Origin of the sequence: Clostridium sp. HCS.1 (assembly GCF_047900555.1) — a bacterium.
Classification (GTDB): Bacteria; Bacillota; Clostridia; order Clostridiales; family Clostridiaceae; genus Clostridium.
This window is the reverse complement of sequence record NZ_CP170704.1, coordinates 3,590,001-3,784,213: the sequence shown is the minus strand read 5'-3', so window position 1 is coordinate 3,784,213 and position 194,213 is coordinate 3,590,001. Positions and strand designations below refer to the sequence as shown.

Below are 194,213 nucleotides of genomic sequence, written 5' to 3'. Positions count from 1 at the left end.
TTTATATCCTCCATAAATAAATTTTTTAATAAAAATATGTTAGTTAATAACATAATATCAACACAATTATTAACATACATTTTTATATGTTAATAAACTTAATATAGATATCCACATGTTAATAATTATGTTGAAAAAATAAATTGATTAAATTTATCCACAATAGAATTATGTACAGTTTTTCACATTATTAACATGGTCTAAAAGCATAAATTTAGCTAAAAATATATTATAACAGTTTAAAAACAAATAAAAAGCGAACAAGTTATTCACAATTTAGTCCACAGGTGTGGATAAGTTCACTTAAAAATAAAATTATTCACATTCATAACTTATAATAACACAAGTTAAATAGAGTATTCAATAAGTTATCCACAATTTGTGTGAGAATATTTATTATATTTATCAACAGCACTTGAAAATTATAGTGTATTGACATAAAAACCTGATATATATATAATGATAAGGTAAATCTAAAAATAGAAGTATAGTATTAACTATAGAAATTACAATTTAAAGGGGGTGTAGTGAAATGTTCATGACATACCAACCAAAAAAGAGACAAAGAAAAAAGGAACATGGCTTCAGAAAGAGAATGAAAACTTCATCAGGCAGAAATGTTCTTAAGAGAAGAAGACAAAAAGGTAGAAAAAGATTAACAGCATAAGGGCCGCAAATAGTGGCCTTTTTTCTGCAATAGCAGGAAAAAAAGGAGTTTAAAATTTCTAATGATATACAGGTTAAGAAAAAACAATGAATTTAAATTAGTTTATAGAAGAGGAAAGTCTTTAGCTAATAATCTTTTAGTTATTTATATATATAATAATAGAAGAAATAAAACAAAAGATGGAATTACTTATAATAAGGTAGGAATATCCGTAAGTAAGAAAGTTGGCAATAGTGTTGTCAGAAGTAGAAGTAAACGATTGATAACAGAAAGCTATAGACTGAATGAAAAAGATCTTAAAACTGGTTATGATTTTGTTTTTATAGCTAGAAATTCTATAGAGGGAAAGAGCTTCTTTGAGGTTGAGGAAGCAATGAAAAAACTCTTTTCAAAGGCAGGCTTATATAAGCAATGAAGAAATTAATGTTAAAATCTATAAATTTATATAGAAAATATATTTCGCCAATGAGACCACCAACATGCATTTATGTTCCCACATGTTCAGAATATGCAATTGAAGCAATAACCAAATATGGAGCTTTAAAAGGTGGTTTTTTAGCTATAAAGAGAATTTTAAGGTGTCACCCTTTTGCTAAGGGTGGATACGATCCGCTAAAATAAGGAGGCTGTGCTCAAAATATGATGAAGTTATTACAACCTATTACAAATTTTTTAACTATTATATTTGAAGGAATGCATGATGTAATACTAAACTTATTTAATTTAGAACCGAGTGGGGTATCTTATATATTAACTATAGCTTTATTTACATTAATAATAAGATTATTAATACTTCCTTTAAATATAAAAGCAAACAGATCAAATGCAAGAATGCAAGAAATTCAACCAGAATTAAATGCTATTCAAAAAAAGTATGCTAATGATCCTCAAAAGATGCAAGCTGAGTATTCAAAATGTATGAAGGATAATAATGTTAGTATGTTTGGAGGATGTCTTCCAACATTATTACCATTACCTATACTTTTTGCACTTTACTATGTATTTATGAACATAAATATAGAATCTGTAGTGCACCCATCATTCTTATGGATACCAAACGTATTTGAAAAAGATCCTTACTTCATATTACCAGTGTTAGCATTCTTAAGCACATATCTACCAAGTTTATTATTAACTAAGTCAATGCCTAAGAATGAAAATGGTGGTTCACAAATGAATATGGGATCAATGAACCTAATGATGGCAGGTATGATGGCAGTAATGGCTATTAATTTTAGTTCAATCCTAGTAATTTACTGGGTAATAGGTGGAGTTATTCAATTAATTCAAACTTATTTCTTAAATTACTTACCAGCCATGAAGAAAAAAGCTGCAAAAGAAGAAGAAGAAAAAAATAAAGTAATAGAAAATGCCAAGAAAGCAACACCAAAGACTAAGAAAAAGAATTAAATAATTTAGTATTACTAGGTGGTGATTAGGGTATGAAAACACTAGAAATGACAGGAAAAACTGTGAATGAAGCGTTAGAAAATGCTTTAAAAAGCCTAAATCTTACAGAAGATAGGGTTGAATATGAAGTTTTAGATGAAGGTTCCAAAGGATTTTTAAATCTTATAGGTGCAAAGCCTGCAAAGATATTAGTTAAAGTAAAGAAAGATTACAAGGACGAAGTAAAATTATTCTTAAGAAATATACTTAATAGTATGAAGGTACAAGCGGAAATAAGAATTAGAGAAGAAAATGATATAATTCATATTGATTTAACAGGGCCTAAAATGGGAATAATTATTGGATATAGGGGAGAGACATTAGATGCTCTGCAATACTTAACTTCATTAGTTGTAAATAAAGATCACAATATTCCTTATAAGAAAGTAGTATTAGATACTGAAAATTATAGGAAAAAGAGAGAAGAAACTTTAATTAGAGTTGCTGAAAAAACTGCATATAAAGTTAAAAAGATAAGAAGACCTTATAAACTAGAACCTATGAATCCTTATGAAAGAAGGATAATACATTCAGCTTTACAAGATAATGAATATGTCTATACTTTTAGTGAGGGGGAAGAACCTCACAGAAGAGTAGTAGTAGACATTAAGAAATAAAGGTGGGGAGGCCCTTTGGCTTTCTTGCCTTTTCTTTTTTGAAAAAAACTATATGTTTATTTATTTTGACTTACTATTAATTGTTTTGTAAAATGAATATTAGTTAAAAAGGATATACTATAAATATAGACTTAATTAAGTCAAGATAAGGAGGATAGAAGTTGAAAGAATTTGATACAATTTGTGCTATATCTACTGCTATAGGAGAAGGTGGAATCGCTATTATTAGAGTATCCGGTGATAATGCCTTAAATATTGTATCTAAGATATTTAGACCAAAGAATGGTAAAGATATTAAAGATATGAAGACTTATACTATGAGATATGGACATATAATTGATATAAATAATGAAGAATTAATAGATGAAGTAATTATAAGTTATATGAAGGGACCAAGAAGCTTTACAGCTGAGGATACCGTTGAAATAAATTGTCACGGAGGAGTAACATCCACAAATAAGGTTTTAGAAACTGTTATAAAAGCAGGTGCAAGACTTGCAGAACCTGGTGAGTTTACTAAGAGAGCATTTTTGAACGGAAGAATAGATTTATCTCAAGCAGAAGCTGTTATGGATTTAATAACGGCGAAGACTGAACTTGCCATGAAATCTGCATTGATGCAAAGTAATGGATCTCTATCACAAAGAATTAATAAGCTAAATGAATATCTATTAAATGTTTTAGCATTAATAGAATATGCAGTTGATTTTACTGAAGATGATGAGGAAATAGATCCAACTATACCTATTAGAGTAAAAGAAAGTTTAGAAAAGGCTCATGAAGACATATATAAATTACTTAAGAGTGCGGATGAAGGAAAAATAATAAGAGATGGATTGAGTTTAGCTATAGTTGGCAAACCAAATGTTGGAAAGTCATCTCTATTAAATGTGCTATTAAAAGAAAAAAGAGCTATAGTAACAGATATAGCAGGGACGACTAGAGATGTAATTGAAGAGTATATTAATTTAGATGGAATACCTGTAAAAATTATAGATACTGCTGGTATCAGAGAAACAGAGGATATAGTTGAAAAAATAGGTGTAGAGAGGTCTAGAGAAAAAATAGATGAAGCTGATTTAGTATTATTAGTTTTAGATTCATCAAGAGAGTTGGATAAAGAAGATAAAGAAATAATTGATGCAATTAAAAATAAAAAATCTATAGTACTACTTAATAAAATAGACTTACATAGTAAAATAGATAATTCAATATTAAATAATTTTGAAAATATAATAAAAATTTCAGCTAAAGAAGATATTGGAATAGATGGTTTAAAAAATGAGATTAAGAATATGTTCTTTAGTGGTAAAATAGATAGCGAGAGCTTAATAATATCAAATTCAAGACATAAGCAAGCTTTAATTAGAGCAGGTGAAAACTGCAATGAAGCTCTTATAAGATTAAATAATAATGAATATTTAGATTTGATTTCAATATTCGTTACAGCAGCATTAAAGGCTTTAGGTGAAATTACAGGATCAGAATTAGAAGAGGATTTAGTTAATAAGATATTTAGAGAATTTTGTTGTGGAAAGTAGGAGATAGATAAATATGAAATATAGAGCAGGAGAATATGATGTAGTAGTTGTTGGTGCTGGTCATGCAGGTTGTGAAGCAGCACTAGCAACAGCAAGAATGGGATTAAAAACATTAATTTGCACTACAAATCTTGATTCTGTAGCTATGATGCCATGTAACCCTAATATAGGAGGAACTGCAAAAGGTCACTTAGTAAGAGAAATTGATGCATTAGGTGGTGAAATGGGAGTTAATATAGATAATACTTTCATTCAATCAAGAATGCTTAATACATCAAAGGGGCCAGCAGTTCACTCATTAAGGGCTCAAGCTGATAAGAAAAAATATCAATACAGAATGAAGAGTGTCTTAGAAGAACAAGAAAACTTATCTTTAAGACAATTAGAAGTGGTAGAATTAGATGTAAAAGATGGCAAAGTACAAGGAGTTCTTACTAAAAATGGCGGATACTTTGGTTGTAAGGCCGTTATTTTAACTACAGGAACTTACTTAAGAGCCAGAATTATTATTGGAGATGTAACGTATAATAGTGGACCTAATGGTTTATCAGCTGCTAACGAATTATCACAATCATTAATAGATTTAGGAATAAAATTAAGAAGATTTAAGACTGGTACTCCAGCAAGAATTAATAAGAGAAGTGTAGATTTCTCTAAAATGATTGAGCAACCTGGTGATGAAAAAATAGTACCTTTCTCATTTATGAGTGAAGATATAGATAGAGAACAAGTTTCTTGTTGGTTAACTTATACTAGTGAAGAAACACATAAAGTAATTAAGGATAATATAGATAGATCCCCAATGTATAATGGACTAATTGAAGGGGTAGGCCCAAGATATTGCCCATCAATTGAGGATAAGGTTATGAGATTCCCAGATAGGGAAAGACATCAATTATTTATAGAACCAGAAGGTGAAGATACTCAAGAAATGTATGTTGGTGGAATGTCATCATCATTACCAGAAGATGTTCAATTACAAATGTTAAGAACAGTTCCAGGTCTTGAAAATGCTGAAATTATGAGAACTGCTTACGCAATTGAATATGATTCAATTGATCCAACTCAATTAAAACCAACTTTAGAATTTAAAGACTTTGACGGTTTATATGGTGCTGGACAATTAAATGGTAGCTCAGGATATGAAGAAGCTGGGGGACAAGGTATTGTTGCTGGTATAAATGCTGCATTAAAAATTAAGGGATTAGATCCTATGGTATTAACTAGATCAGATGGATATATTGGTGTTTTAATTGATGATTTAGTTACAAAGGGAACAAATGAACCTTATAGAATGATGACAGCTAGAGCTGAGTATAGATTATTATTAAGACAAGATAATGCGGATTTTAGATTAACTGAAATAGGATATAAAGCAGGTCTTGTAACAGAAGAAAGATATCAAAAATTTGTAACAAGAAAAAATAATGTAGAAAATGAAGTTAATAGATTAAAAGAATTACAAATTACAAATAAGAGAGAAGTCAATGACTTCTTAATATCTAAGGGATCTGTTGAACTGAAGAAACCAATTAGCTTTTATGAGCTTATTAAGAGACCAGAACTTGATTATTTTAGTTTATCAGAATTAGATCCGGAAAGACCAGATTATGATGAAGATATTGGAGAGCAAATAAATATAATAACTAAGTATGAAGGATATATAAATAGCCAACTTGATCAAGTGAAGCAATTTAGAAAATTCGAAAAGAAATTAATTCCGGAAAATCTAGATTATACAGAAGTTAAGGGATTAAGAACAGAAGCAATACAAAAGTTATCAAATATTAAACCTATAAGTATAGGGCAAGCATCTAGAATATCAGGAGTTTCTCCAGCAGATATATCTGTACTGTTAATTTATCTAGAGCATCAATATAAGAAATAAGCTTTTACGGAGGAAATATGGAATATTTTCAATTAATGAAAGAAGCTTCATTAGAAGTAGGATTGGATTTAACTGAGAAACAGTATAATCAATTTGTAGAGTATATGAGGCTTTTACAGGAATGGAACGAAAAAATAAATCTAACAGCAATAACAGAAGATGAAGAAGTAATAAAGAAGCATTTTATAGATTGTATAAAGGCTTTTAAGTCTAATGCTGTAAAAAATGCTAAGACTATTATAGATGTAGGCACTGGTGCTGGATTCCCAGGCCTACCAATAGCTATAATGAATCCTAATGTTAGAGTAACATTACTAGATTCATTAAACAAAAGAATAAATTTTTTAAATGCAGTTATAGCAAAATTAGATCTAAAAAATGTTGTTACAATTCATTCAAGAGCAGAAGATGGAGCAAGAAAACCAGAATTAAGAGAAAATTTTGATGTTGCTACCTCTAGAGCTGTTGCAAATATGGCTGTTTTATCAGAGTTTTGTTTACCTTATGTAAAGTTAGAGGGGTACTTTGTTGCACTTAAAGGACCAGCCATTGAGGATGAAATTAAGGAAGGCAAAAAAGCTATTAGTACTTTAGGTGGCGAATTAGAAAATATAATAGAAGTAAATATTGAAGAATCTGATTTAAAACATAATATTGTTGAAATAAGGAAGGTAAGTAAGTGTCCAAAAACTTATCCTAGAAAGGCTGGAACAATTAATAAGAAGCCTATTAAATAGAAGATTCTACAAAATATATTAATATAATTAGTCGATATAATATATAATAAATAGATATGTGAATTCATTTGTATTTTTATAAGGTATATTTAGTGAATTTGTCTTACAAAATTAGGAAATAAAAGAAGGAAATATATAATAAAAATAGAATTTTTAAATTATTGAGTTTAATGGAAATTTATTTTAATAAGGGATGGTTGGGTGCATATGAATAGAGAAATTAGTAATATAAGTGTGAATAAAATATTTCCAAATACTTATCAGCCAAGAAGGTTTTTTAATGAAGAGGCATTAGAAGAGTTATCTCAATCTATAAAGGAGCATGGAATAATTCAGCCTATTACTGTTAGAAAAAGAGGAGAGAGTTTTGAGTTAGTAGCTGGTGAAAGACGTTGGAGAGCTGCAAGAATGGCAGCTCTTGATGTTGTTCCTTGTAATATAATAGAAATAACTGATACTGAATCTGCTGAAATTGCTTTACTTGAAAATCTACAAAGAGAAGATTTAAATTTCATAGAAGAGGCTGAAGCTTATTTTAATTTAATTAATGATCATAAATTCACTCAAGATGAATTAGCAAAAAGAATGGGAAAGAAACAATCAACTATTGCTAATAAGTTGAGAATATTAAAGCTTAGTGATAAAGTAAGAGAAACTTGTTTAGAAAACAAATTGACAGAAAGGCATGCAAGAGCTCTTTTATCATTACCTAATGAAGAGTTACAACTTAATGTTGTAGATAAAATTGTTAAAAACTCTTTAAATGTTAAAGCAACAGAAGAATTAATAAATAAAGAGTTATTAAAAATAGCAGGAGAAGAGCTAAGTAATAAAGATAAGAAAAGAGTAAAAAGTGTATTCCCTGCAAAGTTATATGTTAATACTATAAGACAAGTTTTTGATAAGTTTAATATACCAGCTGAGTATAAATTCAAGGATGATGAGGAATTTATTCAAATAACAGTTAGTATTCCTAAAAAGTAAAAAGTACTAGTTTTAAATATAAATATAATTTGAAATGAAGAAAAATTATGTTGTTTAGGCTAAATTATTCTAATTTAGTAAACAATATGATGATTTCTTCATTTTTTTATTATGTTAATCTTTTAATATTAAGTAAAACTATATATAATATTATTATGGGAAGGGGGGTGAAGCTCTAAATAGAGCTTTTTTATATGAAGAAAGTTTGTATATTCAATCAAAAAGGTGGAGTTGGAAAAACTACAACTAACATTAATTTATGTGCATATTTAGCAATGGAAGGATACAAGGTATTAACTATAGATATAGATCCCCAAGGGAATACAACTAGTGGATTAGGATTAGATAAAAGCAATTTAGAAATGTCTATGTATGATGTAATCACTTCTGATGCATCCTTAAGAGATGTAATATTAAAAAGCGAATTGGTGCAAAATTTATATATTGCTCCATCAACTATGGAATTAGCAGGTGCAGAAGTTGAAGTAATTGGAAAAGAAAATAGAGAAGTTATTTTAGCAAATAAAATAAAGGAAATAGAAAATGAATATGATTTTATATTCATAGATTGTCCGCCTTCTTTAGGTGTATTAACAATTAATGCGCTTACATCAGTAGAATCTGTTTTAATCCCTATTCAATGTGAGTTTTACGCATTAGAAGGAGTTGGGCAGCTGATTAATACAATTAAGCTAGTTAAAAAGTCATTAAATGAAGATTTAGAAATAGAAGGTGTAATAATGACTATGTATGATTATAGAACTAATTTAAGTAATGAAGTTTTTGAAGAAGTAAAAAACTTTTTTAATGACAAGGTTTATGACACAACTATTTCTAGAAATATAAGATTAGCTGAGGCACCTAGCTTTGGCTTGCCAATTATGTTATATGATGAAAAATGCAAGGGAGCAGAATCCTATAAATCATTAACTAAAGAATTTTTAAGTAGACAATAGGTAGGTGATAAAATGAATAAAAAGTCAGCATTAGGGAAGGGGTTAGGTGCATTGATACCTAATGATGCTCCAACTAAAGATAATAATAAACCTTCTTTTATAGATATTAACTTAATTAAAAGCAATGATAAGCAACCAAGAAAATCTTTTGATGATGTAAAAATAGCTGAATTAGCACAATCCATAAAGGAACATGGGATTATCCAACCTATTATACTTAATAAGAAGGATGAATATTATACAATAGTTGCAGGGGAAAGAAGATGGAGAGCTTCTAAATTATTAGGATTAAAAGAAGTTCCTGCAATAGTAATGGATTTAAGCGATAAGGATATTTTAGAAATTTCATTAATAGAAAATATCCAAAGACAAGATTTAAACCCTATTGAAGAAGCTTTAGCATATCAAAAACTTTTATCCGATTTTAATCTAACTCAAGAGGAATTAAGTAAAAGAGTTGGAAAATCAAGAGTAGCAATTAGTAATACAATAAGACTTACAGCACTTTGTGATACTGTAAAACAATATCTAATAGATGAAGTTATTACAGAAGGTCATGGAAGGACACTGTTAGCAATAGAAGATCCTAAACTTCAATGTGAAATAGCACAAAAAGTAATTGATGAAAAATTATCAGTTAGAGAATTAGAAAGATTAATAAAATCAATTAAATCTGATAAGAAAACAAGAGAAAAAACAAGAGAAATTAGTCCATATTACAAAGATGTTACTGAAAGACTTCAAAATTATTTTGGAACTAAGGTTAATATCAGTAATAAGAATAATAAGGGAAAAATAGAAATAGAATATTATTCTGATGAGGATTTACAAAGAATACTAGAAATAATTAATTTATAAATGTTTCACGTGAAACACTTATAAAAGTTTCATCTAATGTTTCACGTGAAACATTAGATGTTTTTTGACATAAGTTTAGGAAGGAGCAGAAAATTGGAAGTTTTAATTAATTTAATAAATGAGAATATACATTTTATTATAATAGCATTATTAGTTATAATATTATTACTTTTTATTATAGTAATTTCATTAATGAGATCAACTAATAAACTTGAAAAGAAATTTAGAAGGCTTACTAGAGGCGTTAATAATAAGAACCTAGAAGAACTTATTGTTTCAAAAATTGATGAAGTAGAAAGAGCAGCAGCAAAGGCTGATGAGGCTATTAATAAATGTAAAGTTATCCAAGAAGAGATAAAGGGATGTGTAAATAAAGTTGCTATTATGAGATATAAGGCATTTTCTGATGTAGGAAGTGATTTGAGTTTTTCAATAGCAATTTTAGACTCTTATAATGATGGAGTTATAATTACTGGTATTTACTCAAGACAAGATAGTATTACATATGCTAAACCTGTAGACAAGGGAATATCTAGATATGAATTATCAGAAGAAGAGACTTATGTATTAAACGAAGCAATCAATAAAAAGTAATAACAAAGGAGCTATTCTTATAATAAGGATAGCTCCTTTATATATTTGTAGAGTTAAATTAGATAATAATTTATAAACATTTAATGAAATATATAAAATATTTAATTATTGTATAGTAATTCAATTTTAAACAAAAACTTGAAATAAAGCTCTAATTAACTATATATATATTGATATTGGTCAGTTCATCAACATATTATTTGTGTTATCTACAATTTTATTAACACAATATAAAATACCCTTAGATATACAATCAGCTAAAGCCATAACTGTGAAAAGTCTTGTGTTTTGAAGTATAAGAAATTCATAATTTCCAGCTATATTAACAATACCGGTAATACTTAAATCTCCTATAGGTGGTAATTCTTTATTAACTGCAAGTCCAGGAGAAATAGGTTTCCTATCAATAAAAACCTTGCCAATATTATTAATACTGCCAAGGCAAGAATCAATAGCAACGATATATGGATCTTTAAAAGCTGAATTTATTTTAGAAAGTATATCCACTAAATTTTTAGAATGTATTGGGGTTTCTAGAGTGCCATAAATAAAAATATTATTTTTAGATAAGCTTCTAAAAGATTTTTTTGATTTATATCCAATTAAAGGACCTAAGGAGTCACCAGTGCATCTATCAGTTCCAATACAAATAAATATAATTACTCTATTAGATTTATATACATCAATTAACTCTTTATATAGAAAATTTCCTATTTTAATATATGAATTAGGGAATAGTGAATCTACGTTAAATTTACTTACTGTCATTAAAAAGCCTCCTTTATTGAAATTATTGACAATAAAGCAGGCTAGTATTCATTTTAGAGCTTTGTTTATAGAATCAATTGAATATTTTATATCTTCTTCAGAATTAAAGTAGCTTAAACTTAATCTTACTGTACCAGTCGGGAAGCTTCCAATTGTTTTATGAGCAAGTGGTGCACAATGAAGACCTGAACGGTTCTTTATACCAAAGTCTGAATCAAGTATAAAAGATAATTCAGCAGTATCAATATTTTTTGCATTAAAAGATACACAGGATGTATAGTTTTCGTTACTGAAATCTTCATATAAAATTACATTATTTATATTTTGTAATTCTGAAACTAATAAATTCCTTAAAGATTTATTTTTTTCATAAATAGTATTTAAACCTTGAGAATTTATAAATTTGATTCCTTCCATTAATCCAACAATTCCTGGCATATTAAGGGTTCCTGATTCAAATTTATCAGGAAGAAAGTCAGGTTGAAGAAGGGAATGAGATAAACTACCTGTGCCTCCTAATATGTAAGAGTTACATATTTCATTTAATTCATCAGTTAAAATGAAACCACCTATCCCCTGGGGACCAAAAAGACTTTTGTGTCCAGTAAAGGCTAAAGCACTTAAATTCAGTTCCTTAAAATCAATATTTAAAACTCCTGCTCCCTGGGCTGAATCTAAGATAAAATGTATATTATTATCTTTACATAACCCACATATTTCCTTTATAGGTTGAATACTTCCTATTACATTAGAAGCTTGAGTTAATATTATAAATTTTGTGTTTGGTTTAATTGCATTTTTAAAATCTTCTACATCTATAAAACCAAAAGAATTTGCATTTATTATATCTAAATCAATAATACCAGCTTCTTTTAAGTTAACTAATGGCCTAAGAACGGAGTTATGTTCCATAGAAGAAGTAATTATATGATCACCTTTTTTACAACATCCATTAATTAAAATATTAAGAGAGGTAGTTATATTATTAGTGAAAATAACATTTTCTATTTTATTAAAATTGAAAAAATCAGCTATTGTTTCTCTAGCTTCTAGTAATAATCTATTTGATTGCATACCATTGTCATGATTTGAACGACCTGGATTACCGCCTATATTTATTAAAAAATCATATATACTATCTGTCACGCTTTTAGGCTTTGGAAAAGTAGTGCTAGCATTGTCTAAATAAATGTTATTCATAAAAATAACTCCTTTATAAAAATATTAAACTATATTAAAATTATAAAATATATTATATTCATTTACAAAAATATATATAATATAATTAAATACAAATGGTCTAAATCAAGGAGGATAAAATGAATTATTATATTATAGTTTTTAAAAACACTTTAGATGCAATGAATGGTGAAAAGTCATTAAAGGAAGAAGGTTTTATTTTTAAAATGATGCCAACTCCTACGGCAATAACACAAAGTTGTGGTATTTGTATCAGAATAGAAGATAAAAATTATATAGATGAAATAATTAAAAGGAATATTATTAATTATAAAGGCATTTATACTAAGGAAGAAAATAAATTTGAAAAAATTATATAGGAGATTATTAATATGAATTACTTAACATGGGTAACAAGAATAGTAGATGACGCAACAGGCAAAGCTTCTTATGCTTTTAATTGGGACAAAGCGATTGATAGTGCAATTAATATGGCTGAGGTAATACTTAGTAAAGGATTCTCTCTTATACTATTAATTTTAATTATGTATTTAGTAATTAAAATAGGTGATAAAGCTATTGATAAATTTGTTACAAATCAAGCAAATAGTAAATTAAGTTTTTCAATGAATAGGCAAAAGGCAATTACAGTAGGAGCAATACTTAAAAGTACATTAAAATATGCAGTATATATTTCAGCAGCTAGTATAATAATAGGAAGTACATTCAAGGTCTCTGCTGGAGTTTTAAGTGCAATTGGTTTTGTAGTTGGTATAGGAGCTCAAAGTTTAGTTAAGGATTTAATAAATGGATTTTTTATTATTTTTGAAGATCAGTATGGTGTTGGAGATTATGTAACTATAGGGGAATATAGTGGCATTGTGGAAAATATTGGAATAAGAGCAACTGTGTTAAGAGATTTTAGTGGTGATATCCATAATTTACCTAATGGTGCTGTTTCAGAAGTAACAAATCATTCAAGAGGAGATATGCGATTTATAGTAGATGTAGAAATTGCATATGAGGAAGATATTGATAATACAATTAGTATAATTAAGAATACATGTAGAAAGTTTGAAGAAAAAAATAAAGATACTATTAGAAATGAAATAGAAGTTTTAGGGGTTATTTCATTAAATGCTTCTGGAGTAACTATAAGAGTTGTTGGGAAATCAAAACCAATGTCTCAATGGAAGTTAGAAAGAGATTTAAGAAAAGATATTAAGGTAGCTTTAGATGAAGCTGGAGTTGAAATTCCATATCCAAAGACTCAATTAATAAAAAATGATATGGATTAATGATAGGAGGTATATATGATAGAAAATTTTGATTTAGGGGATATAGTAGAAATGAAAAAACAGCATCCATGTGGTAGCAAGGAGTTTGAGGTAATCAGATTAGGTGCTGATATAAAAATTAAGTGTGTAGGATGCGGAAGAATAGTAATGTTACCAAGAAGTAAATTTCAAAAAGATGCCAAGAAAAAAGTGAATTAGTGACAATATTAATTTATATCTTGCAAATAAACAATAATAATGTTACAATATTTAATTGTAATCCCTGCTGTGTAAAGCACAGCCAAGGTCCGAGGGGAGGAGGTGAAAATGATGAGAAAGTACGAAACTATATTTATACTACACCCATCATTAGACGAGGAAGCTTGTAAGGCTGCAATCGAAAAATTTAAAGGTGTAATAGAAAATGGTGGAGGAACTATAGAAAATGTTGACGTTTGGGGTAAGAGAAAGCTTGCTTACGAAATCGCAAAAGTTAACGAAGGTTTCTATACATTAATCAACTTCAATGCTGATTCAGAATTACCTAAAGAATTAGACAGAGTATTCAGAATTACTGATGGTGTTATAAGACACATAATAGTTAAACAAGAAGCGTAAGAGGTGATATTGTAATGAATAAAGTAATACTTATTGGAAGACTAACTAAAGATCCAGAGTTAAATTTTGCTGCTGGAAGTGGTACTGCAGTTACTAGATTTAGTTTAGCAGTAACAAGACCTTTCAAAAAGGATGAAACTGATTTTATCAACTGTATAGCTTTTGGTAAAACTGGTGAAACAATAGCACAATATCTTACAAAGGGCAGACAACTTGCTGTTACTGGAAGCATTAGAACAGGTAGTTATGATGCTAAGGATGGAACTAAGAGATATACAACTGATGTAGTTGTAGATTCTTTTGAATTCATTGGATCAAGTAACAATGGTGGTGCTGGAAGAGACCAAGGTTCATATAATAATGGATTTGGTTCTTCAAATATGAATTCTGATTATTCAAATTCATCAAATAATTTTGGTGGAAATTTCGAGGAAGATATGACTCCTGTAGATGATGGAGATATGCCTTTCTAAAAAGTCTAAAAGAAGGAGGGAATTAGCATGAAAGATATGAAAAGATCTGGAAAAATGAGAAGATCTAAGAGAAAAGTTTGTGCTTTTTGCGTAGATAAAGCTGAAACAATAGATTATAAAGATATTACTAAGCTAAGAAAGTTCGTAACAGAAAGAGGTAAGATATTACCAAGAAGAATTTCTGGAACTTGCGCTAAGCACCAAAGAGAATTAACAAGTGCTATAAAGAGATCAAGAAACATAGCATTATTACCATTTACAACTGAGTAAAGTAATTAACCCCTGTTATTTCAGGGGTTTTTTGTTATACTAATACATATATCTTTTACAAAATATGTAAATAAATTTATAAGTTGTTGCATTAAAAGTCAAATATAATTAAAATATATATACAAGGGTATTAGTATAGGGGTGAAGAGGTTGAAGAGAGATGATTTAAATATAATGGCAAATATTAAAATGATAGAGAAGTTAAAAGCAAACCTTTTAAGTATAATAGCTGAATTTTATCATTTATTAACCAAAGGAAGTAATGTAGCTCAAGATGCTATTTTAAACTGTATATCGGGAGCTGTAATTATTTTATATGTATTAGCCCAAAAACTTGGATATTCATGCAAAGATGTAGATGATGATATGAAGAAAAAACTACAAGTAGGAATTGCTGAAGATCATGAATATGAAAGTGATGGAAGGAGCTTAAGTAAACTTCAATTACATTTAAAGGAGCACCATTAATATTATGAAATGGAAAGAATTATATAAAAAGAGGTTTAAGAATATTAAACCTATAGTTACACCGATTATCTTTGTAGCAGCTTGCATAGCATTATATTATATAAAGAGTATCTTTTTAGGAGGTTTTCTATTAGTTATATTTATTATATTTACAATTAGTGAATACTTAAGTAAAGAAGAAGTAGAAAATAATACAGAAAAGATTAAAGAAACAATTCTCAAGGATATTGACAATAATATTTTTAATTTAATATTCCCATTAGCTATAATAAAAGAATCAGGAGAGATTTTCTGGTATAATAAAGAGTTTAAAAAATTCACACCAGAAGAAGAACCTTTAGGATTAAATGTAGTTAGTATAGCAAGAGGTTTAAATTTATCTAGGTTATTTACCTGCGATAGAGATTTACACCAAAAAATAAAAATATTAAATTCATTTTATAAAGTATATGCAACTAAATTAGAGGATAATAACTTAGAAGAGAATTTATATATAGTTTACTTTAATGATATTAGCAGTAATAAAAATATTGAAAGTACTAAAGAAAGCATAATGATTATTGAGGTAGATAACTTGTCTGAAGTATTGGAAACTACTATGGAAAGTGATAGGCCTATGCTAGTTGCAGAAGTAGAAAAGACTATAAATGCATATGCACAAAGACTTAAGGCTATGATAACTAAGTATGACTCTAATAAGTATATATTATCTATGCAAGATAAGTACATAGATGAAGAAATAAATAATAAATTTTCAATTCTAGAAGAAGTATCTGCAATAGATAGAGGAAATAAGTATGAAGTTACTCTAAGTATTGGTGTGGGAAGAGGAGGAACCTGTCCTTTAGAAAATAACAATTTTGCAACTTCAGCAAAGGAGTTAGCTTTAGGAAGAGGTGGAGACCAAGTAGTAATAAAAAATAATGAAAAGATTAAGTTCTTTGGAGGTAATTCAAGAGAAATAGAAAAGAGAACAAGAGTTAGGGCTAGAATTATTTCTCATACTTTAAAGGAGTTAATATATGAAAGCAGCAATGTATTTATTATTGGACATAAGAATCCTGATATGGACTGTTTTGGATCATCTGTAGGATTATCAGCTGTTGTTAGACAATTAGGAAAGCCTTGTAATATAATATTAGGAAATGAAACAGCAGCAATAGATTATTTTCTATCAAAGTTAAAAAAAGATTCAAGATATGATAATCTTTTTATTCCACTAGAAGATGCATATGAACAAATTAATGAGAAAACATTATTTATAATAGTAGATGTTCATAATTCAGGATATATATTAGATAAAGAAATACTAGATAAAGCCCCAAGAAAGATAATTATAGATCATCATAGAAGAAGTCCAGATATAGTTGAGGGGGCAATATTAAATTATATTGAGGTATATGCTTCATCAACATCTGAAATGGTAACAGAAGTAATTCAATATATGGTACAAAAACCTAATTTAACAAAATTAGAAGCTGAAGGTTTACTTGCTGGAATCTTTATGGATACTAAAGGATTTTCATTTAAAACTGGGGTAAGAACATTTGATGCTGCATCATTCTTAAGATCCTTAGGAGCAGATACAATAGAAGTTAAGAAGATGTTTATGGATAATCTAGAAGATTATTTAGTAGTTGCAGATACAATAAAATCAGCAGAAGTTTGTGGGAATTTAGCTATTGCGGTAGCACCAAAGGGAGTTAAAAAGTCCTTTATGGCAGCAAGGGCAGCAGATGAATTATTAAATATATATGGAATCAATGTATGTTTCGTATTAATTGAAATAAGCAATAACATAGTAATTAGCGGTAGATCTATAGGAGAATATAATGTTCAAGTAATACTTGAGGAATTAGGTGGTGGAGGCCATATGAATATGGCTGGAGCACAATTAAGTAATGTCTCAATAGATGAAGCTAAAGAAGTACTTAAAAAGTCAATAGAAAAACATTTGAAGGTTGGTGAATAACATGAAGGTAATATTATTACAAGATGTTAAAAAATTAGGTAAAAAAGGTGATGTTATAGAGGCATCAGATGGATATGCAAGAAATTTTTTATTTCCTAGGAAATTAGCAGAAGAAGCAACTAATGCTAATATGCACGTATTAAATGCGAAAAAAGAAAATGAAAGAAAGAAAAAGTTAGCAGAATTAGAAGCAGCACAAAAATTAGCAGCTGACTTAAAGGGAAAAGAAGTTAAGATTGAAGCTAAGGGTAATAACGGAAGATTATTTGGAGCTATAACAAGCAAGGATGTAGCAGAATTAATCAATAAAGAATATAAATTATCAATAGATAAAAAGAAAATTGTTATGGATACAATAAAGGTTGCAGGTAGTTATGATATAGAAATTAAGTTATATCCAGAAGTATCTACTAAGATGAAAGTAACCATTGTAGAGCAATCATAAGGAGGACTAAGTTTGAAGACTTACGATGAAACAAACATAGAAAGTTTATTAGACAGTGGGTTATCTTTAGATGCACAAGCAAATGTATTAAATCAAATATTAAATAACGTATTAGATGAGGGAGCTGTAAGAGCTAGAGTTGTAAGATTTAAATTACAAAAGTATATAAACTCTACTAATGTATGTGAAAGAATATATGCTTTAAACGTAATAGCCTCAGATGGAAAAGGCGAAAAAGTAGTTCCAAATGAAGATGAATTACGTGGTGTATTAGAGGATACTATTTACTATATATCAGAAAATATAGCAAGAAAGTATGTACAAAATAAAATTGAAACACAAGTTGAAAAAGCACTTCAGGATAGACAAGATAAATTTATGGATGATCTTAAGTTATCTATAATAAAGAAGCAAAAGGGACCTGAAAGCTCAAAGACAACTAAGAAACTAGAAAAGTTAGAAGAATTAGATGCAAAGAAAATTAATAAGAATGTTATGAGTCTTTTAAGACCAGAAACCTTTGATGAAATTGTTGGTCAAGAAAGAGCTATAAAGTCTTTAATTTCAAAAATGTCATCACCATATCCACAACATATAATTTTATATGGACCTCCTGGAGTAGGTAAAACTTCAGCAGCAAGACTTGCTTTAGAAGAAGCTAAAAAATTAAAGTTTACGCCATTTGATGGAGATTCAAAATTTGTTGAAGTAGATGGAACTACATTAAGATGGGACCCAAGAGAAATTACTAATCCTTTATTAGGATCAGTACATGATCCAATTTATCAAGGAAGCAAAAAAGATTTAGCGGAAATTGGTGTGCCAGAACCTAAAACTGGTTTAGTAACAGAAGCCCATGGGGGAGTTTTATTTATCGATGAAATAGGAGAATTAGATGAAATTCTTCAAAATAAATTATTAAAGGTTTTAGAAGATAAGAGAGTTGAATATTCATCTTCATATTATGATCCAGATGATGAAAACACTCCAGAATATATAAAATATCTTTTTGAAAAAGGGGCTCCAGCAGACTTTGTATTAATTGGAGCAACTACTAAAGATCCAGGAAAGATAAATCCTGCATTAAGATCTAGATGTACAGAAGTTTACTTTGAGCCATTATCAGCAACAGATATTATTGGCATAATAGAAAATGCAGCTAAAAAGTTAAATGTAAAATTAGAAGATGGTGTTGCTGAATTTATCAGTAGATACACTATTGAAGGTAGAAAAGCTGTAAATATATTAGCTGATGCTTATGGATATGCATTATATAATTCTAACGAAGAAAGTGATATAATAACTTTAAAAGATGTTGAAGAAGTTATATCAATAGGAAGATATGTACCATTTGAAAGAGTTGATGATATAGAAGGTTATGAAATAGGCCACACTTATGGGTTAGGTGTAAGCGGATTTTTAGGATCTACACTAGAAATTGAAGCTGTAGCATTTGAATCAAAGAAGCCAGGAATGGGTACTGTTAAATTTAATGATACTGCAGGTTCTATGGCCAAGGACTCAGTATTTAATGCAGCATCAGTAATAAGAAGAATTACTGATAAGGATATTAAGGACTATGATATTCATGTAAATATTGTAGGTGGAGGAAGAATAGATGGACCATCAGCAGGTGCAGCTATAACTATTTCTATAATAAGTGCTTTATTAGAGAAGCCAATTAGACAAGATGTAGCAATAACTGGAGAAATATCTTTAAGAGGAAATGTTAAACCAGTAGGTGGTATTTTTGAAAAAATCTATGGAGCAAGAAGAAAGGGAATAAAACTTGTAGTTATTCCTAAAGAAAACGAAAAAGAAATCCCATTAGATTTAAAAGATATAGAAGTTAAGGCTATAAGTAAAATTGAAGAATTAATGGATATAGTATTCGAAAAATAAAATAATTTAAGGGCTGATAATTATTATTTGAATTAACTTGATATGGTAATAACAAGAAATCAATATAATACTTATCAGCTTTTTTCTAGTAAAAAGTTTTGATATAATATATTTATTATGAAAAGGGAGGAGGTTACAAATTGGATACACCAATAATGAGAAGCTTACCTCAAAGCTTAGAAGCTGAACAATCTGTTATTGGAGCAATGATAATAGATAAAAGTGCAATAGCAAAAGCTTTAGAAAAGCTAAATGAAGAAGATTTTTATAGGGATGGACATAAGGTTATATTTAAGGCTATAAGAGAAATGTTCTCGAAGGATATGGCTGTTGACCTTGTAACCTTATTAGAATACTTAAAATCAACAGATATGCTAGATAAAGCAGGTGGAGTTACTTATATATCAGAAGTAAGTTCATCAGTAATTACAACAGCAAATTTAGAAGCGTATATATCAATAGTAGAAGATAAATCAACTTTAAGAAAATTAATTAGATCTGCTACTAGCATAATAGAAGAAAGTTATAACAAGCAAGATAGAGTAGAAGAGGTATTAGATTTAGCTCAAAAGAAAATATTTGATTTAGCTGAAAAGCAAGGATCTAATGATTATGAACCATTATCTAATGTACTTGAAAGAGGTTTCTTAGAAATTGAGAGGCTATTTAATAATAAAGGCTCTATAACTGGAGTTGGTTCAGGTATAAGAGATTTAGATGCGAAGACATCAGGATTTCAAAAAGGAGATATGGTGCTTATTGCAGCTAGACCTTCTATGGGGAAAACAACTTTTTCCTTAAATATTGCAGAAAATGCAGCATTAAGAGAGGGGAAAAGTGTAGTTATTTTTTCTCTGGAAATGTCAAAGGAGCAATTGGCATATAAATTACTGTGTTCAGAAGCAAATGTAGATATGTTAAAGCTTAGAACAGGTAACTTAGATGATGACGATTGGGAAAGAATTGCAAGAGCTACAGGGCCTCTATCTAAGGCTAAAATATACATAGATGATACGGCAGGTCTTAGTGTAATGGAAATGAGATCAAAGTGTAGAAAAATAAAGATGGAACATGGTATAGATATGATACTAATTGACTACCTTCAATTAATGAGTGGTAGTTCAGGAAGTGAAAGTAGACAACAAGAAGTTTCAGAAATATCTAGATCTATAAAGGCTTTAGCAAAGGAAATGGAATGTCCTGTTATAGCTTTGTCACAGTTATCTCGTGCTCCAGAACAAAGAGCAGACCATAGACCAATGTTATCTGACTTAAGAGAATCAGGGTCTATTGAGCAGGATGCCGATGTTGTTATGTTCTTATATAGAGATGAATATTACAATAAGGAAACTGAAGAAAAGAATATAGGTGAATGTATAATAGCTAAGCAAAGAAACGGTCCAGTTGGAACAGTTAAGATGGCATGGATTGGTGCTCATAGTAAGTTTGCTAATTTAGAGTTAGTTTATAAGGAATAATAAACTTATGTCATCAAACAATTTAAAATTAATAATGGAAAATGTAAAATTAAAAAATTAATTTTAAATACATACATTTTACATTTTTAATAATGGAGCTGTTATAACAGCTCCATTATTTTTAATTTTTAAGAACTTTTAAGTAGATATAATTAGCTTGTACAGAATTTTCTATTGTATTAATATCTACTTTATTTAAATAAAGCATTCTTTTAAAATTCAATAAGTCATTAAACTTATTCTTTAAGGAGAGGTTTAAAATAAGAAAGTTATTTATACTTTTTATAATTATTTCTTCTTTAGTTAAGTCTTGAAGAAAAATATAAATATCGTAAAAATTATTCTTATCAATAATTTTTATAATAGGAGTTTTAGGTTTTATAATTGATTTAATTTCTATTAAATTATCATTCATAATTATCCCTCCTTATAAATAGTTTGTATTTTATTAAAAAAGCTATCCTATGGGTATAATGGCTAAGTTCATAAATTATAAAAAAGTAAGAAATTTATTTATAATAAAAAATAAAAAGGAAGTGTAGGGAATGAATAAAAAAATAGGTTTCATAGGCTGTGGTAATATGGGAAAAGCTATTCTTACGGGAATATTATCATCTAAGGAAGTATCTAATGATAATATTTATGTATCTACTAAAAGCGAGAAATCAAGAAAAAATATTCAAGATGAATTTAAAGTAAGAACTACTTTAAATAGTAAAGAAGTAGCTAAGTTTTCTGATATATTATTTTTAGCAATTAAGCCTAATATTTTCAAGGAAATAATATTAGATATAAAGGAAAATATAGGTAAAGATGCTATTATAATATCTATTGCAGCTGGAATATCAATGGAGGATATGAAGAAATGGATTGGAGATGACTATAAAATAGTTAGAACTATGCCTAATACTCCAGCATTAGTAGGAGAAGCTATTTCAGCAATTTGTCCTAATAATAATTTACAAGAAAATGAAGTGGAAGAAGTTTGTAAAATTTTTAATATGTTTGGGAAATATGAGATATTAGAAGAAAAATATTTTCATGGATTTATTGCATTATGTGGATCTTCTCCAGCTTATGTATTCATGTTTATAGAAGCAATGGCAGATGCAGCTGTTAAGCTTGGTATTCCAAGAAATAAAGCTTATAAGATGGCAGAACAAGCCGTATTAGGCTCTGCAAAGCTTGCTTTAGAAACAGGAAAACATCCAGGAGAATTAAAAGATATGGTTTGCTCTCCTGGTGGAACAACAATTGATGCAGTAGTAGAGCTTGAAAATGGTGGCTTTAGAAGTACCATAATTAAAGCCTTAGAAAAGTGCGCTGAGAAATCTAAAAATATGTAGTTATGATAAATAGCAGAGTGATTATTATCTGGGATGAGATCCAAGTACACACACTCTGCTATTTATTAATGAAGAATTAAAATAAATAATCATTGAACTTTATATAAATATTTTAAAGTTTTGATACCCCCGTTTTTATTGCAGTATCTCTAACTGCATTTGAAACTGCCTTTTGAACGCTTAAGTCAAAAGCTTTTGGTAATATAAAATCATAACCTAAATCTTCTTCTTTAACTGAGTTTGCAATTGCATATGCTGCAGCAATTTTCATTTCTTCATTTATATCACTAGCTCTGACATCTAAGGCACCTCTAAATATTCCTGGGAAGGCTAAGACATTGTTAACTTGGTTTGGAAAGTCGGATCTTCCAGTACCTATAACTTTAATTCCAGCTTCTTTTGCTATATCTGGGAAGATTTCAGGAGTGGGATTAGCCATAGCAAATATAATTGCATCTTTATTCATAGTTGAGGCCATTTCTTTGGTTACTAGATTTGGAGCAGATACTCCTATAAATACATCTGAATTTTCTAGTGCATCCTTTAAACTACCTTTAATATTTTCTTTATTAGTGATTAAGGCTAATTCTTTCATTGAATCATTTAAATTATCCATTTCCTTATTTATTATTCCACTCTTATCACAAATAAAAATATTTTTAGCTCCAAAGGAAATTAATAATTTACAAATTGCAGTACCAGCAGAACCAGCACCGTTTATAACAATTTTTATATTTCCAATTTCTTTTTTCACAAGCTTTAAAGCATTAATTAATCCAGCTAATACTACTATAGCTGTTCCGTGCTGATCATCGTGAAATACTGGAATATCTAATTTTTCTTTAAGTCTTTTTTCTATTTCAAAGCATCTAGGTGCAGAAATATCTTCAAGATTTATTCCACCTAAAGATGGAGATATTCTAATGATAGTTTCAACTATTTCATCTACATTTTTGGTGTCTAATACTAAAGGAAAAGCATCAACATCCGCAAATTCCTTAAATAATATTGATTTACCTTCCATAACAGGTAATGAAGCCAAGGGTCCAATATCCCCTAAACCTAAAACAGCAGTTCCATCAGAGATGACAGCTACAGTATTCCATTTTCTTGTATAGATATAAGCTGAATCTGGATTTTTATGTATTTCCCTGCAAGGTTCAGCAACTCCAGGAGTATATGCTAAGCTTAAATCTTTTTCATCATTAATCTTACAATTGGATTTTATTTGGAACTTACCTTTTAATTCTTTATGATATTTTAGAGATTCTTCATAGATATTCATAAAAATGCTCCTTCTATTATATATTCATATTATAATTATACGAATTATATATATATAATGCAAAAAAATATTCGCAAACGAGTTGAAAGTTTATTTTTAGTTTGTTAATATTGTATTTGGAGATTAATTTCAATTAATTTTATTAATGAGGGCTTTCAAGTCCTTAGACAGGGAGGCAAATTAATGTCAGCATTTGTTGTTTTAGGAGCCCAATGGGGCGATGAAGGAAAAGGAAAGATGACTGATTACTTAGCTGAAGAGGCAGAAGTAATAGTTAGATTCCAAGGAGGAAATAATGCGGGTCATACAGTTGAAGTAGGCGACAAGCAATATAAACTTCACCTAATACCATCAGGAATACTATATGATAATAAATTAAATATTATCGGTAATGGAGTAGTTGTTGATCCAAAAGCTTTATTTACAGAAATAGATTATCTTGAAGGAGAAGGTGTTAGCGTTACACCAAATAAACTTATTATAAGTGATAGAGCTCATGTTATAATGCCATATCATAAGGTGCTAGATAAGCTAAAAGAAAAAGCAAGAGGAAAAAATGACATAGGAACAACAGGAAAAGGAATAGGACCTTGTTATACTGATAAATTTGAAAGAGCTGGAATTAGAATTTGTGATCTTATAGATGAAGAAGTTTTTAAAGAAAAGTTAAAAGAAAATATTGAATTTAAGAACAAATACATAGTTAATGTTCTTGGTGGAGAAGCACTAAACTATGATGAAATATTAAAGGAATATTTAGAGCTTGCAGAAAGATTAAGACCTTATGTTCAAGATACTTCTGTAAGATTATATAATGAAATTAAAGATGATAAGACTGTATTATTTGAAGGAGCACAAGGAATGCTTCTTGATATAGACTATGGAACATATCCATATGTAACATCTTCAAATACAACTGCTTGTGGTGTAGCGAGTGGATCAGGAATTGGACCAACTATGATTACTAATGCAGTGGGTATAGCAAAAGCTTATACTACAAGAGTTGGTAAAGGACCATTCCCTACTGAATTAGATAATGAAATAGGTGAATGGATTAGAGAAAAAGGACACGAGTATGGAGTGACTACAGGAAGATCAAGAAGATGTGGATGGCTAGATGCTGTTATTTTAAAAACAACAGTAAGAGTATCTGGATTAACATCACTATGTGTTACTAAAATAGATACTTTAGCAGGACTTGAAAAATTAAAAATTTGTGTAGGATACAAGTTTGATGGTAAAATTATAGACTATTTCCCAGCAAGCTTAAATGACTTAGCAAAATGTGAACCTATATATGAAGAATTTGATGGATGGGGTGAAGAAGTAGCTGAAGCAAGAAGCTACGAAGAATTACCAGAAAATGCGAAGAAGTACTTAGCTAGAATAGAAGAGCTTACTGGAACAAAAATTTCTATTATTGGTGTTGGTCCTAGAAGAGATCAAACAATAAGAGTTACAAAAGAACTTTAATAATAAATTAAATGAAAAGAGTTGTATAAAAGTAGATTTTATCTATAAAATACTTCTCTTTTTTTTATTTATAAAGATTAAGCAAAACTAATAAATCACAGTTTAAAATAGGTAATAAAAAAGGTTAAATGATAGTGATTATTGACTAATAAAAGCTTTTATGGTAACATATAGTAAATAGTTACTATATTTAAATTAAATTTTAGTGAAAATAGGTATCTAATTTAAACATATTTGTGTATAAAATATACAAAAAAAATTAAGAATGAGGGGTGGCAGTTATGTCTATGTTAAGAAACTTTATAAAAGATAACAGATTACAATCTAGAAAATGTAGAAGAAAAGAGTTAACTTTGGCAGTTACTTTAGGCGCTACTGTTGGTGTATTGACTGGAATTGCTATAAACTCAAAATCAGACCAAATAAAAAAATTATTCAGCAAAATAAAAGATAAAAATATTGAATATATAAACGATGGAAAAGAAAAGCTAGAAGATTTAATTAATGAAAAGAAAGAAGATATAAAAGATATTAAATCTGGCTTAAAAGAAGGTTTAGAAAATATTAAAGATAAAGAAGAAAATGTAAGAGAAATCTTAGATAGAAAAGTAAACAAAGGCAAGGATGAAATTGCTGATATATCTAAAGAAACCACTAAAGAAATAAAAAATGAAATCAATAAGAAATAGGAGGCGGTTATAATGGGATTTTTAAGATGGTTAGGTGGAATCGTAGTTGCGATTTGGTTATTAGGTCTACTATTTAGAATAGGTGGAGGATTAATACATATCCTACTTGTTGTAGCTGCAATAGTATTTATCGCAGATTTAATAACTAGAAGAGCACATTAGTAGAAACTATGTATTTAATAATGAAAAGAGTAAATTAATAGTAACTATATATATAAAAGAGGTTGTTTAGGCAACCTCTTTTTCATATAATTAATAGTTATTTATCCAAATAAGTAAAATTATTGTAAATAAATTATAAATAGTAAAATGTTGTGATAAAATATAAATATAAAAGTATAAATAAATAGGGGTGATTTTATGGAAGAAAGAAAAAATAACTTACTTGTGACGGAAATTTTATCTAGGGCCTTTAACTTATGTATAGATAATTTTTTAGAATTTCTTAAGGCTATAGGAATTTTTATGGCACCAGCAATTATAGTACCATTAATATTAATTTATACGGTATTTGCTACTGCCTTTATTGGTTCATCACTTTATTCTTATTCATATCCAAACTCAGCTTTAGATAGAATGTTTGCAGGTATAGGAATAGGAACAATAGCAGGTATTACATTACTATCATTGGTTTTAGGCTTATTATCTTTATTTGGTAGTTTAGTAATAATTAAAATGTCAGATGATGCAAATAAGGGTAATGAAGTTAGTTGGAGATCAGCAACAAGCTATGTATGGGATAGAAAATGGAGAGCTTTAGGACTAAATTTATTAGTTTGGCTTATGATTATGGCAGGACTTATTGGCCTTGGGATTTTATTTATAATCCTATCACTTTTAACATTAGGAATAGGACTTATTATTTTAGTTCCTTTATATTTTGGAATATTATTGATTTTAACACCTTCAATGACATTATTTAATTCAACATTTTTAATTAATGATTTAAATGTTATGGATTCAATAAGAGAAACTTTTCTTTTATTTAGAAAGGGTTATTTTTGGTCAACTATTGGAAGAATAGCTGCAATCTCTGGTATTTTATTTGGTGTAGTAATAATATCAGGAATACTTGATTTCATTCCATTCCTTGGTAGTATAATAATGTCAGTAGGGTCATGTGCAATATCAGTATATATGTCTGCCTATATCAGTATATTTGTTCTTGATAGAAATCAACCTAATATAGATAGCTTTGGAGGAAATGATAATTCAGATAATGGGTTTATAGATCCAATTATTTAAATTATAATAAAGGGAATGTAGAGAAAGGTAAAACTAATAATTATAAACAATGTAAAATGGAGGCTGTTGGAACAGCCTCTTTATTAACAGGAGGTAGTTTTATGGGGAAAGCTTATGAAAAAGAATATGAATTACATTATTATGATGTAGATAGGAATTTAAAAGGCAGTATGTCAACTATAATAAACATATTGTCTGATATAGGAACAAAGCAGTCTGAGAGCCTTGGTTCTGGAATGAAGGAACTTATGGAAAATAATATGACATGGGTATTTTATAATTATCATGTAAAAATATTTAGAGATCCTATGTATGGAGAAACATTAAAAGTAAAAACTGAACCAGTAGGATTTAAAAAATACTATGCACTAAGAAATTATGAAATAAAAGATAGTCATGGTAATGTTATAGTTACTGCTAACGCTATATTCTTACTAATTAATTTAGAGAAGAGGAGAATGATAAGAATTCCAGAATCACAATATGAAGTATATGGTGTGGAAAGTGATATGAAAGGGGAATTCAAATTACCTAGAATTGAAGCAATTGAAGAATATAAATATGAAGATAGCTTCAAGGTGAGATATACTGATATAGATTCAAATCAACATGTTAATAATACTAAGTATATTGATTGGGCTATGGAAACTTTGCCAGAAGATATAGTAAATAATTATTCTTTAGATGAAATAAAGGTTACATTTGAAAAAGAATGTAAATATGGAGAGGTTGTAAATGTATATACTGATATAAGAGAACAAGAAGATGGCTCATTAATAAGTATACATAAGATAGAAACTCTAGATAAAAAAGAATTAACTAGATTAATAGGGTGTTGGAAGAGGGAAGAACACAAATAAATAAGATAATAATTATAAGGAAGCAATTTACTAAAATAACTGCTTCCTTATTTTTTTATTAATTAAATATTAAAGTTTCTACTTATTATTATATGCAATACTTTTAGCTACCATATAACCAGAGCTCCAAGCCCACTGTAGATTAAATCCACCGCAATCTCCATCCACATCTAAAATTTCGCCACAGAAATATAGATTTTTAACTAAATTAGATTCAAGGGTAGAGGAGTTTATTTCCTTTGTGTTTATTCCACCTATAGTAACTTGAGCTTGATTAAAGCCATTAGTATCTACACATTTAAATTTCCAAGACTTTAATATATTAATTATGTTTTTCTTATCATTCCAATCTAGCTCATAGCAAGGCATATGAAGGTTAGATATATTTGCAGACTTTAGTACTGTAGGGATTAATTTTTTATTAATTACACCTATAAGAGAATCTATAATTGGTCTATGTGAAAACATAGCAAAATGTCCTTCAAGAAAGTTTTCTATTTCACCAATATCTTCATTAGGGAGCATATCTACTAATATTTCAACATTTTTATTATTAAGTAAGGCTTTTGATGCATGACCAGATAATTGAAGTATTGGAGGACCAGAAATACCGTAGTCTGTAAATAGTATTTCTCCAAATTCTTTTCTTATGGCTTCTCCATTTACTAATAAGGTAGCATAGCCATCAAATTTTACTCCTGATATTGATTTTAAATAAGGATTATCTAATTTTAACTGAACTATGCCAGGAATAGTTTTCACAATTGTATGTCCTAGAGATTTAGATAAATTATATCCTGAACCATCAGAGCCAGTTTTAATAGCAGATTTTCCTCCACAGGCTAAAACTAATTTATTACATGTGAATAACTTTTTATCTTCATTACTTGTGGATAATTTAAAAACTTTTCCCTTGTGGATATCTTTCACTTTACAATCTGTGTATAAAGGTATATCTCTATCCTCAATTGCAAATCTTAATATATCCACTACTGAAGAGGCTTGAAGAGATTTAGGATACATTTTTCCGTTTTTTAACTCTACAATAGGAAGGCCAATAGATAAAAAGAAGTTTTCTGTATCACTAACTCCAAAGCTAGATAAAGTTTTAGAAAAAAATCCTGAATTTTCACTATGGTATGAAAGGAAGGGAAATGAAATTGTTCTATTAGAAATATTACAACGACCATTTCCTGTAGTTAATATTTTTTTCCCAATCCTATCAGTTCCTTCTATTATTGCTACATCTAAACCAAAATCTTTTGCTGTAATTGCAGCCATTAATCCTGATGCGCCTCCACCTATTATAATTAAATCATGATGAATCATAATAAACTCCTTAATATATTTTATTTTATTTAAATATTATACTAATAGAATTATAATATATTTATAAAGAATAATTAAGAAGTTTAATTTAGATAAACAGCAATAAATTTCTAGGTTTTAAGCGGTTTTATTAGTATGAATTTAAAAATTAAAAAAAAGTTGCGAAAAAGTGTTGACACTATATTAAAATTTATGTATTATAGTTAATGTGCTCGCCGACAGAACGGCAAGTACGTGCGACAAACAAAAAACTTATATGGCTCCTTGGTCAAGCGGTCAAGACACCACCCTTTCACGGTGGTAACAGGGGTTCGATTCCCCTAGGAGTCACCATTATGGAAGCATAGCTCAGCTGGGAGAGCATCTGCCTTACAAGCAGAGGGTCACAGGTTCGATCCCTGTTGTTTCCACCAAATAATGGCTCAGTAGCTCAGTTGGTTAGAGTGCCGGCCTGTCACGCCGGAGGTCGAGGGTTCGAGCCCCTTCTGAGTCGCCACTTTAAGTTTTAAAAAGCATATGGCTCCTTGGTCAAGCGGTTAAGACACCACCCTTTCACGGTGGTAACAGGGGTTCGATTCCCCTAGGAGTCACCATTTATGGAAGCATAGCTCAGCTGGGAGAGCATCTGCCTTACAAGCAGAGGGTCACAGGTTCGATCCCTGTTGTTTCCACCAATAATGGCTCAGTAGCTCAGTTGGTTAGAGTGCCGGCCTGTCACGCCGGAGGTCGAGGGTTCGAGCCCCTTCTGAGTCGCCATTTTAAACTTAAGATAAAATATGCTGGCATGGCTCAACGGTAGAGCAGCTGACTTGTAATCAGCAGGTTGTAGGTTCGATTCCTATTGCCAGCTCCAATCTAATATGGCTCCTTGGTCAAGCGGTTAAGACACCACCCTTTCACGGTGGTAACAGGGGTTCGATTCCCCTAGGAGTCACCATTATGGAAGCATAGCTCAGCTGGGAGAGCATCTGCCTTACAAGCAGAGGGTCACAGGTTCGATCCCTGTTGTTTCCACCAAATAATGGCTCAGTAGCTCAGTTGGTTAGAGTGCCGGCCTGTCACGCCGGAGGTCGAGGGTTCGAGCCCCTTCTGAGTCGCCAATTCAAACATAAGATAAACACGCTGGCATGGCTCAACGGTAGAGCAGCTGACTTGTAATCAGCAGGTTGTAGGTTCGATTCCTATTGCCAGCTCCAAAAGCTTTAGATATTCTAAAGCTTTTTTATTTTGTAAAGAATACTGAAATTAAATAAAAAGAGGAATTATTTCATTCAGTTTAAAAGAGAGAGAATCATTATGTTACGGCGACTTGGAGCCTGCGACGGAGCGCGGAATATAATGATTCTCTCTCTTCCTATCTTCTTTTTAGATTAAGCTGAATTCTTATATCTTCAGTATAGAACTTATAAAGTTTAAAGTTACCTAAAAGTCTTGAAGAAATTCTTTCAGTATAGGTTGTTCTTATATCAGATAAGCTTAAGTTTGTTGATATAATCATTTTCTTTTTTCTAAGTAATTTTTTATTTAATAAATTGAAAAATTCAGTTGTTGTGAAATCTGTTATTTGTTCTGCGCCTAAGTCATCTATAATTAATAAATCACAGTTTATTAATATATTTTCAAGTTCAGAATTATTTTCAAATTTTATTTCTCTTAAGGTTGCCATAAGTTCATCAACTGTTCTATAAATAACTAGGAATCCATCATCTAAAAGTTCTTTTGCAATACAACAACTTAAAAATGTCTTTCCTGTTCCTGAATCACCATAAAATAATAGATTATCATTTGTAGAGTTAAAGTTCGGAATATACTCTTCCCTAATGAATCTAAGTATATTCTCCATATTTTTTCTAGGAGAGAATCTATCATCTTCATTTAGCTTGTGACTAGAAAATAAGGATAAATTAAAGTTATTAAAATTATTAACTGAAAGTGTATCCTTTAAGGATGAGTTTTTATAATAAAGTTGAACTAATTTTTTTCTATAACAAGAACATCTATTTATACCTATATATCCTTCATCCTTACATTTTGGACATCTATAATGTAAGTTTAAGTAATCAGCATCATAGCCTTTTTCTACTAATGATTCAGTTTTTTTAACTCTTAGATCCGTTATCTCATCTTTAATTTTATTTAATGTAGCATCATCAATACCTTTTAAAATTGATAATGAAAGACCTAAGGATTTTTTTTGAAGTAAGTTATCTAACTCTAGTATTTCTGGATTCTGTTCTTCAATAGTTTTACGCCTTTTTATTAAATTTTTTTCTTCTTCAGCTCTAATTTTTTCATAAATTAAAGCTAACTCTTTTTCATATCCTTTAATCATCAGTATCCCATCCTAACAATTTCTTTTCTAAATCGTCATAATCATAATCTCTTCCCTTAAAGTTATCAAATCTTAATTTAGGCTTAGTAGAATTCTTAGAATTATTATAAACCTTTTTAGCAGCTGAATTTTTATAAGTAGCTTCCTTTTTCTCAATATCTTGTAATGTTCTTAAATTATCTTTATTCCAACTTGATAAGATTCCATCAATATACTTAAAATCTGCTCTGTTTAATCTCTGGAAGCAAATATCACAAGCCTTTTTTATTACATCTAAGGAGTAATTATAAGTTGAAGTCCATTTTTCTAGCATATCTTCTTGAGGCTTCATAATATCAGTATTTCTAATTCCTAAGAATTTTAAGATTTCCCTATAAGTTACCCATTTATCTTCAGTTTTTCTAATGTAATTTTGTGCATCATCAATTGTGTTAATCTTCATTTCCTTCCAAGCTATTGCTACCTTTTCAATATATCTAAAGTTAGTTTTACCTTTAGAGGCGCAATATTCAATTAGTAATAGTATTAACTCAGAAGAGAAATTTAAATCCTTTTTCCAACTAATATAGGTTTCTACTTCACTAGGGGATAGAGTTCTCCCTAATAACTTACCTATATCCTTTAGCATTGAACCATTATTAGTATTAGTTAATTCTTCAACTAAATTAAATTTTTCAACAGTAGTTGGTCCTTCATTAGATATATCTACAAATTCTATATGAAAATTTCCCATATTATCTATAGGTAAAAGTTTTATAATACCTTCATCATTCCAATAGTTAAGAGCATTTACTATATCAGATTCTAAAAGATTTAGTGATGTAGCTAAAACCGTAGAGTTAACTCCAGGTTCACCTGTAAAATTGTATTTAAGCATTAAAAGATAAACCTTGATAAATTCACCTCTAGCTTTTGGCATATATCGTTCAATAAATATATTACTAACAGGAGTAAATTTTAAAGGCTTTGACTTAAACATAAAAGTGCTCATATTTTTCTTTACCTTTCTAAAAGTAATAGTGACATAACTTTATTATATCAAAGTGAAGAAATAGCCTCAACATTAGTAAAAAATATAAATAGGAATATTATTTTAATAAATGGGAAAAATATTTGATGTGCTTGTTAATAAAAGAAGGGAGTGCTTATGGATATAAAAGGTAAATCGGTAAGGTTAAAGAAAATATTCATTAAAGTGGCCTTACTAATAATCATAATTAATATTATTTTAAATGGTAGCTATTTAAAAGCTAATGCAGAGGTAAATGATAATTTAAATATTAACTTGAATAATAAAGTATATTCAGGAGTTAATGAAGTATCTGATAATATTTTTGATAATTTAATGGTTGCATTAACAGGAAAAATAAATGCTTATGAAGTGATGTTAAATGATAAAATAATAGGATATACTGTTTCAGAAAAGAATTTAGAAAATGTAAAAAATATTATTTTAAAAAAGTATATAGACGAAAACAGTATAAAAGAGGATATGGTTAAAGAGTTCGATATTAAAGGAGATATAATATTAAGGGAAGAAAGACTAGAAGTTGATTTGATTCAGACAAATGAAGAAATAGCAAATAACATTTATGAACTATCTAAAAGAGAATCCAATAATATCAAAATAAATATAAAATATTTAAAAGAAGAAGTAAATAATATAAAGCCATCAACTATGACAATTCCAACAGAAACTCTATATTTAGGAGAATCTAAAATAGAAGAAGGAATTTATGGACTTAAAAAAGATACAAAAGAATATATAGTTGAAGCGGGTAAGATCATAAATTCAAAGTTAATTAAAGAAGATATAATTAAAGAAGCAGTTAGCAAAAAAATATATAGGGGAACTAAAAATCCTTATGAATATGGAATTGCTTTTTTAAACCATCCAACTAGGGGGGGATACATGACCTCTGGATATGGTGAAAGGTGGAGTTCATTTCATAAGGGTATAGATATTGCAGGAAACATAGGAGATAATGTTTTTGCAGCAATGGATGGAGAGATTACATATGCTGAATATAATGATGGTGGATACGGTAATTTAATTATAATTAAGCATGAAGATAATATGAGTACATATTACGGTCACTTAAGTGAATATAAAGTAAAAGTAGGAGATAAGGTGAAAAAGGGAGATATAATTGGAGAAGTAGGGAATACTGGATTTAGTACTGGACCACACTTACATTTTGAATTAAGAGTAAATAATGAGCCAGTAGATCCTACAGGCTACATTGTACAATAAGTGAGAATATAAAATAAGAACTCAAAAGGTATTTAGTTTGAGTTCTTATTTTAATATTAACTTAATATTAACCTTTCCATCTCCTTGATGATGTTTTGGAATATCATCAAGAGGCTCACAAGCGACTTTTAATATTGATGATATATCCTTTGGTGTTAAACTATTATCAGTTTCATAAATTAATGCACAGACACCTGCTATATAAGCAGCAGCTATTGATGTTCCAGTAAAAGTCTTATAAGATAAATCTAATTTTGAAGGATATAGCTTATTTCCATCTCTTTCAGAAATAAAATTTATATCTGAATTCAATGAAACAATATCCACGCAAGAAGCACAAAGATTAGGCTTAGTATCTTTCCTTGTAGAACCAGATGAAGAATAAGTATAAGGCTGTATAGCATTAGTTGAGTCATATCCTGAAACTGTTATACATCTATCACAAAGAGCTACTCCTGTAATAGAACCATCTAAATTTTTACTACTTCCACTTGGTATTATACAAGTGATATTTTTACTATTAATTAAAGAAACTAATGAATCAAATAAATTTTGTAAGAAAGTGTTATAGCCTAATAATTCAAAAGGAAGGCATAAAATCTTTACAACACCTTTTTCAGCCTCTTTAGACACTAATTCCATAGCATATAAAATATCTGAAAAGTAGCCTTTACCAGTTTTGTCAAAGGCCTTATAGGAATATATAGAACTTTCAGGGGCTATACCACTATACATACCATTAGATTTTTTACCATTACCAGCAATAATACCTGCGGTACAAGTCCCATGACCATTATCATCATAGGGGTAATGTAAATTATTAATTAAGTCTATAAATAAAGATATTCTATTATATGGAGTAGTCAAATCAGAGTGAGGATAAACTCCAGAATCTATTATTGCGATTCCAATTCCCTTGCCTTTATTTCTATTTTTATTAGGCAATCTAACTTTATTTGCAGTATTTACACTAATACCACATAAAAATAAGTATTCATCAAAGCAAATATATTCAATTTCAGGGTACTCTAAAAGTCTTTGTATGCCCTTAGAATTTAGTCTAGCAGATATTATTTTACAAGCTTCTATGTGATTTATTAATTCACCCTTGTATGAAGATATTCTTTTTATTATACTATCTTGAAATCTTTTATATTTAATTAAAACTCTATAACTATTATAAGGTTTTGATAATATACATGATTTTAAATTTGGCTCTAATCTTCTAGCAAAAGAAAACATATTAATCTCCTAAAAATGATCACAATATATATTATATTAAAAGGTATATTTTTGTTAATACAATAAAATAAAAAAGGATATAGATATTACATTCTTTGCGACCTCACAGGCTCCAAGTCGCCAGAATATAATATCTATATCCTTGAGTACTGAAGGAAAGGAATTTATAAAAAATTATTAATAGGGTAATATTTTTATAAATGCCTAAAGAATAAAAAGAGAGGAATTAACCTCTCCACTTAAAAATAATTATTCCAATTATCATAACACCAATTCCAATAAACTCTCTAATACCAAAGGAAATTCTTTCAGTTCCAAAAAGACCAAAGGCATCTACTATTCCTGCAGAAGCTAATTGAGCTATTAATATTATTCCAATTCCTAAGGTTGCACCCATAGCACCTATGCTTTTCATAACAGTAAAAATTATAATAACTCCTAGTATACCACCTAACAAATAGAGCTTATTTACATCTTTTATAGCCTTAAAGGAACCTTTTCCAAAAAACATTAGTATTATTAACGTTAATATTAATGCAGTTCCTTGGACTATTACATTAGTTTCCCAAGTTCCAACCTTTTCTTCAAGCCTTGTATTAAAAATCCCTTGAAGTGTCATTGAAATTCCAGAAATAATTGCATATATAATTGCTAACATCATATCACCTCGAAGGTATTATTCCCTCTAGATATAATAAATATTAAAAAACCTTCTATATTAAAATAGAAGGTTTTCTTTTAATTCTTCAAAAATGCTTCTCTAATTTGAGTTTCGGAATATCCTAAAGTTATTCCTAAGCTTATGAAATCTTCAACTAGTGTTAAATAGTGGTCTTCTGAAGTTGATATTATTAAGTCATTTAAATCTATAAATAAATTTAAAAATTGATCACTTAGACAATAATCATTTGGCTTTATTGATACTTCTTCTATTGAATTGTATTTTTTATCTATACCAATAGATATAATTGTAGCAAAACAATCTAAATACTTCTTAAATAAAGCTTCTTTATTTATTTCTAATTCTTCTCCAATCCAATACTTATAACATTGTGTTTCATCAGCTAGATGACTTATTTTTGTATGTAACTCTAAATATTTTCTAGCCCAAATTTTATACTCACTTAAGTTGCTATCAATAACAAGTTGTTTATTTCTTTCTATTTGAGCCTCAAAAAAAGACTTAATTTCCATAAACATCCTCCTGGTTTTTTGGATTTACCATATACTATTTTACAGAAATAAATTGAAAATGAAAAGCGTGGAAAACGACTACAAAAAAATAAATTTTTAAATCTTATAAAAATTGAAGAAATAAAAAAGTAATAATTTCTACTATTATTTTAAATAGGAATTATTACTTTCTTTTAACTTATAAATATAAGTTCTTTTTTAATGGATAACTCTTAACTAAGGTTTCTCTTTTACTATTTGAAAATCTCCATAATTCAATTCTATCTACCTTTAAAGTATCACATTTGGACTTAAAATTAATTTCACCATCAAGTTTTTTCATATCTCTTGGAATAAAATTTAAATTAGCCAAGGATATATGAAGTGGTGACTCGTTAGAATTTTCTTCAACATTAAATCCATGCAGCCTTAATGTATCATTCATTAATCTATTCATTCTTTTAATATATCCAACATCTTGAATATTAATATTTAAGGTTTTATTATTTTCTGAAATAGAAATCTCTTTCATTAATTGTACCTTAAAATTTTTATATGGTTTAATTATTTTATCTACTACAACATCTAATTTATCTATATTTGGATTCTCAATTACTTCTAAAGGTATATAAGGGGCTGGAGAATTTCTATTTGCCCTAAACTTTTTAGAAAGATTCTTTTGTATAGGATTTAAATTTTTATATGATTCATCATCAAATAATGCCACTAAGTAATATTTCATAGCTTCAGCCTCTCATAATATATTAGTTTATACCAATTATAAATGCATACAAACTTTATTATAAATTATAACATATTACAAAAAATTTAAAAAGATTATATAATTTAAAAATTTTATAAATATTTTATTACAAAGTAAGTAAAAAAGCCTTTTGGAAGAAAAAACTCTATTTAATTAAATTATTTTTATGTTATAATGTTAAATGTAAGTTTTTAAGAAAGTTACATAGAATGGATAATTGTTGAAATAATAGGAAACATTAATATATATATATAAATTATGATAAGGGTGAAACGGATGGAAAAGTTAGTTATAAATGGAGGAAAAGTCTTAAAAGGCTCAGTTGACATAAATGGTGCGAAAAACTCAGCAGTTGCTATATTGCCAGCAGCAATAATGGCAAGTGAAGGTAAGTGCATTATTGAGAATGTACCAGATATAGAAGATGTACATTGTCTTGAAAGAATATTAGCAAGTCTTGGATGTAAGGTTAAAAAAATAGATAATAATACTATAGAAATAGATGCTACTGATGTTACAAGCGTTAATGCGTGTACTGATGATGTTAGAAGAATGAGAGCTTCATATTACTTTATAGGAGCTTTATTATCAAGATTTAAAAAAGCAAGAGTAGAATTACCAGGGGGATGCCCTATTGGAGTTAGACCAATAGATCAGCATATTAAGGGGTTTGAAGCATTAGGTGCTAAAGTAAATATTGAGCATGGAGCTGTTACTGTGGAAGCAGAAAAGCTTCAAGGAGCAAATATATTCTTTGATGTAGTTACAGTTGGAGCAACTATTAACGTTATGATTGCAGCAACATTAGCGGAAGGTACTACTATACTTGAGAATGTTGCTAAAGAACCTCATGTTGTTGATGTAGCAAACTTTTTAAACTCTATGGGTGCAGATATTAAGGGCGCTGGAACGGATGTAATTAGAGTAAAAGGTGTAGAAAAGTTAGTTGGATGTAATTATAGTGTTATTCCAGATCAAATAGAAGCAGGAACTTTTATGATTGCAGCAGCAGCAACTAAAGGAGATGTAACTATAAATAATGTTATTCCAAAGCACTTAGAATCTATAGCAGCTAAACTTATAGAAATGGGTGCAACTGTTGAAGAGGGAGACGATAGTGTTAGAGTATATGCAAAGGGAGAGCTAAAGGGTGTTAGTGTTAAGACAGCTCCTTATCCAGGATTCCCAACAGATGTACAACAACCTATGTCAGCATTATTAAGCATAGTACCAGGAAAAAGTTTAATTGCAGAAACTATTTGGGAAAGCAGACATAAGCATATAGATGAGCTTAAGAAAATGGGAGCAACTATAAAAGTTGAAGGAAGAACGGCAATAATTGAAGGTAAAGATAAATTAGTTGGAGCTAAAGTAATAGCAACTGACTTAAGAGCTGGAGCAGCTATGGTTATAGCTGGATTAGTAGCAGAAGGTGTTACTGAAATATACGAAATTGAACATATAGATAGAGGATATCCTCATATAGAAAACAAATTCGCAGCCCTAGGTGCAGATATTACTAGAGACATAGAAGAGTAACATCTATGGGGGAAGAAGAATGAAATTTTGTTCATTATATAGTGGAAGCAGTGGGAATAGCATCTTCATTGCTTCTGAAAATGCAAGAATTTTAATAGATGCAGGTTTACCAGGGAAAAAAATTGATGAAGCTTTAAAGAATATTGGGGAAGACCCAAGTAATTTAGATGGGATTTTTGTAACTCATGAGCATTCAGACCACATTAAGGGGATTGGAGTTTTATCTCGTAAGTATGATATTCCTATTTATACTAATGCGGATACTTGGAATGTATTAGAAGGTTCCATAGGAAAAATAAAAGAGCATAATATAAAGATAATGGATAGAAGATCTACTATGTGTATAAAGGATTTAGATGTAATTTCATTTAATATACCTCATGACGCTGTAGCACCAGTTGGATATACTATTCACTGCAAGGGTAAGAGAGCAAGTGTTACTACGGACTTTGGAATATATACAGGGGAAATAAGAGATAATATAAAGGATTCAGAAGTTATATTATTAGAAAGTAATCATGATGTGAGTATGTTAAAGTTCGGACCATATCCATATACTTTAAAGAGAAGAATTTTAAGCGAAGTTGGACATTTATCTAATGAAGATTGCGGTAAGGCATTAGTTGACTTAATAACATATAAGTCAAATAAAAGAATAATTTTAGGCCATTTAAGCGGAACTAACAATCATCCTGAATTAGCATTAGAAACTGTTAGTGGAGTTTTAAGAGAAAATAATATTATACTAGATAAAGATGTTGATTTAACTATGGCTAACAGACATAGTCCTAGTGATTTAATTGTAGTTTAGTCAATTTAAATAAAATACTTATAAAACATATAAGAAGGAGAATAAAATATGAGTTTATATAAGCAATGGACTGATATGGTAGTTGAATATGTTAAGGTAAAAGGAGAACAAGCTTTTTGGAGTGAGTATATGGAAATAGAAAAGTCTATATACAAGGAAATCTTATCAAAGCACACAGAAAACTATACTTTTACAATTAATGATTTAGCTAAGAAACAAAATACAACAGTTGAATTTATAATGGGATTTGTTGATGGAATTAATGATAGCTTAAAAAATCAATTAGATTTAGAAAATATAACAGCTGAAGAAGAAATAACATTAGAAGTTGACTTAGAAAAGTTATACTTTAATATGTTAGATGCAAAGGCTGAATACTTATATAATTTACCACAATGGGAAGGTATTTTCTCACCAGAAAAGAGAAAAGAAATCCAAAAGCAATACAGAGATTCTGTAACTGTAAGAAATGAAAATAAAATTGGAAGAAACGATGCTTGTCCATGCGGAAGTGGAAAGAAATATAAAAAGTGTTGTGGAAAATAATTTATTTAAAAAGAGATCTATAATTTTTAGATCTCTTTATTTCATTTTTAATGTATATTTATTATAATAAAATTGAAGTAAATATTTGGGAGTGAGATATGATGGACAATAACTTAAAATGGGTGAATGAACAAAAAATATTAAGAACTATAGAAGCTCTTAATAAAAATAACATGAATGGGTACTTAGTAAATACTAATGAGGAGCTTATAGAAAAAATAAAGGAATTAGTAAGTGAAAATTCTACTGTTTCTTGTGGGGGATCAATGTCATTATTTGAAAGAGGAGTTATAGATCACTTAAGAAGTGGAAGGTATAAATTCCTAGATAGATATGAAGAAGGATTAAGTAAAGAAGAAGTAATAAATATTTTTAAAGAAAGCTTTTTTGCAGATGCTTATTTTGCAAGTAGTAATGCAGTAACAGAAGATGGAAAGCTATATAATGTAGATGGTACTGGAAATAGAGTCGCAGCAATGCTTTTTGGACCTGAAAAAGTAATTCTTATAGTTGGTGTAAATAAAATAGTTAAGAATATAGAAGAAGCAGTTGTAAGAAATAGAGAAATATCTGCACCAGCAAATGCTAAAAGATTAAATAAAATGACACCTTGTACTAAGGTTGGCTATTGTGTTGATTGTAAAGGAAGCGATAAGCTATGTAGAGAATTTACAGTAATATCAAGCCAAGGGGATAAGGACAGAATACATGTAATCTTTATGAATGAAGAAATAGGATATTAAAATAATGCATAATGCGTAATAATGGAGGAAATTCCGCTGAAAAGCGGAATTTCTTTTTTTATTGGAAGCTGTTTTCGTAAAAATCAAAAAATTTACTTATGCCTACACCTTGTTTTATTATATCAGGGTCTTCAGTATTTAATTGCCAGCCATAGGTTTTATATTCCTTCCAGTTATTTTTACTAACAGGTTTTAAGTGGTATTGTTCTTCAATAGCTTTAAATCCATCTTTATAATCAATAAGAGCTTGAGAAAATGCTTTATCTGTATCTTTAAAGATAGGTATGCCCTTACTATTTTCACCTAGGGCATAAGCCTCATTATCACCAAAGGAAGCACTACCAGTATATTCTCTTACAACTTTTCCTGAAGAGTTACTACAATAAACAAATGTAAATATTAAACCAAAAGAAAATAAAATAAAAAGGAATTTTTTCATTTATTTCACCTCAATAGAAATATTTAATTTATACCTTAATAGTAAGGTAAAATTAGATTTTAAAGGCATTATAACATATTTTACCATTTGAAAGGGTTAAATAATAATGACATTTTTGTTGTATCAAAAATCTCATTATTAAATAATTATATTATATAGGAATTAATAAATAAGGAGATTATAATGTTTGAGATGTTTCCTTCGATCTTCAATAATTTAATGGGAAATAACCAAGGTTCTAATAAAATAAATAATGGTATGTTTAATCAAAATAATTATAATGGAAATATGTATAGTGGAAGCACTGATAATGGTAATTATAAATATGGAACTTTTACTAATGGAAATGATATAATTAATGTATTTAGTGGAGCTTTTGCGGGAAACTTTGCAGGAACTTTTAATAGTATATTTAATGATGTTTTTTCTACATTAATTAATAATGAAGGGCTAGTTAATAGTATAGTAGAAACTGTAATAAATAGTGATGTTATGACTTCTTTAATAGAAGAAGAAGAGGCTGAAGAAGAAATAGATTTAGAGTTTAGGGACTATGGAGATAGGTACCTTATAGAAGGAAAGCTAGAAGGTGTAAACAAAAAGGACATAGATGTAGATTATGATAATGATCACATAAGTATAAAAGTAAAGAGAGATGCTATAAAAGATAATTACTTTAAAATAGCGATGCTAGAAGAAAAGGATTATGCTGAAAGAAGCTTCTATGTACCTAGGGTAGATTTAAAAAGAATTCAAGCAGTGTTTAATGCAGATGTATTAAGAATATACTTAAAAAAACTTCCTGAAATAGAAGAAGGAACTACAATAATAGATGTAGAAGAGTATAATATTTAAATAGACTATAAATAATTAATACCAATGAGGAGAAAATGGGATGAATATAACTATAATTTCAGTTGGAAAATTAAAAGAAAAATATTTAAAACAAGCAATAGATGAGTATTCTAAAAGGTTATCTAGATATTGCAAGTTAGATATCATAGAGTTATCAGATGAAAAAACACCAGATAATGCATCAGAAAAGGAAGAAAAGCAAATAAAGGATAAAGAAGGGGACTTAATCCTTTCAAAAATAAAAGATAATATGCATGTTGTTGCTATGGATTTAAAAGGTGAAAACCTAACATCAGAACAATTTGCATCATACATAGAAAACTGCGGAGTTATGGGTAACTCCAATATAGCCTTCATAATAGGAGGAAGCTTAGGACTTTCACAAAAGGTAATAAAAAGAGCAAATTATAAACTTTGCTTTTCGAAGATGACTTTCCCTCATCAATTATTTAGGGTAATGTTATTAGAGCAAATTTATAGAGGCTTTAGAATAATTAAGAATGAACCGTACCATAAATAAGTGAGGTTTTTAGCCTTAGGCATTGAAACAACTTGCCTAAGGCTTTTTTTATAGGTGAAAATACCGTATCACAAGTAATGCTTAATTAACAAAATATGTTATAATAAAATCAGGAATAAATTTGAGTAATAGACAAATTGGAATTTGAAAACTATGATTTTATAAGTGGTTACTGCCACTCATAGGGCGTTAATAAAATCCTCCAAAAGCCTTGAAAATAAAGGATTTATCGCAATGTGTTCGCCGTATCCCTTTATATGATTTCACACAAGTTTACTCTTTCCCTGCCTGCTTATAAGGGCAAAATCAAGGGAAAGAAAATCTCATAACAAGATATAACAGAATGTGGCAATCGGGGAAATGTGATGTATGTGCGAATATATTATAACGGAGGATTTTTTAATGGATAAGTACATTTATGATGAAAGCAATGGTCTTTGGTATGAACTACAAGGAGATTATTATATTCCTTGTCTTGCTTTACCAATCGAAAAAGAATACAAGCCTATCGGCTTATGGGGACAGCGACACAAACGCTATTTACAGGAACATAAACGGACAGTTTACACCACGCTTCTCACAAGCGGAAAATTGAACTGTTATCTTGCTGATATTGACGAGCAGGCAACGGAAATGATGTTCCGATTGGTCGAACAAATGGCTGATAAGGAGGGTGTGACCGAACAACTCAAAGCAGAAAACCCGATGTTGTGGATTGGAAGAATGAACGAGATACAAGCAAGGGCGAGAGAAATTGTGTGTAGTGAACTTATTTACAACAAATAAGTGTAACGCTTTATTATACTAAAATACAGTGGGTAGGGAAACCTCTTACCTACTGTATTTTGCCTTGCAGATAGTAATAAAATAAGGGTTTTCATTAGGCAATAGCGTTACATTGGCACACTATCACTCATGCAGATAAACTACCGTATAGAAATTCACATGCCTTTATGATATAATTTTAATATGGCAACAAATTTGAAGATATAAAGGAGATTTAATCGAAATATTATGAAGAAAAAACTGTGCACTATTATTTTATCTACGAGTATTTTATGCTCTTTGTTATCAGGGTGTAGTGACAAACATGTAGCGATAATAATGGATAATGCAAAAGCTTTGAGTCTTACACAAGAAATAGCAGAGAGTTTGAAGCAAGAAGATTATGGAATACAGTCATACACATTTTTGGAATATATTCAAGAGAATTTGCCCGGACGGATTGCAGGTACTGAAAAAGAAAAGGAAATGGCTTCGTTTATATCGGCTGTTCTGTTAAATGGAGGGTATTCCGAAAATGATATAAAAATAAAATCCTTTGATATAGAAGAAGGTGTTCCTTTGATGGATGAATCAGTAGAAAATGCATTTGATGGTGGTAAAAATAGTCAATCAAGTCAAAATATTGAAGTAGTTAAAAACGGTGAATCGGAAAAAACCATTATTGTTGGAGCTCATTATGATAGTGCGGGAACACATGGCGTAGATGATAATGGGTCAGGTGTAGCTGTTGCATTAGAAAATGCATTACGAATGATAGATGTTGAAACACAATATACGATTAGATATGTATTCTTTGGTGCAGAAGAAACAGGAATGCATGGCTCAAGAGAATATGTTAATTCTCTTAAAGAGAAAGAAAAAGACAATATTGTGTTAATGATAAACATAGATAGTATTCTTGCAGGAGATAATCTTTATTTGTATGGAGGAAGCATAAACGATAAAGGTGTTGTTGAAAATGTGGAAGCTGTAAAAAAGGCATATGAAATTGCAAAAAAGGCAAATTTACCAATGCAATTGACGCCAGAAGGAAATGTTGATTATCCTCATCCAACAGGTCAAAAGCGAAGTGACCATGCTCATTTTAGTGATTTAGGAATTCCTTATATTTATTTTGAAGCAACTAATTGGCTCAATGGTTTACCTGTGGAAACTGAAAAACACGGGTTGATTATGCATTCAGATAAAGATGATTTGTCTTTTATAGAAAACGAATATGGGGATCGTGCAAAAGATACATTGGCTAATTATTCTCACTTGCTTCATTTAATATTACAAGAAGATAATTGGGAATAAGAAACAGCAGAGAAATTCAATTTGTAGGGAATCGGATAAGAGATTATGTAAGACACCGCCAGTGTTTAGACGCTGGGCGGTGTTTTTCAATGCCTATCGGCTATCTCTGTCAATGGATTTTTTATGCTGTTTTTGCGGTGGTTTCTGCTTGTTGCGTTCCTGTATCTCACGTAAATGTTTTAGCACGCTCTGCTTTTCAGGCGGTCTATGCTGTCCTTTGGCGGCGGCTGTCGGTTTCCTGCTGACTTGATATTCCCACTCGGTAAGGTCACGGTTGTACTGTTCTACAACGCTTTCCATTTCTCGGAAAGTCCTCATAAAAACTTGTACATCGAAATAACCGTCCGCTTTGAGTGTATCAGGGATTTTATCCAACCTGTCGGCAATCTCCGCTTCGGTTTCTTTGATTTTTACCTCTAACGCTTTTCGTTCTTTGCCTTTGAAAAGCCCCTTTGTATCGGCAAGCTGCTGTTTCAACTGTGGTAGAACTTTGTCCTGCAAGTTTTTGATTTCCTTTGCCTTATCCTGTACTTTTATCATCAGGTTTCGCATATGACGGAACGCTGCCATATCAATATCAAGCGTAGGCTTGGGTGGCATATACTTCTCACGGATAAGGTTTTGCAGAAAATCTTTTGCTTTTGCCACAATCCCACGGAACAGATTAGGCAGCCAGCCTTTGCTTTTGATAGATAGGCTTGCTTTTTCGTGTATCTCGGTCTGCTTGACTTCTAAAATCTTTGCTTCGGAAATACCCGATAACAACGCCATATCCGCTGTCCTGTTCCATTCCTGCCTTGCGGCGTTATCCGCTTCAATCTCGGCGACTTTGGGATTGTTCTTACCGATTTTCTTTGTAGGGAGATAAACGCTGTTCTTATCAAAGACCTTTAACTGCTGTTCGGGATCGGAGATATGCCGATTGATAAGGTCGGTGTAAATCTCCTTTACCTCCCGAAGAAAAGGTTCGCTTTTGAATTTATCATCTTTCACGGTAAAGAGGTGGCTTTCGTAAACCTCGCCCTTTTTAATGACGGTGCAGCCTTTTCGTATCTGTCCGTCCTCCCCTGTGATTTCTTTCTTGGTGCGTACCCTTTTTCCCGTTTCATCATAGAACACGCTGCGTGTGGCTATCTTGATGTCAGGTTCAGGGAGCAGTTTTCTTTCGCTGAAGATAAGGTGGATATGATAGTTTGTCTTGCGTTTGTTGTGGTGGAGGGCTGACACACCCTCCACACCATACCGCCTGCGGAACTCCTCCGTAAAATCTTCAAGGACTTCCTGCGGCTCATATCTTGTATAAATTTCGGGCAGGGCAATAATCAATTCCCTTGCTTCGATACATTTGCCCTCTGTGCCGCTTCGCTTAAATTCCTGCTGGCTTTCCCTTGCAAGGTTCTTCCAAAATTCATTGTCAGCGGTGCGGTAGGTGGCATAGAGATTTTCCTGTCTTGCGTGGCTTGTGATATAGGATATTCTTCCCTTGACATTGTGTAGCTTCGACATCTGTATAAATGAATGTCTTGCCATATACTCCTTCCTCCCGTGATGGGCATACTCTTTTTGCAACCGAGAAATCGGTTGCCGCTATGATACAGTGCCCCCTGCAAGGGCGAAATACCCAGAGTACAAATCGAAGATTTGTGCGAGGGGTGTATTTCGCTCTCAAACGCCGAGGGCTTGGAGAATGCTTATTCTACTTTGCGGACATCGTTTTCATTGAGCAGGTTTCTTCCCTGATTGACGCTCATAAATCGCTCTAAAGTATCCCTGCGGATAATCGCTTTTCTGCCGACCTTGAGGACAGGCAACTTGCCCCACTCTACCAACTTACGCATTGTATTTCTTCCGATACCCGTACATTCTGCTGCTTCTTCTATGGTTAAACCCATTTTGATGTTGCTCATTTTATCGACCTCCTTTCAAAATACGCATTTTGCAACTATGTATCTGTAATTATACTTATTTTGCTATCTCTTGTCAACTCGTTTTGCAACTTATTAAGAAATATTTTTGCCTGTTATTAAATTTATGGTTGCAAAATAGATTTTGTTGTGCTATACTATCAGCAATAGGAGGTGAAAACCTTGAAAAAAGAAAATATATTCACCGCAAAACAGGTCGGTGAACGAGTGAAAGAACGCCGAACAGAATTAAACTTAACAATGCCCGAACTTGGTAAGCGTGTCGGGGTAAACAAATCTACCATTCAGAGATATGAAGCGGACGGAGTAGACCCGAAGCGTACAATGATTATCAACGGGCTGGCAGAAGCACTCCTGACCACTCCCGAATGGCTGACAGGTCTTTCCGAAGATAAGGAATACGACAGCCGCACTTTATGTGCAAGGGATATGGAGAAACATATCAAAAAATATCTTGATACGGTTTCTTCTGTGGTAAAGGGAGAACCGCACCAACAGCTACTCACGACATTCCTCGGAAAAATGATTGACCTCTATACGGTTATGACTTATCACTTTGCAGACGCTATGGCTGAGGTTGACCGTGTAGCGGAGGACGAGGGCTTAAAGCAGTCCTTACGCCGCTATGCGATTGAGTCAGGGGCGATTATGGAAAGGGTTTACCGTAAAGAAATGGAACTTCCTATCGAGGATATGAAGCAGTTTTTAGATGGGATTTTACATATCTACGATGAGGGACGCACCGCTGTAAAGATGGGCGACCTGTTCGGGATAGTGACAGCAGCCGAAGAAAGGGTTGCTGAAAAAGAAAAATTCCGTGGCTCTTTGACAAGTGAAAACGATGACTGACACTCATCGGCATAAGTAACATTATTACTTTACGCACACCATATGTCACAGTCCCGATTGCCACGGATAGAAAGGGGAAATTTATCTATGGCAAAAGGTTCTGTAAGAAAAAAAGGTAAAAAGTGGTACGCACGCTTCTATATCGAAGATGAAAGCGGCAGAAAAGTACAGAAAGAGTTTGTGGGAACAGAAAGCAAGTCTGAAACAGAAGCCCTGCTCAGAAAAGCAATCGCTGACTATGAGGAAAAGAAATTCGTTGCGAAGTCTGAAAACATCACAGTTGGTATGCTTCTCGATCTGTGGGTGGAGGAAGAACTGAAACCCGGCAATCTCAGCAATGGAACGGTAATGTCCTATCAGGGAACGGTCAACCGTATCAAACAGCACCCGATAGGAAACCGAAAGCTGAAAACCGTAACCGCCGACCATTTACAGGCATATATAGACTTTCTCAGCTTTGGCGGTACAAATCCTGACGGTACAACCGCAAAGGCACTCAGCAAAGGGTATCTCCGATTGTTTTCGGCTGTTTTACAAGGGGCGTTCCGTTTTGCAGTATTCCCGAAAAGGCTGATAACCTTCAACCCGATGCAGTATGTGGTATGGCGAGGAAAGAAAGAAGAATACGAACTGTTCTCGGACGAGGACGGAGAAACTGCTTCCACACCAACGCTCAGCTACGAACAGTATCAGAGATTAGAGGACTTCCTGAAAAAGAAAAACAATCCTGCACTTCTTCCTATACAGATAGCCTATTACACAGGCTTGCGTATTGGAGAGGTCTGCGGTCTGACTTGGCAGGACATCAATCTTGAAGAACAATATTTGACAGTACGCCGCAGTATGCGTTACAACGGGGCAAGGCACAAAACAGAAATAGGGGCAACAAAGCGTAAAAAAATCCGCACCGTGGACTTTTGCGATACGCTTGCCGCAATCCTGAAATCTGCGAAAACAGAACAGCACAAAAACCGTTTCCGATACGGGGAACTGTACAGCCTTAATTACTATTTGGAGGTCAAAGAAAAAGACCGCACCTACTATGAGGTTTACAGTCTGCCGAGGTCGGAGGAAGTCCCAGAGGGGTACAAGGAATTATCCTTTGTCTGCCTTAGACCTGACGGGGCATTTGAAGCACCGAGTACAGTAGGGATTATGTGCAGGACAGCAAGAAAAAAGGTGGAGGAATTGGAGGATTTCCACTTCCATATGCTCAGACACACTTATACAAGCAATCTGCTTTCAAACGGTGCAGCCCCTAAAGATGTGCAGGAACTTCTCGGACACGCTGATGTCAGTACCACAATGAACATTTACGCTCACGCTACAAGGGAAGCGAAGCGTACTTCCGCAAGACTGCTGGATAAGGTAATCGGCGGAGAATAAAAATTTCCCTTGTTTCGGCTCATAAGGGCAAAAACAAGGGAAAATACATAAGGTTTGAACATTTAATAGGCGGTATGCCTTGAAAATACAGGGTTTATAGAGGATTGAATAGATAAATCGGAATTTGAGTAGGTGAGTTATGAAATATGAGGTATCAAGCGGAGCGGTAGTATTTACGCGTAAAGAAAATAATATTTATTTCGCTATTGTAAAATCTTTAGAAGGATATTATGGGTTTCCTAAAGGTCATATTGAAGGAAATGAAACTGAAGAAGAGACTGCATTAAGGTAGATATATGAAGAAATAGGTATAAGAGCACAGATTATTACAGGGTTTAGAACAATAGATGAACATCCAGTTCCTAATAAGAAAGATGTGATTAAAAGAATAATATATTTCGTTGCAGAGTATGATAAGCAACAGCTATGTTATCAAGAAGATGAATTAGAAGGTGCTTATTTAATGACATATGAGGAAGCAATGGATGCTTTTCAATTTGAGAGTTCAAAAAGAATACTAAATGAAGCAAAGAAGTTCATTGAATAAATTCTAATTTGTGGTGTTGAGATTAAAATTTTTAAATATAAAAAATTATATAGGTTTATTTTTTATAAAAATTTGATATAATATAAATAAGAAAAGCTTAGTGTTGGTAGCACTAAGCAATCCTTAGAACATTTATTTTGTTTTAGGGCTATTGGATTTAAACGAATATGTTAACAAAAAGGATGCTACTCTTCGTCGGATGGAGCATCTTTTTGTTTGCTTTTAATTTCAATATCAAGACCAATAAATTTTACTGAAATCTTTAAATAATGAACAAAAAGATTATGTTTTAAAACTAATCTAATTATATAAATAACAACAAAGCTCTTTATAATTAACTCAAGCATATCCAATACCACCCCCTAGCTATGATGAAATATCACCAATAGTCCTAGGGAGATAAAACGTTCAAAACCTCCGTAGCCACCCACTACGGACTTTCTAAATATTACTTTAGAATTATACCATATTTATGTAGAATGTATACACAAGAATAAAATGGAAAAACCTCACTTAGGGATGTTACGGAGAACCTTATCATAAGTGACACTCCAAAACTTGTTTTGGTTGCTGGAACTTACACCTGCGAGTGTATATGAGTAGTGTGTTTCCTTTAAGCTTCCAATCTATGATTTGGCAAGGTGAACTTACATCTAAGAACGAAGGTAAGTGGTATGCTTCCTTAAAATTATTATAAAGGGAATGTGGTCAATAGATAAAACTTATATTAGGAATGTTATATGAGATGAAAAGAAAATACTAAAACCCTCCACTTTAACACCAGACTTTTGTTTGGTGTTATTATTTTTACATCAAACAAAAGGATGATGCCAATAGGAGGAAAAAATGATTAATTATAATGATGATAAAGAGTATTTGATTAGCCTATTAAAAAAACTTAATAATTACTTTGATGAATTAAAAATGAAAGTTAAAAAATATGAAAATGAATTTAAAGAATCTATGAAATATTTGTGGGAAAATAAGAGTGATATGGATGGAAAGGAGATTTTTTCGAATGAAAAATCTATATCTCAAATAGTAACTTATGGGGAAGCTTTTGAGAAGCAGAAAAATAAAATTGAAAGAATGATCGATAGTCCATTTTTTGCGAGAATAGACTTTTATGATAAAGAATTTAATGAAGAAGAAGAATTTTATATTGGAAGTGGTGCTTTCTTAGATGATGATAACAATATGCTAGTTTATGACTGGAGAGCACCAATCGCAAGTATGTATTATGATTTTGAAATAGGAGATGCATATTATGATGCTCCAGTAGGAAGGGTATATGGTGAATTAATACTTAAAAGACAATTTAAAATAAAAGATAGTAATATAGAGTATGCATTTGATAGTTCTCTAAGCATAGGAGATGATATACTACAAAAAGAATTAGGAACAACTTCTGATAAAAGAATGAAAACTATTATTGCAACTATACAAAAGGAACAAAATAAAATTATTAGAGATGATTCAGAAGTAGTTATAATTCAAGGAGTAGCAGGATCAGGAAAAACTTCTATAGCATTACATAGAGTGGCATTTTTATTATATAAATATAAAGAGTTTTTAGTTGCTAAGGATATTGTTATAATATCTCCTAATAAGGTCTTCTCAGATTATATTTCAAATGTTTTACCAGAATTAGGTGAAGAAGAAATTTTAGAAAGTAGTTTTGGGGAAATAGCTCAAAGGTATATTGGAAATGAAATAGAATTTGAAGATTACTTGGAGGTATTAAGTGAACTTGCAGATGAAGGAAGAAGTGGGGAAGTAGAAAGAATAAGATTTAAATCTTCAATAGAATTTGTATATCTATTAGATGATTTTATTGAATATGTAAACAATAATTATTTTGAGGCAAATGATTATAAAATAAATAATAAAATAATATCTAAAGAATTTATAGAAAGAAGATATGAGGCTTATAAAAAGTATTCTATTTTTGAGCGAGTAAACAAAATAGCAAATGACATTTTTGAAAAGATACAAGTTGAGAATATGTTTGAAGAGAAAATTCCAACTAAGAATAGTATAATTAAAACTATTACTAAGATGGTTAAGATTGATAGTATTTTAAATTTATATAGCGATTTTTATAAGCATATTAATAGAGAAGATATGTTTATAATTAAAAAAGATAATAAAATAGAATATAGTGATGTGTATCCGTATATTTATTTAAAGATGTTTGTTGAAGGAGCAAAATCTGAAGAGGCTGTCAAACATGTTGTTATAGATGAAATGCAAGATTATACACCAATACAATATGCTATAATAAACAAACTTTACAAATGTAATAAAACAATATTAGGTGATTTTTATCAATGCGTTAACCCATATAATTTAAATACATTACAGGATATGAGTATATTATTCAATAGTGCAAATATTATAGAATTAAATAAAAGTTATAGATCAACATATGAAATTATTAATTTTGCTAGGAAAATTCAGCCATGTAAAATAGAAGCATTAGAAAGGCATGGTGATGAACCAGAAATAATTAAGTGTAATGATATGAGTGATGAGATTGAAAAAATAAAAGTGGAGATAAATAAATTTAAAGAAAGTAATTATTCTAATTTGGGGATTATTTGTAAGACGGAAAAGTTAGTAGAGGAAATTTATAAACATCTATCTGAAGATTTTGAAGTGAATGTTTTAAATATGAATAGTTCAAAGTTTATTAATGGGATAACTATAACAACAGTTACTATGGCAAAAGGATTAGAATTTGATGAAGTCATAATTCCAAAAGTTAATAAAGAAAGTTATAAATGGGAATATGATAGAAGTTTATTATATGTTGCTTGTACAAGGGCTATGCATAAGTTAATAATAACTTATAGTGGAGATTTAACTGAATTTTTATAGATAATAATAAAATAGGAAGTGGTATAGATTTATGAGTGGTTAAAGGTAAATGAGTTCAAAAAAACAACAATACATAGGAGACCAGTTAGAGAATTATAAAATTGTATAATATGAAAATTTGAATTATAATTTTTTTACATTATTATAATGGGAGTTATAACTGAAATAATTGGATTCGTTTTAGTAGTTAGTTAATATAGTATAAAATAATTAATAAGAACTTTAATATTTAGAGTTCTTATTTTTATTATAAAAAACTCACTAAGTACTGATACAGAGAACCATAATATAAGTTGAATTTATAAATTAATATGGGAGATTTAATGTTTGAAAGTAAAGAAGCAGAAGAATAAATATTGAAGAGCTGTTAAAAGAAATGGTAACGAGATAAATTTAAATAATAAAGAATATGAATTACTAATTATATTAATGGATAATAAGGATAAAGTTAGTTACTAGAGAAGAGCTATTAGAAAAATCATTAGATATATGCTTAAAAGAAGTAGAAAGATTAAAAAAATTAGTAAATGATATGTTATTACTATCTAGAGCAAAAAAATCAGGAATAAACTTAAATAAATTAGAAGAAACTAATCATATAAAAGTAGTATATGAGGTTATAGAACAATATAGAGTTTTAAAACCAAATGTAAAATATATAGTTAATATTGATAAAGATATAAAAATGAAAATTGACTCCAATGATTTCAAGTAATATAAATTATATTTAACAAAAGGAGAAAAAGATGAAAAAATTAAGTTTAGCAGTGATTATAATAACAGTTAGTATTAGTTTAGCAGGATGTACAAATTCAGGTAGAGCAAGTAATGGTAATGAAAATAACACTGAATCTACTACAAAAAATAATAATGAAAATAATACAGGAGATATTTCGTTAGATAAAGCAAAAGAAATTGCTTTATCACATGCAGGATTAAGTAATGACCAAGTAACATTTGTTCAAGCAAAGAAGGATTTTGATGATGGAATTCAAAAATATGAAATAGAGTTTTATTGTAATGGTAAAGAATATGATTACGAAATTAACGCATCTAATGGGCAAATTATACAATATGATCATGATATAGAGTATAATTACACTCCAAATAATAATACAACAAATAATCAAAGCAATGTAAATACTACAGATAATATTTCAGCAGAAAGAGCAAAAGAAATAGCATTATCACATGCAGGTTTGGCAAATAACCAAGTTACTTTTAAAAGAACAGAATTAGATTTTGATAATGGAATTAAAAAATATGAAGTAGAGTTCTATTATAATAATAGAGAATATAGTTATGAAATAGATGCTAATACTGGAAGTATATTATCTTATGAACAAGATTAATATTTATATAAATCAATATAAGTAGTATAATAATGGACACATAATAATATAATTAACCCAGCAGTTAGGTAAAATTACTTCTGTTGGGTTAATTATATTACTAGGATACTATTTATTTGTAGGTGATTTATTCCAATAAGCCTTAGCTTCAAGTTCAAGTTTACTTAACCTAACATAATAATCAGGAATTTCATTTAAATGAGCTAATGCTATTTTTCCAGTAATAATAGGATTATCATTAGTTACATTTGTAAATAATGATTTTGTACCATGTTCAAGTTCTACATTTACTCCTATGGTAAAGTCATCTAAAGTAAATTTTTCTTTTGAAAAATCTATTCCTAATCTTTTGGCTATTCTGGATGCTTCATCTTTTGTGAAAGTTTTTCTTTTTTCCAGTTTATCAGATCTATTAGAAAAGAATTTAAGAAGTTTCATAATTAATCCCCTGCTATATTTTTATAGAATTATTATATGAACTAAGAATTTATTTGTTAAACTAATAAGAAGTGTAGTATTATTAGCTAATTTAATAGTCTTAGGCTATTTAATAACCTAAGACTATACAATATAAACTTTACTTATTAATAATTTACTAATTATGTTCTATTGATTTGTTTATTGATTCATATAAAAGGCTTCCCAAATATGACCGTCAAGGTCTAGGAAACTAGCTTGATACATAAAGCCATAATCTTTTGGCTCTTGTGAACGCCTACCACCAGCTTTAAGAGCTTTTTCCACAAACATATCGACTTCCTCTCTATTGGCTAAAGCAAAGGAAAGTAAAAACTCTACTTGTTTGTTTGCATCTATAATTTCTTTATTAGTAAAATTCTTAAAGTGTGATTCAGTAATAAGCATTGCAAAAGTATTATCATTTATTATCATTGAGGCTGCGTTTTCATCGGTAAATTGCATATTAAAAGTAAAGCCAAGTTTATCAAAGAAGTCCATTGATTTTTTTAAGTCTTTAACAGGTAGGTTAATAAATGTCATAGATGGTTTAAACATATTTAATCACTCCTATTAGCTATATTTTACCAAATGGTAAATTATATAAATAGTACCTTTTAATTATGTATATGTAAAGTGATATTTAATAGAAGTTTCAATGAAGTTTTGTGTAATAGTATAAGGTAAGTATTTTTTTATAAAATATAATAATGGGAATATAGATTGAATAATTATTAATCCTAATGTAAAATGGTGGAAAGAAAATTGAAAGGAGTTTTGTTATGGATAAATTAGATTTTATATACAAGAGAAAAAGTATCAGAGATTATAAGGAAGGAGAGGTTCCAAGGGAAGATATTTTAAAATTATTACATGCAGCCACATATGCTCCTTCACCAAAACACCAGCAAAACTGGCATTTTGTAGTTGTTCAAAATAAAGAGATAATAAATAAAATGGCTGAAGCTGTTACTGAAAGTCATACAAATATAGCATCTCTTGCTAGAAGTGAAGAAGAGAAGAAAAGGTTTATGAAAGTTCTTCCATATTACTTAAATTTTCAAAGATCATCATGTGCAATAATAGTGTATGGAAAACAATATGATATGATTGAAGAAAAAATATTAAGAGCTAATAATGTAGATGAATCAGTTATTGAAATGCTTAGATCTCCTCAATCAGATGCACAAGGCATAGGGGCAGCTGTAGAAAACTTTTTATTAGGTGCTGCTGCAATGGGATATGGAGCTTGCTATATGACAGGACCTGCCCATGCTAAGGAAAGAATTGAAAAAATAATAGGTTTTGAAAAGCCAGAGTATTCATTAATGGCGATTATTTCCCTGGGAATACCAGCAGATAATACACCAGAACAAGCACCACGTAAACCTTTAGAAGAAGTAGTTACATTTATATAAAATAACTTATTGAATAAATAAAAACCCTGCAATTTTAAAAATTGCAGGGTTTAATATTTCTTTCTATTGGATTGATATGTATATTGATGATTTATAAGAAAGGGCATATTTGAAAATATGTTATACTAAAATTAGTGCAAGATAAATATAGATTTATAGAGAGGATGATTATATGATTTATTTAGATTATAATGCTACAACACCAATAGATAAGGATGTTGCTGAAGCTATGATTCCATATATATATGGAAACTATGGAAATCCATCTAGTGCTCATGAACTAGGGACTACTGCTAAAAGAGCTGTTGAAAAGGCAAGAGAGCAAGTTTCAGAATTAATAAATTGTTCACCAGAAGAGATAATCTTCACAAGTGGAGGAAGCGAATCAGATAATATGGTTATTAAAGGAGTGGCTCATACTTTTAAAAACAAGGGAAATCATATTATCACATCACAGGTAGAACATCCAGCAGTTCTTAATACATGTAATTTTCTTGAAAAAATAGGGTATGAAATAAGTTATTTAACAGTTGATAAATATGGAATAGTGAATCTTTCAGAACTTGAAAGCTTAATTACGAATAAAACTATACTTGTTACAGTTATGCATTCTAATAATGAAACAGGTACTCTCCAACCAATTGAAGAGATATCTAAAATGTGCAAGAAACATAATGTTTTATTACATACGGATGCTTCACAATCCTTAGGCAAGGTTCCTGTGGATGTTACTAAATTAGGTGTTGATTTTCTAACAATTGCAGGTCATAAGTTATATGCACCTAAGGGAATTGGCGCACTGTACACTAAGAAAGGTATTAATATAGAACCATTAATTCATGGTGCAGGTCATGAAAGTGGAAGGCGTGCAGGTACTGAAAATATTATTTTTGATGTTGCACTTGGAAAGGCTTGTGAAATTGCAAAGAAGGAATTAAAAAATAATGAAGTTAAACTATTAAGCGATTATTTTTATCAGCAGCTTAAAGAAAAGTTTGGTGAAAGAATACAGCTAAATGGTCATCCAGAAAATAAACTTCCTAATACATTAAATATTAGCTTTTTAGGTCTTAATGGACATGAAGTCTTAGATAAACTAACTAATGTTTTAGCATCTACAGGATCAGCTTGTCATTCAGGTAATACTTCAATTTCACCTGTGTTAAAAGCAATGGGAGTTTCAGAAGAGGTTGGACGCGGAGCTGTACGTTTTAGTCTTGGTAGATATACAACTAAAGATGAAATTGATTTTGTTATTGATGAAATTAATAATACTTTAAATTATTAAGGAGGAATAATAATGAAGCTTGGAGTTATTATTGAAACTAAGGAATTGGAGAAAGCATGGAATGCTTTTAGATTTGCAGTAACTGCAAAGAAAAAGGGACATGAAGTGAAGGTATTTTTGATGGGGGAAGCTGTGGAATGTGAGACACTTACACATGAAAAGTTTAATGTATCAGCACAACTTAATGAGTTTAGTGAAGTTGGAGGAGAAATTTTAGCTTGTGGAACTTGTTTAAAATCTAGAAATATGAAGGGAACTAATATATGTCCGATGTCTACAATGATTGATTGTGTAGAAATGGTTGAATGGGCAGATAAAACAGTAACTTTTTAGAGCAATATAAGTAAATGTATATAGTAATATGTAAGTAATAAAAGTAGTAGCTTTATAATTAAGTTTAAGGCTACTATTTTTTATAATTAAAAAAATTTATCTTGCACGATAAGGTGCAGTAAATTATAATAAAATACAATAAAGTATAATAAAGTACAATAAAGTTAAATAAAATACAATAAAGTAATTAACTATACAAAATTATCTTGCTAATAAGAAAAGAGGACAGTAAATGGAAGTTAAATTTTATACCATAGATGAAGTTGCTGAGATTTTAGAAATACATCATAAAACAGTAAGAAAATTTATAAAAGAAGGCAATCTTAAAGCTACTAAAGTAGGAAAACAGTGGAGAATATCTCAAATAGATTTAGAAAATTTTACAGGTGAAAAATATTCAGTTACAGAAAGTCAGTCATTTAATAATGATGAAGAAATAGAAATTTCAAATGAACATATTAAAAAGGATGAGGTAAAAGAGATAAATGTGTCAAGTGTAATAAGCTTAGATGGAATAAACAAAGAAGAATATTTTAAAATTTCTAATACCTTATTAGCCATAATGAATAGCAAAGATGAAAGATTATATGGTTCTAATATAAGTATAAAGTATAGTGAAATTTTAAATGTAGTAAGAATTATGTTATGGGCCGACTTAGAACTTACAAAAGAAATATTAGATGTAATTTCAATGATTACCAAAAAAGAAAGTGTAGAGGAGAATAATAATGAAATATAAAGTTATTAATAAAAATGATAAAAGTTATATATTATTTGATGAAACAAAAATATGCTCAGAAGGAGATATCTTAGATATTATATCAGCAACCTTTAGTGAAAATATATCTGAAATAGTTATTGAAGGAAATACTCTTTCAGAAGAATTTTATGATTTAAAAACAAAGCTATTAGGAATGGCTTTGCAAAAATTAATTAATTATCATGTTAAAGTAGCTTTTATTATTGAAAAAGATAGAATATTAAGCGATAGGTTTAAGGAATTAGTTTTAGAAATAAATAAGGGAGCTAATTTTAGAGCTTGTTCTAGCATAGAAGAAGCAGAAAGTTGGCTATTGCGCTAATAAAAGTAAACTATAATATAATTTATATTTTAGTAAGCACTATATATAAGCAGATTATTTTAAAAGTCTTAGATGTTTAAATTATCTAAGGCTATTTTTATATATAATAAATATCTTCTTAAATGATGGCATGATATAATGAAAGTAAAGTTATGGAAATTATTCAAATTTTATCATGGAGGATTATAGATGAAAAATAAATTAGGAAAGAAGTTTTGGATAACCCTTGCTATATTTGGGCTTATAGGTCAAATTGCATGGGTTGTTGAGAATATGTATTTAAACGTGTTCATTTATAAGATGTTTAATGCATCAGCAGGTGATATTTCCTTAATGGTTGGAGCTAGTTCAATAGCTGCCACTTTGACAACTCTTCTAATAGGGGCATTATCTGATAAGGTTGGAAATAGAAAGATCTTTATCTGTGGTGGATATATCATGTGGGGAATTTCAATACTTTCATTTTCATTTGTTAGAATGGATATTTTAACACCTATTGCAGGAAATACTGTATCCGCTGCTTCTCTTGGCATATCATTAGTTATAATTTTAGATTGTGTTATGACTTTCTTTGGGTCAGCGGCAAATGATGCTTGCTTTAATGCTTGGATGACGGATTGTGGAAGTGACAGTAATAGAGGACGAATAGAAGGAATCAATTCAATGATGCCATTAGCATCTGTTTTAATAGTATTTGGTGGATTTATGGCATTTAATTTAGATTTTCCATCTAGCTGGACTACTATTTTTCTAATTATAGGTATAAGTGTTATTATTAGTGGCTTATTAGGCTTTATACTAATAGAAGACAATGCTAGAACTGCCTCTGAAACAAAAAATTACTGGGAAAATGTTTTATATAGTTTTAAGGTATCTGTTATAAAAGAAAATAAGCTTCTATATACAGTAGTTGGTGCATTTTCTATCTTTGGGATTTCTATTAATATTTTTATGCCATATTTAATTCTTTATTATGAAAAGACATTAGGAATAAATAATTATGTAATTATTATGGCTCCAGCAATTATAATTGCTGCTATTACTACTGCTTTTTATGGAAAAGTATATGATATGCTTGGCTTTAAGATGTCGGTAGTTCCAAGTATTTTAATTCTTATGATAGGTTATACTATATTATTTTTCAGTACAAATATTCTTTGGGTATTTGTAGGATCCTTATTTATGATGATAGGATATTTAACAGGAATGGCATGCTTTGGAGCAATGATAAGAGAGAATATTCCACAAAATAAAGCTGGATTATTTCAAGGATTACGTATATTAGGACAAGTTCTTATACCTGGAATTATTGGACCAACAATTGGAGCGGTAGTTTTAAGTAATGCAAAAACAATTTTAAATAATGATGGTACTACTTCCTTTATTCCAGATAGAAGAATATATTTTTCTGCTTTTATAGTAGCAACATTTCTTCTTTTTATTTTATATTTAATTTTTAAAATGATAAGAGAAGAGCATTGGAGTCTTACTGCAGATAAAGAAGTTGATTGGACAGAGTACCCAAGACCACAAATGAAAAGAGATTCTTATTTTAGTTTAAATGGAAGGTGGAAACTAAATGGAGAAGATATATTTGTTCCATTCCCACCTCAATCTAATTTATCTTGTTATAAAAAAACTGTAGGGAAGCATTTAACTTATGTAAAACACTTTAATTTACCTAATAATTTTATAAAAGATAAAGTAATTTTACATTTTGGGGCTGTAGATCAAGTTGCAGAAGTTTGGGTAAATAATAAGAAGTTAATGAAACATGAAGGAGGATATTTACCTTTTTCAGTAGATGTAACAGAGACATTATTTAGAGATAAAGAAAATCAGTTAGTAGTAAAGGTTACTGATAATTTATCTAAGAAATATCCATACGGAAAGCAATGTAAAAAACGTGGTGGAATGTGGTATACCCCTGTAAGCGGAATATGGCAAACTGTATGGCTAGAAAGTGTTCCTAAGGAGTTTATTAGTAATATTAAAATAACGCCTGATATGACTGGAATAACATGTGAAGTAGATACAAATGCAACTGAATACAGAATAGATATAAATTTAGAGGGATATATTTATACAAGATATGAAAAAGATAATAAGTTTAGGATAGATTTAGATAAAATCACATTACCAAATGGGGAGAGATATAAGCCTACTTTATGGACTGTTGAAAATCCACATCTTTATAAAATTAATATTAGTACATCTGAAGATAAAGTGGAATCTTATTTTGCTTTACGTACTGTAACTATACGCAAAATAGGTGAAATAGAAAGAATTTGCTTAAATGATGAACCTATATTTTTACATGGAGTGTTAGACCAAGGATATTTTTGTGATGGAATCTTCCTTCCTTCAAGAGAAAAGGAATTTGAAGAGGATATCTTAAGAATGAAGAATTTAGGCTTTAATATGTTACGTAAGCATATTAAGGTTGAACCAGAATGCTTTTATTATTATTGTGATAAACATGGAATGTTAGTAATGCAGGATATGGTGAATAATGGCTCATATTCTTTTCTTAGAGATACAGCACTTCCTACTATGGGAATGCTTAAATTAAAGGATACAAGAAGAGGAAACAAGACTCAAAGGGAAATATTTATAAATCATACAAGAGATACAATAAATCATCTGTACAATCATCCATGTATTGTTGGCTATACTATATTCAATGAAGGTTGGGGGCAATTTCAAAGTGATAAGCTTTATGAATTTGTTAAAGAAATTGATAATACTAGATTTATAGACTCTACTTCAGGATGGTTTATTAATGAAAAGAGTGATGTAGATAGTCTTCATATTTATTTTAAAACTATAGATTTGCCAAAAACAGAAAGACCATTAATAGTATCAGAGTGTGGTGGATATTCCTATGCTATTCCTGGACATATTTATAGTAAATATAATAGTTATGGATATGGTGCCTTTGAAAGTTCTAAAATGCTAACAGATAATATTGTTGAAATGTATGAAAAAATGATTATACCAGCTATAAAAAATGGATTAAGTGGCTGTGTTTATACGCAATTAAGTGATGTAGAGGATGAAACTAATGGAATATATACTTATGATAGAAAGGTTTGTAAGGTAGAAGCAGAAAAGATTCTGTTAATTAATCATAAGATTCAAAAAGAAATGGAAGAAAGAAATTAAAAATTACTACAACTAATAATATTTATTAGTTGACAATTAATAGTAAATAGGATAATATATATGTATATTAAATGGATAAAAAATATAATTATTTAGATATAGGAGTGGTTAATATGAAGAAATTATTTAGATGTACTGTATGTGGATATGTACACGAAGGACTTGAAGCACCAGAAGTTTGTCCAAAGTGTAGTTTAGGAAAAGAAAAGTTTGTAGAACTTACTAATGAAGAAGCAGCAAAAATTTACACTGCAGATAGAACTAATAGCATTCATGCTGAATTAATTGTTTTAGCAGATAAAATTGCTAAGCTTGCACAAGAAGGTATAGAAATAAATCTTGATCCTAAGTGTGTAAATGGATTTGAAAAAGCAAAAAATGAAGCTTGGACAATAAAGCAAAGATGTAAGGCAGAACTTGCAGGACATATGACTAATGGTAAGTGGTAATATACATTAACTTACTTATAGATTGTGAATAATAAAGAAGATTAAATAATGGGATATATGCTATTAATTTTATAATTAAATAGTATATATCCCTTAAAAATTTTTAGTTTTTAAATGGAGCTGCTTAGGCAGCTTTTTTATTTTTATGTAGTAATAGATAACTTTAGTATTTAATAAAGTGAAATAATAAGGTTGTAAAATACTAAAATATGAATAGAGTTAAGAAGATAGTGCTATAATTAAGATAAATAAATTTCATATATAATAAGGAGAAAAGTATAGGTGATTGATAAGTTAGAAGTTTTAGAGAAGTACTTTGGATATAAGAATTTTAGAAGAGGACAAGAAAAAATAATAGATGAAATATTAAGAGAAAAGGATGTCCTTGCTATTATGCCAACAGGAGGGGGAAAGTCTCTCTGCTATCAGATTCCAGCTTTAATTTTAGAAGGAATAACAATAGTAATTTCACCACTTATATCTCTTATGAAGGATCAAGTAGATACTTTAAATTCAATGGGAATAAACTCTGCATTTTTAAATAGTTCTTTATCTACTTATGAATTTAATGAGGTAATGAATGGTATTGAAAATAAAAAATATAAGATAATTTATGTGGCACCTGAAAGACTTCACTCAAATGAATTTATTACAGCAATAACACAAGTAAAAATTGCACAAGTTGCTATTGATGAAGCACACTGTGTGTCTCAATGGGGACATGACTTCAGAGTAAGCTATAAGGGGATTTCAACCTTTATTGATAAGCTAATAGAAAGACCTATTATAACAGCTTTTACAGCAACAGCATCTGAAGAAGTAAGAGATGATATTGTAAATTTATTAAGACTTAATAATCCAAAAATATTTGTTACTGGTTTTGATAGAGAAAATTTAAGGATAAATGTAATTAAGGGAATAGAGAAAAAGAAGTTTTTAATTAATTATATAAAGGGTAATTCTAAAGATGCAGGAATAATATATGCAGCAACAAGAAGAGATGTTGATAGTATTTATGAATTATTAAATAAAAATAATATTAAAGCAGGAAGATATCATGCAGGTCTTTCAAATGATGAAAGAATTAAATGCCAAGAAGAATTTATAAATGATGAAACTAATGTAATTGTAGCTACTAATGCCTTTGGGATGGGTATTGATAAACCTAATATAAGATATGTTATTCACTATAACATGCCTAAGAATATTGAAGGATACTACCAAGAGATAGGTAGAGCAGGAAGAGATGGGGAAGAAAGTGAATGTATAATGCTTTTCTCACCTGCAGATGTAATTACTCAAAAGTATCTAATTGAAGTTAGTACTGAAGATCCAATAAGGAAAAATAATCAGTATAAAAAGCTTCAGCAAATGACAAGCTTAGTTTATATAAATAGTTGCTATAGAAAATATATATTAAATTATTTTGGTGATTCCTATGAAGGAGAATGTGGTAATTGTAGTAACTGTCTAAATAAAGGTGAAGTGAAGGACAAAACTATAGAAGCTCAAAAGGTTATATCTTGTATTTATAAAATGAAGAGAAGCTTTGGAGTAGGAATGATAGTAGATGTTCTTAGAGGTTCTAAAAATAAGAAGCTTTTAAATTTAGGCTTTGATGAAATTAGTACCTATGGAATAATGAAGGAATACTCTAGTGATGGATTAAAGGAATTCATAAATATATTAATTGCCCATGGATATCTAGAGGTTAATGAGGAATATTCAACGGTGGCCTTAAATAGTATTTCCTTTAAGGTTATAAAGGGAGAAGTAAAAGTTCTTCTTAAGGAAGTTAATATTGAAAGTAATAGAATTGAAATCAATGATTTATTTGAGAAATTAAGATTACTAAGACAAGAAATAGCACAAGAGGAAAGAAAGGCTCCATACATGATATTTGGTGATGGAACCTTAAGGGAAATGAGTATTAAATATCCTATTACTAAGGAAGAAATTCTTGAAATTTCAGGAGTTGGGGAAATTAAATATGAGAGATATGGTGAAAGATTTATAGATATAATTAAAGATTATGTCATAGAAAATAATATTGAAAAGGAAGTAGCAGTAGATAAGAATCAAGCTGAAGAAATAGAAGATGATTATTTTGAAGTTAATAGTGACAAAGAACTTTTAGATAGGCTTATTAATATAAGAGAAGGATTTGCAAAGAAATTAAATATTCCTGTGCAAATGATTTTAAGTAAAAATACCTTAAAAGAAATAAGTGGACGTTATCCTGACACCTTAGAAAAGCTTAAAGACATTGGGGGTATTGGACACAAAAAGATTGAGACATACGGTCAGCAAATAGTTGAAGAAGTAGATAGATATATTATTGAAAAGGGCATTAATCCAGTTTGGAAAGAAAAGAAGAGGAAAAAACTTATTATAGATGGTGAAACTAGGGGAGCTTCTGAGATCGCTTTAGATAGACTTAATATGGGAGAAGATATAGAAGCAATATCAGAGGATATGGAAATATCAATTTCAACTATTCTTGGATATATAACAGATTATATAAAAGCCAGTGGAGATTATAGCATAGAAATAGATTGCAATAAGTATTATCATAAAGAAGATGAAAAAATGATTTTAGATGCTATTAATAAGAATGGAATAGATAAAATTCAAGCTATTAAAAAGAGTTTACCAGATTACATTAAATATGAAGCTATAAGAGCTGTAATACTAAATAATATTATTCTTAAGGGATAAGCTTATAAAAATTAAGTTAAATAAAAGGACTATCATTAAGGGATTTATAATCCAAAATGATAGTCCTATAAATTTATAAATTCCTACTTACAGAGGAACTTATTTAACTAGATCTAATATTTCACTTTCTGGAAGTGAAGAATCACAACGTACTTCAGTTTCTCCATTCTTATGAACTATAAAACCTGGTACAGTTACAATATTATATTTATTTCTAAATTTGTTAACATCCTTATCGGAGTAATCTTCACTATTAACATAATAAATAGTTGTGTCAACCTTATCTGCTAAGGCACTTAATTTACTTGCGAATCTACGACAAAATGGACAAGTTGATCTTCCAATGTAGACAACAGCCTTATCTTCATTAGCCAATAATTCATCTGCTTGTGTAGAAAGTACTTTCTTAAATGACTTTACATCTTCTTCATACTTATTTCCTTCAAACATTTTGAATCCTCCTATCCTTTTTAGAATATTATACCAAAGGGGAGGCTTAATATCAAATTATGTCATCTAATCCATTAATTGCAGTTTGTTCATTTTCATCAATAGGAATAACTATGCACTTTTGACCATCAATTATTTGCGACTTTATTTGAGGGATTTTTTCAGGCTTAACTTGAAGGATAACATCATAATTAGCTTCTATATTTTTATCTTCAGATTCTTCTAAATCAGATTCTGAAGCTTCTTTTAAATCAATTTCTGTATAATCTTCTGAGGCTAAATTATCATTTTCATCACTTAAGTTTTCCTTAGTATTTTTAATATCATCAGCATTAGATTCAGAAATTTCCTTGTCTGCAGCAGCCTCTTGTTTTACTTCTTCAAGCCTATTTTGGAGTATTTCTACTTGCTTTTGTAGATGCTTTTCTCTTTTTATTTGCTCATTTGCTTTAAGAACCTTTGAATCAATTAAATTTTCAGCTAATGGCAAATCATCACCAAAAATTTCCTCATAGGATTTTTCAATCTTTGTAGTAACTTCTTCAGGAATTCCGCTTTCTATTAGAATATTTTGTATATCATCTTTTTTTAGAGTTATAGGTTCTGAATCTACATCCTCATAAATAGCCTTATATTCATCAATCATATTATTTAAATTTTCTTGTACTTCCATAAAGATTTTTTCAGCCTTCTTTTCATCAGAACCAAAGGAATCTTTAATAATTGATTGGAAGGTTTCCTTTTGTATAGTAGCAGTTTGCTTTGAATCACATCCTAAGGCATTTTCCATTAATTCAGGATGAGTGTCTTTTGCATTTTTAGTGTAATACATAATAGAATTGACATCTGAACTACGGTTAATAAAAGCAGGGAATACAAATCCATTAGTTGGAGCTTCTACTACCCAGTCTCTAATACGAGCTTTGATTTTATTTTCTTCATCGAAATATCTAAGGCCAGGTTCTGAAAGTGAAACAGGACATATTGCACATAGTACATATTCATATACCTCTTCAGATTCATCTAGTTTTGCATTATCCTTAGTTTTAGTAATAACATCATAAGCATCATGAAAGATTAATATTAAAAAATTACCAGTGTAATCATAATTATCAATAATTGAATCATAGAAGCTATCAAGAAGTGTATCATCCTTTAATTGGCTACTTTTAAGCTGCATAAGAGAAATTTGCTTTTCATTTACAAGGTCATAATTAATAGGAAAATTTAATTCTAATAGGTTATTTCCTATAGTCCCAGATAGTACTTTTTTAGCTATTTCTAAGTATTTAAAATATTCATCTTCATCTAAGTTTAAAAATGTTTCTCTAAATTTTAAAATAACATGTTTTTCTCCATTTACATAGCAACCACACATTTTAGTAAAGGTGCAATGATCTTTCTTTAGTCTTTTCTTTAATTCAAGTATGTCTTTTTTTCTCATATAAAAACCTCTCAATCAAAATTAGAATCTTAATAGAATCTCATTTTAGTATAATCTTTTTTTACTGTTAGATAAAGAATTTATTATGTTAACTTTTAGATGATAAATATAGCAAAATTTTGAAGTAAAATAAAAATAAAGAAAGAATGATCTAAATATTTTTAGAATAATTCTTTCTCTATTTACAAAAGTAAAATAATAATAGAAATTATTGAGTTACTGAATAATCTCTTTTTTTAGGAATTAAAAATACTATATATCTGTATAAAGTATAAAGTACTAATAAAGTAGCTATTATTGTTTGTAATAAAACAATATATTTTAAAAATCCAACATTATAGCCAAGTTTACCTAAGTATCCCATAGTCATCTTCATTGCAATTCCACTTATAACAAAGGGGAAGGTAAAGGCTGAATAACTAGGGAAAAATGGCAATTTCAAAAGATTAGGTAATTTAAATAAAACTATAACATATATTATAAGTGATAAAGCACCTAAGAAAATTACCATTGGTAATGACTTTGTTTGTATTGATTGCATATATCCAGCAAGACAAAGGCTTACAGGAGCTGCATAGATACAAAATAGTGGTTTAGCTGGGTTAGGAATATCTTTAAATTTAATATATCTATAAGTTACAACTATTAATAATAATAAACATAATATAAATGCAAACCAAAATGCCAATGTACCTATATTAGTTTTTTCAAAAGCTGGTGCAGAAACACTTGAAATAGCTATTCCAACATAAACTATATAATATGTGGTAAAAACCTTTTTTATATCAAACTTTAAAATGAAATTTATTGTAAAGTAAATTATTAAAGCTAAATGAATAAGTATTCCTAAATACCAAATATAAATAGAACCTTGTCCTAAAAATGCTTTGGCATAAGTAGCTAAAAGCATTATAGCCATTGGAAAGGTAGCAGCAACTCCTGCCATAATAGGATTTTTCATATCTTCTTTTATCATAGCTGGATACATTATAATTTTACATAATAATAATAAACCTAATATAAGGGATATAAGGCCACAAGCTAATCTTATAGTTTCAGAATAACTTTGAAGTAAATTACCTAAAGCTGCAAATCCAAGCATTAACCCTGCAATAGGAAGTGGTATTTTCTTAATCATGATATCAACTCCTATACTGACACTAAGTTGTCTGTATTAACTAAATCTAATTCTCTTACAATGATTTCAGCAACCTTACCAGCAACCATTCCAGTATAACGTATACATTGTTCCTTATGAGCACCTACTGACATATCGAATTCCTTAGTTAGTATACGGCAACAAAGAGCATTCTTACCATTTGCATCTTTAAACCAGTCATGTAATTCCTTTGATAACTCTAAATTTTTCTCTACCTTATGATCTCCTTGTTTAGTTCTACCAAAGAATAATCCTAAAGCCATAACTCCACCTGATACTGCACCGCAAAGGCATTTAGAACGTCCTATACCTACTGGAAATCCAGAAGCCATAGCTATTACCTCTTCAGGTATATCTAATTCAAAATTAGAACGTATGGAGCTTATTAGTGCTTCAGAGCAAAAAAATCCTCCACGAAATAAATCCTCAGCATCTTTAGACACTTTTCTTATGCTTACTTCATTTTTAATATTCATGTAAAAACCCTCCCCATTTTTTATATTCATTAATATTATAACTTAAATGGTAATTTAATACAAAAAATATATTTTGTAAAAGCCTTTTAATTAGTTTATTCATAAATTATTATAAAGATAGTAGAGTAGAAGTTAGAATACTTATATTTTTTAGTAATGTTTCATAACAAGAAAATAAAAATTATTTTTGGGGAAATAAGTATATTATTTTTTAAAAAAATATGTATACTGTAGTATCATTAAGAAGTTTCTTTATGTGATTGGGGTTACAAAAGTAAATTGTATTGAGAGGTGATTTTATATGTATGAAAAGACAACTAGTATAAGTTTTAAAAGATATGGTTCTATCTATGATAATATGAAAGATATTAATGATAGAACTTTGATACATAAGGAAATTATAACTAGAGATAAAGTTATTTCTAGCTTATACAGTTTTTTAGAGTCAACTTATATAGAAGTAGTTGAAGGAATGGCATCTATATTAATAAGTGACTCTAGTAATGGAGATTTTAATCTATTTGCAATTCATAGATATTTAGAGATTAAACCCAATATGTACTTTAATATTATTCCTATGACAGATAAAGCTAAATTTAATCTAATAATACCATCAAAATATAATCTTAAGCTTGAATTTTTAAATCCACCATATGTTTATAACAGGATATTGCAAACAATAAATATACCTGAAATAATGGCATACTATTATAGTATAAAAAGTCCCAAATATAGATTTAAAGGTGAAAAACATAATTTATATGAATTGACATTTGTTGATAATGGAACTTTGGAGACAAGAATTGATGGAGTTAAATATATATTAAATTCATCAGATTTAATTATTTATGGTAAAAATCAATTTCATACACAAGCTGTAAATAATGATACATCTTGTTCATATCTAACTATTATGTTCGATATGAAATGTGATGATGATAGTTTCATTCGTAATAAAGTGTTTCATTGTAGAAAGGAATTATACAAGGCTATAAGAACTTTTGCAAAGAATATATCAAGTACAATACCATATTCAGAAAATCTTATTTTAAGTAATCTCTATGAAATTATAATTAGATTATTTCAATATGATTATTTAGAAGGGGACGATAGTAAATTACCAACAGAGTTGCAACAGCATTTTCAGGATGAATTACTAGAAGAAATAATAAGATATATTGAAGATAAGACTTGTTCTCCTATTAGCATTGAGGAAATCTGCAGTAAGTTTGCAATTTCTAGATCATCTTTACAGGCATTATTTAAAAATAATTTAGGTACATCTCCCAAAAGATATATTAATGACTTAAAATTAAGTAAAAGTAAGCAGTTAATAAAAGAAAATAAATATACAATTAGTGAAATATCCTTTATGTTAGGATTTAATTCAATCAATTATTTTTCAAGAGCTTTTAAAAAACATTACGAAATAAGACCCAGTGAATATGCCCAAAATATATATAAGAAATAGAATTAAGGAGCTGTGGTAACAACTCCTTATAATTTTCCGTAAAGGTTAAAAATATATTTTAAATTAAATAATAATAATTTGGCACTTTTTTATTTGCAGGTGTAAGAATATAGAGTAACACCTTTAACAACACGATTTACTTCCCCAGATGGACAAGGATTATCTGGGGTTAAGCCAAGTGATAATGATTTTAATACTGATAAGCTTTGAGCAAAAGTAATGTAAGCTAAGCCTAATTCAACATTATTTAAATTATTATTAATATTATAAGAATATATATAATCTGCTAAAGATTCTAAATCAGTATTAGAATTATTAGTAATTACAACTAGCTTATTCTTTCCCCTTTGAGAGCTGATTTCCTTTATCAAATCAAGTTCATATTTATAAGTGAATTCATCAGCACTAACATATACAACTATTAATGTTGAATCATCAATTATTGATTTCGGACCATGTCTAAAGCCTAATGGAGTATCAAATATTGCTACTGTTTTACCAGCTGTTAGCTCAAGGATTTTTAAAGAAGACTCTTGAGAAATTCCCTTTAAAACATTGCTACCCAAATAAACTATTCTATTAAATTCATATTCATTAACTATCTTATTTGCAATTTCAAAACCCTTATCTAAGAAATTTTGAGTTGCTAAAGATATACTACTTATTATCTCTGATTTTTCATCTAATTTATTAAGATTAAAACATAGATATGCGGCTAAATACATGTTAGTAAAGCTAGATGTCATAGCAAAGGATTGATCATGAGTTTCTTCAGCAAGATTTATTGAATAACAATTTTTAAGGTTATCAGCCATTTTAGAAAGTGAACCATATTTATTACAAGTAATAAATAGGTTATATAAATTATTAGAAATACTATTTGCAGCTTCAACAGCACCTATTGATTCAGGGGAATTCCCAGATCGTCCAAAGCTTATTAATAAAGTTGGTTTATCCTTTGATATATATAATTCAGGATCAGAAACTATATCAGTTGTTCCATAAGATTTAACTCTATAATTTAATTCTTTATTCAAATAAGAATATAAAGAGTTTCCTACAAATTCACTAGTACCGGCACCAGTAAATATTATGTCAAAATCATTGCAATTAATAACTTGATTAATAAAGTTTTGTATATCCTCCTTATTTTCTTTTATTTGTTTTAATGTTTTTAGCCAAGTTTTAGGTTGTTGATATATTTCATTTAAGGTAAATATAGAAGAGCCTTTTTTCATTTCTTTTTCATCAATATTAAAAATACTCATATTAATTTCCTCCATTTTCAATTTATATTATAATTTTAATTATAATTAAGAGTAATATAAATTCAATGAAAGTACTAAAAGATATAATATTTATGTTAAAAAGTGCAAATGTTGGAATAGAGAACTTGTATATAATGTGGATAAAATCTTTTAATCACAGAAAAAAATGGACAAGTAGGTGATGTATTAAGATTTATGGGAATGTATGGAGAGATAGTTAGTGACGGCAATCACTTAACTACTATGTCATTATATATTTTTTAAAATTATAAAGTGTTAGATTATTGTATAATTATTATAGATGCTTTAATGGCTAAAGGATATGAGCCAGGATCAAGATTTACTTTGTGAGAAAATAGGGAACTTTAATTATACTATTAATTAACGCACTATTAATCTTGCAAGTGATTAGGTGTCGATAATGAAAAGGGAAGAATAGGAGTGGGATATGGTAGAGATTTAGCGGTTCTTAATGATGATTATTCAGTACAGTAAACATATTTGTTTAGGAAAGGTGATGTTATAGTGAGAAAAGATATTTCAAGTTTATCAGGAAGCAATATATATTTAGATATGTATGGAGATAAGGTTTATTATAATATTTTTGATAAAAATGGATATATTATATCTAAGCAAATGGAAAATAAGTTTAGATTATTATACTATAGGTACTACATTATATGTATTGTAATTATTTTATTAGGGAATTATTTTCATACATGGCAAAATACATTATTAGTAGGGATAGGGGCCGTAGTTTTAGTAGAGCTATATTTTAGACTTAGCTTTTTAAAAAAATTAAAAGTAATTAAGAATTTTAAAAGAGAAAAGAAGACTTCTTTAATGGAAAGTATAATTAATAGCAAAGAAAAAGAGAGAGTAATAATGAAGGCAATTGCTTATATACTTTTAAGTATTCTTGTTATTATAAATGCAATACAACAAAATTTTAATTTAATGTTTTTAATATTAAGTACATTGGTAGCAATATATAGTTTTTATATTGGAATTATTAATTCTATTGCTTTCATTAAAATGAATAAAAATAGGATTGTGGATGTGAAAATAAAGCTTAAAAATAAATATTAAGATTTTAATCTAATTTTAATCTTTCTTATATTTCATATTAATTTTACAAAAGTATTATATAACCATAGTAAAGATAAAAATTATTTATGGGGTGAAGTTAAATGGAAAGAAATGAAATGATTGAAATCTTAATGGGTAAAGCAAATATAACTCGTAAAGAGGCAGAAGAAGCACTTGAAAAGTATAACTGGGATCTTTTAGATGCTATTTTCTACTTAGAGAGAATGGGTAAGTTTGAAGATAGAAATACTACAACAATCATTGAAGTTAAAGAAGAAAATAATAGCAAAAAGGAAAACCATAAACAAAATAAGGAGAAAAGTGGTGGCCTTGGAGAAATTGTTGGAAGAATATTTAAGTTTATAGGTAAGATGATTAAAAAGGGAAATGAAAATTACTTTGAAATAAGAAAAGAAAATGAAAAGCCTATAAAAATATCATTAACAATATCAGCACTTTTATTAGTACTATTCTTCTGGGCAGTAGGCATATTGTTAGTAGTTGGATTATTCTGTGGATATAGATACTCAATATCTGGTCCCAATATGAACTCTAAAGGTGTAAATGATATTTTAGAAAAAGTATCAGAATCAGCAGATAATATTAAAAAAGACTTTAAAGAAGGATATGAAAAGTAATATATAGTATTAATGAAGAGAGTTTGAAGTTTTCAAGGTCTCTTCATTTTTATGTGGAAATATACAAAGTAATGAACTGAATGATATAATTTAATATATATGGAAAAGATTTATAGATAAGCTTTTTCACATCATAAATAGGAGGAATATTTATGGAGGATCTTAAACTTGTAGAAAAATTAAAAGATAAAGCAAATATAAGCTATGAAGAAGCAAAAGAAATCTTAGAAGCTAATAACTGGGATATTCTAGATGCTATTATATATTTAGAAGAAAAAGGAAGAATAAAAAGACCTTCAACAAGTACTTTCTATACTAATGAAAACAAAGATACCTATAGTAATGACTATAATATAGTTATATATGATAAAAAGGAAGGAAAAAGGAGTTCAAGAAAAACAAATGGCTTTGAAGGCATTTTTGAAGCTCTATGTAGGATAATAGATACTTGTAATAATATATTTTTTGAAATATCTAAAGATGGAAGAATGTTTTTAAAAATTCCTATTACAGTATTAATACTACTTTTAATGTTTACCTTTTGGATAGTTATACCATTAATTATAGTTGGACTTTTCTTTGATATAGAGTTTTCTGTATCTTCAAAAAGAGTCAATACTGAAAAAGTAAACAAGGTATTTAAGGAAATTTCATTGTTTGTTAAAAAAATAAAGGAAGAAATCAAGAAGGGGTTTAATCATGGTTAAGATTTTAATAGTTGAGGATGAAGAGAAAATAGCTAGATTTATAGAGCTAGAATTAGTTCATGAAGGTTATGAAATAGTAAAAGCTAATAATGGTAGAATAGGTCTTGAAATGGCAGAAAAAGAAGATGTTGATTTAGTTATTCTTGATATAATGCTGCCTGAACTTAATGGGTTAGAAGTTTTAAGAAGGCTTAGAAAAACTTCTGATATTCCTGTAATTATGCTTACAGCAAGGGATGCGGTTATGGACAAAGTATCAGGACTTGATGCAGGTGCTGATGATTATATAACCAAGCCTTTTGCCATAGAAGAACTTCTAGCAAGAATAAGAACAGCATTAAAAAAGAGAGTAGTAGTAACTAAAAAAGATACTGATATTATTAAGTGTGGATTATTATCTTTAGATAAAATGAGACATAGGGTAATGTATGGAGATATAGAAATAGAACTAACTAATAGAGAATTCACTTTACTACAAATATTAATGGAAAATAAAAATATAGTTTTAAATAGAGATGTTCTTATGGATAAAGTATGTGGCTATGATTATATTGGAGAAACGAATTTAATAGATGTATATATAAGATATTTAAGAACAAAAATAGATGATAGATTTAATGTTAAGATTATAACTACTATTCGTGGAGTAGGATACGTAATAAAAGATGAGTAAGAAAAATAAAGTTAAAAATGTTACATCTATTGCAATAAAGCTTAATTCTATTTCTGTAAGAGAACTATTTTTTAAGTTCCTTTTTCTTGATATATGTATAATATTAATACTAATAGGTTTTTGGTGTATTGAAGGAGAGATAGAGTTCTATGGAGAGTTTGTGAAAACTGCAAAAAGAACTATTAACTTTTATCCTATAGAAACTGCAAGTTATAAGGTGGTTTGGGATGATGGGAAAGTTTTAGTTAAGGAAGCTAGTGAATTTCTTTATAATATTTTAAAGCTAATTAAAATTATAGGTATTATTGAAGGAATACTTTTGTTCCAGGAAATAATTTTTGGGACTTCAAGAATTAGAAGAACCTTAAAGCCTCTTAATGAAATGGCAGAAACAGCAAGTAGGCTTAGTGATATGGCTTTCGATGAAGAAAAATTTCATACTTTAGAAGATGCTATATCTAAAATTAGTCCAACAGCTTCAGATGAAAGAGTTCATATTGGAGATAATGAGCTTCAGGGATTAGAAGCGGCTATAAATAATTTACTAGATAGAATGAGAGATTCCTATAGGCAACAGGCAAGGTTTGTTTCAGATGCTTCTCATGAGCTTAGAACACCTATTTCTGTAATTCAAGGATATGCTAATATGCTAGACCGTTGGGGAAAAGAAGATGAAAGTGTTTTAGATGAGTCTATTAAAGCTATAAAAAGTGAATCAGAAAATATGAAAAATCTGGTAGAACAACTTTTATTCTTAGCAAGAGGAATAAATGGTAAAACACAGCTTCAAATGGCAGAGTTCTCACTTAATGATATGATGACTGAAGTCTTGGAAGAATCTAAGATGATAGATAAAAATCATATATATAAATATATTGAAAAAGAGAAGGTTACAGTTTATGGAGATATAGGTTTGTTAAAGCAAACAGCAAGGATATTAATTGATAATGCTGCAAAGTATACTGATGAAGGTGAACTAATAATTCTTAAAGTAGGAATAAGTACTAAGGGGGAACCTTATTTCTCTGTTCAGGATAATGGAATCGGTATGAATGAAGAGGATGTTACACATATATTTGAACGTTTCTTTAGAGCAGATACAGCAAGAGTTAGAAAAAATGGTGGAACGGGACTTGGACTATCAATAGCAAAATGGATTATTGATAATCATAAGGGATATTTTTCTGTTTTAAGTAGAAAAGACATAGGAACGAGAATAACTGTATTTTTACCTAAAAAATTATAGATTAATATAGTAGTTAATAAATTATTATATAAAATAAAAATGAGGCTGTAGCGACAGCCTCATTTTTTATAAGTATCTATTTTAAACTTTGGAATGATAAATTAGTTAGCTTTATAAGATTTAATCATCCAAAGGGCTTTTTCATATTCTGCAATTAAGCCTTCCATTAAATTAGCAGTTCCTAAATCTTCAGCATCTTCTGCCATAGAAAGGATATCTCTTGAATCCTTAATCATAGTTAAGAAATCGGCTTCTAATATGTCTATAGCTTCTTCTCCAGTTAATCCTTTGCTTTCTAATTCTTCAACAGTACCAAGTTTCATATATTCCTTCATTGAAGCAGATGGTCTAGAACCTAAAGTTAATATTCTTTCAGCTACCTCATCTAATGACTTAGCTACACCTTCGTAATATCCTTCAAATACACTGTGAAGTTGGAAGAAGGAATGACCTTGTATATTCCAATGTAAGTTGTGAATTTTAACATATAATAAATTAAGATTTGCTAAATAATCATTAAGTGATTTAACTACTCCCTCAATTTTTTTATTATCTAAACCTATATAATTTTTACTCATAAATATTTCCTCCCTTAATTAAAATAATTTTAAATTTGTATTGATTACAATATTATAATAATACTAAACTGGAAAAAAGTCAATATAATTTACCATATTTTAATAAAAAAAGTATAGTTCATATTAAAAATATATGAGCTATACTTTGTACTAACATTTATATTATTTAATTTTTATTTTTATCTTTATCTTTACAATTTTTGCAAATACCTTTGAAATAAAAAGATTGATCATGGATATCAAAGCCCTTTAAAGAATCTATATTCAAGCTATCTATATCAATTTCAATATCATAAAGAGTATTACAAACTTCACATTTAAAATGACCATGTTTCTTATCATCCAATATTTGATACTTAAATTCATTTTCGTCTATTATAATAGATTCTGCTATTTTATTCTTGATAAAAAGATTTAAAGTATTATATACAGTTGTTTTTGATAATGTTGGAATTTCATCTATTAATGCATAGTATATATCATTAACTCTTGGATGTTCTTTACTATTATATAAATATTCAAAGATTCTTTTTCTTTGATAGGATGGACTGATTCCATGATCTCTCAAATATTTTTCAATATTATCAATGAGTAACATAATTATGAATCCCTCCTTTATTCAATATATAAGTTTATCATAGTTTAAAAAAGTAATCTATAAAAATATACTTAATAAAATGTATGATTAAAATAGTAATATTAGTTATATAAAATAAATATTTAGTATATAGTTTAGATTAATTCAATATAATTATAAACCTATAGATTACTATAAACAATTATATTTATAACTTATTCATTATATTTTCTTGAAATGACCTAAGTAGTAAAAATATGATAAAATATATATTATTACTGTATAAAAAGGAGAGAGTTTATGGAAAATTTGTTAACAATAATGAATTTCTCTCATGTTTATGAAAGAGAGAAATTCTTTCTAGATAAAGAATATAATTGGATAGATTGTACAGATATTAATGGAACTAATGGGTATTGCGATGAAGATGCATTTAATGAGATAAAAGAAAAGCTAAAGGATTTAAAACCAAAGGGAATACATTTTATAGATTCAGGTAATTATCATTATGTTAGTGAATTATGGATAAATAAGATAAAAAGAGATTTTACCTTAATAGTGTTTGATCACCATTCAGATATGGTAAAACCATCTTTTGGAGATATATTATCCTGTGGTTCTTGGATAATGGATGCAATAGATAAGAATAAGTTTTTAAAAAAGGTATTTATAATTGGATTAAGTAAAGAGCAAAAACAAACAATTCCTAATAAATATTTAAGCAAGGTTAAATGTATTTGTGATTATGATTTAAAAAGTATAGATAAAGAAAAGTTATGTGGATTTTTAGATGATGAGTATCCAGTTTATATATCAATAGATAAAGATGTATTAAGTGAAAAAGTAGTTGATACATCATGGGATCAAGGAATAATGAGTTTTGATGAATTAATAAAAATTCTACATGTCATTTTATCTGATTATCAAGTAATTGGTTTAGATATATGTGGAGAAAATGATGTAAGGAAAGTCATTGAAATAAGGAATAATGATAAAGTTAATTCAAAATTAGTTAACTTCTTAGAGGAAGAAGATAAATTTTTATATTTGGACAAGTTAAATAAAAGTAACATATATTATAGCAATAAAATATAGCAATATTTGGAGGTATAAATGAAGGTATTAATTTTATCCTGCAATACAGGGGAAGGTCATAACGTAGCAGGAAAAGCAATGAAGGAAGCTTTAGAAAAAGAAGGGCATGAAGCAATTATGCTTGATTATATGAAACTTTCAAGTGATAGGACTTCGAAAGTGGTTGGAGGTACTTATATTAATATTGCAAAATATACTCCACATTTTTTCTATATTCTTTATAGAGTTGCTCTTAAGATATCATCAGATAAGAGAAAGTCACCAGTTTATTATGCAAATTCATTAATGGCAAAGCATTTAAAAAAATATTTAGATGAAAATAAATTTGATATTATTTTAATGCCACATCTTTTTCCAGCAGAAACTATGACATATATGAAGAAAAAGAAGATGATTAATGAAAAAACTATAACTATAAGTACTGATTATACATGTATTCCTTTTTGGGAAGAAACAGAATGTGATGCTTATGTAATTCCACATGAAAGAATGATGGATGAATATATACAAAGAGGAATTCCAAAAGAAAAATTATATCCATTAGGAATTCCAGTGAGGCAAGATTTTTATGTTAAAGAAGAAATAAAGAAAGCAAAGAAGAAATTAAATCTTAATGCAGATAAGCCTATGTACTTAATTATGAGTGGAAGCATGGGCTTTGGAAAGATTCAACTTTTCACTATTGAATTGAATAGACAATGCAAAGATGGTGAGCAGATAGTTGTTATATGTGGGAATAATAAAAGGTTAAAAAAACTTTTAGAAAAAGAGTTTAAGAATAAAGATAATGTAAATATTTTAGGTTACACTGATAAAATATCATTATATATGGATGCTGCTGATGTGATATATACAAAGCCAGGGGGATTAACATCAACAGAAGTTATTGTAAAAAATAAACCTCTAGTTCATACATCACCTATTCCAGGATGTGAAACTAAAAATATGGAATTTTTTATGGAAGAGGGGATGTCTTTTCATTCTAAAAAAATTGCGAATCAAATTGAACAAGGAAGGATCTTATTATATAACCAAGAGATAAGAAATGATATGTTAGAAAATCAAAGAAAAAATGCTAAACTAAATGCTGCAAAAGATATTATAAAGTTAATGAATACGTTAATTAACAAAGGGAGTAACTAGATAGGAGAAACTTATATGAGATATTTAATATTTATTATAATGGGATACCTAGAAAACATATGGCTTTAATATAAATGTCAACTTAATATTGGTTCTTCCGTAAATTTACGTTTTTTGAAAATTTTATTTTAACAATACAAATAAATATGTAAAGTCATATATTAAAATCATCGATAATACGGCATTTCACGGAAGAACCACATTTTCACTAAACTAATTTGACGATTTACAGTAAAGCAAACAAAAAAGTGGTAAAATCAAAAGTTTTTCTCCTGTTCTCTTTTATTATTATATAGAAGTTTTACATCATATCAATCTCTAGGAGTAATCCGATAACCAGACCCATATTCATCATCATCGTTGCACCAAGTATATATAAAACGGTCACCAACATAGTATGTAACTGTATATTCAAATACTCGACCATCAGTCAAAAGGCTTGGGTGGCTGACTTTTAGTAGAGCAGTATTAGCATTAATATTTAGCATCTTTATCTGTTCATCATTTGGAGTTATTGCTTCAATCGTTGTTTCATTGCTTTTGTGATTTATCTCATATGTTTTTTCGATATATTCGTATATAGAACCATCTAGCATATGTATATCCAAAGCTGGAAGTATACTTGTAGGAATATATGTATAACTTAAGGCAATTCTTACATCATCTGCTGTACGGATTCGACAGATATAATGCACTAGTTCATCCTGAGGTATATTTAGATAGTATGCAATATAGTCTAATTTATAAGCGGGACATAATTTATACTCACAAAGAATTGAACCTGGTTGTTTACCAATGGACAAAATATCTTTGCTAAAACTCCGCGTAAGACCTCTAGGCTTTCGAATATTATTTTTGTTAACAAAGCTACCTTTCCCAGCAATCCTTGTTAAAATCCCCTTTGCATTAAGGGACTCTAATGCCTTACGTGCCGTCATTCGGCTTACAGCATAATATTCACAAAGTTCATTTTCAGTCATTATCTGATCTCCAGCCTTTAATTTTCCAGAGTGTATTTGTGTTAAAATATCGTTTTCAATTTCTTTATACTTCGGTATTTTTTTCATAACCATTTTTCCTTATCTTAATGGTAGTATAATATATTTTATTATACAATTATTTGAGAAGAAGTTCAATAGATTTATTTATATAGTTTAAAATGTATATACAAATACAATTGCATTTATTAGATTTATTGACTAAAATTCATTGGAAAAGGATTAGAAAGTCCAATTAATTATATAAAACTTTGAAAAAAATAAATATAATTAAATAAAAAATACAAAAAATATAAAAAATGTATTGATAAATGTATATACATATGATAATATTAAGATAACAAATTTGTTATCTTTGAAGATGTAATAAGTGATACATTTTCATAGAGTATTTATTCGGAATTTATATTCTGTATACGGAATTAATCGCATTGCTAATATACAAAGGTGAAGGAAAGGAGTAAAGATATGAGACATTTTATTGTGGCTTCCCACGGCCCGTTATCATCTGCTATTATTGCTAGTGCTACTCTTATTGGGGGAGAAAGTACCTTCTGCAAGTTTTCTTCAATCCAAGTTGAGATGTCCGATTCTAGTGAGCACATTAAAAATGTGATTGAAAATCAGTTGTCTAAATATAATATAGACGATGAGATAATTGCCTTGACAGATATATTTGGGGGTAATATTACCAATATATTGGCAGAGTATATAAGATCTTATAAGATTTATATCTTAACTGGTATGAATTTAGGGATGGTTCTAGAAGCAGGTCTTTCTGATGAGTCAATCCCTGTGGAAGAGTTAATTAATTCACTTTTACAATTTGGGTCACAGGGAATTTGTTTTGTAAACGATATTGCGAAAAAAAGTGAGGAGGAGAATGAAATATGATTAAAGCACTTCATTTAGATGACAGATTGATTCATGGACAAGTAGCTATCTCCTGGACCAGGTTTTTGGATGCCAATGTCCTTTTGGTCATCAATGACAAAATCATTAATGATAATACAAGAAAAATGGCACTTAAAATGGCAGTTCCTCCAGCTGTAAAATATGGATTTCGATCTGTAGATGATGGTATCGCCTTTTTGAATGGTCCAGATAGTCAGAAATATAAAATAATGGTATTGGTTGATAATCCAATTGATGCTGCTAGAGTGGCTTTGGGAGTTAGTGAGGTTACACGCTTGACGATAGGTGGTGTACGTAAGAAAGCTCCTTTTATTTCGGATAACCTTAATTTGACACCAGAAGATGTAGACGCACTTTTGAGTATAATTAAATCAGGTAAACCTGTTGGAATGTTGCCTACTCCATCACATAAGTTTAATAATTTAGAAACTCTTTTAAAAAAAGCTTCTCAAAAGAATAATCTCTAAAACTAATAAATCGCTGGCATTTAAGCAATCATTTTAATACAAGAGTTTTGTTGTGAAAAAATAAAGAGGAGGCTACACTCTTAAAAACAGTATACAAAAAGAATAGGAGGTTTTAAAGAATGCTTATAAAAGCAATATTAGTAGCATTAATAGCTGGTATTTGTAAAATTGATAACCGTCTATTTGGGATGACTATGATACAACGTCCGTTAATAGTAGGAACATTAGTTGGTTTTGTCTATGGAGATCCTGTTGCGGGAATGATGTTTGGCGCACAGTTTGAATTATTAAGTATGGGACTTGTTGGAATTGGTGCTCATTCTGGTATGCCAGAGATAACTCTTGGTTCTGCACTTTGTACAGCATTTGCCTTAGGTAGTGGAACCGGTTTGGAAGTAGCATTAGCAATGGCATTGCCTATTTCAACTTTTGGTACCACGATTGGATATTTAACTTGGATTCCTTTAAATCATATCCTTAGTGAAAGAGCAAAAGCAGCAGCTGGGGTTGGTAACACAAAGGTAATGGAAATCTGTCAGTGGTGTGGATTATTTAATTATTTTTTCTTCCCTTTCTTGGTTGTGTTGATTGGTATGCTAGTTGGTGCACCACTATTTGAAAAATTAATTGAAATCACACCGCAATTTATAACAAGCGGAATTTCAACAGCGTCAGGTATGCTTCCTGCCTTAGGCTTTGCTTTGCTAATGCAACTTACATATAGCAATAAATTAGCACCGTACTTATTTATTGGTTTTGTTGCTGTGGCATTTTTGGGACTATCTAATGTAGGGGTGGCTATAATTGGAGCAATTTTAGCTATTCTAGTGTTTAATAATTCTGAGAATCAAGGTAAGGAGGTAATGAATGATGTCGACGAAATCTGAATCTAAAAAGTTAACAAAAAAAGATTTGATGAGTTTATTTTGGAGAGCTTTTCTTTTACCTGCTTGTTATTCCATGGATCGTATGCAGGCACCTGGTTTCGCATATTCTATAATTCCTGTTTTAAAAAAACTATATGGCAATGATAAGCAAAAATTAGCAGAGGCATGTACTCGTCACTCAGAGGTTTATAATAACACATTTGCTTGCTCACCTTTTGTACTTGGTATTGCAGCAGCAATGGAGGAAGAGGCAAATTCTAATCCAACATTTGATGTCAACTCAATTAATGCAATTAAAGTAGCTCTTATGGGACCGTTATCTGGTATAGGAGACACATTCTTTTGGGGAACTTTCCGTATCATTGGGTCTGGTATTGGGATTTCATTGGCTATGAAGGGGAATTTAATAGGTCCTCTGCTTTTCTTGATTATTTATAATATTCCTAATTTATTGGTGCGTTATTATGGAGTTCAATTCGGGTATAAACTTGGATCTAGCTCAATAGAGACATTGGTAGCTGGAGGATTAATGAAACGTGCTACTACTGCAGCAGCTGTAATGGGGTTAACAGTTATAGGCGGTATGATTGCATCGATGGTTAATGTTAAGCTTGCTTTAGTAGCTAATTTTGGACAAGATGTAACCCTAGATGTTCAAGGTATTTTTGATGAGATTTGTCCTAAAATATTGCCGCTAGGATTAACATTTTTAATTTACTATTTATTAAAGAAGAATGTAAAAGCAGTGTGGATTATGATTGGGATTATTGTTCTAGGAATAATAGGGAAATACTTTGGTATTCTATAATTGATATATACAGGGAGGAAAATAATGAGTAATTTTACGATGTATGACTACGTATATGAGACAAGAAAGTATGCACTAAATATCGTAGATAATAGTGAAAAATTATGCAAAGATTTTGCTTTTAAATTTGCAGAAAAAAAATATAATCGTATTTTGTTAGTTGCATCTGGCACTTCAAATAATGCTTGTGTTACAGCAAAATATTTTATGGAAAAAGTTTTGAGACTTCCGTGTGTTATTTATACAGCATATGCATTTGCACACTATGAATCAAATTTTTATCCGGAAACAGATTTGATGATTGCAGTAACTCAAGAGGGTGAAAGTACCAACACAATTGATGCAATTAATAGAGCAAATAAGTTAGAAATTGATAATTATGTTGTTACAGAGTATCTGGATAATACATGTACACAACTTGCTAAAGGTAAGGTAACTATTGATTGTAATAGAGAATTTATGGGACCAAAGACAAAAGGTTATACTTGTACAGTTTTAACTTTATACATAATGGCACTAGAGGCATCGAAAGCTGCAGGTATAATAACCGATAAAGAATATAATGATGTGAAAGCACGTATGAGAAAGACTGTAGACAATATTGATAATATTGCAAGAGCATCAGAAATATGGTTTGAAGCGAATAAAAATGACTTAATTAATTGTGAAAAATGTTATGTTCTAGGATATGGAGCTAATATTGGAACTGCTATTGAAGGAGCACTGAAAAGTCTTGAAACAGTACGTTTTCAATTTTTTGCCTTTGAAGTAGAAGAATTTTTGCATGGACCGTTGGCATCTGTAAAACCAGATGTTTACACTATTCTTATTGCACCACCATCTTATGGATACGAAAGAGCATGTGAATTGTATAAAATTATGAATGAACAGAATGAACATTCATATGCACTAGGTACTATTGAGGGGGTTGAGACACCACACGTATTAAAAGCACAATTTATTAACGATGAGGATTTTTCTACTCTTGAATATTGCATACCATTACAACTATTTGCATATTTGCTCTATACTGCTAAGGGTATTGATTTAAATGTACGTAATTACCCGCGCACAAGAGATGCACTGCCTACGAAAGCCAGACCTGTTCAAAGATAAGAAGCTTATTTTAATTATAAAAAAAGATATAAGAGACATGCCAGAAGATAATAATACTTCTGGTATGTCGTTTCTGTATTACTAATTTTAGTTTTCTATTTGTGAGGAGGATTAAGGTGTATTATAGTACCCTATATAAGAATTTTAGTGAAATAAAAAAGGGATTAGAAAGTAAAAATATTATATTAAGATTATCCAATGGATGTTATTCGAAAATAATGCAGGAGTATGGGAAAAAATCATGGATTATGCAGATATCATATGTGTTACCATTTTTGTTACCATTTATGGTATTGATGTGCATTTGTTTTTTTTATAAGAATTCATCCGTGTTCTTAGCACTTCCAATATATTTATTTTTACCGTATTTCATTCCAATACCACGAGTAATTGCTATGGCTATGACTATTTTGGGACTTTTTGGCTTAGTGTGGGATTGGCCGCCATTAGTTGTGGGAGTTTTTACTCCCGGATTGTTTTCATTAGGGGGAATTCGAGTATGGCAGTTTGTCATTCAGGCTTCGGTAGTACGTATGGCATTACAGAACGAAAAAATATTTGAGCGACTATGGAAGGAGAAGTTGATTGCACTTCAAGATAAAGAAGGAATACATCAATATAGAGAGATTTAATTGTATTTATGGGCTTAATAAAAATAATATGAATAGAGGGATATGATGAGCACAAGGATAAAAGCAATAATATTTGATTTGGATGGTGTTTTGATTGATTCTGAAATTCAATACATGAAAAAACTACAGGAGTTTGCAGAAAAAGTCTTAAAGAAGAAGCTGTCAGATGAATTTTTTTTACCTATTGTAGGAGCAACAGGGCAAGTTCACTGGAATGTTATACGTTCCTATTGTCCAGATGCATGGGATAGAGACGAGTTTCGCAAGAATTATCACAAATTTCTTGATAAAAATCCAATTGTTTACTCGGACATCATTTTTCCTGATGTTTGCATTACTATGGAATGGTTACGAGATAACGGCTACAGAATTGTCTTGGCAACTTCAACCCCTATGGAAAAAGAAAAAAGTGTAGTGTTGGAATGTGGAATTAAAAAATATTTTGAATTTGAACTAACAGGAGATATGTTTGCTGAATCGAAACCAAACCCGGAGATTTACCTTACTTGTCTTAGTAGATTAAATTTAAATGCAGAAGAATGTCTTGTTGTTGAGGATTCTGCGATAGGAATTGAAGCAGCAGTCGGGGCTGGGATTCCAGTGGTGGCAAGGATTGAAAAGCGTTATCCTATAGATCAGAGCAAAGCAGATTTTTATATCGAAAAAATAAGTGAACTTATACAACTATTACAACGGTTAAATAGTAAAAGGTAAATAGCTTGTACATTAAAACTATAGTTCCAATATGAGATAATGACATTTAATCGTAAAAATTGTGAAAAGTTATAAAGCTTTTTAGTTTTTCTAAGTTGATACAATTTTACGAGAAAGTTCCTATGGATACTAAATTAATCAAGGATTAGTACAAGCTTCAACAGTGGTATGCATTGATTCATGAATGAGGTACTAGTGGAATGATGATTAAAGACTGGTGCGAGGAGAATAATATTATAAGAGATAGAGGTTGTATATAAATGATAAGATAAAAATGGTTCTTACGTGAAATTCCATATTATTGATGATTTCAATATATAAATTTGCATATTTATTTGTATTGGTAAAATAGATTTTTCAAAAAACGTAAATTTACGGAAGAACCATTTCCATTATACAATTTCCTCTATTAACACATGCATAGCTTACTTAAACGATTATTCTAAGTAAAAGTATTGACATTATTATGGCATTTAGAATATATTAAAAGTAGATAGATTTCAAATAAAGAGAGGTATTTTTGTGAGTGTATAGTATCAAATAGTTAACTTAATATTAATTCCAAAAAAAGTAGGTTTTTTAGCCTTTGTTTGTTGTGGAATTAATTAAACTATATTGATACAAGTCCACGAATAAAAATACAAGGGGTATTCTATACCTTTTTTGTAATTGAATTTTTAGCTGTGGAAGTATCCACAGCTTTTTTGATTTTTAGAACCTATATTATGAAGTCTATCTTGATTTCGTGACTTGTATGTATTTAATACAAGAAAGGAATAAATAAATGGATAAAATAACATTGGAGAAATTAGATTATTATGAATTAAAAGAAATAGTAAAGAGCTATTGTGTAAGTGGATTAGGAAAAAACTTAATAGATAAGCTGCAGCCTAGTGGTAATTTAAAAATTGTAAATAAGAGACTTGATGAAACTTCAGAGGGAAGAAGGCTTCTAGAAGCTTCATATCATATACCTTTAAGTGGAATATTTGATATAACACCTAATATTGAAAAGATTGAAAAGGGAGCCTCTTTAGATCCAGAAGATTTAACTATGGTCAGCGACTTCTTAAGGGGATGCAGAAAAGTTAAGTTATTTGTTAAAGATAAGGAAGGATATGCTCCAACTCTATGTAGTTATGGTGATAATATTACTGATTTAAGTTATATAGAAGAGGAAATAAATAAGTGTATTAGAGGTTCTGTAGTAGATTCTAATGCTAGTAAGGAACTTAAGAAAATAAGAAGGCTTATAGATGACTGCGAAGAAAAAATAAGAGAAAGACTAGATAAATTTTTAAAGAATAGTGAAAATAAACAATACATTCAAGAATTTTTTATAAGTAAGAGAAATGGAAGATATACAATTCCAATAAAGTCTGCTTATAAAAAATATGTTCAGGGAACTATTATTGAAGCTTCATCAAAGGGGTCAACAGTATTTATGGAGCCAGATACAATTTCTAGATATACTTCAGAACTAGCTACTTTAAAAATAGAAGAAAACATTGAAGAGTATAAGATATTAGGTATGCTTACTGAAATGTTAAACGAAAGAATAAGAGATTTAAAAATAAATATAGAAGTAATAGCTGAATATGATATGATTTGGGCTAAAGCTAAATATAGTAATGATATTTCTGGTATAAAACCTAGGTTAAATGATTATGGTTATATAAAAATAGTAGATGGAAAGTATCCTTTGATTAAAAATGTAGTACCTCTTAATTTTGAAGTTGGAGATAACTATAGAACCTTAATAATAACTGGTCCAAATGCAGGAGGAAAAACAGTAGTTTTAAAAACTGTTGGTATTTTAACACTTGCAGTACAATCTGGATTTCATATAGCAGCTAAGGAAGGAACAGAAATATCAGTCTTTGATAAAATATTCGTTGATATAGGAGACAATCAAAGTATTGAAAATGCTTTAAGCACTTTCTCTTCTCACGTTAAGAACTTAGCAGAAATAATAAAGCAAAGTACAAAGTCTACTTTATTACTATTTGATGAAATAGGAAGTGGAACTGAACCAAATGAAGGAGCAGCACTAGCTATAGCTATTTTAGAAGAGTTATATCATAAGGGATGTATTACAATAGCTACTACCCATTATGGAGAAATAAAAAATTTTTCAGAGGCACATCCAGATTTCGAAAATGCAGCTATGGAATTTAAAAAGGATACTCTTGAGCCTTTATATAAACTTCATATTGGTAGAAGTGGAGATAGTAACGCATTATATATATCTAAAAAGATGGGAATTAATGATTTAATAATAGCTAGAGCCAGAAAATATATAGAAACAAAAGATTATAATTATGAATTAATTAGAGCAAGTAAGGTGAATAGAAAGAATGAAGAAATAGAAGTTCTAGATTCTAAGTATAATTACTGTGTTGGAGATAGAGTGATTCTTTTAGATAAAAATGAAAGTGCTATAGTTTATAAGGAAATAAATGAGCTAAATAATTTAATGGTTCTTTATAAAAATAATCTTATTGAAGTAAATTATAAAAGGGTTAAGTTAGATGTTAAGGCTAGTGAATTATACCCAGAAGGCTATGATTTAAATCAATTATTTACAACCTATAAAGAAAGAAAATTAGACCATGATATTAAGCGTGGTTCTAAAAAGGCATTAAAGAAAATAAGAAAAGATTCAATATAATTTTAGTAATAAGAAAATATCCTATATATATGGACTTTATTTTGTAATAGTCTAGTATATAGGATATTTTTAATTTCTTTATTTTAATTTATAATCAATAAACTTGAAAATAAAACATTTATGCAGCTTTTTGTATTAATTTAGTATTATGTTTAATCTTCTTATGGGATTGTACAGAGTGTACTGTAGTAGCTAAAACTATTGAGATTAAGCATAAAGCTCCAATAACTATAAATGTAGATTTAAAGCCTCCAGTTATTGATGATATAAATGAACCTGCAATTGCTCCTAAGCCAAAACCTTGATATATTACTCCATAATTTTTAGTTTGGTTTTGAATACCGAAGAATTCTCCTACTATAGCAGGGAAAACTGTAATATTTCCTCCAAAGCAAAATGCAATTGAAGCAACACATGCAAAGAAGATTCCGAAGTTTAAAGGTATAAAGCTTAATACAAATACTGCAACAGTTGTTACTGAAAGTGATAGAATTACAACCTTTAACCTACCAAGCTTATCTGATAAAGCACCTAATATAATTCTTCCAGCTGTATTAAATATTGCTACCATAGCAACTGCATTTGCTGCTACTGCAGGTGTTAATCCAACAAGTTGAACACCAATATCTTTAACTATTCCTATTAGATATAATCCGCTCATACATGCTGAAAAGAATATTAAAAATAAAGCATAGGCTTCTTTTGTTTTAAGCATTTCCTTTATTGAGTACTCTTTCATATTAGTATTATTTCTAGAATGTTTACTTACTAATGGAGCATCCTTTATAAATTGAGCTCCTACTATGATTAAAGCCATGGCTATTATTCCCCAGTAGAGAAATGTTTGTGAAACTCCTATATTATTAATTAAGTCTCCATTAATATATTTAAAAATTAAACTACCTGTACCATAAGCTCCTACTGAAATTCCAGAAATAAGCCCTTTTTTATCAGGGAACCATTTAATGCAATTTGAAAGTGTAGTAATATATGCTATACCATCTGCTGCTCCAACTATAACACCAGCTGTAATATAAAGCATAGGTAATGAAGAAGTTATTGATGTTAATATTAAACCAAGCCCTAATATTAATCCTGCAAATGAAGTAAGTTTCCTAATTCCTAGCTTGTCTTGAAGTTTACCAGCAACCAATGTAGATGCTGCTAAAGCAAAACTGGTTATAGAAAAGGTAATAGCTACCTTATTTAATTGAAATCCAAATTTATTTACTAAAGGTTGATTAAATAAGCTCCAAGTATAAATAGTTCCTAAACCTAGTTGAGCAATTACTGTACCTAAAACTATTAACCAACGATTTTCTGATGTTTTTTTCATTTCATTCACCTCTAAATTTATTTTGTAATATAGCCTTTTCATATGCCTTTTATAATGACAAATTGTTTATAGACTAATTATAAATGGATAAAAAATAAAATTAGTTTTATATGAACGAAATACAAATAATTTTAAATGAAATGCATTTATATGTTCATGAGTTGCCTGAATTCTTTTACATTACTTCTACTTACAGGTACTTCATAATCAATATCTTGAAGTTTTAAATTATAAGTGCTATTAAACCAGGGGATTATTTCCCTTATTTTATTCATATTTACAATATAAGATCTATGAGATTTAAAGAAGGTATCTTTAGGTAGCTTTTCATAAAAATCAGATATACATAAGTTTACTGTGTATTCCTCATTTTTAGTATAAACACAGGTTATTCTCTCCTTTGCCATACAGTAATATATATTATTAATATCTACTACTATTATTTTTTCATTTTTCCATAGATTTATTTTATTTGATATACTACTTTTAGGAGAGGGGTTTTTTTCTTGATTATCAATATTCTCTAATTTTTTTAACATTGAAATAATTCTAGATTCTGAATAAGGTTTTAATATATAATCAAAAGCTTCCACTTCAAAAGCTTCAACTGCATGTTCTTTATATGCTGTTATAAAAACTATATAAGGCTTTTTAGTAAATTTACTTATACTTTTAGCTAGTAGAACTCCATCTAATGAAGGGATATTTATATCTAAAAATATAATATCAATTTCATTATTTTGTATATATTTAAGAACTTCTATTCCATCTGAAAATTCATCAACTATGTGGAGCTTACTATAATTTTGAATAAAATATTTAAGTTCCTCTCTTGCTAAGAATTCGTCATCAACTATTATAGCATTCATATATTTCACCCTCTTATATATTTTTCTTTATAAAAAATTCTATCCTAGTTCCCTTATCTAGCTTTCTAATATTAAGTCCTTCACCATAAATAAGCTTAATTCTTGAATGTACATTATAAAGGCCTATTTTCTTTTCTGGAACATTATCAGTATAGATATTATTTATCATTTCTTCACTTATTCCTATGCCGCTATCAACTATAGAGATTCTAACTTTCTCATCTTCATCTTTCAAGCTTATTTTAATTGTTCCATTCTGGTTATCCTTTAAAATTCCATGAACTATAGCATTTTCAACTAAAGGTTGTATTGTTAAGCTAGGAATTTTAATATCTACTTCATCTATATCATAGATTACATTTATCTTGTCTCCAAATCTAGCTTTCTCTATTTCTATATAATCTCTTACTTGTTTTAATTCTTTCTTTACATCTATAAATTCACTATTTAATTCTAAGTTAAATCTTAAATAACTAGATAGATTTATTATAAGATCTCTTGCATTATTTGGATTAATTCTTATAGAAGAAGCTATAGCATTTAATGCATTAAATAAAAAATGAGGGTTAATTTGAGTTTGAAGTGCCTTAAGTTCTGCCTTATTTGCCATTTCCTTCATTTCTTCAACCTTTGAAACTTCCATAAGAGTTGATATTATTTGAGAAAGTCCTATAGCAAGAGTTTCTACAGTATAAGTTATATGATTAGAAGATTTATAGTATATTTTTAGAGCACCAATAACTTCACTTTTCTCCTTAAGAGGTATTATAATAGCTGATTTTAATAATTCGGATTTTTCTTTAAAGCCAGTATTTTTTATGACTATATTATTATTACTAATGGCTTCCTTTGTTTCAGCATTTATAATTTCATGTCCAATATTGTAGTACTCTTTACCAACACCAATATAAGCTAATATATTCTTGGTATCTGTTATTGAAACTGCATCAGCTTGAATATCTTCTTTAATAATAGTGCATATCTTATTTAAAGATTCATTATTTATACTTCTAAAGTAAGGAAGAGTTTTATTTGCTATATCTAGTGCTAGTTTTGCCTGCTTAGCAGCAATTTTTTCTTTATCATCTTCTATACTTTGAACTAATATAACAATAAATCCTACACATACTTGTCCAAGAATCATTGGAAGAGCTATTTTAGATACTATATCATAACCTAACTCATGAGGTTTGCTTAATAGAAGTATTAATATCATAGTGATTGATTCAGAGAACATACCTGCTATTATTCCAGCTATCCACCTATATTTTCTTTGAACTTTTTTATTAATATATCCTGAGATTATACCTGCGCTAATACTGCTTATTAGACAGGGGATAGAAGTTACTCCGCCTATATCTATTAGATATCTATGGACACCAGATATTACTCCTGTTGTAATTCCTACAAAGGGGCCAAATATTATTCCCCCGGATACTATAGTAATAGTTCTAACATTTACTAGGGATCCTTCTACATTAAGTCCTGTGTAAGTTGATAATATTGCAAAGGCAGAAAATACTATACATGCAATTAAGTAATCTTTTTTTCTATATGTATCTCTTTGAAATATATTTCTAAAGCTTTGTAATCTTGTTATAACAAATAGACATGCAAGAAGTAATACAGCTCTATCAATTAATTGAATTAATATACTAAATATATAATTCAAGAATAACCTCATCTCCCTTCGTTAGATGTAAATATGGTTTATAAAAAAAGAATGGAGCTATCACAACAGCTCCAAATTTAAAATGCGAAATATAGAATTATTTAAGTAAATTATTAAAAATTTTACTTAACAAATTCTACGAGAATTTTTACTTTTATCTTACATTTTTAACTATTCATCTTCCGTTATGCTTTAGCACTAATAGGTATCCATATTACTTAATAAAGGACTTTGACATAAATACTTATAAATGATATTATATAATATATCTATAATATTTTAATATAACACATTTAAATTAAAAAGTCAATACTTTTTTGAAAGGAAGTTTTAAAAATGAATGAAATTAGTAAATTTTTTCAAGAGAGCCTACTAGAAAATAATTTATTAAATGAAATTTTAAAATGTAATGAAGTGACTAAAGAATATGGATTAAAACTTAATGAAAATGATATTAAGGAAATTGTTAAAACAAGGAATATAGCTCTTGAAAGAAGCGGAAGAATAGAATTTAATGGGCAAATTATAAATAAAATAATTGAGAGTTTTTGTGACTCACCTTATATTTCACAATATAACTATAGTGAAACAATAAATGAATTAGTAGAAATATTTTATAATTATAAAAATGAAACCTTAGATTACATTGGTGATGATGAATTAATAGAGATAATGAAAGAATTTTTTGATGATTATTGTCAGGGGTCCCTAGAATTACTAGAAGGAAAAGTTTTATATAAGATTTCAGATAATATTAGAAATGGTGTTAGGGATTATACAAATATATATAGTGAGAAGGAATGATAATGGGTGGATAATAAGGGAGATATTAAATTATATAATAAATTTAAAGATCTTGATAAAGAATATTTTTTCAAGGATTTATTAACTAAATGCTATGAGAATGGTTTGTTAGGAGATATAGATATAAATAAGATTTATAATGCTAGACTAGAGCTCTTAAAGATACAACTAAGGTACTATACTAAAGATGAAACCTCATCTATCATGATAGAAGTAGCAGAAAATATTTTAAAAGGAATTGATTATACAATAGGATTTTATATTAAAACTTTAAAAGACATAGAATTAATGATTAGGGAATTAAAAAGTTTTACTTTAGGGGAAATTTTCAAAAAAGGTAATGCTTTAATTAAGGAAAGGGTTAAAATAAATGAAAAATTATTAGATTATATTCAAAATAATAAAATTAATATTGATAACTATTCCTATAACGATACTATAGATTATGGAATTCCACTATTTTTTAAAAAATATGATGATTTTTTTACACCACATGAAGGAGATGGCTCTATAGATTATCAATTATGTATTGATGATATGGATTATGTTGGAATAGAGTATATAGAAAATTATTTAAATACATTAAAGTTAGAAAATGAATTTTGTAGTAAATTTGATATTGAAGAAATTAATGAATTATTAAAGGGGTATGATATAAATAGTAATGTACTTCTTATAAATATATTTGAAATAGTTCTAACTAATGCAATGGGATTAATAATTTGTGGGAAAGGACTAAGTAGTTTAAATATCAATGAAAAGGACAGAGAGCTCATAAAAGAAAAGTTAGGAAATTTACATTTGTGTAAATTAATAAGTGAATTGAAAAAATATAGCAATATATTATATAATGAAGTATATATAAAAAATATTAAGTTAAAAGAGTATATTGATAAAGCTATATTAAAAATAGCGCCTATTATAAAAAATGCCATAGAATTAGATAAACTAGAAAATGTTTTTATATCATTTGTTGGAGAAGATAATGACTTAATAACATATGTGGATAAGGAAAAAATGAGTAATGCTAGATTTAGAAGTATTACTGATAAGGTTAGGGAATGTCAATCAATTGAAGATAAAATTAAACTTATAAAAAACAATATAGAAAGTTTAGAAGACTTGATAGACATGTTAGATTCAGAGTGTTTGTTTGATGATGAGTATGAGAAGTACTTTAAGAGTTTATCACAGTTCGAGATTATACTTATATTTAAATATATACAAGGTTTTAGTTTAGATAATATATGTAGTAAGGATTGGTATTTAAGCTTTAATAAATTTATTTATCAGTTGGATACAAAAGAACAAGAAAACATTAAGAAGATTTCTGAAAACATAATTCTAAGTTAAGTAAACTTTAAAAGGTAAAGTATATTATTTCAAAAAAATAAAATACTAGATAGAATTAGTAAAAGGAGTGAATTTAATGAAAGGTTTGTTAGGAAAAGCTTTTATGGTTGAAGGAATAATATTAGCATTATTGGGAATAATTTTTCTTATAAATCCAGTAGATGCTTTTTTAAGCTTCACTAAAATATGTGGATTTTTTATTATAATAGCAGCTGTATTAAGAATAATTGGAGGGTTTGTAAGTTATTCAAAGTTATATTATATACTAACAGGTTTTATAGATTTATTATTTGGTATATTGGTATGGAGGAATCCTGTAGTAACAGTTGAAAATCTGATTTTAATATATGGAATATGGACATTTGTAAAAGGTATGTATAATGTGGTGGTAATTTCAAAGTATAAGTTATTGGGCTTTAACTTATTAACAATCTTATCTATAGCTTCTATATTATTAGGTGGATTTATAACACTTTGTCCTATAGTTATTTCAGTCACTTTAAAATATATACCTTATGCTATAGGAATATACTTTGTATTGATAGCAATTTTTGAAATGTATATTGGATATAAAATAAAAAAAATTAATATTTAGAGATAATAATAAATATAAAGGGCTGTTACATAATGTAATATTTTTGTGACAGCTCTTTTTAGTTATCAGAGACATAATTTTTATGCATATATATTTATAATCAATAGAATTATAAGTATATAATTAGTTAAATAAGCTTTGACATTGACTAATACCCAGGGGGTTACCTTAACATATTATTAAGGTAAGTTTAAAAAACAACTTAACGAATTTTTTATTAGTAGTGGGTATTATAATATATTTATACCTAATATGAAGATATTAAGCAGTGATTACAGAGAGTATCAGGATAAATTAGTAGAGTTGAATAAATTAATGTCTAAAGAACTGGGAATTAAGTATGATGAAAATATGAATATAATAAAAATAAATAACTAATGTATAAATGCAAATTTATTTTGATGAAAAGATTTATCTAAATAGTACCTTTTCTAGTAGAGTAGAATATTATGCTACTAGAAAGGATGTGATAAAAATGAATTATGAAAGAGCTGATTATGGTAGTTTGCAGGAGTTATATGATGAGTGCAATAATTTAATGGGCTACCATATAACCATAGTTATGAAAGATGGAAGTGCAGTAGATGGAATGATTGAGAAAGTAGATGCTAACGGAATTACTATGTTAGTTGGAGAAGATGTTATGAATGATGAAGAGGATATGGCTCAATCCATGAATCAATCTAATGAGCAAAGACAATTTGGAAAAGGAGGTAGAATGAGAAGGCACAGAAGGTTTAGACGTAGAGGCTTTCCATTCAATTCTATTAGGAGAGTTTTCCCTATAATTTATCCTTATCCTTTTCCTTACGGCCCATTCTTCCCTTTTTAGAAATAGGACTTAAATAGGATATCCTCCTGTTATATTATGATATAATTAAGAAAAATATAATTATAACTTAGGAGGCATTAATGTTTAAAGTAGCAATCTTTGATTTAGATGGGACATTACTGAATACATTAGATGATTTAGCAAATGCTTGTAATTATGCCCTAAATAAATTTTCTTTTCCAACTCATGAAGTGAGAAAATACAAAACCTTTATTGGAAATGGGATATATAAATTAGTGGAAAGAGCTTTACCTGATGATAAAAAGGACAAGGAAACAGTAGAAAATGTATTAGAAGTATTTAGTGATTATTATAATGAACATATGATGGATATGACCAAGCCTTATGATGGAATAATAAATCTTTTAGACCAATTAAGAATGAAGGGCATAAAGCTTGGGGTTGTATCAAATAAGAAACATGAATTTACAATAGAAATAGTAAATAAATATTTTGGGGATAGGTTTAATATAGTATTTGGACATAGAGAAAACTATAAAGAAAAGCCTGATCCATCGTCTGTTTTAGAAATAATAGAAAAACTTGATGTATTAAAAAGTGAGTGTATTTATATAGGAGATTCAAATGTAGATGTAATAACTGCAAGAAATTCTGGTATTGAATGTATTGGAGTTTCTTGGGGCTTTAGAGGTAAAGAAGAATTAGCTAAGGCGGGTGCTGATTATTTAGCTGATAATATAATAGAATTAAGAGATATAATAATTAACAATTAAAATAAAAATAGTAGCTAATTAAAATAAGCTACTATTTTTTTGTTTTAATAATATATATAAGATGTGCATTTAAAGTTTATTGACAACCATAAATCAAAGAGTTAAATTAAAATTATAAAACACTTGAAAACGTATACTTGAAATGAGAATTAAATATTAATACATTTACTACTTATAAATATATTTTAAGAGGGAGATTAAAATATATTTTAATGGAAAATTAAAAATTTTATTTATGAGGGGGAAAGAAAAGTGAATAGATTAATTAATACTCCTAGGGATAAGGTTCAGGAAACAATAGATGAATTATATGGGGATTTACAAAGAAGAATAGCTGTTAGTCCTAAAAGATCGTGTCCAGTAGATTTAGCCGCTGCTTTTTTAAGGATATGTCAATGTCATACCTGTGGTAAATGCGTGCCATGTAGAATTGGTCTAAAGCAACTTGAAAACTTAATAGATGATGTATTAGAAGGTAGGGGAACAGAGGATACACTAGGCCTTATACAAAGAACAGCAGAAGGGATAGCGGATTCAGCAGATTGTGCATTAGGTTATGAAGCAGCTGAAATGGTGTTAACTGGTCTTAAAGGATTTAGAGATGATTATGAACTTCATTTAAGTGGTTATGAATGTGTAGAAAGGCAAGAAAAATCTATCCCTTGTACAGAACAATGTCCAGCAGAAGTTGATATACCTGGATATATAGCCTTAGTGGAAGAAGGTAGATATGCTGATGCAGTAAGACTTATAAGAAAGGATAATCCACTTCCTTTAACTTGTGCTCTTGTTTGTGAACATCCTTGTGAAAGTAAATGTAGAAGAAATAATTTAGATTACTCTGTAAATATAAGAGGGCTAAAAAGAACTGCTGTGGAAGAAGCAGGGTATGTACCTATACCTAAGCCTTATCCACCTACAGATAAATCAGTTGCCATTGTAGGGGGTGGGCCTAGTGGCCTTACAGCTGCTTATTACTTAAGTTTAATGGGACATAAAGTAACAATTTTTGAGAAGAGAAAAAAACTTGGTGGAATGCTACAATATGGAATTCCTAATTATAGATTACCAAAAGATCAGTTAGATAGAGAAATAAAAACTATTTTATCTAATGGTGTTGAAGTAAAAACAGAAGTCTCCATTGGAAAAGATATTTTAATGGAGGAACTTAGAGAAAAATATGATGCAATATATGTTTCAATTGGAGCACATGGCCATAAAAAACTTAGAATACCAGGAGAAGATTCTCCTTCTGTAATATCAGCAGTACAGCTTTTAAGAGAAATTGCTGATGATAAGTATCCTGATTTTACAGGAAAAAGAATTGTGGTAATAGGCGGAGGAAATGTTGCTATGGATGCTGCAAGAACTGCAGTTAGACTTGGTGCATTTGAAGTAAATATAGTATATAGAAGAAGAAAAATAGATATGACAGCATTGCCTGACGAAGTAGAAGGTGCTATAGCAGAAGGCTGTGAAGTTATAGAACTTATGGCACCACTTAGTATAGAAAAAGATGGTGAAGATAAAATTAAAGGAATATGGGTCCAACCTCAAATTATAGGACCAATAGAAAATAGAAGAGCAAAGCCTCTTAATTCTAAGAGAGAACCACAATTTATAGCTTGTGATACTGTAATAGTTGCTATAGGTCAAGATATTGAATCAAAATACTTTGAGAAATGTGGAATAAATACTGAAAGAGGAAAAATTATTGTATCAGAATCAGGAGAAGTGTGTGGAGAAAAAGGTATATTTGCAGTTGGTGATTGTGTAACAGGACCATCTACAGTTATTAGGGCCATAGCTTCTGGTAAGGTTGCGGCAGCTAATATTGATAGCTATTTTGGATATAAGCATGTAATAAAAAGTGATGTGGAAATACCACCTATTAAATTTAAAAGTAGTATTTCATGGGGGAGATCTAATATGTATGAAAGATCTGCAAAGGAAAGACGTATAGACTTTAATATGGTTGAAAAATCTCTTACATTAGAGGAAGCAAAGCAGGAAGCAGGAAGATGTTTACGTTGTGATCATTTGGGCTGTGGAGCATTCAAGGGAGGTAGAGTAGATAGATGGTAAGTCTTATAATAGATAATAAAAAAGTAGTTGTACCTAGAGAAATTACAATTCTTGAAGCAGCAAGAATTGCAGGAATAGAAATACCTACACTTTGCTACTTAAAGGATATCAATGAAATAGGAGCCTGCAGAGTTTGCCTAGTTGAGATTGAAGGAATTAATAAACTTGCAGCAGCATGTAATACTCCTATTTCAGAAGGAATGGTTATTAAGACTAATAGCCCAAGAGTTAGAAAGGCTAGAAAAATTAATGTAGAGCTTATACTTTCACAGCATAATTTCCGTTGTGCTACATGTACTAGGAATGGAAGTTGTAGACTTCAAAGTATATCAAGAGATTTAGGTATAAATTATTTACCTTATAAGGAAGAAGTAAAATATAAGCCTTGGAGAAGGGATTTTCCTTTAATAAGAGATAATGAAAAATGTATAAAGTGCATGAGATGTGTTCAAGTATGCAATAAAGTTCAATCTTTAGGAGTATGGGATACAACAGGAAGTGGTTCTAGAACTAATATTGGTGTATATAAAAATAATAGAATAGAGGATACAGATTGTTCTTTATGCGGCCAATGTATAACTCATTGTCCAGTAGGGGCTTTAGTTGAGAGAGATGATACTGAAAAAGTTTTTGAAGCATTAGCAGATCCAGAAATTATTACAGTAGTACAAATAGCTCCTGCAGTTAGAGGTGCTTGGGGTGAAGAAATAGGCCTTTCAAGGGAAGAAGCTACTGTAGGGAAAATAGTAGATGCACTTAGAAGAATAGGTTTTGATTATGTATTTGATACTACCTTCGCTGCAGATTTAACTATAATGGAGGAAGGTACTGAATTAATTGAAAAGTTAAGAAATGGTGATAAGCCTCCAATGTTTACATCATGTTGCCCTGGATGGGTAAGATTTATAAAATCTCAATATCCAGAGTATGTATCAAAACTTTCTACAGCAAAGTCTCCACAACAAATGTTTGGAGCAATAACAAAGACGTATTTCGCAGAGAAAATGAATATTGATCCAAGAAAAATATATTGCATCTCAATAATGCCATGTACTGCAAAAAAATATGAGAAGGATATAGCAGGCATAAATGGGTCAGATGCAGATAGGGATGTAGATGTAGTATTAACAACAAGAGAACTTGTAAAGATGATAAGAGCAGAGCATATAAATCCTAAGGATTTAAAAGATGAAAATATGGATAATATATTAGGCGATGGAACTGGAGCTGGTGTTATTTTCGGAGCTACAGGAGGAGTAATGGAGGCTGCATTAAGAAGTGCTTATTACTTGCTTACAGGAGAAAATCCAAAGGTTGACAGTTTCCGAAATGTAAGAGGAATGAATGGGTGGAAAGAAGCTGAATTTGCTATTGGAAGTACTATTTTAAAAGTAGCTGTAGCAAGTGGTCTTGGTAATGCTAGAAATCTTATGGATGCTATAGAAAGAGATGAAGTTAAATATGATTTTGTTGAAATAATGGCATGCCCTGGAGGTTGCTCTGGAGGCGGTGGGCAACCAATATTCTATAATCAAGAGCTTGCAGAGGATAGAGCTGATGTGCTATATGGTCTTGATAGAAACTCTAAATGGAGATTTTCTCATGAAAACCCTATGGTAATTAAGTGCTATAATGAATATTTAGGTGAACCGCTTTCTAAAAAAGCTCATGAGCTTCTTCATTTTTCACATATAGGATCCCATTAACATACCAGATTGTTAATTAAGCTCATAATATTGTAAAGTAAGGGAGAGTTGCTTAAAAGCAACTCTCTTATTTCTTTGATAGATATATTTATAACTTAAAGAATCAAATATAGAAATATTATGCTATTTATATATTTGACTTAATAAATAGGTATACATTTTAGTAAATAATATATAAATTAGTTTATATTTTTGATAAGATGTAATAAAATAGTAATAAAGAATTAAGTTTAGCAATATAATATTAGATTTTAAATATTAGTTAAATTTATGAAGGGTGAGGGAGAATATAATGGTTCAAGATATAATAAAACAGCTTCAAATTATAGTAAACGTTGAAAGTCATGATGTCACTTATACTACTATAGCAAGAGTGATATTAGAAAATATACAAAATGGAATGGAGCATATAACCATTTCAGATTTAGCAGATATGTGTTATACATCTCCTTCCACTATAAGTAGATTTGTTAAAAAATTAGGATATAGTAACTATAATGAATTTAAAATGAAATGTTTAGAAAGAAAAAATCTTGGAACAGAAATACTGTCAGATAATGTAAAGAATATTCCTTTTAATTCTATAAATGATAAAGAAGTATTAATTAATCTTGTAGATTCAATCAATATATCACTAAGAGAATTTGTTGAAAAACTTAACATAAATGAAATTGATGAATTGGTTAATATGATACATGATTATAAAGATATATACTTTTTTGGCTTTCACTTATCAGGTTATTTTATGCAACATCTACAATATAATCTTTTTAACTTGGGTAAATATGTTAATTTTGCATCTCAAGAAAGAAGTCAAGAAAGTCTAGCAAAGCAAACTAATGAAAGTAGCCTATCAATTATTTTTTCTGTTGATGGAAATTTCTTAAGACAAAAATCACAAATTTTTTATTCACTTAAGGATAATGGTAGCAAAGTTATTCTTGTTACACAAAATCCAGCTTTAAAAATGGCCTCACAATGTGATTATGTTATTTACCTTGGTAATTATAAAAGTGCAACTGAAGGAAGATATAAACTTCATTTATTTACAGAAATATTAATCAATAGGTACTATCAAAAATATAGTAAATAACACACTTATTGAATCCGTTTTCAAAAAGTGAAAATAATTTTAAACATAGAAAGCAACTTCAAATCTTGAAGGGTTTTCTATGTTTTTTTTGTGCTAATATTAAATCAAGAAAAGAAATAAATTTAAGATAAAATTATAAACGAGGAGGAGATAATAATGGACAAGCATGAGGTTGCTAAAAAAATTATTTTTGAAATAGGCGGAAAAGAAAATATTTCTCAAAGCTGGCACTGCATTACAAGATTACGTTTTAATTTGGTAGATGTAGAAAAGGTAAACATTGAGAATATTAAATCCATAGAAGGTGTTATAGGAGCACAATTTAAAAGTGGTCAATTCCAAGTTATAATTGGCAATAAAGTTGGAGAAGTTTTTGAAGAAGTTACTTCTATTTTAGGTAAAGAATTTGATTCTAATGTAAAGGAAGAAAAGAATAAAAAAGGGATTATTAATACAATTTTTGATACTATTTCTGGGATATTTAATCCTATTTTACCAGCAATTACTGGAGCAGGTTTATTAAAAGGCGTTATGGCATTATTAACAGCATTTAATTTAATTTCAACAACTTCTTCAGAATATGCAGTTTTAAATATAATTTCAGATGCACCATTTTATTTTTTACCATTTTTAATTGCTTTTTCAGCAGCTAAAAAGTTTAAGACAAGTGAGGTTTTATCAGTAACACTTGCAGGAGTACTAATGTATCCTACTATTATTAACTATGCAGCTTCAGGAGAAGTAGCTTCATTAAGCTTCTTAGGATTAAAGATACCAATGATTAGCTATAGTTCAACAGTTATTCCTATAATTTTAGGTGTATGGTTATTAAGTTATGTTTATAAGATAGTAAATAAATATGTACCTAATCTTTTCAAAATAATAATTACACCATTAGTAGTTTTATTAATTACATCAGTATTAGTTTTAGTATTTATTGCACCATTAGGAAGTTATATGGGAGTTTATGTAGAGAAGTTCTTCACAGGTTTATTTAATGTAGCAGGACCATTTGCAGGAATGTTACTTGGAGGTACTATGCCTTTAATCGTAATGACAGGTATGCATTATGCATTCTTCCCAGCAGCTTTATCAAGTTTTGGTACAGTTGGATATGATGTTATGTTACTTCCAATGAATTTAGTTAGTAATTTAGCACAAGCTGGTGCAACTCTTGCAGTAGCCGTAAAGAGTAAAGATAAAAATATGAAATCATTAGCAGCTTCAACAGGTATTTCAGCAGTTTTTGGTATAACAGAACCAGCAATTTATGGAGTTACTTTAAAATTAAAGAAACCTTTCTATGCAGCATTAATTGGAGGAGCAGTTGGTGGTGGCATATTTGGAACCTTTGTTGTAAAGGCATTTACCTTCACACTTCCAGGAATTACTGCACTACCTTCATACATTGAGCAAGGAACTAAGAATTTCTTGTTTGCTTTATTAGGTGTAGGATTAAGCTTTGTAGTAGCTTTTGTAGTAGCATTATTTTTAAAGGTAGAAGATTAAATTGTTAAATAGAAAAGGTTAATAGAAATATAGAAAATTTTAATATAAATAAGGCTTTAGGAGGATTAGATATATGAAAGAATTAATGAAAGGCTTCCCAGAGGGATTTTTATGGGGGGGAGCAACTGCTGCTAACCAAATCGAAGGAGCTTTTGATGAGGGTGGTAAAGGATTATCTACTTCAGACATGGCAGCTTATAAAAATCCATATGCAACAGGAAAAGTTGATAACTTTACCTTTAATGTAACATCTAAGGAATTAGAAGAGTATTTAGCTCATCCAGAAAAATACAAGTTCCCAAAGCGTTGGGGAATTAATTTCTATCATAATTATAAAGAGGATATTGCTCTATTTGCAGAGATGGGATTTAAAGTATTCCGTTTATCAATTTCTTGGGCAAGAATCTTCCCAACTGGATTAGAAGAAGAACCGAATAAAGATGGATTAGCTTTTTATGATAAAGTATTTGATGAATTAGCTAAATATGGAATTGAACCATTAGTTACTATGTCTCATTACGAGATGCCAATTACATTAGTACAAAAATATAATGGATGGAAAAGTCGTGAATTAATAGGATTATTTGAAAAGTATGGTAGAGTGTTGCTTTCTAGATATAAAGATAAAGTAAAGTATTGGATTACATTTAACGAAATGAATATGTCTTTGCATAGTATTTATACTGGCGCTGGTATTTTAGGTGATTTAGTTGAAAATAAAATGCAAGAGGGATATCAAGCGGTTCATCATCAATTTGTAGCAAGTGCTCTAGTTGTAAAGGCAGCAAGAGAAATTGCACCAGATGTTAAGATTGGTTGTATGATTAATCAAATAGAATCATATGCAAAAACAACGAAACCAGAAGATCAGCTACAAGCATTAAAGGCTAATCAATTAAATATGTTTTACCCTGATGTACAAGCAAGAGGAGAATATCCATCATATATGACCCGTTTCTTTGCAGATAATAATATCCATATTAAAATGGATAAAGATGATGAGAAAATTCTTGCTGAAGGGAAAATTGATTTTGTTTCAATTAGCTACTATATGTCTCACGTAGCAGAGGCACGTGAGGACGCTACTGCTGTAGCAGGTACTTTTGATAGTGCAATTAAAAATGAATACTTAGAACTTTCTGAATGGGATTGGCCAATTGATCCAATTGGATTACGTATTTCATTGCTTAAATTATATGATCGATATCAATTACCGTTGTTTATAGCTGAAAATGGATTAGGTGCAAAAGATGTATTAACTGAAGATAAGAAGATTCATGATTTATATCGTATAGACTATATTAAAAAGCATATTATAGCTATAAAAGAAGCTATTAAAGATGGCGTAGAAGTTATGGGATATACTACTTGGGGATGTATTGATTTAATTAGTTGTGGAACATCACAAATGTCAAAGCGTTATGGATTTATCTATGTTGACCAAGATGATGAGGGAAATGGTTCTTTAGAAAGAATTAGAAAAGACTCTTTCTATTGGTATAAAGAGGTAATTAAATCAAATGGTGAGAATTTAGGATAATAATACTTAGGAGTTTATTGATGAGTAAAAAGTTGATTTTTATAGATGTAGATGGAACCCTCTGCGGTTTAGATGGACAAGTACCGCTATCTGCAAGAGAAGCAATTAATATAGCAAGATCTAAAGGCCATTTAGTATATATATGTACTGGTAGGTCAAAACCAGAAATAACTGAAGATATTTCATCTATTGGCTTCGATGGCATGATTTGTGCTGGTGGAGGATATATAGAAGTTAATGAAGAAGTATTAATGCATAAAAAAATGTCTATAAAATCTGTAAAAAGTATAATAGAATATTTTGAGATGCATGATATAGATTACTATATTGAATCAAATGATGGTTTGTTTGGAAGTTCAGGTTGTATAGATGCTATTTTAAGACAAGTAACAAAGGGACTTAAGGAAAATAGTAGTGATTTTGAGAATGCAAAGAAGGAAATTGAATGGTTTTTCCAAATAATAAATAAATATAAAGATAGGAAAATCAATTATAATAATATAAACAAAATATCTTTTATTAGCAATGGACATCCTTATGAAGAAGTTTATAATAGATTTAAAGAAGATTTACAAATCTACCATAGTACTGTACCACAGTTTGGAGAAAATAGTGGGGAAATTGGAATAAGGGGTATAAATAAATCTACGGCAATTAATTATGTTATTGAATATTTAAATATGGATAAGAGTAATACATTGGCTTATGGCGACGGAGAGAATGATATAGATATGTTTAAATGCGTTAATCATGGTGTAGCAATGGAAAATGCAAAATCAGAGTTAATGAAATTAGCTAAAGAAATAACATATACAGCTGAGAATGATGGTATATACTTTAGTTTCAAAAAAAACAATTTAGTATAAATAAGAGGTGAAAAGCAAAAATGCTTTTCACTTTTTTATAAATTCATTTCTTCAGTATATGAGGAGATAAATATCATATGATGGCGACTTGGAATTTACTACGGAGCAAAGAATAGGATATTCATCTCCTTTTTTTTATATTAAATTTTAAGATTATTATAAGGTTACTAAATTATAATATTTTACGAATAATAATTAGAGAAATTTAATTTACAACTTTAATACATATGAATGATATTATATGAGTTTTAAGGAGGATATTTATATGCAAAGAATATTAATAGTGGAAGATGAAGAAGCAATATCAAATTTAATAAAAATTAATTTAATTGCAGAAGGGTATATGTGTAAATGTGCCTTTAATGGAATTGATGCTGCAAATATTATTGAAGATGAAAAGTTTGATTTGATTTTGTTAGATATAATGTTACCAGGAATAGATGGATATGAATTATTAGAATATATAAAACCTCTTAAAACTCCAGTAATATTTATTACTGCAATTGGAACTGTAGAAAATAGAATAAAAGGATTGAAGCTAGGAGCGGATGATTATATAGTAAAACCCTTTCAAATTGGAGAATTATTAGCAAGAATAGAAGCTGTTTTAAGAAGAGTAAATGGTGGAGATAAAGTTTATGAAATTTTAGGAGTTAAGATAAATCAAGATTCTAGGTCTGTTATTAAAAATGGGAAATATATAGATTTAACAGTAAAGGAATTTGATTTATTGTTAGAGCTAATAAAAAATAAAAATATAGCCTTATATAGAAATCAATTATATGAAAGAGTATGGCAAGAAGAGTTCATGGGAGATACAAGAACTATTGATTTACATATTCAAAAATTAAGAAAAAAGTTAGGTTGGGAGAATAATATAAAAACAGTTTTTAGAATTGGATATAGGTTAGAGGTATAAAATACTATGAAATTATATGTAAAAATATTTTTATGCTCTATGGCAACTTTAAGTTTATTTTTATCTGTATCAGCCTATGTTTTAATTTCTAAATCATTTCAAAATTATATGGATAGAGAATTTGAACAAGTGAAAAATCAGCATACATATATAAAATACAATATTCAATCAAAGTTACTCATGAGTAAAAATAAAAAACAAGTAACCCATGAAAAGTACGATTTATCTATTTTAGATGTATCAAGATATACGATAGAAGGTAATCAAATAGCCATACTTAGTGAAGATAAAAAGATAATATCCTCTAATCTACCAAATGATTTAAGTCTTGATATAGTAAATTTAATAAATGGAGATTCAACAATATGCAAAGTAGAAAGCTTAGATAAAAGTAAGATTATTATGGTTGGAGGGAGTTTTAAGCATAATGATAAAATTTATTATTTGATTTCAGCTACAAATAAAGGAATTAAAAATAATTGGATATAAGATCAATAATGATAAATATTATATTGCAGTTAAAGATGATGGAAGAGGTATTCCAAAGGAAAAGATAGATAGAATAACAGAAGCTTTTTATATGGTTGATAAATCAAGATCTAGAGCACAGCATGGAGTAGGGCTAGGATTGTCATTATGTGAAAAAATAGCTAGAATTCATAAAAGTAATTTAAAGATTAGTAGCGAAGAGAGTAAAGGAACTACTATTAGTTTAGAAGTTAACATAAGTGGAGGTAATCCATCATGAAAAATCAAAAAAAACAAACATTTATAGGAGTATTACTAATAATAGTAATTATTATAGGGAGCTTTGGAGTGACTAAACTTTTATTGAGGAAGCAAGAACAGAGGTTATTATCTGAGGTTAAAGAATTTGATATTAATGTTACTAGTAATAATGAGATTAACAATAGTAGTTTAACTATAGAGCAAATAAGGGAAATATTAATTACATGGAGTGATAATAGAGATATTAGAGTTCACGAACCAACTATAAATCAACTAACTATGGATGAAGCTGTTAGCAAAGCTATTGAGGATATAAAGTACTTTTGTGAAAAGGGGATTCTCCCTAAAAAATTTGCTGATATAGATGATTACTGGAATACTCAGGCTTTTTTAGGGAATAAGGCTACATTAGAAACCAGTTTTAAAGATACTTTTAGCTATTGGACAATTAGGTTTAGTATTGATGAATTACTTATAGAATTAAAGCAAAATGCATACAGCGGTGGTATATGGGAAATTTCAGCTTATGATTTTATAGGTAGTGAGATAGATAATATTAATATTGAAGAAGCTTTAAATACTTATGCGGATTACTTGAATATAAATATGAATAATTACAGTAAAAGTGAACTTAGTTATGGTAGTTTGACTTCAGAGGATTCAAGACTTCTATTGACTTACCAAATTGATAGAGGGTCTGGAAAGCTTAGCTCAAAGTATGAAATAGAATTATTAGCAAATTAAATTTTATAAAATTTAATAATTATAATACAACTAAGATACATTTAATATACTTAAAAATTACAATCTCCTTTTATTATTTAAAATAGGAGGAGGCTGTAATGAGAAAAACTAAAAAGTTAAGAAGAAAAAAGAGAAAAATAATTTTTATAAGAATTAGGACAGCTATAGTATTAATATTATTAATACTAATTTCAAATAAGGTAATAAGTAATATTTTTAATTATAGATTAACTTCAAATTTAAAAAAGACTTCATTAAATATTGAAGAAGTTAATGAAGAAAAAATAAGTGTTATACTTGATCCAGGTCATGGAGGACATGATATAGGTGCTAATTTTGGAGAAATTTATGAGAAAGATATAGTTCTAAGTATTTCTAATAAGGTGGGAGAGATATTAGAAAAAAATGATATTAATGTTATTTATACTAGAACTGATGATATATCCCTAGGGGACAATGAAAAAGAAGACTTAAGGAATAGAGTTCAAGTATCTAATACATCAAAGGCAGAATATTTTATATCATTTCATATTAATGACTATGATACATATGGTTATGAGGATATATATGGCTTTGAGGTTTGGACAGACTACAATAATTATAGTAGTGTAATTTTAGGGAGAAGTATAGAAAATAGTCTAGATAACTTATACTACACAGAAAAGCGACCAATGCTTGATGGAAGTGAAGACTTATATATTATAAGAGAAAATAATATTCCTTCAGTGCTTATTGAATTTGGTTTTATGAATAATTATAATGATAGAAATTATTTTTCTAATGAATATAACCAAGAATTGTTAGCTGAGGCAGTGGCAAAAGCAATAATAGAAAACATAAATTAGATAAGTATATAAAATTATATTAAAAAAGCAGAGTAATAACTCTGCTTTTATTTTTCATATAATCCATAAGCCTTATTTATCTCTTGAACAAATAAAATTCCATTTCCTGGTTTGTCCAATTTTAATTCTTCTCTTATTGAACTTACTATATCTTCAGTCTTATCTTTTTTAGATAAAATTATAACTACTTCTTTTTCTGGTTCTATTTCCATAGCAAAGACCTTACTAGTTTCATGAATCCCTGATCCTCTAGAATTTATAATAGTTCCCCCTTGAGAACCTGCTTTAGTAGCTGCCTCTATAGCCTCTTCCCCTCTTCCTTTATCTACTATTACAGTTATAACATTATACATATTATTCTCTCCACCTTTTTCTTCTTTATTACATTTGCAACTTCTAGTTCCAAATACATCACATATATTGGTTGTGAAGGCTATTCCATGATTAGGTTTGTTAAATTTAAATTCTTCATCTAATATTACTAAAGCTTTATTTATTAATTCGGTATTAGAAATCATCATTACCACTTCTTTGCTTACATCTGCCAGTCCTATAAAATCTAATATCTTATTATTTACAGTTCCTTTACCTAAAATTACTGTTCCTCCAGAAATTCCATTTTGTTTTGCTTTTTGCATTACCTTGCTTCCTAATCCTGATTTAACTATAACACAAAGTAATTCAATATTGCTTGAATAACTAAACATTTATATTTAGTCCCCCTTTTTTACTTTAACCAAGTATAAATTATTATAATTTTAAAGTTTTATTGCCACCAATTATTTACATGAATCTTATGCTACATTAAAGTTAATACTATTTCAATAGAAATTACCTCTAAAATAAAAAAATAAGAAAATCTTAAAGATTTTCTTATTTTTTTATTATCTTTTAACTTATTTCTCATATAATCCATAAGTTTTATTTATATTTTGAATATATATGATACCATTTCCTGGTTCATTAATTTTAATTTCTTTTGAAATTGACTCTACAATTTGTTCAGTTTGGTCTGTTTTTGTTAAAATAAGAACTACTTCCTTTTCAGGTTCTATTTCCATAGCAAATACTTTACTAGTTTCATGAATTCCTGATCCTCTTGCATTAATAATAGTGCCTCCTAATGATCCAGCTTTAGTTGCTGCATCTATTACATCCACAGCTCTTCCTTTATCTACAATAATAGTTATAGAATTATACATAATTTTATCAAAATCTCCCTCTTTAACTTTTTCATTTCCTTTACAACTTCTAGTTCCAAATACAGCACATATATTGGTTGTGAAGGCTATTCCATTATTAGGTTTGTTAAATTTAAATTCTTCATCTAATTTTACTAAAGCTTTATTTACTAATTCGGTATTAGAAATCATCATTACCACTTCTTTACTTACATCTGCAAGTCCTAAAAATTCTAAAATTTTATTATTTACAGTTCCTTTTCCTAAAATCACAGTTCCACCAGATATTCCATGCTCCTTAGCTTTGTGAAGCACCTTACTTCCTAATCCTAATTTAACTATAACGCAAAGAAGTTCAATATCGTTAATATTAGAATTATTCAACATCTACACCAACTCCTTCTTTTTTAGATTTAATTTTAAATATTAAACCTAATATTTGCAGAGCTATAATTGGCGTCATAGCAACCATAGCTATCATTCCAAAGCCATCTATTAAAACATCTGCTCCTTCTATTGATGCTGCTGCACCTTGAGCAAAAGCTAATATAAATGTAGCTGTCATAGGGCCCGAAGCAACTCCACCTGAGTCAAAAGCCATTCCTACAAATAGTTTTGGAACTATATACATTAAACCAACTGATATTATATATCCAGGTAATAGATAATGCCATAATTGAATCCCTGGAATAAGTATTCTGATCATTGATAATGCTACTGCAAATCCAACTCCAATTGCTAAAGACAACATTACTACCTTTCTTTTTACATATCCACTAGTAACATCTTCAATTTGATGAGTTAAAACATAAACTGCTGGTTCAGCTAAAATCGTTACACATCCAAGTATAAATCCTACTATTATAACATAGAACTTATTATCAAGGGCTGCTATCTTGTAACCAACTATAGTTCCAACTTCCATAAATCCAGCATTAACTCCTACTAAAAATATCACTAAACCTATAAAGGTAAATAATATACCAAACATTATTTTTCTTAATGATTTTTTAGAAATTTTAAATTTAATCTTTTGGAATATTAAAAATATAAGAACTATAGGAGTTAGAGCTAAGAAAATTTCATATGCTAAATGAGGTATTGCATGTAAAAATGGGCCTATTATTCCTTTTGTTCCTTCTAAATTAACTTCTGCTGATCCGCCGATTTCATTAGTTTTTGATATTATGCTCATTATCATTACAGCTAAGATAGCTCCTGTTGAGGCTATAGCAACTAAACCAAAACTATCTTTTTCTGATTGCTTACTATCTTTTTTCATTTTAGATACCCCAGTTGCCAAGGCCAATATAAATGGAACTGTCATAGCTCCTGTTGTAGCTCCTGAAGCATCAAAAGATATTGCTAAAAACTCTGGTGATACCAAAATAGCAATAAGTAATATTATCCCATAAATAATAGTCATTAATTTATATAATGGGAATGAATAAACTATTCTTCCAAGTCCTAAAGCAAGCATTATGGATATTCCAATTGAAACAACTATAACTATTAAGAGTTTTCCAAAAGCACCTCCAGTTACATCTGCGACTTGTCCACCAAGTATATGAAGATCTGGCTCTGCTATAGATATAACAAGTCCTAGAATTAATCCCGCTATAATAACAATCCATAGCTTATTTGCCTTAGCCATGCTGTTTCCCATTATATTTCCTATTGGTGTTACTCCAATATCAACTCCAACTAAGAATATTGATAATCCTATTACTATAAATACAGCACCTATTATAAATCTTACTAGCATAGAAGTTTCTATGGGTGTTAATGTAAAGTTTAGTATTATTACAATTAAAGTTATAGGTAAAACTGATAATGATACCTCTTTAATTTTTTCTGTCAATAAATTCAATTTGCCTCATCCCTTCTTATTTCAAATTTATTTTTTTAATCACCTCTCTTGTTTTTTTCTTTTATATAATAACGATAAGCTTTAAATTTAATAAATTTCATTGCTTTATTTACTCGTAAAATTCTATTACTGTAGAATATGTTGTATGAAATATTACATCTAAAATTTTTCATTGAATACTTATCGATTAAAACCAATTTTCATGTTTCCTCAGTTAATTGTACTTAATATTCAGTATTTTTGCAAATTTCCGAAATCTAAAATGATTTAATTTTATAACTATATTAAAATATTTTTTTAACAATCAAGTAAATCGGTTTTAGCTTTTTTAACTATTTTAAATTTAATATTTTATTCATATTATTATTTCAAAAAAGCATATTTTATTCATAATATTAAGTGTTTAATACTATTTTTATAGATTTTCTCCAAGGATATTAAGGAGATATTGTCAAATATATAACTTTTCTCTATATCAATTCCTTTTCATAGAATGATCACATAATAAAAATCCACCGGCCTAGCCGGTGGTTTTGCATTTTCGGGCATAGCCCTTTTTTACTAGCCACGCCTAAAGGCGTATGTTCGGTCTGGCACATGCTATTAGTTTACTTGGCACCCGTAAACGGGTCGGCATATTCCATCGTTAATTGCTCTGACAATTTATCTTCTTCCAATTGATGTGCTATATATTCTTTTATCTTTTTTGTATTTTTTCCAACTGTATCAACGTAATATCCTCTGCACCAAAACTCCCTATTTCTATATTTATATTTAATATTTCCCCACTTTTCAAATATCATCAAACTACTTTTTCCCTTTAAATATCCCATAAAGCTTGATACACTCATTTTAGGTGGTATTTCTACAAGCATATGTACATGATCGATACATACTTCTGCTTCTATTATATTTACCCCTTTCCAATTGCACAATTGTCTTAATATTGCTCCTACCTCTAATCTTTTTTCTTCATAAAATACTTTTCTTCTATACTTCGGTGCAAATACTATATGATATTTGCAGTTCCACTTCGTATGTGATAAACTATGTACATCATTCATTTGAATGTCCTCCTTCTGATATTAATGCAGTTGCCAGACCGCATTTTTATTATATCAGAAGGAGTTTTTTTATTGTGCCCAAAGCTATAAGCTCTTTTGAACCCCACGTCTAACGCGGGGTATTCTAAATACAAAAAAAGCCCAACAGTTATGTTGGACTTTAAATTTATGATATGTCTTATTTCAATGTTTAAAATTTTACCTTCTATTACATTATTAATTAGATAATTATTTTTTAGTTATACTAAACTTATATATTAAGCTAAGTCTTTTCCAGTAAAGCCTAATGGTAAAAGTTCTTCTAATGTATATTCTTTAAATTCATCTTTATTTTTAGCAAGGAAGATTTTAAATGTCTTCGGATCACAGAATTCAGCTATTACTTGTCTGCATACACCACAAGGAGCACAGTATTCAGTTTCTTCAGCATCTGCCTTATTACCTACTATTGCAATTGCAAGGAATTCATGCTGTCCTTCAGATACGGCTTTAAAAAAAGCAGTTCTTTCAGCACAGTTTGTTGGAGTAAATGCGGCATTTTCTATATTACAACCTAAATATATTTTACCATTTGTACCAAGTAATGCTGCACCAACATTAAAGTTAGAGTAAGGAGTATAAGCAAATTTTTGAGCTTCATAAGCCTTTTCAACTAATAATTTTGCATCAATCATAAATTTCACCTGACACTTTCTTTAATAATAATTAAAAAATATAATTCACTTTAAAAGTATATAACATTAAGTGGATTATTATTATAACACTATTAAATATCTGTGTATATATGAAATTTATTTAAAGATAATTTTGTGCTTAAAGATATCAAAAAAGTGTTTAAATATATATTGACATTAACGCAACGTAAAGGCTTATTATTAATTTGTAAGGAGGAATAAAGATGGAATATACAATTAAAAAGCTAGCTGAAATGGCAGGTATAAGTACTAGGACTCTTAGATACTATGATGAGATTGGATTACTAAAACCCTGTAGGATTAATTCATCAGGATATAGGATATATGGAGAAAAGGAAGTTGATATATTACAACAAATTTTACTTTATAGATCTATGGATATTAAACTTGAAGAAATTGAAAATATAATATCTAATTCTAGTTTCGATATTTGCCAATCATTAATTGAGCATCGAAAAAACCTCATTTCCAGAAGAAATCAACTTGATCAATTGATTTTAACTGTAGAAAAGACTATTGAATATAAGAAGGGAGAAATCAGTATGTCTAATAAGGAAAAATTTGAAGGATTAAAAAAAGAACGCTTAGAAGAAAATGAAAGAAGATATGGAAAAGAAATCAGAGATAAATATGGTAAGGAAACAATAGAAGTTTCTAATAAGAAGTTCATGAATATGAAGGAAGAAGATTTTAATAAAATGAATGAAACTGAAGAGGAACTTTTTAAGGGATTATTAGAAGTTGTTAGTACTGGGGATCTAGATTCAAAGGTGGCACAAGAAGTTTATGAAAATCATAAAAAGTGGCTTGGCTTTACATGGTCTAGTTACTCTAAAGAAGCTCATATTGGTTTAGCAGAAATGTATGTAGCAGATGAGAGATTTGCTAAATACTATAATGATAAAGCTGGAAAAGATGTAGTAAAGACTTTAAGAGATATAATACTAAAATACTCAAAATAGTAATAGTTACAATAATATGAAGTTTTATACAGAAGTGAGAATATTCATTTAAAAAGGGTATAATATATTAATAAAGCTTTATTAAGGAGGTAGTAGAATGAAGAAAAAAATGCTAATAATTACTATAATAGCGGCATTTACAATTTCACTTATATCATGTAGCTATAAAAATCCGCCTAATGATAATAATAGCAATGGTAGTGAATCTACAGAAATTGATAAAGAAACAAGTAAAGATTCATCTAATAATACTACACCTAAAGGTACAGAACCAAATACTGAAGGCTCAAGTGAGACTAATTCTGAAAATGTAAATAATTATAAAGCTGACATGCTAAACAATATAAAAGATAAGTCTCAAAATGGAATGGTTATTAACAGTGAATTCAAAGCAAAAGGTGATGTTATAGATAAGGTAACTGAAACTTATGGTAAGGCAGATACTGAAAACTATGTATCTGAAGCTAAAGGCCTTTATTATACTTTTGAAAGCAAAAATTTAGCCTTTGGAGTCAATAAGGGATCTCAAATATTTGAAGTAAGATCTTTTGATAAATCATTAGGAGATTTAAGTTTAAAAGATATAATATCATATTTTGGAGAACCGCAATATGATGTTATAACAGATATGAATGAAAGAGTAATTGGATATAAGGTAAATGACGATTTTAAGTTATTATTTGTTTTTTCAGATAGTAAAAGCGAAGATGCAAGCTTACATCATTATTCAGTTTTATATCCTAGAGGAACAGTTAATAACATGGCTAATGATCCAGGCAGAGAGTGGTAATGTACTTGACTTTAGCAAAATATATTATATAAAAAATAAAAGGATTATGGATGCCCATAATCCTTCTATTATAGAATAAAGATATAATAATTTTTCAATATTTAAGTTATTGTCTTGAAAGGTAAATATTTTTTTCTACATCTATAAATACTTCTGCAAGAATTCCATAAGTTTTACTCCAAGCATCTATTATTTCATCTGTTGCAGCATCACCTAAAGTTTCTTTTATAGCACCTAATAAATGCATTCCAATAATAGGATAATGCTCAGGCTTTACATTAGAATTACAATGTCTTTCTGCTATTTTATTTACTAATGGCATTATGGCTTGTAAATTATCTATGTTTTGAGCTGATGCTAATATTGACATTGCTAAAGCCTTTGGTTGCTCACCTGATGCTTGTCTATCCATATTAAATAATGGCTTTATTTCTGGATTTTTCTCGAACATATTCTTATAAAATGTTGTTGTTATTTCCACTCCATGAGTTTTTAAAACTGGAACCGTACTTTTAATTATCTCTATTGTATTTTGATCTAACATAATTTCTCCTTCGTCAATAAGTATTAGATAATAATTAATATTATTTATTACAAACAAAAGTTTATCACTATTTAAACAAAAATACAACTTAAATAATATTAATATAGGAGAAATATTTTAAGTAATATTATTTTTAATTAATCTCATAAATATATCAGGAGTAACTACTTTTATTCTAGGATTACTATTTAATTTATTGACTACCTTTTGAAGATTATCCATATCCTTGCTCCAAACGTGAACATAAACGAAGGTATAGGATTCAGGATTAGTAATATCTATATAGTCTAAGTTAACCCTAGAATTAATATAATTAATTAGTTCATCTTCATTTTCTAAGTCATCCCAAAGCAAATCCCTGCAAGATACAATAGGTTTATTATTTGACCAAATTATTTCACCCTTATAATTATTACCTCTTTTATAATCAAGATAGAATAAACCATCTATATTGGAACAACTAGTATATTTATCCCATAAATCAATGTCATAAAAGGAGTTATCATCAATTATTACTACATATTTTTCATCTACCTTTTTCATATATTCATTTAATCTATTTGTGTAATTAATTAATTTATCCTTAGGATATTTACTTGGATAAATGTATCCATTCCCAGAAGGAGAGACAAGATAGTAATCTGAAATAGCACTTTCATAATATTTATTAAATACTGTAGGAGCTAAAAAATATAAGGAGGGACTTAATGTCCAGCCTAAGTTAAAGTTTCCTCTATTTTTAGACCCATACCATTTTTCTGAACTATAATTGTTTCCAAGTAGCCATTGTTGGTTATCTCCATCAGACATAATAAAAGTTACATAATGAATATTATCCTCTTCTGGAATTTCGATTTGAGTCTTTTGCCTTTGGGGAGTTTCTTTAAATGAACTTAATACAGATAAATTATAGGACCAGTCGGAGGCAATAATATCAACTCCATACTTTGAAGCTATACTTATATTATTAAATTCATCAGGCCCCCATCCTAAGCAACGAGAGTTTTCATCCATAGAATTAAAAATTCCTTTTCTTAAGCTAGTATCATTTATATTATCTTCATAAAATATCAGTGATTTAGACATTATTGCATAATCCCTCAAAGCAATGGACTTATCAGGTGATAATTGAATAACTGTAGAATGATTTAACCCAGAGTTCCATAGATTTTCATATGCCCAATAAGAATTGGTATTTCTACAATCTTCAATCAATGTATTTATACCCAAACTGTTTACTTTAGATTCCAGAGATTCTTCTATGGGTAATGCATCTTTTAATGAAGCCAGTGAACAAGAATTATTTATAGATGATAGATTAGAATTACAGTATATTATATAGCCTGCAATAGTGTATTTAAACATATTTAGAAGCTTCCAAGGATCAGATATGTTTTCATAACTAATATTATAATTTTTATTTAAATCAGCTAGCCATATTTTATAGTCTGGTTCATTTTTGCTAAGAATATAAATTTGTGAGTTAGATTTTGTTGATATAATTCCTTGAAGAGCAGAAATCATAGTCTGCTCTTCTTTACTCATATTAGCTTCAGAAATAACATATAAATGCTTAGGGATAATAGAGTTTTTAATATAATAATAACTTAAACAGTTATCTAAAGCATTATTACTGGTAGGTGAATCTGATTTATTAGTAAAGCTATTATAAAATTCCTTTAAGAATTCAAAATGCTTTCCTTTATAGAAGTCTTTTTCACTTTTCTCACTCATACCTGATAAGGATAATTGACGCTTTATAATGTCATTTAAGCTAACATCTTTATAATTTTTCATAATATCGTACATTATCATAAAAGTAGTAGTTCTCCCTACTCCTTCTTTACAGTGAAAGTGAAGCCATGAATCTTTTGGTTGATTTTTAACAAAATTAATAAAATAATTAACCATATCATCATTAGGAATTCCACCATCTGTTACAGGAATGCGAATATATGAAATTTCTTTTGAGTTGGCAACTTGTAATTCATTTTGAATAGATTTAGGAACTATAGTTTCCTTTGTATTATAGAAAGTAATTGGGTTTCCAATTTTAATAGCGCTTAGTAGTTTATTTTCAGTAGATAAAACTTCGGATAAATTTAATCCCATAGTAGCATTATTTTTTTCATTTTCAAAGCTAATAGCTATTCCATTTATAAATCCATGAGATTCTTGCCTTAAATCGATATCTATTATAGAAAAGTTTTTATCAATAGCATCTTTTATTAAGGAAAGCCCTGAATCTGAAAACTGTGCACTTCCTGATATATTTAATTTATCAAGACCTTTGAGATTAATATTATCATCTTTTATGATAGATTTATAATTGGAAGACATTCTAAAGTGATGTGGCAATGTGTTGTTATTAGGGGAATTTTCTAGTAAGTTTAATTCTGATAAAGCTTTAGGAAAGTAATTTATATTCATTAATAAACAAAGTATCAATAAAATAAATATAGAATAAAATTTTAGAACTTTTTTCATATGTATTTACCTCGCAAAAAAATTATTTATATTTATTAGCATTAGAAATAAACTAATGGTTTATTCATTAAGTTCTATTTAGAACTCACATAAAAATCAAATGATATTTTAAAATTTGAAAATATTCAATAAGTACAAGTGTTATAATCATTAAGAAAAGTATTATAAATATGTTTTTCATTAAAGTATGGGAGGAAAGGGTTATGAAGTTAATAGTAAATGCTGATGATTTTGGATTTAGTAATGGGGTTAACTATGGAATAATAGATGCATACAAGAATGGAGTAGTAAGAAGTACTTCAATAATGGCTGGAATGCCAGCATTTGATCATGCTGTGGAGCTTTTAAAATCTTGGAGTGGTTTAAAGGAACTTGGATGCGGAGTTCATTTAACCTTATCAGCTTATAAACCAGTGCTAAGTACTCATAAAACAATAGTAGATGAAAAGGGTTTTTTCTATAAAAGAATAAGTGATGATTTGATTGAAAATAACTTTGATATTGAAGAGGTATATGATGAATTTTCAGCTCAAATACAAAAAGTTATTAATAATGGTATAGAAATAACTCATTTGGACTCTCATCATCATGTTCATACATTAAAATCTCTTAAGCCAATTATAGAAAAACTAATTAAGGAATATGATTTACCAATTAGAGGAGGTTTATTGTATAAATTAGATTATGATAAAGTAATTCCCTACAGTGGATTTTTCTATGACAAAACAGTTAGCATTGATGGATTTAAAAAATTAGATATAAATAAGAATGAAATTTTAGAGACTATGACTCACCCAGCCTATTTAGATAGTTTTATTATGGAAAATAGTTCATATAACTTAAAAAGAATAGAGGAGTTAAGGGTTTTAACATCTAAAGAATTAATGGATTATATAGAAGAAAATAAAATTAAACTATGTAACTATAAAGATATCTTTTAAAATATTTAAAAATATAGAAGTATTGTAAAGCTAATAAATGATTTTACAATACTTTTTTAATTTTAAGAATTGTGAAAAAAATTTTAATGAAATATATTGAATAAAAAACTTTTTCGTGATATTATGAAAATGTATTCAAAAGAAAAATATTTTTATGAAGAAACAATTATGAAAATGATTTTACAAAAGGGGGAATTATATTGTTTAAACAGTTACAAAAAATAGGTAAATCATTTATGCTGCCAATAGCAATATTACCAGCAGCTGGTTTATTACTAGGTATTGGGGGAGCTTTATCAAATCCTAATACAGTTGCAGCATATCCATTTTTAAATATTTCTTGGTTACAAGGTATATTCTCAATTATGTCTTCAGCAGGAAATGTTGTTTTTGCTAACTTATCACTTATTATGTGTATTGGTCTTTCTGTAGGATTAGCTAAAAAGGATAAGGGTACTGCAGGACTTGCAGGTGCAGTAGCATTCTTAGTTATGAATGCTTCCATTAGTGGAATGATTACAGCATTTAATCCAGCCGTTGAATCAATAGATACAGGTGTTGTTGGATCAATAGTAATAGGTTTAACAGTAGCATATTTACATAACAAATATGGAAATATTCAATTGCCAGCAGTTTTAGGATTCTTTGGTGGATCAAGATTCGTACCAATAGTATCTTCTTTTGCAGCAATATTCATAGGAGCAATATTCTTCTTAATATGGCCAACATTCCAAGGGTGGTTAGTATCAGCAGGGAATGGAATAGCAGGATTAGGAGCAATAGGAACATTCCTTTATGGATTCTTATTAAGATTAACAGGAGCAGTTGGTTTACATCATATGATATACCCACTATTCTGGTATACAGAGTTAGGTGGAGTTGAAGTAGTTGCAGGTCAAACAATTGTAGGAGCACAAAATATATTCTTTGCACAATTAGCAGATCCAAATCATGTAGGATTATTTACAGAAGGAACTAGATTCTTTGCAGGACGTTTTGCCACAATGATGTTTGGTTTACCAGGAGCATGTTTAGCTATGTATCACTGTGTACCTAAAGCAAAGAGAAATTTAGTTGGAGGATTATTTTTAGGAGCTGCAATAACTTCATTTATTACTGGTATTACAGAACCAATTGAATTTATGTTCTTATTTGTTGCACCATGGTTATATGTAGTTCATGCATTCTTTGATGGGGTATCCTTCTTTATTGCAGATATATTAAATATATCAATTGGTAATACATTCTCAGGAGGATTAATAGATTTCACTTTATTTGGAATACTTCAAGGAAATGCTAAAACAAATTGGATATATGTATTATTAGTTGGAGCAATATGGTTTGCACTATATTATTTCGTATTTAGATTCTTAATCACTAAATTTAATGTTATGACACCAGGAAGAGAAACAGAAGATGAAGAAGTTAAGGTTATAACTAAAGATAGCTTAAATGAAGTTGCAGAGAAAGTGTTAGTTGCACTTGGTGGAGAAGAAAATTTAGAAGATGTAGATGCTTGTATTACAAGATTAAGAGTATCAGTTAAAGATGTAAGTAAAGTAGATAAAGATAAAATTAAATCTTTAGGAGCTACTGCAGTCTTAGAAGTGAAAGGAGGAGTACAAGCTATATTTGGAGCTAAGGCAGACCCAATAAAGCAAAAAATAAATGAAATTATAGGGAGAGATTAGAAACAATGAAGGAAATGAACAGAGGATTAATTGTATCATGTCAAGCACTAGAAAATGAGCCATTACACAGTTCTTATATAATGAGTAGAATGGCTGTAGCCGCTAAAGAAGGCGGTGCTAATGGTATAAGAGCAAATAGTATTGAAGATATAATGGCTATAAAAAAAGAAGTAGATTTACCTGTAATAGGCATAATAAAAATTAATTATGATAACATTAAGCCTTACATAACACCAACAATGAAGGAAGTAGATTTACTTGTTAATTCAGGTGTTGATGTAATAGCTATAGATGCTACTATGAATCAAGATGAAGAATTTTTAAAGGAAATATTTAAAAAATATCCAAATCAAAGTTTTATGGCAGATATATCTACTGTAGAAGAGGGCTTAAGAGCTGATAAACTTGGATTTAAGTATATAGGTACTACTTTAGTGGGTTATACAGAGCATTCTAAAGGAATGAATAATTTTGAAGTTTTAGAAGCTTTAATAAAGGAATGTAAGGCTGATATTATAGCAGAAGGTAATTTCGATACTCCAGAAAAGGCTAGATTAGCTTTAGAAAAAGGTGCTTATGCTGTTGTAGTGGGAAGTGCAATAACAAGACCACAATTAATTACAAAAAAATTCAGCGATGAAATTCTAAAAGCAATTTAATTTATTAAAATTTTAGTTAATAACTCCCAAGTATTAGGTATTATATTCTGATATTTGGGAGTTATTCCATTTAAAGCACCTCTTTTAATTAGTTTAGATTAGTGATATTCTAATAATAGCTTATATTAATTTATAGTATAGTGGGGGAGTAAAGTGGATATATTAAGTGAAATCCGAAGGATATATAATAGTTTTTCTGATAAGGAAAAGGCAATTGCTGATTATATAATGCAGTATGGTGAAAATATAAAAAATATAAATATTACAGATTTAGCTAATGAAACAGGGACTTCAGGTGCAACAATAACTAGATTTGCTAAAAAGATAGGTTGTGATAGTTTTGTTGATATGAAGATAAAGCTAGGCTCAAATAGAATAGAAAAGATAATATTCGAAGATGAAGATGAAATTTTTTCTTATGCTTATCATTATTATAATGAAGTTATAGAAAGAACTAAAATGCTAATAGATAAAGAAGCCATTTTCAATATAGTTAATGAGCTTAAAAATGCTAAAAATATATACATTTATGGTGTAGGAAGTTCAGGATTAACAGCTACAGAAATGATGCAAAGATTATTAAGAATGGGCTTTAATGTTCACTGTATTACAGACTCACATATGATGATAATTAATAGTTCTATCGTAAAAGAGGAAGATTTAGTAATAGGTATATCTATATCAGGAGAAACTAATGAAGTAGTACTTTCATTAAAGAATTCACAGAAAAATGGAGCAAAAACAGTTTCTATAACTAGCTTTGAGGAAAGTAGTATGAGTAAATATTCAGATATAGAACTTATAGTTTATAATCCTAGATTCGTTAATAAAAAGAAGTTTATTAACAGTCAATTTTCAGCTATGTACTTATTGGATTTAATTTCCATGGCTTTATTAAAGGATGAAGAGTTAAGTAAAAAGATGCAAATTACTATTGATGCTATTACTAATGGATGATATAAAATTTTTTGTAATTAATATAAAAAATATGAATAAAGAATATTGATAGGGATAATCATTCCTAATTACTTTTTTTGACGTATTTTTGCAATTTAGCGGAAGTGTTATATTGGATAATAGTGGTATAATTAAAGGTAAGGGAAAAAGAGGTGATTATAGTGGAAAAGTTACAAAGATTTATGAAATATATATCTGGATACTTTAACAATGAAAAACAATTAAAAGATGAAGAAGAAGCAACTGGAGAAGTTAGAACCCCTGTAGCAAAGCATATAGTTGGTATATGTAATGATAAAATAAAAAATTTGCCAAAGGATTTTAATGGATACTTTACTATAGATGAAACTTATTATAAACATGGGGAACATGAAACAGCATTACATCATTTATTTTTATACACATTAAATGAAGATAAAAATGTAGTGTTAACTTCTTATGAATTACCAAATTACATAGACTATAATGATTTTATAAACTCAAATGATGAATTGGTAATAGATTATGATAAGTTAGAGTTATCTAAGAAATTTACTCCAATAGTGTTTGAAGAAAAAGAAGAATATTTTTTAGCAGAAAGTGAAAGTGAATTTTCACCTGAAGTAACATTTACAGCAGTAGAAAAAGTATATGATGGAAAGATGCATGTAACAGAAATATTCAGAAAGAATGGAGAAATAGTTTCTGGATCAGAAGAACCGATAAAATATGATAAGATTAAGTAATTAAATATTTCTTTTAAAAGTAAGAGAAAAAATAATGCTAGCTACAAATGAAGTTTACCTTTGTAGCTAGCATTATCTTTATGAAGTTAAAAAGGATGATACTTTAGTTTTAGCATCTAATACTTTTGATAATTTATTAGTTAGTTATGATAAATTTGTATATTTCCCAGGAAAATTTAATAAATAAAACGAGAAATACATATTATCCTATAAATAAAAGTAATAATATGTATTTCTGTTTTTAATCCTCTAAAAGTTCGAATTCGTCCTTTGTAGCTCCACAAACAGGGCAAACCCAATCATCAGGTAAGTCCTCAAATGGAGTATCTGGATCTATTCCGTTTTCTGGATCTCCGTATTCAGGATCATAGACATAAGTACATGGAACGCATACATATTTTTGCATTTAATAAATACCTCCTAATCATCTATACATTAAAATGTATTGGGTATATTATAAAAATATGATATAAATTAATATAAATAATAAAGTTAACGAAGAAGGTGATAAAATGAGTAGAAAAACTAGTAAGAATAATGATTTACTTAGTAGTGTAAGGAAGGATACCTCTCCAAAGATTTATTCTTTATTAGTGGATTTAGTTAATGATGAGAGAGAAGATTTGGCAGAATTAGTACTAAAAATAGATTATTTATTAGAATATTCAAGTTCATGTATTCGCCAAAAGGATTTTGAAGAGGCTAAAGAAGCTTTAAGTAAGGTAGAAAATAGAATAAAAATGCTAGAAAAAGATAATGTAGATACAGAGTATATTAGATACCTTTATGATGGTATAAAAAAGAAATGTAAGTAAAAATAAAAGAAGATGTTACAAAAATTATTGTTACATCTTCTTTTTATTTAAAATTATTATATTTTAAATATTATTTTCTTTTTTTATTTCTATTTGCAACTTCAATGTTAACTTTTCTCTTGTTAACTTTAAGGCCCATACATTTATCAATAACCTTATCTTTAACATCTGGAGCTATATTTACAAAGGAGAAGTTTTCTAAAATATCTATATCTCCAATAGATGTTGCTCTTATTCTAGCAGTATCCTTTATAAAGTTTACTAAAGATTTAGGAGTAATTCCATCTCTTCTACCGATAGATAAGAATAAACGTACATCTTCTGACTTAGGTGCTTCTAATACGTTAGAAGAATAGTTATCAAGTAAATCACTATTAAATTGATTCTTAATTAATGCTGCAATAAGGTCAACATTATCAAATTTCTCAGATAATTCTTTAGCTATTGGAATGAATTTTGAGTAATCTGAATCATTAATAGTATTTGAAACATCATCTAATATACTATCAGATTTACTATCAAATATTTCGTTAACTGTTGGGATAGACTTTCTAGATATATCTCCCTTAGTTACTAATTTTATTTGTTTAAGCATAGAATATTCCTTTGGAGAAACTAATGAATAAGCTATTCCTTTTCTATTAGCTCTTCCTGTTCTACCTATTCTATGAACATAACTTTCAACGTCTTGAGGTAAATCATAATTTATAACGTGAGATATTCCTTCTACATCTATTCCTCTTGCAGCAACATCAGTAGCAACTAGATAGTTTAATGAACCTTCTTTGAATTTCTTTAAAGTTCTTAATCTATGTACTTGTGACATATCTCCGTGCATTCCCTCTACTACATAGCCTCTAGATTGCATTCCTTCTACTAATTCATCAACGCCCTTTTTAGTTCTACAGAATATTATAGCTGAAGAAGGTGTATCAAAGTCTAAAACTCTACAAAGTGCTTCAAATCTTGTTTTATGAGATACTTCAAAGAAGCTTTGGCTTATGGTAGAAACAGTCATTGAAGTTTTCTTTATTGCTATATGTTTAGCATCTGGTTTCATGTATCTTTTTGCTAACTTCTTAATTTGTTCTGGCATTGTAGCTGAGAATAATAAAGTTTGCCTATTTTCAGGTAATTTCTTTATTATATCTTCTAAATCATCTATAAAGCCCATATTTAACATTTCATCAGCTTCATCTAAAACTAAGAACTTAATCTTATTTAAATCTATAGTTCCTCTTTTAATATGGTCTAACACTCTACCAGGAGTACCAACTACTATGTTTACTCCTCTTTTTAAATTTCTTATTTGATTGGTTATTGGGTCTCCACCATATACAGGAAGAATTGATAACTCATCATATTTTGATAATCTTTTAAGTTCATCATTAACTTGTATTGCTAATTCTCTTGTTGGAGCTAAGATTATTGCACTAAGTCCATCCTTTTTTGTAATATGGTTAATGATTCCACAACCAAAAGCTGCTGTCTTACCAGTTCCAGTTTGAGCTTGCCCTATAAGGTCATACCCTTCAATTGCAACAGGTATTGCTTCTGCTTGTATTTGGGATGGTTTTTCAAAACCTAATTCTTCAATAGATTTTAAAAGGGTATCCTTAAGCCCTAAGTCACTAAATTTAATTTCATTCATCTAAAATCCTCTTTCTCTTTATTTAAAATAATATATAATTAATCATAATCGATTATTTTATATTAACTAATTTAGTATAGGTTATATTATCCGACATTTATCCTAAGCTACTAAATTTAATTTCATTCATTCACAGTCATTTCTTCATTTATTTAAAATAATATACAATTAATCATAAAATTCATTTTATATTAACTAATTTATTATACACTATATTTAAAAAATATGCTCGTATTATTTATTAGAAAAATAAGTAATTTTATAATATTTATTGAAAAAGCAAAAAGAAAACCTTTTAAGGAGTCGAATAATGCAAAATAATAATGAAAAATTATACTTTTATGAATTAGAAACTATTATAGGAAGTATCTTTATTATAAAAAGTGAAAAAGGTCTAAGAAGTGTTGAAATAATAAAAGAAAACTTTGAAGCTCTAAATAATAAATATGAATTAATAGAAAGTAAGGATAAGTGCCAAGAGGAAATTAATCAGATAATGGAATTCTTTTCTGGAAGTAGAAAAGAGTTTAATTTAACCTTTGATATAGAAGGAACCGACTTTAGGAAGAAAGTGTGGATGGAGTTATTAAAAATTCCATATGGAGAGGTTAGGAGCTATAGTGATATAGCCAAAGCTGTAGGAAGTGAAAAGGCCGTTAGAGCTATAGGTCAAGCAAACAAGGCAAATCCAATACCAATAATTATTCCTTGCCATAGAGTAATAGGTAAAAATAAAAAACTACTAGGCTACGCTGGAAGTCATACAGATATTCAGGAAATACTTATTAACTTCGAAAAAAACATAATAATGAAAGAATGAAAAATGAAAGAATTAAAGAATTAAGGAATTAAGGAATTAAAATATGGTTAGTGTTTGTACAAATTACTAACCATATCTTAATTTTAGAAACTCCGCAAGGAGTTTCCTCCTAAATTCTACATTTTACATTCTACATTCTTAATTTCTTAGTCTTGTGGTAGTTTACTTTTTATTATTTCATAAACCTTTGAATTAAGTGTATCTTGTTCTTCTTTAGTTAAGTTCGATGTTTCTATTGCAGGATGTATGTATAAATCAACATTAGTAGGCTTAACCATCCATTTCTTTTTATTAGCTTCCATTATCTTATAAGATCCACTCATAGTAACTGGAACTATAGGTACTTTAGATTTAGTTGCAAGTTTAAAGCTACCTGCCTTAAATTCCCCCATATTATCGCCTTTACTTCTAGTTCCTTCTGGGAATATTACTAATGAATGTCCTTTTTTTAAAATTTTAATACCTTCAATAATAGCTTCTCCAGATTTTCTTATGCTACTTCTATCCATAAATACGCAATACATATATTCCATCCAAGTTCTAACTCCAGGAATTTTTTTAACTTCGATTTTAGATACAAATCCCTTTAGTCCAGGAATCTTACTCATATATATTGGAATATCAAAGTTACCTTGATGGTTACCTATATATAATACATTTTTATCTTTTGGAATATTTTCTAATCCATGTACTGTTACTTTAACTCCAGCAACCTTTAATAAGATTTTTGCCCAAGTAGTAGTAGTTTTATAAACAACTTCATCTCTTTTTTCTTCTAGTCCTTTTTTTGTAAGCATCTTAGTTCTTATCATAGCAGGAATGCTTAAAATAAGTGTGCCAAAGAATACTATATACCAAACAATAGATCTAAGCATGCAAATCAAATCCTTTCGATAATATAAATAAGTACATAAATAAAGTATATAACAAAGTCTAAGTATATAAAAGTTAATTAAAAATTCTTTTATAAATTCCTTATTTTATAATAAATTCAAAGAATATTCTGCTATGAGTGATGTTACATAGATGCACATTTTAATTTAGAAAACATATATTGTAAATTATTAGTAAGTAGAGGTGTTAGTTTTGAATAAGGCAAGTCCCTATAAATTAATTGTAGAGAAGTTAGATGATATATTAGATAATGGTCCAATAATACCAAGATGTTATGAAGTTAATTATTTAAGATCTTCAAACAAAATTACAGTAAATATAAATAAGGATGAGAATAAAAGTAAGAACATATATAAAGGTGAAGGACTATGTGGAAGATGGTGTTGTGAAAAGGAAAAATATATGCTTTTCTTTCAAGTAAATGTAGTTTCAAATAAGAATGGTTATGAAAGAGCAAAGGAAAAGGATAAACTAATAAGAAAAGGGCTTCCACTAATGATTAACTCTATAATAAAAGCTGAAGAAAAATTTCTAAAGGAAAATAAGTATTTATATGAATCTGAAATATTCATAAAATTTAACTCGATCTATGATGACTTTTACAAGGTAGAAATTTTTGGGAAATTAAAAAATTATATAAATATAGAAATATATGATGAAAAGGAATTAAAAGAAAAGGGAATTAATAGTCAAGTAAAAACAATAAAAAACAACATAGATATTAATAAAAATCTAATTTTAAACCTAATAAACCCTCATATAGAAATACATTTAGCACCAATGTATGGAAAAGAAGTTAAGTTTCTAATAAGAGAAATAGAACTACTAAGTATAAAAGAATTAGATGGTATTGATGGGGTATATAAAGAGCATGAAATAGTTGTTTCAGTTAAAATATTAAATATGAATTATATAGAAGAATTGATATTAGATATAAAAGTAAAATCAAATGGTGTAGCAATTAGTAATATAGCATAGAAAAAATTATATACATTATAAAAGTATTGAGAAAAGCATATTTTCAATACTTTTTAAATGTTATAATACACAGAATATTCAGAAAATGATGTTGACAGTAAAAATTTAAAGGAATATAATTAATATATACTTGAAAAGCTTTTCAAAGAGTGTGAGAAGAGGAAGAAATGGAGGTATCCATGGGAAGTATTAAAAAGGTAGCTGAAATAGCTGGTGTCTCTCCATCTACGGTATCTCGTGTTATGAATGGTACCGCTAATGTTGATGAGAAAAAAAGGCAAAGAGTACTTGATGCAATAGAAGAAATCGGTTTCAGACCTAACGAGTTAGCAAGAGCATTATTAAAGAAAACATCTAAAATTATAGGGGTTATAATACCTAATATTGAAAATCCTTTTTTCAGCGAATTAGCGAAATCAATTGAAGAGGAAGCTTATTGTAATGGATATAAAATTCTACTGTGTAATTCTAATAATAACACAGATAAAGAAATGATGAATATTCAAATGCTAAATCAAATAAATGCAGATGGAATTATTATTATGACAAATAGTGAATTAGTTACCAATAATGTAATTAGTAATTTTAATATTCCTATTGTTATGGTTGATCGGAAGTTGCTAGGATTAGGAGAAATAGCAAATATTCAATCAGATAATTATAAGGGTGGGAAAATTGCTACTGAGCATTTATTAAATTGCGGTTGTAAAAATATTGTATGTATTAGAAATGAAATGGAATATGATAGCGGTAAACAAAGATATAAGGGATATAGGGATATTTGTAGAAAATATAATATAAAAGAACAATATGTTGACTGCAAATATGATTATGAAGAGGGGCTAAAAGCTGCCAGAGAATTAATTGAAAAATATCCAGATGTAGATGGTATTGTTGCATGTAATGATATGGTTGCTATTTCAACATATAAGGTTTTAATGGAAGCAGGATATAGAGTACCTGGTATGGTACAAATAATTGGATTCGATAATATTAAACTTAGTTCAATATTTACACCAGAAATTACAACTATATGCCAACCAATAAAGGATATGGGCACATTAGCTGTGCAAATTATTATGAAAAATATTAGAGGGGAAGAATTTGATAAAGAAAATATTTTCGATGTTAGATTAATAGAACGTCAAACTACAAAACGGAAAGGAGCAAATAAAATGAAATTTGCAGTAGTAGGGAGTATCAATATGGATATGACTGTTACAGCAAGAAGAATTCCATCAAGAGGGGAGACTATTCAAGGGGACACACTAAGTTATATTCCTGGTGGGAAAGGTGCTAATCAAGCAGTTGCTATGGCTAAGCTTGGAGAGGATGTTACTATGTTTGGATGCGTAGGTAGCGATAGTAATGGGCAAAAAATGATAGAGAATTTAAAGAATTTAGGAGTAAATACTAACTACATTAAAGTTCTAGAAGGTGTTCCTACAGGAATTGCTATGATTACAGTTGGTGAAAATGACAATACAATAGTAGTTGTTCCAGGAGCAAATGGTAAAGTTGATAAGAGGTATATAGATAGCATTAAAGATGTTTTGGAAAACTATGATATGGTTGTTTTACAGCATGAAATCCCATTGGAAACAGTTCATTATGTTATAGAATTTTGTGCAGAAAAAAATATTCCTGTAGTTTTAAATCCTGCACCAGCTTCACCTGTACCTATGGATATTATAGAGAAAGTAACATACTTAACTCCTAATGAACATGAAGCAGCTATTATTTTTGGAGACAATCAAACTACAGAAGAATTATTGAAAAGATATCCTGAAAAGTTAGTTATAACCCAAGGATCAAGAGGAGTTTCTACTGCTTTAAAGTCTGGTGAAATTCTGAAAATCCCTCCAAGACTTGCACATGTAGTAGATACCACAGGGGCAGGAGATACATTAAATGGTGCCTTTTCTGTGGAAATTTGTAGGGGATTAGATATAAAGAATGCATTGTTATTTGCAAATACAGCAGCAAGTTTATCTATTGAAAAATTTGGTGCACAGGCTGGAATGCCTACAAGAGAAGAGGTAAATAAGGAACTTGGGAGGTAATATTTATGAAAGTAAATGGAATTATAAATAGTGATATTTCTCGTGTTTTATCTTATATGGGACATACTGATAGAATTTGCATTGGCGATTGTGGGTTGCCAATTCCTAATGAAACTGAGCGTATAGATTTAGCATTTAAATTAGGTAATCCAGCTTTTATGGATGTTTTAAAAGAAGTTGCTAGTGACATGAAAATTGAAAAAATAATTTTGGCAGAAGAAATAAAAATAAATAATCCAAAAATATTATCAGAGATAGAAGATTATTTTTCTAAATTAGATATTAAACCAGAAATAGAATATGTTTCTCATGTGGAACTTAAGCTACTTACAAAAGAATGCAAGGCAGTAATTCGTACAGGAGAAACAACTCCTTATGCCAATATTATTTTACAATCTGGTTGTATCTTCTAAATAAGGAGGGGAAATTATGCAGATTGAAATGCGTGGAATTAATAAAGCTTTTGGTGGTAATAAGGTTCTGAAAAATGCTGGTTTTTTATTGGATAATGGAGAAGTTCATGCTTTAGTAGGTGAAAATGGTGCTGGTAAATCAACTCTTATGAAGATTCTTACAGGTGTTTATACAAGAGATGAGGGTACTGTTATTGTAGATGGAAAGGAAGTATGTTACAAAAACCCCAAGGAAGCAGAAAATGCTGGTATTGTATTTATTCATCAAGAATTAAATGTATTGTTTGATTTAACTGTAGAAGAAAATATGTTTATGGGAAAGGAAATAACAAATAAGTTTGGAGTTTGTGACAAGAAATCTATGCGTGATGAAGCAAAGAAAGTATTAGATAGACTTGGTGTTAATATTAATCCTAGTACTAGAATGGACAGGCTATCAGTTGGTCAACAACAGATGATTGAAATAGCAAAAGCCTTAATGATAGATGCAAAAGTTATTATAATGGATGAACCTACAGCAGCTTTAACACAAAATGAAACAAAAGTACTATTTCAGATTATTAGGAACTTAAGAGAAAAAGGCGTTTCTATTATTTATATTTCACATCGTATGGAAGAGATATTTGAATTATGTGATAGTATTACAGTTCTTAGAGATGGTGAATATATTGCAACAAAGAAAATTACTGATACTGATATGAATGATTTGGTTAAAATGATGATAGGACGTGAAATTGGTGAACGTTATCCAGAAAGAAATGCAAAAATAGGAGCTGTAGTATTTGAAGTAAAGGATTTCAATTGCCCTGGAGTATTCAATAATATATCATTTCAAGTTCGTGCAGGTGAAGTCCTTGGTGTATCAGGTTTAATGGGAGCTGGTAGAACTGAAATTATGAAGGCTATCTTTGGAGATATGCCTAATGTAACAGGGAAAGTTTTTATTGATGGAATGGAAATAGTAAATAAGAATCCTCGTGATGCAATGAAAAATGGAATTGGATTTATTACTGAAGATAGAAAATCAGAAGGATTAATGCTTGAAGATAGCATTATGAAAAATATTTCTATAGCAAACTTAGGGAGAATATCTAAAAATGGTGTTCTCATGAAAAAAACAGAGAATGATTTAGTTAAAGAAGCTATTGAAGAATTACACATTAAATGCTTTGGACCATCACATGAGTGTAATAAGTTAAGTGGTGGTAATCAGCAAAAAGTTGTATTTGCTAAATGGATTGATACAGACCCTAAGGTTCTTATTTTAGATGAACCTACTAGGGGAGTAGATATTGGTGCCAAGAAAGATATTTATAACATTATTAATAAATTAGCAGCAACTGGAGTTGCAATTATAATGGTGTCTTCTGAACTCCCTGAAGTATTGGGGATGTCTGATCGTATAATGGTTGTAAGAGAAGGTAAAATAACTGGGATTTTACCAAAAGAAAAAGCTAATCAAGAAAATATTATGACTTTAGCGACAGGAGGAAAACTAAATGAATAATAAGAAATTAATTAATTATGTACAAGATTTAGGGGCTTTAATTGCGTTGATTTTATTAATAGTAGTTATTAGTATTATAAGTCCCGAATTTAGAACTGTAGGAAACTTCTTATCATTACTAAGACAATCTTCAATAAATGGACTTATTGCCTTTGGTATGACTTTTGTTATATTGACTGGCGGAATTGACTTATCAGTAGGTTCTGTTTTAGCTCTATCTACAGCATTATGTGCAAAATTTATTGCAAATGGAATGCCTGTAGGATTAGCAATACTTCTTGCATTAATAATTGGTACAGGCTTTGGTTTAATAAGTGGTGTTTTAATAACAAAAGGGCGTTTACAACCATTTATTGCAACTTTAATTACTATGACAGTATTTCGTGGAGCTACAATGATTTTTATGGATGGTAAACCTATTTCTAATTTAGGAGATAGTTTTTTACTAAAATTTATTGGAAAGGGAAGTATATTTGGAATACCTGTTCCTGTAATACTATTTATTGCTATTTTCGTATTATTTATATTTATACTAGAAAAAACAGTATTTGGACGACGTATTTATGCTACAGGTAGCAACTGGAAATCAGCTAAACTATCTGGAGTAAATATCGATAAAACAAAATTAGCAGCATATGCAATTTCTGGTTGTATGGCAGCTTTAGCAGGATTAATATTGCTATCTCGTTTAGGATCAGCACAACCTACTTTAGGGTCAGGATATGAGTTAGATGCAATCGCAGCAGTAGCATTAGGTGGAACAAGTATGAATGGAGGACGTGGTCGTATATGGGGTACATTTGTAGGTGTTTTAATTATTGCTGTTTTGAATAATGGGTTAAACATACTTGGTGTATCTTCTTACTATCAAGATGTGGTAAAAGGAGTTGTAATTCTAATTGCTGTATTATCAGATCGTAAACGTTAATCAAAATTAATTAGGTTATACAAAATATAACATATAATAAAATTTAAAAATCAACTCACACTTTTTATAAAAATAAAATTTGTAGAGTTGTAAAAGTATTAGGAGGGAAAAAATATGAAACTGAAAATTAAAAAATTACTTGGTATTGCATTAGCAACAGCAATGATGATGTCTGTAACTGCTTGTAGTTCAGTCAGTGTTGACGGGGAAAAAGACAGTGGTACAGAAACAAAAGAAGGTAATGGAAGTATAGGTCTTTCAGTATCAACATTAAACAATCCTTTCTTCGTAACTTTAAGTGATGGTGCTAAAGAAAAAGCAAAAGAAAAAAATGTGGAATTAATTGTTGTAGATGCAGGAGATGATGCTGCAAAACAAACAAGTGATATTGAAGATCTTATTTCAAAAAATATTAGTGTATTAATTGTTAATCCTGTAGATTCCGATGCAGTAGCACCTGCAGTAAAAGATGCAATTGCAAAAGGTATTAAAGTAGTTTCTGTTGACCGTGTCGTAAATGGTGTAGATGTTGATTGTGCAATAGCTTCTGATAATGTAGCAGGTGCAAAAATGGCAACAGAATATCTATTAAGCTTAGTTGGAGAAGGTGCTAAAGTTGCTGAATTAGAAGGAGTACCTGGAACAAGTGCTGCAATAGATCGTGGTAAAGGCTTCCATGAAATAGCTGACACAAAACTTAATGTAGTATCAAAACAAACTGCAAACTTTAATCGTTCAGAAGGTATGACAGTTATGGAAAATATGCTACAAGCTAATCCTGATATAGTAGGTGTATTTGCACATAATGATGAAATGGCTTTAGGTGCTGTAGAAGCAATTAATGGAAAAGATATAGTAGTAGTAGGCTTTGATGCAACTGATGATGCTTTGGCAGCAGTTAAAGATGGTAAAATGGCTGCAACAGTAGCTCAACAACCTGATTTAATGGGATCAACAGCTGTAGAAACAGCAGTAAAATTAATGGCAGGAGAAACAGTAGAAAAAGAAATTCCTGTAGAAGTAACATTAGTAAAAGAATAAAATAGATTTAATATATAACTAAAAAAATAATAACCACCCCTTTAAGGAGTGGTTATTATGATTTAATATCTAAGCTATTGAGTTAGTAAAACATAGGAGTTTTTCCATATGCATACTTTATATATTGACATGAAGAAAATGTTATTATACAATTTATTTGGTACTTAAGTCTCCATAGTTCAATGGATAGAACAGTCCCCTCCTAAGGGACAGATACAGGTTCGATCCCTGTTGGGGATACCAATAAAAAACTCGTAAACCAAGATAATTCAAGGTTTACGAGTTTTTTACTTAATTAAATATTGTTACTTTAATTTAGTGTTTTAATATTGTTGACAAACTAGGGGAATTATTAGAAAATATTTTATGATTTAAGAGCAGATGGGCAGCTAATTACCCATTGCTCTTTTTTTTATGTATTAAATAAAAGTATTCGTACTAATAAATGCAGGAGGATAAAATGAAGAAAATACTAAAGGATAAAACTTTTATAACTACAATGCTTACCTTAGCATTGCCAATAACTTTTCAAAGCTTTATAACATCATCTTTAAATCTTGTAGATAATCTGATGATTGGTAGATTAGGAGAGGAGGTTATTGCAGCAGTAGGACTAGCAAATCAATATTTCTTTATATTTATGTTATGTCTTTCAGGCATAAATGCAGGTGCTAGTGTGTTTATGTCACAGTACTGGGGAAAGAAAGATGTTATAAATATTAAGAAGGTCCTTGGATTAGATATATCAATAGGTTTAATTGCATCAATAATATTTGGAGGAGCAGCCTTTATATTATCAGGCTCAATAATGGCTATATTATCAAAAGATCCTAGAGTTATTGAACTTGGATCACAGTATTTAAGAGTTATTGCTATTAGCTTTTTATTTACAAATTTTACTCAAGGATTTTCATCTGCACTAAGAAGTACAGAACAGCCTAAGATCCCTATGTACGCTAGCTTAATAGGTGTAATTTGTAATGCACTTTTAAACTGGATATTTATATTTGGAAACTTAGGAATAAAACCAATGGGGGTAGTTGGGGCAGCTTTAGCAACAACTATTGCAAGAACTTTAGAAATGACTTATATATTTTTCATGATTTATGTTAAAAATAATATTGTTTCATCAAAGATAAAAGAACTATTTTCTTTTGATATGAATTTTATCAAGGTGTATTTCAATACTTCTACTGCTGTTATTGCTAATGAATTATTATGGTCACTAGGAATGACAGCATACTCAATAGCCTATGCACAAATAGGAACTAGTGCTGTTGCCACAATGCAAATTGCAACAACATTAAATAATATGTTTATGGTCTTATGTATAGGGTTAGCATCAGCTGCTGCAATAATGGTTGGGAATAAAATTGGTGCTAATGAAGAAGATATTGCTGTAGATTATTCACATAAGATAGGTAAAATTTCTCCTATAATAGGATTAATAATAGGAATAGCAGTATGGCTTTTAGCACCACAAATTGTTAGACCATTTAATGTTGAAGCAAATACTTTTAAAGACGCAGTTACAGTTTTAAGAATTATGGCATTAATATGTCCTATAAGATTCTATAATGTAGTTATGATTGTTGGAATTTTTAGAGGTGGCGGAGATACTCTTTATTCAACACTAGTCCAATTAGGAACTGTATGGTTCTATGCTGTACCTATTTCCTTTATTGGAGCAATATTCTTAGGCTTTCCTGTAACATTAGTATATTTCTTAATATGTACAGAAGAGTTTATCAAAATTATATTTGAAAGAAGTAGATTAAAGTCAGGAAAATGGATAAAAAATGTAGTTGAAGAATATGAAATTGCGTAGAAGAATATAAATTTAAGGATACAATTTTTATTAGTTCTAATATTTTGAAATTTATATATGATATAATAGATAATAAAATATATTTATCATTAGGAGAGTGAATTATTTTGGAGAGTTACACGTGGCAGATAATATTATTGATAATATTATTAATAATGTCAGGATTCTTCTCTATGTCAGAAACAGCCTTAATGGCACTAAGTAAAATTAGAATAAGACATATGGTGGATGAGGGAGTTAGAGGAGCAAAATTAGTTGAAAAATTATCTCAGGACCCAAGCAAATTATTAGGAGCAATATTAATTGGAAACAATATAGTTAACATTGGAGCATCAGCACTTGCTACATCAGTTGCTGTTAAGGTTATTGGACCAAGTGGTGTAGGTGTGGTTACTGTAATAATGACTATTTTAGTCCTTATATTTGGTGAAATAACGCCTAAATCTATAGCTAAGCAAAATTCTGAAAAGGTATCTTTAATGGTTAGTAAACCAATAAATTTTATAGTTAAAGTATTTAAACCCTTAGTATTAATATTTACTGCTATATCTGGAATTTTTATAAGACTTTTAGGTGGTGATCCTAAAGCTACAGAACCATTTATTACAGAAGAAGAATTAAGAACTATGGTTGGGGTTAGTGAGGAAGAGGGAGTACTTGAAGGCGTTGAGAAGGAAATGATATTTAATGTTTTTGAGTTTGCTGATTCTCAAGTAAAGGATGTAATGGTTCAAAGGGTAGATATAGTAGCTGTAGATGTTAATGCTACCTATGAAGAAGTTATTAATATAATTAAAACTGAGCAATTTTCAAGATTACCAGTTTATAATGAAAACATAGATGATGTTATAGGAATACTTAATGTTAAAGATTTAATAATGGCATCAGGATGTGAAGAAAACTTTAAAGTATCAGATTATATGAGAGAACCTTACTACACTTTTGAGTTTAAGAAGATAACTGAATTATTTAAAGAAATGAAGAAAACAAGAAATCATATTGCAGTAGTATTAGATGAATATGGTGGTAATGTGGGTATAGTTACTATTGAGGACTTAATTGAAGAAGTAGTTGGAGAAATTGAGGATGAATACGATGATGAAAGAGATAGTAACATAATAGTTGTTAAAGAAGATGAATATATAGTTGATGGTAGTGCAAGGTTAGACTATATTGGAGACTTAATAGGCGTTACTATGGAATCAGAAGAATTTGATTCTGTAGGAGGTTTAGTTATTGGAGAATTAGGAAGATTTCCAGAACCAAATGAAGAGGTTAAGATTAATAATATTAGATTTATAGTAGAAGATATTGATAAGAATAGAATTAAAAAGGTTAGAATATTTACTTAAGGTGCTGTAGCACCAATGTATATTTGGAGCTGCTTTAGTAGCTCCTTTTTATAAAATTTTTTATTTAGGAGAAATGTATTATGGACTACATGGATCTTGCAATAGGAGAGGCCGAAAAGGCTTTTTATAAGGGGGAAGTCCCTGTTGGAGTAGTAATAGTTAAAGATGGACAAATAATATCACAAAAACACAATTTAAAAGAAGAGATGAAACTTACTACTGCCCATGCTGAAATTTTAGCTATAGAAGAAGCAAGTAAAAAGTTAGATAATTGGAGGCTATCTGGTTGCCATATGTATGTAACCCTAGAACCTTGTCCAATGTGCGCAGCAGCTATAGCACAAAGCAGAATATCTAAATTATATATTGGTACATTCAATAAAGACATGGGAGCTTGTGGGTCAACAATAAATTTATTAGGTTACAATGTATTTAATTGGCAAGTTGATATAAAATGGTGTTATAATCAAAAATGTAGTGATTTACTAACATCATTTTTTAAAAATAGAAGAAAAAACAAATTGTAGAGGAGGAACGAAATGAATCCAGTAGCTTTTGAAGTTTTTGGCTTAGAAATTAGATGGTATGGATTAATAATATCATTTGGGGTTTTAGCAGCTATGCTATTAATGTATTTTCTAGCAAAGAAGAAAAATATTGACTACGATGTAATAATAGATGCCTTTTTAATTACTTTCCCTATATCAATTATAGGAGCAAGATTATATTATGTTGCATTTGAATATCAAAACTATCATTCTTTTATGGATGTAATAAATATAAGAAATGGTGGAATGGCTATTCATGGTGGTGTTATAGCAGCATTATTGTCAGGGTATATCTTTGCTAGATATAGAAAAGTTAATTTTCTAAAATATGTAGATGTAATAATGCCAGGGGTTATTTTAGCACAAGCTATAGGTCGTTGGGGAAATTTTATGAATCAAGAAGCTCATGGGGGGCCTGTATCTCAAGAATTTATAAGTAAGTTCCCAGAATTTATACAAAAGGGTATGTTGATAAAGGGTATTTATTATCATCCAACATTTTTATATGAGTCTTTATGGAATTTATTAGTTTGCTTAATTCTAGTTTATATACTTCTTAAAAAGAAAGATGGAAAAGATGGAATTGTACTTGGTGGATATATGATTTTATATTCAATAGGAAGATTCTTCATTGAAGGATTAAGAACAGATAGCTTAATGTTTATGGGTCTTAGAACAGCTCAAATTGTAAGCTTAATAGGAATAGTTCTAGGAATAGTGCTAATTATATTTGTAACTAAAAAGAAAAGAGCATAAATAATATTAATAAAAAATATATATGAAATGTAGAATTATTGATGTACTGATTTTATAAACTTCTTTAGAAGTTTATTCTTTAATTCTACATTTTTTATTATTCCTTTTATATTATTTATAGTTTAAAGTGAATTTTATGCCTTTATAAAGTTATATTAAATTTTAATTTGGGTGGCCTTAGCTTTTAAATGTTGCAATATTTATTTGTATATGATAATATATAGCAGTAGTTCAAATTAAGTAACTATAAGCAAATTTAAAAATAATTATGTTATTAATTATTTTCATTAATTTAATATGGAGAGATGTCCGAGTGGTCGAAGGAGCACGCCTGGAAAGCGTGTATAGGGGAAACTCTATCAGGGGTTCAAATCCCCTTCTCTCCGCCATGGCCGTGCTAGATGGGGAGTTAGCGGTGCCCTGTAACCTGCAATCCGCTATAGCAGGATTGAATTCCTAGCCTAGGCTTTAGTCTGTAGAGCCTGCCTATGCAAGTGGTGTTGATGGCAAGGTCCCATACGACGTAAGTGCGTGAACCTCGTCAGGTCCGGAAGGAAGCAGCGATAAGCGATTACTGCGTGTGATATGGATAAATCTTGTCAGAGCTAACTACATAGTAACGTCTATAGACTACTGTCGAAGCTAGGTGCACGGTTTAATTTTAGGCCTTTCTTGCAAGAAGGGTTTTTTTAATGTAAATGTGAAATTTAAAAATAATTATTTATAGGTTACTCTTCAATAGGATTAACATACAATAGGACAAAGAAAGCGAGGGAATTCCTTTAGGAATACCCTCGTTTTCTTTTTTGATATTTAGGAATTTATAAAAAGATTACCCTGTGAATAATTTTTTATAAATTCCTTTCCTTCAGTATTGGAGGAGATAGATATTATGTTCTGGCGACTTGGAGCCTGTGAGGTCGAAAAGAATATAATATCTATCTCCTTTTTATTTTCTTGTTAAATCTATAAAACTAAATTTTAAATTATCAGCTTCATTAATAAATATTTCAGATTCGTAATCAATGAACCAATCTTCAAGATTTATTTTAGGGAAGGTAGTATCTCCATTAAAATCTTTATAAACCTTAGTTAAATAAAGTTTATCAGATTTAGGTAAAAGAGATTTATATATTTCTCCACCACCGATAATAAAAGCTTCTTCATTAGAATTTTCAAATCTATCTATAATATAATTTATATCATTAACTACTTCAACTTCAGTTGAGTCAACTTTATAATCTTTATCTCTTGTAATCACAATATGATGCCTATTAGGTAAGACTTTTGGTAAAGATTCAAAGGTTTTTCTTCCCATAATTATAGTATGACCAGATGTAATTTCCTTAAATCTCTTTAGGTCCTTAGAGATATGCCATAGAAGCTGATTATCTCCACCAATTACATCATTGCTTGCTACAGCAACTATAATTGATAACATTATACACTTACCTCCATTTTAATAGGGTCATGGTGCTTGTAATCTATTAGTTTTATATCATCTACAGTGAAATCGTAGAAGTTAGTAATTTCAGGGTTTATCCAAAGCTTTGGAGCTTCAAAATCTTCATTTTCTCTAGTAAGTTGAAGTTTCATCCCTTCAATTTGGTTTTCATAAATATGAGCATTATTAATAACATGAGTAAATAATCCAGGTTTAAGATTAGTTACTTGAGCTATTAAATGAACAAGTACAGCATATTGACTGGTATTAAATGGAACCCCTAGTGGTATGTCTCCTGACTAAATTTTCAATAAGGCTCGCTACACCTTATCCGCTTTATTTAGAAAAGCTGCTGTATATTTCTATACAGAAAAGACTATATCATAATCTATAAAATGTTATTTTATAGATTCCCTGCTTTTCCCGTTACCTCACATGTCAATGTGACCTCCGATAGCTTGAGGGGTACTCTACTTACTTATATCTAATATCCTTTTAAATATATTAAATATGTTTTCGATAGTCGTTAGGCATTTATTTATATATCATAATATTCATATGTAGGATAATTTTTAGATCTTATCCTATATAGTATAGTTGCTGGAACAACATTTAAATTTCTTCATTTGTAATCAGCCCTTTATATTTGATATATAAATATTTAGCACGGGATTATCCTATAAAAATGGACTTTCCCCGTTTAACAGGGTTTGCAAAAAGTATTACTACTTAATGGCGCTCATTTGAACGCTGGATTAACATACAGTTTAGGTGGCCATCAGTTACATCCCATAAAGTTTGATAGCAACAAGGCTGTAAAGTCATCTCTGGTAAGTCCTCGATGTTCCACATAGACATTATCATTCTTCTGTCTTGAGGATTAGTTTTTAAAGTTTCAATAAGTTTATCAACTTGATTAAATTTAGCTATTTGGTATCCATAAGCTTTACCGATTGTGTTATTTTCATCTACCCATTCATCCCAAATGTGTACATTTTGCTCTTGAAGCTTTGTAACATCATTGGATTGATCCCTATATATCCATAGCATTTCCTTTATAGCTGTTTTAAATGCAACCTTTTTAGTGGTTAGAATAGGAAATTCCTTTTGTAAGTTAAATTGCATAATTTGATGTGGTAGCTTATATGTAGGCATTCCTGTTCTATTATTATCGTAATACCCATTATCTAAGATATCTCTAACTATAGATAGATATTTCTTATCGTACAAACTCAAATTATATCCCTCCTTATTTTTGATTAAGATTATTGTACTATAAAAACTATAAATGAAGTTAGTATAAAATTTAACTAGAATTACAATATATGGTATAATGTTACTTGAGAATCATCATAATTAGTAAATTTAAGGGGGTATAATTAATGTCAAAGGATAAACTTTTACCTATATCAATTTTTTCTTTAGCACTTTCTATAGTTATTGCTGCATCTATTATTTCAAAGGGAATTGAAAATAAGGGAAGATTCATAGGAGATGGACTATTTCAAGGAGCTAATAATATTAGCACTACTATAAGAGATATTTCACTTAATGATAAAGATAGTAAAAGTATTCTTAATGTTGACACTGCATCAATATATTTAGGAATATCACAAGATAGACTAATGCAAATATTAAATAATAAAGAATCAGGAATTCCATATACAAAAGTAGGAGAAAATTTTATTTTTAGCAAAAATGCATTAGATAAATGGATAGAAGAATCTAATTTTAAAATGTAGCCTAACTTTATATAGATGAGGATTTATAAGAATAGAAAGTAGTGAAGATTTAAGGAGAAAATTAATGATTATATATAGAGGGCCCAAATATTATTTGATAGAGGTATTTTTATTATCTATAGCTATTTTTTGGATAGGAGTAGTAATATTTGATACAAAAGAACCGCTTATAAGTTATTTATTATCAATAATAGTTTCTGATTTGATATTAAAATCTAAGGGGAAATTAAATCTTAAATAAAGGATGGAAGTTAATATAATGGATGGATTAGGTAGTGTATTTTTATTTATAATAGTTGGATTTATGATAATTTATATTTCTCAAATAGGGGAAGAAGTTAAGAAATTAAATAAAACTTTAGACAAGCTGGTTAATCATTTTGGAATAGAACTTTATAGAAATATTGATGAGGAATTGAAGGATATCATTTTAAATGAGGGAAAGATAAAGGCTATAAAGAAATATAGAGAGCATACTGGTTTAGGGCTTAAGGAAGCAAAAGAATATATTGATAATTTAAATATAAAGTAGGAGGAATTTATGAAGATAAGAAGATTAACTGAAGATAATGCAAGAGAGTTTTGGGAATTAAGATTTAGGGCTTTAAGAGAAGATGGGGATGCCTTTGGAGCAACTTATGAAGAAGAAATAAAGAAGCCAATACAAAGCCTTATAGAAATATTCAATAATAACTATATTAAGCCTATAAATAATAATTTTATTTTAGGAGCTTTTAATGATGAAAATAAAATAATAGGTGTAATTGGATTATATAGAGAAACAAGGATTAAATTAAGACATAAAGCAACTATATGGGGAATGTATATAATACCTGAATACAGAAGAAAAGGAATTGCTAAGAAACTATTAACTGAATTAATTAATATAGCAAAAACTATGGAAGAATTAGAACAATTAAGTTTAGCTGTAGTAAGTAGTAATACAAAAGCCATTGGTTTATATAATACATTAGAATTCATAACTTATGGCAAAGAAAAAAATGCAATAAAATCAAATAATAAATATTATGATGAAAATTATATGGTGTATTTTGTAAAATAATAGGCGAAAAATTCAGAAAAAGATATATGGTATTTAATACTGCCTTTCTACCTCTGTTTTTTTATCGTTTTTTTAGCTATTGCAATTTTTTTGAAAATAATTTATTATGAATATATATTAATCTGGAAAAAGAAAGGAGAAATAGAATTATGGAATTTGCTGTAAAAAGGTTTAAATATGAAGTATTTTCTAGTAGTGCACAATCAAAAACAGCTGCAATTTTAGAAAATTGGATTACTATAACCTTTTTTAAGGTAAAAATGCAAGATTCTATTTCTTAACTTGCAAAAGTAGTAACTCCAATTAGACCCATCTGTTTCTAGAGGGTCTTTTATTATGCCCAAAAACGTAAAAAATTGGAGTTGATTTTAATGAATAAAATAAGTAAAAATATTAAAAATGAGTATTTATATAGATTTCTTTCATACTTTGATATAACATCTGCTATTTGGGTATTATATCTAGGTTATAAAGGTATGAACTTAGCTGAAATAGGATTGATTGAAGGGATATTTCATGTAACTGGATTTCTATCAGAAATTCCAACAGGAGCCTTAGCTGATTTATTTGGTAGAAGAAAAATTATGATAATTGGCAGATTAACATCCTTAATATCTGCAATAATAATGTTATTTTCTAATTCCTTTTTAGGATTTGCAATTGGATTTATATTATCTGCATGGGGATATAACTTAAATTCTGGATCTGAAGAAGCATTAGTCTATGATAGTCTTAAAGTTTTGAAAAGAGAAGAAGAGTATTTAAAAATTAATGGAAAAATAAATTTAATTATAGAAGTTTCACAGGGATTAGCAGTATTTATTGGTGGGATTCTTTCTGAAATAAATTTTTCAATTAGTTATATTACAGCAATTATTATAGGAATATTTTCCTTGATAGTTTCTTTTAATTTTACAGAAGTAGATATTAGAGAGTCTCATGAAGAGAGAATTACAGTAATTAATCATTTTAAGACCTCTATAAATATAGTAAAAGAAAATAAGATGCTTTTAAATATATTAATTTTCTTTCCTACAATATATACATTTTCAGCCATAATATATTTCTATGGTCAAAAGTTTTTGAGTGATGGTGGCTATTCAAGAGTAAATATATCTATTATATTTTTAGTTAATGGAATACTTTCATCTATAGGAGCAATTTTAAGTAGTAGAGTATATGAAAAATTTAAGAGTATAGGCTGGATATCCATATCTATGATAATAAGTATTCTAATACTATTTATGGGGAATGTAACTAAAAATCTATCATTACTAATTTTTCTTTTCATAGGCTTTTTAACATCAATACTTCAGCCAATTAGTAGTAAGTTAATAAACTCTATGGTAGCTTCCAAGCAAAGAGCAACTATAATTTCTGTAGAGAGTATGTTTTACTCTATGATGATGATAATATTATTCCCTATATGTGGATTTATAGGAGATAAAATTTCTTTAGATATATCTTTTGAAATTATTGGATTCATAGGTTTATTAATTACCAGTATTGAAATACTAATTATAAAGAAAAAATAATATAGAAGATTGCAGGGATGAAATTTGAAATTATATTTCCTGCAATTTTTTTGTTTTAATAGAAGAGTAAAAAATACTCATTAGTTATAAGTAAATGATTAATTAATAAATATAGGGGTATAAAAAAGAAAGGGTAGATATACTTATTTGGATTTGAATTTATTTTCACTTTATCTCAGTTTATAATAAAAAAATTAGATTTATTTATAGGAAGTTGAAAGTATTTTCTAAATGCTCTGTATATATTGAAAATAAATACAAGCTAACTTAGAATTAACTAAAGAAAAAGTACTTTTTTATTTTATATATGGTAGGAGGGAGAATGTGAAAAATATTAATAAAGGTTTGATAGTGTCTTGTCAGGCTTTAGAAGATGAGCCTCTCCATTCCTCATTTATTATGGGGAAAATGGCTAAAGCAGCAATACAAGGAGGGGCCATAGGCATTAGGGCTAACTCCAAGGAAGACATAATAGAAATAAAAAGAAGTGTAGATACTCCAATTATAGGAATAGTTAAAAGAGACTATGAAGATAGTGATATTTATATTACGCCAACAATGAGAGAAGTAGATGAACTCATGGAAGCTGGAGTAGATATTATAGCTTTGGATGCAACTAATCGTTTAAGGCCAGATAATACTACTTTAGAAGTATTTATAGAAAAAATTAGAGAAAAATATAATGATATATTACTTATGGCTGATTGTTCCACTTATGAGGAAGCTATTAATGCAAATAAATTAGGCTTTGACTTTATAGGGACTACCTTAGTAGGATATACAGAGGAAAGTAAAGGTATTCATATAAATGATAATGATTTTGAACTTATAAGAAATATTATTAATTCAGTTTCAAAACCAGTTATTGCAGAAGGCAATATAGATACTCCAGAAAAGGCAAGACGTGTGCTTGAATTAGGTTGTTATAGTGTAGTAGTGGGTTCTATTATAACTCGTCCACAGGTCATAACTAAGAAATTTATTAATGAAATTAATAAGATAGGAGAGTATTAAAAATATGAGTACATTTATGAATAAAATGGAGGAAATGTTTCTTCCTTTAGCTAATAAACTTGCATCTAATAGATATTTATCTGCAATAAGAGATGGTTTTGTAGCAATACTTCCAATTATGATTGCAGGATCTTTCTTTATACTTATAAATAATGTGTTTATTGGAGAAAACGGTTTTACTAATAAACTTTTTGGAATGCCATTTACAAAACTTACAGAGTTAGGAGCATCTATAGTTCCTGCTACTATGTCTATAATGGCAATACTTTTAACATTTACTACTTCTAAATCATTAGCAGAGTATTATAAGTCTGAAACTTCAATTACACCATCTATTGCAGTTGTAGTACTTTTCATATTAATGCCAATAACTTTTGATGGGAATTTAGGAATAGAATATATAAATACTTATTATACTGGTGCTGCTGCTATGTTTATGGCTTTTATTGCTGCAATAGCTACAGTAGAGGTTATAAGAGGATTATCAAAAATCGATGTTCTAATTATAAAAATGCCAGATAGTGTACCACCATCTATTGCAAGATCTTTTAATAAGTTAATCCCTGTAATTATTACTTTGTTGATATTTGGAATTTTAAAGATGATTACAAATTACTTTGGCCTTCCATTAAATGATCTTATATTTAAATCTATACAAACACCTTTTACAAATGTAGTTAATTCTACTTTGGGGTTAGGTCTCATTTACTTACTTTATATGTTACTTTGGGGATTAGGAATACATTCTGCTTTTATTTTTAATCCTATTTTAGAACCAATCTATCTTATTTCACTAACTCAAAATGCAGAAGCTGCATCATCTGGACAAGCCTTACAAGCAATTATGACTAAGCCTTTCTTAGATTCGGTTGCATTTATGGGAGGTGCAGGAAATATGATTGCTCTTATTATTGCAATTTTTATAGTATCTCGTAGAGAGGATTACAAGAAAATTGCTAAGATAGGATTTATACCAGCATTATTTAATATTTCTGAGCCAATAATGTTCGGACTTCCAGTTGTAATGAATCCAATTCTAATAATTCCAATGATTTTATCTACATTTATAGGTCTTATTATAGGAACCTTAGCAACATCTATAGGGTTGATGGCACATACTTATATATTAGTCCCATGGACTACTCCACCAGTATTAAGTGCTTTCTTTGCTACAGGTGGACATATGATGTCAGCATTAATTGCTATTATTATTTTGGTAATTTCAGTATTAATATATATGCCTTTTGTGGCAATAACAAATAAACAAAGGATGGTAGAAAATGACTAAAGTTTTAGCGTTAGATTTGGACGGTACGTTAATTAATGAAAAAAATGAGATAATAGGAGGCCAGGAAACCCTTAGCCTACTTAAAAGTCTACAGGAAGATGGTTATGAAGTAGTAGTAGTAACAGGAAGATTAGATCATGACATAATTCATATAGCTCAAAAGTATGATTTAAATATAAAGTATAGAATTTCTCAGAATGGTGCTGTAATACAAGATAATTACAGCATTAAAGGAAGAATTTTAAGTAAAGAAACAGCTCTTAATATATATAAATATATAAATAAAAAGGATCTTAGAGTAGAAATGAATACTATAAGTAATAGATATTGGCATAGTGATAGAGGGACAGATTTTCCAAGAGAATTCTATGATTCTTCAAATATATTAGAGGATTTTACAGAGGTTATTTACTATCAGCCTATAATACTATTTCTTTTAATTGGAGATAGGGATGAAATAAATGATGTTAGGAAGTATATTGAGGAGAATTTTGATGATGTTGATGCAATTAAAACCTCAGAGAAGACATTAGAAGTAATTCCTAAAGGCGTATCTAAAGGTAAAACTCTTAAGGAATTATATCCTAGTGCAGAAATAATATCTATAGGAGACTCCGAAAGTGATTGTTCTATGTTTCCATATTCAAAAACTTCATATTTTGTAGGTGAGCATAGCTTTGGAGAGGCAGATTTTAATCTGCCTTCTATAAGAGAAGCTTTGAAAAATATAGTGGAGGAAAATAATTATGGAAAGTAATGAGTTGATTTCATTTGAAATAATATCTAATGTAGGTGCAGCTAAATCGAAATATATGGAGATAATCGAAAAATGTGAAAATAAGGATTTTGATTATTTGGATAAAATGATTGAAGAATCTGACAACTATTTAATAGCTGGGCATAAAACACATATGGAACTTGTACGAAGGGAAGCTTCTGGAGATAAAGTTGAGATATCTCTATTGCTTATGCACGCAGAAGATCAGCTTATGAATGCAGAATTAGTAAAAATATTAGCACAAAAGTTTATGCGTTTATATAAGGAGGTTTTATAATATGATAAATATATTATTAGTTTGTAATGCAGGAATGTCCACATCAATTCTTGTAGAAAAGATGAAAAAAGTAGCTATAGAAAAGGGAATAGAAGCAAAAATATGGGCATTATCTAGTACAGAGGCAAAGAATAATAAGGAAGATGTAGATGTAGTACTCATAGCACCACAACTAAAATTTGCAGTAAAAGACATACAAAATAGTTTTCAGGATAGGCCTATAGAAGTAATAGATATGAGGGTATATGGAACAATAGATGGAGATAGAGCCTTAAATCAGGCTTTAAATTTAATAAAATGATGAATATATTATTTATTCCATTAGATGAGAGACCATGCAATAGAAAATTTCCTGAGCTTATAATAGCATCTGAAAAGGATGTTAAAATTATATCTCCAAAACCACATCTATTAGGAGATAAAAAAGTTCCAGCACAGGTATCTAAACTTTGGGACTTTATATTTGAAAATGCAAAAAGTTGTAGTTATGTAGTACTTTCAATTGATATGCTTATTTATGGAGGGCTTATTCCTTCAAGAATACATCATTTGACTAAGAATGAAGCTGAAGAAAATATTAAAAATTTAAAAAGAATAAAGGAAATAAATCCTAATATAAAGATATTTGCTTTTAATTGTATAATGAGAGCTCCTCAGTACAATTCCTCTGAAGAAGAACCAGATTATTATGATAAGTATGGATACGATCTTTTTAGAAGTAAGTATCTTATAGATAAAAAATTAAGAGCTGGAATTAATAAAGCAGAAGAAGAGGAATTAGATTTAATAAAAATCCCGAAGGAAGTATTATTGGACTATGAGAGTAGAAGAGAGTTCAATGAATATATTAATATTGAAGTGGCAAAACTTCTTGAAGATGAAACTTTAGATTTTTTAGTTATCCCACAGGATGATTCATCAGAATATGGATATACATCTATTTCTCAAAAAAGAGTTTTAAATTTTATAAAAGAGAAAAAACTTGAATTTAAATCTTCTGTATATCCTGGAGCAGATGAGGTAGGGAATTCATTATTAGCAAGAAGTTTAAATAATTATTTGAATAGAGTTGTTAAGATATATGCATTTTATTCATCTACATTGGGACCTAGTATAATTCCTCTATATGAAGATAGACCTATGAACGAAAGTCTTAAGTATCATGTGAGAGTATGTGGTGGAGAATTGGTTGATAATCCTGAAGATGCTGATTTGATTCTTGCAATAAATTCTCCAGGGAAGAATATGCAAGAAGCTTCAGAACAATTATTAAATATTGATCTTACCTATACTTCTCATAGGAATCTATTAGATTTTGTCTACAAAATAGAAAAACATATAAATGAAGGCAGAAAGGTTATACTTAGTGACTCAGCTTTTGCTAATGGAGGAGATTTAACTCTAATAGATTATTTGGATAGACTTGGACTTTTTCAAAAATTAACTGCTTATGCAGGATGGAATACAAATTGTAATACTCTTGGAACTGTAATATCTTCGGGAGTATATAGTTTAAATTCTAATAATAAAAATCAAATGAAACATCTTATATATCGTCTAATTGAAGATGTACTTTATCAGTCTAAGATTAGGATGAAAGTGATAAAGGATTTTCTTCCGGTCAATGGATTAAGTTACTATGATTTTAAAAATAAGCAACAAGATGTAGAAAATGTTATTAAGAAATTACTTTTAGAGGAATATAACAAGCTTAATTTATCAAAGATTTTTAGTGTTAATATCAAGAGTGTTACAACACCTTGGAATAGAATGTTTGAAATAGGTATGGAAATGGATATTACTAATTCTAATAAGGATTTATAAAAGTGATTTTTTGAAACAATATTTTAATTAAAGGAATCTATTTGGTATTATTATTTTAAGTAATTCCAAATAGATTTTTTATTTACAAAAATTTTGAAGAAGGGGGGATTAAAATAAAAATGTCAAATCATGATAATAATATAATACCATTAATGGAGACACTATATAGTAACTTTACTAATACTGAAAAAGTAATTGCAGATTTTTTTATAAATAATAATATAAAACAGGATTTTTCTGCAGAAAGTATTTCTAGTAAGTTATTTGTATCAAATGCTTCCCTGTCCAGATTTGCAAAGAAATGTGGATTTAAAGGTTATAGAGAATTTATTTATAGATATGAACAAACATTTAATGAAGAACTACAGAATGTTGGAAAGTTAAAAAAGAAAGTTTTAAACACTTATCAAAAGCTGCTAGATAAAAGCTATACATTAACAGATGAAGCTCAACTTAAAAGAGTTTCTGAAATGCTTGTAAAATATAAAAAGGTATATGTATATGGAATAGGAAGTTCAGGAATAGTAGCAATGGAGTTTAAAATAAGATTTATGCGGTTAGGATTGAATGTAGAATCAGTAGTAGATGCACATATAATGTAAATGAATTCTGTTCTTGTAGATGAAGATACTTTAGTTATTGGTTTTACAGTAAGTGGTAAAACTAAAATAGTATTAGACTCATTAAAAGAGGCTAAAAAAAGGAAAGCAAAAACTATAGTAGTAACTTCCAATAATGATTTTAAACTTAATGATTTTTGTAATGAAATTATTTTAATTGCTGTAACAAAGAATTTAGCTATTGGAAATGTAATATCTCCACAATTCCCAATACTAGTAGTAGTGGATATATTGTATTCACATTTCTTGAATATTAATTATAATGAAAAGGCTTCTGTACTTAATGATACATTATCTAATATTGAATTTGAAGTTGAATCAGAAAATGAATAGATTTTATGTTTGTTTGAATTCTAAGTTCAAATATTTTAATTGATTTGATTAAAAAGTATAAAAGAAGGTTTGTTTATGAAAGAATAGAAATTAGTCAAAAATAAATGTGTATTTTATATATAAGTATTTTAGAGTATTAACCATCTATATGATTTTTGATAAGTAGATTATAAGAGCTGGATATGGGGAAAATATTATAATTTATACCTTTTATGTAAGGATATATGAAATAAAGTGGTTTTGTCTAAAATTTAACGAGGATAATTGGAAGGAATTATGAAAAATAAAATTTGTGCATAATTTCTGAAATTTCGATGCAAGTTTTCGAAGTCTAACTTGCATGAAGAAAAAAATAAAATGAAGGATTGCGATTTAAAACTTTCAAGTGATTGAATTAAATATGTAAAGTTATATTTTTTTAATCCTTCATTAATTTTATTCTTTAGTCTATAATATAAATAAACGATTAAAATAAGGAATGATTATATGGGATATACAGCTTTATATAGGGAATGGAGACCACAAAATTTTTATGATATTGTTGGTCAAGAACATATAACTACAACAGTTAAAAATCAAATATTACATGATAGAATAGCGCATGCTTATCTTTTTTGTGGTACAAGAGGAACAGGTAAAACCACAACAGCTAAGGTTTTTGCTAAGGCTTTAAACTGTCTTGATTTACATGATGGTGAACCATGCAATAAATGTGAAATGTGCCAAAAGATAAATGAAGGATTAGCAATAGATGTAACAGAGTTAGATGCTGCATCTAATAATGGTGTTGATAAGATTAGAGACATTATTGATGATGTTAAATATCCACCACAAGAAGGTAAATATAAGGTTTATATTATGGACGAAGTTCATATGTTATCTACTGGTGCTGTTAATGCATTCTTAAAGACTTTAGAAGAACCACCAAAAAATGTAATATTTATATTAGCAACAACAGATCCTCAAAAGCTACCAATTACTATTCTTTCAAGATGTCAAAGATTTGATTTTAAAAGAATTAATAATAATGAAATTATAGGCAGACTAAGAAAGATAGTTACTGAACAAAATGCTTTAGCAGATGATAAAAGCTTAGCCCTAATTGCAAGAGTATCTGATGGAGCTATGAGAGATGCTTTAAGTATATTAGATCAAGCAATTTCTATGGGAAATGGTGCAGTGGAATATGATGTACTTGTAAGTATGCTAGGACTTGTAACTAATGACCATTTATTTAGTTTAACTAATTCAGTTATTCAAAGAAATGTTGAAAAATCCATAAGTATAATAGATGAAGTAGTTTATGCTGGAAAAGATATTTATCTATTTATAAAGGACTTAGTAAGCCATTATAGAAATATTCTTATGGCTAAGGTTACTAATAATCCAGAAGAAGTACTTGATATGTCAGAAGAAAATATAGCTTTAATCAAAGAGCAAGCTTCAAAAATTAGAGCAGAAGAAATTATGAGATATATTAGAATTCTTCAAGAAGCAGAAGCAAATGCTAAAATTAGCAAACAAGCCAGATTATATTTAGAATTAGCAATAATAAAAATGTGTAAGGTAGAATATGATACTTCCAACGAAGTTATATTAAGCAGACTTAATAAACTTGAAGAAGGACTTAAAAATGGAAGTTTAAAAGTAGTAAGTGCAAATTCAGCAGAAGCTAATACAAATTCTAAGAAAGAAACAGCTATAAAGAATGTTAAGCAGGATGTAAAGAGAACTATTAGTCATAATATAACTGGAAACGAAGATTCTAAGGTTACCTTAAATGATATACAAAGAGCTTGGAAGGATATATTAGAAAGAATTAAGGCAAGAAGAAAAATGATAGTATATGCTTCTATGGTTACTGGGAAACCTATAGAATGTAGGAAGGGTATATTAACAATTGAATATGAAGATCAATATAAATTCAATAAGGATAGACTAGAAAAGCCTGAAAATAAGGCAGTTATTCAAGAGGTATTAGCAGAGATATTTAGAGAAGATATGAAAATAGTATTTGAAGTAGAGGAATCATCAAATAATGAGAAATCAATGGAAGATATGTTAATAGAATCTCTAGGTGCAGATATGGTAGATATATTAGATGAATAATTTCTACATAAGTGAGAATCTAAATTTTAATTTAGTAATTCGAACTTACAACGCTGACAATAGGAAGCGTTGTTACATTAATAATAGAATAAATAACAATAATAAAATTGAAATTATTAATAACCTAAATATAGTAAAATAAATAAAAATACTATATAATAGAGAATATATTTTTATATAAGGAGGATGTTTTTATGGCAAGAGGAGGATTTCCAGGCGGATTTGGCGGAGGAAACATGAACAACCTAATGAAGCAAGCTCAAAAGCTTCAAAAAGAAATGGAGCAAATGCAAAAGGACCTAGAAACTAAAGAATTTGAGGTTTCAGTAGGTGGTGGAGCTGTAGTTGTAAAGGCAAATGGAAAAAAAGAAGTTGTTTCTATTAATATAAAACCAGAAGTAGTAGATCCAGATGACGTTGAAATGTTAGAGGACTTAGTATTAAGTGCTGTAAATGAAGCATTAAGAAAAGCAGAAGAAGAAAGCGCAAACAAAATGGGAAAATTAACTGGCGGAATGAATATGCCAGGATTATTCTAATAGATTTAAAGGAGAGCTGTTTAAACAGTTCTAAATTAAAAATGTAGAATTATTTATTAAATTTAAAACAAATTAGTAATAATATATTTATTTTAGAAACTCCTTAAGGAGTTTCTTCTTTAATTTGCATTTTTAATTTTATATTTTAGAGAAATATCCTTTATTTATTAATTTTACAGAAAGGATGATTTTATGGATTTTTATCCAGTTGCTATAGAAAAGCTTATTGAAGAATTTGCCAAGCTACCTAGCATAGGGCAAAAAACAGCTCAAAGATTAGCACTACATGTATTAAATCTTCCTGAAGATGAAGTTAGAGAATTTGCAGATGCTTTAGTAAAAGCAAGAGGAACTATAAAGTATTGTTCAATATGTGGGAACTTTACAGATTCAGATCCTTGTGCAATATGTTCTAATCCTAGTCGAGATAAGGATACAATTTGTGTGGTTGAGCAGCCTAAGGATATAATGACAATGGAGAAGGTTAAAGAATATAACGGTAGTTATCATGTTTTACATGGCAATCTTTCACCAATGCAAGGAAGAGGCCCTCAAGATATAAGAATAAGAGAGCTAGTTTCAAGAATGAGTGCAGATGTTAAGGAAGTAATTCTTGCAACAAATCCTAATATTGAAGGTGAAGCAACTGCTATGTATATATCAAGAATATTAAAACCTTTAAATATTAAAGTAACTAGAATAGCATCAGGTATACCAGTTGGTGGAGACTTAGAATATGCTGATGAAGTAACTCTTTCAAAGGCTCTAGAAGGAAGAAAAGAAATCTAAAAAAGGGGAACATATGGCTAAATTATTAAAGTTTTTATTTAGTAGAATGGTTATTATAGGATTACTTATTATTATACAGTTAGGAATATTAACTTTTACTATATGGAAGTTATCAGAATCCTTTGTATATTTATATGTATTATTTACTGGGATAAGTATTTTTTCTGTTATTTATATATTAAGTACAAAAGATAATCCATCTTATAAATTAGCTTGGGTAATACCAGTTCTTCTCCTTCCTGTTTTTGGAGGATTATTCTATTTGATTTTTGGGTCAAGAAGAACAACTAAAAAATTCAGGGAAAGAATGATTAATATTTATAAAGAAACATCGAAATTTTTACCTCAAGATGAGGATATTATAAGGGAAATTAAGAATGAAGATAAGTCTTTTGCAAATCAAGTTAGATATTTAATTGATTATGCAGAAAGTCCTATATATAAAAATACTATAACAAGGTATTTATCCCCTGGGGAAAAATTTTTTGAAGAATTAAAGAGAGAATTAAAAACAGCTAAGAAATACATATTTATGGAATACTTTATTATTCAAGAAGGTGTTATGTGGAATAGCATACTAGAAATCTTAGAAGAAAAAGTAAAAGAAGGTGTTGATGTTAGAATTATTTATGATGATATGGGATGCCTTCAAACTCTTCCATATAAATATTATGAAAAGCTCAGAGAAAAGGGAATAAAGTGCTTAGTGTTTAATCCTTTTGTACCATTTTTATCTGTAATTATGAACAATAGAGATCATAGAAAAATTACGATTATAGATGGTCATACAGCTTTTACTGGAGGAATTAACTTAGCAGATGAATATATTAATGAAATAGTTAGATTTGGACATTGGAAAGATGCTTCTATAGTTTTAAAGGGAGAAGCAGTTTGGAATTTAACTATAATGTTTCTTCAAGCATGGGAATTTACATGCGGGGAAAAAGATGATTATGAAAAATATAGACCAGCTGTTAATTATGTTGGTGAATTTGCAAGTGATGGCTATGTTCAGCCTTATGGTGATAGTCCATTAGATAATGAAAATGTTGGCGAATTTGTTTATTTAAATATTATAAACAAAGCAAAGGATTATATTTATATAAATACACCATATTTAATAGTTGATAATGAACTAGTGACAGCTTTAACCTTGGCAGCTAAAAGTGGAGTTGATGTAATTATAGTAACTCCCCATATAGAAGATAAGTGGTATGTACACTTAGTTACTAGAGCTTATTATCCTCAATTAATAGAAGCTGGTGTAAAAATATATGAATATACACCAGGTTTTATACACTCAAAAACTTTTGTATCTGATGATAAAGTAGGAGTTGTTGGGACAATAAATATGGATTATAGAAGTCTTTATTTACACTTCGAAAATGGTGTTCTTTTATATAAAACTAAATCTGTTATGGAAATTAAAGAAGACTTTATTGAAACTTTAAAGCTTTGCCAAAGAATATCATTAGAGGATTGTCATAAGGTAAAATGGTCTAATAGATTTATAACATCTATACTAAAGGTATTTTCACCTTTAATGTAGAAATACATTATATGAATTTTATACTCAATCTGAATAATTTTATAAAAGTATGGACATTACTTTAATAGTAATTATTTGGGAGGAGTCTAAAATGAATAAGAATGTTATTTTAGAATTTTTATTTAAAAGTGAAGATAAAAAGAAAAAGGAATATACTGAAGAAGAAATAGCTATATTAAAAGATATTCAAGAAACCATACAGGAAATGGAAGTAGCTAGGGTTTTATTTAATTCAGTAAGTGATCCTAAATTAATAGAATTAGCAATTCATGAAGAAGATGTGGCTAGAACAAGATTTGATTATTTAATAGGTATAGCTAAAAAAAGAGGTTTAAGAAGAATAGAATAATAGAGTTAAAACAATAATATTATTAAGTGGAGGGGATTTGTATGGATATAAATTTAATATTATATGGTTTAATTGGACTAGTGTTACTTTATTTATTAATTAAGGTTTTAAAGTGGCCGCTTAAAATATTAATAAATGGTGTAATAGGTATAGTATTACTGTATTTAACTAATATACTAGGAGCTTATTTAGGTTTTTCCATAGCAATTAATTGGGTTACAGCCTTAATAGCAGGATTCTTAGGAGTACCGGGAGTTATATTTTTAGTAATATTTCAATTGTTTTTCTAGATTGAATTAAAATTATAAATTTACAAAAAGTAAGGTGAAATATCATTAATTGCTTAGGCAATAAGATATTTCACCTTTTATTTATGGAGTAGTTCAATAGTCTCCTTTTTTTTACGAGAGAGGGAACCAATAGTTCCCTAAAGTTTATATAGATGGGAGTTAGAAGTTTTTAAAAATTAATGAGTGAAAAGCTTCTTATAAGACTAATATATGAGCATTGAGCAAAGAGGTTACTACTATTTTAGAAATAATATGTTAAAATATTTATATATAAACCTATAAAGGAGATGATAAAAGTGCCAGCTGGAAATGGAGTAAATTGTAGCTACTGTCCTGAATACAAGAAAACTTGTAATGGAGATGATAAGGGATGCTTATGTTATAAGTGTCCAAGGCATTTAGGACAATGTATATGTGTTAAATATTGTAGGGAAACAGAATCAATATTAACATTTGAAGAATAGATTGGAGGAATATAAAATGACTGATAAAGGGAAAAAATTCTTAACGGAATTTAAGGAGTTTGCATTAAAAGGAAATGTATTAGATTTAGCTATTGGTGTTATTATTGGGGGTGCTTTTAATAAAATAGTATCTTCTTTAGTAAATGATATAATAATGCCGCCAATTGGAGCTATAACTGGAGGGGTAGACTTTAAGGACTTAGTTTATGTATTAAAACCAGGAACAACTACAACTGAAGCAGTTACTTTAAATTACGGAGCTTTTATTCAAAATGTAGTAGATTTTTTAATCATAGCGTTATCAATATTTGTATTTGTTAAAATAATTACAATATTAAACAGAAAGAAAGAAGAAGAGGCTATAGAAGAGGTTGAAAATAAGGAGCCTGAATTAACAGTAGAACAGCAATTATTAATGGAAATTAGAGATTTATTAAAAGAAAATAATAATTAGCAAATGCAGGACATCTGCATAAAATGATAATAAAACGCTTTATTTTCATTTAACAAAATAAATTTTATGGTGATAATGCAATAATGATAGAGAATATTCTAAATATTTAATAAAATAGTTGTTAATTCTATAGAAAAGTAGTAAAATTAACAATAAAAATAAGCAATAAGAATAAATAAAAAATTTTATAATGGGGGAGAGGAAATGCATAAAAAGCTATTTATTCCAGGACCAGTTGAGGTAAGACAAGACGTATTAGAGCAAATGGCTAAGCCTATGATTGGACACAGAAGCAAAGAAGCTTCTGCAATTCAAAGAAGAATCAGTGATAATTTAAGAAAACTATTTTTCACAGAAAGTGAGATACTTTTGTCAACTACTTCTGGTAGTGGACTTATGGAAGGAGCCATAAGATCGTGTACAGCAAAGAGGGCTGCTGTATTTTCCGTAGGGGCATTCGGAAAGAGATGGTATGAAATGGCTACTACTAATAATGTTCCTGCAGATATATTTGAAGTAGAAATGGGAAAAGCTATTACTCCTGAAATGGTTTATAAAGAACTTGCAACAGGAAAATATGATTTAGTTGCAGTCACACATAATGAAACATCAACTGGTGTTATGAATCCAATTGCAGAAATTGGAGAAGTAGTAAAGAAATATCCAGATGTAGTATTTATAGTAGACACTGTAAGTTCAGCAGCTGGTACTAAAATAGAAGTAGATAAATGGGGAATTGATGTATGTATAACATCTAGCCAAAAGGCATTAGGATTGCCTCCAGGATTAGCAGTATGTACATTTTCTAATAAAGCTAAAGAAAGAGCAGAAATGGTACCTAATAGAGGCTTTTATTTAGATCTTTTAGCTTTATATAAATATATTCAAAAGAAGGATTATCAATATCCTTCAACACCATCAATACCTCATATGTATGCTCTTGACTATCAACTAGACTATATACTAAACAAAGAAGGTTTAGAAAATAGATTTGCAAGGCATTTAGAAATGGCTAAGGTAGTTAGAGAATGGGCAAAGAAATACTTTGAACTATTTCCAGATGAAAATTATCTATCTAATACCTTAACTACAGTTAAAAATAATAGGGGTATAGATGTTTCTGCTTTAAATAAAGAATTAGGCAATAGGGGATTCCAAATATCTAATGGATATGGAAGCTTAAAGGATAAGACTTTTAGAATAGCTCATATGGCAGATTGTCAAATGGAAGATATTCAAGAACTTTTAAGCAATATAAATGATATTTTAGGTTTAGAATAAACTTAAAATAATTTAGGCAATAAGTATTAAATAATTAAATTGAATGTAAATATAAGGAGCTGTCTAAACAGCTAAAAGTTAAAAATGAAGAATTATTTATGTAACTTGAATTAAATTACTGAAAATATATAAATTTAGAAACTCCTGAAGGAGTTTCTTCTTTAATTTTACATTCTTCATTCTTAATTTTACATTTATTTATAGGGGGTATAAAGATGACAAAGATATTAATTAGTGATGGTCTACAAGAAAAAGCAATAAATAATCTTAGAATATTAGGTTTTGAAGTTGTGAATAAACATTATAATAAAGAAGAACTAGGAGAAGTCCTTAAAAATTATGATGCTTTAGTTATAAGATCAGCTACTAAAGTAACTAGAGAAGTTTTAGAAGTAGCTAAGGGTGGGAAATTAAAATTAATAATTAGAGCTGGAGTTGGAATAGATAATATAGATTTAATAGCAGCAAATGAATGTGGAATAGTTGTAAGAAACACTCCAAATTCTAGCTCAGATTCAGTTGCAGAACTTGCACTAGCTCATATGTTTGCAGTAGCAAGATTTGTTGGAACTTCTAATTATACAATGAGGAATGGCGAATGGAATAAAAAGAAGTATGAGGGCGTTGAATTAAGTGGAAAAACTTTAGGAATAGTAGGTATGGGCAGAATAGGAAGGTCTTTAGCTACTAAGGCTACTGCTTTAGGAATGAAAGTAGTATATAATGACGTTTTTGGTAAGGTAGAGGACTTAGAATATGAGTTTTTAGACTTAGAGAATTTATTAAAAGTTTCCGATTTCATTTCTCTTCATGTGCCTTACGATAAGAATGGTGGTTCACTAATAGGAAAAGAAGAGTTGAAATTAATGAAGGATGGATCATATTTAATAAATTGTGCAAGAGGAAAAGTAGTAGATGAAGAAGCCTTATTAGAAGCATTAGATAGTGGTAAAATTGCAGGAGCAGGAATTGATGTGTTTGCAATAGAACCAAATACTAATGAGGCATTAGTTAATCATCCAAGAGTTAGTTGTACACCTCATATTGGTGCAGCAACAATTGAAGCACAAGAAAGAATTGGAGATGAAGTAGTTTCAATTATTAAAGAATTCTTTAAGTAGGATAAATATAGGAGGAGTGTTATGGCAATAATTAGACCTTTTAAGGCTATAAGGCCTATAAATGAACTTGTTGATAAAATAGCTGCGTTACCTTATGATGTAATGGATAGTGATGAAGCTAGAGATATGGTAAAGGATAATCCATATTCATTTTTGCATGTAGACAAAGCAGAAGTAGATTTGCCTAAGGATATAGATGTATATGATGATAGGGTTTATGAGAAGGCTAAAGATAATCTTGATAAAATGATTAATGAAGGATTATATTTACAGGATAATAAACCTAATTATTATATTTATAGGCAAGTTATGAAGGGAAGAAGTCAAACTGGGCTTGTAGCTTGTGCATCAATAGATGATTATACTAATAATATAATTAAAAAGCATGAATTAACAAGAGAAGAAAAAGAAATTGACAGAATTAATCATGTATATAAATGTGAAGCTCATACTGGGCCAATCTTCTTAACTTATAGAGAGGATAAGAGAATCTCAAATATATTAAATGAATGGATTAAAAAGGAACCTCTATATGATTTTATAGCAGATGATGGTGTAGCACATACCGTTTGGATTATAGATGATGAAGATACAGTGAATAACTTACAAGAACTTTTTAAGTCAGTTAAATATTTATATATTGCAGATGGACATCATAGATCAGCTTCAGCAGTTAAGGTGGGTCATATAAAGAGAGCAGAAAAAGAAGATTATACTGGAGAAGAAGAATTTAATTACTTCTTATCTATATCATATCCAGATAGTGAATTAGAAGTATTAGATTACAATAGAACAGTTAAGGACTTAAATGGACTTTCTACAGAAGAATTTTTAGAAAAAGTAAAAGAAAAATTTGAAGTTAATGAAAGTAGTGAAAGAGTTAAACCATCTGAAAAGCATACTTTTGGAATGTACATTGATAATCAATGGTACTTACTAAAAGCGAAGGAAGGTATATTTAATCCAGAAGACCCTGTAGATAGATTAGATGTATCAATACTTCAAAATAGCTTATTAAGACCCATTCTTGGAATAGAAGATCCTAGAAAATCTAAAAGAATTAAATTTATTGGTGGGATAAGAGGCTTAAAGGAGCTTGAAAGAAGAGCTAATACAGATATGAAAGTAAGCTTTTCAATGTATCCAACAACTACAGAAGATATAATGGCAATTGCAGATAGTGGAGAAATTATGCCACCAAAATCAACTTGGTTTGAACCAAAGCCTAGAAGTGGAATATTTGTTCATAAATTTTAATTTATCTAAATTTTAGAGAATATACTAAACTTAAAGGAACTCAGTTAATCTGAGTTTCTTCTTTTTATAAATATTAAGCAATTAATAAAATATAAATATTAAAGTTCTCAAAATAAAGGGTATTTTTATAAATATTCAGAAAATAGTTCTTGAATAATATGTATTTATTATATAATCTTATATATGTATGAAAAATTAATATTTTTATGACAAATAAAGAAATATAAATTATGAGGAGTAGATTATGGTAGATTCGTTAATTAATTGGTTTACTAGCACATTAAGCTTTATGCCAAAGGAAGTTGTAGCGTTTATAATATCAATGGTACCAATTTTAGAACTAAGAGGAGGCTTAATTGCAGCTTCATTACTAGGTATTGGAGTAGTTAAAGCAATAATTATATGTATTATAGGAAATATAATTCCTATTCCATTTATTTTATTTTTTATTACCCCAATATTCAATTATATGAAAAAAACTAGCTTATTTAGACCTTTAGTTGAAAAGTTAGAACAAAAATCAATGGCAAAAAGTGACCAAATTAAAAAATATGAATTTTGGGGACTAGCATTATTTGTAGGAATACCTTTGCCAGGAACAGGCGCATGGACAGGAGCTCTTATAGCAGCACTTTTAGGAATAGATATTAAGAAAGCATCCCTATCAATTTTTGTAGGAATACTTATAGCAACAGTAATAATGACTATTATATCTTATGGTATACCATTTGCAATTCAAGCAATGGCTTAAATTAGACTTTAAGATCGTATAGTTTTATATTTACATAATTCCGAAGACTGAGGAATTATTACCTTTAGTATAGAAAGAGATAAATATTATATTACGGCGACTTGAAGCCTATGCTACGGAGCAAGGAATATAATATTTATCTCTTCTTTTTTAAATTTTTTTAATCATATTTTTTAATATTTTAGTTGAATTACTAACAGCTATAGGAATAAACTTTTCATAATCCATATGAGCACCATTATTAGCATTATCTGAAATAGATCTAATAACTACAAATGGAATATTATTTAGATAACAAACCTGTGCTATACTAGCACCTTCCATTTCACATGCCATAGCATTAAATTCTTTTTCAAACCACTTAATTTTATCCACACTTGAAATAAATTGATCCCCAGAAATTATTCTACCAGAGAAAGTATTAACTTCTTTAATCTCTTCACAAGATTCTAATGCAGCATTAACTAAAGCTTCATCACACTTAAAATCAAAAGTATCTAGTCTTGGAATTTGACCGTGAGGATCTCCAAACACTGTAGTATCCATATCATGTTGAACTAAATTAGTACCCACTACCACATCTCCAGGGTAAATATCCTTACCTATTCCACCTGCAACTCCAACATTAATTATAGAGTCTACATTAAATTCAGATATTAATATTTGTGAGCAAACAGCAGCATTTACCTTACCAATTCCACAAACAACAGCAATTATATCTTTATTTTCTAAGGTTCCTCTATAAAAAGTCATGTTGGCTTTTTTAGTTTCTTCTTTAATATCCATATCCTTTAGAAGAAGTTCTAACTCTTCAGTCATTGCACTTATAATTCCTAATACCATAAATTATCCTCCTTAAATTTATGTACACATAACTTAAATCTTTTAATATCTTATCATATTATCTACATTATTTAAATAAAATATATAATTTGATAATTTTTAATTAAGATATAGTTAAATGGTTAATATTCAAAAAATATTGTTGTTAATAGATTAATAATAGTCTAAAATAAGATATATTAAATTTAAGTATTTTTGTGAAACACAAGATATATATAAAGGAGAGAAATTAATGATACAACATCCACTATCTAGAACAGAACTTCTTGTAGGAGCTGATGGAATAGAAAAATTAAAAAATGCAAAAGTAATGGTATTTGGTGTTGGTGGGGTAGGAAGCTTTGCAGTAGAAGCTTTAACTAGAGCAGGAATAGGAACATTAATATTAGTAGACGATGATACTGTATGTATTACTAATTTAAATAGACAAATACATGCTACATATAATACAGTAAATAAAAATAAAGTTGATGTTATGAAGGAAAGAATACTTTCTATAAATAAAAATTGTAATGTTATAACTCATCAAGTTTTTGTTACACCTGAAAACTTAAGTGAATTAATTCCTGATGATGTAGATTATGTAATAGATGCTATTGATACAATAACTGCAAAGATAGCTTTAGCAGAGTATTGTTACCAAAAAGGAATTAATCTTATAGCTTCTATGGGAACAGGTAATAAATTTGATCCAACTCAATTTAAAGTAGCTGATGTATATGATACAAAAGTATGTCCTTTAGCTAAAGTTATGAGATATGAACTTAAAAGAAGAGGAGTTAAAAAACTTAAAGTAGTATATTCAGAGGAAAAACCAATGAAACCAAGTGGAGAAAAGATAATAGCACCAGAAACAGAAGATTCATTAAAAGATAGTACGAAACTTGTTAAGACTAAAAGACAAGTACCTGGTAGCATATCCTTTGTTCCTCCAGTAGCTGGAATGATTTTAGGTGGAGAAGTAGTTCAATCTATATTAGGTTTAAAATAATATATAAGTATTAAAAAGAAGTGTGAAAATAATTACTAACGTTATATTATTTTCACACTTTTTGTTTATTCTTTTCTAAACTTAGAATTTCATCTCTATAATTTTTAGGAGTTATACCAGTAACCTTTCTAAACATTTGACTAAAATATGATGAATTAGAAAATCCAACAATAGAGGCAATATCTCTAATTGAATAGTTAGTAGTTGAAAGAAGGTTTTTAGCCTCTTGTATACGTTTATTTATTGCATAATTAATTGGAGACAAACCAATTTGCTTAGTAAAGGTATGAACTAAGTGGAATTTGTTCATATAAGTTAAATTTGATAAAAAATCTAAGGTTATATTTTGAGAATAATGAGAATCTATATAGTTTTTTATTTTTATACACTCTAAGTTTAACTTTTCTCTAGATTCTTCTATAAATAACAGTGAGCTTCTACTTCTAATAATGTAGGTAATAAACATGTTTAAAATGCTTTTACATATTATTTCGTAATTAAATTCTTTATTTTCTATTTCTTTTATTAAGGTATTGAAATAATTTAAAATTACATCTTTATCCTTAGCAAAATTCATAATTTCATATAACTTAATTTGTTTATCATTATCAGTTAAACTATAGGATTCAGGAAAATTCAATAATAGATTATCTACCCCCATAACAATATATTCAAGTGGAACATCTGATAGTGAGGATTTTTCTGTGTGTAAGCAATTAGAATTAATTATAATTAAATCCCACTTGTTCACATTAACAATTTGATCGCTTAAATAAAAGGCTCCTTTTCCATCCGTAATAAAAAATATTTCTGTAAATGGATGAAAGTGAGCAGTACTATGCCAATCATTTTCAAATTTAGATTTACTAATATATAGTAGTTCATAATTAGGATTATAAGCATTCTTATTTATTAAATATCTAGTATTACTCATTTAAAACCTCCATTCTATATATTTATTCTATTATATAACAAGATATATATAAATATAATTATATTCATATCGCAATATTACTATAAAATACCGCAATAATATTATTGTGTAATTGATTTCATAAATATACAATAAGCTTATAAAATAAAGAAATAAATAAGGGGGGGGGACATGATATATGCGTAAGAAAAGTACTGTAAACAAGGTGTTTGTAGGGTTATCAGTGATGCCAGCACTTATACTCTTTATAGTATTTATGGTGATTCCAACTATAAATGTCTTTTGGATGTCACTATTTAAATGGGGCGGATTATCAAATAACAAGAAATTTGTAGGATTAAGCAATTTTACAATATTATTTAAAGACAGTAATTTCATTAAGTCCTTTCAAAACACATTATTCTTGCTGGTGATAGTAACTATAATAACTATGATTTTAGCAATAGCTTCAGCAGCAATACTAACAAAAAAAGAAACAAAGTTTAAAAATTTCTTTAGAGTGGTATTTTACTTTCCTAACATATTATCAGTAGTAGTTATTTCAGCTATATTTTCAGCTATATTAGATCCTGAAAGAGGAATAATAAACGCAAGTCTTGGCAGTTTAGGGCTAGATAACTTAAAAAGAATGTGGCTAGGAGATCAAAAGGTTGTTATCTGGTGTATAGCCATCGCAATGATATGGCAAGCTGTTGGATATTATATGGTTATGTATATGGCAAGTATGAGCAGTATTCCAGATAGTCTTTATGAAGCAGCTGATTTAGAAGGAGCCACAAGAATACAACAATTTTTCACTATTACTTTACCTTTAATATGGAATGTTATAAGAACAACTTTAACTTTCTTTATAATTAGTACAATTAATTTGAGTTTTCTTTTTGTAAAAGTTATGACATCAGGTGGACCAGATGGCTCCTCAGAAGTTTTCCTAAGTTATATGTACAAGCAAGCTTATTCTAATTCATCTTACGGATATGGTATGGCAATAGGAGTTATAATTTTCATTTTTTCCTTTGGCTTATCATTAGTAATTAGCAAAGCTACTAAGAGAGAGGTAATTGAATTCTAAGGAGGCATTAATATGGAGAAATCATATAAAAAGACATCAACAGAAAAGATAATTAAGATTTTCATTTATTTATGTTTATCTATATTTGCATTAAGTATATTAGTTCCTCTAGGGTGGGCTATATTAGCATCATTTAAGCATAAATCAGAGTTTTATGGGAATCCATGGGCTCTACCAAAAGGATTATATTTTGATAATTTTAGTAAGGCATTTGTAGATGCCAATATGGGTAATTACTTTATGAATTCAGTAATAGTGACAGTGTTAGCACTAATAATACTGTTAGTTGTTTCCATACCAGCTGCATACGTACTGTCTAGATTTGAATTTAAAAGTAAGAAAATATTAAATTTATTATTTTCAGCTGGGTTATTTATAAATGTTAACTATATTGTAGTTCCAATTTTCTTATTAGTATTAGATGGAGAAAAGTTAATTAGAAGTATTTTTGAAATTCCAACTAGTATGACCGTATTTTTAGATAGTAGGATAGTGCTTAGCATAATATATGCATCTACAGCTCTACCTTTTACTATATATCTACTTATGACATTTTTCAAATCATTACCAAAAGCCTATGAAGAGGCAGCTTATGTTGATGGTTGCAGTAATTTAAAAACGCTAATTCACGTTATAATACCAATGGCCAAGCCTAGTATAATAACTGTAATATTATTTAATTTTCTAGGATTTTGGAATGAATATATCATTGCTCTTACTATGTTACCTAATAAAGCAAAAACATTACCACTTGGATTAATAAATTTAATGCAAGTGCAAAAGACAGCTACAGATTATGGCTCCTTATATGCAGGTTTAGTAATAGTAATGATTCCAACAATAGTTTTCTATATATTAGTTCAAAAGAAATTAACAGAAGGAATGACAGTAGGCGGGATAAAAGAATAAATAAGGAGGACAATAATGAATAAAGGCAGAGTTACAATTCCAACAGATGACAATTTTTTGAAAGAGACAATGGAAATTGCAGAAAAATGGGGAGCAGATGCTATAAGAGATTGTGATGGATTTAAGCTACCAAAGGAAATAAAAGATTTAGCTAAAAAAGTGTATTCTACGTACTTTGTTACTCGTGGAGATAATAATTGGGCAGAGAAGAATCCAGAAGAATTACAACAAACTTATTTAATGACTAAATATCACTTAGCAACTTCAGATTCATTAACTGTAAACATTATGGATGGATATTTTAAGGAACAAGTAAAACCCGATACTTATCATGATATTAAGGAGTTTTGGGAAGTAATAGATAGAACTACTAATGAAGTAGTTAGTTTAGATAATTGGATATATAATGAAGAAACTCAAGAAATAACAATTAATGAAGCTAAACCTTGGCATGAATATACTGTATCATTTTTAGCATATTGTTTATGGGATCCAACACAAATGTATAACCATATAACAAACAATTGGGGTGATAAGCCTCACGAAATTCCTTTTGATGCAAGAAAACCAAAAACAAATAAATATATATTTGAAGCTATGCATAGATGGCTAGATGAACATCCAGAAGCAGATGTTGTAAGGTTCACAACTTTCTTTTACCATTTTACATTAGTATTTAATGACAGGGCAAAGGAAAAATACGTAGATTGGTTTGGTTATAGTTCAAGTGTAAGTGCAGAAGCATTAAGAGAATTTGAAAAGGTTAAAGGGTACAAGTTAAGGGCTGAAGATATTATAGATGAAGGGTACTACAATAGTTCATTTAGAGTTCCTAGTAAAAAGTTTTTAGATTATATGGATTTTCAACAAGAGTTTGTTTCAGAGAATGTAAAGAAGTTAGTAGATATCGTTCATGATAATGGAAGAGAAGCTATGATGTTTCTAGGTGATAACTGGATAGGAACAGAACCTTATGGAAAGTACTTTGAAAATATAGGTTTAGATGCAGTTGTTGGATCTGTAGGTGGTGGAGCTACTTTAAGAATGATTTCAGATATTCCAGGAGTTAAGTATACTGAAGGAAGATTTTTACCATATTTCTTTCCAGATACCTTCCATGAAGGAAATGATCCTACTATTGAAGCAAGAGATAATTGGTTAACAGCAAGACGTGCAATTATGAGGAAACCTGTAGATAGAATAGGTTATGGTGGATATTTATCACTAGCATATAAGTTCCCTAAATTTGTTGATTATATTGAAAGTGTTTGTAATGAGTTTAGAGAAATTTATGAAACTATTAATGGAAATAAACCTTACTGTGGATTAAAGGTTGCTGTATTAAATTGCTGGGGTAAATTACGTACTTGGCAAACTCATATGGTTGCTCATGCATTATGGTATAAACAAATATATACTTATTTAGGTGTAATAGAATCTCTTAGTGGTATGAGTGTAGATGTAAGCTTTATAAGCTTTGATGATATTAAAGAAAATGGAGTGCCAGAAGGCATTGACGTTATCATTAATGCTGGTGATGCAGGAACAGCCTTTAGTGGTGGTGAAAAATGGTTAGATGAAGAGATTACAACAAAGATAAGAAAATGGATATTTGAAGGTGGCGGATTTATAGGGATTGGAGAACCATCAGCTGTATTAAGTGGAGGCCATTACTTCCAATTAGCAGATGCATTTGGTATTGATAAGGAATTAGGATTCTCTTTAAGTTCAGATAAATACTTTACTAAAGAATTAGATTCCCATTTTATAACTGAAGATGTATTTGAGGAAATAGATTTTGGTGAAGGTCAAAAGAATATCTATTCATTAAGTGAAAATACAGAAATTATAAAATATACAAAGGGTGATTTGTTGATGTCAGCCAATAAATATGGAAAGGGTAGGGCTGTATATATTGCTGGACTTCCATATTCAATTCAAAATACTCGTATCTTAACTAGAGCTTGCTACTATGCAGCTAATAAGGAAGAAGAAATGAAGAAGTGGTATGCTGATAATCCATACTGCGAAGTTTCAGCTTATTTAGAGTCAAATAGATATTCTGTAATTAATAATTCAAATAAAAAGCAAGTATCTAATATTTATGATGGAGAAGGTAAGTTAATGACTTTAGAGCTAGCTCCAACTGAAATAAAGTGGATTGATATTAATTAGTATTTATTTCAAAGGAGGATTAATAATGTTAAAAAATATAATTTTAACTATATTGTTCTTTGTATCTTTGCTTTTGGTTATAAAGGGTAATTCAATTACAGGATACTTTGGGTTAAGTATCATGTTTATTGGTATGGCTGGGGTAATATTTGAGCTTTATATTTATAATAAAAAATATCAGTGATTTAAGTATAGTGATATCTAAGCAATATAAATAAAATATTAAGCAAAAATCTTATATTATTAACGTTTACAGGAGCTTAAAATTAACTTATAAACAGTATTTGTTTTTATTAAAAATTTAGGTATAAATATAAAAGGGTTTATTGAAAAGGGAGGAAATATAATGAAAAAAAGAACGTTAGCTTTAATACTAAGTTCAATTATGGCAATGACTACTTTAGTGGGTTGTGGTTCAAAAGAAAAAGATTCAACTAACACAGGAAAAGAAACTAAGACATTAAAAATAGCAGCTTTTGAAGGCGGCTATGGAAAAGTTTATTGGGAAAAATTAAAAGAAAACTTTGAGAAGCAACATGAAGGAGTAACAGTAGAATTAACAGTTGCTTCAAATATTGAAGAAGTTATCCGTCCTCAAATTCAAGCAGGAAATGTACCAGATTTTATTTACCTAGCAACTGGAAGACCTGATGCCTTAACAGAAACATTTACTAAAGAGCAAGGATTACATGATTTAAGTAATGTGCTATCTATGAAGGTACCAGGAGAAAATGTAACAGTTAAGGATAAAATATTACCAGGATTTATTGATAGTTATGCAACTAATCCATATGCTGATGGTAAAACTTATTTATTACCTTTATTTTACAGTCCGACAGGAATGTTCTATAATAAAACTTTATTTAAGGACAAGGGATATGAACTTCCAACAACTTGGGATGAAATGTTTGCCTTAGGAGATAAGGCAAAGGCTGATGGAATATCATTATGGTCATACCCAACAGCAGGATATCTTGATTGTATGATTCCTCCTATGCTTGCAGCAGCTGGTGGCACAAAGGCTTTCGATGATGCAATGAATTACGCAGAAGGCTTCTGGATGTCAGAACCTGCTACAAAGACTTTAGAGACTATTGGAAAACTTAAAGATTACTTAGAACCAACAGTAGTAGCCAATGCTAATAATCAAGGATTTAAAAATAATCAGCAATTGATTTTAGATAACAAAGTATTATTTATACCTAATGGAAACTGGTTACCAGGAGAAATGAAGGATGCTCCAAGAGCAGAAGGCTTTGAATGGGGATTTATGCCTTATCCAGCATTTACAAAGGGTGGAGATCAATATGCTGTAAGTTTTATTGAGCAAATGTACATTCCAAAGGATGCTAAAAATATAGAGTTAGCAGAAGAATTTATGGCTTATATGTATAGTGATGAAGCTGTTAAGATTATTGCAGAAAATGCTAAGGGTGTTGTTCCAGTTAAAGGTTCTATGGAAATTGCAACTGAATATTTAGAGCCATTACAAGTTGAATTATTAAAGATGTATGATAATGGAGCTAAAGCATTAATAGGAGTATTTGCAGCAACTAATCCAGTAGAGGGATTAAAATATTCAGATGTTTATGTTGGAACAGTTGATTCTGTAATGACTGGAGATAAAACAGTTAAGGATTGGCAAACTGCTTTACAAGAAGCTACTGATAAGATGAGAGAAAACTTAATTAAATAATATAAAAAATAGAGGCTTCGTAGCCTCTATTTTTATAATTTTATATGACAATAGCCATTTGGATTTTTCTTTAAATATTTTTGATGATATTCTTCAGCTTTATAATAGTTAACTAAAGGAACTACTTCTGTAACTATTTTTTTATCATAATTTTTTTGGTTCTTTTCTTTGCTTTTCAATATTGTGTCTAAGTCACTTTCATCTAAATAAAATATTCCTGTTCTATATTGACTACCAACATCAGGACCTTGTCTATTTAAAGCAGTTGGGTCTACTATTGACCAATATTCTTTTAATAAGTTTTCTAATGATAAAATATTTTCATCATATTCAACTAAGCAAGCTTCAGCAAAATAAGTATTTTTATAGCAAACATCTTCATAAGTTGGATTTTCAGTTCTTCCATTAGCATACCCAACTTCTGTAGAAACAACTCCATTTAGTCTAGACAGGAATTCTTCAACGCCCCAAAAACATCCACCAGCTAAAACTATCCTTTTCATTTTATCACTCTCCTCACTATATTGTTTATTATTTATCTTATATTATACATCTTAAATACCAATTAAACATAACTATTTAAATAATATATTGATATTTATATCATCACCAATAATTTGTTTAAACAAATTAGTAAGAGAGATTTTAGAATTATAAATAGCTTGGTCATATATATCTTTTTCATTAAGAGTTTCTTCAAAACTTTTATATACTTCTTCTTGAATTTCCTCGAATTCTTCTGATGTAAGTGTTATTTCTCCAAATCTTAAGAAACCATTTGTAGAATCTTCATAAGTAGTTTTTTCTCTTATGATATCTATGGTAAATATTTGAGGATTAGAAACAGTAATAGTTAAATTACTCTCATCTAAGCTTATATCTTCTTTTTTTAATTTAGATAAATCAATATAAAAGGAACAATTAGCATAAAATTTTATTCTCTTGTATTTTTGAAATACTTCTAAGCTGCCCCAACTTTTATCGATAGTTATAAACTTAGAGAGCTCTACCTCCAATGGGATTATTTTGCTTGTACTTTTTATTTCATTAATTAAGCTTTCTTCAGTAGTTATGTTCAAAGGTTTATTTTCACTTTGATTCTTTATTGCACTAAGTTTAATGATAAAAGTTATAGATATAATAAATATTAATATAAAAAGTAAAAACTTTATGGCTTTTTTTATTCTCTTTAAGGTCTTTGAAATCCTCATAAAATCTCCTAAATAACATAGTAATAATACTAAGTATATGAGAACTTATTTATAATAATGAAATAACTGATTATTATATTTGGATTAATTAGTCTAATATAAAATATTGTGTAAATTATATTTTTTTCGTTATAATAGATATAATAGTGAATAGATTCAACTTAGGAGATAGTATTATGAATGAAAACAAGGAAATAAACATAGAATTAGTTAAGGGAAGTCTTAATGATTATAAAATCAAGGATAGAACTAATATTTTTATAGGAAGGTTTACTATAGTTGAACTAGATAAGGATAATAAAAGGTGTAATATTAAATTAAAGTTCTTTAAAGAAAATAAACAGGTTTTATTAAGAGAAACTATATTATGTATATTAAGAACAATTTTTAAGGATGGTACAATTTATAAAGCTAATATCTTAGTAGATGAAAATATAGATTATAAAGTTTTTTTAGATTTAGGTTTTACTTTAGAAGGTATATTTACAGAAAATATATTTTCAAATGGAGTATTTCTAGATGAATTAAGCTTTGGAATCAATAGAAGTGAATTTAATAGTAAACAAAGAAATTATATTGTTAATTTAAAAGGAAAGAGAATAACTTTAAGAAGCTTTACTCCTGATTGTGCAGAGGAATTATTAGATTATTATATAAGAAATAAGGAGCATTTAAGTTATTATGAGCCTACAAGAGAAAATAGTTTTTATACTGTTGAAACGCAGAGAGATATACTTCTTGAAAGTTATAAAAATCTTATGAATGGCACTGGAATTGATTTAGGTATTTATAAAGATAATAAGTTAATAGGTAAGATTAAAATATCTAATATAGTATATGGTGTATTTAAAAGTGGAATTGTTGGATATTCCTTAGATAAGGATTTTCAAGGAGAAGGGTATATGACAGAGGCTCTAACTCTAGTATTAAAGTATGCAGAAACAGAATTAGAACTTCATAGAATAGAAGCATCAGTTTTAATTGATAATGATAGATCTAGATCTGTTCTAACGAAATGTGGCTTTAAAGAAATAGGACTAAATGAAAAATATTTATTTATAAATGGTTATTGGAGAGATCATATAACATTCTATAGGATATTAGAGAAATTTTAGTTAGGGTAGAGGGGATGATAGTATGGGTAGAATAATATTAAATAATAATGCCAAGGTTGTAAAATCTTTTAATAATAACATACTACTTGTAAGAGAAAATGGAAAAGAAAAAATACTATTTCAAAAAGGGATAGGCTTTGGGAAAAAGCCAGGAGATTTAATAGAAAAAGGTATAGTATTAGAAAAGGTATTTATAATAGCAGATGAAGATAATCAAAGAAATTTTAATGAAATATTAGATAGAGTAGATTCTAAGTTAATTGTATTGGTAGAAGAGATGATAGCTGAAATTACTGATGAATTAGGTGAAGAGCTAAATGAAAATATTCATGTAGGTTTAATAGATCACTTATTTTATGCTATAAGAAGGCTTAAGGATAATGAAGAAATTCAAAACCCATTTTTAGTTGAAATAGAAACTCTTTATGGAAGAGAATTTAGTATGGCTTGCAGACTGTCCAATAGAATAAAAGAAGTATTGAATGTAGAAATGCCAGAAGGAGAAAAGGGATTTATAGCACTACATATTCATTCCGCTAGAAATAATGGTAAGCTATCTAATACTATAAAGTATAGCTTTTTAAGTAATTCTATAATAGAACATGTAGAGGATAGACTTAAAATAACAATAGATAGAAAATCCTTAGACTATGCTAGGTTTTTAACCCATATAAGGTTTGCTATAGAAAGAATAATAACTAATAGTCCAATAAAAAATGACTTAATGGATGTTATCAAAGTAAAATATAGATTAGCTTATAAGATTGCTGAAGAAACTAGAACTATAATTTGCAAAGTCCTTGATATTCCTAGTATATCAGAAGATGAGGTGGCTTATCTAGCAATGCATATAGAAAGATTTAGAGTATCCATGGCGAAATAGTGAATATAAAAAATGGTACAGAATTTAATTGTTTAAAATTCTGTACCATTTTTTATATTATTTTAAACTTCAAAGTTAACAACTGTAGTTTTTCCAGCAACAACTTCTCCACTTTCAACAGGAGTAATTGACTTAGCTGCATCAACATTAGTTATAAGAACTGGTGTTGCAAGTGATAAACCTTTGCTTAATATAAACTCTCTGTCTATTTTTATTAAAGGAGTTCCTGCTTTTACCTTTGTTCCTTGTTCAACTAATTGTTCAAAACCTTCTCCATCAAGAGAAACAGTTTCTAATCCAATATGAACAAGTAATTCTAGTCCATTTTCTAAAGTCATAGCAAATGCATGCTTAGTTTTGAAGATTAAAGTAACCTCTCCATCTGCAGGTGCAACAACAGTGTCACCTTCAGCAAATATAGCCATTCCGTCTCCAGCAAGTTTTTCAGCAAAAACAGGATCTGGAACCTCTGATAAAGGCATTGCTTTACCTGAAACAGGAGCAACAAGAATATTTGCATTAATATTTGTAGCTAAGCTTTCTTCCTTTTTTGAATCTGAGTTGAATAAATTTTTTAGAAATTTAAACATATTATTTCCTGAATAATCAGGAATTCACATCCTTTCTGTTTCGTTTTTATTGGCATAATTATAGTATTTATTAATTTAAAATAATAAATACATATATATGTATGCAACTAATTAAAAATAAAAGGCATAAGTCCCTATTTAGTTATGGACTCATGCCTGATTAAACAGTAACACGTCTACAATGATTATATATATACTTATTAGTAAATGTCAATAAATAATAGAAAAAATGTAGAATGAAGAAGTATATCAATAAAAAATAAAAATTTAAATAAAGATATTGAAAACAATAACATTTAATGATAGAATATTATTGTAATTAAAAATTATATGAATTTAGGCGTGTTATCAATTAGTGAGCATGAGCCGAAGAGGATTTTATAAATATATAATATCCTTTTCGGTTTTTTCGTTTTTATGGTATTATTTTTATCTGTCTAGATTTGTATAAAACATTAAGGAGGATTAATTATGATGAAGTATCTTCAAAGACTAGGAAAATCATTAATGCTTCCAGTTGCAGCACTTCCAGTTGCAAGTATCTTAATGGGTATCGGTTACTGGATTGACCCAACAGGTTGGGGAGCTAATAATGTAGGAGCAGCTTTCTTAATTAAAGCTGGCGGAGCATTAATAGATAATATGGCGATTCTATTTGCTATTGGGGTAGCAGTTGGTATGTCAGATGATAATGAAGGAACAGCAGGACTTGCTGGATTAGTTTCATGGCTTGTTATAACAACACTATTAAGCACAGGTGCTGTTGCAATGTTTAAAGGAATAGATGTTGCAGATGTTCCAGCAGCATTTGGCAAAACTCAAACTCAATTTATAGGTATTATTTCAGGTTTAATTGGTGCTAGTTGCTATAATAAGTTTAAAAACACTAAATTACCTGATGCATTAGGATTCTTCAGTGGTAAGAGATCAGTTGCCATAATGACGGCTTTGGCTTCATTGGTTGCATCATTAATATTATTCTTTATATGGCCAGCAATTTATGGAGCGTTAGTAACATTTGGTAAAGCAATTATTTCAACAGGTGCAATTGGAGCAGGTATTTATGCATTCTTTAATAGATTATTAATTCCATTTGGATTACACCATGCTCTTAACTCAGTATTCTGGTTTGATGTTGCAGGAATTAATGATATAGCAAATTTCTGGGGACAAATGGGGGATGGAGTATATGGTCAAACAGGTATGTATATGACTGGATTCTTCCCAGTTATGATGTTTGGTTTACCTGCAGGAGCTTTAGCTATGTATCATACAGCTAAAGATAATAAGAAGAAAGTTGTATATGGATTATTATTAGCAGCAGCTTTATCTTCATTCTTTACAGGAGTTACAGAACCATTAGAATTTGCATTTATGTTCTTAGCTCCAGGACTATATGTAGTACATGCTTTATTAACAGGTATATCTGCAGTAGTTTGTACTTTATTACCAGTAAGAGCCGGATTTAACTTCAGTGCTGGATTTGTTGATTGGTTCTTAAGCTTTAAGGCACCAATGGCTGAAAACCCATGGATGATAATCCCAATAGGTTTAGTATTTGCGGTTATATACTATGTAGTATTTAGAATTATCATTACTAAGTTCAACTTAAAGACTCCAGGAAGAGAAGATGATGATGAACTTACAGAAAACACAGTAATTAATGGAGACATGAATCAATTAGCTAAAGCATATATTGAGGCTTTAGGTGGAAGAGATAATATATTAACAGTAGATAATTGTGTAACTAGATTAAGACTTAATGTAAAAGATAATTCAGTTATTACAGATAAGAAATTAACAGCTCTAGGAGCTAGAGGTGTTATAAGACCAGGAAAAGGAAGCATACAAGTTATTGTTGGAACAAATGTACAATTTGTAGCTGATGCAGTAAAAGCTGAATTAAAGAAATAGTACAATATTATAGAAAGGCAAGAATTTTAATTCTTGCCTTTTTGAGTATATATAAATTATAGAAGCATATGAATAAAAAGCTTTTACAAAATATTAAAGGTTAACTTGGCCAGGTGTATCAATAATAGTAATATGTTGAAATATGAAGAATAAAGTAGAAAAAATATATTATTTTTATATAAAGCACTAATTATACAATATCTTTTTTGAATATAAATGTTAAGATAAATCTCGTTCCCGACAGAAACAAACAAAAAGGGACAAACACGAAAAAGATTTAAAAGTCGAAAAATGTTGACAAATAAATCTTTTAGATGTATAATAAGATAGTCGCTTGAGGGCGACGAAGAAAATGGTCTTTGAAAATTGAACAGAATATAAGTTAAGTAAAATAAACCAGCAATTCTTTTAAGTCTTAAGTGAGAATCTAAATTTTAATTTAGTAATTCGAACTTACAACGCTGACGATAGGAAGCGTTGTTACATTGATTAAGACTCAAAGTAATTTGAGGAACAGATTAAACTTTTTATTGAGAGTTTGATCCTGGCTCAGGACGAACGCTGGCGGCGTGCCTAACACATGCAAGTCGAGCGAGGAGAGTTCCTTCGGGAACAAACCTAGCGGCGGACGGGTGAGTAACACGTGGGCAACCTGCCTTATAGAGGGGAATAGCCTTCCGAAAGGAAGATTAATACCGCATAACATTGCACTTTCGCATGAAAGAGTAATTAAAGGAGCAATCCGCTATAAGATGGGCCCGCGGCGCATTAGCTAGTTGGTGAGGTAACGGCTCACCAAGGCGACGATGCGTAGCCGACCTGAGAGGGTGATCGGCCACATTGGGACTGAGACACGGCCCAGACTCCTACGGGAGGCAGCAGTGGGGAATATTGCACAATGGGGGAAACCCTGATGCAGCAACGCCGCGTGAGTGATGAAGGTCTTCGGATCGTAAAGCTCTGTCTTCAGGGACGATAATGACGGTACCTGAGGAGGAAGCCACGGCTAACTACGTGCCAGCAGCCGCGGTAATACGTAGGTGGCGAGCGTTGTCCGGATTTACTGGGCGTAAAGGGAGCGTAGGCGGACTTTTAAGTGAGATGTGAAATACCCAGGCTCAACCTGGGGGCTGCATTTCAAACTGGAAGTCTAGAGTGCAGGAGAGGAGAGTGGAATTCCTAGTGTAGCGGTGAAATGCGTAGAGATTAGGAAGAACACCAGTGGCGAAGGCGACTCTCTGGACTGTAACTGACGCTGAGGCTCGAAAGCGTGGGGAGCAAACAGGATTAGATACCCTGGTAGTCCACGCCGTAAACGATGAATACTAGGTGTAGGGGTTGTCATGACCTCTGTGCCGCCGCTAACGCATTAAGTATTCCGCCTGGGGAGTACGGTCGCAAGATTAAAACTCAAAGGAATTGACGGGGGCCCGCACAAGCAGCGGAGCATGTGGTTTAATTCGAAGCAACGCGAAGAACCTTACCTAGACTTGACATCTCCTGCATTACTCTTAATCGAGGAAGTCCTTTCGGGGACAGGATGACAGGTGGTGCATGGTTGTCGTCAGCTCGTGTCGTGAGATGTTGGGTTAAGTCCCGCAACGAGCGCAACCCTTATTGTTAGTTGCTACCATTTAGTTGAGCACTCTAGCGAGACTGCCCGGGTTAACCGGGAGGAAGGTGGGGATGACGTCAAATCATCATGCCCCTTATGTCTAGGGCTACACACGTGCTACAATGGCAAGTACAAAGAGATGCGATACCGCGAGGTGGAGCTAAACTATAAAACTTGTCTCAGTTCGGATTGTAGGCTGAAACTCGCCTACATGAAGCTGGAGTTGCTAGTAATCGCGAATCAGAATGTCGCGGTGAATACGTTCCCGGGCCTTGTACACACCGCCCGTCACACCATGAGAGTTGGCAATACCCAAAGTTCGTGAGCTAACCCGTAAGGGAGGCAGCGACCTAAGGTAGGGTCAGCGATTGGGGTGAAGTCGTAACAAGGTAGCCGTAGGAGAACCTGCGGCTGGATCACCTCCTTTCTATGGAGAAATCTAGTAAGCATGGCGCTTATCTAGTATAACTTAGAAGATGGTTTATCTTAACTTCTGTTCAATTTTGAAGGACTAAGTTCTTCAAGCTTCTCTAAAGAGAAGTAGCCGACCATATCAAAATCATAGATTTTGGATGTCTGGCCATGTTCTTTGAAAATTGCACATGAATAAAAATAACAACAAGCCAAAAATATTCTTTGTGAATAACTTTGTAATAAATTACTTTTTAAAAGGTCAAGCTACAAAGGGCGCATGGTGAATGCCTTGGCATCAGGAGCCGATGAAGGACGTGATAAGCTGCGATAAGCTTCGGGTAGGCGCACATAGCCAGTGATCCGAAGATTTCCGAATGAGGAAACTCACATGGGAAACCCCATGTATCCTGTAATGAATAAATAGTTACAGGAAGGTAAACCTAGGGAACTGAAACATCTAAGTACCTAGAGGAAGAGAAAGAAAAATCGATTTTCTTAGTAGCGGCGAGCGAAAGGGAAAGAGCCCAAACCAGAGATTTATCTCTGGGGTTGCGGACAGAACATTAACGGAAAATTATAATTAATCGAACACAACTGGAAAGTTGGGCCACAGAGTGTAATAGCCACGTAAGTGAAAATTATAATAACCAAGTTCTGATCCAGAGTACCACGAGACACGTGAAACCTTGTGGGAAGCAGGGAGGACCACCTCCCAAGGCTAAATACTACCTGATGACCGATAGTGAAGAAGTACCGTGAGGGAAAGGTGAAAAGAACCCCGGGAGGGGAGTGAAATAGAACCTGAAACCGTGTGCCTACAACCGGTCAAAGCCCCTTATGAGGGTGATGACGTGCTTTTTGTAGAACGAGCCAACGAGTTACGGTATGTAGCAAGGTTAAGTACTTAAGGTACGGAGCCGAAGGGAAACCGAGTCTTAATAGGGCGACTAGTTGCATGCCGTAGACCCGAAACCGGGTGACCTATCCATGGCCAGGTTGAAGCGGGGGTAAAACCCCGTGGAGGACCGAACCACGTTGCTGTTGAAAAAGCATGGGATGAGCTGTGGATAGCGGAGAAATTCCAATCGAACTCGGAGATAGCTGGTTCTCCTCGAAATAGCTTTAGGGCTAGCGTCGGATATGAGTAATGGAGGTAGAGCACTGAATGGGCTAGGGGGCATATCGCTTACCGAACCTTATCAAACTCCGAATGCCATATACTATTAGTCCGGCAGTCAGACTACGAATGATAAGATCCGTGGTCAAAAGGGAAAAAGCCCAGATCGTCAGCTAAGGTCCCAAAGTGTAAGTTAAGTGGTAAAGGATGTGGGATTTCTAAGACAACTAGGATGTTGGCTTAGAAGCAGCCACTCATTTAAAGAGTGCGTAATAGCTCACTAGTCGAGAGATCCTGCGCCGAAAATGTCCGGGGCTCAAACTTACCACCGAAGCTACGGGCTCAAGATTACTTGAGCGGTAGAGGAGCGTCGTAATCGGGCTGAAGTCGTACCGTAAGGAGCGGTGGACTGATTACGAGTGAGAATGTTGGCATTAGTAGCGAGATGTAAGTGAGAATCTTACAGGCCGAAAATCTAAGGTTTCCTGGGGAAGGCTCGTCCGCCCAGGGTTAGTCGGGACCTAAGCCGAGGCCGAAAGGCGTAGGTGATGGACAATTGGTTGATATTCCAATACCACTATTATCGTTATTATCGATGGTGTGACGGAGAAGGATAGGATGTGCTAGCGATTGGAAATGCTAGTCTAAGCATTTAGGGAGTTAAGATAGGCAAATCCGTCTTAACAATCCTGAGGTGTGATGGGGAAGGCCATTTAGGCTGAAGTATCTGATTCCCTGCTTCCAAGAAAAGCATCTAGAGAGAGAAATAGTGCCCGTACCGCAAACCGACACAGGTAGATGAGGAGAGAATCCTAAGGCCATCGGAAGAATTGCAGTTAAGGAACTAGGCAAATTGACCCCGTAAGTTAGCGAGAAGGGGTGCCTGCGAGAGCAGGCCGCAGAGAATAGGCCCAAGCAACTGTTTAGCAAAAACACAGGTCTCTGCTAAAGCGTAAGCTGATGTATAGGGGCTGACGCCTGCCCGGTGCTGGAAGGTTAAGGGGAACACTTAGCGCAAGCGAAGGTGTGAACTTAAGCCCCAGTAAACGGCGGCCGTAACTATAACGGTCCTAAGGTAGCGAAATTCCTTGTCAGGTAAGTTCTGACCCGCACGAATGGCGTAATGACTTGGGCACTGTCTCAACTGCAAATCCGGCGAAGTTGTAGTGCGAGTGAAGATGCTCGCTACCCGCGATTGGACGGAAAGACCCCGTAGAGCTTTACTGTAGCTTAGCATTGAGTTCCGATATTGTCTGTACAGGATAGGTGGGAGACTGAGAAACTAGGGCGTCAGCCTTGGTGGAGTCAACCTTGGGATACCACCCTGATAGTATTGGGATTCTAACTGGACGCCATGAATCTGGTGACAGGACATTGTTAGGTGGGCAGTTTGACTGGGGCGGTCGCCTCCTAAAATGTAACGGAGGCGCCCAAAGGTTCCCTCAGAACGGTCGGAAATCGTTCGTAGAGTGCAAAGGCAGAAGGGAGCCTGACTGCGACACCCACAAGTGGAGCAGGGACGAAAGTCGGGCTTAGTGATCCGGTGGTACCTCGTGGGAGGGCCATCGCTCAACGGATAAAAGCTACCTCGGGGATAACAGGCTGATCTCCCCCAAGAGTCCACATCGACGGGGAGGTTTGGCACCTCGATGTCGGCTCGTCGCATCCTGGGGCTGTAGTAGGTCCCAAGGGTTGGGCTGTTCGCCCATTAAAGCGGCACGCGAGCTGGGTTCAGAACGTCGTGAGACAGTTCGGTCCCTATCCGTCGCGGGCGTAGGAAATTTGAGAGGAGCTGTCCTTAGTACGAGAGGACCGGGATGGACTGACCTCTGGTGCACCAGTTGTTCCGCCAGGAGCATGGCTGGGTAGCTAAGTCGGGAAGGGATAAACGCTGAAAGCATCTAAGCGTGAAGCCCCCCTCAAGATGAGATTTCCCATAGCGTAAGCTAGTAAGACCCCTTGAAGAACACAAGGTTGATAGGTCAGAGGTGTAAGTGTGGTAACATATTTAGCTGACTGATACTAATAGGTCGAGGGCTTGACCAATAAAATAATGTTATTAATTCATGTGCAATTTTCAGAGAACAAAGTTCTCTAAGGAAACTCACTAAGCAAAGCTTAGGAGTACAAGATTCTTAACCAAATCAAAGATTTGGAGAATCATAGCATCTGGTGATGATGGCGTAGAGGAAACACTCCTTTCCATTCCGAACAGGAAAGTTAAGCTCTACAGCGCCAATGGTACTGCATGGGAGACTGTGTGGGAGAGTAGGACGTTGCCAGGTTATAAAAAGACTTAAGATTTATCTTAAGTCTTTTTTTTGCTTTTTAGGAATTTATAAAAAATTACTCACAGGGTAATATTTTTATAAATTCAACGAGGATATAGATATTATATTTTGGGAACTTGGAATTTTGCGAGTTTTCAAAGAATATAATATCTATATTTTTTTATTTTCAAGTAATGTTAAGGTTTTATAATAATTCTATAAATTGTTAATTTTTTTTTGAATTTTATGGAGTAATTTGAAATGAATACTATGGAATGATATAATAAAAAAGAAAATATGTGATATTAATGGGAAAATTATGTTTATTTAAGGGGTGAGAATGGTATGGAAACAAAAAAAGTAGAAAAAAATATGGCTAAGAACGGAAAACTTAATAAGAAAGATATAAACTTATTCCATGAAGGAAGAAATTTTAAAAGTTATAGTTTCATGGGAGCACATTGTACTAGTGAAAATAGACGTAGAGGAGTAAGATTTACTACTTGGGCACCAAAAGCTTCAGAAATATATGTAGTTGGAGATTTTTGTGAATTTAAGCCTTTAGAAGAATATAAAATGGAGAAAGTTAGTAAATCCGGTTTATGGAGTTTATTTATACCTGGAATTAAAGATGGAATGAGATACAAGTACTTTATTGTAAATAAGGATTCTGGAAATGGAAAATATAAAGCAGATCCCTACGCAATGTTTTCAGAACTAAGACCGAATACTGCATCTATAGTTATTGAAGAATCTAAATTTAGATGGTCTGACAAAAAATGGTTAAATAAAAGAGAAAAAGAAAATATTTATAAATCTCAAGTTAATATATATGAGATGCATTTAGGATCATGGAAAATAAATGATGGGGAGCTTTATACTTATAAAGAACTGTGTAATATATTGCCAGAATATTTAGTAGAAATGGGATATACTCATGTAGAATTTATGCCTTTAACAGAACATCCACTAGATGCTTCTTGGGGATATCAAGGAACAGGATATTATTCAGTAACTAGCAGATATGGTAATCCAAAAGAATTAAAAGAGCTTATTAATGTTCTTCACAAAAATAATATAGGTGTAATTTTAGATTGGGTACCAGGACATTTTTGTAAGGATGCTCATGGATTATACATGTTTGATGGAAGTCCAACTTATGAATATGAAGAAGGATGGAAAGCAGATAATAAAGGTTGGGGAACATTTAATTTTGACTTAGGAAGACCGGAAGTAAAAAGCTTTTTAATTTCAAATGCATTATTTTGGTTTAGAGAATTCCACATAGATGGACTAAGAGTTGATGCTGTATCTAACATGATATATTTAAATTATGGAAGACAAGAAGGAGAATGGAAGCCAAATAGATTTGGTGGAGATGGATGCTTAGAAGGTATAGAATTTTTAAAAGAATTAAATACAGCTGTATTTGCAGAATTTAAAAATATATTTATGATAGCAGAAGAATCAACTTCTTGGCCTAATGTTTGTAAACCAATAGAAGATGGTGGATTAGGATTTAATTTTAAATGGAATATGGGTTGGATGAATGATACCTTAGAATATGTTGAAATGGATCCTATTTATAGAAAGTACCACCATAATAATATGACATTTTCCATGATGTATAACTATTCGGAAAACTTTATATTACCAATATCTCATGATGAAGTAGTGCATGGTAAGAAATCTTTATTAGATAAAATGTGGGGAGATTATTGGAATAAGTTTGCTGGATTAAGATTATATTTAGCATACATGATGGGACATCCAGGTAAAAAGTTAACTTTCATGGGATATGAATTTGGACAATTCATAGAATGGAGAGAGTATGAGGAGCTTGAATGGAAGTTAATAGATGATTTTGAAATGCATAAGAAAACTCAATTATTCACTAAGGAACTTAATAAGTTTTATAAAGAGAATAAAGCTCTTTGGGAGTTAGACTATGATGTATCTGGATTTGAGTGGATTGATGCAGATAATTCAGCTCAAAGTATATTTACATTTGTAAGAAAGGGTAGTGACATAGAGGATACTCTTATATTTGTATGTAATTTTACTCCTGTTGTTTATCATGATTTTAGAGTTGGAGTACCATATAAAGGAGAATATAAAGAAATATTTAACACTGATAGAGATATATATGGAGGCTCTAATCAAATAAATGCAGAAGTAATAACTTCTGATGATATTAAATATCATAACAGACCATACTCAATATCAATAAAAGTGCCACCTATGGCTACATCAGTATTTAAAATAACAAAATTAAATAAAGAGGAAAATGAAGAAGAAAATAAAGAGGAAAATAAGGAGGAGTAGACTTGAAAGTTTTATTTGCTGCTTCAGAAGCTAGTCCATTTATAAAAACAGGCGGATTAGGCGATGTTATGGGTGCTCTTCCAGTAGCTTTAAAAGAGTTAGGTGCTGATGCAAGAGTTATAATTCCTAAATATAGAGATATTAATGATGAAATAAAAAATAAATTAAAGTATATAAATAATTTTACAGTAAAGGTCGGTTGGAGAAATCAATATTGTGGGATTTTTGAATATGACTATGAAGGGGTTAGGTTTTATTTAATAGACAATGAGTACTATTTTAAAAGAGGGGGCTTATATGGATATTATGATGATGGTGAAAAGTTTGCTTTCTTTAGTAGGGCTGTGCTTGAGTTTTTAAAACAAAGTGATTGGACACCTGATATACTTCATTGTAATGATTGGCAAACTGCTATGATACCAGTACTTCATAAACTAGAATATATAAATGATGAAAAGCTTAGAAATATGAAAACAGTCCTTTCAATACACAATTTGTTTTTTAAAGGAATGTTTTCACCAGAAGTATTACCAGAGCTTTTTGGTTATGACTATGAACCATACTTTAATGGAAGCTTAGAACATAATGGGGCAGTAAGCTTTTTAAAAGGTGGAATTAATTATGCTGATAGGGTAACTACTGTTAGTAAGAGTTATGCAGAAGAAATAAAAACACCTGAGTATGGAGAGCAGTTGGATGGATTATTGAGATATAGAGGGGATTTTCTAGAGGGGATAGTTAACGGAATAGATTATAAAGAATATAATCCTGAAGGAGATAAATTTATTAAATATAAGTACAATGTAAAATCTCTATTTAAAAAGGGACGTAATAAAGAACAATTACAGAGAGAATTAAATCTACCTGTAAATAAGAATATTCCAATGATAGGAATGGTTTCAAGATTAACTCATCAAAAAGGTTGCGATCTAATTACTAGAGTTCTTGATGAATTATTAAAAGAAAATATTCAAGTAGTTATTCTTGGAACTGGAGATTATATGTACGAGGAAAGTTTTAAAAGCTTTGCTAGTAGGTATCCAAATAAGGTAAGTGCAAATATAAAATTTAGTAATGAATTAGCTCATAAGATTTATGCTTCTTCAGATATGTTTTTAATGCCATCTCTGTTTGAACCATGTGGACTTGGACAACTTATAGCACTAAGATATGGAAGTGTGCCTATAGTTAGAGAAACAGGAGGATTAAGAGATACAGTAATTCCTTATAATGAATATGATGAAACTGGAAATGGGTTTGGATTTAGGAATTATTCCAGTGATGAGTTACTAAATACAACTAAGTATGCATTAAGTATTTTTAGAAATAAAAAAAGATGGGGAAAAATTGTTAAGCAAGCTATGGATTCGGATAATAGTTGGGAAAAATCAGCTAAGGAATATATAAGATTATATAATGATTTAATAAAAACTAATTAACAAAAGGTATTGATAAAAAATTTATATTAGAGAGAGGAAAGCAAATGGGAAAAAAAGAGATTGTTGCAATGATATTAGCAGGAGGACAAGGATCTAGGCTAGGAGTTTTGACTAAAGATATAGCAAAACCAGCTGTTCCGTTTGGAGGAAAATATAGAATTATAGATTTTCCTTTAAGTAATTGTTCTAATTCTGGGATTTATACTGTAGGAGTATTAACTCAATATAAGCCATTAGATTTAAATGCTTATATTGGAATTGGAGATCCATGGGATTTAGATAGACGTAATGGGGGAGTGACAATATTACCGCCTTATCAAGGGGAAAAAGGCGGAGCTTGGTATAAAGGAACTGCTAATGCAATCTATCAAAATATCCAATTTGTAGATAGATACGAGCCTGAATATGTTCTTATCTTATCAGGAGATCATATTTATAAAATGGATTATTATAAGATGTTAGATTTTCATAAAAGCCATAATGCAGATGCAACAATTGCTGTAATTGATGTACCTTTAGATGAAGCAAGTAGATTTGGAATTATGAATACTAATGAAGACAGTACTATTTATGAATTTGAAGAAAAACCTAAAAATCCAAAGAGTACTAATGCCTCAATGGGAGTCTATATATTTAAATGGTCAGTATTAAAAGAATACTTAATACAAGATGAAATGGACAAGGATTCAAGTAATGACTTTGGAAAAAATATAATACCTATGATGCTTAACTCAGGAAGAAAGTTAGTTGCTTATCCATTTAAGGGTTACTGGAAGGATGTAGGAACAATAGAGAGTCTATGGGAAGCAAATATGGACTTATTAAAAATAGATAATGAATTAAACCTATATGACAGTGAATGGAAAATTTACTCTGATAATCAAGTAAGACCTGCTCAACATATAGGAGAAAGTGCTAAAATAGCAAATTCATTAATAGTAGAAGGCTGTATAGTTAATGGAGAAGTGGAAGACTCAATATTATCCCAAGGAGTAACTGTAGGAAAAAATACAATAATAAAAGATTCAGTAATAATGCCAAATGTAAAAATAGGAGATAATGTAAGAATAGAGAGAGCTATAGTAGGTAATGATTCAATAATAAACAATGATTGTCATATTGGAGATGGAAAAAACATTGAAGTCATTGGTGCATACCAATGTGTAATTAAATAATTAAATAATAACCATTAATAAGAATTAAATAGTTTAATTTTGGAGGAAATCATTATGATGAAAAATTGTTTAGGAATTATAAATTTAGATGAAAATAAAAGAAAAATGGATGAATTAGTTAGACATAGAACATTAGCAGCTGTTCCATTAGCAGCAAGATATAGAATAGTGGATTTTGTTCTATCTAATATGTCTAATTCAGGAATAGAGGATATAGGAATCTTTACTGAAAACAAATCCAGATCTCTAGTTGAACATTTAACTAATGGTAGACCTTGGGATCTTCATAGAAAGAATGAAGGACTTAGAGTATTTAACTTTGGAGATAATGAACCAAATGTTGATGATATTCATAACTTTGTAGACAATATTAAATATATTGAAAATAGCAGAAAAGATTATGTAATAATTAGTCCTTCTTATATGATATGCAATATAAACTATAGAGAAGTAATGAAATATCATATGGAATCTGGAAATGATATAACTATTGTATATAAGAATGTTGATAATGCAAATAAGAGTTTCATAAAATGTGAAACAGTTTATATAAATGAAGATAATAGGGTTATTAGTATAGGGGAAAATATTGGAATAGAAGAAAATGCTAATATAAGCATGGAAATGTATATAATGAAAACAAACTTATTTATAGAGATAATACATGAATGTTTAAAGACAGGAAGATATAGAAAGTTCAAAAAATATATAGAAAATAATTTGGATAATTTAGTAGTTGGAGCATATGAGTTTAAAGGATACTTATCATGCATTAACTCAATAAAATCTTATTTTGATACTAATCTAGACTTATTAAATCAAAGTAAATATAAGGAGTTATTTCATAGTGATAATCCTATTGCAACAAAGTCTAAGGACGAGCCACCAACACAATATACAAAAAATAGCTTAGTAACTAATTCTATTATAGGAAATGGATCTTATATAGAAGGAGAAGTTAAAAATTGTATTATTGGAAGAAGAGTAATAATACAAAAGGGAGCTAAACTCGAAAACTGTATTATATTAGATAATTCAGTTATTGGGACAAATGTTATGATGAGTAATGTAATAGCTGATAAAAATTCTTTAATTCCAGGAAATAGAGTAGTTAGAGGAACAGAAAATAACCCAGTAACTATACAAATAAAGGGAGAATATTATCATCAATCTATTTAATTGAATGTAAAAATAATAAATTAAGAAAAGGTGTGAAATAAATTATTTCACACCTTTTTAATAATAAGCTACTAAAAAGTAACTAATATATTAAATTTATAATCTTGTTATTTGTTTAAAACAAGACCCTTACTTCTTATACAAGTACATTCTCTAGCTTCAGTTGTGTGTAGACATTGGTATTTTACTTTTTTAGGAGCCATTATTTGTTGAGGCTTCTTATTAGTGTTTTCATTTGAACTCATTTCTTACACTCCTTTAAATGGTTAATTATAATTAATATTATATATCAATAAATATTAATTATCAATAGAGTTAAATATATAGAAATATAGTAAAAGAAAAAGTTATCAACATTTCACTAATTTTTAAAGGAAATTTGTTGATAACTTTTTTCATATGTGGATAAATTATTGTAAAATATATAATAATTAGATTAAATTAAAATATCTTTTTTTGTAAAGTTAATATGTGAAACTATATAAGCAATAATTGCTGTTATAGTCATGCAAATTACTCCGTTCATTATTGTTAAATTTGTATTTTGATAGGCTAGTGGTAGAGAAGAGTTTATAACACTACCAGCATCAGCATAAGTTGTAAATAATAAGTGGCTATAGTCTCTTAAAGTACCTATTGCTTGAGCTCCAATAGTTAAGAACATGGTTAACATAACTGAAACTGCCATAGATATCATACTACTCTTAAAGATAGTTGAAATCATAAATACCACTGAACAAGCTGTTACTATAAATATAATTTGATATCCAATACTTCTTAAAATAAATTCATTATTAGTTACCATTTTTGATGTGTTAGGAACTTGTTCTAAAATCATTTCTTGTGAATTTTGGTCAAATTGTTTTTCGTATTTTTGTTCAATTCTAACTGGATAATTTGATACTTCTGTATTACTAGTAATATTAACTATTGCCATACCTGCAAGTTGAGGAAGAACTATTAATGAAGTTACTGTTACTAAAGAAACAATAAATTTTGAAAATAATATTTTTCCCCTTTTAACAGGTTGTACAAGTAAGAATTTTAAAGTGGCAGGGGTACATTCTCCTGAAACCATATCACTCATAAATACAGCTATTCCAGCAATTAATAAGCCAAATCCAAAGAAGCTACCTAAATTTCTAAAGAAACTAGCTTCAGTATATTCCCAGCCTTGTAAAGGCATAATATTATTATCCCTTAAGTATTTATAATCCTCTAATTCTTGCTTTGACTGTGCATACCACCTTTTATTCCATTCATTAATCCCATTTTCTTCATAACTTTCTACTGTAATTTCAAGGTCCTTAATTGTTTGTTCTAAATCTTTCTTCCATGCCTCTTCAGAAATTCCATTTTTAATAATTTCCTTGTTATCTTCAATTTGCTTTAATAGATTTTTCTCTATTTCCTTTGAGCTATTAAGCCAATTTTCATCTCCATCAGCCTCGGCTCTTTTAATATCATTTCTTATATATGTTAATTGTTCTTCAGCTTGTTTTATTTGATATTCTGGAGATATCCATTCTCGCATAGTTTGATCATTTTTCCATGTGCCAAAAATATTTATGCCAACTAGGGCAATGAATAATGTGAAAACTATCCAGGTTTTAGGTCTTTTAAATATTTTTATAAATTCATTTTTTATTAGAGATAACATAATTATCTTATACCTCCTTCAACTAATTCCATATATCTTTGCTCTAGGCCTCTTCTAATTTTATAGACTTCTTCAATATTATAATTTCTGTTAACAAGATGTTTGATTAAATTTGAAGTTTTGTTTGATAATAATATAATTTCAATTCCATCATCTGATTTTCTTACAGAATTAACATATTCAATATTTTTTAATTCATTTAAATCTATTTCTTCATTAAGATTTAAGCAGATTATGTCAGTGTCAGTTTCCATTGATTCATTTACTACATTTTCTACAGATTTAATTGTTCCATGATTAATAAAGGCAACTCTATCACATAAGTGTTGAACTTCTGATAATATATGTGAAGATATAAATACAGCCATTCCCTTTTCTTTAGCTGCCTTTTTAACTACCTCTCTAAAATCTAATATTCCAGATGGATCTAACCCGTTAGTAGGCTCATCTAAAATTAATAGTTTAGGCTTAGATAGAAGTGAGGCAGCGAGACCTAGACGCTGTTTCATTCCTAAGGAATACTTTCTTACTTTATCATCAATCCTATCCTCTAGACCAACTAGCTTTATAGTTTCATTAACATCTTCTTTTGAAATATTCCTAATTCTAGCTATTTGCATTAAATTTTCCCTTCCTGATAAGTACTTATATAATTCGGGATTTTCAACAACTGCGCCAACTTCTCTTAATGCTTTTTCTGTATCATTTTTTAAATCATGACCACAAATAGATATGCTACCTTCATTAGGATGAATAAGTCCAACGAGCATTCTTATTGTAGTTGTTTTACCAGCACCATTTGGTCCTAAGAATCCAAATATTTCTCCTTCTTCTATTGAGAATGATATATTTTTTATGATTTCTCTTTTTCCAAGAGTCTTTTTCAGATTATTTACTTCTAAAACTTTCAATTTTACCCCTCCTAAGATATTTTCTATAAATAATTTTAGAGATAAAACCTTAATTTTATAATAGTAGAAACCTTAATATATGCTTAATAAAATCTTAAATCGAAGCTATTAATTACAATTTTAAAAAATAGTGACTTAAAAATTTTTAAATAAAGTATAAAAATATTTGAAAGTTTAACTTACGGAGTGATGGAAAATATTTCAAGTGAGTGATATAATTGTTCTCAATAGATTATGTTAAGTTAAGGGAGGGATGAATATGACAAAGGTTATAGAAAATCATTTGAAAAGTGAAGCATTTAATACAGAGGAAATGGAACTATTCCACAATGGAAAAAATATTTGCAGCTATAGTTTTATGGGTGCTCATATGAAAAGCGAAAATAGGAGAAAAGGTGTTAGGTTTACAACTTGGGCACCTAATGCATATGAAGTATATGTTGTAGGAGATTTTGGCGATTTTAAGCCATTAGAAGAATATAAAATGGTAAAGATAAATGATAAAGGTATATGGAGCCTATTTATTCCTGGAATAAAAGAAGGCGTGAAATATAAGTATTACCTTATAAATGAAAATACTAAAGAAGGAAGATATAAAGCTGACCCATATGCCTTATATTCAGAATACAGACCTAATACTGCATCAATAGTTATAGGAGATATTAAATTTAGATGGTCTGATAAAAAGTGGTTAAATAGACGAGAAAACTCAAAAATTTTAGAAGAACCTATTAATATATATGAAATGCATTTAGGATCATGGAAAAGAAAAGATGGAGAATTCATGACTTATATAGAATTATGTGAAGAACTACCCAAATATTTATCTGAAATGGGATATACACATGTAGAATTTATGCCTTTAACAGAGCATCCTTTAGATGCTTCTTGGGGATATCAAAGTACAGGCTATTATTCTGTAACTAGTAGATATGGTAATCCAAAAGAGCTTAAAGAATTAATAAATGTACTTCATAAAAATAATATAGGTGTGATATTAGATTGGGTGCCAGGACATTTTTGTAGAGATGAACATGGTTTGTATATGTTTGATGGAGGTCATACTTATGAATATGCTGAAGAATGGAGAGCTGATAATAAAGCATGGGGAACTGCTAATTTTGATTTAGGAAGACCTGAAGTGAAAAGTTTTTTAATTTCTAATGCTTGTTTTTGGATAAAAGAGTTTCACATAGATGGAATAAGAGTAGATGCTGTTACAAATATTCTTTACTTAAGTTATGGACGAAATGACGGTGAGTGGAAACCAAATAAATATGGTGGAGATGGCTCATTAGAAGGAATACAATTTTTAAAAGACCTTAACTTATGCGTAGCTAATAACTTCAATAATGTACTTATGATAGCAGAAGAAGCAACAGCTTGGCCAAATGTAACTAAATCCGTAGAAGAAGATGGTTTAGGATTTAATTTAAAATGGAATATGGGATGGATGAATGATACATTAAAGTATATAAAAATAGATCCTATTCATAGAAAGAATTATCATAATAATTTGACTTTTCCTGTAACTTATAATTACTCTGAAAAATTTATATTACCTATATCTCACGATGAAGTAGTTCATGGCAAAAAATCTTTACTAGATAAAATGTGGGGAGATTATTGGAATAAATTTGCAGGTTTAAGACTATATTTAGCATATATGATTGGTTATCCAGGTAAAAAAATGACTTTTATGGGATATGAATTTGCTCAATTTATAGAATGGAGAGAGTATGAAGAGTTACAATGGCATTTAATTAATAATTTTGAAATGCATAAGAATGCTCAAGCTTTTGTTAAGGAATTAAATAAATTCTATAAGGAAAATAAATCACTTTGGGAATTAGATTATGATAAATCAGGTTTTGAGTGGATAGATCCAGATAATTCAGACCAAAGTATATTTACTTTTATTAGAAGAGGTAGAAATATTGAAGATACATTGATTTTTATATGCAATTTTACTCCTGTTGTTTATCATGATTTTAGAATTGGAGTTCCATATAAAGCTGTTTATAAAGAGGTATTTAACACTGACTCTATTGAATTTGGAGGTTCTAATCAATTAAATGAATCAGAAGTAATTTCAGATGAATTTAAATATCATAATAGAGAATATTCAATAACTATAAAGGTACCACCTATGGCCACATCTATATTTAAAATTTATGAAATAGAAGATGGAGAGTATAAGGGGGAATAAGCTTGAAGATTTTATTTGCGGCATCAGAAGCAAATCCATTTATAAAGACTGGTGGATTAGGGGATGTAATTGGAGCACTACCAGTGTCATTAAAAGAATTAGGTCAGGAAGTAAGAGTAGTAATTCCTAATTACAGTGATATTAATAGAGATATTAAGGACAATTTAAAATTCGTAAGTAGTTTCACTGTTAAAGTGGGATGGCGAAATCAGTATTGTGGAATATTAGAATACGAATATGAAGGAGTTATATTCTATTTATTAGATAACGAATATTATTTTAAAAGGTGTGGATTATATGGGTATTATGATGACGGTGAAAGATTTGCATTTTTTAGTAGGGCAGTCCTTAATTTTTTAAATCATATAGATTGGAGTCCTGATGTAATACATTGTAATGATTGGCAAACAGCAATGATTCCAGTACTTCATAAATTAGAATATATAAGAGAAGAAAAATTTAAAAATGTAAAAACAGTATTTTCAATTCATAATTTATTATTTAAAGGAATGTACTCAGCTGATGTTTTACCTGAACTATTTGGTTATGACTATGAGCCATTTTTAAATGGAAGTTTAGAACATGATGGAGCAGTAAGCTTTTTAAAGGGAGGTATAAATTATTCTGATAAAGTAACTACTGTTAGTAAGAGTTATGTAGAAGAAATAAAAACCCCTGAGTATGGGGAAGGTTTAGAAGGCTTGTTACAATACAGAGGGATGTATTTAGAAGGAATAGTTAATGGTATAGATTATAAGGAATATAACCCAAATACAGATAAAAGTATATATATAAATTATGATATTGAAACAATAGATAATAAACATTTGAATAAAGAAGAATTACAAAAGGAACTTAATTTACCTATAGATAAGGAAGTACCAATAATAGGCTTGGTTTCTAGATTAACTCATCAAAAAGGCTGTGATTTAATTGTTAAAATTTTAGATGAATTATTAAAAGAAAATATTCAAGTAGTTATTGTTGGAACTGGTGATTATATATATGAAGAAAGCTTTAAGAGTTTTGCATTTAGGTATCCAGAGAAAATAAGTTCAAATATAAAGTTTAGTAATGAATTAGCACATAAGGTATATGCAGCATCTGATATGTTCTTAATGCCATCTTTATTTGAACCTTGTGGTCTTGGACAACTTATTGCACTTAGATATGGGAGTATTCCCGTAGTAAGGGAAACAGGCGGATTAAAGGATACTGTAATACCTTATAATGAATACACTGAAGAGGGGAATGGCTTCGGGTTTAGAAATTATTCTCATAATGAGCTTTTAAACATAATTAGATATGCATTGAATATTTATAATAATAAAGATAGATGGAATAAAATAATTAAAAATGCTATGGAGACAGATAATAGTTGGGAAAAGTCTGCAAAAGAATATTTAAGGATATACAAGGAGTTGTTATAAGAGAAGTTTTAATATAAAAATATTTTTGGCGTGAGAGAGGGATGAGTTATGGGAAAAAAAGAAATTGTAGCAATGATTTTAGCTGGTGGGCAAGGATCTAGACTTGGAGTTTTAACTAAAAATATAGCAAAGCCAGCAGTTCCATTTGGAGGTAAGTATAGGATTATAGATTTTCCTTTAAGTAATTGCTCTAATTCGGGAATATATACTGTTGGGGTTTTAACTCAATATAAACCATTGGATTTGAATAATCATATTGGTATTGGAGATCCGTGGGATTTAGATAGACGAGATGGAGGAGTATCTATATTACCACCTTATCAAGAGGAAAAGGGCGGTGATTGGTATAAGGGAACTGCTAATGCGATTTATCAGAATATTGAATTTATAGACAGATATGAGCCAGAATATGTACTTATTTTATCTGGCGACCATATTTATAAGATGGATTATTATAAAATGTTGGATTTTCATAAAGAAAATGATGCCGATGCAACTATTGCTGTTATAGATGTTCCAATAGAAGAGGCAAGTAGGTTTGGCATAATGAATACAAGAGAAGATAATTCAATATATGAATTTGAAGAAAAACCAACCAATCCTAAAAGTACAAATGCTTCTATGGGAATATATATTTTTGATTGGTCAGTTTTAAAAAAATTTTTAATAGATGATGAAAATGATATTAAATCAGACAATGATTTTGGGAAAAACATAATACCCAATATGCTTAATGGCGGTAAAAAGTTAATGGCTTATCCATTTAAGGGATATTGGAAGGATGTAGGAACAATTCAGAGCTTATGGGAAGCTAATATGGATTTATTAAAATTAGACAATAAATTGAATTTATATGATAGAGAATGGAAGATATATTCTCAAAATGAGGTAAGTCCAGCTCATTATATAGGAGAAAATGCTAAGATAATTAATTCGCTTATTGTTGAAGGTTGTATTATAAATGGAAAAGTAGAAAATTCAATATTGTCTCAAGGGGTATATGTTGGAAAGAATACTGTAATAATTGATTCAGTAATAATGCCTAATGTAAAAATAGGGGATAATGTTAGAATAGAAAAAGCGATTATAGGAAACAATGCGATAATTAATCATAGTTGTAGGATTATAGGTGATAAT

General features: G+C 29.5%; 191 protein-coding genes, 13 tRNA genes, 3 rRNA genes, 1 other RNA gene and 3 pseudogenes (1 of these 211 only partly in view). 162 read left to right on the top strand and 49 right to left on the bottom strand.

Going from position 1 to position 194,213, the window contains the following annotated elements:
* Positions 1 to 532 precede the first annotated feature (532 nt).
* The 12 genes from rpmH to ACFYH6_RS18215 all read left to right on the top strand — a co-directional run bounded on the left by rpmH (position 533) and on the right by ACFYH6_RS18215 (position 10,291).
* Entirely contained in the window at positions 533 to 667 is a 135-nt protein-coding gene (gene rpmH, locus ACFYH6_RS18270) for a 50S ribosomal protein L34 (protein ID WP_035151755.1), read from the top strand.
* Positions 668 to 728: 61 nt separating this feature from the next.
* Complete coding sequence (gene rnpA, locus ACFYH6_RS18265) at positions 729 to 1,082, top strand: ribonuclease P protein component (RefSeq protein WP_416179849.1); 354 nt, start codon at positions 729 to 731, stop codon at positions 1,080 to 1,082.
* Complete coding sequence (gene yidD, locus ACFYH6_RS18260) at positions 1,079 to 1,288, top strand: membrane protein insertion efficiency factor YidD (RefSeq protein ID WP_416179850.1); 210 nt, start codon at positions 1,079 to 1,081, stop codon at positions 1,286 to 1,288. The genes rnpA and yidD overlap by 4 nt, the downstream gene beginning before the upstream one ends.
* 18 nt (positions 1,289 to 1,306) lie before the next feature.
* On the top strand, positions 1,307 to 2,077 hold the full coding sequence (gene yidC / locus ACFYH6_RS18255) for a membrane protein insertase YidC (RefSeq protein ID WP_316344380.1): 771 nt from the start codon (positions 1,307 to 1,309) through the stop codon (positions 2,075 to 2,077).
* 32 nt (positions 2,078 to 2,109) lie between these two features.
* Positions 2,110 to 2,733, top strand: a complete 624-nt coding sequence (gene jag, locus ACFYH6_RS18250) for an RNA-binding cell elongation regulator Jag/EloR (protein ID WP_316344381.1) — start codon at positions 2,110 to 2,112, stop codon at positions 2,731 to 2,733.
* Positions 2,734 to 2,894: 161 nt separating this feature from the next.
* Complete coding sequence (mnmE, locus tag ACFYH6_RS18245; protein WP_416179851.1) at positions 2,895 to 4,274, top strand: tRNA uridine-5-carboxymethylaminomethyl(34) synthesis GTPase MnmE; 1,380 nt, start codon at positions 2,895 to 2,897, stop codon at positions 4,272 to 4,274.
* 13 nt (positions 4,275 to 4,287) lie between these two features.
* Positions 4,288 to 6,162, top strand: a complete 1,875-nt coding sequence (gene mnmG / locus ACFYH6_RS18240) for a tRNA uridine-5-carboxymethylaminomethyl(34) synthesis enzyme MnmG (RefSeq protein ID WP_316344383.1) — start codon at positions 4,288 to 4,290, stop codon at positions 6,160 to 6,162.
* A gap of 17 nt (positions 6,163 to 6,179) precedes the next feature.
* Positions 6,180 to 6,899, top strand: coding sequence for a 16S rRNA (guanine(527)-N(7))-methyltransferase RsmG (gene rsmG, locus ACFYH6_RS18235; protein ID WP_316344384.1), 720 nt, complete (start codon positions 6,180 to 6,182; stop codon positions 6,897 to 6,899).
* Positions 6,900 to 7,106: 207 nt separating this feature from the next.
* Positions 7,107 to 7,883 (top strand): nucleoid occlusion protein, encoded by a 777-nt coding sequence (gene noc / locus ACFYH6_RS18230; RefSeq protein ID WP_316344385.1) that lies wholly within the window; start codon positions 7,107 to 7,109, stop codon positions 7,881 to 7,883.
* A 194-nt stretch (positions 7,884 to 8,077) separates the two neighbouring features.
* Entirely contained in the window at positions 8,078 to 8,839 is a 762-nt protein-coding gene (locus ACFYH6_RS18225) for an AAA family ATPase (RefSeq protein WP_316344386.1), read from the top strand.
* Between the two features lie 12 nt (positions 8,840 to 8,851).
* Positions 8,852 to 9,697 (top strand): ParB/RepB/Spo0J family partition protein, encoded by an 846-nt coding sequence (locus tag ACFYH6_RS18220; RefSeq protein ID WP_316344387.1) that lies wholly within the window; start codon positions 8,852 to 8,854, stop codon positions 9,695 to 9,697.
* A gap of 93 nt (positions 9,698 to 9,790) precedes the next feature.
* Positions 9,791 to 10,291 carry a DUF4446 family protein gene (locus ACFYH6_RS18215; protein WP_316344389.1) on the top strand — a complete coding sequence of 167 codons (501 nt, stop codon included), beginning with the start codon at positions 9,791 to 9,793 and terminating at the stop codon, positions 10,289 to 10,291.
* Positions 10,292 to 10,471: 180 nt separating this feature from the next.
* Here the strand turns inward: ACFYH6_RS18215 and yyaC are convergent, their stop codons facing one another.
* Together yyaC and ACFYH6_RS18205 are read right to left on the bottom strand one after the other, a co-directional pair.
* Entirely contained in the window at positions 10,472 to 11,059 is a 588-nt protein-coding gene (gene yyaC / locus ACFYH6_RS18210; RefSeq protein ID WP_316344391.1) for a spore protease YyaC, read from the bottom strand.
* Between the two features lie 48 nt (positions 11,060 to 11,107).
* Positions 11,108 to 12,259: an aminotransferase class V-fold PLP-dependent enzyme gene (locus ACFYH6_RS18205; protein ID WP_416179852.1), complete on the bottom strand. Its 1,152-nt coding sequence runs from the start codon at positions 12,257 to 12,259 to the stop codon at positions 11,108 to 11,110.
* Between the two features lie 119 nt (positions 12,260 to 12,378).
* Between ACFYH6_RS18205 and ACFYH6_RS18200 the strand changes: the two genes are divergently transcribed.
* From ACFYH6_RS18200 to ACFYH6_RS18150, 11 genes are all read left to right on the top strand, one after another.
* Positions 12,379 to 12,618, top strand: a complete 240-nt coding sequence (locus tag ACFYH6_RS18200; RefSeq protein ID WP_316344073.1) for a DUF3343 domain-containing protein — start codon at positions 12,379 to 12,381, stop codon at positions 12,616 to 12,618.
* Between the two features lie 12 nt (positions 12,619 to 12,630).
* Positions 12,631 to 13,536, top strand: a complete 906-nt coding sequence (locus tag ACFYH6_RS18195) for a mechanosensitive ion channel family protein (RefSeq protein ID WP_416179853.1) — start codon at positions 12,631 to 12,633, stop codon at positions 13,534 to 13,536.
* Between the two features lie 15 nt (positions 13,537 to 13,551).
* Positions 13,552 to 13,734, top strand: coding sequence for a DUF951 domain-containing protein (locus ACFYH6_RS18190; protein WP_316344075.1), 183 nt, complete (start codon positions 13,552 to 13,554; stop codon positions 13,732 to 13,734).
* Between the two features lie 111 nt (positions 13,735 to 13,845).
* Positions 13,846 to 14,133, top strand: a complete 288-nt coding sequence (rpsF, locus tag ACFYH6_RS18185; protein WP_316344076.1) for a 30S ribosomal protein S6 — start codon at positions 13,846 to 13,848, stop codon at positions 14,131 to 14,133.
* A 14-nt stretch (positions 14,134 to 14,147) separates the two neighbouring features.
* Positions 14,148 to 14,606 carry a single-stranded DNA-binding protein gene (locus ACFYH6_RS18180; RefSeq protein ID WP_316344077.1) on the top strand — a complete coding sequence of 153 codons (459 nt, stop codon included), beginning with the start codon at positions 14,148 to 14,150 and terminating at the stop codon, positions 14,604 to 14,606.
* 27 nt (positions 14,607 to 14,633) lie between these two features.
* On the top strand, positions 14,634 to 14,876 hold the full coding sequence (gene rpsR, locus ACFYH6_RS18175) for a 30S ribosomal protein S18 (protein ID WP_291628887.1): 243 nt from the start codon (positions 14,634 to 14,636) through the stop codon (positions 14,874 to 14,876).
* 150 nt (positions 14,877 to 15,026) lie between these two features.
* Positions 15,027 to 15,344 carry a MazG-like family protein gene (locus ACFYH6_RS18170; protein ID WP_316344078.1) on the top strand — a complete coding sequence of 106 codons (318 nt, stop codon included), beginning with the start codon at positions 15,027 to 15,029 and terminating at the stop codon, positions 15,342 to 15,344.
* A gap of 4 nt (positions 15,345 to 15,348) precedes the next feature.
* The gene (locus ACFYH6_RS18165) at positions 15,349 to 17,316 is read left to right on the top strand and encodes a DHH family phosphoesterase (protein WP_416179854.1); all 1,968 of its coding nucleotides are present in this window, start codon (positions 15,349 to 15,351) and stop codon (positions 17,314 to 17,316) included.
* Between the two features lies 1 nt (position 17,317).
* Entirely contained in the window at positions 17,318 to 17,761 is a 444-nt protein-coding gene (gene rplI / locus ACFYH6_RS18160) for a 50S ribosomal protein L9 (protein WP_316344080.1), read from the top strand.
* Between the two features lie 12 nt (positions 17,762 to 17,773).
* Entirely contained in the window at positions 17,774 to 19,663 is a 1,890-nt protein-coding gene (gene lonC / locus ACFYH6_RS18155; protein WP_316344081.1) for a Lon family ATP-dependent protease, read from the top strand.
* 140 nt (positions 19,664 to 19,803) lie between these two features.
* Complete coding sequence (locus tag ACFYH6_RS18150) at positions 19,804 to 21,141, top strand: replicative DNA helicase (RefSeq protein WP_291707569.1); 1,338 nt, start codon at positions 19,804 to 19,806, stop codon at positions 21,139 to 21,141.
* 121 nt (positions 21,142 to 21,262) lie between these two features.
* On the opposite strand, the gene ACFYH6_RS18145 is transcribed toward ACFYH6_RS18150, so the two are convergent.
* Positions 21,263 to 21,556 (bottom strand): hypothetical protein, encoded by a 294-nt coding sequence (locus ACFYH6_RS18145; RefSeq protein WP_416179855.1) that lies wholly within the window; start codon positions 21,554 to 21,556, stop codon positions 21,263 to 21,265.
* 130 nt (positions 21,557 to 21,686) lie between these two features.
* Between ACFYH6_RS18145 and proC the strand changes: the two genes are divergently transcribed.
* Entirely contained in the window at positions 21,687 to 22,487 is an 801-nt protein-coding gene (gene proC / locus ACFYH6_RS18140) for a pyrroline-5-carboxylate reductase (protein ID WP_416179856.1), read from the top strand.
* 112 nt (positions 22,488 to 22,599) lie between these two features.
* Here the strand turns inward: proC and ACFYH6_RS18135 are convergent, their stop codons facing one another.
* Positions 22,600 to 23,772 carry an NAD(P)-dependent malic enzyme gene (locus ACFYH6_RS18135; RefSeq protein WP_316344084.1) on the bottom strand — a complete coding sequence of 391 codons (1,173 nt, stop codon included), beginning with the start codon at positions 23,770 to 23,772 and terminating at the stop codon, positions 22,600 to 22,602.
* A 183-nt stretch (positions 23,773 to 23,955) separates the two neighbouring features.
* On the opposite strand from ACFYH6_RS18135, the gene ACFYH6_RS18130 reads away from it, so the two are divergent.
* From ACFYH6_RS18130 to ACFYH6_RS18110, 5 genes are all read left to right on the top strand, one after another.
* The gene (locus ACFYH6_RS18130; protein ID WP_316344085.1) at positions 23,956 to 25,245 is read left to right on the top strand and encodes an adenylosuccinate synthase; all 1,290 of its coding nucleotides are present in this window, start codon (positions 23,956 to 23,958) and stop codon (positions 25,243 to 25,245) included.
* A 281-nt stretch (positions 25,246 to 25,526) separates the two neighbouring features.
* Positions 25,527 to 25,934 carry a YtxH domain-containing protein gene (locus ACFYH6_RS18125; RefSeq protein WP_316344086.1) on the top strand — a complete coding sequence of 136 codons (408 nt, stop codon included), beginning with the start codon at positions 25,527 to 25,529 and terminating at the stop codon, positions 25,932 to 25,934.
* Between the two features lie 12 nt (positions 25,935 to 25,946).
* Positions 25,947 to 26,096, top strand: a complete 150-nt coding sequence (locus ACFYH6_RS18120) for a lmo0937 family membrane protein (protein ID WP_316344087.1) — start codon at positions 25,947 to 25,949, stop codon at positions 26,094 to 26,096.
* 198 nt (positions 26,097 to 26,294) lie between these two features.
* Positions 26,295 to 27,179, top strand: a complete 885-nt coding sequence (locus tag ACFYH6_RS18115; RefSeq protein ID WP_316344088.1) for a hypothetical protein — start codon at positions 26,295 to 26,297, stop codon at positions 27,177 to 27,179.
* 101 nt (positions 27,180 to 27,280) lie between these two features.
* Positions 27,281 to 28,039, top strand: coding sequence for an acyl-[acyl-carrier-protein] thioesterase (locus ACFYH6_RS18110; RefSeq protein ID WP_316344089.1), 759 nt, complete (start codon positions 27,281 to 27,283; stop codon positions 28,037 to 28,039).
* Positions 28,040 to 28,117: 78 nt separating this feature from the next.
* On the opposite strand, the gene ACFYH6_RS18105 is transcribed toward ACFYH6_RS18110, so the two are convergent.
* Positions 28,118 to 29,368 (bottom strand): NAD(P)/FAD-dependent oxidoreductase, encoded by a 1,251-nt coding sequence (locus tag ACFYH6_RS18105; RefSeq protein ID WP_416179857.1) that lies wholly within the window; start codon positions 29,366 to 29,368, stop codon positions 28,118 to 28,120.
* A 258-nt stretch (positions 29,369 to 29,626) separates the two neighbouring features.
* Between ACFYH6_RS18105 and ACFYH6_RS18100 the strand changes: the two genes are divergently transcribed.
* The 11 genes from ACFYH6_RS18100 (at position 29,627) to ACFYH6_RS18050 (ending at position 30,564) form a co-directional block, all read left to right on the top strand.
* A tRNA-Glu gene (locus ACFYH6_RS18100) sits at positions 29,627 to 29,701 on the top strand.
* Between the two features lie 4 nt (positions 29,702 to 29,705).
* Positions 29,706 to 29,781: transfer RNA gene (locus tag ACFYH6_RS18095), tRNA-Val, on the top strand.
* A 6-nt stretch (positions 29,782 to 29,787) separates the two neighbouring features.
* Positions 29,788 to 29,864, top strand: a tRNA-Asp gene (locus ACFYH6_RS18090).
* 22 nt (positions 29,865 to 29,886) lie between these two features.
* A tRNA-Glu gene (locus tag ACFYH6_RS18085) sits at positions 29,887 to 29,961 on the top strand.
* Positions 29,962 to 29,966: 5 nt separating this feature from the next.
* Positions 29,967 to 30,042, top strand: a tRNA-Val gene (locus ACFYH6_RS18080).
* A 5-nt stretch (positions 30,043 to 30,047) separates the two neighbouring features.
* A tRNA-Asp gene (locus tag ACFYH6_RS18075) sits at positions 30,048 to 30,124 on the top strand.
* A 22-nt stretch (positions 30,125 to 30,146) separates the two neighbouring features.
* Positions 30,147 to 30,221: transfer RNA gene (locus tag ACFYH6_RS18070), tRNA-Thr, on the top strand.
* Positions 30,222 to 30,230: 9 nt separating this feature from the next.
* A tRNA-Glu gene (locus ACFYH6_RS18065) sits at positions 30,231 to 30,305 on the top strand.
* A gap of 4 nt (positions 30,306 to 30,309) precedes the next feature.
* Positions 30,310 to 30,385 (top strand) — tRNA-Val (locus tag ACFYH6_RS18060).
* Positions 30,386 to 30,391: 6 nt separating this feature from the next.
* Positions 30,392 to 30,468, top strand: a tRNA-Asp gene (locus ACFYH6_RS18055).
* A 21-nt stretch (positions 30,469 to 30,489) separates the two neighbouring features.
* Positions 30,490 to 30,564 (top strand) — tRNA-Thr (locus ACFYH6_RS18050).
* 158 nt (positions 30,565 to 30,722) lie between these two features.
* On the opposite strand, the gene ACFYH6_RS18045 is transcribed toward ACFYH6_RS18050, so the two are convergent.
* Together ACFYH6_RS18045 and ACFYH6_RS18040 are read right to left on the bottom strand one after the other, a co-directional pair.
* Positions 30,723 to 31,700 (bottom strand): ATP-binding protein, encoded by a 978-nt coding sequence (locus tag ACFYH6_RS18045; protein ID WP_416179858.1) that lies wholly within the window; start codon positions 31,698 to 31,700, stop codon positions 30,723 to 30,725.
* Positions 31,693 to 32,691, bottom strand: a complete 999-nt coding sequence (locus ACFYH6_RS18040; RefSeq protein WP_316344176.1) for a DnaD domain protein — start codon at positions 32,689 to 32,691, stop codon at positions 31,693 to 31,695. The genes ACFYH6_RS18045 and ACFYH6_RS18040 overlap by 8 nt, the downstream gene beginning before the upstream one ends.
* Positions 32,692 to 32,847: 156 nt before the next feature.
* On the opposite strand from ACFYH6_RS18040, the gene ACFYH6_RS18035 reads away from it, so the two are divergent.
* Complete coding sequence (locus tag ACFYH6_RS18035) at positions 32,848 to 33,954, top strand: peptidoglycan DD-metalloendopeptidase family protein (protein ID WP_416179859.1); 1,107 nt, start codon at positions 32,848 to 32,850, stop codon at positions 33,952 to 33,954.
* A 45-nt stretch (positions 33,955 to 33,999) separates the two neighbouring features.
* Here ACFYH6_RS18035 and ACFYH6_RS18030 read toward each other — a convergent pair whose 3' ends face one another.
* From ACFYH6_RS18030 to ACFYH6_RS18015, 4 genes are all read right to left on the bottom strand, one after another.
* The gene (locus ACFYH6_RS18030; protein WP_416179860.1) at positions 34,000 to 35,196 is read right to left on the bottom strand and encodes a S8 family serine peptidase; all 1,197 of its coding nucleotides are present in this window, start codon (positions 35,194 to 35,196) and stop codon (positions 34,000 to 34,002) included.
* Positions 35,197 to 35,422: 226 nt separating this feature from the next.
* Positions 35,423 to 35,854, bottom strand: a complete 432-nt coding sequence (locus ACFYH6_RS18025; protein WP_316344188.1) for a DMT family transporter — start codon at positions 35,852 to 35,854, stop codon at positions 35,423 to 35,425.
* 80 nt (positions 35,855 to 35,934) lie between these two features.
* Entirely contained in the window at positions 35,935 to 36,390 is a 456-nt protein-coding gene (locus tag ACFYH6_RS18020) for a dUTP diphosphatase (protein WP_316344179.1), read from the bottom strand.
* A 178-nt stretch (positions 36,391 to 36,568) separates the two neighbouring features.
* A complete protein-coding gene (locus ACFYH6_RS18015; RefSeq protein WP_316344180.1) occupies positions 36,569 to 37,111 on the bottom strand; it encodes a hypothetical protein in 543 nt (180 codons plus the stop codon).
* A 297-nt stretch (positions 37,112 to 37,408) separates the two neighbouring features.
* On the opposite strand from ACFYH6_RS18015, the gene ACFYH6_RS18010 reads away from it, so the two are divergent.
* From ACFYH6_RS18010 to ACFYH6_RS17995, 4 genes are all read left to right on the top strand, one after another.
* Positions 37,409 to 38,671 carry a UDP-N-acetylglucosamine 1-carboxyvinyltransferase gene (locus ACFYH6_RS18010; protein ID WP_416179861.1) on the top strand — a complete coding sequence of 421 codons (1,263 nt, stop codon included), beginning with the start codon at positions 37,409 to 37,411 and terminating at the stop codon, positions 38,669 to 38,671.
* A gap of 19 nt (positions 38,672 to 38,690) precedes the next feature.
* Positions 38,691 to 39,482 carry an MBL fold metallo-hydrolase gene (locus ACFYH6_RS18005; RefSeq protein WP_416179862.1) on the top strand — a complete coding sequence of 264 codons (792 nt, stop codon included), beginning with the start codon at positions 38,691 to 38,693 and terminating at the stop codon, positions 39,480 to 39,482.
* Positions 39,483 to 39,530: 48 nt separating this feature from the next.
* Positions 39,531 to 40,028 carry an SEC-C metal-binding domain-containing protein gene (locus ACFYH6_RS18000; RefSeq protein WP_316344183.1) on the top strand — a complete coding sequence of 166 codons (498 nt, stop codon included), beginning with the start codon at positions 39,531 to 39,533 and terminating at the stop codon, positions 40,026 to 40,028.
* 101 nt (positions 40,029 to 40,129) lie between these two features.
* Entirely contained in the window at positions 40,130 to 40,771 is a 642-nt protein-coding gene (locus ACFYH6_RS17995; RefSeq protein ID WP_316344184.1) for a lactate utilization protein, read from the top strand.
* A 58-nt stretch (positions 40,772 to 40,829) separates the two neighbouring features.
* On the opposite strand, the gene ACFYH6_RS17990 is transcribed toward ACFYH6_RS17995, so the two are convergent.
* Entirely contained in the window at positions 40,830 to 41,210 is a 381-nt protein-coding gene (locus tag ACFYH6_RS17990; RefSeq protein WP_416179863.1) for a hypothetical protein, read from the bottom strand.
* A 183-nt stretch (positions 41,211 to 41,393) separates the two neighbouring features.
* Between ACFYH6_RS17990 and ACFYH6_RS17985 the strand changes: the two genes are divergently transcribed.
* The 4 genes from ACFYH6_RS17985 to ACFYH6_RS17970 all read left to right on the top strand — a co-directional run bounded on the left by ACFYH6_RS17985 (position 41,394) and on the right by ACFYH6_RS17970 (position 44,667).
* Positions 41,394 to 42,065 (top strand): Hsp20 family protein, encoded by a 672-nt coding sequence (locus ACFYH6_RS17985; RefSeq protein WP_416179864.1) that lies wholly within the window; start codon positions 41,394 to 41,396, stop codon positions 42,063 to 42,065.
* Positions 42,066 to 42,105: 40 nt separating this feature from the next.
* The gene (gene rlmH / locus ACFYH6_RS17980; RefSeq protein WP_416179865.1) at positions 42,106 to 42,585 is read left to right on the top strand and encodes a 23S rRNA (pseudouridine(1915)-N(3))-methyltransferase RlmH; all 480 of its coding nucleotides are present in this window, start codon (positions 42,106 to 42,108) and stop codon (positions 42,583 to 42,585) included.
* Positions 42,586 to 42,987: 402 nt separating this feature from the next.
* Positions 42,988 to 43,371 carry a TnpV protein gene (locus ACFYH6_RS17975; RefSeq protein ID WP_416179866.1) on the top strand — a complete coding sequence of 128 codons (384 nt, stop codon included), beginning with the start codon at positions 42,988 to 42,990 and terminating at the stop codon, positions 43,369 to 43,371.
* Positions 43,372 to 43,689: 318 nt separating this feature from the next.
* On the top strand, positions 43,690 to 44,667 hold the full coding sequence (locus ACFYH6_RS17970; RefSeq protein WP_416179867.1) for a M28 family metallopeptidase: 978 nt from the start codon (positions 43,690 to 43,692) through the stop codon (positions 44,665 to 44,667).
* A gap of 93 nt (positions 44,668 to 44,760) precedes the next feature.
* On the opposite strand, the gene ACFYH6_RS17965 is transcribed toward ACFYH6_RS17970, so the two are convergent.
* Positions 44,761 to 46,197: a MobA/MobL family protein gene (locus tag ACFYH6_RS17965; RefSeq protein WP_416179868.1), complete on the bottom strand. Its 1,437-nt coding sequence runs from the start codon at positions 46,195 to 46,197 to the stop codon at positions 44,761 to 44,763.
* Between the two features lie 161 nt (positions 46,198 to 46,358).
* Positions 46,359 to 46,574, bottom strand: a complete 216-nt coding sequence (locus ACFYH6_RS17960) for a helix-turn-helix domain-containing protein (RefSeq protein ID WP_117768996.1) — start codon at positions 46,572 to 46,574, stop codon at positions 46,359 to 46,361.
* A 180-nt stretch (positions 46,575 to 46,754) separates the two neighbouring features.
* Here ACFYH6_RS17960 and ACFYH6_RS17955 point away from each other — a divergent pair, with 180 nt between their 5' ends.
* From ACFYH6_RS17955 to ACFYH6_RS17940, 4 genes are all read left to right on the top strand, one after another.
* Entirely contained in the window at positions 46,755 to 47,441 is a 687-nt protein-coding gene (locus tag ACFYH6_RS17955; protein WP_416179869.1) for a helix-turn-helix domain-containing protein, read from the top strand.
* 87 nt (positions 47,442 to 47,528) lie between these two features.
* On the top strand, positions 47,529 to 48,827 hold the full coding sequence (locus ACFYH6_RS17950; protein WP_416179870.1) for a tyrosine-type recombinase/integrase: 1,299 nt from the start codon (positions 47,529 to 47,531) through the stop codon (positions 48,825 to 48,827).
* 139 nt (positions 48,828 to 48,966) lie between these two features.
* A complete protein-coding gene (locus ACFYH6_RS17945) occupies positions 48,967 to 49,119 on the top strand; it encodes a hypothetical protein (RefSeq protein ID WP_316343224.1) in 153 nt (50 codons plus the stop codon).
* 84 nt (positions 49,120 to 49,203) lie between these two features.
* Positions 49,204 to 49,374, top strand: coding sequence for a hypothetical protein (locus tag ACFYH6_RS17940; RefSeq protein ID WP_316343225.1), 171 nt, complete (start codon positions 49,204 to 49,206; stop codon positions 49,372 to 49,374).
* Positions 49,375 to 49,559: 185 nt separating this feature from the next.
* On the opposite strand, the gene ACFYH6_RS17935 is transcribed toward ACFYH6_RS17940, so the two are convergent.
* Positions 49,560 to 49,721 (bottom strand): hypothetical protein, encoded by a 162-nt coding sequence (locus ACFYH6_RS17935; RefSeq protein WP_316343226.1) that lies wholly within the window; start codon positions 49,719 to 49,721, stop codon positions 49,560 to 49,562.
* 499 nt (positions 49,722 to 50,220) lie between these two features.
* Between ACFYH6_RS17935 and ACFYH6_RS17930 the strand changes: the two genes are divergently transcribed.
* From ACFYH6_RS17930 to ACFYH6_RS17920, 3 genes are all read left to right on the top strand, one after another.
* Positions 50,221 to 52,254, top strand: coding sequence for a HelD family protein (locus tag ACFYH6_RS17930; protein ID WP_316343227.1), 2,034 nt, complete (start codon positions 50,221 to 50,223; stop codon positions 52,252 to 52,254).
* 532 nt (positions 52,255 to 52,786) lie between these two features.
* Positions 52,787 to 52,969 carry a hypothetical protein gene (locus ACFYH6_RS17925; protein ID WP_416179871.1) on the top strand — a complete coding sequence of 61 codons (183 nt, stop codon included), beginning with the start codon at positions 52,787 to 52,789 and terminating at the stop codon, positions 52,967 to 52,969.
* Positions 52,970 to 53,000: 31 nt separating this feature from the next.
* On the top strand, positions 53,001 to 53,606 hold the full coding sequence (locus tag ACFYH6_RS17920; RefSeq protein ID WP_316343229.1) for a PepSY domain-containing protein: 606 nt from the start codon (positions 53,001 to 53,003) through the stop codon (positions 53,604 to 53,606).
* 108 nt (positions 53,607 to 53,714) lie between these two features.
* Here ACFYH6_RS17920 and ACFYH6_RS17915 read toward each other — a convergent pair whose 3' ends face one another.
* Positions 53,715 to 54,044, bottom strand: a complete 330-nt coding sequence (locus ACFYH6_RS17915) for a DUF5661 family protein (RefSeq protein WP_316343230.1) — start codon at positions 54,042 to 54,044, stop codon at positions 53,715 to 53,717.
* A gap of 180 nt (positions 54,045 to 54,224) precedes the next feature.
* The gene (locus tag ACFYH6_RS17910) at positions 54,225 to 54,620 is read right to left on the bottom strand and encodes a VOC family protein (protein WP_316343231.1); all 396 of its coding nucleotides are present in this window, start codon (positions 54,618 to 54,620) and stop codon (positions 54,225 to 54,227) included.
* A gap of 224 nt (positions 54,621 to 54,844) precedes the next feature.
* Between ACFYH6_RS17910 and ACFYH6_RS17905 the strand changes: the two genes are divergently transcribed.
* The 8 genes from ACFYH6_RS17905 (at position 54,845) to recQ (ending at position 64,515) form a co-directional block, all read left to right on the top strand.
* Positions 54,845 to 55,480, top strand: coding sequence for a nitroreductase family protein (locus tag ACFYH6_RS17905; RefSeq protein WP_316343232.1), 636 nt, complete (start codon positions 54,845 to 54,847; stop codon positions 55,478 to 55,480).
* Positions 55,481 to 55,652: 172 nt separating this feature from the next.
* The gene (locus tag ACFYH6_RS17900; RefSeq protein ID WP_416179872.1) at positions 55,653 to 56,768 is read left to right on the top strand and encodes a cysteine desulfurase family protein; all 1,116 of its coding nucleotides are present in this window, start codon (positions 55,653 to 55,655) and stop codon (positions 56,766 to 56,768) included.
* A 12-nt stretch (positions 56,769 to 56,780) separates the two neighbouring features.
* The gene (locus ACFYH6_RS17895) at positions 56,781 to 57,101 is read left to right on the top strand and encodes a DsrE family protein (RefSeq protein WP_316343234.1); all 321 of its coding nucleotides are present in this window, start codon (positions 56,781 to 56,783) and stop codon (positions 57,099 to 57,101) included.
* A 232-nt stretch (positions 57,102 to 57,333) separates the two neighbouring features.
* The gene (locus ACFYH6_RS17890) at positions 57,334 to 57,840 is read left to right on the top strand and encodes a helix-turn-helix domain-containing protein (protein ID WP_316343235.1); all 507 of its coding nucleotides are present in this window, start codon (positions 57,334 to 57,336) and stop codon (positions 57,838 to 57,840) included.
* Positions 57,830 to 58,183, top strand: coding sequence for a DUF4180 domain-containing protein (locus ACFYH6_RS17885; protein WP_316343236.1), 354 nt, complete (start codon positions 57,830 to 57,832; stop codon positions 58,181 to 58,183). Before ACFYH6_RS17890 ends, ACFYH6_RS17885 begins: the two co-directional genes overlap by 11 nt.
* Positions 58,184 to 58,372: 189 nt before the next feature.
* Positions 58,373 to 61,348: an MFS transporter gene (locus ACFYH6_RS17880; protein WP_416179873.1), complete on the top strand. Its 2,976-nt coding sequence runs from the start codon at positions 58,373 to 58,375 to the stop codon at positions 61,346 to 61,348.
* A 113-nt stretch (positions 61,349 to 61,461) separates the two neighbouring features.
* The gene (locus ACFYH6_RS17875) at positions 61,462 to 61,797 is read left to right on the top strand and encodes a rubredoxin-like domain-containing protein (RefSeq protein ID WP_416179874.1); all 336 of its coding nucleotides are present in this window, start codon (positions 61,462 to 61,464) and stop codon (positions 61,795 to 61,797) included.
* 282 nt (positions 61,798 to 62,079) lie between these two features.
* The gene (gene recQ, locus ACFYH6_RS17870; RefSeq protein WP_416179875.1) at positions 62,080 to 64,515 is read left to right on the top strand and encodes a DNA helicase RecQ; all 2,436 of its coding nucleotides are present in this window, start codon (positions 62,080 to 62,082) and stop codon (positions 64,513 to 64,515) included.
* A gap of 99 nt (positions 64,516 to 64,614) precedes the next feature.
* Here recQ and ACFYH6_RS17865 read toward each other — a convergent pair whose 3' ends face one another.
* The 4 genes from ACFYH6_RS17865 to ACFYH6_RS17850 all read right to left on the bottom strand — a co-directional run bounded on the left by ACFYH6_RS17865 (position 64,615) and on the right by ACFYH6_RS17850 (position 68,044).
* The gene (locus ACFYH6_RS17865; RefSeq protein ID WP_416179876.1) at positions 64,615 to 64,965 is read right to left on the bottom strand and encodes a thioredoxin domain-containing protein; all 351 of its coding nucleotides are present in this window, start codon (positions 64,963 to 64,965) and stop codon (positions 64,615 to 64,617) included.
* A gap of 52 nt (positions 64,966 to 65,017) precedes the next feature.
* Positions 65,018 to 66,409, bottom strand: a complete 1,392-nt coding sequence (locus ACFYH6_RS17860; RefSeq protein WP_416179877.1) for a DUF4317 domain-containing protein — start codon at positions 66,407 to 66,409, stop codon at positions 65,018 to 65,020.
* A 208-nt stretch (positions 66,410 to 66,617) separates the two neighbouring features.
* Positions 66,618 to 67,547: a TDT family transporter gene (locus ACFYH6_RS17855; RefSeq protein ID WP_416179878.1), complete on the bottom strand. Its 930-nt coding sequence runs from the start codon at positions 67,545 to 67,547 to the stop codon at positions 66,618 to 66,620.
* 11 nt (positions 67,548 to 67,558) lie between these two features.
* Positions 67,559 to 68,044 (bottom strand): C-GCAxxG-C-C family protein, encoded by a 486-nt coding sequence (locus ACFYH6_RS17850; protein ID WP_316343243.1) that lies wholly within the window; start codon positions 68,042 to 68,044, stop codon positions 67,559 to 67,561.
* A 301-nt stretch (positions 68,045 to 68,345) separates the two neighbouring features.
* Between ACFYH6_RS17850 and ACFYH6_RS17845 the strand changes: the two genes are divergently transcribed.
* Positions 68,346 to 69,515, top strand: a complete 1,170-nt coding sequence (locus ACFYH6_RS17845) for a helix-turn-helix domain-containing protein (protein ID WP_416179879.1) — start codon at positions 68,346 to 68,348, stop codon at positions 69,513 to 69,515.
* An 89-nt stretch (positions 69,516 to 69,604) separates the two neighbouring features.
* On the opposite strand, the gene ACFYH6_RS17840 is transcribed toward ACFYH6_RS17845, so the two are convergent.
* Positions 69,605 to 70,783: an SIS domain-containing protein gene (locus ACFYH6_RS17840; RefSeq protein WP_416179880.1), complete on the bottom strand. Its 1,179-nt coding sequence runs from the start codon at positions 70,781 to 70,783 to the stop codon at positions 69,605 to 69,607.
* Positions 70,784 to 71,308: 525 nt separating this feature from the next.
* On the opposite strand from ACFYH6_RS17840, the gene ACFYH6_RS17835 reads away from it, so the two are divergent.
* The 5 genes from ACFYH6_RS17835 (at position 71,309) to ACFYH6_RS17815 (ending at position 75,136) form a co-directional block, all read left to right on the top strand.
* Positions 71,309 to 71,872 (top strand): hypothetical protein, encoded by a 564-nt coding sequence (locus ACFYH6_RS17835; protein WP_316343669.1) that lies wholly within the window; start codon positions 71,309 to 71,311, stop codon positions 71,870 to 71,872.
* A gap of 101 nt (positions 71,873 to 71,973) precedes the next feature.
* Entirely contained in the window at positions 71,974 to 72,510 is a 537-nt protein-coding gene (locus ACFYH6_RS17830; RefSeq protein ID WP_316343668.1) for a DUF4342 domain-containing protein, read from the top strand.
* A 152-nt stretch (positions 72,511 to 72,662) separates the two neighbouring features.
* Positions 72,663 to 73,217 (top strand): ubiquitin, encoded by a 555-nt coding sequence (locus ACFYH6_RS17825; RefSeq protein ID WP_416179881.1) that lies wholly within the window; start codon positions 72,663 to 72,665, stop codon positions 73,215 to 73,217.
* Complete coding sequence (locus ACFYH6_RS17820; RefSeq protein WP_316343666.1) at positions 73,210 to 73,890, top strand: response regulator transcription factor; 681 nt, start codon at positions 73,210 to 73,212, stop codon at positions 73,888 to 73,890. The genes ACFYH6_RS17825 and ACFYH6_RS17820 overlap by 8 nt, the downstream gene beginning before the upstream one ends.
* Positions 73,883 to 75,136, top strand: a complete 1,254-nt coding sequence (locus ACFYH6_RS17815) for a sensor histidine kinase (protein ID WP_416179882.1) — start codon at positions 73,883 to 73,885, stop codon at positions 75,134 to 75,136. Before ACFYH6_RS17820 ends, ACFYH6_RS17815 begins: the two co-directional genes overlap by 8 nt.
* Before the next feature lie 101 nt (positions 75,137 to 75,237).
* On the opposite strand, the gene ACFYH6_RS17810 is transcribed toward ACFYH6_RS17815, so the two are convergent.
* Positions 75,238 to 75,714: a Dps family protein gene (locus tag ACFYH6_RS17810; protein ID WP_416179883.1), complete on the bottom strand. Its 477-nt coding sequence runs from the start codon at positions 75,712 to 75,714 to the stop codon at positions 75,238 to 75,240.
* A gap of 166 nt (positions 75,715 to 75,880) precedes the next feature.
* On the bottom strand, positions 75,881 to 76,312 hold the full coding sequence (locus ACFYH6_RS17805) for a Fur family transcriptional regulator (protein ID WP_416179884.1): 432 nt from the start codon (positions 76,310 to 76,312) through the stop codon (positions 75,881 to 75,883).
* Positions 76,313 to 76,591: 279 nt separating this feature from the next.
* On the opposite strand from ACFYH6_RS17805, the gene ACFYH6_RS17800 reads away from it, so the two are divergent.
* Both ACFYH6_RS17800 and ACFYH6_RS17795 read left to right on the top strand, forming a co-directional pair.
* On the top strand, positions 76,592 to 77,386 hold the full coding sequence (locus ACFYH6_RS17800; RefSeq protein ID WP_416179885.1) for an arginase family protein: 795 nt from the start codon (positions 76,592 to 76,594) through the stop codon (positions 77,384 to 77,386).
* A gap of 18 nt (positions 77,387 to 77,404) precedes the next feature.
* Positions 77,405 to 78,529: an MGDG synthase family glycosyltransferase gene (locus ACFYH6_RS17795; protein ID WP_416179886.1), complete on the top strand. Its 1,125-nt coding sequence runs from the start codon at positions 77,405 to 77,407 to the stop codon at positions 78,527 to 78,529.
* 311 nt (positions 78,530 to 78,840) lie between these two features.
* Here the strand turns inward: ACFYH6_RS17795 and ACFYH6_RS17790 are convergent, their stop codons facing one another.
* Positions 78,841 to 79,596, bottom strand: coding sequence for a GntR family transcriptional regulator (locus ACFYH6_RS17790; RefSeq protein WP_416179887.1), 756 nt, complete (start codon positions 79,594 to 79,596; stop codon positions 78,841 to 78,843).
* Positions 79,597 to 79,995: 399 nt separating this feature from the next.
* Between ACFYH6_RS17790 and ACFYH6_RS17785 the strand changes: the two genes are divergently transcribed.
* From ACFYH6_RS17785 to ACFYH6_RS17750, 8 genes are all read left to right on the top strand, one after another.
* Positions 79,996 to 80,421 carry a PTS sugar transporter subunit IIA gene (locus ACFYH6_RS17785; RefSeq protein WP_416179888.1) on the top strand — a complete coding sequence of 142 codons (426 nt, stop codon included), beginning with the start codon at positions 79,996 to 79,998 and terminating at the stop codon, positions 80,419 to 80,421.
* Entirely contained in the window at positions 80,418 to 80,909 is a 492-nt protein-coding gene (locus ACFYH6_RS17780) for a PTS sugar transporter subunit IIB (RefSeq protein WP_416179889.1), read from the top strand. The genes ACFYH6_RS17785 and ACFYH6_RS17780 overlap by 4 nt, the downstream gene beginning before the upstream one ends.
* Positions 80,910 to 81,028: 119 nt before the next feature.
* A complete protein-coding gene (locus ACFYH6_RS17775; protein WP_416179890.1) occupies positions 81,029 to 81,796 on the top strand; it encodes a PTS mannose/fructose/sorbose/N-acetylgalactosamine transporter subunit IIC in 768 nt (255 codons plus the stop codon).
* Positions 81,777 to 82,604: a PTS system mannose/fructose/sorbose family transporter subunit IID gene (locus ACFYH6_RS17770; RefSeq protein WP_416246468.1), complete on the top strand. Its 828-nt coding sequence runs from the start codon at positions 81,777 to 81,779 to the stop codon at positions 82,602 to 82,604. The genes ACFYH6_RS17775 and ACFYH6_RS17770 overlap by 20 nt, the downstream gene beginning before the upstream one ends.
* A gap of 24 nt (positions 82,605 to 82,628) precedes the next feature.
* Complete coding sequence (locus ACFYH6_RS17765; RefSeq protein ID WP_416179891.1) at positions 82,629 to 83,720, top strand: SIS domain-containing protein; 1,092 nt, start codon at positions 82,629 to 82,631, stop codon at positions 83,718 to 83,720.
* Between the two features lie 116 nt (positions 83,721 to 83,836).
* Positions 83,837 to 84,352: a hypothetical protein gene (locus ACFYH6_RS17760; RefSeq protein ID WP_416179892.1), complete on the top strand. Its 516-nt coding sequence runs from the start codon at positions 83,837 to 83,839 to the stop codon at positions 84,350 to 84,352.
* A 45-nt stretch (positions 84,353 to 84,397) separates the two neighbouring features.
* Positions 84,398 to 85,066 (top strand): HAD family hydrolase, encoded by a 669-nt coding sequence (locus tag ACFYH6_RS17755; RefSeq protein ID WP_416179893.1) that lies wholly within the window; start codon positions 84,398 to 84,400, stop codon positions 85,064 to 85,066.
* A gap of 784 nt (positions 85,067 to 85,850) precedes the next feature.
* Positions 85,851 to 87,737 carry an endonuclease MutS2 gene (locus ACFYH6_RS17750; RefSeq protein WP_416179894.1) on the top strand — a complete coding sequence of 629 codons (1,887 nt, stop codon included), beginning with the start codon at positions 85,851 to 85,853 and terminating at the stop codon, positions 87,735 to 87,737.
* A gap of 118 nt (positions 87,738 to 87,855) precedes the next feature.
* On the opposite strand, the gene ACFYH6_RS17745 is transcribed toward ACFYH6_RS17750, so the two are convergent.
* From ACFYH6_RS17745 to ACFYH6_RS17735, 3 genes are all read right to left on the bottom strand, one after another.
* The gene (locus ACFYH6_RS17745; protein WP_316343653.1) at positions 87,856 to 89,073 is read right to left on the bottom strand and encodes an OFA family MFS transporter; all 1,218 of its coding nucleotides are present in this window, start codon (positions 89,071 to 89,073) and stop codon (positions 87,856 to 87,858) included.
* A gap of 146 nt (positions 89,074 to 89,219) precedes the next feature.
* Positions 89,220 to 89,942 carry a LytTR family DNA-binding domain-containing protein gene (locus tag ACFYH6_RS17740; protein WP_316343652.1) on the bottom strand — a complete coding sequence of 241 codons (723 nt, stop codon included), beginning with the start codon at positions 89,940 to 89,942 and terminating at the stop codon, positions 89,220 to 89,222.
* Positions 89,943 to 89,955: 13 nt separating this feature from the next.
* Positions 89,956 to 91,614, bottom strand: coding sequence for a LytS/YhcK type 5TM receptor domain-containing protein (locus ACFYH6_RS17735; protein ID WP_416179895.1), 1,659 nt, complete (start codon positions 91,612 to 91,614; stop codon positions 89,956 to 89,958).
* A gap of 336 nt (positions 91,615 to 91,950) precedes the next feature.
* On the opposite strand from ACFYH6_RS17735, the gene ACFYH6_RS17730 reads away from it, so the two are divergent.
* From ACFYH6_RS17730 to ACFYH6_RS17655, 16 genes are all read left to right on the top strand, one after another.
* Positions 91,951 to 92,418 carry a DUF6323 family protein gene (locus tag ACFYH6_RS17730; protein WP_416179896.1) on the top strand — a complete coding sequence of 156 codons (468 nt, stop codon included), beginning with the start codon at positions 91,951 to 91,953 and terminating at the stop codon, positions 92,416 to 92,418.
* A 6-nt stretch (positions 92,419 to 92,424) separates the two neighbouring features.
* Positions 92,425 to 93,771 carry a DUF6179 domain-containing protein gene (locus ACFYH6_RS17725; protein WP_416179897.1) on the top strand — a complete coding sequence of 449 codons (1,347 nt, stop codon included), beginning with the start codon at positions 92,425 to 92,427 and terminating at the stop codon, positions 93,769 to 93,771.
* A gap of 76 nt (positions 93,772 to 93,847) precedes the next feature.
* Positions 93,848 to 94,366, top strand: a complete 519-nt coding sequence (locus ACFYH6_RS17720; RefSeq protein WP_416179898.1) for a DUF308 domain-containing protein — start codon at positions 93,848 to 93,850, stop codon at positions 94,364 to 94,366.
* A gap of 475 nt (positions 94,367 to 94,841) precedes the next feature.
* Positions 94,842 to 95,198 carry a hypothetical protein gene (locus tag ACFYH6_RS17715; RefSeq protein ID WP_316341938.1) on the top strand — a complete coding sequence of 119 codons (357 nt, stop codon included), beginning with the start codon at positions 94,842 to 94,844 and terminating at the stop codon, positions 95,196 to 95,198.
* A gap of 80 nt (positions 95,199 to 95,278) precedes the next feature.
* The gene (locus ACFYH6_RS17710) at positions 95,279 to 95,932 is read left to right on the top strand and encodes an HAD family hydrolase (RefSeq protein WP_416179899.1); all 654 of its coding nucleotides are present in this window, start codon (positions 95,279 to 95,281) and stop codon (positions 95,930 to 95,932) included.
* A 252-nt stretch (positions 95,933 to 96,184) separates the two neighbouring features.
* Entirely contained in the window at positions 96,185 to 98,017 is a 1,833-nt protein-coding gene (locus ACFYH6_RS17705) for an NAD(P)-binding protein (RefSeq protein WP_416179900.1), read from the top strand.
* Positions 98,011 to 99,723 (top strand): NADH-dependent [FeFe] hydrogenase, group A6, encoded by a 1,713-nt coding sequence (locus ACFYH6_RS17700; protein WP_416179901.1) that lies wholly within the window; start codon positions 98,011 to 98,013, stop codon positions 99,721 to 99,723. Before ACFYH6_RS17705 ends, ACFYH6_RS17700 begins: the two co-directional genes overlap by 7 nt.
* 292 nt (positions 99,724 to 100,015) lie before the next feature.
* Entirely contained in the window at positions 100,016 to 100,816 is an 801-nt protein-coding gene (locus tag ACFYH6_RS17695) for a MurR/RpiR family transcriptional regulator (protein ID WP_316341942.1), read from the top strand.
* Positions 100,817 to 100,972: 156 nt separating this feature from the next.
* Entirely contained in the window at positions 100,973 to 102,325 is a 1,353-nt protein-coding gene (locus tag ACFYH6_RS17690) for a PTS transporter subunit EIIC (RefSeq protein WP_316341943.1), read from the top strand.
* Positions 102,326 to 102,398: 73 nt separating this feature from the next.
* Positions 102,399 to 103,865, top strand: a complete 1,467-nt coding sequence (locus ACFYH6_RS17685; RefSeq protein WP_416179902.1) for a glycoside hydrolase family 1 protein — start codon at positions 102,399 to 102,401, stop codon at positions 103,863 to 103,865.
* A gap of 20 nt (positions 103,866 to 103,885) precedes the next feature.
* Positions 103,886 to 104,731, top strand: a complete 846-nt coding sequence (locus tag ACFYH6_RS17680; protein ID WP_416179903.1) for a Cof-type HAD-IIB family hydrolase — start codon at positions 103,886 to 103,888, stop codon at positions 104,729 to 104,731.
* A 265-nt stretch (positions 104,732 to 104,996) separates the two neighbouring features.
* The gene (locus ACFYH6_RS17675) at positions 104,997 to 105,650 is read left to right on the top strand and encodes a response regulator transcription factor (protein WP_416179904.1); all 654 of its coding nucleotides are present in this window, start codon (positions 104,997 to 104,999) and stop codon (positions 105,648 to 105,650) included.
* A gap of 6 nt (positions 105,651 to 105,656) precedes the next feature.
* On the top strand, positions 105,657 to 106,139 hold the full coding sequence (locus ACFYH6_RS17670; RefSeq protein WP_316341947.1) for a hypothetical protein: 483 nt from the start codon (positions 105,657 to 105,659) through the stop codon (positions 106,137 to 106,139).
* Entirely contained in the window at positions 106,111 to 106,398 is a 288-nt protein-coding gene (locus ACFYH6_RS17665) for an ATP-binding protein (RefSeq protein ID WP_416246483.1), read from the top strand. Before ACFYH6_RS17670 ends, ACFYH6_RS17665 begins: the two co-directional genes overlap by 29 nt.
* Positions 106,395 to 107,123, top strand: a complete 729-nt coding sequence (locus ACFYH6_RS17660) for a hypothetical protein (protein ID WP_416179905.1) — start codon at positions 106,395 to 106,397, stop codon at positions 107,121 to 107,123. Before ACFYH6_RS17665 ends, ACFYH6_RS17660 begins: the two co-directional genes overlap by 4 nt.
* 98 nt (positions 107,124 to 107,221) lie before the next feature.
* A complete protein-coding gene (locus tag ACFYH6_RS17655; protein WP_416179906.1) occupies positions 107,222 to 107,968 on the top strand; it encodes an N-acetylmuramoyl-L-alanine amidase in 747 nt (248 codons plus the stop codon).
* Between the two features lie 47 nt (positions 107,969 to 108,015).
* On the opposite strand, the gene ACFYH6_RS17650 is transcribed toward ACFYH6_RS17655, so the two are convergent.
* The 5 genes from ACFYH6_RS17650 to cdd form a co-directional block, all read right to left on the bottom strand.
* A complete protein-coding gene (locus ACFYH6_RS17650; RefSeq protein ID WP_316341950.1) occupies positions 108,016 to 108,675 on the bottom strand; it encodes a P-II family nitrogen regulator in 660 nt (219 codons plus the stop codon).
* Between the two features lie 189 nt (positions 108,676 to 108,864).
* Positions 108,865 to 109,536 carry a P-II family nitrogen regulator gene (locus tag ACFYH6_RS17645; protein ID WP_416179907.1) on the bottom strand — a complete coding sequence of 224 codons (672 nt, stop codon included), beginning with the start codon at positions 109,534 to 109,536 and terminating at the stop codon, positions 108,865 to 108,867.
* Complete coding sequence (locus ACFYH6_RS17640; RefSeq protein ID WP_416179908.1) at positions 109,526 to 111,019, bottom strand: DUF1538 domain-containing protein; 1,494 nt, start codon at positions 111,017 to 111,019, stop codon at positions 109,526 to 109,528. Before ACFYH6_RS17640 ends, ACFYH6_RS17645 begins: the two co-directional genes overlap by 11 nt.
* A gap of 608 nt (positions 111,020 to 111,627) precedes the next feature.
* A complete protein-coding gene (gene tnpA, locus ACFYH6_RS17635; protein WP_416246467.1) occupies positions 111,628 to 112,083 on the bottom strand; it encodes an IS200/IS605 family transposase in 456 nt (151 codons plus the stop codon).
* A gap of 257 nt (positions 112,084 to 112,340) precedes the next feature.
* Positions 112,341 to 112,757 carry a cytidine deaminase gene (cdd, locus tag ACFYH6_RS17630; protein WP_316341953.1) on the bottom strand — a complete coding sequence of 139 codons (417 nt, stop codon included), beginning with the start codon at positions 112,755 to 112,757 and terminating at the stop codon, positions 112,341 to 112,343.
* A gap of 224 nt (positions 112,758 to 112,981) precedes the next feature.
* On the opposite strand from cdd, the gene ACFYH6_RS17625 reads away from it, so the two are divergent.
* Positions 112,982 to 113,740: a MerR family transcriptional regulator gene (locus tag ACFYH6_RS17625; RefSeq protein ID WP_316341954.1), complete on the top strand. Its 759-nt coding sequence runs from the start codon at positions 112,982 to 112,984 to the stop codon at positions 113,738 to 113,740.
* Positions 113,741 to 113,837: 97 nt separating this feature from the next.
* Positions 113,838 to 114,530, top strand: a complete 693-nt coding sequence (locus tag ACFYH6_RS17620) for a YjgB family protein (protein ID WP_416180240.1) — start codon at positions 113,838 to 113,840, stop codon at positions 114,528 to 114,530.
* 106 nt (positions 114,531 to 114,636) lie between these two features.
* Here ACFYH6_RS17620 and ACFYH6_RS17615 read toward each other — a convergent pair whose 3' ends face one another.
* Together ACFYH6_RS17615 and ACFYH6_RS17610 are read right to left on the bottom strand one after the other, a co-directional pair.
* Positions 114,637 to 115,074, bottom strand: a complete 438-nt coding sequence (locus ACFYH6_RS17615) for a globin domain-containing protein (protein ID WP_416180239.1) — start codon at positions 115,072 to 115,074, stop codon at positions 114,637 to 114,639.
* A 117-nt stretch (positions 115,075 to 115,191) separates the two neighbouring features.
* Positions 115,192 to 117,561 (bottom strand): GxGYxYP domain-containing protein, encoded by a 2,370-nt coding sequence (locus ACFYH6_RS17610; RefSeq protein ID WP_416180238.1) that lies wholly within the window; start codon positions 117,559 to 117,561, stop codon positions 115,192 to 115,194.
* 203 nt (positions 117,562 to 117,764) lie between these two features.
* On the opposite strand from ACFYH6_RS17610, the gene chbG reads away from it, so the two are divergent.
* The 5 genes from chbG (at position 117,765) to ACFYH6_RS17585 (ending at position 122,534) form a co-directional block, all read left to right on the top strand.
* Positions 117,765 to 118,502, top strand: a complete 738-nt coding sequence (chbG, locus tag ACFYH6_RS17605) for a chitin disaccharide deacetylase (RefSeq protein WP_416180237.1) — start codon at positions 117,765 to 117,767, stop codon at positions 118,500 to 118,502.
* Between the two features lie 200 nt (positions 118,503 to 118,702).
* Complete coding sequence (locus tag ACFYH6_RS17600; RefSeq protein ID WP_416180236.1) at positions 118,703 to 120,193, top strand: PTS transporter subunit EIIC; 1,491 nt, start codon at positions 118,703 to 118,705, stop codon at positions 120,191 to 120,193.
* A gap of 5 nt (positions 120,194 to 120,198) precedes the next feature.
* On the top strand, positions 120,199 to 120,852 hold the full coding sequence (locus ACFYH6_RS17595) for an N-acetylmannosamine-6-phosphate 2-epimerase (RefSeq protein ID WP_416180235.1): 654 nt from the start codon (positions 120,199 to 120,201) through the stop codon (positions 120,850 to 120,852).
* A gap of 153 nt (positions 120,853 to 121,005) precedes the next feature.
* Positions 121,006 to 121,809 carry a MurR/RpiR family transcriptional regulator gene (locus tag ACFYH6_RS17590; RefSeq protein WP_416180234.1) on the top strand — a complete coding sequence of 268 codons (804 nt, stop codon included), beginning with the start codon at positions 121,006 to 121,008 and terminating at the stop codon, positions 121,807 to 121,809.
* Positions 121,810 to 121,970: 161 nt separating this feature from the next.
* Positions 121,971 to 122,534 (top strand): hypothetical protein, encoded by a 564-nt coding sequence (locus tag ACFYH6_RS17585; RefSeq protein WP_416180233.1) that lies wholly within the window; start codon positions 121,971 to 121,973, stop codon positions 122,532 to 122,534.
* Between the two features lie 241 nt (positions 122,535 to 122,775).
* On the opposite strand, the gene rd is transcribed toward ACFYH6_RS17585, so the two are convergent.
* A complete protein-coding gene (gene rd / locus ACFYH6_RS17580; protein WP_291707548.1) occupies positions 122,776 to 122,940 on the bottom strand; it encodes a rubredoxin in 165 nt (54 codons plus the stop codon).
* 106 nt (positions 122,941 to 123,046) lie between these two features.
* On the opposite strand from rd, the gene ACFYH6_RS17575 reads away from it, so the two are divergent.
* A complete protein-coding gene (locus ACFYH6_RS17575; RefSeq protein ID WP_416180232.1) occupies positions 123,047 to 123,349 on the top strand; it encodes a hypothetical protein in 303 nt (100 codons plus the stop codon).
* Positions 123,350 to 123,419: 70 nt separating this feature from the next.
* Here ACFYH6_RS17575 and ACFYH6_RS17570 read toward each other — a convergent pair whose 3' ends face one another.
* Positions 123,420 to 125,000 carry a DEAD/DEAH box helicase gene (locus ACFYH6_RS17570; protein WP_316341964.1) on the bottom strand — a complete coding sequence of 527 codons (1,581 nt, stop codon included), beginning with the start codon at positions 124,998 to 125,000 and terminating at the stop codon, positions 123,420 to 123,422.
* A 310-nt stretch (positions 125,001 to 125,310) separates the two neighbouring features.
* On the opposite strand from ACFYH6_RS17570, the gene ACFYH6_RS17565 reads away from it, so the two are divergent.
* Entirely contained in the window at positions 125,311 to 125,820 is a 510-nt protein-coding gene (locus ACFYH6_RS17565; protein ID WP_416180231.1) for a methylated-DNA--[protein]-cysteine S-methyltransferase, read from the top strand.
* Positions 125,821 to 125,966: 146 nt separating this feature from the next.
* Here ACFYH6_RS17565 and ACFYH6_RS17560 read toward each other — a convergent pair whose 3' ends face one another.
* On the bottom strand, positions 125,967 to 126,695 hold the full coding sequence (locus ACFYH6_RS17560; protein ID WP_416180230.1) for a lysophospholipid acyltransferase family protein: 729 nt from the start codon (positions 126,693 to 126,695) through the stop codon (positions 125,967 to 125,969).
* Between the two features lie 211 nt (positions 126,696 to 126,906).
* On the opposite strand from ACFYH6_RS17560, the gene ACFYH6_RS17555 reads away from it, so the two are divergent.
* The 13 genes from ACFYH6_RS17555 to ffs all read left to right on the top strand — a co-directional run bounded on the left by ACFYH6_RS17555 (position 126,907) and on the right by ffs (position 138,782).
* The gene (locus ACFYH6_RS17555; RefSeq protein WP_416180229.1) at positions 126,907 to 127,692 is read left to right on the top strand and encodes a staygreen family protein; all 786 of its coding nucleotides are present in this window, start codon (positions 126,907 to 126,909) and stop codon (positions 127,690 to 127,692) included.
* A gap of 179 nt (positions 127,693 to 127,871) precedes the next feature.
* Positions 127,872 to 129,755 carry a ribokinase gene (rbsK, locus tag ACFYH6_RS17550; RefSeq protein WP_416180228.1) on the top strand — a complete coding sequence of 628 codons (1,884 nt, stop codon included), beginning with the start codon at positions 127,872 to 127,874 and terminating at the stop codon, positions 129,753 to 129,755.
* A gap of 5 nt (positions 129,756 to 129,760) precedes the next feature.
* Positions 129,761 to 130,168, top strand: coding sequence for a D-ribose pyranase (gene rbsD / locus ACFYH6_RS17545; RefSeq protein ID WP_316341968.1), 408 nt, complete (start codon positions 129,761 to 129,763; stop codon positions 130,166 to 130,168).
* Positions 130,169 to 130,184: 16 nt separating this feature from the next.
* The gene (locus tag ACFYH6_RS17540) at positions 130,185 to 131,675 is read left to right on the top strand and encodes a sugar ABC transporter ATP-binding protein (RefSeq protein WP_416180227.1); all 1,491 of its coding nucleotides are present in this window, start codon (positions 130,185 to 130,187) and stop codon (positions 131,673 to 131,675) included.
* Positions 131,668 to 132,603 carry an ABC transporter permease gene (locus tag ACFYH6_RS17535; protein ID WP_316341970.1) on the top strand — a complete coding sequence of 312 codons (936 nt, stop codon included), beginning with the start codon at positions 131,668 to 131,670 and terminating at the stop codon, positions 132,601 to 132,603. The genes ACFYH6_RS17540 and ACFYH6_RS17535 overlap by 8 nt, the downstream gene beginning before the upstream one ends.
* Positions 132,604 to 132,717: 114 nt before the next feature.
* Positions 132,718 to 133,644: a D-ribose ABC transporter substrate-binding protein gene (locus tag ACFYH6_RS17530; protein WP_416180226.1), complete on the top strand. Its 927-nt coding sequence runs from the start codon at positions 132,718 to 132,720 to the stop codon at positions 133,642 to 133,644.
* A 168-nt stretch (positions 133,645 to 133,812) separates the two neighbouring features.
* Positions 133,813 to 133,887: transfer RNA gene (locus tag ACFYH6_RS17525), tRNA-Arg, on the top strand.
* Positions 133,888 to 134,104: 217 nt separating this feature from the next.
* Positions 134,105 to 135,472, top strand: a complete 1,368-nt coding sequence (locus ACFYH6_RS17520) for an MATE family efflux transporter (RefSeq protein ID WP_416180225.1) — start codon at positions 134,105 to 134,107, stop codon at positions 135,470 to 135,472.
* Positions 135,473 to 135,579: 107 nt separating this feature from the next.
* On the top strand, positions 135,580 to 136,824 hold the full coding sequence (locus ACFYH6_RS17515) for an HlyC/CorC family transporter (RefSeq protein WP_416180224.1): 1,245 nt from the start codon (positions 135,580 to 135,582) through the stop codon (positions 136,822 to 136,824).
* A gap of 80 nt (positions 136,825 to 136,904) precedes the next feature.
* Positions 136,905 to 137,351: a nucleoside deaminase gene (locus tag ACFYH6_RS17510; RefSeq protein WP_416180223.1), complete on the top strand. Its 447-nt coding sequence runs from the start codon at positions 136,905 to 136,907 to the stop codon at positions 137,349 to 137,351.
* Positions 137,352 to 137,363: 12 nt separating this feature from the next.
* On the top strand, positions 137,364 to 138,128 hold the full coding sequence (gene lgt, locus ACFYH6_RS17505; protein ID WP_416180222.1) for a prolipoprotein diacylglyceryl transferase: 765 nt from the start codon (positions 137,364 to 137,366) through the stop codon (positions 138,126 to 138,128).
* A 299-nt stretch (positions 138,129 to 138,427) separates the two neighbouring features.
* Positions 138,428 to 138,517 (top strand) — tRNA-Ser (locus tag ACFYH6_RS17500).
* A 3-nt stretch (positions 138,518 to 138,520) separates the two neighbouring features.
* Positions 138,521 to 138,782: signal recognition particle sRNA large type (gene ffs, locus ACFYH6_RS17495), an RNA gene on the top strand.
* 295 nt (positions 138,783 to 139,077) lie between these two features.
* On the opposite strand, the gene ACFYH6_RS17490 is transcribed toward ffs, so the two are convergent.
* The 3 genes and pseudogenes from ACFYH6_RS17490 to ACFYH6_RS17480 all read right to left on the bottom strand — a co-directional run.
* On the bottom strand, positions 139,078 to 139,569 hold the full coding sequence (locus ACFYH6_RS17490) for a dihydrofolate reductase (RefSeq protein ID WP_416180221.1): 492 nt from the start codon (positions 139,567 to 139,569) through the stop codon (positions 139,078 to 139,080).
* A pseudogene (locus ACFYH6_RS17485) lies at positions 139,569 to 139,871 on the bottom strand (thymidylate synthase); the annotation flags it as partial. The pseudogene ACFYH6_RS17485 and the gene ACFYH6_RS17490, both read right to left, overlap by 1 nt.
* 439 nt (positions 139,872 to 140,310) lie before the next feature.
* A pseudogene (locus ACFYH6_RS17480) lies at positions 140,311 to 140,808 on the bottom strand (thymidylate synthase); the annotation flags it as partial.
* Between the two features lie 146 nt (positions 140,809 to 140,954).
* Here ACFYH6_RS17480 and ACFYH6_RS17475 point away from each other — a divergent pair.
* From ACFYH6_RS17475 to ACFYH6_RS17355, 25 genes and pseudogenes are all read left to right on the top strand, one after another.
* A complete protein-coding gene (locus ACFYH6_RS17475; RefSeq protein ID WP_316341976.1) occupies positions 140,955 to 141,314 on the top strand; it encodes a hypothetical protein in 360 nt (119 codons plus the stop codon).
* A 64-nt stretch (positions 141,315 to 141,378) separates the two neighbouring features.
* A complete protein-coding gene (locus tag ACFYH6_RS17470) occupies positions 141,379 to 141,555 on the top strand; it encodes a hypothetical protein (RefSeq protein WP_316341977.1) in 177 nt (58 codons plus the stop codon).
* Positions 141,556 to 141,573: 18 nt separating this feature from the next.
* Positions 141,574 to 141,846 (top strand): ribosomal protein L7/L12, encoded by a 273-nt coding sequence (locus tag ACFYH6_RS17465; RefSeq protein WP_416180220.1) that lies wholly within the window; start codon positions 141,574 to 141,576, stop codon positions 141,844 to 141,846.
* A 9-nt stretch (positions 141,847 to 141,855) separates the two neighbouring features.
* On the top strand, positions 141,856 to 142,377 hold the full coding sequence (locus tag ACFYH6_RS17460) for a GNAT family N-acetyltransferase (RefSeq protein ID WP_416180219.1): 522 nt from the start codon (positions 141,856 to 141,858) through the stop codon (positions 142,375 to 142,377).
* A gap of 149 nt (positions 142,378 to 142,526) precedes the next feature.
* The gene (locus ACFYH6_RS17455) at positions 142,527 to 142,658 is read left to right on the top strand and encodes a hypothetical protein (protein WP_316341981.1); all 132 of its coding nucleotides are present in this window, start codon (positions 142,527 to 142,529) and stop codon (positions 142,656 to 142,658) included.
* Positions 142,659 to 142,748: 90 nt separating this feature from the next.
* Complete coding sequence (locus ACFYH6_RS17450) at positions 142,749 to 143,912, top strand: MFS transporter (protein ID WP_416180218.1); 1,164 nt, start codon at positions 142,749 to 142,751, stop codon at positions 143,910 to 143,912.
* A 324-nt stretch (positions 143,913 to 144,236) separates the two neighbouring features.
* Positions 144,237 to 144,926, top strand: a complete 690-nt coding sequence (locus tag ACFYH6_RS17445) for an N-acetylmannosamine-6-phosphate 2-epimerase (protein WP_416180217.1) — start codon at positions 144,237 to 144,239, stop codon at positions 144,924 to 144,926.
* A 4-nt stretch (positions 144,927 to 144,930) separates the two neighbouring features.
* Complete coding sequence (locus ACFYH6_RS17440) at positions 144,931 to 146,214, top strand: PTS sugar transporter subunit IIC (protein ID WP_416180216.1); 1,284 nt, start codon at positions 144,931 to 144,933, stop codon at positions 146,212 to 146,214.
* Positions 146,207 to 146,971 (top strand): HAD-IIB family hydrolase, encoded by a 765-nt coding sequence (locus tag ACFYH6_RS17435; protein ID WP_416180215.1) that lies wholly within the window; start codon positions 146,207 to 146,209, stop codon positions 146,969 to 146,971. Before ACFYH6_RS17440 ends, ACFYH6_RS17435 begins: the two co-directional genes overlap by 8 nt.
* A complete protein-coding gene (locus ACFYH6_RS17430) occupies positions 146,961 to 147,269 on the top strand; it encodes a PTS lactose/cellobiose transporter subunit IIA (protein ID WP_416180214.1) in 309 nt (102 codons plus the stop codon). Before ACFYH6_RS17435 ends, ACFYH6_RS17430 begins: the two co-directional genes overlap by 11 nt.
* Position 147,270: 1 nt before the next feature.
* Positions 147,271 to 147,570, top strand: coding sequence for a PTS sugar transporter subunit IIB (locus ACFYH6_RS17425; RefSeq protein ID WP_316341988.1), 300 nt, complete (start codon positions 147,271 to 147,273; stop codon positions 147,568 to 147,570).
* Complete coding sequence (locus tag ACFYH6_RS17420; RefSeq protein ID WP_416180213.1) at positions 147,567 to 149,093, top strand: DUF4127 family protein; 1,527 nt, start codon at positions 147,567 to 147,569, stop codon at positions 149,091 to 149,093. Before ACFYH6_RS17425 ends, ACFYH6_RS17420 begins: the two co-directional genes overlap by 4 nt.
* A gap of 119 nt (positions 149,094 to 149,212) precedes the next feature.
* A pseudogene (locus tag ACFYH6_RS17415) lies at positions 149,213 to 150,046 on the top strand (MurR/RpiR family transcriptional regulator).
* A gap of 486 nt (positions 150,047 to 150,532) precedes the next feature.
* Positions 150,533 to 152,155, top strand: coding sequence for a DNA polymerase III subunit gamma/tau (gene dnaX, locus ACFYH6_RS17410; RefSeq protein ID WP_416180212.1), 1,623 nt, complete (start codon positions 150,533 to 150,535; stop codon positions 152,153 to 152,155).
* Between the two features lie 194 nt (positions 152,156 to 152,349).
* A complete protein-coding gene (locus tag ACFYH6_RS17405; RefSeq protein WP_316341992.1) occupies positions 152,350 to 152,694 on the top strand; it encodes a YbaB/EbfC family nucleoid-associated protein in 345 nt (114 codons plus the stop codon).
* A gap of 192 nt (positions 152,695 to 152,886) precedes the next feature.
* On the top strand, positions 152,887 to 153,483 hold the full coding sequence (gene recR / locus ACFYH6_RS17400; RefSeq protein WP_291629540.1) for a recombination mediator RecR: 597 nt from the start codon (positions 152,887 to 152,889) through the stop codon (positions 153,481 to 153,483).
* 13 nt (positions 153,484 to 153,496) lie between these two features.
* Positions 153,497 to 155,032, top strand: coding sequence for a cardiolipin synthase (gene cls / locus ACFYH6_RS17395; protein ID WP_416180211.1), 1,536 nt, complete (start codon positions 153,497 to 153,499; stop codon positions 155,030 to 155,032).
* A gap of 91 nt (positions 155,033 to 155,123) precedes the next feature.
* Positions 155,124 to 155,381 (top strand): DUF2508 family protein, encoded by a 258-nt coding sequence (locus ACFYH6_RS17390; protein ID WP_316341994.1) that lies wholly within the window; start codon positions 155,124 to 155,126, stop codon positions 155,379 to 155,381.
* A 41-nt stretch (positions 155,382 to 155,422) separates the two neighbouring features.
* Positions 155,423 to 155,671, top strand: coding sequence for a pro-sigmaK processing inhibitor BofA family protein (locus ACFYH6_RS17385; protein ID WP_316341995.1), 249 nt, complete (start codon positions 155,423 to 155,425; stop codon positions 155,669 to 155,671).
* 296 nt (positions 155,672 to 155,967) lie between these two features.
* On the top strand, positions 155,968 to 156,135 hold the full coding sequence (locus ACFYH6_RS17380) for a hypothetical protein (protein WP_316341996.1): 168 nt from the start codon (positions 155,968 to 155,970) through the stop codon (positions 156,133 to 156,135).
* 16 nt (positions 156,136 to 156,151) lie between these two features.
* On the top strand, positions 156,152 to 156,589 hold the full coding sequence (mscL, locus tag ACFYH6_RS17375) for a large-conductance mechanosensitive channel protein MscL (RefSeq protein ID WP_416180210.1): 438 nt from the start codon (positions 156,152 to 156,154) through the stop codon (positions 156,587 to 156,589).
* Positions 156,590 to 156,793: 204 nt separating this feature from the next.
* The gene (locus tag ACFYH6_RS17370) at positions 156,794 to 157,870 is read left to right on the top strand and encodes a pyridoxal-phosphate-dependent aminotransferase family protein (RefSeq protein WP_416180209.1); all 1,077 of its coding nucleotides are present in this window, start codon (positions 156,794 to 156,796) and stop codon (positions 157,868 to 157,870) included.
* A gap of 215 nt (positions 157,871 to 158,085) precedes the next feature.
* On the top strand, positions 158,086 to 158,991 hold the full coding sequence (locus tag ACFYH6_RS17365; protein ID WP_416180208.1) for a D-2-hydroxyacid dehydrogenase: 906 nt from the start codon (positions 158,086 to 158,088) through the stop codon (positions 158,989 to 158,991).
* Positions 158,992 to 159,012: 21 nt separating this feature from the next.
* A complete protein-coding gene (locus ACFYH6_RS17360) occupies positions 159,013 to 160,248 on the top strand; it encodes a DUF1015 domain-containing protein (protein ID WP_316342000.1) in 1,236 nt (411 codons plus the stop codon).
* Between the two features lie 244 nt (positions 160,249 to 160,492).
* Positions 160,493 to 160,999 carry a small multi-drug export protein gene (locus tag ACFYH6_RS17355; protein WP_316342001.1) on the top strand — a complete coding sequence of 169 codons (507 nt, stop codon included), beginning with the start codon at positions 160,493 to 160,495 and terminating at the stop codon, positions 160,997 to 160,999.
* Positions 161,000 to 161,149: 150 nt separating this feature from the next.
* Here ACFYH6_RS17355 and ACFYH6_RS17350 read toward each other — a convergent pair whose 3' ends face one another.
* Positions 161,150 to 161,842 carry a 5'-methylthioadenosine/adenosylhomocysteine nucleosidase gene (locus ACFYH6_RS17350; RefSeq protein WP_416180207.1) on the bottom strand — a complete coding sequence of 231 codons (693 nt, stop codon included), beginning with the start codon at positions 161,840 to 161,842 and terminating at the stop codon, positions 161,150 to 161,152.
* 232 nt (positions 161,843 to 162,074) lie between these two features.
* On the opposite strand from ACFYH6_RS17350, the gene ACFYH6_RS17345 reads away from it, so the two are divergent.
* The gene (locus tag ACFYH6_RS17345; RefSeq protein ID WP_416180206.1) at positions 162,075 to 162,833 is read left to right on the top strand and encodes a ThiF family adenylyltransferase; all 759 of its coding nucleotides are present in this window, start codon (positions 162,075 to 162,077) and stop codon (positions 162,831 to 162,833) included.
* A 52-nt stretch (positions 162,834 to 162,885) separates the two neighbouring features.
* On the opposite strand, the gene ACFYH6_RS17340 is transcribed toward ACFYH6_RS17345, so the two are convergent.
* On the bottom strand, positions 162,886 to 163,767 hold the full coding sequence (locus tag ACFYH6_RS17340; protein WP_316342004.1) for an AraC family transcriptional regulator: 882 nt from the start codon (positions 163,765 to 163,767) through the stop codon (positions 162,886 to 162,888).
* A 178-nt stretch (positions 163,768 to 163,945) separates the two neighbouring features.
* On the opposite strand from ACFYH6_RS17340, the gene ACFYH6_RS17335 reads away from it, so the two are divergent.
* The 5 genes from ACFYH6_RS17335 to ACFYH6_RS17315 all read left to right on the top strand — a co-directional run bounded on the left by ACFYH6_RS17335 (position 163,946) and on the right by ACFYH6_RS17315 (position 169,619).
* On the top strand, positions 163,946 to 164,839 hold the full coding sequence (locus ACFYH6_RS17335) for a sugar ABC transporter permease (protein WP_316342005.1): 894 nt from the start codon (positions 163,946 to 163,948) through the stop codon (positions 164,837 to 164,839).
* A gap of 12 nt (positions 164,840 to 164,851) precedes the next feature.
* Positions 164,852 to 165,748 (top strand): carbohydrate ABC transporter permease, encoded by an 897-nt coding sequence (locus ACFYH6_RS17330; protein ID WP_316342006.1) that lies wholly within the window; start codon positions 164,852 to 164,854, stop codon positions 165,746 to 165,748.
* A gap of 15 nt (positions 165,749 to 165,763) precedes the next feature.
* Complete coding sequence (gnpA, locus tag ACFYH6_RS17325) at positions 165,764 to 167,923, top strand: 1,3-beta-galactosyl-N-acetylhexosamine phosphorylase (RefSeq protein ID WP_416180205.1); 2,160 nt, start codon at positions 165,764 to 165,766, stop codon at positions 167,921 to 167,923.
* Positions 167,924 to 167,948: 25 nt separating this feature from the next.
* Positions 167,949 to 168,107, top strand: coding sequence for a DUF6903 family protein (locus tag ACFYH6_RS17320; protein WP_316342008.1), 159 nt, complete (start codon positions 167,949 to 167,951; stop codon positions 168,105 to 168,107).
* A 162-nt stretch (positions 168,108 to 168,269) separates the two neighbouring features.
* The gene (locus tag ACFYH6_RS17315) at positions 168,270 to 169,619 is read left to right on the top strand and encodes a carbohydrate ABC transporter substrate-binding protein (protein WP_316342009.1); all 1,350 of its coding nucleotides are present in this window, start codon (positions 168,270 to 168,272) and stop codon (positions 169,617 to 169,619) included.
* A gap of 32 nt (positions 169,620 to 169,651) precedes the next feature.
* On the opposite strand, the gene msrA is transcribed toward ACFYH6_RS17315, so the two are convergent.
* Both msrA and ACFYH6_RS17305 read right to left on the bottom strand, forming a co-directional pair.
* Positions 169,652 to 170,122: a peptide-methionine (S)-S-oxide reductase MsrA gene (gene msrA / locus ACFYH6_RS17310; RefSeq protein ID WP_316342010.1), complete on the bottom strand. Its 471-nt coding sequence runs from the start codon at positions 170,120 to 170,122 to the stop codon at positions 169,652 to 169,654.
* A gap of 72 nt (positions 170,123 to 170,194) precedes the next feature.
* A complete protein-coding gene (locus ACFYH6_RS17305) occupies positions 170,195 to 170,830 on the bottom strand; it encodes a DUF4230 domain-containing protein (RefSeq protein ID WP_316342011.1) in 636 nt (211 codons plus the stop codon).
* A gap of 176 nt (positions 170,831 to 171,006) precedes the next feature.
* Here ACFYH6_RS17305 and ACFYH6_RS17300 point away from each other — a divergent pair, with 176 nt between their 5' ends.
* A complete protein-coding gene (locus tag ACFYH6_RS17300) occupies positions 171,007 to 171,945 on the top strand; it encodes a GNAT family N-acetyltransferase (protein WP_416180204.1) in 939 nt (312 codons plus the stop codon).
* Between the two features lie 22 nt (positions 171,946 to 171,967).
* On the top strand, positions 171,968 to 172,828 hold the full coding sequence (locus ACFYH6_RS17295; protein ID WP_416180203.1) for a BglG family transcription antiterminator: 861 nt from the start codon (positions 171,968 to 171,970) through the stop codon (positions 172,826 to 172,828).
* Positions 172,829 to 172,890: 62 nt separating this feature from the next.
* On the opposite strand, the gene ACFYH6_RS17290 is transcribed toward ACFYH6_RS17295, so the two are convergent.
* Positions 172,891 to 173,418 (bottom strand): PTS glucose transporter subunit IIA, encoded by a 528-nt coding sequence (locus ACFYH6_RS17290; protein WP_316342014.1) that lies wholly within the window; start codon positions 173,416 to 173,418, stop codon positions 172,891 to 172,893.
* Positions 173,419 to 173,889: 471 nt separating this feature from the next.
* Here ACFYH6_RS17290 and nagE point away from each other — a divergent pair, with 471 nt between their 5' ends.
* The 8 genes from nagE (at position 173,890) to glgD (ending at position 186,866) form a co-directional block, all read left to right on the top strand.
* Positions 173,890 to 175,332, top strand: coding sequence for an N-acetylglucosamine-specific PTS transporter subunit IIBC (gene nagE, locus ACFYH6_RS17285; RefSeq protein WP_316342015.1), 1,443 nt, complete (start codon positions 173,890 to 173,892; stop codon positions 175,330 to 175,332).
* Between the two features lie 526 nt (positions 175,333 to 175,858).
* Positions 175,859 to 177,374: ribosomal RNA gene (locus tag ACFYH6_RS17280) — 16S ribosomal RNA — on the top strand.
* Between the two features lie 244 nt (positions 177,375 to 177,618).
* Positions 177,619 to 180,524, top strand: a 23S ribosomal RNA gene (locus ACFYH6_RS17275).
* Positions 180,525 to 180,646: 122 nt separating this feature from the next.
* Positions 180,647 to 180,763: ribosomal RNA gene (gene rrf, locus ACFYH6_RS17270) — 5S ribosomal RNA — on the top strand.
* Together the 16S, 23S and 5S rRNA genes form the textbook arrangement of a ribosomal RNA operon.
* A gap of 330 nt (positions 180,764 to 181,093) precedes the next feature.
* Positions 181,094 to 183,073: a 1,4-alpha-glucan branching protein GlgB gene (glgB, locus tag ACFYH6_RS17265; protein ID WP_416180510.1), complete on the top strand. Its 1,980-nt coding sequence runs from the start codon at positions 181,094 to 181,096 to the stop codon at positions 183,071 to 183,073.
* Between the two features lie 2 nt (positions 183,074 to 183,075).
* Positions 183,076 to 184,512 (top strand): glycogen synthase GlgA, encoded by a 1,437-nt coding sequence (gene glgA / locus ACFYH6_RS17260; protein WP_416180511.1) that lies wholly within the window; start codon positions 183,076 to 183,078, stop codon positions 184,510 to 184,512.
* A 44-nt stretch (positions 184,513 to 184,556) separates the two neighbouring features.
* On the top strand, positions 184,557 to 185,687 hold the full coding sequence (locus ACFYH6_RS17255; RefSeq protein ID WP_416180512.1) for a glucose-1-phosphate adenylyltransferase: 1,131 nt from the start codon (positions 184,557 to 184,559) through the stop codon (positions 185,685 to 185,687).
* 57 nt (positions 185,688 to 185,744) lie between these two features.
* The gene (gene glgD, locus ACFYH6_RS17250) at positions 185,745 to 186,866 is read left to right on the top strand and encodes a glucose-1-phosphate adenylyltransferase subunit GlgD (protein ID WP_416180515.1); all 1,122 of its coding nucleotides are present in this window, start codon (positions 185,745 to 185,747) and stop codon (positions 186,864 to 186,866) included.
* A 107-nt stretch (positions 186,867 to 186,973) separates the two neighbouring features.
* Here glgD and ACFYH6_RS17245 read toward each other — a convergent pair whose 3' ends face one another.
* The 3 genes from ACFYH6_RS17245 to ACFYH6_RS17235 form a co-directional block, all read right to left on the bottom strand.
* Positions 186,974 to 187,111 carry a hypothetical protein gene (locus ACFYH6_RS17245; RefSeq protein ID WP_291708256.1) on the bottom strand — a complete coding sequence of 46 codons (138 nt, stop codon included), beginning with the start codon at positions 187,109 to 187,111 and terminating at the stop codon, positions 186,974 to 186,976.
* A gap of 191 nt (positions 187,112 to 187,302) precedes the next feature.
* Positions 187,303 to 188,526, bottom strand: a complete 1,224-nt coding sequence (locus ACFYH6_RS17240; RefSeq protein ID WP_316344911.1) for an ABC transporter permease — start codon at positions 188,524 to 188,526, stop codon at positions 187,303 to 187,305.
* Between the two features lie 2 nt (positions 188,527 to 188,528).
* Positions 188,529 to 189,437 carry an ABC transporter ATP-binding protein gene (locus ACFYH6_RS17235; RefSeq protein ID WP_316344912.1) on the bottom strand — a complete coding sequence of 303 codons (909 nt, stop codon included), beginning with the start codon at positions 189,435 to 189,437 and terminating at the stop codon, positions 188,529 to 188,531.
* A gap of 259 nt (positions 189,438 to 189,696) precedes the next feature.
* Here ACFYH6_RS17235 and glgB (ACFYH6_RS17230) point away from each other — a divergent pair, with 259 nt between their 5' ends.
* The 3 genes in view from glgB (ACFYH6_RS17230) to ACFYH6_RS17220 are tightly spaced (at most 48 nt apart) and all read left to right on the top strand, a layout consistent with a single transcriptional unit that may run on beyond the window.
* On the top strand, positions 189,697 to 191,646 hold the full coding sequence (gene glgB / locus ACFYH6_RS17230) for a 1,4-alpha-glucan branching protein GlgB (RefSeq protein ID WP_416180513.1): 1,950 nt from the start codon (positions 189,697 to 189,699) through the stop codon (positions 191,644 to 191,646).
* 2 nt (positions 191,647 to 191,648) lie between these two features.
* On the top strand, positions 191,649 to 193,076 hold the full coding sequence (gene glgA, locus ACFYH6_RS17225) for a glycogen synthase GlgA (protein WP_316344915.1): 1,428 nt from the start codon (positions 191,649 to 191,651) through the stop codon (positions 193,074 to 193,076).
* A gap of 48 nt (positions 193,077 to 193,124) precedes the next feature.
* Positions 193,125 to 194,213 carry the 5' portion of a glucose-1-phosphate adenylyltransferase gene (locus ACFYH6_RS17220; RefSeq protein WP_316344916.1) on the top strand. Its footprint extends 126 nt past the window's final position, so the window shows 1,089 of its 1,215 coding nt (coding positions 1–1,089); its start codon is at positions 193,125 to 193,127; its stop codon lies off the right edge, out of view.

Bases quoted from the DNA above. Each gene is read 5' to 3' on its own strand.
- ACFYH6_RS18145 (WP_416179855.1), bottom strand. From the start codon at position 21,556: ATGAATGATAATTTAATAGAAATTAAATCAATTATAAAACCTAAAACT.
- ACFYH6_RS17575 (WP_416180232.1), top strand. From the start codon at position 123,047: ATGAGTAGAAAAACTAGTAAGAATAATGATTTACTTAGTAGTGTAAGG.
- ACFYH6_RS18115 (WP_316344088.1), top strand. From the start codon at position 26,295: ATGGAAGAAAGAAAAAATAACTTACTTGTGACGGAAATTTTATCTAGG.
- ACFYH6_RS17800 (WP_416179885.1), top strand. From the start codon at position 76,592: ATGGAAAATTTGTTAACAATAATGAATTTCTCTCATGTTTATGAAAGA.
- noc (WP_316344385.1), top strand. From the start codon at position 7,107: ATGAATAGAGAAATTAGTAATATAAGTGTGAATAAAATATTTCCAAAT.
- ACFYH6_RS17905 (WP_316343232.1), top strand. From the start codon at position 54,845: ATGGATAAATTAGATTTTATATACAAGAGAAAAAGTATCAGAGATTAT.
- ACFYH6_RS17370 (WP_416180209.1), top strand. From the start codon at position 156,794: ATGCATAAAAAGCTATTTATTCCAGGACCAGTTGAGGTAAGACAAGAC.
- jag (WP_316344381.1), top strand. From the start codon at position 2,110: ATGAAAACACTAGAAATGACAGGAAAAACTGTGAATGAAGCGTTAGAA.
- ACFYH6_RS17890 (WP_316343235.1), top strand. From the start codon at position 57,334: ATGGAAGTTAAATTTTATACCATAGATGAAGTTGCTGAGATTTTAGAA.
- ACFYH6_RS17840 (WP_416179880.1), bottom strand. From the start codon at position 70,783: ATGAGTATTTTTAATATTGATGAAAAAGAAATGAAAAAAGGCTCTTCT.
- ACFYH6_RS17920 (WP_316343229.1), top strand. From the start codon at position 53,001: ATGAAAAAATTAAGTTTAGCAGTGATTATAATAACAGTTAGTATTAGT.
- ACFYH6_RS17730 (WP_416179896.1), top strand. From the start codon at position 91,951: ATGAATGAAATTAGTAAATTTTTTCAAGAGAGCCTACTAGAAAATAAT.
- ACFYH6_RS17245 (WP_291708256.1), bottom strand. From the start codon at position 187,111: ATGAGTTCAAATGAAAACACTAATAAGAAGCCTCAACAAATAATGGCT.
- ACFYH6_RS17915 (WP_316343230.1), bottom strand. From the start codon at position 54,044: ATGAAACTTCTTAAATTCTTTTCTAATAGATCTGATAAACTGGAAAAA.
- ACFYH6_RS17465 (WP_416180220.1), top strand. From the start codon at position 141,574: ATGGATGGATTAGGTAGTGTATTTTTATTTATAATAGTTGGATTTATG.
- ACFYH6_RS17385 (WP_316341995.1), top strand. From the start codon at position 155,423: ATGGATATAAATTTAATATTATATGGTTTAATTGGACTAGTGTTACTT.
- ACFYH6_RS17560 (WP_416180230.1), bottom strand. From the start codon at position 126,695: ATGCTTAGATCTATTGTTTGGTATATAGTATTCTTTGGCACACTTATT.
- cdd (WP_316341953.1), bottom strand. From the start codon at position 112,757: ATGATTGATGCAAAATTATTAGTTGAAAAGGCTTATGAAGCTCAAAAA.
- ACFYH6_RS17360 (WP_316342000.1), top strand. From the start codon at position 159,013: ATGGCAATAATTAGACCTTTTAAGGCTATAAGGCCTATAAATGAACTT.
- msrA (WP_316342010.1), bottom strand. From the start codon at position 170,122: ATGAAAAGGATAGTTTTAGCTGGTGGATGTTTTTGGGGCGTTGAAGAA.
- ACFYH6_RS18025 (WP_316344188.1), bottom strand. From the start codon at position 35,854: ATGTTAGCAATTATATATGCAATTATTTCTGGAATTTCAATGACACTT.
- ACFYH6_RS17745 (WP_316343653.1), bottom strand. From the start codon at position 89,073: ATGAAAAAAACATCAGAAAATCGTTGGTTAATAGTTTTAGGTACAGTA.
- ACFYH6_RS17450 (WP_416180218.1), top strand. From the start codon at position 142,749: ATGAATAAAATAAGTAAAAATATTAAAAATGAGTATTTATATAGATTT.
- yyaC (WP_316344391.1), bottom strand. From the start codon at position 11,059: ATGACAGTAAGTAAATTTAACGTAGATTCACTATTCCCTAATTCATAT.
- ACFYH6_RS17615 (WP_416180239.1), bottom strand. From the start codon at position 115,074: ATGTTAGATCAAAATACAATAGAGATAATTAAAAGTACGGTTCCAGTT.
- ACFYH6_RS18205 (WP_416179852.1), bottom strand. From the start codon at position 12,259: ATGAATAACATTTATTTAGACAATGCTAGCACTACTTTTCCAAAGCCT.
- ACFYH6_RS17595 (WP_416180235.1), top strand. From the start codon at position 120,199: ATGAAGGAAATGAACAGAGGATTAATTGTATCATGTCAAGCACTAGAA.
- ACFYH6_RS17790 (WP_416179887.1), bottom strand. From the start codon at position 79,596: ATGAAAAAAATACCGAAGTATAAAGAAATTGAAAACGATATTTTAACA.
- ACFYH6_RS18030 (WP_416179860.1), bottom strand. From the start codon at position 35,196: ATGTTTTCTTTTGCTAGAAGATTAGAGCCAAATTTAAAATCATGTATA.
- ACFYH6_RS18190 (WP_316344075.1), top strand. From the start codon at position 13,552: ATGATAGAAAATTTTGATTTAGGGGATATAGTAGAAATGAAAAAACAG.
- ACFYH6_RS17690 (WP_316341943.1), top strand. From the start codon at position 100,973: ATGGACAAGCATGAGGTTGCTAAAAAAATTATTTTTGAAATAGGCGGA.
- nagE (WP_316342015.1), top strand. From the start codon at position 173,890: ATGATGAAGTATCTTCAAAGACTAGGAAAATCATTAATGCTTCCAGTT.
- chbG (WP_416180237.1), top strand. From the start codon at position 117,765: ATGAAGTTAATAGTAAATGCTGATGATTTTGGATTTAGTAATGGGGTT.
- ACFYH6_RS17900 (WP_416179872.1), top strand. From the start codon at position 55,653: ATGATTTATTTAGATTATAATGCTACAACACCAATAGATAAGGATGTT.
- yidC (WP_316344380.1), top strand. From the start codon at position 1,307: ATGATGAAGTTATTACAACCTATTACAAATTTTTTAACTATTATATTT.
- ACFYH6_RS17530 (WP_416180226.1), top strand. From the start codon at position 132,718: ATGAAACTGAAAATTAAAAAATTACTTGGTATTGCATTAGCAACAGCA.
- ACFYH6_RS17655 (WP_416179906.1), top strand. From the start codon at position 107,222: ATGAGAAAAACTAAAAAGTTAAGAAGAAAAAAGAGAAAAATAATTTTT.
- ACFYH6_RS17650 (WP_316341950.1), bottom strand. From the start codon at position 108,675: ATGTTTAGTTATTCAAGCAATATTGAATTACTTTGTGTTATAGTTAAA.
- proC (WP_416179856.1), top strand. From the start codon at position 21,687: ATGAATAAAAAAATAGGTTTCATAGGCTGTGGTAATATGGGAAAAGCT.
- ACFYH6_RS17255 (WP_416180512.1), top strand. From the start codon at position 184,557: ATGGGAAAAAAAGAGATTGTTGCAATGATATTAGCAGGAGGACAAGGA.
- ACFYH6_RS17720 (WP_416179898.1), top strand. From the start codon at position 93,848: ATGAAAGGTTTGTTAGGAAAAGCTTTTATGGTTGAAGGAATAATATTA.
- ACFYH6_RS17775 (WP_416179890.1), top strand. From the start codon at position 81,029: ATGCTTATAAAAGCAATATTAGTAGCATTAATAGCTGGTATTTGTAAA.
- ACFYH6_RS17340 (WP_316342004.1), bottom strand. From the start codon at position 163,767: ATGAGTAATACTAGATATTTAATAAATAAGAATGCTTATAATCCTAAT.
- ACFYH6_RS17925 (WP_416179871.1), top strand. From the start codon at position 52,787: ATGTTATTACTATCTAGAGCAAAAAAATCAGGAATAAACTTAAATAAA.
- ACFYH6_RS17895 (WP_316343234.1), top strand. From the start codon at position 56,781: ATGAAGCTTGGAGTTATTATTGAAACTAAGGAATTGGAGAAAGCATGG.
- ACFYH6_RS17855 (WP_416179878.1), bottom strand. From the start codon at position 67,547: ATGATTAAGAAAATACCACTTCCTATTGCAGGGTTAATGCTTGGATTT.
- ACFYH6_RS17825 (WP_416179881.1), top strand. From the start codon at position 72,663: ATGGAGGATCTTAAACTTGTAGAAAAATTAAAAGATAAAGCAAATATA.
- ACFYH6_RS17995 (WP_316344184.1), top strand. From the start codon at position 40,130: ATGGACAATAACTTAAAATGGGTGAATGAACAAAAAATATTAAGAACT.
- rd (WP_291707548.1), bottom strand. From the start codon at position 122,940: ATGCAAAAATATGTATGCGTTCCATGTACTTATGTCTATGATCCTGAA.
- ACFYH6_RS17570 (WP_316341964.1), bottom strand. From the start codon at position 125,000: ATGAATGAAATTAAATTTAGTGACTTAGGGCTTAAGGATACCCTTTTA.
- ACFYH6_RS18220 (WP_316344387.1), top strand. From the start codon at position 8,852: ATGAATAAAAAGTCAGCATTAGGGAAGGGGTTAGGTGCATTGATACCT.
- ACFYH6_RS17880 (WP_416179873.1), top strand. From the start codon at position 58,373: ATGAAAAATAAATTAGGAAAGAAGTTTTGGATAACCCTTGCTATATTT.
- ACFYH6_RS17490 (WP_416180221.1), bottom strand. From the start codon at position 139,569: ATGTTATCAATTATAGTTGCTGTAGCAAGCAATGATGTAATTGGTGGA.
- ACFYH6_RS17785 (WP_416179888.1), top strand. From the start codon at position 79,996: ATGAGACATTTTATTGTGGCTTCCCACGGCCCGTTATCATCTGCTATT.
- ACFYH6_RS17960 (WP_117768996.1), bottom strand. From the start codon at position 46,574: ATGAGCAACATCAAAATGGGTTTAACCATAGAAGAAGCAGCAGAATGT.
- ACFYH6_RS17470 (WP_316341977.1), top strand. From the start codon at position 141,379: ATGATTATATATAGAGGGCCCAAATATTATTTGATAGAGGTATTTTTA.
- ACFYH6_RS17875 (WP_416179874.1), top strand. From the start codon at position 61,462: ATGAAGAAATTATTTAGATGTACTGTATGTGGATATGTACACGAAGGA.
- ACFYH6_RS17440 (WP_416180216.1), top strand. From the start codon at position 144,931: ATGAGTACATTTATGAATAAAATGGAGGAAATGTTTCTTCCTTTAGCT.
- ACFYH6_RS17850 (WP_316343243.1), bottom strand. From the start codon at position 68,044: ATGAATATTAAAAATGAAGTAAGCATAAGAAAAGTGTCTAAAGATGCT.
- ACFYH6_RS17695 (WP_316341942.1), top strand. From the start codon at position 100,016: ATGGTTCAAGATATAATAAAACAGCTTCAAATTATAGTAAACGTTGAA.
- mnmG (WP_316344383.1), top strand. From the start codon at position 4,288: ATGAAATATAGAGCAGGAGAATATGATGTAGTAGTTGTTGGTGCTGGT.
- ACFYH6_RS17535 (WP_316341970.1), top strand. From the start codon at position 131,668: ATGAATAATAAGAAATTAATTAATTATGTACAAGATTTAGGGGCTTTA.
- tnpA (WP_416246467.1), bottom strand. From the start codon at position 112,083: ATGAATGATGTACATAGTTTATCACATACGAAGTGGAACTGCAAATAT.
- ACFYH6_RS17475 (WP_316341976.1), top strand. From the start codon at position 140,955: ATGTCAAAGGATAAACTTTTACCTATATCAATTTTTTCTTTAGCACTT.
- ACFYH6_RS17970 (WP_416179867.1), top strand. From the start codon at position 43,690: ATGGATAATGCAAAAGCTTTGAGTCTTACACAAGAAATAGCAGAGAGT.
- ACFYH6_RS17610 (WP_416180238.1), bottom strand. From the start codon at position 117,561: ATGAAAAAAGTTCTAAAATTTTATTCTATATTTATTTTATTGATACTT.
- ACFYH6_RS17985 (WP_416179864.1), top strand. From the start codon at position 41,394: ATGTTTGAGATGTTTCCTTCGATCTTCAATAATTTAATGGGAAATAAC.
- ACFYH6_RS18105 (WP_416179857.1), bottom strand. From the start codon at position 29,368: ATGATTCATCATGATTTAATTATAATAGGTGGAGGCGCATCAGGATTA.
- ACFYH6_RS17305 (WP_316342011.1), bottom strand. From the start codon at position 170,830: ATGAGGATTTCAAAGACCTTAAAGAGAATAAAAAAAGCCATAAAGTTT.
- ACFYH6_RS17335 (WP_316342005.1), top strand. From the start codon at position 163,946: ATGCGTAAGAAAAGTACTGTAAACAAGGTGTTTGTAGGGTTATCAGTG.
- ACFYH6_RS17710 (WP_416179899.1), top strand. From the start codon at position 95,279: ATGTTTAAAGTAGCAATCTTTGATTTAGATGGGACATTACTGAATACA.
- rpsF (WP_316344076.1), top strand. From the start codon at position 13,846: ATGAGAAAGTACGAAACTATATTTATACTACACCCATCATTAGACGAG.
- rsmG (WP_316344384.1), top strand. From the start codon at position 6,180: ATGGAATATTTTCAATTAATGAAAGAAGCTTCATTAGAAGTAGGATTG.
- ACFYH6_RS17670 (WP_316341947.1), top strand. From the start codon at position 105,657: ATGAAATTATATGTAAAAATATTTTTATGCTCTATGGCAACTTTAAGT.
- ACFYH6_RS18040 (WP_316344176.1), bottom strand. From the start codon at position 32,691: ATGAGCACTTTTATGTTTAAGTCAAAGCCTTTAAAATTTACTCCTGTT.
- ACFYH6_RS17810 (WP_416179883.1), bottom strand. From the start codon at position 75,714: ATGAGTAAAAATTATATAGGTTTAGATAATAAAAAAATTGAGGGAGTA.
- ACFYH6_RS17945 (WP_316343224.1), top strand. From the start codon at position 48,967: ATGAAATATGAGGTATCAAGCGGAGCGGTAGTATTTACGCGTAAAGAA.
- ACFYH6_RS17290 (WP_316342014.1), bottom strand. From the start codon at position 173,418: ATGTTTAAATTTCTAAAAAATTTATTCAACTCAGATTCAAAAAAGGAA.
- rbsK (WP_416180228.1), top strand. From the start codon at position 127,872: ATGGGAAGTATTAAAAAGGTAGCTGAAATAGCTGGTGTCTCTCCATCT.
- ACFYH6_RS17910 (WP_316343231.1), bottom strand. From the start codon at position 54,620: ATGTTTAAACCATCTATGACATTTATTAACCTACCTGTTAAAGACTTA.
- dnaX (WP_416180212.1), top strand. From the start codon at position 150,533: ATGGGATATACAGCTTTATATAGGGAATGGAGACCACAAAATTTTTAT.
- ACFYH6_RS18200 (WP_316344073.1), top strand. From the start codon at position 12,379: ATGAATTATTATATTATAGTTTTTAAAAACACTTTAGATGCAATGAAT.
- ACFYH6_RS17660 (WP_416179905.1), top strand. From the start codon at position 106,395: ATGAAAAATCAAAAAAAACAAACATTTATAGGAGTATTACTAATAATA.
- ACFYH6_RS17405 (WP_316341992.1), top strand. From the start codon at position 152,350: ATGGCAAGAGGAGGATTTCCAGGCGGATTTGGCGGAGGAAACATGAAC.
- glgB (WP_416180513.1), top strand. From the start codon at position 189,697: ATGACAAAGGTTATAGAAAATCATTTGAAAAGTGAAGCATTTAATACA.
- ACFYH6_RS17645 (WP_416179907.1), bottom strand. From the start codon at position 109,536: ATGTTGAATAATTCTAATATTAACGATATTGAACTTCTTTGCGTTATA.
- ACFYH6_RS17620 (WP_416180240.1), top strand. From the start codon at position 113,838: ATGAAGAAAAAAATGCTAATAATTACTATAATAGCGGCATTTACAATT.
- ACFYH6_RS17685 (WP_416179902.1), top strand. From the start codon at position 102,399: ATGAAAGAATTAATGAAAGGCTTCCCAGAGGGATTTTTATGGGGGGGA.
- ACFYH6_RS17930 (WP_316343227.1), top strand. From the start codon at position 50,221: ATGATTAATTATAATGATGATAAAGAGTATTTGATTAGCCTATTAAAA.
- ACFYH6_RS17965 (WP_416179868.1), bottom strand. From the start codon at position 46,197: ATGGCAAGACATTCATTTATACAGATGTCGAAGCTACACAATGTCAAG.
- ACFYH6_RS17780 (WP_416179889.1), top strand. From the start codon at position 80,418: ATGATTAAAGCACTTCATTTAGATGACAGATTGATTCATGGACAAGTA.
- yidD (WP_416179850.1), top strand. From the start codon at position 1,079: ATGAAGAAATTAATGTTAAAATCTATAAATTTATATAGAAAATATATT.
- ACFYH6_RS17330 (WP_316342006.1), top strand. From the start codon at position 164,852: ATGGAGAAATCATATAAAAAGACATCAACAGAAAAGATAATTAAGATT.
- ACFYH6_RS17510 (WP_416180223.1), top strand. From the start codon at position 136,905: ATGGACTACATGGATCTTGCAATAGGAGAGGCCGAAAAGGCTTTTTAT.
- rnpA (WP_416179849.1), top strand. From the start codon at position 729: ATGATATACAGGTTAAGAAAAAACAATGAATTTAAATTAGTTTATAGA.
- ACFYH6_RS18225 (WP_316344386.1), top strand. From the start codon at position 8,078: ATGAAGAAAGTTTGTATATTCAATCAAAAAGGTGGAGTTGGAAAAACT.
- ACFYH6_RS18165 (WP_416179854.1), top strand. From the start codon at position 15,349: ATGAAATGGAAAGAATTATATAAAAAGAGGTTTAAGAATATTAAACCT.
- ACFYH6_RS17315 (WP_316342009.1), top strand. From the start codon at position 168,270: ATGAAAAAAAGAACGTTAGCTTTAATACTAAGTTCAATTATGGCAATG.
- ACFYH6_RS18110 (WP_316344089.1), top strand. From the start codon at position 27,281: ATGGGGAAAGCTTATGAAAAAGAATATGAATTACATTATTATGATGTA.
- ACFYH6_RS17540 (WP_416180227.1), top strand. From the start codon at position 130,185: ATGCAGATTGAAATGCGTGGAATTAATAAAGCTTTTGGTGGTAATAAG.
- ACFYH6_RS17460 (WP_416180219.1), top strand. From the start codon at position 141,856: ATGAAGATAAGAAGATTAACTGAAGATAATGCAAGAGAGTTTTGGGAA.
- ACFYH6_RS18010 (WP_416179861.1), top strand. From the start codon at position 37,409: ATGGAAAAGTTAGTTATAAATGGAGGAAAAGTCTTAAAAGGCTCAGTT.
- mscL (WP_416180210.1), top strand. From the start codon at position 156,152: ATGACTGATAAAGGGAAAAAATTCTTAACGGAATTTAAGGAGTTTGCA.
- ACFYH6_RS17390 (WP_316341994.1), top strand. From the start codon at position 155,124: ATGAATAAGAATGTTATTTTAGAATTTTTATTTAAAAGTGAAGATAAA.
- ACFYH6_RS17455 (WP_316341981.1), top strand. From the start codon at position 142,527: ATGGAATTTGCTGTAAAAAGGTTTAAATATGAAGTATTTTCTAGTAGT.
- ACFYH6_RS17860 (WP_416179877.1), bottom strand. From the start codon at position 66,409: ATGAGAAAAAAAGACATACTTGAATTAAAGAAAAGACTAAAGAAAGAT.
- ACFYH6_RS17975 (WP_416179866.1), top strand. From the start codon at position 42,988: ATGGATAAGTACATTTATGATGAAAGCAATGGTCTTTGGTATGAACTA.
- ACFYH6_RS17520 (WP_416180225.1), top strand. From the start codon at position 134,105: ATGAAGAAAATACTAAAGGATAAAACTTTTATAACTACAATGCTTACC.
- ACFYH6_RS17815 (WP_416179882.1), top strand. From the start codon at position 73,883: ATGAGTAAGAAAAATAAAGTTAAAAATGTTACATCTATTGCAATAAAG.
- ACFYH6_RS18135 (WP_316344084.1), bottom strand. From the start codon at position 23,772: ATGAATATCTATGAAGAATCTCTAAAATATCATAAAGAATTAAAAGGT.
- ACFYH6_RS17350 (WP_416180207.1), bottom strand. From the start codon at position 161,842: ATGGTATTAGGAATTATAAGTGCAATGACTGAAGAGTTAGAACTTCTT.
- recR (WP_291629540.1), top strand. From the start codon at position 152,887: ATGGATTTTTATCCAGTTGCTATAGAAAAGCTTATTGAAGAATTTGCC.
- ACFYH6_RS18045 (WP_416179858.1), bottom strand. From the start codon at position 31,700: ATGATTAAAGGATATGAAAAAGAGTTAGCTTTAATTTATGAAAAAATT.
- ACFYH6_RS17435 (WP_416180215.1), top strand. From the start codon at position 146,207: ATGACTAAAGTTTTAGCGTTAGATTTGGACGGTACGTTAATTAATGAA.
- ACFYH6_RS17430 (WP_416180214.1), top strand. From the start codon at position 146,961: ATGGAAAGTAATGAGTTGATTTCATTTGAAATAATATCTAATGTAGGT.
- rbsD (WP_316341968.1), top strand. From the start codon at position 129,761: ATGAAAGTAAATGGAATTATAAATAGTGATATTTCTCGTGTTTTATCT.
- ACFYH6_RS18020 (WP_316344179.1), bottom strand. From the start codon at position 36,390: ATGGAAATTAAGTCTTTTTTTGAGGCTCAAATAGAAAGAAATAAACAA.
- ACFYH6_RS17300 (WP_416180204.1), top strand. From the start codon at position 171,007: ATGAATGAAAACAAGGAAATAAACATAGAATTAGTTAAGGGAAGTCTT.
- ACFYH6_RS17565 (WP_416180231.1), top strand. From the start codon at position 125,311: ATGCAAAATAATAATGAAAAATTATACTTTTATGAATTAGAAACTATT.
- ACFYH6_RS18035 (WP_416179859.1), top strand. From the start codon at position 32,848: ATGGATATAAAAGGTAAATCGGTAAGGTTAAAGAAAATATTCATTAAA.
- glgB (WP_416180510.1), top strand. From the start codon at position 181,094: ATGGAAACAAAAAAAGTAGAAAAAAATATGGCTAAGAACGGAAAACTT.
- ACFYH6_RS18195 (WP_416179853.1), top strand. From the start codon at position 12,631: ATGAATTACTTAACATGGGTAACAAGAATAGTAGATGACGCAACAGGC.
- ACFYH6_RS17755 (WP_416179893.1), top strand. From the start codon at position 84,398: ATGAGCACAAGGATAAAAGCAATAATATTTGATTTGGATGGTGTTTTG.
- ACFYH6_RS17680 (WP_416179903.1), top strand. From the start codon at position 103,886: ATGAGTAAAAAGTTGATTTTTATAGATGTAGATGGAACCCTCTGCGGT.
- lgt (WP_416180222.1), top strand. From the start codon at position 137,364: ATGAATCCAGTAGCTTTTGAAGTTTTTGGCTTAGAAATTAGATGGTAT.
- ACFYH6_RS18000 (WP_316344183.1), top strand. From the start codon at position 39,531: ATGAGTTTATATAAGCAATGGACTGATATGGTAGTTGAATATGTTAAG.
- rlmH (WP_416179865.1), top strand. From the start codon at position 42,106: ATGAATATAACTATAATTTCAGTTGGAAAATTAAAAGAAAAATATTTA.
- ACFYH6_RS18120 (WP_316344087.1), top strand. From the start codon at position 25,947: ATGGGATTTTTAAGATGGTTAGGTGGAATCGTAGTTGCGATTTGGTTA.
- ACFYH6_RS17425 (WP_316341988.1), top strand. From the start codon at position 147,271: ATGATAAATATATTATTAGTTTGTAATGCAGGAATGTCCACATCAATT.
- ACFYH6_RS18015 (WP_316344180.1), bottom strand. From the start codon at position 37,111: ATGAAATATTACTTAGTGGCATTATTTGATGATGAATCATATAAAAAT.
- ACFYH6_RS17865 (WP_416179876.1), bottom strand. From the start codon at position 64,965: ATGTTTGAAGGAAATAAGTATGAAGAAGATGTAAAGTCATTTAAGAAA.
- ACFYH6_RS17715 (WP_316341938.1), top strand. From the start codon at position 94,842: ATGAATTATGAAAGAGCTGATTATGGTAGTTTGCAGGAGTTATATGAT.
- ACFYH6_RS17625 (WP_316341954.1), top strand. From the start codon at position 112,982: ATGGAATATACAATTAAAAAGCTAGCTGAAATGGCAGGTATAAGTACT.
- ACFYH6_RS17420 (WP_416180213.1), top strand. From the start codon at position 147,567: ATGATGAATATATTATTTATTCCATTAGATGAGAGACCATGCAATAGA.
- ACFYH6_RS17365 (WP_416180208.1), top strand. From the start codon at position 158,086: ATGACAAAGATATTAATTAGTGATGGTCTACAAGAAAAAGCAATAAAT.
- ACFYH6_RS17675 (WP_416179904.1), top strand. From the start codon at position 104,997: ATGCAAAGAATATTAATAGTGGAAGATGAAGAAGCAATATCAAATTTA.
- ACFYH6_RS17830 (WP_316343668.1), top strand. From the start codon at position 71,974: ATGGAAAGAAATGAAATGATTGAAATCTTAATGGGTAAAGCAAATATA.
- ACFYH6_RS17805 (WP_416179884.1), bottom strand. From the start codon at position 76,312: ATGTTACTCATTGATAATATTGAAAAATATTTGAGAGATCATGGAATC.
- ACFYH6_RS17355 (WP_316342001.1), top strand. From the start codon at position 160,493: ATGGTAGATTCGTTAATTAATTGGTTTACTAGCACATTAAGCTTTATG.
- ACFYH6_RS17845 (WP_416179879.1), top strand. From the start codon at position 68,346: ATGTATGAAAAGACAACTAGTATAAGTTTTAAAAGATATGGTTCTATC.
- ACFYH6_RS17345 (WP_416180206.1), top strand. From the start codon at position 162,075: ATGATACAACATCCACTATCTAGAACAGAACTTCTTGTAGGAGCTGAT.
- ACFYH6_RS17885 (WP_316343236.1), top strand. From the start codon at position 57,830: ATGAAATATAAAGTTATTAATAAAAATGATAAAAGTTATATATTATTT.
- ACFYH6_RS18180 (WP_316344077.1), top strand. From the start codon at position 14,148: ATGAATAAAGTAATACTTATTGGAAGACTAACTAAAGATCCAGAGTTA.
- glgD (WP_416180515.1), top strand. From the start codon at position 185,745: ATGAAAAATTGTTTAGGAATTATAAATTTAGATGAAAATAAAAGAAAA.
- gnpA (WP_416180205.1), top strand. From the start codon at position 165,764: ATGAATAAAGGCAGAGTTACAATTCCAACAGATGACAATTTTTTGAAA.
- ACFYH6_RS17750 (WP_416179894.1), top strand. From the start codon at position 85,851: ATGGATAAAATAACATTGGAGAAATTAGATTATTATGAATTAAAAGAA.
- ACFYH6_RS17820 (WP_316343666.1), top strand. From the start codon at position 73,210: ATGGTTAAGATTTTAATAGTTGAGGATGAAGAGAAAATAGCTAGATTT.
- rpmH (WP_035151755.1), top strand. From the start codon at position 533: ATGTTCATGACATACCAACCAAAAAAGAGACAAAGAAAAAAGGAACAT.
- ACFYH6_RS17295 (WP_416180203.1), top strand. From the start codon at position 171,968: ATGGGTAGAATAATATTAAATAATAATGCCAAGGTTGTAAAATCTTTT.
- ACFYH6_RS18005 (WP_416179862.1), top strand. From the start codon at position 38,691: ATGAAATTTTGTTCATTATATAGTGGAAGCAGTGGGAATAGCATCTTC.
- ACFYH6_RS17935 (WP_316343226.1), bottom strand. From the start codon at position 49,721: ATGCTTGAGTTAATTATAAAGAGCTTTGTTGTTATTTATATAATTAGA.
- rpsR (WP_291628887.1), top strand. From the start codon at position 14,634: ATGAAAGATATGAAAAGATCTGGAAAAATGAGAAGATCTAAGAGAAAA.
- rplI (WP_316344080.1), top strand. From the start codon at position 17,318: ATGAAGGTAATATTATTACAAGATGTTAAAAAATTAGGTAAAAAAGGT.
- ACFYH6_RS17700 (WP_416179901.1), top strand. From the start codon at position 98,011: ATGGTAAGTCTTATAATAGATAATAAAAAAGTAGTTGTACCTAGAGAA.
- ACFYH6_RS17950 (WP_416179870.1), top strand. From the start codon at position 47,529: ATGGCAAAAGGTTCTGTAAGAAAAAAAGGTAAAAAGTGGTACGCACGC.
- ACFYH6_RS17740 (WP_316343652.1), bottom strand. From the start codon at position 89,942: ATGAATGCTATAATAGTTGATGACGAATTCTTAGCAAGAGAGGAACTT.
- cls (WP_416180211.1), top strand. From the start codon at position 153,497: ATGGCTAAATTATTAAAGTTTTTATTTAGTAGAATGGTTATTATAGGA.
- ACFYH6_RS18125 (WP_316344086.1), top strand. From the start codon at position 25,527: ATGTCTATGTTAAGAAACTTTATAAAAGATAACAGATTACAATCTAGA.
- ACFYH6_RS17765 (WP_416179891.1), top strand. From the start codon at position 82,629: ATGAGTAATTTTACGATGTATGACTACGTATATGAGACAAGAAAGTAT.
- ACFYH6_RS17990 (WP_416179863.1), bottom strand. From the start codon at position 41,210: ATGAAAAAATTCCTTTTTATTTTATTTTCTTTTGGTTTAATATTTACA.
- ACFYH6_RS17240 (WP_316344911.1), bottom strand. From the start codon at position 188,526: ATGTTATCTCTAATAAAAAATGAATTTATAAAAATATTTAAAAGACCT.
- ACFYH6_RS17795 (WP_416179886.1), top strand. From the start codon at position 77,405: ATGAAGGTATTAATTTTATCCTGCAATACAGGGGAAGGTCATAACGTA.
- ACFYH6_RS17320 (WP_316342008.1), top strand. From the start codon at position 167,949: ATGTTAAAAAATATAATTTTAACTATATTGTTCTTTGTATCTTTGCTT.
- ACFYH6_RS18130 (WP_316344085.1), top strand. From the start codon at position 23,956: ATGTCAGCATTTGTTGTTTTAGGAGCCCAATGGGGCGATGAAGGAAAA.
- ACFYH6_RS17770 (WP_416246468.1), top strand. From the start codon at position 81,777: ATGATGTCGACGAAATCTGAATCTAAAAAGTTAACAAAAAAAGATTTG.